Raw genomic sequence first — 230,686 nt, 5'->3', positions numbered from 1 at the left:
TCTTTTGTCTTTTGGCTAGCCTTTATTTTCTTTTTTTCTAAAAATTATCGTTAGTATTCGTATCTGGATCCATATGGAGTTCGGGTTATGAATATTTTTTGGTTAAGAAATTAAGCTTCTATTGTATTAAATAATTCCCCCAGATTTATGAAACTAAAATTACTATTCACATTTTTATTATTAATATTCCTGCAGACTATTGGGTTTGGGCGGTCAGGCTGTAATGTTGTTAGGAGAGATGATTTTACTGGATGTGCTTCAAGTTTTATCGCAGAAAAATTTACACTGAACGAAAGTAAAGATGCGTTCATCGAAATACAGCCATTATCTTTTTTTAGAAAATGTACTTTTGGCTCAATAATCAATAAATTTAATAATATGTGTACTTTTTTAGACTTGTATTTTGTCAGGAAAAATAATAGGGAATCAATATCTCAATTTCTGAATTGTCTTTTTTGGAGTTTTTTTAGAGAATAGTATTGAAGCAGGAAGAAAGAGATATTTTAAAAAAAAATTATAAGTTACACACAATAATAATACCACAAAATCCACAAATGATTATGAATAGAACTTTACTCACAGTAATTGCTTTTTTATCGTTACAAATTAGCAAATTGAAGAAAGTGTTATTACAATTTTCTCCAATCGAAAAAGAAAATTATTTTTGGTTCTCAACTCAAATTTCTGTAAAGAGGGCAGGTGCAAGCAAGGCTTTTGGGTTTTTGCTTGTGTTGTTGTTTGTTTGTTCGGCAACAAATGCGGCTACTTATTATTCAAAAGTAACTACAGGAAATTTTGCAGCACCTGGATCTTGGTCTACTAGTCCAACTGGTACACCAACAAATGCTACTGCACTTGCAAATGGAGATAGTTTTATCATTCAAAACGGACATACTATAACTGTTACTGCTAATATAAGAATGTCTAATATAACAGTTCAAACAGGAGGCGTTTTAATTGTAGGAGGTTTTGATTTTAGAGTTGATAATTTAACTTCAATTTCTGGTACATTAACACATAACAATACTGCTGGAACTAAAAGTTATAGAGGATTGGTTACCATTAATACTGGTGGATTTTGGAATAATTCTGGAAATTCAACGATAGAATTTAGAGCTGGAATTACGAATAATGGGACTTTTAGTGCTGGTACAGGAGTTCAGACATTTAATACTAGTGCTCAGGGATTATTAGGAAATCTAACAATACCAAGTGTCACTGTAACAGGTGTTACCCTAACCAATAACGGGAATCTTTATGTTTCGACAGCACTTTCGGGAACAGGTGCAATAACCAATGCATCGCCAGCATTGAATACACTAGTTATTCAAGGTACTAGCTCTATAGCTGCTATTACTAATAATGCAACAGCAATTATAGAGAATTCTGGAGCAATAACTACAGCGGCTTTTACAAATACAGGTTTACTGCATCTTAATGGTTCTGGAGCAATTACAACTATTACAAATAATGCAGGAGGAGTAGTTAATCTAAATAATTCTGGAACGATAACAACTTTTAATAATGCCACTGCTACGAGTGTACTTAACATAAATGACTTAACTGTTCCAACAATAACAACATTTACCACAATTGCAGCTGGTAATACAGTAAATTATAGTGGAGCAGATAATCAAACGATAAGAGCTAATACATATAGTAATCTTACATTGTCCAATTATGGGACTAAAACATTTTCAGGTACAACCACAGTTGGAAGCGAATTGTCTATTGCTTCGGGTATTATTGCTAATTTGGGTACAGGTTTAACACATACTGCCAATATATTAACTTTGGGAGGCGCTCCTACATCCACAGGATCATGGGGAAGTACTACTTCGGCGGCGGCTAATAAAAACAATACTTATTTTAGTGCAGTAACAGGAATAGTAAATGTATCTAATACAAATTGTACCATAACATCAAATGCAGGAACCGATCAATCGGCAAACAGCAGTTCTTTTGTATTGGCGGCAAATGCTCTAACCGGTGGCAGTACAGGAGCGTGGACAATAGCGAATGGTCCAAATACTGCAACAAGTCAGTTTAGCAGTACTACAAGTCCAACGGCTACATTTACGCCTACAATAGCTGGAACTTATGTTTTGACTTGGACAGTAACTAATGGGTTTTGTATTGTTTCAGATCAAGTTGTAATTGCGAATAAATGCGAGAGTAATTTAATTCTTAATGGTGATTTTGCTAATAGTTCAGCAGGTAATAATAATGCCGCAAATTGGACAGCTGCGACAACGTTAGGAAGCTATGTAGAAACTAACCCTGAGGATACTTATTTTGCTAGTGGGAACAACGATTTTACAGCAGAGTTGGATTCAGAAGCTTCACTTAGACAGGTCGTAACAGTTATTCCTGGAGTATCATATACAGTTAGTTTTCTTTTTGCCCGAAGAGCTGATGGTAATAATCCTACAACTAGAGGTGTGACGGTTAAAATTACAGGCGGTACTTCTGATATTATTTCATCAGGTTATACTTCTTCCAGCAATACACCTCAAAGAGTTTCTTTTGATTTTACTCCAACTAGTTCTTCAATAGGGGTTGAGTTTTATAATACTTTAAATGCAGGTTCAACTCTTGGTACTATTATAGATGATATTGTTTTAGTCCCTACATCACAATTGTCCCCATTTGCGACAACAGTCCCTAAAGGTAATTATAAAACATACGCTTCCTGCGCAGGGTTACCAGTTCAATTGAATGTAGAAAATGTTCCTGCTTCAGGTGTTACTTATGCATGGACAGGAACTTCAGGAGCGGTGTTTTCGCCATCAGCAAATATCATAAACCCTACTATAACATTTGCAGGTTCTGGAGTTCAGCAAGCAACTGTCGTAGCAACCTCATCAAATGGATGCCCAAGCAGTCAGTCTACTACTTATGTGAATGTTTCTGCTGCTCCAACCGTTACATCAACCACAGGGAATTCTAAAATATATACAAGAACAGCAAATACAACTACAGTATCAGCAGTTGCAAGTTCAGGAGCAACAATAGATTGGTATAATGCTTCCAGTGGAGGTACTTTACTTAGTTCAGGCTCATTGACATATGTGCCAACAGGAGTCAATGCTGGTACTTACACGGTATATGCGCAAGCAAGAAATACAACTACAGGATGTGTTAGTACTTCACGTACTGCAGTTACATTAACGATTACACCTAAAGCATTAACAATAACAGGAGCTGTAACATCGAATAAAGTTTATGATGGTACTGTAACAGCTAGTGTAACTGCAGGTACATTGTCAGGTGTCATTTCACCAGATGCAGTTACATTAACACTATCTGGAACTTTTGCTACTAAAAATGTTGGAACAGGTATCGTAATTACCTCTACATCTACCCTTGGAGGAGCTGATGCTGGTAATTATACTTTGACCCAGCCTACATTAACTGCACGTAATATAACAGCCAAAGCGTTAACAATAACAGGAGCTACAACAGTGGACAAAGTTTATGATGGAACTACAACAGCTAGTGTTACAGGAGGTTCATTGGTAGGAGTTGTTTCTCCAGATGTGGTTACATTAACACAATCTGGAACTTTTGCTACTAAAAATGTTGGAACAGGTATAGCAATTACTTCTACCTCTACTATTGGAGGTGCAGATGCATCAAATTACACTTTGACCCAGCCTACATTAACTGCACGTAATATAACAGCCAAAGCGTTAACAATAACAGGAGCTACAACAGCGGACAAAGTTTATGATGGAACTACAACAGCTAGTGTTACAGGAGGTTCATTGGTAGGAGTTGTTTCTCCAGATGTGGTTACATTAACATTATCTGGAACTTTTGCTACTAAAAATGTTGGAACAGGTATCGTAATTACCTCTACATCTACCCTTGGAGGGGCAAATGCTGGTAATTACACTTTGACCCAGCCTACATTAACTGCACGTAATATAACAGCCAAAGCGTTAACAATAACAGGAGCTACAACAGCGGACAAAGTTTATGATGGAACTACAACAGCTAGTGTTACAGGAGGTTCATTGGTAGGAGTTGTTTCTCCAGATGTGGTTACATTAACATTATCTGGAACTTTTGCTACTAAAAATGTTGGGACAGGTATCGTAATTACCTCTACATCTACCCTTGGAGGAGCTGATGCTGGTAATTATACTTTGACCCAGCCTACATTAACTGCACGTAATATAACAGCCAAAACGTTAACAATAACAGGAGCTACAACAGCGGACAAAGTTTATGATGGAACTACAACAGCTAGTGTTACAGGAGGTTCATTGGTAGGAGTTGTTTCTCCAGATGTGGTTACATTAACATTATCTGGAACTTTTGCTACTAAAAATGTTGGAACAGGTATCGTAATTACCTCTACCTCTACTATTGGAGGAGCTGATGCTGGTAATTATACTTTGACCCAGCCTACATTAACTGCACGTAATATAACAGCCAAAGCGTTAACAATAACAGGAGCTACAACAGCGGACAAAGTTTATGATGGAACTACAACAGCTAGTGTTACAGGAGGTTCATTGGTAGGGGTGGTTTCTCCAGATGTGGTTACATTAACATTATCTGGAACTTTTGCTACTAAAAATGTTGGAACAGGTATCGTAATTACCTCTACTTCTACTATTGGAGGAGCTGATGCTGGTAATTATACTTTGACCCAGCCTACATTAACTGCACGTAATATAACAGCCAAAGCGTTAACAATAACAGGAGCTACAACAGCGGACAAAGTTTATGATGGAACTACAACAGCTAGTGTTACAGGAGGTTCATTGGTAGGGGTGGTTTCTCCAGATGTGGTTACATTAACATTATCTGGAACTTTTGCTACTAAAAATGTTGGAACAGGTATAGCAATTACTTCTACCTCTACTATTGGAGGTGCAGATGCATCAAATTACACTTTGACCCAGCCTACATTAACTGCACGTAATATAACAGCCAAAACGTTAACAATAACAGGAGCTACAACAGCGGACAAAGTTTATGATGGAACTACAACAGCTAGTGTTACAGGAGGTTCATTGGTAGGAGTTGTTTCTCCAGATGTGGTTACATTAACATTATCTGGAACTTTTGCTACTAAAAATGTTGGAACAGGTATCGTAATTACCTCTACATCTACCCTTGGAGGGGCAAATGCTGGTAATTACACTTTGACCCAGCCTACATTAACTGCACGTAATATAACAGCCAAAACGTTAACAATAACAGGAGCTACAACAGCGGACAAAGTTTATGATGGAACTACAACAGCTAGTGTTACAGGAGGTTCATTGGTAGGAGTTGTTTCTCCAGATGTGGTTACATTAACATTATCTGGAACTTTTGCTATTAAAAATGTTGGGACAGGTATCGTAATTACCTCTACATCTACCCTTGGAGGAGCTGATGCTGGTAATTATACTTTGACCCAGCCTACATTAACTGCACGTAATATAACAGCCAAAACGTTAACAATAACAGGAGCTACAACAGCGGACAAAGTTTATGATGGAACTACAACAGCTAGTGTTACAGGAGGTTCATTGGTAGGAGTTGTTTCTCCAGATGTGGTTACATTAACATTATCTGGAACTTTTGCTACTAAAAATGTTGGAACAGGTATCGTAATTACCTCTACCTCTACTATTGGAGGAGCTGATGCTGGTAATTATACTTTGACCCAGCCTACATTAACTGCACGTAATATAACAGCCAAAGCGTTAACAATAACAGGAGCTACAACAGCGGACAAAGTTTATGATGGAACTACAACAGCTAGTGTTACAGGAGGTTCATTGGTAGGAGTTGTTTCTCCAGATGTGGTTACATTAACATTATCTGGAACTTTTGCTACTAAAAATGTTGGAACAGGTATCGTAATTACCTCTACATCTACCCTTGGAGGGGCAAATGCTGGTAATTATACTTTAACCCAGCCTACATTAACTGCACGTAATATAACAGCCAAAGCGTTAACAATAACAGGAGCTGTTGTAACGACCAAGATATATGATGGCAACACATCGGCGTCAATAACCGGAGCAGTTTTAAGCGGAGTGCTGGCGGTTGATTTTGGTAATGTTACGCTTGGGAATGCAACGACAGGAACATTCAGCGACGCAAATGCTGGTGTAGGCAAAGCAGTGACTACTGCTCCTATGACTATTTCGGGTACAGCTTCAGGTAACTATACGCTGACACAGCCTGCTTTAACAGGTACAATTAACAAAGCAGCGATAACAATTACTGCTAGCAATAGAAGCAAATGTTATGGAACAGCATTAACTTTAGGAACAACTGCTTTTACAGCTTCTGGATTACAAAACGGAGAAACTATAACAAGTGTTACTTTGGCAAGTACAGGAGGATATGATGCTTCAACTACCCAAGCAGCAGGTTTGTATACAGGGGATATAGTGCCGTCAAATCCTTCAGGTGCTGGTTTTTCTACTAGTAATTATACCATCACAATGGTAAACGGGAATTTGACGATAAACGGACTGCCTAACAACATAACTAATGGTTTCTCTGCAACAACTATCTGTGCTGGCGGTAGTCCACAATTAACATATGATGCAGAGGACTCAACTTTTACGGCACCTTACAGTATAACGTATCAAAATAATACTACTTTGATACAATACACAGTTTCTATACCGTCTGCATCGGCATTTAGTTTTACACCTGGAGATAATCCAACTGTAAATACAGGCTATAGCTTGGTTTCAATCTCTAATGCCACTTGTACGAGAACAGCATCTTTTGCAGATTCTGGTGCTAATCTGATTGTTCGGCCAATACCTACGGCTGGCATTAGTGGTACAGCCGCTGTGTGTGTTGGTACCTCATCACCAAATATTACTTTTACAAACCCTCAATCGGTTTCTATAACAGTTACTTATACGGTTAATGGAGGTGCAGATCAAACGGTAGATATTGGGGTTGGAGCTAGTAATACTTCAAGTTTAGCAGTTTCAACAGCCACTGCGGGGAGTTTTGCCTATAGCTTAAAAAGCGTAGTGTATCAAGATAATCCCACTTGTTCTAATACTATTACAGGACAAAGTGCAACAGTAACAGTCAATGCACTGCCATCAATTACAGTACAGCCTTCAGGCAGTAATGTATGTGAATCGGACAATGCTTCATTTACTGTTGCAGGTTCTGGAGCAGGATTAACATATCAGTGGCAGTTAAGCACTAATGGAGGAGGAACTTTTAATAATCTTTCCAATGGAGGCGTATATTCAAATGTAACCGCTGCTACAATGAACATCACGACTGCGGCTATAGGAATGGATACTTATCAGTACCGTTGTGTCATAAGCGGTACTTGTACGCCGTCAGTAACCTCCAATGCTGTGACATTAAGCGTAAATTCTGACTCAGGAGATATTTCTTTGAATGGAATATCGTATGCTTCAAATGCGACTGCGTTTTATTGCCCATCAACAACAGCCATTTTTAGTATACCAGCTGTTGCCGGAGCTGCAGGCTATACTTGGATTGTTCCGTCAGATTGGACAGTGTTATCTGGACAGGGAACGACAGTCATAACGGTAAAAACGGGTACTAGTTTACTAAGAGAAATAGTTTCGGTAAAGGCAGATAATTTGTCTTGCTGGAGTTTTCTAGGAGTTACTTTAAATACAGCAGCACCAGCAGCACCTACAGTTTCAGTAACAGCACCTACTTGTGCGGTTCCTACAGGAACAATAGAAGTTGTTTCACCAGTGCTAGGAACTTCATATACTTTGACAGGTATTAATCCGGTAAGAGCAGCGGTAACAAATACTAATGGAAAGTTTGCATTTCTTGCTGCTGGAGAGTATGCAGTAACGTCTCAGGCAGGGGCGGCATGTGTTTCGGAAAGTGTATCTGCCACAATACAGTCGCTGGTTACAAAAACATGGAATGGTTCTTGGTCTCCAGCTGGAGTTCCATCAATAAACGATCATGTTATTTTTGATGCTGATTACAGCCTTCCAGTTTCTGTAAATTCCTGTTCTTGTGTTGTTAATTCAGGAGCAAATGTTACAATTGGAGACGGATTGGTTTTAAATATTACCAATGGTTTGAATGTACAAGGAACTTTGACGTTCAACAACAATGCGAGTCTGGTACAGTTTGATGATAATGCTGTAAATCATGGATCAATCACTTATAATCGGACTACTCCTTACTTAAAAGATTTAGATTATGAGTACTGGAGTTCACCGGTAGCTGGGCAAAAGCTGAATGATTTATGGGTTAGTGACAGGTATTTTAGATATACTAACGGGGCTTGGGAAGCACAGGCAGGCACTACCACAATGGATGTAGGCAGAGGATATATTATCCGTGTGCGTACAGGCAGTCCTTTTGAACAAAAAGTTAAGTTCATTGGAGAACCAAATAATGGAATAAAAACAATAGCTGCACAAGGGGCTGGCAAAAGCAATTTAATAGGGAATCCATATCCTTCTGCCATAGATGCTGAAGCGTTTATGACGGATCCAAATAATTCAATAATTTATGGAGGTTTGTATTTTTGGACTCACTTTACAGCCAGAAAAGTAGATAATACAGGTACTAAATTTATCTATGATGCGGATGATTATGCTGTTTTTACTTTGTTAGGGTCCAGTGCTCCATTATCGAATGCCACAGGACCAATACCTGTAGGAAAAATTGCCGCTGGTCAATCCTTTTTTGTAATCAGCGATCAATCCGGTTACTTTACCTTTAATAATTCTATGAGGTTTGATATTGATAATGGCGGAATTGTGAATAACACTCAATTTTTCAAGCAGTCAAATACTAAGAAAACGGCAAAGATTCAAAAAGACAGAGTTTGGCTGAATTTAACCAATGACGGCGGTGCTTTCAAGCAATTATTAGTTGGCTACGCTACAGGAGCGACCAATGATTTTGATAAATTATATGATGCTGTAACGCGCAACGGGAATGCTTTTATAGATTTTTATAGTGTCAATAATTCGAAGAATTATACTATTCAGGCGCGCAGCCTGCCATTTGACAAAGCCGATGAAGTACCTTTGGGATATAAAACGACAATTGAAGGGACATTCCAGATCGGTATTAATAACGTTGACGGTGGTCTAGCGAATCAAACCATTTATTTGGAAGATAAATTAACCAATACTATCCATGATCTGAAAACCGGTTCGTATTCGTTTACAACAGCTATTGGTACATTTAATGACCGTTTTGTGCTTCGTTATACTAATACTTCTAAATTAGGTACAGGAGATACAGTAACTAAGAACAAAGGGGTTTTTGTATCGGTAAGAAACCGCGAGATAAAAGTTAATTCTTTTGACCAGACTATATCTTCTGTAAAAGTATATGATTTAAAAGGCAGTTTACTTTATGATAAAAACAAAGTAAACAAGAATGAATTCATTGTTGATACTTTAAACGCCGCTGATCAGGTTATGATTGTCATGATAGAACTGGAAGATGGTACTCGTATAAGTGAAGAAATCATTTTTCATGAATAAATGATATTCTGTTAAAAATTTAATCCCATTCTGTTTATTCAGGGTGGGATTTTTTTATTGCAGAATTTATGAGCAGCTGTATTTGAGGGAAGAATACCATTTTCTATAAAACTCGATTTTACACATGGTTCGATATAAAAATGGCGTCAGATGGCTCTTTTTTAGAATTTAACGCTTCAGCAGTTTAGTCTGCTAAAGTATTTGGAACACTATTGAAAATGTTCTTTAACATCCAAAGGGAATTATTTACAGTTAGAAAACAGATTTTTTTTAAGAAGCAGAAAAAAAACGGTTAAAAACTGTAAAATGAGGTGTTTTATTTTGTGTCTATAAATTTACAAAATAATAATTTTTTGGCTATTTATCTGGTAATTACGTATAATATTGGGTTTATTGTGATACTTAATTATTATTATCTAATTTTAGTATGCTAAAGTACGTGTTTTGTGTTTGTGTGCGTCTATTTTACATGAAAACAGAACATTGTTGTTCCTAAAGAAATAAAAAGCTGTTCGAGTCTTTTTATTTTTCTCGTTTTCAGAATAAAAAATACCACAAAATCACCAAGTCACATGAAAATAATTCTACCTAAATCTCAGATTTTAGCAGCTTTTTTGTTCTCTTTATTTATCCAGACAGCAGTGTCTGGAGCAACTATAACAAGTACTGGTACTGGAGGAAATTGGAATTCCGGCAGTTCTTGGGTAGGAGGTGTTATACCTACTGCAGCAGATGATGTTATAATAGCATCAGGAAGTACTGTAACCATTACAGCAGATGCTGCAGCAAAAAGTATTAGTGTCTCAGGAACTTTAATGGTTAATGACGGCGTTGTGTTTACAGTTGGAAGCAGTACCACTTCGGGGAATTTCACTGTAAATTCTGGAGGGAATTTTAGCACAGCTAATGGTTCTGGACTCTCAACGATAATCGTTTATGGAAATTATGTTAATAATGGTACTACCGATTTTTGGAAAAGCACCGTTATTATTGTAGGAGATTTGTTAAGTCCTGCTACTTCTCAATTACAAAAACAAGGAAATGTAATTGTCGGCGGGAATATTATTGGCGATTTTAATTTGACAGGAGGAAATGGAACCGGTCAGATTTATGCCGTAAATCCTAATGCAACAGTTACAATAACTCCTGTTTCTATAGACAATAATGTACCGCCGGGGACAACTGTGAATAATCCTCCAGAAACTCAGGTTTTAGTTGATTTGGTAAACACTGTTTTTTATGGAGTATGTCCGTATACAGTTAGCGGTACTTCAAATGCTATCGTCTGCACAAGTTCGCCTACAGCTGCTTTTACGGTTACTACCAGCGGCAGTTCGCCTTCCTATCAATGGCAGGTAAATTCAGGTTCCGGCTGGAGTGATTTGACAAATAGTGCTCCATATTCAGGAGTTACAACAAATACTCTTACAGTAACAATTTCTGGAACAAGTTTAAGCGGAAATAAATACAGAGCAAAAATCACTTCAGGAGGATGCACTAAAAACGGAGATTATGGAACATTAACTATAACTACTGTTTCTCCATCAACTCCAGGCACCATTACGGGAACTACACCTCAGTGTCCTTCGAATTCAGGGCAGATATATACAATCGCCGCTGTATCTGGAGCTACATCATATACTTGGACTGTTCCGTCAGGCTGGACTATAAATTCTGGAAACGGAACAACATCAATTTTTGTGACAACAGGATCAGTTGGCAATAATGGGAATATTTCTGTTACGGCTACTAACGGCTGCGGTACAAGTGCAGCTAAAACTTTTGCTGTAACAGTTGTTGCCACTACGGTGACAGCAGGAACAGTAAGCAGCAGTGCCAGTTATTGTTCTTTTACAAACAGTACAACATTAACCTTGTCCGGTACTTCTCTTCCTATTGGTAATGGAGCAGGAAAAGCTAGTGTAATAAGATGGGAAAGTTCAGTGGATGATTTTATAACTAGTACCGTGATTGCTAATACAGCAATAACTTTAACAGTAACAGATTTAAGTCTGACGACTAAATATAGAGCGATAGTGCAAGCAAATGCTGCTGGCAGCTGTCCTGAAGATTCTTCTCCTGCAACTATTACGGTTAATACTAAGCCGACTTCTGCTGTCAGCGGGACTGCAGTGATCTGTAATGGAACATCAGCAGCTATTTCTATAGCTTTGACCGGAACTGCTCCATGGAATTTGACTTATACTGACGGGACTACTCCAGTTTCGGTAACAGGAATAGCTTCAAGTCCATATACTTTTAATGTTACTCCATCATCCACAAAAACATATACAGTAACAGCTCTAAGTGATTCTAAATGTACAGCTGTGGCTGGTGACATGACGGGCAGTGCAGTAATTACGGTTAATGCCAGACCTGCTTCTGTTGTCAGCGGTACTGCAGTGACATGTAATGGTACATCAAAAACTATTTCTATAGCTTTGACTGGTACTGGTCCATGGAATTTAACCTATACTGACGGAACTACTCCTGTTTCTGTAACGGGCATAGCTTCAAGTCCATATACTTTTAATGTTACGCCATCATCCACAAAAACATATACAGTAACAGCATTAAATGATTCTAAATGCACAGCTGTGGCTGGCGACATGACGGGCAGTGCTGTAATTACGGTTAATGCAAGACCAACTTCTGCTGTCAGCGGCACTGCGTCGATATGTAATGGTACATCAGCAGCTATTTCTATAGCTTTGACCGGAACTGCCCCATGGAATTTGACTTATACTGACGGGACTACTCCAGTTTCGGTAACGGGAATAGCTTCAAGTCCCTATACTTTTAATGTTACGCCATCATCCACAAAAACATATACAGTAACTGCACTAAGTGATTCTAAATGTACAGCTGTGGCTGGCGACATGACGGGCAGTGCAGTAATTACGGTTAATGCTATTCCTTCAGCAGCAGCTATGACGGTAACACCGCTTACCTGTGTTGTTCCAACAGGTACAATAAAAGTTGATACACCAGTGCCGGCTTCAGGAATTATATATACCTTAACGGGTACTAATCCTGTGGTCGCTGCGGTAACAAATACTACAGGAGTATTTGCGAATCTAGCCTCAGGAGATTATGCTGTAACCTATCAAATAGGTTCAGGATGTGTTTCGGCAAGTGCATCAGCTGCATTACAGCCGCTGGCTGCAAAAACATGGAATGGCTCTTGGTCTCCTGCAGGCGCACCATCTCTGAATGATTTTGTTATTTTTAATGCCGATTATAGCCTCCCTGTTTCGGTAAACTCCTGCTCTTGTGTGATTAATACTGGTGTGATAGTAACGATTGCTTCTGGATTAGTTTTGAATATTATTAACGCTCTGGATGTTCAGGGGAGTCTGATTTTTGAGAACAATTCGAGTTTGGTACAGTTAAATGATAATTCTGTAAATCATGGAGCAATAACTTACAAACGCACTACACCTGGATTGAGAGATTTTGATTACGAATATTGGAGTTCGCCTGTTGTGGGTCAGAAACTAAGTGATTTGTGGGTTAGTGACAGGTATTACAGATATACTTTAGGAGCTTGGGAAGCACAGCCAGCAAGTACCATAATGGATATTGCAAGAGGATATATTATCCGTGTCCGTACCAGCAGTCCTCCTCTTTATCAAAGTGTTGCGTTTAAAGGAGTCCCTGTTAACGGACTTCAGTCCATACGATCTCAAGGAGCTGGCAGAACCAATTTAATAGGTAACCCATATCCCTCCGCTGTAGATGCAGAATCGTTTTTGATGGACAATGCAGACATTGCAGGAGGAGCTTTATATTTTTGGACGCACTATACAGCCAGACAATTGAATACTGCGGGCACTGCCTATGTTTATACAGCAGATGATTATGCGGTATTTAATCTTACTGGCGGAGGAGCCACTGCACCAAGCAGTCATGGTACCGGTGTAACTCCTATGGGAAAAATAGCAGCAGGACAATCCTTTTTTGTTGTGAGTGATTTGGATGATTATTTTAAATTTGACAATTCGATGCGGTTTGATCACGCCAGTCTTGGTCAATTTATTGACAACAGTCAGTTTTTCAAACAGTCTAATACTAAGAAAACAAAAGCAATTGAGAGAGCCAGAATCTGGCTGAATTTAACAAATGAAGGAGGTGCTTTCAAACAGCTATTAGTAGGTTATATTGCAGGAGCAACCAATGATTTTGATAAATTGTATGATGCACTAACCCGCAATGGGAATGCCTTCATAGATTTTTATAGTGTTAATAATTCAAAAAACTATACCATTCAGGGGCGCGCACTTCCATTTGACAAAGCCGATGCAGTACCGCTGGGGTATAAAACCACAATAGCAGGAACATTCCAGATTAGTATTGATAATACTGACGGCAGTATGGCTGACCAGACTATTTATTTGGTTGACAAAATGACTAATACAATTCATAATTTAAAAACAGGTTCTTATTCATTTACAACAGCAATCGGTGTATTCAATGACCGTTTTGTAATGCGCTTTACCGACAATACTTCTAAATTAGCAGCTGAAGACACTCAAGTAAAAGAAAATGGAGTTTTTGTATCCGTAAGAAACCGTGAGATAAAAATAAATTCTTTTGACCAGAATGTGTCTGCCGTAAAAGTGTATGATTTAAAAGGAAGCTTAGTATATGAAAAATACAAAGTTGACAAGAATGAATTCATTATTGATAGTTTAAACGCCAGTAATCAGTTTATGATTGTTATGGTACAATTGGAAGACGGCAAATGGATAAGCGAAGAAATTATTTTTCATGATTAACCGATGATTCCTTTTTTGAAATTTTTAATCCCATTCTGTTTATTCAGAGTGGGATTTTTTTGTACCGGCTTTAGCTTCTAAAAAAGTTTTTTTATAAACACATTCACAGATTTTCCGTAATCAAGTTTTGCAGACTTTACTCAGCTAACTAAACCACTACGAACTGAAGTTTATAGTGGTTTAGTTGTGTTTGGTATAATCTCATTGGATATTAGATGGTTAAGTATCTGGTTTGATTCTGATTGCTTTTTGTTTTGTTTTTTTGTAAACTTTCTTTTCCATTTATCGTAGTAAAACTTATATTTAACGAAAGTAAATATTCCTTCAGCGAAATACTGAAAGCATTATTTTTTAGAAAACCTACATTTGATACAGCAAATTAAAACACATACATTATGAAATCAGCAATTATAACCACTTTACAGTTAGTTAAAATAACCTGCAATACATATGGTTATTATGCAGTTCTAAGATTTTTTAATACCCTTCAATTCGAAGAATTTGTGCTTGTGACTACTGGTTTAGAAAGCTCAAGACAATCGTATTTAAAAAAAAGAATCGAGGTAAACTCTAAAACATAGGAATTTTGATAATTATACGATGCATGTTTGTAAAAATAAACGTATAAATAAATGTTTTTAAAGTTAGTTATTTGTTAATCAGGTATTTTAGTATTTTTTTTGATAATATAATTTTTTATTGTTTAATTTTGGCACGTAAAAATACGTGTTTATTTAGATATTAAATCAATCTAAAAAGAGTGTATTTTTAAAATACCACAAAACCCCAGATCATATGAGAATAATTATACCTAAACCTAAAATTTTAGCAGGTTTTTTATTGTTTGTTGTTATTTTATTTGGCAGCACAGTTTTTGGGCAGACAACAGGAGATTATCGTTCAAAAGCTTCTGGAACTTGGACAGCTGTTGCTAGTTGGGAATACTTTGATGGTTCTATTTGGATTCCTGCAACGAATTATCCAGGTCAGAGTGCTGTGGCTGGAGCAACTGGAACGGTAACAATTCAAGGAGGTTTTGCAATTACACTTAATACTAATTTACCAAATAGTTTTACTTCTTTAGTAATTGGAGGTACGGGTAGCGGAAAATTAATAGTTAGTGGCTCTTACACTGTTCAAACCACGAGCGTAACATTGAAATCGAATGGTATTATGGAAATTGGGGGTAATAACACGATTTCATTCCCAGCAAACACTTCGTTCGGAATTGATTCAGGGGCAGTATTACAGGGTTCAGGAAGTCCTTGCAGTAACAATACCGCTATTTATATAGGATCTTATAAAGTTTCAGCTTGTAATGGAAATGGAGGAGGAGCTCTTTCTAATTTTGGAGAATTTACTTCCAGAGGAGGAAACGGAAGTGCATCTTCAAATTCTCCTGTTTGTACAGGAAGTACTTTAACGCTTACAGCAACTCCGCCTTCGGCAACATCTGGAGGTTCATATACTTATACCTATAAATGGTCTGGTCCAGGAATTTCAAATCCTACAGCAAGTTCAAGCCCTACTTATACTATTTCTAACGCAGGCGCTAGTGTTGCGGGAACCTACACGGTTGAAATTAAGGATAATACTTTTGTTACGGAGGCGTCAACCACTGTTGTTATAACTCCAACTCCAGTGGGCGGAAGTTTAGATTATGCTACAACTCCAGTTTGTATAAATTCCTCTGTTTCATTGCATCTAAGCAATAGTATTGGTTCTATAGTGCGTTGGGAAAAGCGACTTAATAGTAGCAATTCATGGACAAATATTAATACTACTACTGTAAACTATACAGATACACCTTCACAGTCTGGAACTTGGGAGTATAGAGTTTTAGTAGGTAATGGGTCTTGTACGCCAGTTTACTCATCATCAATTAGTGTAGTTGTTAATCCAGAATTATTTATAACACTAGGAACAAATCCACAAGTAACACAATTATCAACTTCGACAACATTATCATATATTGCTAATAATGGTTCTGAATTTGATGTTGTATATACTGATCCAGTAGCAATAGCTGCAGGTTTTACTAACTTGCATGGCAATGTGTCTGGTAATTCAGGAAGTATTACGTTAAATATACCTTACTGTTTGTCTGCAGGAGTATATAATGCTAGTATCCGTGTTATTAAGCCTCTTAATGCGACTAATACCTGTTCGAGTCAGTATTATCCTTTTACAATAATAGTGAATTCTAATACAAGTGGAGGAACATTAAGTTCTGATCAAGTAATTTGTTCTGGTAATTCACCATCAAATTTAGTTTTGACAGGTAATTCAGGAGCCGTTGTAAAATGGCAAAAATCAAGTGATGCTGCCTTTACCAATCCAACAGATATCAATTCAACGGCGACAACTCTTAGTGGAGCAACAATCGGATCCTTAACTCAGAATACCTATTTTAGAGTTATTACCAATTATGCTGGTTGTAATAAAATAAGTTCTAACTCAATTTTAATTACAGTTGGACCTATAGCTGCCCCAACAATTGGAACAATAACTCAACCAACTTGTGCCACAGTAAAAGGAAGTTTTATGATTACAAATTATAATGCTTCATATACCTATAATATAGCACCTAATAGTGGAGTGACCCAATCGGGTTCTACGATAAATGCTCCAGAAGGCAGCTATACAATAACTGCCAGTAATATAAGTTGTGGGACTTCTGCAGTTACTAATTTTTCTATAAATGCTCAGCCTGTAGTTCCATCTATTGCAACAATTTCATCACCAGCTGCATTATGTTCTGGAAGTTCTTTGAATCCTACAGTACCTACAGTTACAACAAATGGTTCAGCAGTTACTTCACAAGGCTGGCAGATATCTACCACATCAGGCGGAAGTACTTATGGGACATTAACATTGCCTTACACGGTAGCTTTTGCCGATAATGGCAAGAACATTCGTTATTTTGCAACTAATAGCTGCGGAACAACAAATGGTACAGCAGTTGCAATAACAGTAAATGATAAGCCAGCGATAGCTTCAATAACAGCACCAACTGCTTTATGCGCGGGTGGCTCTCTAAATCCTACGGCACCAACAGTAACAGCAAATGGTTCAGCAGTTACTTCACAAGGCTGGCAGATATCTACTACATCAGGCGGAAGTACTTATGGAACATTAACATTGCCTTACACGGTAACTTTTGCAGATAACGGCAAGAACATTCGTTATTTTGCAACTAATAGCTGTGGAACGACAAACGGTACAGCAGTTGGAATAACAATAAATGATGTTCCAGCAATAGCTTCAATAACAGCACCAACTGCTTTATGCGCGGGAAGTTCTCTGAATCCTACAGTACCTGCTGTTATAGCTAATGGTTCAGCAGTTACTTCACAAGGCTGGCAGATATCTACTACATCAGGCGGAAGTACTTATGGAACATTAACATTGCCTTACACGGTAACTTTTGCCGATAACGGCAAGAACATTCGTTATTTTGCAACGAATAGCTGCGGAACAACAAATGGTACAGCAGTTGCAATTACAGTCAACCCAGCCCCAACATTAACAGCTGCTACACAAACAATTTTTGCCTGTTATAGTTCGCCAGCGACCATAAAACTAACAGGTCTGCTGTCTGGCAGTACATCAACAGTTGATTATACGATAGACGGTGTTGCGCAGACGTCAATTACAGGTTTAACTGCTGTATCAGGAGAAGCTAGTTTTGTTACAAGAAATCTAACAGCGGCAGATAATGGTAAAATATTACAGATAACAGGAATAACTGTTACAAGTGCTTCGCCAAGCTGCAGCAAGAGTTTTGCAGGTGTTGCCGGTATAGATATTACTTTGAATGTTAAAGCGGATTCAGGAGGTATTTCACTAAATGGCGGTACGGCAATAGCTTCTGGGGGGAATACTACTTTTTCTGAAAAGACTTCGGCTACTTTTAGTATTGCAGCTATACCTGGCGCTTCCAGCTATTCCTGGTATGTTCCGGCAGGCTGGAGTATTACGGCAGGCAGCGGGACTAATCAAATAACAGTTACAACTGGTACCGAATCCCAAAAGGAGAATGTTACCGTTACTGCTAATAATTTTTGTCCAAGTTCTTTGGGTGTTACTTTGACTTCAATAGCGCCTCCAGCTCCAATACCTACTAATGTAATTTCTGTTAAGTGCGGTACTTTAGGAAGTATATCATTCAATAATCTGCCTGCTGGCAGCTGGACGCTTAATGTTACAAAAGATGGTGTCGGCAGTACTGTTTCCGGATCAGGAAATACTTATACGCTGGCAAGTTTAACAGGCGGGAACTATACTTTTACAGTTACGGATGCTTATGGAACTTCTGTTTCCTCAGCTAGTGTAAATGTTGATCAGGTTGTAAAAACTTGGAAAGGTTCCGGATGGTTTATTGGTTCTACTCCAACTACAGTGCCTACTGTTGATGACGCTGTTGTTTTTGATGCCGATTACAGTGAAGCTGTTTCCGTAAATTCCTGTTCCAGTGTTATTAATCCTGGTAAAAAGGTTACTATTGGAGATGATAATGGTTCTGAATTAGTTTTAAACATTGAAAAAGGTTTGGATGTACAAGGGACTTTGACGTTCAAGAACAATGCGAGTCTGGTACAGTTAGATGATACTGCTGTAAATCATGGATCAATCACTTATAATCGGACTACTCCTTACTTAAAAGATTTAGATTATGAGTACTGGAGTTCACCGGTAGCTGGGCAAACGCTGAATGATTTATGGGTTAGTGACAGGTATTTTAGATACACTAACGGGGCTTGGGAAGCACAGACAGGCAGTACCACAATGGATGTAGGCAGAGGATATATTATCCGTGTGCGTACAGGCAGTCCTTTTGAACAAAAAGTTAAGTTCATTGGAGTACCAAATAATGGAATAAAAACAATAGCTGCACAAGGGGCTGGCAAAAGCAATTTAATAGGGAATCCATATCCTTCTGCCATAGATGCTGAAGCGTTTATGACGGATCCAAATAATTCAATGATTAATGGTGGTTTGTATTTTTGGACCCACTTTACGGCGAGAAAAGTAGATAATACAGGCACTAAATTTATCTATGATGCGGATGATTATGCTGTTTTTACTTTGTTAGGGTCTACTGCTCCATTATCGAATGCCGCAGGACCAATACCTGTAGGAAAAATTGCTGCTGGTCAATCCTTTTTTGTAATCAGCGATCAAGACGGTGACTTTACCTTTAATAATTCTATGAGGTTTGATATTGATAATGGCGGAATTGTGAATAACACTCAATTTTTCAAGCAGTCAAATACTAAGAAAACGGCAAAGATTGAAAAAGACAGAGTTTGGCTGAATTTAACCAATGACGGAGGTGCTTTCAAGCAGTTATTAGTTGGCTACGCTACAGGAGCGACCAATGATTTTGATAAATTATATGATGCTGTAACGCGCAACGGGAATGCTTTTATAGATTTTTACAGTGTCAATAATTCGAAGAATTATACTATTCAGGCGCGCAGCCTGCCATTTGACAAAGCCGATGAAGTACCTTTGGGTTATAAAACGACAATTGAAGGGACATTCCAGATCGGTATTAATAACGTTGACGGTGGTCTAGCGAATCAAACCATTTATTTAGAAGATAAATTAACTAATACTATTCATGACCTGAAAACCGGTTCGTATTCCTTTACAACAGCGACAGGTGTGTTTAATGACCGTTTTGTGCTTCGTTATACTAATACTTCTAAATTAGGTACAGGAGATATAGTAACAAAAAGCAAAGGATTTTTTGTATCAATAAGAAACCGCGAGATAAAAATTAATTCTTTTGATCAGACGATAAATTCAGTAAAAGTCTATGATCTGAAAGGGAGCTTACTTTATGATAAAAATAAAGTGGACAAGAATGAATTTATTATTGATACTTTAAATGCCAGTAACCAGTTTATGATTGTTATGGTACAATTGGAAGACGGTAAATGGTTAAGTGAAAAGATTATTTTTCACGATTAAGTAAATTTTCTTTTAAAAAAAGGTAATCCCATTCTGTTTATTCAGGGTGGGTTTATGATTTTAAAGGCAGCCTCCTTTATGAGAACAATAAAGTGGATAGCAATGAATTTACTGTAAATCATTTAGCGGTCAGCAGTCAGGTATTGATTGTTTCAGTTCAATTAGAGAACGGTAAAAGAGTCAGCGAAAAAATCATTTTTCAAAACTAAGTCTTTATATCCCGAATGATATTAATCTTGGAACGATTATAATTAAATAGAGGTGTAAAGATATTTTCTTATCTTTCTTAAAACAAAATTTTTATGGAATCATTCAAAGGCGAAAGCATTATCGATTTTTTCAACACATTCAAAACTGATTTAGATTGTTTAGAATATTTAGCATCAATAAAATGGAAAGGAGACTTTAGATGTTCAAAATGTAACCATACTAAATTTACTATTCGAAAATTAAATTTTGCCAGAGATTGCAACTTATGTCATCATGTTGAGAGCCCAACGGCAAATACTATTTTTCACAAAGTAAAATTTGGAACCCGTAAAGCTTTCGGAATTGTTTTTGAAATGAGTGCCACTACTAAAAGTTTATCCTCTTCTCAAATGGCAAAACGTTATTCAATTAGCCGGCCAACAGCATGGTTATTTATGCACAAAGTTCGTTCAGCAATGCATAGCAGTGAGTTAAACCCTGTTGTTGGAACGGTCTATGTAGATGAGTTTGTTTATGGTGGGAAAGAAAATTTAAAGCAAGGACGAAGTAATAACACTAAGAAAAAGAAAATTGTAGCCGCTGTGGAACTTGATGAAAAAGGAGGTGTAAAAAGAGCTTATTTTAAAAGAATTGACGATTATTCGTCTGACGAACTTGGCAAGATTTTTCAAAGTCATATTTCGCCGGAAGCAAAAATAAAAACGGATAAATGGACAGGATATAAACCATTAAAAAAGCAATATAATATTGAACAAATTAAGAGCAATACTTCTGATTTTTTTCAAATAAACACCATTATCCATCAGGTAAAAGCATGGTTAAGAAGTACCTATTCTTGGATGCATGAGCAAAATATTGAAAAGTATCTTGATGAATATAGCTATCGATTAAATAGGTCGATACACAAGCAAAGCATATTTAACAATCTAATTATAAAGATGATGAATCAAAACCATATTGGTTTACAAAAAATTAAAATAAGTATATAACTTTACACCTCTATAATTAAAATTAAAACCCCAGTTTCAAGATGAAATTGGGGTTTCTAATTTTAGAATAAAACTTTTATTTTCCTTTGATAGAAGCTTCCAGATTTTTTTCAATAATATGATTTGGACGTGTCCATTTAGGTTTTTCTCCAAGAGATTCAAATTGAGAATCTACAGCTTCTACAGTTGGTCTCTGTGCGGCCTTTTTAAATGGTTTTTGAGGTTTCAGCCCTAATAAATCAAACATTTTCATGTCTTCGTTTACATCTGGGTTTGGAGTTGTCAGTAATTTATCACCTGCAAAAATAGAATTGGCACCTGCAAAGAAACACATGGCCTGACCTTCGCGGCTCATATTTGTTCTTCCTGCAGATAAACGCACTTGTGTATGCGGCATTACAATTCTGGTGGTAGCAACCATTCGAACCATTTCCCAGATTTCTACTGGTTTTTCGTCCTGCATCGGAGTGCCTTCTACAGCAACTAATGCATTAATAGGAACAGATTCCGGCTGCGGATTCAAAGTTGAAAGAGCAACAAGCATTCCTGCTCTGTCTTCAACGCTTTCTCCCATTCCTATAATACCGCCGCTGCATACAGTAACACTGGTTTTACGAACGTTTTCTATTGTTTGTAGACGGTCTTCAAATCCTCGGGTAGAGATTACTTCTTTGTAATAATTCTCAGATGTATCTAAGTTATGATTGTAAGCATAAAGACCGGCTTCTGCCAATCGCTGTGCTTGGTTTTCGGTAATCATACCCAAAGTACAGCATACTTCCATGTCCATTTTGTTAATTGTACGTACCATTTCTAGAACCTGGTCAAATTCAGGACCGTCTTTTACATTTCTCCAGGCAGCTCCCATACATACGCGTGAAGAACCTCCGGATTTGGCTTGAAGTGCCTGCGCTTTTACTTGGTTTACCGACATTAAATCGTTTCCTTCAACGCCAGTATTGTATCTTGCCGCCTGCGGACAATACCCGCAGTCTTCAGAACAGCCGCCTGTTTTAATAGATACTAAAGTTGATACTTGAACTACATTTGGGTCATGGTGTTCCCTATGGATAGTAGCCGCTTCAAAAAGCAGATCCATCATAGGTTTATTATAAATAGCAATTATTTCTTCTTTTGTCCAGTTGTGTTTTGTGATACTCATTGATCCTTTATTTTGATGCTTCAAAAGTAATCAAATTGTTATAAACAACCAACGAACGGTCTTTAAAATGACTTATTTCGAATTGATTAAAATAGTTTAATCGGCGGCAAATTTGTCGTTATAATACAGCATGAGCAGCATAGTCACAATTACCGACGAAGCCATTCCTTCAAAAAACAGCGTGAAGCAATACATGTTAATAGAAGGGTGTCCGCCGAACAGAAAAGTTTCAGATAAATTTTGTATATATTTATTACCGCCCCGCATATAACTGTAAATTAATAAACCAATAATGGATAAAAAAACACCAACTATCGAAGTGACCATCGCTGCTACAGCATTTTTAACAAAGTTTTTCTTTCCGTGGGAAATTCTCGACTGCAGGGTGTCATTTACGGCATAAACAATAAATACGATATTTAATAGTCTTAAATAAAAAAGATTAGACAAACCTAAGAATTCCATCAAAAGGAAATAAGTTCCTATTGATATAAAAATAAAGTACCCGTTTTTAATTTCTTTTTTTACTTTCATGTCGTTAGTTATTTAAAGTTAGAAATTCAGTATCTTATTAGTAATCATGTAGGTTGTTATAAATTTACAAAAAATAAACGAAATCGATGTAATTAATCTGTAGAGAGTTTCATTTCGTTTGAAGAAAAAAAAGGAATTAAATGCTTGAATTGTTATCCGTAAAGGTGTGAAGATGAAAAATAAAATAGTTTGTGCTTTGAGTTTTCACGTAAGCAGCAGGAAATGGTTTAAAAAAATCAAAAGGTTAAGCGCAATAACATTGCGGTTTGGCTATTGACAATGTTTTAGGCGATTCAACAGTGAAGATTCTTCTTTCGTGAGGAAGACAGATTTTCGATAATCCTATCCCGTAGCGAGATTGCTTCGTTCCTAGTAAACACATACACAAAGAGTCATTGCGAACGCAAACGAAGCAGTCTCATCATGTTTATTCACTCAAAGTAATTTCACAATATTAAAGGGAATCTTTGGCGGGTAATTTTGCGGAAATATTTTAATGGTTTTCAAAATAGGTCAAAGCCGTATTCTTATCTTTTTCCAATTGTGCTTTTAAATGTTCAACCGAAGCAAATTTTTCTTCATCTCTGATTCTTTTCAATATAGAAACAGTAATTTTTTGATCGTATAAATCTCCGTCAAAATTAAAATAATTAATTTCTATAGTCTGATTTTTACCGTCAACAGTTGGATTAAAACCAATATTCATCATTCCTAAAACACTTTTGGAGCCGATGATACTTTTTACAATATATACGCCGTTTTTTGGAATTAGCTTGAAGTTTTCTTCTATTTTTAAGTTGGCAGTTGGAAATCCAATAGTTCTTCCAAGCTGTCTGCCTTTGGTAACAATGCCGGTTAGTGAATAATTGTAACCCAGATATTCATTGGCAAGAGCCATATTGCCCTCGTTAAGAGCATGTCTTATTTTAGTAGAGCTTACAGATACTTCCTTAATTTCCTGAGCCGAAATTTCTTCAACTTCAAAGCCATATTGTTCTCCAAAAGCTTTTAAATCATCAATATTTGCAGTTCTGTTACGGCCAAAACGATGATCGTGGCCAATAATTATTTTGTGGATATGGAATTGATCTACAAGTACTTTTTTTACAAATTCTTCGGCAGTCAATCTGGAAAAATTTTCATCAAAAGGATGAATTACTAAATTTTGAATTCCAATCTGATCCAGTAATGCTGTTTTTTCATCAATTGTATTGAGCATTTTTATACCCGAATCCTCTTGTAAAACCATTCTGGGATGCGGGAAAAAAGTAAGAACTAAACTTTCATACTTTTCGTTTTCTGTATTTTGTGTTACTTTTTCCAGAATTTTTTTATGGCCAAAGTGAACACCGTCAAAGGTTCCCAAAGTAATAATCGTTTTTTTTGCCGTTTTTCCTGAGGTAATGTAGAAATCGTCTATAGAATGAAAAATTTTCAAAGTGCCAGTGTTAATTTTTTTGCAAATTTATACTATCTATTTTAAAAGTAGGCGAAGAAGTTTTTATTTTTAAATGTTTTGAATCTTCAAACTCGTTTTTAAGCTTTAAAATCATGCATGGTAATGTATTCCAATTATTAATTTTTTGAAATTGTTATCATTCATAGTATATTCCATTGCAAATAATTTAATTTTGTTTGTGTTTTTTTGGTTTATTAAATTTAATAACTGTATATGAATAAATTATTTTTTTGCTTAGGGATTCTTGCAATGAGTTTTTCTGCATTTTCGCAAGGGAATTCCGCTTGGAAAGAAGTCGGAAGTACTCAAAAAACTGCTGTTAACAAGCAAAATGACAATATACAGTCCGATGCAAAACGATTATTTGCTTTAGATTTAAACCAATTCAGGCATTCTCTTGTTTCTGGCTCAGCCGGCCAAGGTGTTTCTATAGAAATTCCTAACAGCGATGGTAAAATGGAGCAGTTTTTAGTTGTGGAATCTTCTAACTTTGTTCCTGAGCTGCAATCACAATATCCTGATATTAAATCCTATTCTGGAACTGGAATCACAGATCCCGGAGCTTCTATTAATTTTAGTATTGCTCCAAATGGCGTGCAGTCAATGGTTTTAAGAGGAGGCAGTGTTTCAGAATTTATTGATCCCCTTTCTGGCAGCAAATCCATTTATGCGGTTTCGGCTTCCAAAACCAGAAGCAAAGGAAGTCTGCCTCTAACCTGCAAAACGGCTGATGTTGTTTTGAATCAGGGTTTGACTAAAAAAACAAATGAATTAAAATCCAGTAATGGAGTGTTTAAAACCATGCGGCTGGCATTGTCCTGTACGGGTGAATATGCTCAATACTTTGGAGGTACTGCCGCAGATGCCCTGGCAGGAATGAATGCAACAATGACTAGAGTGAATGGAGTTTTTAACAGAGATCTTGCTGTAAAATTATTGCTTGTTGCCAATGAATCGGATATCATATTTACAAATGCGGCTACCGATCCTTATTCTGATGCTTCAATTGGTATGGATCCAATTAAGGATTGTACCGGCGATTGTCCGTCTCCTTGGAATCAGGAACTGCAAAGTACTTTAACATCCAAAATAGGTGAAGCAAATTATGATATCGGCCATTTGTTTGCCGCGTCAGGTGGCGGTGGTGATGCAGCCTGTATTGGCTGTGTATGCAGTGCTCTGCACAATACAAATTCAACACCTGTTTATTCACTCGGTAAAGGGAGCGGTTATACTTCACCATCAAACAGCAAACCCGAAGGTGATCTTTTTGACATCGATTTTGTAGCACATGAAATGGGGCATCAGCTAGGGGCAAATCACATTTTTTCTTATGATGTAGAGGGAACAGGAGTAAGTGTTGAACCAGGAAGCGGTTCCACTATTATGGGATATGCCGGAATTACTGATTATGATATTCAGAATCATTCGGATGATTATTTTTCGTATGCTAGTATTAAGCAGATTCAAGATAATTTATCAATTAAATCCTGTCCAGTCAAAACAGCATTAAGCGGTCAGACGCCAACAGCAAGTGCTGGTGCTGATTATACTATTCCGAAAGGAACGCCTTTTGTTTTGAAAGGAACCGCTTCTGATCCTAATGGTGATGTTATGACCTATTGCTGGGAACAAAATGATTCGGCTGCAAGCTCAGAAAGTGGTGGAAACAGTATTGCTTACAGTACCAAAACTACGGGGCCTACTTTCAGGTCATTTTTGCCTAGCAGTGTTACCAATCGTTATTTTCCAGCTTTCGAAAGAACATTGGTTGGACAGTTGAGTACAACTTGGGAATCTGTTTCTAATGTTGGCAGAGCATTAAATTTTGTATTTACCGCCAGAGATAACGCAGCTTCGGGTTTAGCGCAGACGTATTCAGACGCTATGGTCGTTACTGTTGATGGTGCCAAAGGTCCGTTTGCTGTAACATCACAGAATACTTCTGGCACCAGCTGGGGTTTAGGTTCATCCCAAACTATTACTTGGGATGTGAATGGAAGTAATTTATTGTCAGGGTCAGCTAATGTAAATGTTAAAATGTCTATAGACGGAGGACAGACTTTTCCAATTGTTTTGGCTTCCAATACCCCAAATGATGGTTCTGAAGTAATAACCGCTCCGTCTACAGCCGCTAAGAGCTGCAGGATTTTGATAGAACCTACGGGCAATATTTTCTATGCGTTAAACAGTACTTCATTTACGTTAGGCTACAGTATTCAAACCACTTGTAACACCTATACTTTTGCGGCGCCTTATACTATTCCTGAATCACAGACTTATGCAGAGAGAACAATTGTGGTTCCAGCTTCTTCAGGGGAAATTACCGATGTTAATTTTAATGTTAGTTTTACGCATACCTATATTTCTGATGTTCAAATTGAAGTGGTGAGTCCGAATGGGACTACTGTAAAGCTGTTTGATAAATCCTGTGGTGCGACAAATACTAACCTGATTTTGACCTATGATGATCTGGGAGGAACACTAGCATGTGGAATTAAAACCAGTCAGACTGTAGGTCCCGCTGGTGTTTTGTCAGCTTTCAATGGAGAAAATCCTCAGGGAACTTGGAAATTAAGGTTTAGGGATACAGGAGTTGGAGATTCAGGTACAATAGATGCTGCGTCAATCCAGATATGTTCAAGTGCTTATGTGCCTTTGGCTGTTCCTGATTCTGAAATTAATAATTTTATACTGTACCCTAATCCTAATAAAGGAAGTTTTACTATTAAATATAAAAGTGAAAATGCAGAAAATTTATTGGTTACTGTAACTGATTTGTCTGGGCGGAAATTTTATCAGAAAACAATTAAAAATACAGGCGGTATCAGCGAGTTTGTTCAGCTCCCAAATGTAGCTGCCGGAACTTATATTGTTACACTTATAGATGGTAGCCGAAAAGAGAGTGCTAAGATCATTGTAAATTAAATGGCTGGAGTAAAGCTTGGTTATTTTAGAACTATTAATAATGTTTTATTGGTCTCCAATTAGAGTTTAAAACTATGCACTTTCAGTGCATCTCGCTTTAGCTTCTAAAAAAGTTTTTGCCATAGATTCACAGATTTTAAAATCTTTTTTTATCTATGAATCTGTGGCAAAATTTCATAAATTTTCGCAATCCAGCCTTTGCAGACTTTCAGTCTGCCTAACCAAATCTATGGATTTTTAGTCCATAGTGGTTTAGTTATCTTGAAGAAGTCTGTAAATCAATGTTTTGTTTAGTTGAGCATATGAAGTTGTCGTTTTGTCATTCCAAAGAATGAGAAATCTCACTAGTGATTCATGTTATGTGATTTGTTTTGCCGGTTTACTATTTTCGAGTGATATCCGAATACTGGATTAATTTACTCCCAAACACGCTGTAGCTGCCACATGTTAGCGTTAATACTTTCTTGCCCATCTGTTTTATAAACAAAAAAACCTCGGAAGCATAACTCCCGAGGAATTTTTAAAACTAACTTTCATTAGTTTCTAAACTAGATATCTAACTAATAACCAAATTTTATATAATAACTAGTATATTTTTAAACTACTTAACCGAAAATTTAAAAGTAGTTTTTGTTTTATAATTTTCTCCTGGACTTAATACAGTCGTTGGGAAATCTTTTTGATTTGGAGAATCTGGGTAATGCTGTGTTTCAAGACAAAAACCAGTTCTGTGTGCATATGTTCCGCCGTTTCTCATTGGTAAAGTTCCGTCAAGGAAGTTACCAGAGTAGAATTGAATTCCAGGCTGGTCAGTATACACTTCCAGTAGTCTTCCGTTTGCAGGATAGTAAGCTGAAGCAACCAAACGTTCTCCTTTTCCTTGGTTGTTTAAAACCCAGCAGTGGTCATAACCCAACCCTTTTTTCAATTGGTCATCACTTGCATTGATTTCTTTGCCAACCAATTTTGGTTTTCTAAAATCAAAAGGAGTATTAGTTACATCTGTCAATTTGCCAGTTGGAATTAGAGTAGCATCTACTGGAACTAATTTATCAGCATCAATAGTGATTTCATGATCTAAAATTGGTTTAGAGAAATCAGAAGACAAATTGAAGTAAGAATGCTGTGTCAAGTTTACAACTGTTTTCTTGTCAGTAGTCGCTTCATAAAGCACGTCTAGTGCATTGTCTTTGTTTAAAGTGTAAGTAACAAAAACAGTTAAGTTACCAGGGTAACCTTCTTCCATGTCTTTGGCAACATACTTCAATTTTAATGATGCAGTATCTCCTCCTTTGGCCTCCTCAGCAGTCCAAACCACTCTGTGGAATCCTTCCGGACCACCGTGTAAGGCATTTGTGCCATTATTAATAGCTAAAGAATATTGCTTGCCATCCAAAGTAAATTTACCTTTTGCAATACGGTTACCAAATCTTCCAATCAATGCTCCAAAGTAAGGATTGGCTTTTTGGTATTGTTCCAATGAATTAAAACCAATTACTACCTCTTCAGATTTCCCTGCTTTATTAGGCACTTTTAGGGAAGTAATAATACCGCCATAGGTGATGATGTTTACTTCCATCCCTTTTTGGTTTTTCAACGTGTAACGGTCTATCTGATCTCCTTTTTCGGTTTTACCATATACCGTTTTTACTATCGATACAGAATCTGTAGCTTTAGCTTCTAAGGCAGCACTAGCTGCTTCCTCTTTTTTCTCTCCTTTGCACTGTACATTCATACTTACTAAACTTAAAATGGAAATTCCATAAACACAACGTTTTACTAGATTCATATATTTTATTTTTTTTTGGTTTACTACTTTATACAAAACAATCAATTTTGTTCCTCAGTCTGATAAAGCCTTGCCATATCATAAAAATAAGAAACACCAAAGCAAAACAATACTTAGATTGGAATATTTTAACATATTAAGCATTTGGGCGTGACCCTTCGTGAAAAACTTCGGGTCGGGCTTTCCGTTCCCGCTTTTTTTATTTGGCAAAAAAGCCAAATAAAAAAGAGCTCCACTATAATCCCTCACGCGGACTCCTGCTAACCAACCTATTTTAATTTTAAAAGAGAAATAGTTTTAAATCAAAAACTCTAATAAAATCACTCCTACAGAATTTTCAAAACCCTGCAGGAGTTTAACTAACTTAACTAAACAATTTTTTATAACAATCCATCTGCGAAGCATTGTGTATTACAGGTTTTTTAACCACCTGCAGTTCACAATTCACCGCTCAATTGTTTTATAGTTTATGCTGAAACAAATGGAAATAAGCTTCATTAGCATTGATAGTATCCTTGAAATTACGGATAGTCGTATTGGCATCAATCACCAATAATTCGATACCAGCAATATCAGCGAAATCTTCCATGAATTCGGTAGTTACCGCTTGGCTGTAAACAGTATGGTGCGCGCCTCCGGCAAGAATCCAGGCCGTAGCAGCTACATCAAGATTTGGTTTGCAGTCCCATAATACACGTGCTACTGGAAGTTTTGGCAATTCAGCCATTGGTTTCACAGCAGTTACTTCGTTTACAATTAATCTGAAACGGGTTCCCATATCTACTAATGAAACGTTGATAGCATCACCAGCAGGAGAATTAAATACTAAACGTGCAGGATCTTCTTTACCGCCAATTCCTAATGGATGTACTTCACAAGATGGTTTTCCGTCAGCGATTGATGGACAGATTTCAAGCATGTGTGATCCCAAAACATAAGATTTTTGTGGAGTAAAGTGGTATGTATAATCTTCCATGAATGAAGTCCCTCCTTCAAGTCCGATATTCATAACTTTCAAAGCTCTCACCATTGCAGCTGTTTTCCAGTCTCCTTCTCCTCCAAAACCATAACCATCAGCCATTAAACGCTGTGTTGCAATTCCTGGAAGCTGTTTCCATACTCCTAAGTTTTCAAATGTATCTGTAAATGCTCCAAAACCTCCTTCTTCAAGGAAAGCTCTTAAACCTAATTCAATTTTTGCTGCATCAACCAAAGACTGTCTTTGTGCTCCGCCTTCTAAAAGTGATGGAGTCAGATTGTAAGAAGCTTCGTAAACTGCTAATAAATCAGCCAATTGAGCATCGGTTACTTTTTCGATATGTTTAGTCACATCTGAAGAATCGTATCCGTTTACAGACATTCCAAAACGCAGTTGCGCTTCTACTTTATCTCCTTCTGTTACTGCTACTTCACGCATATTGTCACCAATACGGGCTACTTTTAAGTTTTGTAATTCGTTCCAGCCTAAGGCAACTCTTGTCCAGTTTCCTAGTTTAGTCAAAACGCGGTCTTCCTGCCAGTGTCCAACGATTACTTTGCGTTTTTTGCGCATTCTCGACATCATAAAACCAAATTCTCTGTCTCCGTGAGCCGACTGGTTCAAGTTCATGAAATCCATATCGATTGTTGCCCATGGGATTTCGGCATTGTATTGTGTATGTAAGTGGCACAATGGTTTATTCAAAATACTCAAACCGCCGATCCACATTTTTGCAGGAGAGAAAGTATGCATCCAAGTGATGATTCCAATACAGTTTTTGTTTGAATTAGCTTCTAGGCACAAATCCAATACCTGTTTTGGCGATTTCAAAGTGTCTTTACAAACCACTTTTACTGGAATCTGAGAGGCTTCATCAAATCCTTTTGCCATAATTGCAGCATGTTCTGCAACTTTTAATAACGTTTCAGGCCCGTATAATTCTTGGCTTCCTACTACAAACCAAACTTCTTTTTGAGAGATATCTATCATTATGTTTTTATGTTTAATCGTTTATTTGTTTAATTGTTTTAATCGTTTATTTGTTGAATCGATTAAACCAATAAACGATTCACCTAATAAACAACTTGGCTACTGTCCGTAATAGGAATCCTTACCGTGTTTGCGTTCGTAATGCTTTTTGATCAAAGAATCCTTCAATCGCGGTGCATTAGGATTAATCTGCAGTGTCAGGTAAGCCATCTCGGCAACCACTTCAAGAACCTTAGAGTTGTAAACTGCTTTAGCAGCATTTTTTCCCCAGGCAAAAGGACCGTGATTTCCTATTAGCACCATTTCTGTTTCTTCGTAATTAAGATTTTTTTCTTTGAAACAATCTAAAATCTGGATTCCGGTATTGTGTTCATAGTTTCCTTCGATAAGGGCGTCAGCCATTGGAGGCGCGCACGGAATGTCAGAAGTTAAATGATCGGCATGTGTCGTTCCGAATATTGGAATGTCTCTTTGTGATTGTGCCCAAGCTACAGAATATGTAGCATGAGTATGTGCAACACCGCCAATGTTTGGCCAATTTTTGTATAAATAGGCATGCGTTTTAGTATCCGAAGAAGGGCGCAGGCTTCCTTCGATGATGTTGTTGTCAAAATCAACAATGACAATGTCCTCAGGCTTTAAGTTTTCATAAGGAACACCGCTTGGCTTGATGGCAAAAACACCTTTTTCGCGGTCAACCGCGCTTACGTTACCAAAAGTATAAACTACCAGATTCAATGCATTCAGCTGCATATTTGCTTCGTAGCACTCTTGTTTTAAATCTTTATATATAGAGCTCATTGTGTTGTTTTTTAATAGATGGATCTGCAAATGCACTTAATTGTTCGTAAGCCAAAAGCAGTTTGTTGTAAGCAGCAACTTTGTCTAATTCAGGGGTGTATTCACTTTCAAATGGGCTTCCCATTTTTTGGCTTGCTTCGATTACATTTGGATATATTCCGGCAGCAACAGCCGCATAAATGGCAGCTCCCAATGCTGGTGCCTGATCGGATAAAGCTACTTTGATTGGCTTGTTCAATACATTGGCTAATGTCTGCATGATGAATGGTGATTTGCGGGCAACACCTCCAATTCCGATTACGGTATCAATACGGACACCTTCTTCTTCAAAACGATCCACAATTTTTTTGGAACCAAAACAAATTGCATTTACCAATGATTTGAATACATGCGGTGCTTTTGTTCCTAAGGATAAGTTTGATATTGCACTTTTTACTTCCTGATTAGCGTCTGGAGTTCTTCGCCCGTTAATCCAGTCTAACGCAACTGGTATGCTTTCTGTTAACGGAATTTTTTCTGCTTCGGCAGTTAATTCAACAATTAACTTGTCGCTGATTTCAGCTTTCAATTGTGCTTTTTGTTCTTCATTCAATAGAGCAGAAGAGGAAAGCAGGTTTTCAGTCGGCCATAATAAAAGTTCTTTGTACCATGCCAATACATCTCCAAAAGCAGATTGTCCCGCTTCTAGTCCGATATAACCTGGAATTACAGAACCATCTACTTGACCGCAGATTCCGCGAACTGTTTTTGTTCCGATAGATTCTTTAGTATCAACAATAATATCACACGTTGAGGTTCCCATTACACGGACCAAAGTGCGTTCGTCTATTTTTGCTCCTACAGCTCCTGAATGAGCGTCAAAAGTTCCAACTGCAATAATTGTATCGGTAGAAAGCCCTAATCGGTCAGCCCACTCTTTATTTAAATTTCCAGCAGCTAAATCGGATGTATACGTTTCATCGTATAATTTGCCACGGAGCGAAGCCAGATAGGGATCTAATTTTTCTAAAAATGCTGCTGGCGGCAATCCATTCCAGTCTTCGTGCCACATGGCTTTGTGACCTGCAGCACAGCGGCTTCTTTTGAAAGTCTTTAAATCTTTATCGTCAATTAGCAGATATGTCATTAAATCGCAATGTTCCATCCAGGTGTAAGCTGCTTTTTTTACAGCTTCGTCTTCTCTGGCAACATGTAAAATTTTGGCCCAAAACCATTCAGATGAATAAATTCCTCCTTCATATTTTGTAAAATCTTCTCCGCCCCAGCTGGCTGCTAATTCATTGATTTCATTGGCTTCATTGATAGCAGTATGGTCTTTCCATAATACCATCATGGCATTTGGATTATGTTCAAAACCTTCGGTCAAAGCTAGTGGTGTTCCATCTTCGGCAACTGGTACTGGTGAAGATCCTGTAGTGTCTATACAAATGCTTCGAATAAGAGAAGGATCTACTTTACTGTTTTCGACTACATATTTTATGGTAGTTTCTAACCCTTCGATATGATCCAAAGGATGCTGGCGAAACTGATTTATTGAGGCATTACAATATTCTTTGTTTTTCCATCGCTTGTAGTCACAAACGCTGGATGCTAATTCCTGCCCATTTTCAGTGTCAATCAATACTGCGCGAACAGAATCTGAGCCATAATCTAATCCTATTACATAATTTTTCATCACGATTCTTTTTATATATTGCAAATATAGAATAATTATTTAATAAGTGTGTAATAAACACTTAATTTATTTGGAGCTGAAATTATTTTAACTTTAACTTCAAAATTGTTACAGAATAGGCAGGTACATTCAATGATGCTTTCTCGCTTTTTAGTGTATATGCGCTTTCTTTCGGGCTGATTTTTTTAGGTGAAGCAAATGAGTTTTCATCAGTAGTGTTTGGACTTGTAAGTGTAATTACTGTTCCATTTGACTGGAATTTGCTTCCTTTTAAATCTATCGTAAGATCCTGTGCTTTTGCAGCGGTGTTTACCACTTTTACAATAACTTCTTTAGTGTTAACATCTTTTACTGCCGATGCAAATAAATCGTTTTGGCCGGTCACAGCTTTTCCATCTTTGGTGACTGCTAATAAATCAGTTCCTTTATTGTTAGCAAACAGTTTTTGTACATAGTAATTTGGCGTACCAAAAGACTCTAAATTATTAAACCAAATCATATCTGGTGTCCATTGCCAGCCTTCTTCGTGAGCAAATAAAGGTGCGTAGGATGTAAGATGAACCACTTCGGCGTTACGTTCCATTCCAGTCATAAAAGCGGCTTCGGAAAAAGCACACTCCCAGCTGTTTTTATTTTCGGGGCTTGCAATAGCTACAGATTGTGCTGCATATTCTCCTGCGAATATTTTTGGTCCTTTGCGGTCATAATTGTCGTAACGGGTAACGTTTTCTCTAAACCATTTTGGATCTTTATAATAATGCTCATCAATAATTTCGGCGTTTAGTTTTTTAAGTTCTGAATGCGCATATTCGAAGTAATCTCCTTCAGGGAATGGTCCGCTTCCTGAAACAATTGTAATTTCCGGATGTTTTGCTTTGATTGCTTTTTCGAATACTTTATAACGTTCGATATAATCTGTACCCCATTGTTCGTTTCCTACTCCAATAAATTTCAAATTAAACGGTTTTGGGTGTCCCATATCGGCGCGTACTTTCCCCCAAGGAGTATCAATTCCGCCATTGGCAAATTCAATTAAGTCAATCGCGTCCTGCACATAAGGATCCAGCTGATCCATTGGTGCTAATTCGCCGGTATTGAACTGGCAGGCCATTCCACAGCTTAAAATTGGCAGGGGAGAAGCTCCAATATCTTCGGATAATTGAAAATATTCATAAAATCCTAAACCAAAAGACTGAAAATAATCAGGTGCAGGTTTGTGTGCAAACTCTGTATTCCAGCGGTTCACCAAGATTTCTCTATCATCAACCTGTCCAACCGTTTTTTTCCATTGATAGCGCCCAACCAGAGTTCTGCCCTCAACAATACAGCCGCCTGGGAAACGCAGGAAACCAGGTTTCATATCATATAATAATTGTACTAAATCTTTACGAAGACCATTTTTACGGTTATTCCAGGTTTCTTCTGGGAATAATGAAATCATGTCCAGATCGATAGTTCCATTTCCTTCAAAAGTAAAACGCAGTTTTGCCTTCGCTTCTGTAGCAGTTGGAATAAGCTGTGCAGTGTATTCTTTCCAGTCTGAAGTGGTTGGAGCAATACTTGTTTCGCCTAAAACTTTATTGTCTTTTCCGATGAATTGAATAATTATCTTCGAAATGTTTCCTGCTTCTTTGGATGCTTTTAGGGTCAGATTGTATTTTGCTCCGCTTTTAATTCCCATTCCTCTGAAACCTTCATTGATGATTTCATAGCCCTTGGCATCTTTTACCGTGATTCGGCAATAATTATGATTGGTTCCTTTTTTTGAAAATTGAACCGGAACAGCAATCCCGGATTCGGTATTGAAATTGTGCCTGTCACTTTTTGGCTGTTTCCATCCCATCAATGGATCATCAAATTCAAATGAGCGGTTTTTGACCATTTCGGCATACAAACCGCCATCGGCAGCAAAGTTGATGTCTTCAAAAAAGATACCATACATTGTCGGCTGGATTTTGGTAATAGTCTTACTAGTATTTACTTCGAGTGTCGTTTTTTGAGCATTGGCATAAATACCATTTAGCATTAGTCCGCAAAGTGCTATTTTTGTGATTAAATTTGATTTCATATATTTTATTTTAAGATCTGATGTGATACGGCCAAGCTTTAGTAACTTATTCGCTTAACTTCTTTTAGCGGTAAAGTATACATTTGCTGATTTTAAAATGCCTCCACATTGATAATTTTTTCTAATTTTTCTAAAACGAATAAAACACGCTTCTGTAATAGTAATTTCTAGTACAGAAGCATATCTTTATGGCAGTTTGTTAGTGCTGGTATGGGTTTTATCTATTCTATCAGCGTTTAAAAAAAGTAACTACAGTAATCTAATTTTACAATTGCAGTATTTTGAGACTTTTCTAAAAATTGATCATGAATTAATTTATTCGCATATTTTTTATATTCCTTCTATTACAACTACAGAGAAAGGAGGAATAGTGATTTCTAGTTTCCCTTTTTTGTTTTCGAAACCTTTAAAAACTGTTGGGGTAATTTTATTTGGATTTTCGAATGAATTGTAATCCTGTAGTTTAGGTGCAGTTATTATTGTTCCAGTGAAATTTTTAGCATCAAGATCTTTTGTGTCAATTTCTATTTTGTTTGTTTTTTTTGCATCAATATTTACTAATGAAATATGAATGGCACCATTTTTATCTTTTGAAGCTGATGCGGATATTGCAGGAAGTGTTTGTCCATTAAAAGTATACAATGGCGATTGAAAAATTACTGGCAATAATTTAGCATCTTGATGAACGCTGTACATTTTCATTACAGAATAGGTTGGAGTTGTAATCATTTTTGCTTTATCTGTTAAGATTACAGCTTGCAAAACGTTTATGCATTGTGCCAAATTTGCCATACGCACTCTGTCTGCATGGTTGTTGAAAATATTTAATGTCGCTCCTGCCAGAACAGCATCTCTCATAGTGTTTTGCTGATATAAGAAACCAGGATTTGATCCTTTTTCGACATCATACCATCCGCCCCATTCATCAACTACTAAAGCTACTTTTTGCTTTGGATCATATTTATCCATTATGGCGGAATGTTTAGTAACAAGCTCTTCCATTTTTAAAGCTTCTTTCATGGTAGAAAAATATTGATCTTCTGTAAAATCGACACCATCTCCTTTTTTATTCCAGTCAATAACTGAATAATGGTGCAGCGCCACACCTCCCAGCATGTTGAGAGGAACGTTTTTCATTAAGGTTTCAGTCCAGCTATAGTCTGAACTGTTTGCTCCTGAAGCAATACGGTTTAAACCGTCTCCCATAAATGTTGCGTATTTTTTATATTCGCCTGAATAATAATCGGCTGTCATGTTGCCACCACAACCCCAAGCTTCATTCCCTATTCCCCAGAATTTGACTTTCCAAGGTTCAGTTCTTCCATTTTTTTTTCGCAGATCACTCATTGGACTTTTACCGCCAAAGTTGGTATATTGAACCCAGTCAGCTAATTCCTGCACTGTTCCGCTGCCTACGTTTCCGGATAAGTATGGTTCAGCCCCAAGAAGTTCGCACATATTTAAAAAGTCATGCGTGCCAAAACTGTTGTCTTCGGTAACGCCGCCCCACCATTGGTTTACAATTGTGGGTCTGTTTTCTTTTGGGCCAATACCATCTTTCCAGTGATACGTGTCAGCAAAACAGCCCCCTGGCCATCTTAAATTTGGTATTTTTAATTCTTTTAAAGCTTTGACAATGTCATTGCGGACACCTGCTGTATTTGGTATTTTGGAAGTATCACCAACAAAAAAACCTCCATAGATACATCTTCCTAAATGTTCTGCAAAATGACCATAGATATTTTTGTTGATTGTTGGTGCATCTGCAGTATTTTTTATGGTAAGTGCTGTAGTTTCTTTTTGTGCAAATCCAGTTTGGCTCAAAATAGATGAAATAAACAAAAATAATAAGACTTTTTTCATAGATAGTATATATAATTTTTAATGTAATTGGTATCGTAATTCTTGATTCCAATTCTTAATTGGGAATCGTGGGGAGTATTATATTCTGAATATTGACAAAATATAAGTGTTATTTATACATTTGTAAATTTAAATAAAAAAAAAGCACTAATACAAATTAATCTAATAAAAAAACGAGTAAAAAAAAACGGATATAATAGCTAAACAAAAAAATAGTATCATTTTTTAGTTATCTCTTTGAAGAAAGCTATAACGTATTGTTTTAAAAAGTTTAATTTTTTATGCTTGTTTTGTTGTCAGAGGAGGTAATCTAAAAGTAAGAGAATTAGTTCTTCTTAATTTCTAAAACTACTCAATGCGCTGTCGTTATGTGAAAAAAGCCTACAGTTATAGGCTTAAAGTTCTGTTATGAAGGATGACTCGTATTAGTGTATAAGCCACACTAAATTAATTTGGTAGTTTTAAGGAAGTTCTTATATTTACAGCTTATATATAGATGTTAATATGTTAAATAGTTATAGTACAGAAGATAAAGCTCTTTTAGCGGTCGATTGTATCATTTTTGGCTTTGATGACGAGGGTCTAAAAATTCTCTTAATTAAAAGGGACTTCGAACCCGAAAAAGGAAAATGGTCTTTAATGGGAGGATTCCTTAAGAAAGAGGAAGTATTAGACGATGCCGCCATCAGGGTACTGAATACTTATACAGGAATTCAGGATATTTATATGGAACAGCTTTATACTTATAGTGAAATAGACCGTGATCCTGTTGAGAGAACGATATCGGTTGCTTATTATGCTTTGATTAATGTTGAAAATCATAATGCTGAATTGATTCAGAATTATCATGCCAAATGGTTTAGTGTTTCTGAAGTGCCAAAGCTGATTTTTGACCACGATAAAATGTTAGCACATGCCATTAGAAGACTGCGTTATAGAACCTCAATGAAACCTGTTGGCTTTGAGCTTTTGCCTGAAAAATTTAAAATGAGCCAGCTGCTTAAGCTGTATGAATCAATTCTGGACAAAGAAATTGATAAAAGAAATTTTATCAGTAAAATCAATTCACTGGATATACTAATAAAATTGGATGAAAAAGATATGACTTCGTCAAGAAAAGGTTCATACCTCTATACTTTTGACAAAGAGAAATATGATGCTAAACTTTTGAACGATTTTGCTATAAACTTTTAAATAGTTTGGCTGATATAAAATAAAAAAGGAAGATTCAATCGAATCTTCCTTTTTTATTTGGGGATAAATAGGATTTGATCTTAGCTGTTTCCTTTTTGGTAATCAGCCAAGAATGTTGCCAATCCGCTGTCAGTCAAAGGATGTTTTAATAATCCGGTTATTGAAGATAACGGACCAGTCATTACATCCGATCCTACTTTGGCACAATTAATTACGTGCATAGTATTTCGGACAGAAGCTGATAAAATCTGTGTCTGAAAATCATAATTGTCATATACCTGTCTGATTTCGGCAATTAGTCCCATACCGTCTGTACAAATGTCATCCAGTCTTCCTAAAAATGGAGAAACATAGGTAGCACCCGCTTTGGCTGCAAGCAATGCCTGTCCAACTGAGAAAACCAAAGTCACATTAGTTCTGATTCCTTTATCAGAAAAATATTTGCATGCCTTTATTCCGTCTTTAATCATTGGGATTTTAACCACAATCTGCGGATGTAAAGCGGCCAGTTTTTCTCCTTCGGCAATCATTCCTTCAAAATCGGTCGAAATTACTTCGGCGCTTACATCACCGTCAACTAATTCGCATATTTTTACATAATGTGCAAGAATGTTGTCGGCTCCTGTGATTCCTTCTTTTGCCATAAGCGAAGGATTTGTTGTTACTCCGTCTAATATTCCTAAATCGTTGGCTTCTTTGATGTCTTTTAAATTTGCTGTATCGATAAAAAATTTCATATTTTTTTAAGTTGCTAAGATCCTAAGTTGCTGAGATTCTAAGTTTTTTTATCTCAGAACTTTGAAGCTTATGGTTTATAATTAGTTTTTTTAAGTTGCTGAGATTCTGATTTTTTTCTCAGTAACTTAGCGGCCCAGTAACTTAGTTACTTCCTTTGATATATTTCAGTATTTCTGCAGCAACGCTTAGGCTGTTAAACCCGAATTTTTCATCCAGAACACCCGCCGGTGCTGAATAGCCAAAATGATCCAGTCCTGCTATTTTTCCGCTGTCGCCTATTAATCCTTCAAGGTTAACTGGTAATCCTGCCGTAAGTCCAAAAACTAATTTCCCTTTTGGAATAACGCTCTCCTGATACGATTTGGACTGTGATTTAAACAATCCTTCGGATATTATTGAAGCGATATTTACCTTCAGATTGTGTTCTTCTTCTAAAATCACTGCAGCACCGATAAGCGTAGAAACTTCCGATCCGTTTGCGATTAAAGTAATGTCAGGATCTGTAGTCTGTTTTACCAGATAGCCTCCTTTTTGGGCTCCAAGAGCTTCATCATATCTTGAATTTTGAACTGCCGGAATATCTTTAATACCCTGTCTGGAAAGGATTAAAGCCGTTGGAGTATTAGTATTTTTCAAAGCCATATCCCAGGCCACCGAAGTTTCAACGGCATCGGCAGGGCGAAGTGCCAAAAGGCTTTGGTGTCCCTTATGGTTTTTTACTTTTTCTAATAGACGCATCTGTGCTTCCTGCTCGATTGGCTGGTGTGTAGGTCCGTCTTCGCCCACGCGGAAAGAGTCGTGTGTAAGCACATATTTCACAGGAAGTTCTTGAATGGCTGCCAGTCGGATGGCTGGTTTCATATAATCTGAAAACACAAAGAATGTTGCCACTACAGGGACTACACCGCCATGGAGAGCGATTCCGTTGGCAATGGAAGTCATCGTCAGTTCGGCAACTCCTGCCTGTAAAAAGGCACCGCTGAAATTATTTTTCTGCAGTACAGATGATTTTTTCAAAAAGCCGTCAGTTTTATCACTGTTGGATAAATCGGCAGAGGAAACAATGATATTTTCAACGTTTTCAGCCAGATAAGCCAGTACTGCTGATGAAGCATCTCTGGTCGCCGCATTTGGTTTCTGAACCACTTTACTCAAATCCAGTTCCGGTAGTTTTCCCGATAAAAACAGTTCCATTTTTTGTGCCAATGCCGGATTTTCATTCTCCCACTGTGCAATCTGCTGTTTTTTGGCAGACGCTTTTTCTGTTTTTTGGGAGAGAATAGCAGCATAATGCGAAGCTACTTCCTGATAAATTGTAAAAGGATCTTCCGGGTTGGCTCCTAAGTTTATTAAGGTTTTTGTGTAATCGGCTTTGGTGTCACCGATAGGTTTTCCGTGCAGTTCGCATTCACCTTCATACATGCCTCCGTCAGCAGTAACACAGCCTTTGCCCATGATTGTTTTTCCGATAATCAAGGTCGGTCTTTCCGTTTCCTGATTGGCAGTATCAAGCGCTTTTCGGATCTGCGAATGGTCGTGGCCGTCAATGGTGATTACATTCCATCCCCAGGCCTGGTATTTCATAGCAGTATCTTCGGATGTTACTTCATCGGTCATCGAAGAAAGCTGTACGTCATTTGAATCATAAAACATAATGAAATTGTTCAGCCCCAAATGTCCTGCGATTCTTCCGGCTCCCTGCGAAATCTCTTCCTGAACGCCCCCGTCGGTAATGAATCCGTATATTTTGTGGTCAAAAAGGCCTTTGAATCTTGCTCCAAGAAATTTGGCAGCAATTGCTGCTCCAACCCCCATTGTATGACCTTGCCCAAGAGGTCCTGAGGTGTTTTCGATTCCTCTTAAAACATCCACTTCAGGGTGTCCCGGCGTTACCGATCCCCATTGTCTGAACTGCTGTACGTCTTCTTTTTTATAGTTTCCTAATAAATAATACTGTGCATACATCAAAGCCGATAAGTGTCCCGCATCCATAAAGAAACGGTCTCTGAAAGGCCAGTCCATCTGTGATGGATCATAATTTAAATATTCCGTGTATAAAATATGCATAAAATCAGCACCTCCCATGGCACCTCCCGGGTGTCCTGAATTTGCTTTTTCTACCATAGAGATAGCCAGCGCTCTTATATTGTCTGCGGCTAAATTGTCAATTTTTTGGTTCATAATTTATGGTGTTAATTTTTTTTATAACTGTATCGGCGGTTTTTTGAAGTTGGTTTTTTGATAAAGTATTTTATCTTTTTCCAAGATCTTTTATAAATGATTTTAAAATATAAAGCAGTTTTGTTTTGCAGCTTTATTCAAATAGCAGGAGTTTATTATTTTGTTCAGGTTTTGATTTGTCTATTCAAATAACTATTTGGATCTGAGATTATAAGTAAGAATAAAATAATAAGTGTAAAAAACACATTTACAAATATAGGCAAATTTATTTTACAATAGCAAAAAGAAAATATCATTTTTTTTATAAGTTTTGAATGCGTCTATATCTAAAAAAATATGAACTGCATTTTTTTCTAAATGCAAAGAAGTGCCGCTTAAGTTTTAGCTTAAATAAAAAAAACCTTTTGTGTCTTTCTTTGCTTTATTGAAAGAGACAAGACACAAAAGGGATGTAAGGCAATAAGGTATATATGCTGCAAAATATTCTGTTCCAGACAGAATAACTGCTTAGCTTACCAGTCGAGTTTGAGCAGGGAAACTGCCTGTCTGGGCAAGGAGATGTTGATTTCCAAAGCTCCCTCTTTTACATTTAGTTTTTGCGGGTTACCAATGGTTTCTAATTGACCGGCTTTTTCAAGCGCTGTTACTTGTTCTGCAGTTGGATTTTGCGGAGAATCCATTTTTTTCCAAACTTCGTATGAGTTGCTGTGCAGGCTGTCGATGGTGTAATGGGTGAGTGTTACTTTTTTAGCTTTGATACCGCTAATGCTGACCTGAACTGATTCAGCAGTTTCCAATTGGTCAAGATCATGGTAATTCCAGAGCATGATGGCAGCTGTTTTTTTATCAGCGCTGGCAAGTGCACCAATTTCAGACTGTTCACCGCGTACGCTGTTCTCTACAATTGCATCCAATGGAGTCATGCGGCTACTTTGTACAGCTACGCGTTTACCACTCATTTTACCAAACATACGGAATACATTCAGTACTGGTTTATCGACTCCGTTTGTTGCCAAATCACGGAAACCATAGAACCAAGGCTGGTTTTCGAATTCAAATGACCAGGAAACCGCACCTAGAAAATTGACATTATATTTATCGGCCAGCAGATATTTTCTGGCAAACGATGCTGCTGTGTAACTGCTGTACATAGTGCCGTTGCGGTAAGCGTTCTGCGGATTGGTAGCCATGCCGCAGGCAGCACATCCTTCCGGGTCGCTTTCACCAATGATGATCGGGAGATTTTTAGTTTCCGGATAGGAGGATGCAATTTTGAATCCGGTCGAAATGTCCTTTAACTGCGGTGACATATCCATTCGGACTATGCCGTCCACTAATTTTGGATTTCCTTTTGCGTGAAAAAGAAAAGCATCCAGTGGTGAGCCTTTTTTGCCTGTTGCATAATTAGTACCGCTGATGCAATGCTGTATAAAAGCATTTGTCCACTTTTGGGCATTTTCGCTCCTTGTTCCAGCGATATTAAGACCGCCGATTTTTGCTGTTGGAAGTGCTCTTTTCACGGCATCTGCCGAATAATCGTATAGCTTAAAGAATTCTTCCATAGTGCCTTTCCAGTAACCGTTGGGTTCGTTCCATACTTCCCAATACCAGCTTTCCACTTCTTTTTTACCATAACGTTCAACACTATGTTTTACCCATTGGTAAACTAGTTCTGCCCATTTGTTATAGTCTTTTGGCGGATAAGCCCAGCCCGTCAGAATATCGCTGTATGGATCTCCCGGTTTCCAGAAATGTTTATAAGGCTCGGGGTTTGTACTCATTGCTTGTGGCATAAATCCAATCTGCGCAAGCGGTTTCATACCGCGTTTGATATAAGTGTCAAAAATACTGTCGACAATTTTCCAGTTATATATTGGATTGCCATTGGAATCTTCTGTATAAGCATTTGTACTGCCCCATTTAAGTGCTGCAGTTCCGTCTCCGCTTACAAGCAGGCTGTGTGCTCTTACATATACCGGTACAGGTGAAAGTGCTGCTAATTCGGTCAGCAGTTTTTTGCCATCTTTCATGTAGGTGTAATTTGGTTCATCATATCCGAACCATGCCCACATTGGGTACATGTCTCCGACTGGTTTGTCCAGCATTATTTTTACTTCGGCTGATTTTTGCGGAACAAAGGTTTCCTGTGCTTTAATGGTAGTTATTGTAAAACTTACACATAGGCAGCATGTCAAAAAATGTTTAATCATAATATAAATATTTTAAGATTTTTGCTAAAAACCAACCCTTTCTTATTGAATAGTTATTCTATTTCAATAACCGTACTTCATAAATACCCGTAATACTAGAATTTGGCTTTGCCTTAAATTGTATCTGCAGTATTTTTTGTTTTCCTTCAATAATGGCTGAAGGAAGTTCAATTGTCTTGTCGATAAATTGATTTCCTTCGGATCCGTCCATCTTTATTGATACTGCCAAAGTATCATTGACATAAACATCAAAATCTTTATTCTTGTCGGCACCAAAATAAGTAATGCGCAGTTTTCGGGCTTCCAGAAGCAGATTTTTTAAATCGTAACTAAAGAAATCTTGTCCGTTACGGTAATGACGTTCTTTAAACATTCCGGTATCAGTCTTTTCTCCTTTGAAATTATGGTCTGATTCCGGCTGTTGTTCTCCGGCGGTAACTGCATCAATAGTAAGAGCTTCCAGTTTCATCTGAATTTCTTCCCGCTCTTTCATTGCTTTTTGTATTTCGGGCAGTTTTTCCTGCGTCGTATAAGGCCAATACAGCATGTATCTTGCATTGTGAATCTGGAAGAATGGAACGAGTTTCAGGTTTTTGTATTTTTCCTGATAAATAATATCCGAAGCGGAATAAGTAAAAGGTTTATCCGCTACGGTTTTCAATGAAGCAGCTAAATCAGTATTGCTGGAAACCAGTAATGGCGCATCTTCTATTGGATAAATCGGTCCGCTGGCAATATGCCCCATACGGCTGTCATCGGCTATTAAACCTTTAAGATCGGTTGTGTCCGTAATTGCTGCCAACACGATAGGTCCATGCAGAAAAGAAACCCAAGCTGATTTGTCCGGAAGCTGTTCTGTTTTGTTATGCATTGGTAAAATAACAGAAATTATATCTCCTGTTTTCCATTTTTGTTCGATGGAAACATAAGAATTCGCATCTTTTGAAATGCTGATTTCTTTGCTGTTGACAGTAATCTTCATTTTTCCGTCTTCAACCCAAGAAGGATAACGGAACTTAATGGCAAACTGCTGTGGTTTTTTTAATGTTAATGTTAATGAAGATTGTTCTTCAAACGGGAATTTAGTGTTTTGAGTTACAGTAATTCCTTTTTCTTTCCAATTCAGGGTCGAAGGAATAAAAAGGTTAACATAGAGATTTTGTTTGTCATGGGCATAAATCAGTTCGCCATATTTTCCGTGATTCTCTAAACCAGATCCCACACAGCACCAGAAAGACTGCTGCGGTTCTGAATACACTCTGTAATGACGCGGGCGGATAGGAGTGAAATACACAAATCCCCCCTCTGGATGCTGGGATGACAGTATATGATTGTAGGTTGTACGCTCATAATAATCTATATATTTTGAAGAAGGATTGGCAAGGAACAAATGCTTACTCAGTTTAAGCATATTGTAACTGTTGCAGGTTTCCGGGCCTTCTCTCGATTCCAGCATAGACGAAAAATCGTTTGTTGGGTTAAAGTGTTCTCTGACGCTGTTTCCTCCGATAGAAATCGTGCGGTTATTTACAACGGTATTCCAAAAAAAGTCTGCTGCATCTGCCCATTGTTTATCTCCATTCACTTCGGAAACACGCATAAAACCTATTACTTTAGGGATTTGTGTATTGGCGTGAATTCCGTTAAGGGCATCTGTATTTTTCAAAAGCGGATCAAGAATGGCTTTATGAGAGAATTTTTGTGCCAGAATCAGATATTTTTTATCACCTGTGATTGCTGCTACATCAGCAAAAACTTCATTCATACCGCCGTGTTCGCTGCGCAGCATCTGCTGGATTTGGTCATCGGTAAGATTTGCGGTAAGATTCAGGCACCAGTCCGAAAGCTGGATCAGCATTTTTTTGGCTTTTTCACTTCCAGTCAGAGTGTAAGCATCAGCCAGTCCGGCATATACTTTATGGATATTGTACCATGGCACCCATTTATTATTCAGGGAAAAGCTTCCGGCCTCAATTTTTCCTTTGGTAATTTCTTCCCATAATGCTTTGCTTCCCGGAACACCGCCAATGTATCCGTTTCCGTTTTTCTGCTGGCATTTTTCGAAACCATTAAGCATATAATCAAGCCTTTGTTTTATCTGCTGATTTCCAGTTGCTGCATACATTTCGGATAAAGCCGAAACATAATGACCGCCAATGTGACCATCAAGACCTGTATTTTCCCAATTGGGATAATTTTTTGCTTTTGTTTCCAATCCGGCTTCTTTGAAATAAGGAGCCAGAAGACGGTCTGCATCAAGCGATAAAATATATTTCAAATCGGTTTGCTGAGCTGCTTTAAAAGGACTGTCAAGCAGACGCACGGATGATAATGGAAAACTTTCAAGTTTGGCTGACTGTCCGTAAACGACCGATGCTGAAACTAATATTAGTCCGATCCAAAGCGTTTTTTTAATACTATTCTGTATCATTTTTTTGAATTTTATTTTTTTGTGCCAATTGTTTTAATACGATAAACTGTAAATGAATAAGCCGGTAATTCGGTTTTTGCTAACTCAGATGCTGAGCAGGATGTAACAGTTGGCCTTGCATTTTTATCGCTTGGTTCCCCTGTTAAAACTGTTTTTACAGCCTGCGTATTTTCCAGATTGCTGTTCTTTAAATCTACTGAAGTGCTGATTGGAATCGGAAGCATGTTTACCAGTTTTACAATCAGGTCGCTGCTTTTGGAATCGCGGATTACTGATATGGCGATACGGCTTTTTACATTTTCCTGATTGTTGGAAAGCGCAGTTTCGCTCGGAATGTACAGGTCGCCGTCGTTTTGTCCATAAAGTTTCTGTACTTCGTAGCCAACAGTTGGTTTTACTTCGGTATTATTAAAATATATCAGATTAGGATTCCATTGTGTATGTTTGTCTTTGGCTAATAATGGGGCATAAGAAGTCATGCTCACGACATCTGCATTGCGTTCAACAGAAGTAAGGTACAGCGCTTCGGACAATGCAGTTTCCAGACAGTTAGGTCTTCCTGGCAGGTGAGAGGCATATTCGCCCAGATACACTTTTGGTTTTGAGCGGTCATAGCTGTCATAATAATCCTGATTGTAGATGAACCAGCCCGGTGACTGATAGTAATGTTCGTCTACCATTGGCACACCCAATTTGGACGCGATATCCCAGCCTTCTTGGTAATCAGTGCCTTCAAAATTTGGGCCTACGGTTCCGATTACAGTTATTTCAGGATATTTTTCTTTCATAGCTTTGAAGATCATCGTAAAACGTTCTTCAAAAAGATCAGTGATAAGGTCTTCGTTTCCTATGCCTATATATTTTAAGTTGAAAGGTTTTGGATGTCCTGCTTCAGCACGTTTTTTTCCCCATTTGGTAGTCACATCGCCATTGGCATATTCGACTAGATCCAGAATGTCCTGTACGTAACTTTCCATTTCGGCCATTGGAATACCGCATTGCTGTCCGGCTCCTCCGGTTGATGAATTTTGGCAGGGTACTCCAGCGGCAATTACTGGTAACGGCGCAGCTCCAATATCTTCACAGAATTGGAAGTACTCGAAATAACCCAAACCAACAGTCTGATGGTATCTCCAAAGGTTAGGCATTGGTTTTCTCGTTTCCAACGGTCCGATGGTGTTTTTCCATCTGTAAATATTTTCTAACCCATCCCCGTGGGCAACACAGCCGCCAGGGAAACGCATGAATTTTGGTTTTAGATCGGCAATGGTTTGGCCTAAATCGGCACGAAGTCCGTTTTTACGGCCTTTGAAAGTTTTTTGCGGGAAAAGCGAAATCAGGTCTACATCTAATTCTCCAGTCATCTGCGGAACGATTTCCAGACTGGCATTAGCCTCGGTAATTTTCGATGTAATCACTGCATTGTATTTTTTCCAGTCTTTTGAAATGGCTGTAGTTGATGCTTCGCCTAAGACTTCTCCATTTTTGCCGACAAGACGAACAAGAAGTTTACCAGCTTTGCTTTCTGCCGAACGTGCAAATACTGAAAAATCATGTTTTTCGCCTGCTTTTACTGCAATTCCGTCAAAACCTTCATTTTCTAAAGCGGTTCCAGCCTGTTTAATCGAAAGTTTAGCGTAATGCTTGTTGTTAGGATGAATCGGGTTTATGGAATCGATGACATATTTTGAACTTTCGCCTTTTAGACTCCAAGATTTAGTGCTGTTCCAGGTTTTGTCTCTGCCTTTGGTATCGGCTGGAGTATATTCGAAGTCTCTGTTTTGAATCAGTTCGGCATACAGACCTCCGTCTGCACCATAATTGATGTCCTCAAAAAAGATTCCAAGCAGTGTATTGCTGATTTTTTTGTTTTTGGAAACATCGGCAGTAAATTTTGCATCAACAGGTTTCAAATCTGCAAAACGGTCTTTGTCAGTTTTAGCAGTTTCAGACCAAAGCAGATTTTTATAGGCTGACAATTGCTGAGTTTTTATCAGTCCGTCAACTACGCTCCAGTCTACTTTATTAATAGAACCTGTTTCTGATTTCCCGGAAATAATAATAGTACTGCGGGAGTTTTTATGCTCGGATACCGGAATGCTTTTAGTTTCTGTATACTTTTTAAAATCTTTGGTAGTTGTGCTCCATGCTTTAGTTTCTGCCTGTTCTTGGCTTATCCATGAAACGGTGTATTCCTGTTTTTCTTTATTGTAAGTTACCTCGGGCATCAGGCAGTTTTTATCTGTCATAACAACAGGATACGACTGGCGTCCCCAATAGAGAAGATCTTTGGACGAAGCGTGTGCAAAATTGCCGTCTTTCTCATTAAGGCTCCAAACGCAGTGCCATTGTCCGTCTGCGCCTGAAAATACTATCGGCGAAACCATTCTTTTTTGTGAACCCCAGGCTCCGTAATCGGAATGGATATAACTGTATTCCGGACCTATGGGATGCCAGTTGATTTTATCGGTGCTCCAGGCAAAATGAAGTCCGTCGAAACTTTTTCCAGAGGTATAAGAAAAGATATAGGCCACTTTTGGGTTATTGGCGAATGCCGAAAATGCTGTAAAAAAAGCAAAAAGCAGTCCCAGGAAATATTTTTTTTGTTTTTGAAAGTTGAAAATAGCTGTCATGATAGTTCAATACATTAAAATTTTATGTCACAGTTCCAGTTTTTAGCCAGTTTTTGCGCTTCTTTTTTTGTGATCTGAATAACAGAAGGATGCTTTGGCACCGAAAAATTAGTCGATTTCATTACTCCTTCATTGAAGTGACCCAAGCTTTTGAAATTCACAAAATCAGAAGTCTCGCTAAACCCGAAATTGTGCGGATTGATGCGGTAGATGTCATAAATCAGCATCCATTTATTCTGGCCGATAAGCTTGTAAACGTTTGGAGCTTCGCATCCTACTTTTTCGCCGTCGACACGCTGTGGATTTAATTGGTATCCACTATTAATAGAGTCTGAAATGGCCTGCTCTATATGGGAACCTCCATTATGAGAAGCAATAAGCATGTGGTATTTACCGCCTGCTTTTGTAATGTCGGCATCTATGTATTCTTTGTCTTCAGGATATTCGAAAATGCTTTTTGGCAGGGTTTCTATTTTGGTAAAATCCTTGTTCATATACGAATAATAGACTTTGTTTTTTTGAGTGCCAAAACGCATGGTAAAGTAAATCATGGTTTTGTTTTCTTTTTCGTCATAAATAAGTTCAGGAGCCCAAGCACAGCCAATGTCTGCCAATTCCGGGAATGCCTGATCTACCCGGAGGACAGTATGTGACCAATGTATCAAATCTGGTGATTTCATTAAAACGAGTCCGCGGTTGTTACCCCAGCCGTACTGCTTGCCGTCACGTTCCCATTCGGTAGTTCGGTAACCCTCTTTTTGTCCGTAAATATGAAGATCGGTGAGAGCCAGATAAAACATTCCGTCGGGTGCGCGGTATATGTATGGGTCGCGTATTCCTTTTTGCTCAGCTATTGTATCGCCGGCTATTATTGGCTTGGCATTGTTTACATCGGTAAAACTGTAGCCGTCTTTGCTCAAAGCCATGTACAAGCCGTGAGTATCATCTTTAAAATAAACCATCAGGTAAGCTCCCATCTCTTTTTCTTTAGGGAATTTGGCTTTTTGTGCCAATGCAAAACTGCCGGCAAAAATCAGAATGCTCAAAGCAATCAGGGATTTGAAATTTTTCATGTTTTTAATTTGAACAATACAGCGGAGTCCTATTTATTAGATACTTTGACAATTTTATATAACCCGGCTCCATGCAGATTGATTTCCGGAGTAAACTCTCCCGAAAATTCTCCAACTTTTTTCCCAGACCATAAATCGGTAATTATGTATTTGTCCATAAGTCCAATGTTTTTAAGGCTGATTGGAATTTTTGCGCTCGGCGGCGGCGGCGGTCCGGATGGATTTTGGGTAAATACAAAAAATTTCACCGTAGCACCCACGTTTTGGGAGATACAGGCTTCGTCCAGACCAACTGTGGCTTTGAAGCGCGTATAACCTTCGGGCAGATCAAATTCTATAATTGAATTAGAGTGCGTCCCGATACCGTTTTCATATTTAACTTTATTCACTGTAAGCGCATTACCGGAAATACTTTGGTTAATCTTTGGCTTCTGCCATCCTGAAGTTGCTTTTTTCCATTTTATATTAGTAAGTTTCAGAGAGTCTTTTTCATTATATAAAGTTGGATTAATCCAGTCTGCATGATCCCAATCGGTATTGTCACCAGCGTCGTTTACTACCAAATATAATTTTTTGGCACCTGTAATATCAATATTCACAGTCGTGCTTTGCTTTGGAGTAGATCTTGATATTATTTCGCTGTTCCAGACTGCTTTTTCTTCGGAGATTGAAATTTGGTCTACTGTATTGAAAACGGCTAAATATTTTGCTCCAGTTTTTGGGTCGTCAGCAATCCAGGCAGCTTTGTCTTTATCGGTAAAAAGAGTTTTGTTGTTTGTACTTTCGTTAAGGACTTTCAATACATTTTTATTGGTTAATAACGAAAGCGTGAAAGGGTCATTATCTGGAAGATTACCGCCAAACATTAATGGAGATTTAAAAATACTCCACAAAGTCATTAAAGTATACTGCTCATCTTTGGTAAAAGCGGTCATACGCGGATCTCCTCTTTCGGCTCTAATTCCAATGCGTCCCAAAGGAAGCATGTCGCCATCGGGATAAGCTCCATAAGCACGCCATTTGTTCCAGCGTTCAAAAACTTCGAAATGGTCTTTCAATTGCTGCCAGCTGTCCCAAAAGTCTCCGACAGTACGCCACATATTGGCACTTTTCTGAACGTGGTCTGCGTGTGCGATTGGTGTTTCTCCGGGAGAAGTGCTTAGAACTATTTTACGTCCCGTGCGGTCAATTGCTTTGCGGATGATATCTATTTCGCCTTCAAAATAAATAGGAGAAGAGAGGTCGTCAATCTTTACAAAATCAAGTCCCCAAGAAGCATACAGTTCAAAAAGTGAATTGTAATATTCCTGTGCGCCAGGTTTCGTCGGAATTACAGTGTACATATCGTGCAGCCAAGTACATTGGTCTTTGTCTGAATAAATATCCTGTGCTTTTAAATTTGTACCTTTTATAGGTAAATTTTGTTTTACAGCTATTACCGGAATCCCGCGCATAATGTGAATCCCGAATTTTAATCCTTTTTTATGCAGATAATCTGCTAATGGTTTAAAACCTTTTCCGCCTGCAGCCGAAGGGAAGCGGTTTACAGCCGGCATAAAACGGCCGTATTGATCCAATACATAATCAGGATCTTTTTCATTATAACCATGTGATTTGTCATTCCCTACATACCATCTGATATCGACTACAATATAATCCCAGCCATAAGGTTTTAAATATTTTGACATATAGTCGGCGTTGGCTTTGACTTCGGCTTCGGTAACAGTAGGGCCAAAGCAGTCCCAGCTGTTCCATCCCATAGGAGGAGTTGATGCCCAGTCATGAAAACTGCTCTTGGTTTGAGATTGTGCAGTATGACTGATTATTGTAAAGAATAAAAAGAGGAAAACTGTTTTATTGTGTTTAAAATGAATCATCTGTATTGGTTTTTGAAATATGTTTACTATAAGTGTGTTTTTTACATTTGTAAAAGTAATTTAAAAAAGCAAGAAAACAACTCAACTTGATAAAAAAACTGGAAGTAAATTAAGAGTATGGTAATTTTTCTTTTAAAATAGCTTTTTATGAATTTGTAAAAAAACTTTTTTATTGGGTTAAAATTCCAAATGAAGGATGAGTATGTGGAATTTTGTGTCGAAAACTACCGCAAATCAGCAGAGTAAAATGTCTGTTTTTAGTAAGTGTTCTGTATTCAGTAACTTATGGGTATTTTGTTTTAAATATGTCATAAATTGTAAAATGTATGATTTATTGCTTTGGGAGGTTATAATTTACGATTTTGACCGTTGTTTTTTTCAAATTTGTCCCTCTTTAAGTTTTTTGATTAACTGTAACTTTGTCCCTGTAGATTCAATAATACAGTGGTTTGTTGTTATTGATTTAATAAATTGCATTTTGTTAGTTTATTTTGAGTTTCTCGAAATTCATTAGACAAAAAATTAAAAAATTTTGGTTACTTATTTATACCCGAAGTTTTTCTTTGGGTATAAATTTTTTAAAAAATCAGGAAGTGAGATTTTGATTATATGATATAAAAAATAAGTAATAAGTAATAATAATTTAAATTTGGTTTAGTTTTAGTTAAGTTAAAAATAAGAAGGCTGTTTGGTGCCTTCTTATTTTGTTTTTAGAGGTATCCTGAATTGTAAAGAATTAGAAAACTGCAGTCAGAAAAGAAGTAATTGATTGGTTTGTTCTACAATGAATTTCTGATAATTAAAGCACACTTGTTTTCAATTTGTTCTTTTTTTCCCCGAAGAACCATTTGTGCCAAAAGTTTTCCCATAGTACTAAAATCGGTTGAAATTGTTGTGATTCCATTAGATACTACTTTCTTTAACGGAGTTTCATTATACGAAATGATGCCAAAATCAGTTCCCAGTTTTAAGTTTTGCTCTCGGGCTTTCTCAATCACAAGAACCAAATCCCTGTCATTTGGAATAATGTAAACACCGCCAATAGTTATCTCGCTCTCTGAAAATTCATTGATGACTTCATAGTCAAAAGCATATTCTGAGCAAAAATTTTCAAATCCAATCTTCATATTCAGCGGTTCTCTAAATCCGGGGAAAATCATAATAAGTTTTTTATACTTGTTGAGTTTTGTTTTTCCTTTATATAATCCTTCGAAGATGTCTTTTTTGTGGTTTTGGTAAATAGCCGGAAATGATTTTAGTTCATCATTGGTTTGATCGAGGATGATTACGTCATTTACTGGTAGGGTTTTTATCGATTCCACTATGCCGGTTAAATTGGTTGGCATAATGATGTATTTAGTATAATTTCCATTACTGTCATTCAGCAGTTTCTGAAAAACAGTAACATTGAAATGATGAAAAAAAATGTCTACCTGTACGTTTTTTCCAATATTTTTTAAAAATGAGTTATAAATGTCTTCTTTAAACGTATTGAGCTCATCAAAGAGCAGAAATATTTTTTGTTTTATATTGATTTCAACACTTTTTACATAATATCCTTTGCCGGGAATGGCATAAATAATTCCTCTTTTTTTGAGATCATCATATCCTAATAAGACGGTGTCACGGGATAATGAAAAAGCAAGGCAGACTTTATTTACCGAGGGAAGGCGGTCTCCTTTTACAAGTTTTTCTTCGTCAATTGCTTTTTCAATGGACTGAATTATCTGTTTGTATTTTGGAATTCCGAGGTTGTCTTGGATAGAAATGATTTTCATGACATTTTTTTTTCAAATATATAAAAAACTGGTAGGTACTGGTATGTATAAGTTGAAATTTATTTTACATTTGGATTTCAAATTTCATAATAAAACAATGGAAATAAAACGCAATTCACAAATTAAGACAGTTTCTGTAAAGAATTTTTTCGGTTTAATGCCAGATAAGGAAGAAGTATACTCTTATGAGTTATTTAATAAAAATGGAATGTCCTTAAAAATAATTACTTACGGAGCTACTGTAACAGAGCTGAAGGTTCCTTTGAAAAACGGCCAAATTGTAGATGTCGTTTTGGGATTTGATACTTTGGAGGGTTATCTGCAGTCTTTTCAGTTAGAAGGCCCGCCTTATATGGGAACTACTGTAGGGCGTTTTGCAGGAAGGATTCATAACGGTTCTTTTGAATTGAACGGGCAAAAAATACTTTTGAATAAAAACAATAATGGCAATTCTTTACACGGCGGTTCTGTTGGGTTTAGCCAAAAAATCTGGACGGTTGAAAAAGTGACAGAAGGTGATAATCCATCAGTTACTTTGAGTTATACCAGTCCTGCAAATGAGGAGAATTACCCAGGGAGTTTAGCTGTTGAGGTGACTTATACATTGACAGAAGAAAATGAACTGCTGATTCAATACGCAGGAAAATCAACTGAGGATACCGTAGTGAATCTAACGAATCATAGTTATTTTAATTTAGAAGGCCATTCGTCTAATGTAAAAGATCAGGATTTAATTGTCAATGCGGATCAAATGCTGGAAAAATCAGCTGATAATATTCCAACTGGTAGGTATCTGGAAACAGCAGGTTCTTCTTTTGATTTTCTGACAGCAAAAAAATGCCCTTCTGAAATTGATAACACTTTTGTTGTAACGCACAAAGATGAAGCTGCGGCTGTTCTTTTCAGTAATAAAAATAATCTGAAAATGACAGTGTATACTGATCAGCCAGGAGTTCATATCTATGTTGGCGGTAATTGTTTTAATAAAGTAAAAGGAAAAGAGAATGCCGATTATCACCCATTAAGCGGTATTTGTTTTGAAACACAGAATTTCCCAGATGCGCCAAATCACGAACACTTTCCTAGTGCAGTCCTTAAAAAAGGAGACGAATATACTCATGAAACGGTTTATAAATTTCAGTAATTTTAAAAAGATTCTGTAATAATGAAAAAAGTCGTAATCATATTATCACTTTTAGTCTTAGCAGTTATGCAGTCTGCTTGTTCAGGCAGTGATGCTCCGGTAACACCGGTAGATCCGCCTGTTGTGGCAGATGATTTTATCAGAGCCGCAGATATTTCTTTTCTTCCGGAAATTGAAAGTGCTAAAGTTGTTTTTACTAATAACGGTAAAGCAGAAGATATGCTTACGACTTTAAAAAACTCAGGATGTAATACAATCCGAATCCGTTTATGGAAAAATCCTGCTGACGGTCATTCTGGATTGGCTGAAGTTAAAACATTAGCTGCAAGAGTAAAGCAGGCTGGTCTGAAGGTTTGGCTAACTGTTCATTACTCTGATACTTGGGCAGATCCAGGAACTCAGACTACTCCGGATGAGTGGAAAAACTTATCTTTTGCAGACTTAAAAACAGCTGTTGCCAATTATACTTCTACTATCATAACAGAGATTAATCCTGATATTATCCAAATTGGGAATGAAATAAACAGCGGTTTGCTCTGGCCTCAGGGACATTTGATTAATCAAGAAGCACAATGTATTGATTTATTAAAAACTGCGGGCGCTGTAATTCGAAGTAAAGCACCAAAAACAAAAATCATGATTCATTATGCAGGTGTTAAAGCATCGGATACGGATTGGTTTTTTGGAAAAGTAAATTCAGTAGATTATGATTATATTGGACTTTCTTACTATCCTATCTGGCACGGTAAAGATTTGACAGCTGTCAAAAGTACGATTGATGCATTGGGAACTAAATTTGGTAAAAAAGTACTCATTGCCGAAACTGCTTATCCATTTACTTTAAGCTGGAATGATGCAACAAATAATATAGTAGGTCAAATCGATCAGCTGGTTTCGGGTTATGATGCAACTCCTGAAGGACAAAAGAATTATATGTTAGCAATCAAAGATCTTGTAAAAACTTCTAAATCCGGAATTGGATTTGCTTACTGGGGAGGAGAATGGATTGCTTTCAAAGGAAGTGCTGCGGTTAATGGTTCTACGTTCGAAAACCAGGCGTTCTATGATTTTACAAATAAAGCACTGCCTGTTTTACAGGTTTTTAGTTTAAATTAAAAAAAAACAGAATATGAAGAAGACATTATTTTCAATAGGGATTCTTATGGCATTTGCTTTTTCATGCAGTATGTTTAATAAAAATGAAAGCAGACCCAAAATAAATGTTTTTGCAAAAGGAGCCGATGTGGGCTGGCTGCCGCAAATGGAAGCTACAGGATATAAATTTTTTGATACCGACGGAACTCAAAAAGACTGCCTGCAGCTGCTGAAAGACCGGGGAATAAATACTATAAGACTGCGTGTCTGGGTAAATCCTTCGGATGATAAAGCAAGCGGGCACTGCAGTAAGGAGGAGACAGTAACGATGGCTGTCCGTGCCCAAAAGATGGGAATGCGTATTATGATTGATTTCCATTACAGCGATTCCTGGGCTGATCCAGGGAAACAGAATAAACCGCTGGAATGGCAAAATCATACTTTTTCAGAGTTGCTAAATGATGTTTATTTTCATACCGAAGATGTTTTGAAGGCTTTAAAAAAAGCAGATGTTACTCCAGAATGGGTACAGGTAGGAAATGAAATACCAGGGGGAATGCTGTGGCCGGATGGGAGTACAAGTAACTTCAATCAGCTGGCGCAGTTACTGAATAAAGGATATGATGCAGTAAAGGCTGTCGATAAAAAAATCAAAGTTATTGTTCATTTAGACGAAGGAAATAACAGTGAAAAATTCAGATGGTTTTTTGATAATGCCAAAGCCAATAATGTTAAGTATGATGTAATCGGATTGTCGTATTACCCTTTTTGGATTAAAACAGATTATAAAGAAAACATAACAGATCTGGCTAATAATCTGAATGACATGGCATCCCGATACAATAAAGAGGTAATGATTGTTGAGGTTGGCGGGATAGATACGCAGGAACAAAATACCTATGATATGCTGGCAGCCGTTATCAAAGCAGTAAAGGCAGTGCCAAATAATAAAGGTCTGGGCGTGATTTACTGGGAGCCTCAAGGTGCAAAATCATGGAGCCACTATGAATTAAGTGCTTGGAAATCTGACGGGAAGCCGTCTATGGCATTGGATGCATTTAAAGAATAATAAACCATATAAGGTTATATAAATTGAAGTGCAATAAAAATATTGGCTAACAAAATGAAATTATAAATAAGTAACTTTAGCTATTCTTATAAGGCTTTTAACAAAAACTAAAATTCTAATATGTTATAAAATGAAAAAATTGATAAGTATTCTTGTTATATTTTTAGCATTTACACAGGTGGCTATGTCTCAAGTACGAGAGGTTAAAGTGTTAGATACCAATTGGAAATTTCAAAAAGGTGATTTTGCAGAGGTGTTTAATGTAAATTTTAACGATTCAAAATGGGAATCGGTAACTGTACCGCATGACTGGGCAATTTATGGTCCTTTTGATAAAAATGTAGATATTCAGAATGTTGCGATTGTTCAGAACGGAGAGAAAGCTGCTTCCGAAAAAACTGGAAGAACGGGAGCTTTACCTCATATTGGAACAGCATGGTACCGCAATACATTTACTTTGCCTAATAATTCAAAAGGGAAAAAAATACTTTTGCTTTTTGAAGGAGCGATGAGCGAGCCTCAAGTTTATTTAAACGGAAAAAAAGTTGGAGAATGGGCGTATGGCTATAGTTATTTTTATTTTGATGTTTCTCAATTTGTACAAGAAGGAGCCAACACATTGGCAGTAAAACTAACTAATAAAGAATTTGCTTCCCGCTGGTATCCTGGTGCCGGTTTATACCGCAAAGTAAGTGTCATTGTAAAAAACAATGAAAGCATTGACCAATGGGGACAGTTTGTAACCACACCTTTTATAAGCGAAGAATCGGCAAAAGTTAATATTAAGACAAAAGCTTCTGGGGAAAATACACGTTTGGTAACCACTATTTTTGATGCTGATGGTCATAAATTAAATTCAGAAGAATCGGATATTCAATTCGGAAAAGAGTTCGATCAAAACATAAAAGTTGATAAGCCAAAATTATGGAGTCCCGAAACGCCGTATCTGTATAAAGCGGTTTCTCAATTATATGTTGGAAAAGAACTGAAAGATGAGATTTCAACACGTTTTGGGATTAGGGAAATAAAATATGAAGCTAATAAAGGCTTTAGTCTAAATGGAAAGATAACCAAATTTAAGGGAGTCTGTCTTCATCACGATCTTGGTCCATTAGGAACTGCTGTGAATAAAGCTGCTTTGCGCAGACAAATGACGATATTAAAAGATCTAGGCTGTAATGCGATACGCAGTTCACACAATATGCCTTCTTTCGAACAGCTTGAATTGGCAGATGAAATGGGTTTCATGTTTTTGGCAGAGAGTTTTGACGAATGGGCAAAAGCAAAAGTTGACAACGGCTATCATCGTTTTTTTAATGAATATGCTGAAAAAGATGTCGTGAATTTGGTGCAGGCAACAAGAAATCATCCTTCTATTGTGATGTGGAGTTCTGGAAATGAAGTGCCGGATCAATGGGGAGAAGCAGGTGTAAAAAGAGCGAAGTGGCTACAGGAAATATTTCACAGAGAAGACCCGACTCGTCCGGTAACTGTGGGAATGGATCAGGTAAAAGCGACTATGGAATCGGGTTTTGGAGCTTTGCTGGATATTCCGGGATTGAATTATCGCGTGCATTTGTATGATGAGGCATTTAAAAAATTTCCGCAGGGGTTTATTTTAGGTTCAGAAACAGCTTCAACAGTTAGTTCGAGAGGGATTTATAAATTTCCTGTAGTTCAGAAAAAGATGAAACAGTATCCGGATTTCCAGTCATCATCTTATGATTTGGAAGCCTGCAGCTGGTCGAATGTACCTGATGAAGATTTTGTGCTTCAGGATGACAAGCCTTGGGTAATCGGTGAGTTTGTATGGACTGGTTTCGATTATTTGGGTGAACCAACTCCTTATGACGAAAGCTGGCCGTCCCGAAGTTCTTATTTTGGAATTAATGATTTGGCTGGTCTGCCAAAAGACCGCTACTACTTATATAGAAGCCGTTGGAATACAAAAGAAGCAACACTTCATATTCTGCCTCATTGGAACTGGGAAGGACGAGAAGGAGAGACAACACCTGTTTTTGTGTATACAAGTTACAACAGTGCTGAGCTTTTTGTAAACGGCAAAAGTATGGGCGTGCAGAAAAAAAATAAAAACACACCTCAGAATCGTTACCGTTTGATGTGGATGGATGTAAAATATGAGCCGGGAACTGTAAAAGTAGTGGCTTTAGATGACAATGGAAAAGCTGTCGCTGAAGAAGAAGTACGTACTGCCGGCAAGCCTTATCAGATTGTTTTGGACGCAGACAGGAAAACAATAACTGCAGATGGCGAAGATATATCTTTTGTAACAGTATCTGTAGTTGATAAAAACGGAATTCCTTGTCCTACGGCGGCGAATCAGTTAAAATTTAAGGTTACGGGAGCGGGTACGTACAGAGCAGCCTGCAATGGTGATGCGACTTCACTTGAAATATTTCATAAAGATACCATGAAACTTTTCAGCGGAAAGCTGGTAGTACTTGTAAAATCGACAACAGCTGCAGGCGATATAAAACTTGAAGTAGATGGTGCGGGACTCAAGAGCGGTAAATTGACCTTGATGTCTGAAAAATAAATAATACAATATAAACTCGCTCCCCCTCACCAAAGGAGAGGGGCTGGGGGTGAAGATAATTAATTTCAAAACAATAGTAATTTAAAGAAAATGAACGATTTATTAATTAAAAAAACGACTGATTTTTTTCAAGAGACATTTGGTGATGCTCCAGAAAAAATAGTACTTTCTCCAGGGAGAATTAACATTATTGGTGAACACATCGATTATAATGACGGCTATGTTTTGCCAGCAGCCATCGACAAGATTATTTGTTTCGCTTTTGCAAAAAGCAATTCGAAGCAGTCTAAAATTGTTGCTATCGATTTAAATGAAGAATTTGAAGTTGATTTGACACAAGAGATTGTATTGAGCGAAGTGGTTTGGACCAATTATATTTTGGGAGTTATTAAGCAATTACAGGATAAAGGATTTTCTTTTGAAGGTTTTAATTGTGTATTTAGCAGTAATATTCCTGTTGGATCAGGATTATCTTCTTCGGCAGCTTTGGAGTGCGGGACGATTTTTGGAATCAAAGAGCTTTTTGGTTTACAGATTCCTAAAGTTGATATTGCATTAACGGGACAAAAAGCGGAGCACTGGGTTGGAATCAACTGCGGAATTATGGATCAGTTTTCGAGTGTAATGGGCTTGGAAAATAAAGTAATCAAAATTGACTGCAAGACATTAGAATACGAATACCACAATGCCGATTTTAATGATTATTCATTGATTTTGTTTGATTCGAATGTTAAGCACTCGCTGATGACATCGGCTTACAATGAAAGAAGACAGCAATGTGAAGAAGGAATTGCAATTGTAAAATCTAATTTCCCAGAGATAAAAAGTTTCAGAGACTGTACAGAGCAGACGATCATTGATTTAAAAGATAAAATGAGTCACGACGTTTTCAGACGTTCTCTTTTTGTGGTAAAAGAAATCAACCGCGTTATTCAGGCGTGTGAAACATTAGACAATGGAAACATTGAATTATTAGGACAGCTTATGTTTGCAACTCACGAAGGTTTGTCCAAAGATTACGAAGTAAGCTGTGAAGAGCTGGATTTATTGGTTGATTTGGCTAAAGCTGAAACTGCAGTTATTGGTTCAAGACTGATGGGAGGCGGTTTTGGAGGCTGTACTATTAATTTAGTTAAAAAAGGACAAGAGCAGCAGATAAAAGATAAGTTCTCAAAATTATACAAAGAAGCTTTTGATATAGAACTGAAAATTTATGATGTAAAAATCGGAAACGGTACATCATTGTACGAAGGAGCACTTTAGAATACTAGAATTTGAAAAAATAACACTGCAAATTGTATAAATTGGACAAATTTTTTAAAGGGCAAAAATTAATTTGCGTTAATTTGTACAATTTGTGGCGAAAAAATTCCCACTTAGCCCGTGGTAAAACCATAAAATGAATAAAATGAAAAATTTTGATATAAACGAAGATCCGCACAGACGTTTCAATCCGTTAATTAACGAATGGGTATTGGTGTCGCCGCACAGAGCAACAAGACCCTGGCAGGGACAGAACGAAAAAATCCACACAGATGTACTTCCAGAGTATGATCCTGCTTGTTATTTATGCGCAGGGAATGTTCGTGCCAATGGAGAAGTGAACCCTAATTATGAATCGAGTTTTGTCTTCGAAAATGATTTTGCTGCCGTAAAGCAGGAACCTATTTTGTTTGAAGAAGATTTAAAACCTACTTTCTTTAAAGCACAGCCGGAACGCGGTATTGCAAGAGTTGTCTGTTTTTCGCCAAGACACGATCTGACGCTGCCTGAAATGGAGCTGGAGGGAATTGAGAATATTGTTAAAACCTGGCAGAAAGAATATACCGATTTAGGAAATGTTGATTACATTAATCACGTTCAGATTTTCGAAAATAAAGGGAGTGTTATGGGATGCAGCAACCCGCACCCGCACGGACAGATTTGGGCGCAGTCCTCTCTGCCTACTCAAGTAGAAAAAACTCAAAATAGTTTAAAAGCATATTTTGAAAAAAATAACAGCAACCTTCTGCTGGATTATCTGCAGGAGGAATTAAAAGTGAAAGATCGTATCGTTATTGAGAATGATCACTTCGTGGCTTTGGTTCCTTTTTGGGCAATCTGGCCGTTTGAAACAATGATTATCAGCAAAAGGCATATTACCAAAATTACCGAGTTTACTTCTGAAGAAGTTTTGGCTTATGCTTCAATTTTAAAGGCATTAACGATAAAATACGATAATCTTTTTGAAACCTCTTTCCCGTATTCTTCAGGTATTCATCAAGCACCTACAGATGGTGAAGAGCATCCGGAATGGCAGTTTCATATGCATTTTTATCCGCCGTTATTGCGTTCCGCTTCTGTAAAGAAATTTATGGTTGGGTATGAAATGATGGGTGAAGCACAAAGAGATATTACACCAGAGAAAAGTGCAGCAGTATTAAAAGCACTTTCAGATATACATTATAAAAACAAATAAAATGAGTAAGATAGTCGTTACAGGCGGTTTGGGATTTATAGGATCTCATACCGTTGTCGAATTACAGAATCAAGGTTTTGATGTGGTAGTTATCGATAATCTTTCCAATTCTTCTATCGAAGTTTTGGATGGTATCGAACGAATTACAGGTAAAAAACCGATTTTTTCTGGAATTGATTTAAGAGAAAAAAAGGATGTACAGCGCTTTTTTGCAGAGCATGATGATGTTGCGGGAGTAATTCATTTTGCGGCTTCCAAAGCTGTTGGCGAAAGCGTAAAAAATCCTTTGCTTTATTATGAAAATAATTTAGGCGCATTGGTTTACATATTACAGGAATTAGAGAAAAAGAAAGAAGCACATTTTATCTTTAGCTCCTCTTGTACAGTTTACGGTCAGGCCGAAGTAATGCCTATTGCGGAGAATACTTCTATTCAGCCTGCATTATCACCTTACGGAAATACTAAACAGATAGGGGAAGAGATTATTGAAGATGTGGTGAAAGTTAGTAACATCAATGCTATTCTTCTTCGTTATTTCAATCCTATCGGGGCACATCCTTCTGCTGAAATTGGTGAACTGCCAATTGGAGTTCCGCAAAATTTAGTTCCTTTTATTACTCAGGCAGGAATGGGACTGCGTGCCGAATTATCTGTTTATGGCAACGATTACCCAACCGTTGACGGAACCTGTGTACGCGATTACATTCATGTAGTCGATCTGGCTAAAGCACACGTAATTGCATTGCAGCGTTTATTAAACAAGAAAAATGCAGAACCATTAGAAATTTTCAACCTTGGAACAGGAACGGGAAGCTCAGTTCTGGAAGTAATCAGCGCTTTTGAAAAAGTGAGCGGTCAGAAACTGCCGTACAAAATTGTTGAAAGAAGAGAAGGGGATGTTACAGAGGCTTATGCCAACACGGATAAAGCCAATAATGTTTTGGGCTGGAAAACTGTTTCATCATTGGAAGAAGCGATGGCAAGTGCATGGAAATGGGAGCAGAAAATCAGAAAAAGTCCTAAATTTAAATCTTAAAATGTTTAGTTAAAAGACTAATCATACGGAGTTTACTATTGTGAAAACAAAATAAATGTAAAAAACACATTTATAAGCATTGCTAATAAATTTTTTTATTTTACATTTGACATTCAATAATTCATAATAAAACAATATTATTAAAACATATTTTTTATTTTATGTTTAATTTGAGTGAGAAATTACTCTTTTTTATTTGAAAGATGTGTTATATTGGCACTCCCAAATTATTTCAGATATTAACTATTAAAAAGAAAAACAAATGACCTTTATATTAACTTTTAAAAAATTATTTACTCATGAGTAATAACTTGGCTTTTGCAGATTATGCAGTATTTATTATTTATTTTATAGTGGTGTCCGTTTACGGGTACATTATTTATCGCAAGCGTGAAAGAAACGAGCACGATGCCAAAGCATATTTCCTTGCAGAAGGAACTTTAACATGGTGGGCAATTGGAGCATCATTAATCGCTTCAAACATTTCAGCAGAACAATTTATCGGAATGAGCGGGGAAGGATTCTTTTTAGGAATCGCTGTTGCTGCTTATGAGTGGCTTGCTGCTATTGCCTTGATTATTGTGGCTGTTTGGTTTATTCCTGTTTATTTAAAAAACAAGATTTACACCATGCCTCAATTTTTGAAACAAAGATATAACGAATCAACAGCTTTGATTATGGCTGTTTTTTGGCTGTTTTTATATGTTTTTGTAAACTTAACTTCTATTTTATATTTAGGAGCTGTTGCTATTAATGGATTGACAGGAGGTGACTACTTGCATGCTATTATGATTGGCTTAGCAGTTTTTGCTTTAATCATCTCTTTAGGAGGTATGAAAGTTGTAGCTTATACAGATGTTATTCAGGTAGCTGTTTTGATTATTGGTGGTTTAGTTACGTCTTACATTGCATTAACTACAGTTGCAGAGTATTTACCAGCTTCTGGTCAAGGTGCTATTGCTGGTTTCAAAGAATTGATGCGTCAAGCACCAGAGCATTTCAAAATGATTATTCCTGAACCTACTCAACGCGTTTCAGCTGCATTTGATCAAAATGCTATCGATAAATACCTTACTTTTCCTGGTTTAATGTCGTATGCTGCTGGTATCTGGATTATTAATCTGAACTACTGGGGCTGTAACCAGTACATCACTCAAAGAGCTTTGGGAGCTGATCTGCAGACTGCACGTACAGGTATTTTATTTGCTGGTTTTTTGAAATTATTAATGCCTCTTATCGTAATGCTTCCTGGTATTGCTGCTTATGTTTTATACCAAAACGGACATTTACCTCAATTGGCTGGAGGGCACAAAGACGGAGCATATTCTGCAATGTTAACTTTCCTTCCTACAGGAATTAAAGGATTATCAGTAGCGGCTTTAACTGCAGCAATTGTTGCTTCTTTGGCTGGAAAAGTAAACAGTATCTCTACTATCTATACTTTAGATGTTCACAAAAAATACATCCAAAGAAATGCTTCAGATAATGCACAGGTAAATATCGGAAGATATACAGTTTTCATAGCAATGCTTTTAGCTGTATTGTTTACTTGGGATGACTTGTTAGGAATTGGAGGAGTAGGCGGTTTTACTTATATCCAAAAATATACTGGTTTTATTAGTCCTGGTGTATTTGCTATGTTCTTCCTTGGTATGTTCTGGAAAAGAACAACTGGTACAGCTGCTATTGTTGGTGTAATTTCAGGTTTCTTACTATCTGTTTTATTCAACGAATTTGCACCTGCATTATTTGGAAATGAGACAATCTTATACACTGCGTACCAGACTGCAAAAGGAACTTACGAAATTCCTTTCCACATTTGTATGGGATTATCATTCTTATTCACAATGCTTTTAATGATTGGTATCAGTATGGCTGGACCAAAAGTGAATCCAAAAGCATTCGAATTGGATACAGAAATGTTCAAATTGAAACCACAGACTACCGTTATGGTGATAATCACTTTGCTGGTTATTGCTGCATTATACGTTAAGTTCTGGTAAAAAATAAGTTAGTTATAAAAAGGGTGAAGCTAAATTCGTTTAGTTTCACCCTTTTTTTTGAAGCAAAATGGTTTTGTGGGTATTGTAAGATTACTGCTTTCGAATGTTTTTTGATGTATCTTTCAAATGCAAAACTAAGTTTTCATTAAATATGCTCAAATACGTTATCGTAGTTCTTATTTGAGTTTTCTATTTGTCATTTCTATTGACATATATGCTGGGATTCAAAATTTTTTCTAAGTCGCCAATTTTGAGCAAATCTCTAATGGACTGTTCAATACATTCTCTTGTTAATTCCCGTACAAGCAAGTCAGGAGGTATTTGATATAATCCATTTAGATTTTCTCCTGTTTTTTTGTCTTCGTTAATTGCAGTTTCTAAATATTTGTATGTCCATACATTTAATCCGTAATTGCGTCCATCTTCTAAATTAACCTGAATATTGCAAAACTCGTTTTCAATGTCCCAGTCATTTGGGCTAACTGCTTCAAATTCTAGCCAAAGTGTAAAATTACAGTTAGTCAATTGTTTATTCATTTGATTTGTATTTTGATAATTAATGAAGATATTACAATGGGTTTGGGATTAAATTAATTTGGTTTATGTTTCGATTCAATTTGGATTATTTTTTTTTGCTATTTCACGTGCTTTATTCCAATTTTCATCAAAACGGATTTCATCTGTTTTATATTTAGTATCTATTAGTTCTCTAATTAGTTCCCTTAATTCTAAGCTGTTTTTTTCAACACTTTTGGGGATAATATTGTTTTCGCTTAAGCGGTTAACCGTAAAATGATGTAAAAAAGTGTGAGCATCTGCATCAAGCTCTTCCAATATTATTGTTTTAAGATCTTCATCAGAACTTGAAAGATGTTTTTTCATCTAAATGTCTTAAAGTTTCTAGATAGAAATCAAGAGATTTTTCTAAAGTTATTTCTTCCATAGCTTCCTGTTTTTTTAACTTAAATGTGTGAAATATTCCAGTCTGCGAACTAATTAGCCTGCTGTTTCTGGATATATTTACCCAAATCTATCATAGTTGTAACCCAAATATCCTTTTCTCTTTTTTTAAGATAAAGAAGCAGTTTTTGATGTTCTTCCAAGTTTATATTTAGTGCATGTTCACCGCCGACACCATGAAATAGGAAAACAATAAAAGATCCTGCCTTTTCAGCTTCTTCAATCTGTGTGATCATCTGTGCTGCGGTAGTTCCGTTTTCTACAAATGAATTCACATTGGACAAATCAACTGTTTTGGCCGGAAGATATCCCTGCTGTACACCCCTTGCGACTGTAAAATCAGTTTTCAGATAATCATAATAAAGTGTGTCGTTAATTTTTAAATCACCGCACGGATAGGCAAAAGTGCGTTCCGATCTGCCGTCAATAGCTTTCAGAAATTGGTTTGCCGTTTTTATTTCTTTTACAGCTCTGGCAACTGTATAGCGGGAAAGATCATTGTCTTTGGTAACAAAGTCACGTCCGAGTAAACTGCCGTCGCAGGGATGGTATAAGGTGTGATTCCCCAATTCATGTCCTTTTTTGGAAGCAGTCCGCCATTCCTCCATTCTGCCGGTCACGACAGGGGACGAAGCGATAAGATAGAAAGTGCCTTTGAAACTAAATGAATTAAGCGCCGGAATTACCTTGTCGAGATGAATATTCAGGGCATCGTCATAAGTAAGCACGACGGCACATTTTTTACCGTTCCAGTCTGCGGTTTCTTTTTGAGCAAATGATAAATTATTGACCAGCAGTAATAAGGGAAGAATAAGGAGGTTTTTAAATTTCATGAGTAAGTAAATTGTGGTTGGTTTAAAGTTAATAGTGTATTGCTCTGTAAACTTACCCACAATTTTTTATAAAACAAAAAGAAGATTTTCCTTTTGTGCTGACAGTAAGTTTGTTGAACTGAAAAGAACGCAAAGAATTACGCTGAGTTCAGAAAGCTTTGGCAGTCTTGTTGTTAAATTATTTACACTTTCTTTATTACATAAGTCACCATTCCCCAAATGATAAGCTGGTTTTCTTCGGTTACTTTTATGGGTTCGTAACTGGAATTTTCAGGCATGAGGTACAAACAGTCCTTTTCGGTCTTAATGCGTTTTACTGTAAATTCACCATCGATGCAGCAAATCGCTATTTTATTGTTTTGAGGTTCCAGACTTCGATCGACAACCAAGACATCTTTGTCATCTATTCCCGCATCAATCATTGAATTACCGCTGACTTTGATGTAAAACGTTGCCAATGGATTTTCGCTCAACTCTTTATTTAGATCGATACTGGTTTCCATAAAATCGGCGGCAGGTGACGGGAAACCTGCAGAAACCCCTTCGCTGACATACGGGATTTGGATTTTGCTTTCAAAATCTGGATGAAAGAAAGTCAGTTTTTGTGGTTTTTTTATAGACATTGTATCTCGAGTATATCTTTGAAACTTGTGGTGTATCTGGGTGAAAGATGATTCTGGTTCATATTCCAGGTTAGTCTTAGGTTTTGGGTGGCCAATTTTACTTTGGCTTCGCCAATTTTGTGGTTCAGCCGATCCATTACTTTCATCAAAGCCAAATGTTTTGGGTTTTCTTCTTCAAATAACTGATACTGCTTTTGATTTTCATCGATTAATTCTGTGAGGATAACTCCTGCTTTTTTAAATTTGATCCCTTCATTTCCCTTGTGCAGTTTTTTTAGCATATCTACGGCTGCATTGCAAATGGTTAAGGTTGAATTGGTCGCAAACGGCAATGTCACCGCCATATTAAAATAATACTTGGATGTTTTGACAGAGTGCTTGTCGACGACTAGCATCACGATGATAGTGTGACAGCAGGAATGCTGTCTGCGTAGTTTTTCGGCAGAGACGGCGACAAAAGTGGTCAGCCGCTCGCGGAGTAAATCAAAGTCGGCTATCTGTTTCGGGAAGCTTCGGGTTGTTGCGATACTCTTTTTTTGCTCTTTGAGTGGCTCTAAATCTAATACTGATTTTCCTTCCAGTTCATATTTTAGGCGAAGACCTACAACACCCATTTCTTTCTTGATCCAGGCCTCGTGCTGTGGCTGGATAAAGTCGAGAGCAGTATTTATTTTACGGAGTTTGACTTTCTTGATGGTGCGGTAGCCAATGCCCCAGACATCTTCAATTTTGGTCCACTTCAAGGCTTTGATGCGTTTTTCTTCGCTGTCGATTACATAAACGCCTTTGGTTCTGTCCTGAAATTTTTTGGCAATCTTATTGGCAATTTTAGATAAAGCTTTGGTTTCGGCGAAGCCAATGCAGGTAGGAATGCCAACCCATTTTCGAATACGGTTTTTCATTTGGAGACCATAATCGTGAAAGTCTGGAATATTTAAACCGTCAAAATTGAGGAAGGCTTCGTCTATGCTGTAGATTTCTACATTTGGAGTGAATTGTTCCAAAATTGCCATTACCCGATTGCTTAAATCACCATAAAGCGGATAATTGGATGAAAATAACTGAATATTTTTCTCTTTAACCAATTCTTTAATTTTAAATGCTGGTGCGCCCATTGGAACCCCGGCCTCTTTGGCTTCTTCGCTTCTGGAAATGACGCAGCCGTCATTGTTGGATAATATCGCAACAGGTTTTCCGTTGAATTTCGGCTGAAAAACACGTTCGCAGGAAGCATAAAAATTATTGCAGTCGACTAAAGCATACATACCGCAAAATTACGGAATAGTGCGATATGCTTTTGGATTGGGAAAGTAAATTTTTGGAACTGTTAACAAGTCTTTCGGCTAGAATTTTAAAACTCAAAATTAAAGCCTTTCTGTGTAAGTTTCTCGTAAATTTCGGAGTCAAATTTGTAAAGTTTTGCTGCTCTGTGGGAAACGTCTTTTTGTTTCTCATCTAAGGCAACTAACAATTTCATATGCAGAATCTTTCTGCGGAAATTCGATTTGTCCAATTCGATGCCTAATATTTCTTCGTAAAGATGCATTAACTGCAGCAGCGTAAATTTTTCGGGCAGGAGATTAAAACCGATGGGAGCCTGACGAACCCTGTTTTGCAGATGCATCAGACTAAAATCCAGAATTTCATTGTGATCGAAAATTAAATCAGGAATGTCTTTGATTTTATGCCATTTGGCCTCTCTTACCGTCAAACTGGCTGTTATGTTGTAATCTTCACGATTTATCAAAGTGTAGTAACCGATAGTGACAACTCTTCGTTCAATTACACGTTTTGGGTTGGTAAAAGCTTTCAATTGCTCTAGATAGATGTTATCCATGCTGGTAAGTTCATGCAATATCCGCTGTGCGGCATCATCGGCACTTTCTTCTGTTTTCATCCATCCGCCAAGAAGCCCCCATTTACCTACACTTTCTCCTTCAGCATGCTGTACCAGCAGCACCTCAAGACTTTCTTTGTTAAAGCTAAATATAACACAGTCAATTGTGATTCCTTCAATTGCTGTTTTGTTTATTTCTGTCTGTGCTTTAGTTGTCAATTTTGGCTGTTTTTTTAGAATGTAAAAATGTTATTTTTAGTTTTTAAAAGCAAGTTTAAAATTCAAAATTAAATCCCTTTTGAGTTAGTTTTTCATAAATTTCGGAATCAAATTTATACAGCTGTGCGGCCCGGTGCGATACGTCTTTTTGTTTTTCGTCTAATGCGACCAGTAATTTCATGTGTAAAATCTTTCTGCGGAAATTAGATTTATCCATCTCTATCCCCAGTATTTCTTCATACAGATGCATAAGCTGCAGTAAAGTGAATTTTTCTGGGAGCAGATTAAAACCTATTGGTGCCTGGCGTACTCTGCTGCGAAGATTTTTTATGCTGTAATCTAGGATTTCATTATGGTCATATATTAGTTTGGGTATTTCGTTGATTTTATACCATTTGGCATCCGAAGCGGTAAAACCTGCCTTAATATCATAATCTTCTCTTTTTACCAAAGCATAATATCCTATTGTAATAACCCTTCTGACTGGGAAACGGTCGGGTTCTCCAAAAGCTTTTAGCTGTTCAAGATAAATGTTGTCCATTCCGGTCAGATCGGCTAATAATCTGTGTGCGGCGGCATCGGTACTCTCTTTTTTGTTTATCCATCCGCCGGGCAGTCCCCATTTTCCTTTACTTATACCTTCTCCGTGCTGTACTACGAGTACTTCTAAAATTCCGTTGTCAAAACCAAATATAACACAGTCAATAGAAATGGCATTCATAGACGAATGCTCTGTCATTTGTATTGAAACCTGATTCTTATTTTCCTCTCCCATTGCATTGTGAATTTGGTGCTAAATTAAATTTTTCTTAAAACTGTATTGCCTGCTGTAAAATATTTTGTGAAATAGTTATGAGCCTTTGTTAAATTGTTTTTTTGCTTTTTGAGCTTATTAATTGTTAAATAATTAATAATCAGCTATAAATTGTGTTCAAAGTTAATGTAAATGATGTTAAAAAAAGCTTTCGAAGTATATTAAATCAATAATTATTGAATGTTTTTTTTGTTAATAACAAATTTTTAATCGCAAAATTTTGTTAATATAAAAAATACGCCGTACACTTGTAGTCAAATTAACCATAACGTTATGGTTTATTTGACCAAAAGTAATGAAAACAATATTAAGTCGGGCATATAATTTAGAGGAAAATGTGTTTTTTAAGTATCAGTTATAGGAATCAGCCATAAATAATCTGGATTTGTTACCTGCAGAAAGAAATTATTATTCTCGAGAAAGCAGTTTTCAATTTGGAATCTTAAATTTTTTTCCTGGCGATATTTTAAAGAACTACTGTCTGCAAAAAAGCTATGCCAAAAGTATTAAAGACTATTTGACGAAATGATGGAATTGGATTTTGAAAGAGTGCATGTCTTTGTAAAATTCTGAAACTGTTGTCCGTGCAGATGGAGACCCTAACAAATAAATTAAAAACAAGAATTATTTGAACCAACTTATTATGAATGCACATTAATTAGATTTTTTGAACACACACAAACACTAACAACAATTTAACCAAATTATTAATTATTATGAAAAGCAATTATTGTATTAAACCAACAATGTTCCAGTTTTGCATGGCGCTGTTGCTTGCTGTATTTACGATGCAGTCTGGTTTTGCACAAGAGCAATCCAGACCTGTAAGCGGAACTGTAAAATCAACAGGGGACAACATGCCAATTCCTGGTGCAACTATTACAATTGACGGTACAAAGACATCAATATCAACAGATTTTGATGGAAAATTTAAGTTAGATGCAAAAACTGGTGATGTATTGACAATCAGTTTTATGGGGTATAAAACGCAGCATATAACTGTAGGAACGCAAATTACAATTCTGGTTTCCTTGCAGACAGATGTGGCCGATCTTAAAGAAGTTGTCGTTATCGGTTATGGTTCACAAAAGAAAAAATTGGTAACGAACGCTGTTACTCAGGTTAGTGGCGAATCTCTTGCAAAAACTAATACTACTAGTGCACTACAGGCACTGCAAGGACAGGCAGCCGGACTTCAGATTACATCTACTTCAGGACAGCCTGGAGAGGGTTTGAATGTAGTTATTAGAGGTGTTGGTTCTACAGGAGGAAGCAGTCCTCTGTATGTTGTAGATGGAATACTTACAGGTGATATATCCTATTTAAGTAATTCTGATATTGAATCTATTTCTGTTTTAAAAGATGCTGCTTCTGCAGCTATTTATGGTTCTCAAGCTTCTAATGGAGTTGTTTTGGTAACTACAAAGAAAGGAAAACGCGGTTCAGCTGGTAAAATTACTTTTGATCAATATTATGGTGTTCAGTCTGTAGCTAGAAAAGTAGATTTATTGGATGCAACAGAGTATGCTGCTATTTTAAATGAAGCTGCTGTAAATTCAGGTAAGACTCCTTATTTTACTAATGCTCAAATTGCGGCATTAGGAAGCGGAACAAACTGGATGGATAAAATGCTGGTTGATAATGCTGCTACTCAAAATTATGCATTTGGTGCTTCAGGAGGTTCAGACAGTTCAGTTTATTCTACTTCATTGTCTTATTTGGGACAAGAAGGAGTTGTTGGAGGAGCTGATTTATCAAACTACAAGCGTTATAATTTTAGATTCAACTCAGAGCATAAATTATATAAAGACGTTGTTACTTTAGGCGAAAATTTAAGTTTTGCTTATATTGATAAAAATGGTATTGGTGTTGGTAATCAGTACAATAACTCTTTGAGAAGTGCTTTTCAAACTACTCCGTTATTACCAATGTATGATGCAGACGGAAATTATTTTGATACTTCAAAGACAAATAGTAGTGAGCCTTGGTTAAATGGAGTTGCAAATCCTTATGCAATGATGGCTTACAATAATCAAAATGAAAGCAATAATCAAAAATTATTAGGGAATGTTTATCTGCAAATTGAGCCAATAAAAAATTTAACATTTAAAACAACTCTAGGTCTTGACTATTATGCAGGAGAAAGTCATTCGTATTCTCCAGAATATCAATTGTCAATTTATGCATTTAGCAAATTTGATAAAGTTTCTCAAAGCATGAATAAGGGAAAAACCCTTACTTGGGACAATTTAGCAACGTATAAGTTTAATGTTGCAGAAAATCATCATTTTGAAACAATGTTAGGGACATCGTATATAAATTACGATGGAACTTCAATGGGGACTACAAATGCCGATGGGGTTTTTAGCGATTTAGATCATGCCTGGTTAGATAATACGACTAATAAAGATGGCGCTAAAATATCATTTAATGGTCAAAAAAGTGAGACGAAAAGAATGTCTTATTATGGAAGATTAAATTACGACTTTAATGAAACCTATTTGATTAATGCAACATTTAGAATGGATGGATCTTCTATTTTTTCTACAGAAAACCAATGGGGTTATTTTCCATCAGTATCTGCAGGATGGGTTATGTCTAATGAAGAATTCTTGAAAGATTCCAAAGTGATAAACTTTCTTAAATTAAGAGCAAGCTGGGGACAAGTTGGAAATCAAAATGCAAGAGCTTTCCAGTATTTGTCACCAATAAAAACCAATAATACCAATTATATTTTTGGTAATACTGAAGGTGTTCTTACACCGGGAGCTTATCCTAATAGATTAGCAAATCCTGATTTGAAATGGGAAACTTCAGAACAGATAGATTTAGGTTTTGATGCTAAATTTTTGGACAATGCTTTGAGTGTTACTTTTGATGCCTACCAAAAGACCAATAAAGATTGGATAATTTTAGCACCAGTATTAGCGACAGCTGGAGCAGATGCTCCTTATATTAATGGTGGGGATGTAGTTAATAAAGGATTAGAATTGTCATTGCAATACCAGAATAAAATTGGAGAATTTAATTATAGCGTTAGTGCAAATGGCGCATATAATGTAAACAAAGTGGGACAAATACCGACTTCGGATGGTATTATTCACGGATTAAGTAATGAACTTTATGATAATGCTGGTGAATTCTACAGAGCAGAAAACGCTAAACCATTAGGTTATTTCTGGGGATATAAAACAGGAGGTGTTTTTCAAACTCAAGAACAAATTAATAACTACAAATCAGCAAATGGGGTAGTTCTGCAGCCTAACGCAGCTCCTGGTGACCTAATTAAGGTAAATACCAACGGAGATGATAAAATTAGTGCTGATGATAAAACAGAAATAGGAAAACCAAATCCAGATTTTACTTTTGGTTTCACTTTGTCAGCTAGTTATAAAGCTTTTGATTTTACTGCGATGGCAAATGGTGTAGCAGGAAACCAAATTGTACAATCGTATAGAAATCAATCGGGTGCTTATGGTAATTACACATCAGAAATATTGAGCCGCTGGCATGGTGAAGGTTCTTCTAATACAATGCCAAGAGTTACGGAAGACAATAGAAATTTCACGGATTTTTCAGATTTGTATGTTCATGATGGTGATTTCTTGAGAATTAGTACAGTTACAATAGGATATGATTTTGCAAAAATGAATAAGTCAAAACGATTTTTTGCAAGCCAGTTCAGACTTTACTTTTCAGCATTAAATCTTTACACTTTTACAAAGTATAACGGTATGGATCCTGAAATTGGATTTGGTTCTTCAAATGATGATCAAAAATTTTCTTCGGGGGTTGATGTAGGATACTACCCAAGACCAAGAACATTCATGATGGGATTAAATATTAAACTTTAATAAATAAAATAATGAAAAATACATATTTATATATTTTCTGTTTGAGTTTATTGTGTCTAAGTTCTTGCAGTTTAGAAACAGAACCTATAATAGGACAAACAGATACAAATTTTTACAAAACTACAGACGATGCTAATTCAGCATTAGTAGGCTGTTATGATGGATTGCAAGTAGCGACAGGGGCTAGTGGTGTTGGTATTCCGGTCTTGAGCGAAGTGATGTCTGATGATTGTTTTGGAGGAACTGGTGCTTCAGATGGATATAATTATGCACTTATAGATGAGTTTGATCCTTCTCGATCACCTTCTGACGTAGATTTACTTAATGGAAACTGGATTGCTTATTATAAAGCAATTTACCGTTGTAATATTTTCTTAAGTAAAATGGATCAGATTGACTGGAAAGGAAATACGGCTTTGAGAAACACTTACGAATCCGAAACTAAATTTATCCGAGCTTATCTTTATTTTGAAATGGTACGTGTATGGGGCAATATTCCATTATTAACGGTTGCTTCATCTGAAAATATTCCACAGGCAAATCCAGATGAGGTTTATAAAGTTATTGCTGAAGATTTAACATTTGCTTCAAATAATTTGCCTGCAGCAGCATACAGTGCAACAGTTAGCGGACATGCTACAAGATGGGCCGCAAAATCTTTATTAGGCAGAGTATTTTTATATTATACAGGATATTATGGAAAAGCTGACTTAGCTGGCGTTGTAACTAAAGCTCAGGCTTTAGGACATTTAGAAGATGTTATTGCCTCTAGCGGTCATGGCTTGGTTGATGATTTTTCTACTTTATGGCCAGCAGCTTCAGGAGTTAAGTATGCAGGAGAAAGTAATAAAGAAAATGTGTTTTCTATAAAATATACATATACTAGTGATTATAACGGAAATACTGATGGTAACAGCTGGTTAGTAATGTTTGGAATGAGAGAGTTTTCATCTTTTCCTTATGCACACGGATGGGGAGTTACTGTAAATTCGAAATTATGGAATACTTATAATGCCAACGATACAAGACGTGGTGCAACTGTAATTGGAATTAAAGAAGAAAACATTGCGTTTGACAAAATAAACAATCAAAGGGAGTATACTGGATATTACAACAAAAAATATTGCCCAATGATTAATGATAAAGGAATTGAACTTCCTATTGCAATGGGAAGTGCGTTTTGGGACATCAGTCAATTCCAGGATTATACTGTAATGAGATATGCTGATGTTTTGCTGATGGCTGCTGAATTAGGAAGCGGAAGCGCTCAGTCTTATTTTGACCAAGTAAGACAAAGAGCTTATAAAGCCAGTTTTGTATCTCTGCCTGTAAGTAAAGATAATATTTTAAAAGAAAGACATTTAGAATTTGCTCTTGAAGGTATTAGATATTATGATTTATTGCGCCAGGGGATCGGTACAGCTTCTTCAGCTATTGCAGAAACTACAACCTTGCTAAGCGGAGGAGTTGCTGGTACAAAAACGATTTCGGCTGCCAAAATCCAAGCTACAAAAGGACTGCAGCAAATTCCTAATACACAAATCACGTTATCTGGTGGAGTTTTAAAGCAAAATGCTGGTTGGTAATTTTAACTAAAAATTTAAAAAAATGAAAAAGACTAAATTATTAATTACATCATTTTTGATGTTAATGGTACTAGTATTAGTGCCATCTTGTTCACCGGATACGTATTCATTAGATGGTATTACTGATAAATCGGATATACATTTTGATATTACTCAGGATTTAGCAGCTGATCCAGGCGGAAATACTGTAATTCTGAAAAATACTACCCCAGGTGTTGTACTTACCTGGGACTATGTTACGGGGAAATCAAACAAAGCTAATGAAACTGTAAAATATGCTTTTAAAGGTAATTATACGATAAAAATTACTGCAGTTACTGGCGGTGGTATAGTAGAATTAGATCCAGTAACAATTACTGTTACTAAGGATAACTTAAATTATGTAAACGATCCTCTTTGGAATTTACTTTCGGGCGGGGTTGGAAAATCTAAAACATGGGTTTTGGATTTAGATGCAAATGGAGTTTCGAAATTTTTTGCAGGACCTATGTTCTTTTACGGTACCGATAATGCATGGTTAGAAGGAGGCGATAAAGGATGTTACGGTACTGATTGCTGGAATTGGAGTCCAGAATGGAAAGGGAATCAATGGATTGCAGCCAAAGGCGATTATGGAACTATGACATTTAGTTTAAATGGAGGTCCATTTTTGACAACAGATCATAAAATGAGCCCAAGTTATGGTAAAGAATCAGGGACGTACTTTTTAGACGCTGATAAAAAAATTATAACTACTTCTGGTGCGACTATTTTGCATAGCAATGAATATGAGAACTGTGTTGATAACTGGAAATCAATGAAAATTATGTCTATCACTGCAAACACATTACAAGTTGGTGTTTTAAGAAAAGGCAGCTGTGATGGAGCAGCAACATTGGTTTACAACTTTATATCAAAAGAGTATAGTGACAATTGGGTGCCAACTGCTGTTGCAGATCCAAATCCAAGTATTGATTTAAATGGAGGTACAGTAGGTGATTTATTATCGACTACAACTACAACTACTAAAACATGGGCGTTAAGCAAAGACACTCCTTTCAATTGGACAAGTTTAGATGGAACTTTCTTAAACAACTGGAATTCAGTTGCAGATTATCCGGATTGGGCAGCTTTCACAGCAGCTGATCAGGCTACTGTTGTAAAAAATAAAATTTCATTTTCTAGTAATGGCACTGTTAGCAGCGTATCAAGTACAGGTGCTACAGCATCAGGAACTTTTACGGCAAGTACAGATGGAACTAATATTATCACTTTTGCAGGTATAACCCCTTCATTTCCAATTGGAAATTCTTGGGCATCCGTTTCTACAACAGATAAAAATCAGTGGAAAATTGTAAAAACTGCAAAAACTGGCAATGTTGTTACCGATATCTGGTTTGGAAAAAGAGATCCAAACAAGAGTGAATATATGGTTTTCCATTTTGTTTTAAGTTCTCTATAATTAAGAGTGTGATAAAAACACTTTTTGAATAATAATTAAATGTATCGATAGGTAATATTTTGATTTACTTATCGGTACATTTATATTACTTTAAAAATATTATAATTTATCTAATGAAATATTTAAGCAGTTTTATACAAACTTTAGCCCTGCTGGGAATAATAGTTCTAGCAGTGTCATGTAATGGAAATGAAGCTGGCTTCAATTCCAGAAAAATTGCGTTTAATTCCGATTGGAGTTTTCATTTGAATGATAGTATTATTGATAATGATACGATTGCAGCTTCAACAAAATGGAGAACCTTAAATGTTCCTCATGATTGGAGTATTGAAGGTAAATTTAATGAAAAAAGCCCTTCAGGTTATGGAGGCGGAGCACTTACGGGTGGTTTAGGATGGTATAAAAAAACATTTAAAGTTGCTTTAGAAAATAAAGAAAAAATCACGTCAATTGTTTTTGATGGGGTATATAAAAACAGCGAAGTCTGGATTAACGGGCATTATTTAGGAAAACGCCCAAATGGATATATTGGTTTTCAATATGACATGTCTCCTTATTTGAATTATGGAGATAAAAACAACGAAATTATTGTTAAGGCAGACAATTCAAAACAGCCCAATTCACGCTGGTATTCCGGTTCTGGAATATTTAGAAACGTATGGCTGGAAACAACTGATAAATTACATGTTGGACAATGGGGAACGTATATTACCACTCCAAAAGTTACTGCCGATAAAGCTTCGGTAAGTTTAGAAACTACGATTCAGAATCAAAATGCAGTTTCCAAAAATGCGATAGTAACAACTGCTATTTTTAAAGAAGACACTAAAGTAACTTCGGTTACCCAAAATATAACCATTGCTGCAAATGCAGATCAGGTTCTCAATCAAGACTTAATCGTTAATAATCCTATTTTATGGTCTGACGAAAAACCGGAACTGTACACTGCGGTTACAACAATCAGCATAGATGACAAGATTGCTGACGAATACAAAACCAGCTTCGGAATCAGATATTTCAAATTTGATCTTAACAAAGGTTTTCTTTTAAATGGAAAACAAGTCAAAATCAAAGGTGTCTGCATGCACCATGATTTAGGTCCATTGGGTTCTGCGGTTAATACCAGAGCCATAGAACGTCAATTGGAAATTCTCAAAGAAATGGGTGTTAACGGAATCAGAACTTCCCATAACCCTCCTGCACCAGAGCTTTTGGATCTTTGTGACAAAATGGGTTTCATTGTTATGGACGAAGCTTTTGATATGTGGAAAAAAGGCAAGACCAAATACGATTACAGCCTAGACTGGGATAAATGGCATGTTAGGGATTTACAGGATCAAATCCTTCGTGACCGAAATCATCCAAGTATATTTATGTGGAGTATCGGTAACGAAATCCCAGAACAATGGAGTGATGAAGGTCCGGTCATTGCCAAAGAATTAGCTGGAATCGTAAAAAAACTGGATACCACACGATTAGTAACTGCTGGAATGAATCCTGCAGTTAATATGAAAATTGATGAGGTAACACTTCAGTTTGAAAAAAACGATACTTATTTCAATAAATTAGCCACTTCGGGAGCTTTGGATATTATCGGTTACAACTATGCTCACCAGACTTTTGAGCACCATCAAAAAAACTTTCCAAATACACCTTTCATAGCAACTGAAACTACTTCAGCTCTAGCAACTCGAGGCTATTATGATGAAGATTCTCAATCAATAAAAAAATGGCCGGTAAGATGGGATCTTAAATTTACCGATGGAAATCCAGATAATACAGTATCTGCATACGATCAGGTTCAGGCACCATGGGGTTCTACTCACGAAGCGACTTGGAAAGTGATGAAAAAATACGATTTCCTTGCCGGAATGTACATTTGGACAGGCTTCGATTATATTGGTGAGCCAACTCCTTATGAGTGGCCGTCTATCAGTTCTTATTTTGGGATTGTGGATTTGGCTGGTTTCCCAAAAGATGTGTATTATATGTACCAAAGTGAATGGACCAACAAAACAGTTCTTCACCTTTTACCACACTGGAACTGGAAAGCCGGACAAACTGTTGATGTTTGGGCGTATTACAATAATGCCGATGAGGTAGAATTATTATTAAACGGAAAATCAGTCGGCATTCGAAGTAAAAAAGGAGACGATCTTCATGTAATGTGGAGAATTCCTTTTCAGTCAGGAACTTTAAAAGCCATTTCCCGTAAAAACGGAAAAACAGTTTTAGAATCCGAAATAAAAACCGCTGGAAATCCTTCTCAATTAAAATTAAGAGCCGACAGAAGTACAATAAAAGCGGATGGAAACGATTTGTCTTTTATAACGGTAGATATTTTGGATGCAAAAGGTGTGCTTTCACCAAAAGCAAATAACGAAATACAATTTTCATTAAAAGGAAACGGAAAAATTGTGGGAGTATGCAGCGGAGATCCAGTAAGTCATGAATCGTACAAAGGTTTAAAGCATACAGCGCTTAACGGAAAATGTTTAGTCGTTGTTCAGTCAGGCACTAAAAAAGGGAAAATAGAATTGACAGCGCAGGCTGGCGGATTAAAACAAAATACAATTATAATTACAGCAGAATAAATATTTAACTAATAACCAAAAATAAACACAATGAAGAAAATACAGTTAGCTTCCTTATCGCTTTTTATGGGCTTTGGTTTACTGCTTTCGCAAAAAGCTTCGGCACAAATCCAGAATGCGGATGTATTAAACGCTCCAATAGATATCAGCAAAGATTTTCAGAATTATTTGAACACTTTTTATTTTGCTGATGAGTTAGCCAGTTTCGATCCTGCAACAGGAAAAGGAACTATAAAATATCTGCGTTACAATTACCAGACACGTCAGGCTTTTAACAATATGATGATGAAGCCGGGTGTTGTTCCTGCTAATGAATTCCCAACTACAGAGTACGAAGTGTCTCCTGAACTTCCTTTCCAGATTCAGTTTGTGTCTGATCGTTCTATTCGTATTAAAACTACTTCCGGACCGCAGTTTCATCCAGAGAAAGAATCCTTGATGTTAATTAACGGAGTTGCTCCGAATCACCCGGAATTATGGAAATCTTCCAAAATAGAAGGCGGTTACAAATACACAAGCAAGCATGGTTCTGTTGAGATTTTGTCAAAACCATGGCATATCAAAATTTATGACGAAAAAGGAAAACTGCTTACCAGCACGCTTCACGATTCTGATTTTAAAAACACTTATACACCAACACTTCCGTTTTCGTATGTGCGCAGAAACAGCGATTATTCCAGAAGTATGGGAGCGGCTTTCAGCTTAGAGCCGGACGAAAAAATATTTGGATGCGGTGAGTCATTTACCCAATTCAACAAACGCGGCCAAAAAGTAGTTTTATGGACAGATGATGCCAATGGTATTCAGAACGAAACGATGTACAAACCTGTTCCGTTTTATATGAGCAGCCGTGGTTATGGCGTTTTCATGCACCATTCGACACCAATCACAGTTGATTTTGGGAAATATTTCGGCAGTGCCAATGAAATGTATATTGGTGATGATGAAGCCGATTTGTTTTTCTTCATTGGAGAACCAAAAGAAGTTCTTGACGAATACACCAACTTAACAGGAAAAGCTGCAATGCCGCCGCTTTGGTCATTTGGTTTCTGGATGAGCCGTATTACTTATTTTTCTGAAAAAGAAGGCCGTCAGGTTGCTAAAGATTTACGTGCCTATAAAATCCCAACCGATGTTATTCACTTCGATACAGGCTGGTTTGATGTAGACTGGAGAAACAATTATGAGTTTGCAAAATCCCGTTTCCCGGACGCACAAAAAATGATGTCAGATTTGAAAGATGACGGATACCATGTGTGTTTATGGCAACTGCCTTATTTCACACCAAAAAACACCTTGTTCAATGAAATCATGGACAAAAATCTGGCAGTGAGAGACCGCAAAGGGAATCTTCCGTATGAAGATGCTGTACTGGATTTCTCAAATCCTGAAACAGTAACCTGGTATCAGGCAAAATTGAAAAAATTATTCGATCAGGGCGTTTCCGTTTTTAAAGTAGATTTTGGTGAAGCTGCACCGCCGGAAGGAATTTATCATTCTGGACGCACTGGTTTTTATGAGCATAATTTATATCCGCTGCGTTATAACAAAGCGGTTGCTGAAATTACTCAAAAAGAAAAAGGTTATACATTAATCTGGGCCAGAAGTACTTGGGCAGGAAGCCAGCGTTACCCATTGCATTGGGGCGGTGATGCCGAAACAAGCAACGGAGCAATGTCAGCCGAGTTAAGAGGCGGGCTTTCATTAGGATTAAGCGGTTTCAGTTTCTGGAGTCATGATGTGGGAGGATTTGCTACTAAATCTCCAGAGAATTTATACAGAAGATGGGCTCCGTTCGGAATGTTTACTTCACACGTAAGAAGCCACGGTGAGCCTCCAAGAGAGCCTTGGTTATACAGCAAAGACTTTTTGGAAACTTTCAGAAAAGCTGATAACATGCGTTACGAGTTAATGCCTTACATCTATGCTCAGGCTAAAGAAAGTTCTCAAAAAGGACTGCCGATGATGCGTGCTTTGTTCCTTGAATATCCAAATGATCCAGGATCTTGGTTAGTAGATAATGAATATTTATTTGGCTCAAGTATTTTGGTAGCACCACTTTTTGAAGAAGTTACAGAAAGAGACGTTTACCTTCCTCCTGGAACATGGATTGATTACCAGACTAAGAAAGTATATCAGGGCGGATGGCATAAAATTCAGGCTGGCGAAGTGCCAATCGTAGTTTTAGTAAAAGACGGTACAGCACTTCCTCATATTGGACTTGCTCAGTCTACCAAAGATATGGACTGGAGCAAATTGATTTTAAAAGTATATGCATCTGATGCGACAACAACTGCTGAAGCTAAAGTTTTCCTGCCAGACGGAGACGTAGTACAGACAATTACAGTTTCTAAAAAAGGAAACAGCTTTGAAACAGCATCAAATCCGTTAAACGGAAAAACCACTTTCAAAACGGAGTGGGTAAAATAATTTAGATTGAGTTTTGTTTAAATTGAAAATCGGGGGTTAGGTTAGGGTTTCCCCCGATTTTAAAAATTACATTTAAAAAATAATACCATGTTAAAAAAAATCATACTTCCGGCATTTTTAACAGCACTAACAGTTGTTGGTACTGCACAGGCCCAAAAAAGCAAATCTTATGAACTGGCTTCTCCAGGAGGAATAAACAAAATTAAGTTCAGCCTTGATAAAACAGTTCCAAAATATGCTGTTTCGCATGGTAAAATCCAAGTAATTGCGCCCTCTGATTTGGGTTTTGTGTTAAAAGGCAATGAGGATTTCAGTACCAATTTTGAAGTTATCGATGTAAAAAACAGTTCTTTTGATGAAACTTGGGAACAGGTATGGGGAGAAAAGAAAAAAATTAGAAACCACTATAATGAGATGGTTGTGCAGCTGCAGCAAAAGAGCAGTGAAAAACGAAGACTGAACATTCAGTTTCGCGCCTATGATGATGGTATTGCTTTTAGATACGAATATCCAAAACAAGAAAAGAATGACAGTATTTTTATCATGGATGAAAAAACGACTTTCAATCTGAAAGACGACGGAAAAGCATGGTGGATTCCGGCTAACAGAGAAAATCGTGATGAATACCTTTTTAAAGATGCACCGGTAAGTACTCTTGATACCGTTCTTACACCGCTCACTATTGAAAGCAAAAGCGGACTGGCTTTAAGTTTTCATGAAGCTAATCTAAAAGATTTTGCCAGCATGACTTTGGTAAACAATACAGGAACACAGTTGAAATCTGATTTGGTGCCTTGGGCTGATGGGGTGAAAGTAAGAGTAAAAGACGCTTTTACGTCTTCATGGAGAACACTTCAAATTGGTGAAAAGCCAGGGGATTTAATCACTTCTTATTTGATTCTGAATCTTAATGATCCAAATAAATTAGGTAAAGTAGATTATTTTAAACCATACAAATATTTCGGAATCTGGTGGGGAATGCACATCGGGAAATATTCATTTTGGGAAAGTCCAATTCAGGGTGCAACAACCAAACGTGCCGAAGAATATATGGATTTTACAGCTAAAGAAGGTTTTCATCATCTGCTGATTGAAGGCTGGAACAAAGGCTGGACACCGGCTTGGTATGAAAACAAAATGCACATGTTCAGTTTCACAAAAAGTGCAGACAACTTCGATTTAGAAAAAGTTGTGGAGTATGGAAATAAAAAAGGCGTTGCGTTAATTGGTTACCACGAAACTGGTTCAAACCTGATTAATTACTTAAAAGAAGTGGATGATGCTTTTGCTTTGTACAAAAGATTAGGAATGCACTCGGTGAAAATTGGACACGTGGGTTCTAAATTAAATATGAAAGAAAATCATTTCGGACAATTTGGAGTGAATTATTTCAGATATATTTTAGAGAAAGCAGCATCATATGACTTGGCAGTATTGTATCATGAGTCGATAAAAGATACAGGGGAACGCCGTACTTTTCCAAATATGGTTTCGAGAGAAGCAGCCAGAGGGCAGGAGTACAATGCTTGGAGTGAAGGAAACCCTCCAAGTCATTTAACTATTATTCCTTTTACGAGACTGCTTTCTGGACCAATGGATTTTACGCCGGGGATTTTTGATGTTGAGGTAAAACAAGGTTATCCTGGAAAAAGAGTTCACGGTACAGCAGCACAGCAGCTGGCATTGTATATAACCATTTATGCTCCAATTCAAATGATGGCCGATCTTCCTGAAAATTACGAAGGCAAACCAGCTTTGCAGTTCTTAAAAGATGTCCCAACTGACTGGGAAGATACAAAAGTACTGGAAGGAAAAATTGGAGAATACATTACTACTGTCCGTAAAGACAGAAATAGTGCTGATTGGTATTTAGGAACTATAACAAATGAAAAAGCGCGTGATGTTGAAGTTTCATTGTCATTTTTAGATAAAAACGCGACTTACGAAGCTCAGATTTATGCTGATGCCGAAGGTACTGATGAGACACATAATCCATCTGCAATTGCGATTTCGAAGAAAACCGTTAAAGCTTCAGATAAACTAAAATTACATTTAGGAGGAGCCGGAGGAACAGCAGTTAGATTCAAAAAATTATAGTCTGGATATTTTGTTGTAAAGATGTACTGCAGTGCATCTCTACAACAATAACAGCAACAATTTTCACAGTAAAAAAATCACAATTCAATGGTTTAATTTCAAACATATTTTATGAAAAGAATTTTAATAACAGTACTGGTTTTCATTAATTCAATCAATTTCAATTTGTTTGGACAAAACAGCAGTTCTGATAACAGAATTATAAAAGTAAATTATAATAATGTTACCGGGAAAATGAACACCATGTTCAAAGAATGTATTGGTGCAGGCCGTGCCAATGAGGGCTTGCGTGCCGATTGGCAGCAGCAGCTGGCTATGGCCAAAAAGGAATGTGATTTTAAATACATTCGTATGCATGGTTTACTGACAGATGATATGGCAGTGTATCGTGAGGACAGCAAAGGAAATCCCGAATACAACTACCAGTATGTTGATGTTTTATTCGATTTTCTTTTGAGTATTAAAATGAAACCTTTTGTGGAATTGGGTTTTATGCCGTCAGCATTAGCGAGCGGAAAAGAAACTATTTTTTGGTGGAAAGGGAATGTTACTCCGCCAAAAGATTATACTAAATGGGGTGATTTAATTAAAAACCTGACACAGCATTTTACTCAGCGCTACGGAGCTGCTGAAGTAAAAACCTGGTATTTTGAAGTTTGGAATGAGCCGAATCTTTCGCCAGGATTTTGGACAGGAACGCAGCAGGATTATTTCAAATTATATGAGTATGCTGCAAAAGCTGTCAAAAGTGTAGACCCTGCTTACAAAGTTGGCGGTCCCGCAACTGCAGGCGCTGGCTGGGTTCCGGAAACCATTGATTTTTGCGCTAAAAATAATGTACCAATTGATTTTATTTCGACACATACCTATGGTGTAAGCCAAGGATATTTGGATGAATACGGTTCTACAGGTACTGTTTTAAATAAGGACGAGTGGAGCGTAAGCGGTGATGTTATTAATTCCAGAAAACAAATTGCAGCTTCGGCTAAACCAAATCTCGAACTGCATTATACCGAATGGAGTACGTCTTACACTCCTGCCGATCCAATTCATGACAGCTACCATTCGGCGGCTTATATTCTTAAAAAATTAAAACAATCAGGCAATGCTCCAAATTCAATGTCGTATTGGGTTTTTACCGATATTTTTGAAGAACCGGGCCCAAGATTCACGCCTTTTCACGGAGGCTTCGGATTATTGAACACGCAGGGAATTAAAAAACCAGCTTATTTCTCTTATTTTCTAATGAACAAATTAGGAGAGATTGAGCTGAAAAACAGTGACACTTCCTCTTGGGCAACTAAAAATGCTAAGGGCAATGTACAGCTTTTATTTTGGGATTTCACTTATACACTTCCTGAAAAGGATGTGAATAATCAAGCCTATTATATAAAAGATTTACCATCAAAATCAAAAGGGGAGGTTAAGATTGAAGTGGAAGGCTTACAGAAAGGAAAATATAATCTGGAGATTTATAAAGTGGGTTATAAAGTCAATGATGCTTACACCGATTATTTTGCGATGGGAAGACCAAGCCAGCTAACTCTTGAACAAGTAAAATCAATTAAGCAGAAGAACAGCGGTCTGCCAATTGCAACTGAGAAAGTGACCATTGATGCTACAGGAAAATATAGCAGAAGTTATAAGATAAATGAGAATGATGTTGTCTTTTTCAGTTTTGTTAAGCAATAGTTACTTGAAAATTTAAACCAATAATTAATCATAATAATTCCGAATAAAAATGAAGAATAAAATAAAATATGCTGCTATAGCTGTGTCTATTCTGGCATTTGCTGACGGCAGCGCACAGGCAGTGAAATCTAAAAAACAGCAGAATACTTATGTTGGAAAAGAGATAACAAATGAGAATGATGCCGCTATTGAGAAGCTGATTTCGCAAATGACTCTGGAAGAAAAAATAGGAATGCTGCATGGTAACAGTATGTTTACTTCAGGAGGAGTAAAACGCTTGGGGATTCCAGAATTAAAAATGGCAGATGGACCGCTTGGAGTACGTGAAGAAATTTCCCGTGATAACTGGTCTCCAGCGGGATTAACAAACGATTTTGCGACTTATTATCCAGCGGGCGGCGCATTATCGGCTACTTGGAATACAGAAATGGGATATACTTTCGGGAGTAGCTTAGGACAGGAAATGCGTGCCAGAGATAAGGATATGCTGCTTTCACCTGCTATTAATATCGTCAGAACACCGCTTGGGGGCAGAACGTATGAATATATGAGTGAAGACCCATTTTTGAACAAAAAGATGGCTGTGCCTTTAATTGTTGGTCTGCAGGATAATGATGTTATGGCCTGCGTAAAACATTTTGCTGCTAATAATCAGGAAACGAACCGTGATTTTGTTGATGTACAGATTGATGAGCGTGCACTCCGTGAAATCTATCTGCCTGCTTTTGAAGCATCTGTTAGAGAAGCAAAAGCGTATAGTATTATGGGAGCTTATAATAAATTCAGAGGTGAATATTTATGTGAGAATGATTATATGCTAAATAAAATTTTACGTGACGAATGGAACTTTAAAGGTATTGTGGTGTCTGATTGGGCTGCAGTGCATTCTACTGTAAAATCTTTAGAGAATGGATTGGATGTCGAAATGGGGACTCCAAAAAAGTTTAACGAATTTTTCCTGGCTGACAAATTAATTGTAGCAGCCCAAAAAGGTGAAATTTCAGAAAAAGAAATTGACAAACATGTAAGACGTATTCTGCATACTTTGTATCAGGTAAAAGCAATGGGCGGAAAAAAACGTGCCACAGGAAGTATTGCTACCGAAGCACATTATCAGGATGCCTACAAAATTGCTTCAGAAGCGATAGTACTTTTGAAAAACGAAAATAACGCACTGCCTATAAAATTAGACGGCGTAAAATCTATTGCAGTTATTGGTAATAATGCAGCGAAGAAAAATGCTTTGGGCGGATTTGGAGCTGGTGTAAAAACAAAAAGAGAAATTACTCCTCTAGAAGGATTAAAAAACAGACTCCCAGCTTCTATTAAAATTAATTATGCAGAAGGATATTTGGAGCGTTATGATAAAAAAAATGCTGGAAACTTAGGAAATATAACTTCTACAGGTCTAGTTACAATTGATCAATTAGATCCAGCCAAACTGCAGGAAGCAATAGAAGCGGCTAAAAACTCAGATGTGGCTGTTGTTTTTGCCGGTTCAAACCGCGATTATGAAACAGAATCTTCAGATCGCCGAACATTAAATTTACCATTTGGCCAAGAAGAATTAATTAAAAAAGTATTGGAAGTAAATTCAAGAACGATAGTGGTTTTAATTGCTGGAGCTCCTTTTGAAATTAATGATTTAAGCAAAAAAACAAATGCCTTAGTGTGGAGCTGGTTCAATGGTTCTGAAGGAGGAAACGCATTGGCCGATGTATTGTTAGGAAAAGTAAATCCTTCAGGGAAATTACCTTGGACAATGCCCAAGAAATTAATGGATTCTCCTGCTCACGCTACTAATAGTTTCCCCGGCGATAAAGCGGTTGAATATAAAGAAGGAATTTTGGTAGGATACAGATGGTTTGATACTAAAAACGTTGAACCTTTATATCCTTTCGGATACGGATTATCATATACTACTTTTGCTTTCAGTGATGCAAAAGCAGATAAAGAATCTTATGCTGATAATGAAAAAATCACAGTTTCAGTAACGGTTAAGAACACAGGAAAAGCAGATGGTAAAGAAGTAGTACAATTGTATGCTTCTAAAGCAGATTCAAAAATCGACCGCGCTGCTCAAGAGTTAAAAGGATTTCAAAAAGTATTTGTTGGTGTCGGAAAATCTGCAGTTGTAACAATTCAGGTTCCTGTAAAAGAATTAGCATATTATAGCACCGAGAGCAAAAAATGGATCGTAGAGCCAGGGAAATATATTTTGCATATTGGAAATTCTTCCAGAGATATTAAAAACAAAATTGATATTGTTATAAAATAATATGACTGTCCGCAAATAATACCATGTATTTTTTTCGCCACTGATTGCGCAGATTCTCACAGATTTCATTACTATTTTTTTAAAATCTGTGTAAATCTTTTTAATCTGCAGCTAATTCGATCTGTTTGGTATTAGTTAAGGATAATCATAATAAAATAATAGCAGCTATTAAACCAACCAAAAATCAATACTATTATGAATAACAAAATTAAAAGACATGGAATTCTTTTCTTTCTTTGTTTCGCTTTTTTAAGTGTTATGGCCTGCAGTTCCAATGATACTGCTTCTGCAGCAACAAAAGAAGAAACGAAAACACTTACCGCAGATGTTTCTAAGATAGATTTTGAAGCTAAAGAAAATGCTGCGAGTGTAACTGTTACAACAGATGCTAAGACATGGACAATTGCTTCAAATGTCAGTTGGATTCAGTTGAGTAAAAGTTCTGGAACAAAAGGGACCAGTTTAGTAACAATTACAGCGTTAGAAAATACAGGTGCAGCTGCAAGAACTGCTACAGTAACTATAAGTTCTAGTGAATCTGCTTCAATTCAGATTTCAATTTCACAAGCTGGAGGAACTATCGTTGTTACAGGTTTATATCCTAGTTATAATACTAACCCGATTGCTGATGATGCTGTAGGAATGGGAAGTACTGCTGCGCAGCTGGCTGCCAAAATGAAATTAGGCTGGAATATTGGAAATACATTGGAGGCGACACCTGGAAGTGAAACCGCCTGGGGAAATCCAAAAGTTACTAAAGCACTGATTGATCTGGTTAAAGCAAATGGTTTTAATGCTATCAGGATTCCTTGCTCTTGGAATCAGTATGCTAATAGTACAACTGCACAAATCAGTGCAACATGGTTAGCAAGAGTAAAAGAAGTAGTGCAATACTGTGTGGATAATGATATGTATGTTATAGTTAACATTCACTGGGATGGCGGTTGGTTAGAAAAAAATTGTACCGAAGATAAAAAAGAAGCAAATAATGCTAAACAAAAAGCATTTTGGGAACAGATTGCGACCTATTTACGCGGTTTTGATGAGCACTTGCTTTTTGCTAGTGCAAACGAACCTAATGTTGAAGATGCTACCCAGATGGCAGTTTTAAAATCGTATCATCAAACATTTATTGATGCTGTTCGATCTACAGGTGGTAAAAACGCATATCGTAACTTAATCATTCAGGGACCATCAACAGATATCGATAAAACAAATAAATTGATGACAACTTTACCTACGGACAAGGTTGCAAACCGAATGATGGCTGAGGTTCACTTCTACCCTTATCAATTTACTCTTATGGACAAAGACGCTGATTGGGGCAAAATGTTTTATTATTGGGGAGTAGGAAATCATTCCACTACCGATACTGCACACAATCCTACTTGGGGTGAAGAAGCAGATGTAGATAAGTTTTTCCTTTCTATGAAAACACAATTTGTAGACAAAGGAATTCCTGTGGTTTTAGGCGAATTTGGCGCAATAAGACGTGATCTAACAGGAGATGCATTAACATTGCATTTAAAATCAAGAGCGGCCTTTTTTAAATATGTTGTAAAACAGGCAAGAGCCAATGGTATGATACCTTTTTACTGGGATGCTGGAAATTTAGGTGTAAATACTATGTCTTTATTTGACAGAAGCACCAATACGGTTTATGATCTGCAGGCATTAACGGGTTTACTTGATGGATTAAAATAAATTAAATGAAGATAGATTAAATTAGTTTCGGGATTATTATTTAGAGCATTTTTTGTTTTAAATAATCGTCCCGAAATATTTTTATAACTTGGTCATTTGTATATTTATAGAACAAAGTTAAATGACTAACATTTTAAAATCAATAATACAAATGAAAAAAATACTTGTTATCTTATTTATTGTCAATTTTTTTTTGGCTAATGCCTATGTTAAAATGCCATTAGTATTCTCTGACGGAATGGTTCTACAGCGGAACAAACCAATTCCAGTTTGGGGCTGGGCTGATGCCAATGAAAAAGTTCAGGTTCAGTTCAATAAACAGACTAAAACCATTATTGCCGATAAAAGCGGAAAATGGATGGTCAAACTGGATGCTGAAAAAGCGGGAGGTCCTTTTGAATTGACCATTTCTGGTAACAACAAAATTGTCATAAAAAATGTTTTAGTTGGCGAAGTCTGGATTTGTTCCGGACAATCGAACATGGAATTTCAAATGTATAAATTGCCTGATTTTGAAGTCCAAAAAGAACAGTCAAACGAGCCAATGATTCGTCAGTTTGGCGTAGCTCAAGATTTAAGCAGTACACCAAAAGAAGATCTAAAAGCTGGAAAATGGACTGTTTCCAATAAAGAAAATATCAAGGATTTTACTGCAGTGGGTTACTTCTTTGCAAAGAAACTATATGCCGAATTAAAAATCCCAATCGGAATCATCAACACTTCTTGGGGCGGAACCTGTGTGGAGACCTGGACAAGCCGTCAGGCATTTGAGAAAAGCGATGACTTTAAAGAAATGATTGCCGGCGTTCCTACGGTAAATATGGATGCCATTTTTGAAACGTATAAAAAGTCACTTTTAGATAATATTCAAAAAATTCAGGGTTTTGAAGTAACGGAAGTTAATCAGGACCAATTCAAAAATCCAGATTTTAATGATACGAAATGGCCTGAAATAAAAGTACCCTCTCTTTGGGAAAATCAGCAGATAGGAAATATTGATGGAGTAGTGTGGATGCGAAAAACGATTACTTTAACAGCAGATCAAGCCAAAAAAGAAGCGGTTCTATATTTGTCAAAAGTAGATGACGAAGACCAAACGTATGTTAACGGAATTTTGGTCGGAACCAATAACATTTGGGATAGGGAACGAATGTATAAGATTCCCGCAAATGTTTTGAAAGAAGGAAAAAATGTAATTGCTGTACGCATTGCCGATTATACTGGTGGCGGTGGAATTTATGGTGATTCATCTCATTTGATAATTGATTTCAAGGATTCAAACATACCTTTGGAAGGACTTTGGAAATTCAATGTTGTAAATGTAAAAGTTTCAGTTTCGCCAAATAGTTATCCATCATTATTGTACAATGCAATGGTCAATCCGTTGATTCCGTATGCATTTCAAGGGGTTTTATGGTATCAGGGTGAAGCGAATGTCTGGAGAGCCAATCAATACAAAAAAGCATTTCCTTTGATGATTAACGATTGGAGAACCAAGTGGAATCAGGGGGATTTTCCTTTTTACTTTGTGCAATTGTCAACTTTCGATGAGTTCAAAGGAAACAGTAAAGTAGGAAGCCGTTGGGCAGAACTTCGGGAAGCACAATCCGAAACCTTGAAATTGCCAAATACTGGAATGGCTGTAACCACTGATATTGGAAATGCAAAAGACATTCACCCTACGAATAAAAAAGATGTGGGATTGCGTTTATCAGCGATTGCGTTGAATAATGTGTATGGTAAAAAGCAAGTCTACAGCGGACCAACTTTTAAATCACAGGAAATAAAAGGAAATCAAATTGTTCTTTCTTTTAATGACATTGGAAGCGGATTGTCAACTTCTGATAATTCCGAGAACGTAAAAGGTTTTGAAATCGCAGGCACCGATAAAGTTTTTCATCCTGCTAAAGCAATAATCAAAGACAATAAAGTAATCGTTTCCAGCGGAAGTGTTCCTAGTCCTGTTGCCGTGCATTACGGCTGGGCAGATGACGATACTGAAATTAACCTTTTCAACAAAGAAAAATTTCCGGCTTCGCCTTTCAGAACTGATAATTGGGAAACGATTACTGCGAATGAAAAGTATAAAATAAATCCGTAGAGACGGGTTTGAAACCCGTTTGTACCACGCATAATTTCGGGATTTCGAATTTCAATCCAGAATCAGATACCGTAGAGACGGGTTTCAAACCCGTCTGTACCACTAATATTAATTCCGATAAAAAATCCACGGTGTATTTGAATTTATCCGAGCTTTGAAATCATTTTCATCCCGAAGAATAAATGAAAAGACAAATTCAAAAGGTGTTTCAAATTGGCAGGAACGATTTCACGATCATGTTATTAGGAATGAAGCAGAATACAATAGAATTAGAGATTATATAATAAATAATCCTAAGAAATGGGATGAGGATTGTTTTTTTGAATAGTACAGACGGGTTTGAAACCCGTCTGTACGTGGGTATATCAAGTACAGCGTTGAGATAGATTTGAAACCCGTCTGTACAGGAATCCCGTCACACAGAAAAAAATTAAATTTTATTTTATGAAAAAGTTATATATAGTTTTTGCCATTTCCATTTTCTGCGGAAAATCGATAGCACAATCTACCCATAAATTGTGGTACAAACAGCCAGCCGATTATTTTGAGGAAACGCTGGTTTTGGGAAATGGTAAAATGGGGGCGACAGTTTTTGGAGGTGTCAATTCGGATAAAATATATCTGAATGATATCACGCTTTGGTCGGGAGAACCCGTAAATGCCAATATGAATCCCGAAGCATATAAAAACATTCCCGCCATTCGCGAAGCGCTGAAAAATGAAAATTACCAGCTTGCCGAAGAGTTGAATAAAAAATTACAAGGTAAAAATGCCGAGTCCTATGCGCCATTGGGAACGCTTGAAATCAATAATTTTCATACCGGAAAAACTTCTAATTATTACAGGGAATTGGATATTTCAAATGCAGTTTCTAAGGTAAGTTACGAAATTGACGGCGTAAAATACACACGCGAATATTTTGTTTCTGCACCCGATCAAATTATGGTGATTAAGTTGACCAGCAGTCAGAAAGGTGCTTTAAATTTTGATATTCATTCGAGCAGTTTACTGACTTCAAGTTCGGAACTCAAAGACAATGTGCTTGCGCTAAATGGCGTTGCACCCATACACGAAAACGAGCAATACACTGTTTCGCTTGCTTTTTTGAGCAATAAAGAAAGAGGAACACGGTTTACAAGTTTAGTTAAAATCAAAAGTACGGACGGAACAATTGTAAATTCTGATAAGAGTTTAGGAATTAAAAATGCATCTGAAGCTGTGATTTACGTTTCAGTTTCAACGAGTTTTAATGGTTTTGATAAAAATCCGAACACCGAAGGCTTGGACAACAAAGCGATTGCATCGGATCATTTGAATAAAGCTTTTGGTAAAACTTTCGATAAATTAAAACAATCCCACATTGCCGATTATCAAAAATTCCACAATCGTGTTTCATTGGATTTAGGAAAAACAACAGCTCCCGATTTGCCGACTGATGAACGTTTATTGCGCTACGCGGATGGAAAAGAAGACAAGAATTTAGAAATACTGTATTTTCAGTATGGTCGTTACTTATTAATAAGCAGTTCAAGGACTTTGGGAGTTCCTGCCAATTTGCAGGGACTTTGGAATCCTTATGTAAATCCGCCTTGGAGCTGTGATTATACATTGAACATTAATGCACAGGAGAATTATTGGCTGGCAGAAAACACCAATTTGTCCGAAATGCATCTGCCTCTTTTGGGTTTGATCAAAAATCTTTCGGTAACGGGTAAAGTAACTGCCAAGACTTTTTATGGAGTTGACAAAGGATGGACTGCTGCTCACAATTCTGACATCTGGGCGATGAGTAATCCTGTCGGGCAGTTTGGAAAAGAAGACCCAATGTGGGCCTGCTGGCCTTTGGCAGGCGCTTGGTTAAGCACGCACATTTGGGAGCATTATGTTTTTACGCACTATAAAAATTATTTGAAAAATGAAGGTTATTCATTGATGAAAGGCGCAGCTGAATTCTGTTTGGGTTGGATGGTTACTGATAAAAATGGTAATTTAATCACTTCACCATCTACTTCACCCGAAAATCAGTATTTGACACCAGATGGATTCATAGGGGCAACTTTATACGGAGGAACTGCTGATTTAGCAATGATTAGAGAATGTTTTGACAAAACAATAAAAGCTTCAAAAGTTTTAGATATTGATGCCGATTTTAGAGGAAAACTGGAAGAAGCTTTAGGGAAATTACATCCTTATCAGATTGGGAAGAAAGGAAATCTGCAGGAATGGTATTTTGACTGGGATGATAAAGATCCAAGGCACCGTCATCAATCACAGTTGTTTGGACTTTTTCCAGGAGATCATATTACGCCTCTAAAAACTCCTGATTTAGCAGAAGCATCCAGAAAAACTTTGGAAATCAAGGGAGATGAAACAACTGGCTGGTCAAAAGGCTGGAGAATCAATCTTTGGGCAAGACTTTGGGATGGGAACCGCGCTTATAAAATGTTTCGTGAGCTTCTCAGATATGTTGACCCTGATGGTAAAAAAACGGAGCATCCAAGAAGAGGAGGAGGCACGTACCCTAATTTATTCGATGCACATCCGCCATTCCAGATTGACGGTAATTTTGGCGGTGCAGCAGCTGTTGCCGAAATGCTGGTTCAGTCTAATGAAAATGAAATTAGATTATTGCCTGCACTGCCTGATGCTTGGGAAAGCGGATCGGTAAAAGGAATCTGTGCCAGAGGAGGTTTTGAAATTTCGATGGAATGGAATAATAAAATTCTGCAAAAAGTTACTGTTTCTTCCAAAAATGGTGGTAAAACAACCCTCATTTGCGGAAGCAAAAAACAAAATATTACTTTAATTAAAGGTCAGAAATCGGAAATTGTCTGGTAAAATAGTTAACACGAATTTCTCGAATCAGCACGAAAAGAATTTGTGGCAATTCGTGAAATTCGTGTTTAACTTTTACTTTATAATCGGGTTTCTAATAATCTGATCCATCACCCAGCTGGTGTGTGCAGCTGTAAATGCGTTTGACGGATGTTTGTGATTTCCTAAAAGCTGATCCCGCATCTGTTCTACATGATGCAGCTGAACATTTTCAGGATGTGGTATGTTATGAGTAGTTTCTCCTGTGGCAGTTTTTAGGATTAATGGATCGTTTTCAAATATAGAGAACGTGATTTTTCCTTCACTGCCATAAATTTCGACTATATCTTCCCGTTCGAATGTGCCAAAATTCCAGCTTCCGCTCCCTGTTATCCCCGATTCGTGGATCCAGTATGCGACACAGGCATCTTTTGAAGTGTACAATCCCTGTTGATTTAAGCTGAGACCAGAGACTTTTTTTATGTTACCGAAATAATGGATAAACAAATCCAGTCCATGACTGGCCAAATCATCAAAATATCCTGCTGGTGCTACATTTATATCAGTTCTCCAGTTGTATTCGCCTGAACGGTCCTGATCGTTTGCAGGCTTGCTCAGGTGCCATCTGATGTGCCTGATATCACCAATGGTTTTCGAGTCAATCCAATTTTTAATTTGTTCAAATCTTGGAAGCGTACGTCTGTAATAAGCAACGAATACAGGAATGTTTTTTGCTTCAAAAGCTTCTGCAATGTCAATACAGTCCTGATAGTTTGGTGCCAATGGTTTTTCTATACAGCATGGTTTTCCTGCTTTGGCAACTTTTAAACCATAAAACTTATGGGTATCGGGTGGTGTTGCAATATAAACAGCATCAATTTCAGGATCGTTTATTAAGGTATCGGCATCCGTATAAAATTTTGCAATACCATGTCTTTTGACATAATCTGCAGCTTTTTCAGGATCTCTGCGCATTACCGCACCAATAGTAAAACCTGCGGTTTTTTGGTAGGCAGGACCGCTTTTTACTTCAGTGACATTGCCACAGCCTATTATTCCCCATCTTAGATTTTTTGTTGTTTCGTTCATAATTTTGTGTTATTCACAACCATCGATGCCACAGCTGTTTTCATCAGGGGTATTTTGAAGTTTTAGTTTGGTTTCAAAATTTCCTTCTGCCCAAGTTTTTTCCAAGGTTTTCAAAAAAGTATCTGTTGGCTGTGCGCCGGATATTGCATATTTATTGTCAAATACAAAGAAAGGAACACCAGTAATTCCAAGTTTTTGGGCTTCCTGCTGATCTCGGCGTACTTCTTTTGTGTAAATATCATTATCTATAAGCTGTTTGATTTCGTCAATAGGCAATCCCGCATTCTGACCAATTTCCTGCAGCGTATTCCAATCATTTACGTTTTTTCCTTCTGTGAAATAAGCTTTGAACAGCAGTTCTTCTAACTCATTGGCTAGATTGTGCTTTTTTCCTAAATGAATTAATCGGTGTGCGTTTAATGAATTGGCCAAAATCGATTTTTCAAAATGGAAATCCAGCCCGTTACTTTTAGCAGTTTGAGTTGTGTTTTCCAGCATTGATTCTGCCCAATCTCTGTCTCTGCCGTATTTTTCAGCGAGATGGTCTGCAATGCTTTCATTAGGAGTAGCTTTAAATGACGGATCCAATTCAAAACTTTTCCATTCTATTTCGACTGAATCTTTATTTTCAAATTGTGTTAATGCTTCTTCTATTTTTCTTTTGCCTATATAACAAAACGGGCACATTACATCTGACCAGATTTGTATTTTTAATTGATTTTCCATTTTTGTTTATTTTATTGGCTTTGCCAAATATTTTAAAGTGCAAAATTAAAGAAATTGAATTTCGAACTTTTATTATTTAAGTTTTTATTATAATTCTACTCAATATTGCTTTCGTCTGAATTACTTTTTTTCTTTGGAAATTGGTAGTTGTAATCCTTTAAATATAGTTTGTCTCTTTTATTATTTTTTGGAGCTGGAGGAAGTATTGCAGTTTCTGCTTCTTTTGAAAGTAATTTGTTCGATAAATAATTGGTTAAATACTTTTTAAGAATTTGTATTTTTTCTACTTCAATGGAATAAATGGTTTTTTTACCGACATTTTTTACTTTTAATAGATCAGCTTTTTTTAATTCTAATAAATGTTTGGAAATGGTCGACTGTGCTAAGGGAATTTGTGAGACAATTTCGCCGCAGGTCCTGTGGTTTTTATTCCAGAGCAAAGTCATTATCTGCATACGCGTTGGATGCCCCAATGCTTTGCAGATTTCTGCGATTGCATTTGTTTCCTGATCGAAATCTAAGTGTTTAGTAGTTCCCATAACTCTCATTTATTTCATATCGTAATTTAGCGATTATATTTGATATATCAAGGCCTTTTTTTAATTCTTTGAGAAGGCTATTTGGAATTAATTATAATCTTCCAAAGTCATTCATTTTTGAAGGCTATAGTGTTAAATCAGGTATAAATACGTGAAAACAGAAGCTGTTTATTCGGTAAATTCGTAAAGGTTAATAAGAGAATGTTTTTTATGATTTAAAATGTTGAAAGTTTTTTGAGTTGAAATTAGTTTATAAGTTTTGAGTATAATTTGATTAGGGAGAATAGCCATCAATTAACAATTGCTGGCTTTTTTTATAAATAATAGGCCGGCTAAATTTTAAAATTTAGCCGGCCTTATTATTAAACTTGAATGGTTTTATGCCAATAAATCTAAAACCAATGAAGGGAATAATCCAATAATTATGTTTAGAAGAATAGCAAGCACTGCAACCGCGTAAATCAAGAATGGTTTTGCTGTGCGGGTTTCATTCGGTTCTTTTGTATACATTGCTAATATCAATTTAAAGTAGTAGCCAACACTAATAATCGAGTTGATTACAGCAAATATAACCACTACTAAATAACCTGCCTGAATTGTTTGGCTGAACAAAACCAATTTGGCAAAGAAACCTGCAAATATTGGTATACCCGCCATAGAAAGAAGAGATGCTGTTAAAATAGCTGCCAATAGAGGGTTTGTTTTTCCTAAGCCGTGGAAGTTTACGATATCTTCGTTTTCTCTGTTTTTGCAGACGTATAATATAACGCTGAAAGCAGCAATACCTGATAATGCGTAAGCCGAAGTGTAATACAATAGACTTCCTGCAGAAGTAGATAAACTCAATAATGCCATCAGCATAAATCCTGCATGCGAAATACCTGAAAAAGCCAGCATACGTTTTACATTTACCTGTCTCAAAGCCATGATATTTCCAACAGTCATAGAAGCTATAGAAATGATTACTACAACTATTTGGAATGAATAATTAATATCGGCATTCATTGCTGATAATAGTTTATAAAGTGTTGCAATTGCTACAACTTTTGCCAAAGTACTCATTAAAGCTGTTGTCAAAGCTGGTGAACCTTCATAAACGTCAGGAGCCCAAAAGTGAAAAGGAACTGCTGCAATTTTGAATAACATTCCGATTGTAACTAAAACAATACCGATTGGAAACCAAATAGGAAGCTCAGCTGATTGTGACATATCGCTAATTTCGATAATGTCAAATGAACCCATTGCGCCATAAATCATACAGATTCCGAATAAAATAATTCCAGAAGCAAAAGATCCCATCAGGAAGTATTTCATACCAGCTTCATTACTTTTTATGTTTACTCTGTTGCTTGCTGCAAGAATATAAAGAGAAATAGATAATATTTCGATTCCTAAAAAGAACATCGCGAGATTACCAAATGAAACCATGGAAACTGCTCCGGCTAAAAGAAATATTTTTATTGCAATATAATCAGAAAGTTTGCTTTGGTGATTATCATAAAAATTATGGCTCAATGCTATTAAAAAGATTGTCAATACAATAAATAAACTCGAAAATGAAACCGAAAATTTACTCACCACAATCATATTGTTATAGTAACTTGCAGGAGAATTAAATTCGGACACGGTAAGTCCCAGAATGGCTAACAGTCCGATAATTGTTACCGGAATAATTGCTTTTCTAAAATCAAAGATTTCAAAAATAAGGCTTAAAATACCTAATCCTACTATAGCTATTAATGTTGTCATTTATATTATGCTTTTTACTTAATTGTATTTATTAATAGTGTTTAAAATAGTTTCAAGACTTGGCGTTATCAAATCGTTGATTGGTTTTGGATATAATCCAAAGAAAAACAATACAGCAATTATAATTACCAATGTCAAACCTTCAGATAAAGTTACATCGGCAAAAGTTTTTGCATTGGTTTCTCCAAGCATTACCTGCTGAAACATTTTAAGCATATAATAAGCTCCTAAAATAATTGTAGTTCCACCCAAAATGGCAAACCAAATATTTACTTGCGAAAGGCTGTATAAAACGGTAAACTCTCCAATAAAGTTAAATGTAGTTGGTAAAGCAACAGATGCTAACACCAAAATCAAAAACATCGAAGTGAATTTTGGAGATTGAGCACGAATACCGCCCAAATCTGCAATTAATCTTGTCTCATATCTTCTGAAAATGATTTCAGCAGCAAAAAACAATCCAACCACTACAAAACCGTGAGCAATCATTTGTAAAACGGCACCTCTAAAACCATCAAGATTTAAAGCATATGTTCCTGCTGCAATTAATCCAACGTGAGCAAGGGAAGAATAAGCTAATAATTTTTTTAAGTCTTTTTGTCTCAATGCTACAATTGAACCATAAATTACTCCTGCAATACCAACTCCAATGAAGATGTACATGTATTCTTTAGCTGCTAATGGAGACAAAGGCAGCTGCCAGCGGATAAGGCTGTACAATCCCATTTTCAGCATAATACCTGATAAAAGCATCGTTCCAAGAGTCGGAGCTTTTTGATATACATTTGCCTGCCAGGTATGAAAAGGAATCAACGGAATCTTAATGGCATACGCCAAGAAGAAAGCTGTAAAAATCCATTTTTGTTCGTTTATGTCTAATTTTAATTTATATAAATCCTCAATCAGGAAGCTTCCCGCTTTTTGATACATATAAACGAAAGCAATAAGCATGAATAATGAACCTGCAAGTGTATAGATAAAGAATTTAACCACTGCTTTTTTGCGCTCTTCGGCATCGCCATTACCCCAAATCAAAGCGATAAAGTAAATAGGGATTAATGATAATTCCCAAAAGATGTAGTATAAAAGACCGTCACTTGCCAGGAAAGTTCCTGTCATTGCAAATGACATAAACAATATAAGTGAATAAATCGATTTTGCATTTTTGAAATCGTTACCAAATGACGATAAAATTATAATTGCAGTCAAAATAGTTGTCAATATAACCATTGCCAATGACAACCCATCAGCTTGTAATGCAAATGAAACTTTAGGTAATGTAATCCATTGGCTGCTGTAGCTAATGTTTTCTCCTAAATTAAAATGATTCAACAAAACTATAGAGCAACCCGCAGCCGCTATTCCAAAAAACAATGCCACTTTTGAAGCCAGCTTGTCGCCAGCTAAATAAGTTGCAAATGCGCCAGCTAAAAGGATGATTAATATTAGAGTTACGTTCATAGTATTATAATTATTGAGCTAAAAATAAATAAGAAATAATGGCACACATGCCTAAAACAAAAGCAAATAGGTATAGTCCAACACTTCCATTCTGTAATTTTTTACCTTGGTAACTAAGTTCGCTGGCAGTTTTTCCTAATCCAAAGACTGCTGAAGAAATTCCTGTTTCAACATAATCTCTGAAGATTTTAGACAAACTGTTTATTGGTGCAACAAACAATGAATCGTACAGTTCATCAATATAGTATTTGTTATACAGTACTTTTGAAACACCTGTGATTTCGGCATCTTCGCTTGGAACAGCATTTTGTTTGATGTATTTAGCGTAAGCAATCCCAATTCCAATAAATCCTCCGACAACGGCAATTGCCATCAACATGTATTCAGTAGTTCCCAATACATGTTCTTCTGTTCCCGCTTTCGCGAAAAGAGGAGATAGGTATTCGTTCAGCCAGCTATTGCCAGGTAAACTGATTAATCCTCCGACAGCAGCCAAAATTGCCAATACAATTAAAGGAAATGTTATTAAAGCCGGACTTTCGTGTAAATGATGTTTTTGCTCTTCCGTTCCTCTAAAGTCGTTTAAGAAAGTCAGGAACATCAATCGGAACATATAGAAAGCGGTCATTATCGATGCAACCGATCCAACAACCCAAAGCGGAATGTTATGGTGGAAAGCGGTCATCAAAATTTCATCTTTAGAAAAGAAACCTGAAAATACAGGAACGCCGGAAATCGCTAACGAAGAAATAAGCATGGTCCAAAAAGTAATTGGCATCGCTTTTTTCAATCCGCCCATTTTACGCATATCCTGTTCTCCATGTAATCCGTGAATTACCGATCCAGATCCTAAGAATAAACAAGCTTTAAAGAAAGCGTGAGTGATTACGTGGAATATCGCTACTTCATAAGCACCAAAACCTAAAGCTAAAAACATTAATCCCAATTGAGAAACGGTAGAGTAGGCAAGTACTTTTTTAATATCATTTTGAACCAAACCGATCGTTGCAGCAACCAATGAAGTTACTCCTCCAATTACGGCAATAATGGTTTGTATTTCGTGTGTTAAATCAAATAAGAAATGCATTCTGGATACCATAAAAATACCAGCAGTAACCATTGTTGCAGCGTGAATCAAAGCCGAAACCGGCGTTGGTCCTGCCATCGCATCAGGTAACCAGGTATATAAAGGAATCTGAGCCGATTTCCCGCAGGCTCCGATAAACAATGCTAAAGCAGCAATGCTTAACCAAAGTGTATCAACACCCTTAGCGCCAGCGATAGCTGTTTGTAATGATGCAAAATCCAAAGTAGAGAATAAACTTCCTAATATAAATATCCCAATTAATAATCCTAAATCCCCAATACGGTTCATGATAAATGCTTTTTTGGCAGCATCATTATAACTTTGGTTTTTATACCAAAATCCAATCAATAAGTAAGAACAAAGTCCAACTCCTTCCCAGCCAATGAACATTACCAATAAGTTGCTTCCAACTACAAGGGTAATCATGAAAAAGATAAAGAGATTTAAGTATGCAAAGAAAGAATGCATTTTTTCGTCATCATGCATATAGCTGATAGAGTATAAATGAATCAGAGAACCGATTCCAGTTACAAACAATAACCACAAAACAGATAACTGATCCAGCAAAAATCCAAAACTCACATTGAATTTGCTGATTTGAATCCAGTCAAATAATTGAATATTTATTGCTTGTTTGGTTTGGCTAATCTGAAGAAAAAACGAAACTGCAACAATAAACGAAATCACTACAGAAAGCGTTCCGATGGCTCCGGAAACCGATTTTCCTAACGATTTTCCAAAGAAAACATTAATTAAAAACCCTAAAAAAGGAGTTAACAGTAAGACTAAAGCTAAATTGGTATCCATTGCCATTTATCCTTTTAAGTTTTTTAAATTATCGATGCTGATTGATCCAATATTTCTAAATACTGAAACCAATATGGCGAGTCCTACCGCAACTTCTGCAGCTGCTACTGCCATGGAGAAAAATACGAATACTTGTCCTTGTGTGTCTTGGTGGTAAGTAGAGAAAGCCACAAACAATAAGTTAACAGCATTCAGCATGATTTCGATAGACATGAACACAATGATTGCATTTCGTCTATACAAAACCCCAAAAATCCCGATACAAAAAAGTGTTACACACAGGAAGATATAGTTCTCTATACCAATTTGAGTTAAAATATTATTCATTATTTTTCTAATTTTTCTTTTTTAGACAATAACACAGTTCCAATCATCGCTACTAATAATAAGATAGAAGCAAATTCGAATGGCACCATATACTCATTTAGCAATGCTTTTCCAAGTACTTTTATCGACTGGTAATCTTCGCCAGTATAATCATACTCTACGATTGGTTTCGAATTAATAAAGATTTTTATCAAAACCAGACACACCAAACAAAAGGAAACAATAGCTCCCAACCTTGTGAACCTCGGCTTGTGAACTTCATCAGCTTCATTAAGATTCATAAGCATTATCGTAAAGAGCAGTAAAATCATTATCGCTCCCGAATAAACTATGATATGTACAATAGCCAAAAACTGGGCATTCAGCAGTAAATAATGTCCTGCAATAGAGAAAAAACAAATCACTAAATAGATACCGCTGTGTATTGGATTTCTGCTAAAAATGGTTAAAAATGCTGTTAGCAATGTGATTGCAGACAATACGCAAAATAAAATAAGTACTGTTGACATTAGTTAGCGTTTTTTAGTTGAGTGTTTTTCAAAGCCATTTCAAGTGGCATAACCAGTTTGTCTTTTCCAAAAATGAAATCTTCTCTGTCATAACTGGCAGGAACCAATTCTTTAGAAATAGTCAAATAGATCGCGTCTTTCGGACAAGCTTCCTCGCATAGTCCGCAAAAAATACATCGCAGCATATTGATTTCATATATCTCAGCATATTTTTCTTCTCTGTACAAATGTTTTTCATCAGCTTTACGCTCTCCGGCTTTCATCGTGATAGCTTCAGCAGGACAAGACAAAGCACATAATCCGCAAGCGGTACAGTTCTCACGCCCTTGTTCATCGCGTTTCAGCATGTGCTGACCACGATATACAGGACTCATTACACGAACCTGCTCAGGATATTGAATTGTTGCTTTTTTTCTAAAAAAGTGTTTTATCGTAATGGCCAAACCTTTTACAATCGCAATCAGATACATGCGTTCCAAAAAAGTCATCTCTTTGTTGGAGACCACCTTCTTTCTTCCCGATAAGGATATAGTTTCTATTGACATTTTTTATTTTTTATTTTTATTTTGGAGCTAATCCTGCTATCCGTTGCAATCTTTTATGTTTTTAAAGGAAAAACATAAAAGGATTTCCACTGCTATCAGGGCTAGGGCATTTGTGAATTAATCAATTTAGTTTTTATATCCAATTTTATTTCTTTCAATTTTATTTTCTTGTTTGTCAATTAGTTCATCTAAATAATTAAAAACCAATTCAATGTTTTTACTTTGATGTGATAATTTATTTTTGATATCCTCAATTTCTAATTTTATATTCAAATTGTCTGACAAATCTTTTCTAATTTTTGTAAAAACACGAATTATTTGAATATTAACTTTTATTGCTGTTGGACTATTTAAAACACTCGAAAGCATTGCAACACCTTGTTCTGTAAAAGCCATTGGTGCTAATCTATTTCCTCCCCAACTTGAGGTGCCAATTTGGCTCCTCAAGATTTCAAACTCTACAGCCGAAAGCTCGAACATAAAATCATCTGGAAATCGCTCTAAATTTCTTCTAACCTGACGCTTTAGTTGTTTTGTTTCAATAGCGTAAAGTTCTGCTAAATCACTATCTAGCATTACTTTTTGATTTCTAATAAAATAAATCTTATTAGTTATAATTTCACTTGGAATTCCTATTTCATCCATAAGTTTAATCTACAAAAATCAATAGTTATAATTTATTTAGGTGTCATAAAATACGATATCTTATGTTTTAACCGATTCGCAAATTGGAACCAAATTAGGTTATTAAAAAAATTAAAATCCTAAATAAACAGCTATTTCACTTCTCAAAATAACAACTCCGGTTATCATAATATTTGCAATGGCAAGTGGAATAAGAATTCTCCATCCCAAGTGCATTAATTGGTCATATCTAAATCTTGGAATCGTCCATCTGATCCACATAATGAAGAAAATAAATCCGCATATCTTTGCAAACAAAACAGCCATTCCAATTACGTTGGCAATATTTACTCCTAAATTCTCTACAGCCCATCCCATTCCAGGATAATTGTATCCGCCAAAAAATAAGACTGCCATGATAGTAGAGGAAACAAACATATTTGCATATTCGGCAAATAAATAGAATCCCATTTTCATTGAAGAATATTCTGTATGATATCCTCCAATTAATTCCGATTCACATTCTGCTAAGTCGAAAGGAGTTCTGTTTAATTCAGCAAAAGAACAAATCAGGAAAATCAGAAAAGTCAATGGCTGGTACAAAACATTCCAGTGCCATTCTGATTGCTGTATTGAGATTTCTTTCAGGCTTAAAGTTCCTGTCATCATAGTCAAAGCAATTATGGATAATCCCATTGCTACTTCATAAGAAACCATTTGAGATGCCGCTCTGATAGCTCCCATCAAAGAGAACTTATTATTCGAAGCCCATCCTCCGATCATGATACCATAAACACCAAGAGAAACTACTCCAAAAACATATAAGACTGCGATATTAATGTCAGTAGCCTGTAATAAAATATCTCTTCCAAACAAGTGTAATTTATCTCCCCAAGGAATAACAGCACTTGTCATCAAGGCGGTACTCATTGCAATTGCTGGCCCTACTACAAATAAAAATCTATTAGGAGTATTTGGAAAAAATTCTTCTTTTGCAAATAATTTACCTCCATCAGCAAGCGGCTGCAATAATCCTCCCCATCCAGCACGGTTTGGACCAACTCTATCCTGCAGAAAGGCAGCTACTTTACGTTCAGCCCATGTAGAATACATAGCCATAAGCATAGTAAGAGCAAAAATTACTACTATAAATACACCTTTTTCTATAACAAATGTACTATCCATTTTTAAGAGTTTTGAGTGTTAATGTCCAATGGATTTGAAGCCATACTTATCTTTTTACGGTCTTGGTCTCTGCCCAAAAGAATATTTTTCTCAGTAGCGATTTCTACTTTCTCCAACGGACGTGTATAGTTATTTTGATTAATAACTGAATCTTTTTCAAACTCGCGTGGTCCTTCAATCACCCAGTCAGAAACCTCCTTTTTGTCAAAACGGCAAGTGTTACAAATGAATTGTTCTACTTCGTGGAATTCATCTTTACGGCCAGTCACACGCTGAATTTCATTTCCAAACATCCAAACGGTAGTTTTTCCACAGCATCCTGGAGTGGTACATTCTCTGTGTGCATTATAAGGTTTGTTGAACCAAACTCTTGATTTAAATCTAAACGTTTTATCAGTCAAAGCACCAACGGGACATACATCAATCATGTTTCCAGAAAACTCATTTGTTATGGCTTTTGAAATACAAGTAGAGATATTTGCATGATCACCACGATCCATTACACCATGAACACGATTGTCTGTCAATTGATCGGCAACTTGTACACATCTTTGACACAAAATACAGCGGTTCATGTGTAATTGAATATTTGGACCAATATCTTCTGGTTCAAATGTTCTTTTTTCCTCAATATAACGCGATGCTGATTTTCCGTGTTCGAAGCTTAAATTCTGAAGATCACATTCTCCCGCCTGGTCACAGATAGGGCAGTCAAGCGGGTGGTTGATTAACAAAAATTCCGTTACAGATTTTCTTGCTTCCTGAACTCTTGGGGATGCTTTACTGGCGATTTCCATTCCGTCCTGACAGCCTGTAACACAAGATGCCATTAGTTTTGGCATTGGCCTTGGGTCAGCATCACTTCCTTTGGTTACATCGACTAAACAGCATCGGCATTTACCGCCGCTCCCTTTTAGTTTAGAATAATAGCACATTGCTGGCGGAACAACATCGCCGCCAATCATGCGCGCAGCCTGCAGAATCGTTGTTCCTGCTTCTACTTCAATTTCTTGACCGTCTATGGTTACTTTCATATTATTAGTTGTTAGTTGATGGTTGTTGGTTGTTTGTTTCTGGAATTCCATCAACTATCAACCAACAACCATCAACTTTTTATACTGTTTGTTTTGCTACCAAATGCTTTACTTTTTCAAAAGGTTCAGCAGTAAAATGGTCTCTGTTTTTTATTTTTTCAGGGAAACGAACATGGTATTCAAATTCATCTCTAAAGTGACGAATAGCCGCTGCTACCGGCCAGGCTGCTGCGTCTCCAAGTGGACAGATTGTATTTCCTTCTATTTTACTTTGAATACTCCATAGTAACTCGATATCTTCTTCGCGGCCGTGTCCATTTTCAATTCTATGCAATACTTTTTCCATCCAGCCTGTTCCTTCTCTGCAGGGCGTGCACTGTCCACAGCTTTCGTGGTGGTAAAAACGGGAGAAATTCCATGTATTACGAACAATACAAGAAGTATCATTATATACGATAAATCCTCCGGAACCCAGCATTGATCCAGTGGCAAAACCACCGTCGCTTAAGGATTCGTATGTCATCAAACGATCTTCGCCTGCGGCAGTTTTGTAAATTAAATGTGCTGGTAATACCGGAACAGAACTTCCTCCAGGTACAAAAGCTTTTAATGGACGGTCAGAACTCATTCCGCCAAGATATTCGTCGGAATTCATGAATTCGTAAACACTTAATCCTAATTCAATTTCATAAACACCAGGATTCTTAATATGTCCCGAAGCTGAAATTAATTTGGTTCCTGTAGATCTTCCGATACCAATTTTTGCATAATCTGCTCCCGAATTGTTTACAATCCAAGGCACTGCTGCAATAGTTTCTACGTTATTTACAACTGTTGGGTTAGCCCAAAGCCCAGAAACAGCTGGGAATGGCGGTTTGATACGAGGATTTCCTCTTTTTCCTTCTAATGATTCAATCAAAGCAGTTTCTTCACCACAGATGTAGGCTCCGCCACCGATTTGAACATGTAATTCCAAATCAAATCCAGAACCCAATATATTTTTTCCTAACCAGCCTGCTGCTTTAGCTTCGGCGATGGCTCTTTCTAATATTTTATAAACCCACATATATTCCCCACGAATGTAGATATAGGAACGGTTTGCGCCCAATGCATAACTGGAAGTAATCATTCCCTCGATCAATAAATGAGGAATATATTCCATCAAATAACGATCCTTGAATGTTCCTGGTTCAGATTCATCAGCATTGCAAACCAAATGTCTTGGTTTTCCCGATTTTTTGTCGATAAAACTCCATTTCATTCCGGCTGGGAAACCAGCACCACCACGACCGCGCAATCCCGAAGTTTTTACTTCTTCAACTACTTCATCCGGCGTTAAGGTTTTTAAGGCTTTTTCTACAGAAGCATAACCGCCGTTAGCACGATATACTTCGTAGGTTTTAATGCCTGGAATATTGATTTTGTCTAATAATATTTTTTGTGACATAATTTATTTAATTATTAAATAGATTTTTATCTATGAAATCTAATAATTTTTTTAATTCTATATTTTCATCAGGGTTTATCTCCCAAATATTTTTATCCGAATAATCATAAACTGTTGAACCTTTATAATCCCAATTCGTACTTCTGTATTTTTTAAACAAATCAATTTTTGAATATAAAAATGCTTTTTGTGCTGGAATATTTAAGTTTTCAGTTTTTGAATCATCTATACAATTTAACATTACTTTCCAACACTTATCAAAAAAGCTAAAATCATTTTTAACGCAAATGTTTAATAAATCCTCTAAAATTCCTTCTCGCTCATCATTAAATGGCAATAAGTATATTTCAAATTTTACGCCTAACTCAATTTCAACATTATTTAAATCTTTTATTCTTTGTTCCCTGCCTCCATTAATTTTTGTTGAATCGGTGTCAAAAATAATTATATTTTTTGCTTTTTCTTCTTTTCTTTTAATATCAGCTAATAACGGCTGATCTATTAATTTGTCTTTCCCTTTTACATCAATTACGATACTTGAATCTTCAATTTTAAAAAAGGATTTAAGCAAAAAATCAATAAACAGTTTATCGCTTTTACCTTCAACAAATATTTTATTTAAACCGTACTCTTTCATTAACCCCTTAATTCAACATTAGAATCTAATCCTGCACTAATTTGGTTGTATGTAAAAGTTGAAGCATAAATTTTATCTTTATTGGTGCTTTCTTCTAGCTTTACTAATCTAATTTCATTATTATAATTCAACAAGTTTGATGCCTCAATATATGTTTCTGTACATTCTTGACTATGTGTCGTTGCAAATAATTGTACATCTAACTCTTTACAAACCTTCATTATGTTTACCCAAAAATCTTTCATTTTGGAATAATGAATGCCTATTTCAATTTCATCGATTAAAATTCTTTTTCCTTTTAAGGATAACATTTTCAAAACGATATAAAATATTCTTTTGAAACCATCTCCCAATGTGTTTAATGGGAAATACTCTTCTTTATCTTCATAACTGATTAAAAAAACGGATTTTAAATCTTCAAAATTTTCTCTAAAATCTATCCCAACTAATCTTCTATCTATTATTTTTAGTACTTCGATTAAATTTTTTTTATCATTTTTGGTCTTCAAACTTTCATAAAGTTTTATTGTTTCTTCTTCTAGAGGAGAATCATTAAAACTTATCATGGGAAAGTCTAGGATATTCTCATCGTAATTATAGATGTTAAAAGTTTTATCATTAATCAATACTACATGGTTAGTAAATGTTACTTTTAATTCAGACGATTTGTCTAATTGTTTATTACCACCAATACTAATCGGAGATATTGAAACTGATTTGTTTTTTTCTAAAAGTGTGTGAAATGTAAAACGAATAGCTTGATTCTTATTTTGTTCTACCCAAGTGAAATAATGACCTTGAGGGAATTCATAGTCAAAAACAATTCTACCATCTATATCATATGGGATTTTGACAGCTTTGAAATCCATTCCTCTTTTGCTTAAGCCCATATGAAAATTAGAAATTAATACTTCTCCTTTTTCATCAAACAACAAAGCCTCCAACAAACAAGTCTTTCCAACATTATTATCGCCAACAATCAAATTAAATTGTCCAATATCGTTTACCTCAAGAGAGTCAAACTTCTTGAAATTTTCGATTTTGAAATAAGTTAAATGATTGTTTTCCACTTTTTATTTATCGTGTAATATTATTTTATCGTCTTTGCAGTCAGCAATTAACTGATCTACTTTTTCTTTTGTCAAATGTTCTTTGTAAAAATCACCCAATTGCATCATTGGAGCATAACCACAAGCACCCAGACATTCTACTCCTCTTACTTCAAAAAGACCGTCAGCGGTTGTTTCTCCAATTCCAACGCCTAATTTTTCACAGGTGTAATCCATTAAATCCTCAACTCCGTTTAAACAGCAAGGTGAAGTCTGGCAAAATTCAAACATGTATTTGCCAATTGGTCTTTGGTTAAACATCGTGTAAAAAGTTACTACTTCATACACTTCGATTGGTTTTATTAGTAGAATTTCGGCAACTTTATCCTGTAATTCAATACTCAGCCAATTATCGTGAGCGTCCTGAACTTCATGTAAAACGGGAAGTAAAGCTGATTTTCGTTTATCTTCTGGATAATGACTGATTAATTCATTGATGCGGGACATCAATGCTTCGGTCATATTTATTTCTTGTTTGTAATGTGTTCTTTCCATTTTTAATTTTAGATTTTAGACTTTAGACTTTAGATTTTTAATCTGCAATCTGCAATCTACATTCTGCAATCTTAATTTTTTTATGCGTCTAATTCTCCTGCAATAACATTTAAACTTGATAAAATAACAATTGCATCCGATAACATTGAACCTTTAATCATTTCTGGATAAGCTTGGTAGAAAATAAAGCAAGGTCTTCTAAAGTGCAATCTATAAGGAGTTCTGCTTCCGTCGGTTACTAAATAGAATCCTACTTCACCATTTGCTCCTTCTACTGGATGATAGACTTCACCAACTGGAACAGGAATTTCTCCCATCACAATTTTGAAGTGGTAAATCAAGGATTCCATACTATTGTAAACATCATCTTTTGGAGGAAGATAATATTCAGGAACATCAGCATGGTATTCATTTCCTTCCGGCATTTTTTCCAAAGCCTGACGGATAATGCTTAAACTTTCCCAAACTTCAGCATTTCTGACACAAAAACGGTCATAAGTATCTCCCGATTTTCCTACTGGAACGATGAAATCAAAATCATCATAAGAGCTGTATGGCTGTGCTACACGTACATCATAATCTACTCCTGCAGCACGTAAATTTGGTCCGGTAAATCCATAAGCCAAAGCTTTTTCTGCACTTATCGCTCCTACATTAACAGTTCTGTCAATGAAAATTCGGTTTCTGACAAATAGATTTTCAAATTCTTTCCATACTGCTGGGAATTCTTCTAAAAAGGCATCTAGTTTTCTAAAAGCTTCTGGAGACCAGTCTCTTTCAAAACCGCCCATTCTTCCCATATTAGTTGTCAGACGTGCTCCGCAGATTTCTTCGTAGATTTCGTAGATTTTCTCTCTAAACTGCATTACATATAGAAAACCAGTATAAGCACCAGTGTCAACTCCAAGAATCGAATTACAAATCAGGTGATCTGAGATTCTTGCCAACTCCATTACAATAACACGAAGATATTGTGCTCGTTTTGGCACTTCAATTCCTAAGGTTTTCTCAATTGTCATCCACCATCCCATATTGTTGATAGGAGATGAACAATAATTCATACGATCTGTTAGAGGTGTGATTTGATAAAAAGGACGATTTTCGGCGATTTTTTCGAATGCTCTATGAATGTAACCTATTGTTGGTTCAGCTTCAAGAATTCTTTCACCATCCATCAACAGAATATTTTGGAAAATACCGTGTGTAGCTGGGTGAGTAGGGCCTAAATTCAGAATAGAAAGCTCGCTTCCGTCTTCATTGTGTCGCTCTTTGATTATTTTAGCATAGCGATGCTCTGGTGGTAATAATAGTTCTGACATTTATCTAATGTGAAAAATTATATTTATTTTACTATCGGCTGATTGGTTGTTGTTCTTCCAAAATATCTGTCATCCTTATCTGTTCTTCCGCTGTCTTCCATTGGGAATTCTTTACGCATTGGAAAAGAAATCATTTCATCCATATTCAGAATACGTTTCAATTGAGGATGCCCGATAAAGTTTATTCCAAAGAAATCATACGTTTCTCTTTCCATCCAATTGGCTCCCAAAAAGATATTTGTAACTGTTTTAATTTCTGGATTGGAACCAGTTAGGAAAGATTTAATTCTGATGCGTTTGTTTTCGTACCAATTGTGTAAGTGGTAAACGACAGCAAACTGTCTGTTTTCTTCGTTATCAGGATAATGTATGCCGCATAAATCGGTTAAAAAATGAAAACGTAAAGTTGGATCATTTTTTAAAAATAAGATAACGGCTGTATTGATGTCCGAATCTGCTTCAAAAGTGAAAATGTCTTTTGCTTGTTCAAAATTTGAAACTTTTGATCCAAAATTTTCCATTAACCTCTCTTGAATTTCTGTTGTCTCTAATGCCATTTTTTATTGAATGTTATAAGATGCCAATAATTCTTTGTACTCAGGTGAACTTCTTCTTCTTACAGATTCGTTTTTAACTAATTCCTGAAGCTGCATAACACCATCTACAATTTGTTCCGGACGAGGAGGACAGCCAGGGACATAAACGTCTACTGGAATTACTTTGTCGATTCCCTGCAATACAGAGTAAGTGTCAAAAATTCCTCCAGATGTAGCGCAGGCACCAACGGCAATTACCCATTTAGGTTCGGCCATTTGTTCATATACTTGACGCAGAATTGGTGCCATTTTTTTTGAGATTGTTCCCATTACTAAAAGCATATCGGCTTGACGAGGAGAAAAACTTACCCTTTCAGAACCAAAACGTGCCAAATCATAATGTGAAGCCATTGTTGCCATGAATTCGATACCGCAGCAAGAAGTAGCAAAAGGCAAAGGCCAAAGAGAATTTGCACGTGCTAATCCCACAACATCATTCAGTTTTGTAGCAAAGAACCCTTCTCCAGTAACACCTTCTGGCGGGGCAACCATATTTACTTTTGAATCACTCATTTTAATTTTGATTTTAGATTTTAAATTTTTGATTCTAATGAATCATATAAATAAAATCAATATTTTATATTTTAAAAAAAATCTAAATTTTAAATTCTAGTTTTAAATTTTCTTAGTTGGCATAATCTAAAGTCTAAAATCCAAAAACCTGAATTTTTAATTTATTCCCACTCTAGAGCTTTCTTTTTGATGATATAGAAGAAGCCGACTAAAAGAAGTAACATAAAGATAATCATTTTTATCATCCCTTCGATGCCTAAGTCTTTGAAATTCACAGCCCAAGGGTATAGGAATATTACCTCTACATCGAAAAGTACAAATAAAATGGCTACGATGAAGTATTTTACTGAAAAAGGAATTCTTGCGTTTCCAACTGATTCGATACCGCATTCGAAGTTTTTGTCTTTATTTTCAGAGAGCCTTTTTGGTCCTAATTTTCCTGAAATAATGATCATGCCTACAACAAATCCTACAGCTAAAACAAGCTGCATAAAGATTGGGATATAGTTTATTTGTTCAGATTGCATAATTATCAATTTTTGCTTTATATTAAGTTACAAAGATAGCTTTAGTGTAACTAAAACACAAATTTTGTATCATATTTAGTAGAAACATTAACTTAATGCGGTCCTAATTTTTATTGATTATAAATAACGCTTTTAAGTGCTGTTTTTAGTATACGGACAAAAAAAAACGTTCCGATTAAATCGGAACGTTTTTTAGACGTTTTTGCAATAAAACAGTAAGCTATTTTAATACTAAAGTACTGCTACTTTAGCTGCAACTTTACCTTTTCTTCCTTCTTCTTCTTCATAGCTAACTCTGTCACCTTCGCGTAGTTCTTCCGCGCTGATTCCTGATGCATGAACAAAAATGTCTTTTCCTGTTTCTTCGTCTGTAATGAATCCGTAACCTTTAGATTCATTGAAAAATTTAACTGTACCTGTACGCATTGTAATAGTAATAATAATTTATAATATCGCAAATGTAATCTTTAATATAATACGAAAATCAATATGATATTATTTTTTTTGTAAAAATATTGATATTCAAGTGTTTTTACCTAATTGTTTGAATTTAGTTTAATATGTAATTGTTTGAATTGAGATTTGTTAATCGCTGCGAAAATATTTTTTAGCGGTGTCCTTTTTATCTATATGTTGTATAAATCCTTGTTGTGCAGGATTGAACAAGATAATCAGATACATAAATATTTTCTTTTTCTATTATGGCTGTATTTGGGGGAATTATTGACCAAATTTTTTTTTCTTTTGCAATTTCCCGGCCATCTTTCATCTTTAGGATAAAAAATAATGTATAGTTCTTTAATTTTTTATCAAAAATGTATAGCTTAGAATTGTTTTTCAGTTCATATTCAATTTCAATTTCATTGTATTTGTTTTTATCAGAGAAACTTACTGTTTTGACCTGTAGATTAAACTCTCTTTCTTGATTATCGGCATCTTGTTTTGAATAAATATCTTTTTTTACTGTTGCCTGTGGTATATAAACACAGCCATATAAAATAAAAAGAAATGAAATCGGTAAAAAGATTTTCATAATTATTTAGAATACAGCATTAAGAGTCTTACTATAGATTCGCTATTATATTTATTTTTAAATTTAGTGTTTATATTTTCGATTTTTTCTTTTGATAAAGGCATATAAAAAGAATACATAATGTCATTAAATTTTATTCTTTCTTTTTCGTGTAAGTCTTTTAAAATGTCACTCGCAAAAAAGGAATTCAATGTTTTTTTATATTGCTTAAAGAGACTCTGATAAACTTTTGTTTGTTTTGTGTATTCGCTGTATCCCTCGGTCGAAAGTTCATCTGCCAATAAGCCCATGTAAGGGAGATCCATAAGGATTTTATTTTGACTAATAAAAACCATATTGGCTAAGGCTTGAAGGTCTTGTTTTTTGGTTTTACCTTCGTAATTTGCCAAGAGATCTTTTATTCGGATTATAAGCCTAAAAGTTTTATCAAAATCTGTGCTGTGTTTTTCTTTTCCGGCTTCTTTAATCTCGGTTGACGATTGGTTTAAGCGGTCGTAAAGAACGTTGGTTAAATAATAGATGTTATTAGATGCTTTTAAAATAGCTTGTTTCTCATCCATGTTAAAATTTTTCAAATCGGCAACAAGTAATTCTTTGCTTAAATCATTGTAACGCTTTGTTAATTTTAAAAAGTAATCATCGGTATTTTTAAAAAACAAACTTTTCTCTTCTTCTTTCTCATTAAAATCATTTACAATATTTATCAGGAAATCATAAAATTTGGAGCATGCCAAAACATTATAAATAACTTGAACACGATTTTTTTTAATAGCGATTTCTTCATCAGAAACATTGCTGTTAATAATCAATTTTCCTTTGCCATTGGCAAAATATATAGCGTCGAAATTCTGTTTTTTTGAAAAATTGTTATTTGCAAAATCGATAAAGGGTTTGCCTTCTGAATTCAATATAAACGCTAGTTCTTGTTTTCTTTTCTCAGGCATTTCGGTTAAATACCGATAGGATTTGTTATAATCTGCCAGTAATGCTTTGTCTTTAAATTCGAGTGCTTTTACATTCTCACCCAAAGCGTAGTAACTGATTGAAATATTTGCCATTAATGCCCAATAAATTTTTTTTGTTTTTTTATTATTGACATCATATTTGGAAACTTCATTTTCCCAAAATTGAATACTCTCTTGAAGAAGATTTTTTATCTTAAGATAGTTTTCTTCAGTGTCTTCTAATTTTCTGGTAAACTCAAAAGCATCAACAGATTTATTGATTTGTTCAAAATCATCATCTTTGAATTTGTATAAAGGAAGGTTCTCTTCAATTCTGCTGAAATCAATGGTTTCTTTAATTTCTTTGAAAAAATTATATAAAACAATATTACTATAGATATCGCGGCAATTTTGAGAAATTGTTACACTAGAGTTTTTAAGTAATAGCTGTGCTTGGCTTTTTGCAATTTCCTCTGTTTTTATGCTATAGTTGTTGTAAGCGCTTACACTTGAAACGGTTTGAGAATAATTGAAATCTTTAGTGTAAATGATTTCATTATTTCGTTTTATGGTGAAATTTAGTTTTGCATCAAAAATAATATTCCCGGTATAGCTAATTTCATTTCCAATAGTATTTTTTTCTACAGCTGTTGCGAGATTCGTGCTTATAGGTTGAATATCTATTAAATAGTTGCTTTTTCCAGGTGAAACTATTTCTAAATTTCTGAAATTAAGATTTTTTACTGCATATGCAGATATCTGATTGTCAATTATACTATTGCCTGATGAATCTTCTATGGCAATACTAATTGTGCTGCTTTCGATTTTTATTTTTGGATATTTCCAATCGTAAAATGAATACAAAACCTGTTTTGGGCTCTGTGCATATAGGTTTATTGCAAAAAGCAGTAAAAAAATCTTTTTCATGCTCTTTACAGCTATTCTAAGTCTAATTTTATTGAAAGTTCTTTTAACTGAGATTCATCAATAATGGATGGAGCGTCAATCATAACATCCCTTCCTGAATTGTTTTTTGGGAAAGCAATAAAATCACGGATGGTTTCTTGTCCGCCCAGAATCGCAACAAGACGGTCCAAACCAAAAGCTAAGCCTCCGTGAGGCGGAGCTCCAAATTGAAAGGCATCCATTAAGAATCCAAATTGTGCTTTGGCCTCTTCCTCTGTAAAGCCTAAATATTTAAACATCAACTGCTGTGTTGCTTTGTCGTGAATACGGATTGATCCTCCGCCAATTTCGTTTCCGTTCAAAACCATATCGTAGGCATTGGCACGTACTTTTCCAGGATTGGTTTCCAGTAAATGCATATCTTCCGGTTTTGGGGAAGTAAATGGATGGTGCATCGCGTGGTAACGTCCGTTTTCTTCATCAAATTCTAACAAAGGAAAATCGACAACCCAAAGCGGTGCAAACTCGGCTGGATTTCTCAATCCAATACGAGCAGCTAATTCCATACGCAAAGCGCTCAACTGTGCTCTTGTTTTATCGGCTGGTCCAGAAAGTACAAAAATCATGTCACCTGGTTTTGCTTCAGTTGTTTTTGCCCAATTGGCTAAATCTTCCTGATCGTAAAATTTATCTACTGATGATTTAAATGTTCCGTCATCATTGCATTTTACGTAAACCATTCCGCTTGCGCCTACCTGCGGGCGTTTTACCCAGTCAATTAAGGCGTCAATTTCTTTACGGGTATAATTTCCTGCTCCCGGAACGGCAATTCCCACTACTAATTCAGCTGAGTTGAAAACCGGGAATTCTTTGTGCTGTGCAAATTCGTTCAATTCCCCAAATTTCATTCCGAAACGAATGTCCGGTTTGTCATTTCCATAAGTTTTCATCGCATATTCATAAGTGATGCGAGGAAATTTATCAACTTCAATTCCTTTTAGTTCTTTTAGCAAATGACGAGTCAATCCTTCAAAAACATTTAAAATGTCTTCCTGCTCTACAAATGCCATTTCGCAGTCGATTTGTGTAAACTCCGGCTGACGGTCTGCACGCAGATCCTCGTCACGGAAACATTTCACGATTTGGAAATATTTATCCATTCCGCCCACCATCAATAATTGTTTGAAAGTCTGTGGTGATTGTGGCAAAGCATAGAATTGTCCTTCGTTCATTCTTGACGGAACAACGAAATCTCTTGCGCCTTCCGGCGTTGATTTAATTAAATAAGGAGTTTCTACTTCGCAGAAATCTAAATCCGAAAGGTATTTACGTACTTCCATTGCCACTTTGTGACGGAAAAGCAAGCTGTTTTTTACTGGATTTCTTCGAATGTCAAGGTAACGGTATTTCATTCGGATGTCTTCACCACCGTCAGTTTCATCTTCGATGGTAAATGGCGGTGTCAAAGCAGCATTTAAAATATTTAGTTCAGAAACTAAAATCTCTATTTCTCCCGTTGGAATGTTTTTGTTTTTGGCTTCACGCTCAATAACGGTTCCTCTTACCTGGATCACGTATTCGCGCCCAAGAGTTTTGGCAGCTTCAAAAACTTCTTTTACGGTACGGCTTTCGTCAAAAATCAATTGTGTAATTCCGTATCGGTCGCGTAAATCTACCCAATTCATAAATCCTTTATCTCTTGATTTTTGAACCCAACCGGCAAGCGTAACTTCGGTATTGATATGTGAGGCGTTTAACTCTCCGCATGTATGACTTCTGTACATTATATTTTTATTTACAAGTGTTATTTAGATTATTATACCCGAAGCCCGCTGGGCTTCCTCCTTTTAATTTCAAATGCCACAATTATGACTTCCGTAGATGATATAAATTTTAGTTTTTGCTTTTTAGCACGAGTGCAAATTTAGGACTAATTATGAATTTTATATCAAATTGTATTTATTATTTGTTTTGTTAAATTTACAGTTAATGCCTAAAAATTTTTTAAAACCAGTTAGTCCTTATTATGGACAACAGCGGTTAATTCTAAAAAAAGTAAAAATGCTGTATTTTAGCCCAGACTGAAACGGCATCCTATTGTGCCGGGGTTCGGCACAATAGATACAGTGGAAGGCTGGAGGGAACTTTCAAAAATGCAAGATGTTCCTGCTCCAAAAAAGTGCAGCCACTTTTTTAAATCGCTTCAAAAAAGTAATATTTTGTAAGTAAAATACATGTTGTTTAAGTTCCAATGTTAAGCTTTTGTCTGTGTTATGAAATTGTTACCAAAATGTTTTTTTAATGTGAAATTTGTTTCTAATTTTGATACAAGTAAGGTACAAACAATTAAAAACTAACGATATGAAAAAGATAATGATTTTGGCAGCGGTATTATTTTCTGGTGCAATTTTTGCCCAAGATGCAAAACCTGTTTTAGAGCCATTTGGTAAAAAACTTAAAGCTACTTATTTTTATGAAAATGGACAAGTGCAGCAAGAAGGATATTTTGAAAACGGTAAATTGGAAGGAATTTGGGTTTCTTACAACGAAGCGGGTGACAAAATTGCCTCTGGCGAATACGTTGCGGGAGTAAAAACTGGTAAATGGTTTTTCTGGTCTCAGAATAATGATAAAAACAGTCTTTGCGAAGTGGATTTTTCCAATAATAAAGTAGCAAAAGTTAAAAATTGGAGACAAGATGCCTTTGCGACTTCAAACTAGATAATTTTACATAGTTAATTTAAGAAAAAGGGGGAAAGCCGTTATGGTTTCCTCCTTTTTTTATAATTGATTTTCAGTGTTATAAGTTTGTTAAGCCCGAATTTGGTACCGGTATTTATCGTACCTTTAATATAGAATACAGGCTGTGATTCAGGGTGAAATAGAGAGTCAGTTCGTTTAAATATCTATTTGCGTATGCACAGAATCATAACGTTTGTGTTTGTTTAGAAATCGGCTTTTATGGGTTACTGTATCAGCCGATTTTGACTGCTGTAGTGCTTGTATGTTTAAAAAGCAATTGTCTGTACTGCCCCTTTCTGAATAAACCGCTTTAGTTCCGTTTGTTTTTTTAAAATGGATTCAAAGAGGTTTTCTATAAATTATTGTATTCTAACTTTTTAATTTAATTTGTATGCCAAAGTATGTTATTGAAAGGGAGATTCCCAATGCCGGGGATTTAACGCCGGAGCAGTTAAAAGCTATTTCGAATGCATCCTGTGATGTGTTACGGAAAATGGGACCGGAAATACAGTGGAAGCACAGTTATGTGACTGATGACAAAATTTATTGTGTATATATTGCCCCTAATGAAGAAATGATTCGGGAACATGCCGATAAAGGTGGCTTTCCAGCTAATAAAATAAGTCTGGTTACTGAAATAATTGATCCGGTTACTGCCGAGTAGTTTGTAAGTTTTATAAAAAAGGAGAAAACTACTAAAAGCTTTCTCCTTTTTTTATGCTTAGGGTTAAGCTGTCAATTCGCTATAATTGAAAACCCCATCCCAAATCTCATCCATTCTAATGAGTGCCTTGTCAAGCGGAATTACATTCCACTTGCCGTCGGTTTCAAATCCAAGTCCGCTGTTTTTTAGTTTCTGTAAAGCCTCAGTCACATCAAAATCAAGGTCGGTGCTGTGTTTTGTCTTAAACCAAGATTCAATTTGCTGATCCAGTTCCTCTTCAGTCAATGAAGTTTTGCTTTTGTTCAAAAATGAATAGGCAAGGATGGTTTCTTTTAATACTTCTTCTTCCGAAGAATTCAGTAAAGAATAAAATGCCCCGCTGTTATTCCCTAGGTTTTTGAAATAAAGACTGTCTGAAAGCATCTTGGAATACTTTATTTTCTTGTTCACGAAGTTATTGTATTGGCGGAATAAGTAAGCACCCAAAATTCCAAGAGCAATCAAGCCTTGGTTCAACGATGTTTTGCTGTTCAAAAGATCAATCGTTTCACCGGATTGATAAGCCGCCTGCATATTAATCAAAGCAGGAATCACTTTGGCACTCAACAGCGAGATTCCCCCGACAATACCTGGAACCCATAACAGCAGTTTGTCGGTCAGCGACATTTTGGGAATGGCATTTGGGAAAATTGTTTCGAGATCGTTTTTGGGAACGCGTTTGAAAATCTTCAAAACGACGGTTCCGGGTTCTATTAATTTTTCCCCCTTTTTGAGCTTATTCTTTTTATAATAATCCGCATCGTGATATTTGAGGTAAATCATCACGCGGTCATAATATTCGACTTCGATTTTTTTCTTCCAGAAAAAGTATTTAGTGATCTTTTCTTTGGCAGTATGCTGGCCTCTGACATATATTTCGTAGTCTTTATAAACATCCAGATCAATGTCCAGTTTCAGTCCTATCAAATCGGAATCCTGAAAAGCTTTGTCCAGAGTTTCCTGACTGACTCTGGAATAATTGCTTAATTCCAAAACTTTATGTAATGACTCTTTAAAAACTGAAAAATCGCTTTTCTCTTTAAATGTTTCCCGTTCTTTTGGAGGAAGGTCAGGATCAAAAAAAGCGTAATTCTTTTTTATGTTCCGAATCAGGTTAAAGGCTTCGTAGTGAAAATAATGCTCAATGATGTCAAACAGTTTTTTGAAATCTTCGGCCTGTTTTTCGTCTCCGGTATATTCAGCAAGCTGCTCTTCGAGCAGGAATTCCTTGTCAAAAGGAATGTAGTGTTCTCGTTTCATTTTGGATTCGGGACTTTAATGTAACTTTCTATAGTTTGGCAAAGGTAAAGTACAAAACGCAGAATCAATAACATTTCTGTTACGCTTTCAAAAAGTTATAGAAGCTAAAGAATAGGCTTTATTAGTAGGTATGGGTTTCTGCTCATCCGCTATATTTCCCGATTGATAAAAACATGCAAAGGAAGGAGGGTGCTGAGCGAGGTCTTTATTCAAATTTTATATCACTTATTTTTTCATTTTTATAATATAATTCATAATCTGAATCTTTTTTTTCTATTAAAATTGTAAAATATAATTCAGCGGTAAATTTTTCGTAGCTAGTTTGCCCAAAATAAACAATACTTAATTTTGGTTTTTCAGTTGTCCCGAAATTAACTTTCATCTCAAAATTACTGTATCCTTCTTTATCAAATTCATTAAAATAATCTTTTTCGTAATTACTGTATGGGGGTAGCCAATCTCCCATAATCTCATTCCCTTTTTCATTGTAAATTTTATCTTTTCTAAATGGTATTAATTCTGGATAACCTATAACTCCTGTATAGCCTTTATAATCTGCAAGTCTGTAGCGAATTTTATTTTTAGTATCTAAAAGTGAAAATGCACTTAATTTTATTTTGTTAAAAATTGTAGATTTAATTTTTGTTTTAATCATTACTTTTCTTACATCATCACTAGTCACTTTAAGTTGTCTGATTCCAAAAACACTACTATTGTCAACTAATTTAGCTTTTAATATTTCAATTTTTGTATCTTCTTTTGTTGTTGTTACTTGTGCAAATAGATTCAAACTCAAACTTAGTAAGATCAACAATAGTATTTTTTTAAGCTTCATTTTTTTAAATTAAAATAATTAATTAACTCTTTTCTTTTTGTGATATGGATGTGTGCTGGTTACTTCATTTTTCAAACATACTCATTCCATTTCTAAAAAAAAATAATAAAACCACCCGAAATCAGATTTCAGGTGGTTTTCGTTATATAAAGTTTAAAAAATTATTCTTTGATAGGAGACGGGAATTATAAAAAAGAAACAAACTTAGCTTGAAAGAAAACTAGGTTCGTTTTATAATTATTTTATTTTTCTGCGTTCAATATTTTGTCGGTTATCCCAAAATGATACAATCTCGATTCTATCTCCATTTATTTCATAGAAAATAAGATAAACTTTCAATGGAATTACACGTGTAAATTTATTTGAAGTCAGTCTTCCAATTAGTTCAGAGTGAAAGTGTATTTAATAAGTCTTCTACTTCTTTAAGCAGTTTTAAACTATAATTTGGATTACCATTCCTTTCGCGATAATATTCTAATACAGCTGCAAGCTGAAGTTTTGCAACTTTTGACCAAACTATTACTTTTTTAGCCATTCCCGCATTTCAGAAATTACTTCATCGTTATTATGAAATTTTCCCTCTTTGATTTCGCTTCTTCCAGTTTCAATCGATGATTGTTCTTCGGCAGATAATTGATATAAGGCTTGTTCTGATGAGTCAAATATAGTTTGAAGTGCGTTTAGAAAGTTCAAATCCTTAGAATCTTTAATTCTGGAAATTAGATTTTTCTTTATTTGAGCTGTCATATCCATAACTTACAGTTTTTACTATTCAAAAGTAAAGATTTATTTTTAAATTGAGCTCTTGATGTGTTGAGGAATTTTGTTAGTTAATAATTCTAAAAAACAAAAAACCACCCAAAATTCAAATTTCAGGTGGCCTTAATTATAAATTTTTTAAAAATTATTCTTCAGCAGTTACTGATTTTCTTCGGTCTCTTAACCAATATTTGGTTCTTTTTACCAGATAGAACATCACTGGTACCATAATCAGGGTCAAGACCGTTGCGTAAGTCAATCCGAAAATGATGGTCCAGGCCAATGGTCCCCAGAAAATAACGTTGTCTCCTCCCATAAATATGTGCGGATTCAAGTCGGTTATTAAAGAGAAGAAGTCAAAGTTCAGTCCAATAGCCAGCGGAATCAATCCCAATACGGCAGTAAGTGCCGTCAGCAATACAGGACGCAGCCTTGATTTACCAGATTCAATGATTACTTCCTTGATTTCTTCAAGCGTTAAATCGTCGTGGCTTTGTAAATGATTATCAGCTACTTTTTTGTCTAATAACAATACGAAGAAATCCATTAATACGATTCCGTTCTTCACCACGATACCCGCCAGCGAAATGATTCCCATCATAGTCATCAGGATCACAAAATCCATATTGGCGATAACATAACCATAAAATACCCCGCTGAAACTCAGGATTACTGTAAACAGAATAACTATGGTTTTGGAAACCGAATTAAACTGAAGTACGATGATGATGGTGATACCGGCCATAGCCAAAAACAGCGCATACATCAGGAAACTTTGGTTTTTCCCTTGCTCTTCCTGCACTCCAGAGAACGAATAGGTAACCGTCTTTGGTAATTGATAGCCTTTTAAATCGGCAGCAATCTGTTTGGTGATTTCGTCTCCATTGTAACCGGTCAAAACATTGGAATAAACCGTCATGATTCGTTTTTGGTTCTTCCTTTTGATTTGGTTGTAGGTGGTCGTTTTTTCTGTTTCGGAAACCGCCGAAATAGGCACCTGCATCATTTGCCCGTTAGCTGGATTTCTGAAAGTCAGTGCTTGATTGAACAGTATGTTTTCGTTTTTACGCTGGTCATCCTGCATACGCATCGTGATGTTGTAATCGTCATCGCCTTCTTTGTAGGTCGAGATTTCCTGTCCATAAACAGAACGGCGCAGGTTAAAACCCAATTGTCCTGTCGAAACACCCAGACTTCCTGCGCTTATGCGATCTACTTTTACCTCCAGTTCAGGACTTTCCTTGTTTACATCGATGCTCAAACGCTCAATTCCAGGAATGTTTTTGGAATTGATAAAAGTGATCATTTTGTCAGCTTCTTTCAGCATTTCGTCATAATCGATTCCGGTAAGCTGAATACTAATAGGATATCCAGCCGGTGGTCCGTTGGCATCTTTTTCAACAGTTACCGTTGCTCCGGCGATTCCTTTTACTTTACCTCTGATTTCTTCTAGAATGTCAGCGGTGTTGATGCCTCTTCTGAATTTAAATTCGGAGAAATTCACCGTTACTTTTCCTTTGAAAGGAGTTTCCGAGGCCGATCCTGCATCTACATTTGGATTTCCTGCACCAACTCCCACTTGGGAGACGATGGATTCGGCCAAATAGTTTTTGCTGGTTTTTGGATCTACATATTTATTCAAAATGGCAATCACCTGTTTTTCCACAAATAAAGTAGCTTTATTGGTTTTTTCTATATCGGTCCCTTGTGGGTATTCGATATAAGCGATTACCTGATTCGGAATATTATCCGGGAAGAAAAGTACTTTTCTCGGGAATATTCCCAAAAGGATAAAAGAGAAAAACAGCATTCCAATAATTCCGGCTAGGGCATACCAAGCTCTTCTTTTGGTCAAAATTTTAGCTAGAAAGGATTTGTATCGGTCTTCCATTCTAGGAAAAAAACTATGCTGAAAATCCTGTGTCCATTGATACAGTTTCAATTTATACAGCCACATAAGCCCTAATGAAATAATAGCCAAGTGACCAATGGCTTTAGCAAATTTTGAATCATACATGTTTCCAAGAAACACAAAAATTACTGCAATTATCGTAAAGATTATGGAATACGTTTTTGCTGATTTTTTAGTTACGTTTTTGTCTTCAATATCCATGGAACCTCCTGTCATAGCAGCATTGACAACCATAGCAACAAATAATGAAGCAGTAAGTGTTACTGTCAGTGTCATTGGAAAATATTTCATGAATTTACCCATAGTTCCAGGCCATAAGGCAAAAGGAAGAAAGGCCATCAAGGTAGTGGCTGTAGAAGAAATTACCGGCCACGCGATTTCGCCGATACCTATTTTGGAAGCCTCAATGCGCGGCATTCCTTTTTTCATATTGGCAAATACGTTGTCTACCACCACAATACCGTCGTCCACGAGCATTCCCAGTCCCATAACCAATCCAAAAAGAACCATCGTGTTCAGCGTTAGTCCAAAAGCGGAAAGTATACTAAACGCCATCAGCATTGACAGCGGAATTGCTGCTCCTACAAACAAGGAGTTACGCAGTCCCATTGTAAACATTAGTACTATCATTACCAGTACAATACCAAAAATAATATGGTTTGAAAGTTCATCAACCTGATGTTCAACGCGTGATGATTGGTCGTTTGTTAATTCGATTTTTAGATTGGAAGGCAGATAGGAAGCTTGAGCTACTTTGATCTTTTCTTTAACCTGTTCGATTGCCGAAATCATATTCTGGTTGGAACGTTTCTTCACGTTTAGCATTACTACTTCGGTTCCTTTCTCACGGGCGTAAGTAGTTTTTTCTTTTTCTTTGAAACTGACTACCGCAATGTCTTTCAGGTAAACGGTTCCTCCGTTGTGTTTTACGATAATGTCTTCCAGTTCTTTAGGATCTTTGATTTCACCCACAATTCGGATGTTATTTCTGGATCCCTGCGAAATTAAATTTCCTCCCGAAAGCGTCATGTTTTCATATTTCACGGCACTTTGAATGTCATCAAACGAAACCTGCGCTGCTGTCATTTTGAAAATATCAACAGCAATTTCCACTTCTTTGTCATCAACACCCAGAATGTCTACTTTTTTTACTTCAGGAATTTCTTCAATATCGTCCTGAAGTAATTCTCCGTATTTTTTAAGCTGCTGTGTGGTGTAGTTTCCCTGTAGATTGATGTTTAGAATCGGCACTTCTTCCGAAATGTTCAATTCAAAAACGCTTGGTTCTACTTTGCTTCCGTTGTCAAGGTTTGGCCAGTCGGTATCTGCTTTTACGATATCTACTTTGTCCTTGATTTTGGTTTTGGCGTCCAAAATGGTGACTTTGTCTTCGAACTCAACGATAATCATTCCGTAATCCTGAAAGGAACTGGATGTGATTTTATCTACACCGCTGATGTTTTTGATTTCCTTTTCAAGCGGTTTGATGATTAATTTCTCCACGTCCTCTGCCGAGTTTCCTGGGAAAACAGATGAAATGTAAACCTTGTTTTCTATGATTTCCGGAAAATCCTCTCTCGGCATGGTAACATAGGCAATGACTCCGGTAATTACAATCAGCAGTGTCAGTATATAGACTGTTACGCGGTTTTCGACAGCCCAGCTTGATATTCCGAATTCTTTATTTTGATGGCTCATTTAATTTGAGATTTTAGATTAACGATTTTTGATTTTAGATGTATAGTGTGATTAACTAAGAAGTCAGACATAAGATTTTAGATTTTACCGTTGCAGCAATCTGCAGTCGAAAATCGTTAATCTACAATCAAAATCATTTTAAAAATTAAGTTTCATCCCGTCCGAAATGGTATTCATGCCTTCGGTAACAATTATTGCATCAGCATTCAAACCGCTTAAAATTTCGGTTACATTGTCTGACGACTGGCCAGTTTTTACAATTGCTTTTTTGGCAATGCCTGTTTTTCCGTTAGAATTAGCTACTGTATAGACAAAACTGTTTTTCTTACCATCCTGCTGAATTACATTTGTTGGAACAACCACAGCATTTTTGCTTACATAATCAATCACTTTTAGTTTAGCGACTTGGTTAGGGCGTAATAAGTTTTCCGGATTTGGAACGCTGACTTCGATTCCGAAACTTCTGTTGTTTGGATTGATGAAGTTCCCTATTTGGCGTACCTTTCCTTTGTAGGTTTTGCCTAATGAAGTTAAGTAAACATCTACTTCAGTGCCAATTTTTAATTTTCCGATATAGGTTTCAGGAATTGAAGTAGAAACATACATATTTCCTAAATTCACGATTCGCATTAATCCTTTTTGGCTGGCAGCAACTACTTCTCCTTTTTCTACAAAAACTTCGTCAATAGTTCCTGAGAACGGAGCTTTGATGACTGTTTTTGCAATTTGTGCTTTGATTTGTGCTACTCCTTTTTGTGCCGAAATCATTTGTGCCTGTGCTTGAAGGTATTGTATTTCGGAACCAATTTTTTGGCTCCATAGATTTTTCTGGCGCTCAAAAGTGGTTTTGGCTAGAGCATATTGGTTTTCTGCGCTGGCCAGCTGCTGGCTCATTCCGCCATCATCGGTGCGTCCTAAAACTTGTCCTTTGCTTACTTTTTGTCCGGCTTTTACGTTCAGCTGTACTAAATTCCCAGGAAATTCTGGCTGAATCAGTACGTTTTCATTAGTGTTAACGCTTCCCTGAATCTCAAGATAGTGGTTGAAAACAGTATCTTTCAATTTTACTGCAGATACCAATGCTTCAACTTCTTTGTTCACGTCCAAAGCAGCCAATGCTTCATCGATTTGGGTAAGCTGCTGCTGTAGTTCGGCTTTTTTGGCCGTTATTGCTTTCACGTCTTTGGAGGCAATAATGCTTTCGGTTGATTGGTTTTTCTCTGATGAATTACAGGAAATCAATACGATGGAAAGTGTAGTTAATATTAATATTTTTTTCATGTTGGTTGTATTTAATAGTGTCGTTATTGAGTGATGATTTTTTCTAAACTGGCTTTTTTATTGATGATATTGACCATAGTCTGCAGATATTTTTGCTGGGCAGTATATAATTGACGCTGCGCATCATTGAAGTCAAAACTGGTCGAAAGCCCTTCACTGAATTTAATCTGCTGTTTTCTCTCGATTCTTTCTGCCAGATTCAGATTGCTTTTGGCAGTTTCATAATCGGCGATGCTGTATTCGTACTCGCTTTTTGCGGCAGCATACTGCAGTTTCAGTTTTTGCTCGGTTTCGTTTAAAGTTGTTTTTGCCTGATCCAAAGCAATTTTTGCCTGCTGTGTTCTGGAGCTTCTAGCTAAGCTGCTGAATATTGGAACATTTAAACTTAATCCAAGATTCGAATAATTGAACCAGTTTTGGTTTTTAGTAAAAAAATCAAACTGATCTTTATAAGCAGTGTATCCAAAATTAAAATTCGCAGACAACGAAGGCAGTGCTTTACTTCTTTCAAGTTTGTATTCCAATGTTCGCTGCTCTTCAAAATTGGAGGCTATTTTATAATCAATATTGCTGTTGACATCAAAGTTTGAATTGGAAAAAGAAGCATCAATGTTTTGAACCGTCAGTATATCCAGCTTATCTGTCAGTGTGATTGGGTCATTGATATCAATGCCTAAATTGATTTTCAGCATTTTATAAGTAATGTCCAATAAACGATTGTTGTAGTTTAAGGTACTTTCTAAAGAAGCCAAAGTAATTTCTAACTGTTCAACACTTTCTTCTTCAATCAATCCATTTTTGTAAGTGGCTCTGGTGTCGTTCAGCGTTTTCGTTAAAGATGCGATGTTTTTTTCCAAAATGGCGATGTTTTCTTTGGCCAGTAAAACATTACCATAAGAGTTAATTACCATTTCCTTGATTTCAATATCAGATTTCTTTTTTGCATTTTGATAGTAAGCCAAATAGGTTTTTGAAGCCTGAAGCGCTACAATATAAGAACCATCAAAAAGAAGCTGGCTTATTGAGGAACGCGCTATCATAGAGTGTTTTGTTCCAAAAGCCACTTCGGCATATTCGCCTGGTTTACCGCCAAAGAATTCGGCAGGAACGACAGATTTTTGTAAAACAAAATTGTTTGTATAATCAACGCCAGCATTAATCTGAGGTAATCCCATGGCTGTAGTTTCCCATTTTTTTTCCTTTGCGGCTTCAATACTGCGTCCTGAATTGATGGAGGAGTAATTGTACTCAATCGCATGAGCAATTGCCTGCTGTAATGAAAAGGAATAATTCTTATTCGAGTCTTGCGCATATACGCCCGCGCCCAAAAATGTTAACATTAGAATGAATGTTTTTTTCATTATATTTTGGTTTTAAGTAATTGTTTTTCAAGTTCGTCAATTCCTTTTAAGGTTGCCATTGCCCTGGTGTGGTATTCTAATGCTTCCAATTCCAGTTTTGTGGCTTCCCTTTCGGAGACTGTGTTTTCTTTGATGCTGAAAATTAATGAGTAGTAAAATTTGACATAAACATCAACATCCAGATCTTTTCGATATAATTCCTGGTCAATACCTTTTTCGATATTTTGTTTAAAGCACATATTGCATTCATCCAATTCCCGGTTGATTACCTTTTGATAAATCTCTGGGTAATGTTTTTTTAATTGGTAGAGCGGAGACGTGTCAGCTATCTGAAACATTTCTTTGAACATTTTCCGAATCTCAAAATTTTCCTCAATCGCATTGTAATTTTTGGCAACAATCGTATTTATAACTTCATGAACGGTCTTGTGAACCATTTCGGTACTTTCTTCAATTAATATTTCTTTGTTGCAGAAATATTTATAAATCGTTTTTTTAGAAATGCACATTTCACCGGCAATATCATCCATGGTGACGCTTTTAAAACCAAGTTTTAAAAATAAGTCGCTTGCTTTGGATATGATTTTGTCTTTCATTGTTTTTGGTTACTTGTTTTGGTTAAAATATAGATTGGGTGGGATTGAGGTTAAATTAATCAGCGGTTAATTATGTGTGAATTCTAAATTAGCAATAAGCTGTATATCTGATCCTACAGCATAGCTTCCGTGTGCATAGTATGGATTGCAGTTAAGACCAAAATCTTTTCGGTTAATGCTTCCGGTTATTTCAAATGATGCTTTCCGAATTCCGTTATCATTTTTGAAACCAATAAATTCTGTGTCTAATTCGATAACTTTTGTAATGTTTTTGATAGTCAGATGTCCTTTCAGGAAATTGATGTTTTTGTTTATCTTCTCAAAAGAAGTTGATTTGAACTGAATTACAGGAATTTCGTTATAATCAAAAAAGTCGATTAACTTCAAATCGGAGTTATTGTTTTTGCCGTTTGCTTTCAAAGAAAATTCAATCGAAGCGTTTTCTACTTCATTGTTCTGTATGGCAACGTGTCCTTTAAAATTATTTTTGGTGCCGGGCATGTAATCAATCAAAGAACGTTTTGTTTTTAACAGCACGTCAGATTCATTTGAATCAATTTTCCATTTATTTCCCATGTTTTCAGTTTTTTGTAATAATTTTGTAATGCAAATATAGCAATGGAAACTTTAAAAACAAATAAAGTTTCCATTGTTTTAACTGTATTGTATTAAAAATTAGATAATTATATTGTAATTTGTATTCGAATTCATAATCTGCCGTCTGTTAGGGCAATAATCTGAAGAATTAGGAATAAATGATCTCTTCATACAATTCGGACAATCTTTTTCGTAAATGCAGAACAGCATAACGCTTTCGCGAAAGTAATGTATTGACAGAAATGCCGGTTTCTTCGGATATTTCTTTGAATGACAAACCATCTAATTCGGTTTTTTCAAAAACTTCTCTTTGCTCCAGAGGCAGTTCAGATAATGCATTTTCGAGTTCAACCCACATCAATGAGCGTAAGTATTCTGTTTCGGGAGATGGTGACGTCTGCTTACTGAAAAGCATTTCGGAAATATCTTTGAGCATCTCGTCATCGTCGTTTAGGTAGGAAGGTAATTCTTCTTCATGCTTCTTTGTCTGTTTATTGATTATCATATTGCGCGCTACCCGATACAGCCAGGCAGTTACCTGTTCAATCGGATTCATCGCAGTATCTACTTTTGCCAGCTGGTAAAAAACGTCCTGCAGAATGTCCTCGGCATCTTCCTTGTTTGAAACGCGTTTACGAATAAACGCGTCCAAACGAGGTTTATAAGCTGTTACCAGCGATCCGACATCTAGCTGAGGGTTATTACTCATTATCTTTTTTGTCGAAGTCAGTACAGTCGAAATCAAAATTTTTGTCTCCAAAGAAATGTCTGCGGCCAAATCTTCCGCCCCACATGTGCTCTTTGCGTTTGTTTACAAATTCTTTGCGTTCTTCGGGAGTCATTTTCATCCATTTTTCACGAATAGCATTTTTATGACGCATACCCTTAAATCTAGGACCTCCGTGATGTCCGTGACCGCCAAACAGAAGGCGGGAAAGAACAAGTAAGCCTAATGCCTGCCAAAAACTAATAATTCCTAATCCAAATATGCTCGGCATAAGTGCATTCCATAACAGCATGACTGCGAAACTGAATCCTGTACCTGCTGCAATGACGAGCAATATTATTCCTGCTATTTTAAAACCTTTTCTTTTCATGGTATATATTTTTTGTTTTTTAAATTCATTTTAAGAAGCCTTCTATTTATGTAGACAAATGAACTTGATAAATATTTTACGGAAATGGCTTTTTTTTTGATTTTTTTTTGATACTGCAAATTAGCTAGGATAAAATTAGTTGAATATGTGGAGTTATTTAACTTTACTGATGCTCGTTTAATGCCATTAAGTTGAGTTTAAATTTTTTCTCGCAAAGCCGCAAAGTTATGATTGGATTCCTTTGCGGCTTCGCGGCTTTGCGAGATTTACCTTTGGATAATAAATTAAAAAACTCTTGACTAAATGATATTGGGTACTCGTTTGCAAACGAGTACCAAAGCGGGTTAATAATAAGCTATATCAGCAGGTGACTTTTCTATTTTTCTGATTTTATTTTGTACTTATTAATTATGTATAAGGATGCAAATTCTTCCGCGTTAAATCTTCGGTTAACAAATCTCCATAATGAAAAGAAAAATAGTAAAATAGAACTAATTAGGATAGGAGTGCATTGGTAGTAAAAGTAAGCTGCGACAATGCAGACAATTGTGAAACTTCTGAAAAAGTTTGAGTCCGCTTCTAACCGCTGTGTAATTGTTATTAATTGCGGGTCATCTTTTGAAATAATAATTTTTATCCAATCATAAAACTTAATATCCTGATGATAATTTTCATTTTTGAAGTATTCGTTTTTGATTTTTTCTGCTTCTTCAATTAATGCTAAGCCTCTTGATTCGGGCATGTTTTTAAAAAGTTTTCTAAGCAGCCCTTTTTTGCTGTAAAACTGAATAATCATCCAGTCATTTAGATTTTTTTTCCACAAACCAGAAAAGGCGTATAGTATGTGTCCAACGATATAGGAAGTTATTGCGTAGTATACCCATGAGGGATTTGTAAAATTATGACATTGATTAAATGTATTGACAGTAACAATGTATACAACACAAAATCCAGGTAGAAGGACGGAGAAAAAATCAACTAAGCCAATAAAAAAGTCTGCGGGTTTAAATTCCATATGTTATAACGGTTAAGTATTACGCAAAAATTGTATATGTTCTTGTTATTGAGAGTATTCAATCTCCAAATATAATAATTCCATTCCCGTAAAAAAACAAGAAACCGCCAAAAATCAGATTTCTGGCGGTTCCTTTATCACAATTAAATTCAGGTATTATACTGTATGCTTCGGATTAAAACCATCCTCGCTTAATTCTTTGTGGTCATAATCGGCAGTCATTTCAGCTTCGTAATCTATTTTTTCGTCTTTAGTTAATTTAGCCTTGATTTTCTCCATGATTTCATAAATCACAGGGACAATAATCAAAGTTAAGAATAATGACGAAATCAATCCTCCGATGATTACCCAAGCCAGACCATTTTTCCATTCGGCACCAGCTCCAGAAGCCAATGCAATTGGGAACATACCAAAAACCATTGCAATTGTAGTCATCAAGATCGGACGCAGACGAGCGTGGTTCGCCTGAATCAAAGCTCTTCTGATGGTTTCACCTGCTGCTCTTCGCTGGTTGGTGTAATCCACAAGCATGATCGCATTTTTACACACCAGACCAATTAACATAATGATACCCAAAATGGTAAATATATTCAGTGTATTATTCGTTAACGCTAAAGCCAGCATCGCTCCAATAAACGAAAGTGGAATCGCAAACAATACCACAAACGGGTGCATAAAACTGTCATAAAGACCAACCATTACAAGATATACCAAAATAATAGCCGCCAATAAAGCAATTCCTAAAGTACCAAAACCTTCGCTTTGGTTTTCCTGATCACCACCCCAAATATAGTTTACACCAACTGGTTTTTTCAGTTTATCTAATTTTTCCTGCCATTGCGTTACAATTGTTCCAGAAGCAACCCCAACGTTTTGACCTTGTACTGTTACCGAGGCCGTTTTGTCTCTACGCTCTAACTGGCTTGGCCCTGAACCTTCAGTAATAGTTGCAAATTGGGATAATTTAATCTGCTGTCCTGAACTGTTGACGAAAATCAGATTACTCACATCGGTAATGTTTTTTCTGTCAAATGCGTTGTACTTGATGTTGATGTCATACTCATATTCACCAGCTCTAAACTTCCCGTCAGTGTTACCGCTGTATGCAGTCTGCATCGTCGTACCTACTGTTTGCAGCGTAAGTCCTAACGCAGCCATTTTATCACGATCCACTTGTACATTGATCTCAGGATTTCCATCTTCAACGGTTAATTTAATTTCCGTTGTTCCCGGAATGCTTCGTAATTCAGCTTCGGCTAATTTAGCAAAAGCCATAGCCACTTCTGTAGAAGGTCCTGTTACGATCAAGCCTAAAGTAGCATTATCTGCAGTTCCTAAAATACCAACCGGAACCGTTTTAACTTTGGCACCAACTAATACTTTTTGTAATTTACGTTTGATTTTAGCAGCGTATACAGAAGCTCCGTCTGTACGATCTTTTTGTTCAATCATTTTAACATCAATCTCCGCTTTGTAGGCCGTTGCTTGTGATGCTCCCAAACCTTCACTTGTTTGTCCTACTGTTGTAATCTGGCTTTTTACATATTCTTCGCTTTTCAAAAAGGCTTCAGCTTTTTGAGTCATAAAGTTGGATTGTTCCAATGAAGCATCTTTTGGCATTTCGATTTGAACTAAGAATTCTCCACTGTCTGAAGTTGCAAAGAACTCTCCACCGATAAAACCACCACCTAGTAATCCAATGGTCGAACCAAAAAATAAGACTAAAACAACGCTAATTGTTTTGAAATAATTATTCAAACACCAGTTTAATAATTGAGTAACCCAGTTTGTAAAACGAGTCAAAAGACTTTCGAATCCAAGAATGGTTCTTCCAAAAATATTTTTACCTTCAATATGTTCCAATTTTCCAAAACGGGAAGACAACCACGGGATAATTGTAAACGAAGCCAATAATGACAATAAGGTAGATATAATTACAGTAACACAGAATTGTGTAATAATGTTGGATACCAATCCAGAACTCATCGCAATTGGTAAAAATACCACCACAATTACCAATGTAATCGAAGTTACCGTTCCTCCAATTTCGGCAGTACCGTCAAAAGAGGCACGAATACGGCTTTTGCCCATTTCCATGTGCCTATAAATGTTTTCCAATACCACAATCGCATCATCGACCAGAATACCAACTACTAGCGAAAGTCCTAATAAACTCATTAAGTTTAAAGTATAACCCAAAAGATAAATTCCGATAAAAGTGGCAATCAATGAAGCTGGAATCGAAACCATTACAATGAGCGAGTTACGGATACTGTGCAGGAAGAACAGCATTACAAACGCTACCAAGATTACTGCGATCAATAAATCGTGTATTACAGAATCTGCAGCTTCAAGTGTATAATCGGTACTGTCTTTTGCAATTTCTAAAGCTAGTTCTGATGTTTTATAATCGTTCTCTAGTTTGGTAATGGCTTTTTTCAAGTCGGCACTTACTGCAACCGCATTTGCATCTGATTGTTTGATAACCTGTAAAATAATTGCGCTCTTTTGATCTATTCTGGAGATTTTTTCTGCAATTTTTTGGGCATCCTGAACATCGGCAATATCATTTAAACGAACTTCAATTCCGTTTTTAGAAGAAACAACCAAGTTTCTTAATTCGTCAACACTTTTGTATTTACCCGCTAAACGGATTAATATTTTTTGATTTCTGGTTTGAATGTTACCCGTTGGGAAATCCAGATTCGAACTCAAAATAATCTGCTGTACCTGCGGAATAGAAAGTCCGTAACCCTGCATTTTTACAGCATCAAGATTTACCTGAATTTCACGTTCCTGACCACCGATGATATTTACCTGAGCCACACCCTGCACACGCGATAAAACGGGTGCAATTTTTTTGTCAATCAAATCATAAAAAGTGGCTTCGTCCATTTTGCCATTGGCACCAATAGTCATAATTGGTAAATCACTCAAAGAGAATTTGGTCAGAGCAGGCGTTTCAGCATCATCGGGTAAGTCACTCACTATGGCATTGATTTTGCGCTGCGCATCATTCATCGAAATGTCAATTTTTGCATTTGATGTCAGTGTTACCGATACGATTGATAAACTTTCGTATGATTTGGAATCAATTTTTTTGATGTTTTCCAAAGAGGCGATTCCATCCTCAATTTTTTTGGTAACGGTATTTTCTACCTCACTTGGAGAAGCTCCAGGATAAATAGTAGAAATTGTAATAACATTCTGTTCGAATTTTGGGATCAGTTCATAGCCCAATTGGCTGTAACTGAACAGTCCTCCAAGAGTTAGTATCGTAAATAGAACGATAACTAACGAAGGGCGTTTTATGGATATTTCTGCTAATTTCATTTGTTTTGCTTTATGCTGTAGGCAGTAAGCTATAGGCTTTGCGCATCGGTTATGCTTAAAGCGTAAAGCTTACGGCTTAAAGCTTATTTTATAATTTCTACTGCGTTACCATCCTGTAAGTTGATTTGACCTGTTACAATAACAGTTTCACCATCAGACAATCCGTTAATTATTTCAACTTGGTCACCTAAAATTCTTCCGGCTGTTACTTTTTTAAGTTTAGCGATTCCGTTTTCAACCACAAAAATCTGATTGCTGCTCACACTTCCAACAAAAGCATTTCTAGGAACTACTTTCAATTCTTGTTTTTGTTTGGTTCCAAAGTTGGCAGTTCCATACATACCTGCTTTAATGCTGCTGTTAGCATTGTTTGTGATTTCAATTTCAACAGGGAAGTTTAAGCTTTCATCTGCTTTTGGAGCGATAAAAGTAATTTTGCCAGTGACAGATTTATCAGGAAAAACGCTTGAACTTACAGGCACAGTATTTCCGATTTTTAAACCAGCTACCTGACTTTCGTTCACGCTCACTTTTAATTTTAATTTAGAAACATCCACAATGTCAAACATTTGTGTTGGAGGCATTCCTGCTAAAATGGTTCCTGGTTCAACAAATCTTTTGTTAATGAATCCTTTGATAGGTGCTTTTACTTTCGTGTCACCTACGTTGATGTTCGCTTGAGTTAAGTTTGCCTGTGCATTTGTTAACTGCAGTTTTGCCTGATCCAATTGTTGTTTTGTAACACCGCCGGTTTGATAAGCATTTTCATATCTTGCATAATCATTTTTAGCATTGTCGTAAGCTGCTTTTGCGGTATTAGCATTAACATTAATTACATCGCTTCTAACGATCACCAATGTTTGTCCAACATTTACATAGTCTCCTTCGTCAACTAAAACTTTAATTACTTTTCCCGATTTTTCAGCAGAGAAAGTAAGTTCCTGTGTAGGAGCAAAATTTCCATTTGCTACGAAATCTAATGAAACATTTTCTGTTTTTACCTGTGCTGTTTTTACAGATACAGCTGCGTTTTTTTCGGCAACAATATCAGTTTTAGCTTTATTTTCTGCTTTGTTTTTTGATAAAACATAACCAATTGCTCCCAAGGAAGCAGCTATTGCGATTATTGTAAGTATTGTCTTTTTCATTTTAGTTGTTTATAAGTGTTTTAAGTTGTCCTTTTGATTTAATTAATGCTATTTCTGCAACTTTATAATCTAAAATTGCTGCTGTATAGTTATTTTGCGCTTCAATTGATGCATTTTCCGAGTCTAATAAATCGGTTAATGATGCCAAACCTTGTAAGTAATTGTTTTTTGTGTTTTTAAGAATTTCTGTTGCCAAGATCATGTTCTCTTTCTGATTTTGTATCGTAACAATGCTATTCTGAATTTGAGTATTAGCATTTTTATAATCTAAATCAAGCGAAAGCTTTGTTTCTTTGAGGTCTTCCTGTAGGGATCTAATTTGAACATCAGCTTGTCTTACTTTAGCGCGAGTACCAAATCCTGTAAAAATTGGAACTCTTAAATTTAATCCAATAGATGAGTAATCAGACCAATAAACGCCATCTGCAGGCTTAGCAAAAAATGGTACTTCTGGTCCTTGGCCTAAATAGTTATACCCGGCTGATAATGATAATGTTGGATAATATTCGGCTTCTATAGATTTCTTCTGCAGCACTAATAATTCTTCTTGTTTTTTCAAAAGCAAGTATTCGGTTCTGTTAGCTGTATTTGGCGCTTCAATCAAAACTGTTGGTGTAATTTCAAATTCAGTCTGCGGAATCTCAATTTGAGTTTCCATTGGCATTCCCATATAAAATTTTAATGCATTTTCCTGTAGTTGTACTGCATTTAAAATTTGCTGACGCTGTGTGCTAATGTTTGACATTTTTACAACAATACGGTCAAAATCAATTTTTTTAGCAAGACCATTGTCAAATTGACCTTTTACGATGTCACGAACTTTGGTAGTGTTGAGATAAGTACTGTCTAATAAAATCAATTTCTGACGCTGAACATATACCTGATAGTAGTTGTTGGCTACTCTTTCGATAACTTGTTCTTCTGTTAACTGATCGTTTATCTGGTAAAATTCTCTAGTAGATTTTGCAGCTCTCAAACCTGTAAAAACAGATTGATCAAATATTGCCTGTGTTAACGAAATTCCCGCTCCTGATGTCCATTTTTGTCCAAAAGAAGCTTGAATTGTAGTTCCCGGCGCGCCAAAAGCAGCTCCGTCAATTACATTGGTCTGTAAAATTGGATTATAGGTTAAACTTCCGTTTGCAGTAATCTGCGGTAAGGCTCTGGAACGGACTTCCTGAATTTTGTATTCACTGTTTTCAACATCTAATTTCGCTTTTTTGGCATCAGCCTTATTTTGCAGCGCATAATTTATTGCGTCTTTTAAGGTCAGCGTTTTTACCTGTGCACTGGATGTCAGGCCAATTGTGCACAAAAGCAGTAGGGTTATTCTTTTCATTGATTGTTTATATATAAGTGTTTTGTAATTGTTTCTCTAGTTCGATAATCCCCTTCGGTGTTGCCATGGCTCTAGTATGATATTCTAAAGCTTCCAGCTCCAGTCTTTGGGCTTCTTTTTCAGAACTGGTAATGCCATGAATGCTGAAAATAAGTGTGTAATAAAAATTAACGTAGATGTTAACATCTAAACCTTCTCTATAAAGTCCCTCTCGGATTCCTTTTTCAATATTGTGTTTGAAGGCTTCGCTGCATTCGTTTAATTCCCTTGATATTACTTTGTTGTAGATATCGGGATAATGTTTTTTTAACTGATAGGCGGGTGAAGCTTCTCCAGATTTGAACATTTCCTTGAACATTTTTCTGATTTCAAAGTTTTCTTTTATTGCATTGTATTGTTTTACCGTGATACTGTCGATGCTTTCATGAATTGTTTTATGAACCGTCTCCGTACTTTCGGCGATAAGGATTTCTTTGTTGCAGAAATATTTGTAAATCGTTTTTTTTGAAATGCACATTTCTCCAGCAATATCATCCATAGTGACACTTTTAAAACCAAGTTTTAAAAAGAGTTCTGTAGCTTTTGATATTATTTTCTCTTTCATTTTTATGATAACTTATTGTAGTTAAATTTTAATAGTACAGTAAAAGTTAGTTATTAAATGAGTTTTGGTTTTTGTCTTTGTTGAGAACTGGTCATTCTTAATGTGTGAATTCTAAATTAGCAATGAGTTTTATGTCTTTGCTTATCGGAAGGCTTTTGTTTTGTTTAAGGACATTATAATTAAGTCCAAAATCTTTGCGGCTTATGTTCCCGGTAATTTCGAAAGATGCTTTTTGAACACCGTTGTAGTTTTTCATTCCTATAAATTCGGTATCAAATTCTACTACTTTAGTGATGTTTTTGATAGTCAGAAAACCTTTCAGGAAATTGATGTTCTTGTTGATTTTTTGAAAAGAAGTCGATTTGAATTTTATCAGCGGTGCTTCATCTTCATCAAAAAGATCAGTGAATTTTGCTTCTTTATTCTTTTCTGCCGAAACGTTCTTTTTATCATTTACATTCAGGGAGAATTCTATTGAAGCATCTTCAACCTCGTCGTTCTGTATGGCAACATGTCCTTTTAAGTTGTTCTTGTCTCCGGGCAGGTAGCCAATTAGAGAATGTCTAGATTTTATTATAACGTCTGATTCGTTTGAATCAATTGCCCATGCATTTTCCATGATTCGTATTTTTTAGTAAAGTTGTTCCTTAATTTTTTTTATTTTGGAAACTTTGGATACTTATAAAGTTTCTTTGTGTTCTGCAAATGTAATAAGGAAACTTTAAAAACCAACAAAGTTTCCAATGTTTTTTTTCGATGGATACCATAAATAAAAATTATAGTTCCGTTTTTCGGGGATTTGTGCTTTCATAATTGCCTTTTGTATTACAGCTCTAGACTCTAAAAATCTCATGGGGAAAGGAATCAGATAGAAAATGAAACTTATTTTAGGTATGAAATTCATCGATGTCTGGAACCTTTATTACATCTTTAGTAATTAAAGGAATTTGTTAAAGTTTTTATCTTGAAGTAAATATGATAATACGGTATTGGTTTTTGTTAAAATAAGACTACAAATTGAATAAAATTAGAAGTATCTTTAAAATTAAAAAACTAACAAGCCAAGATTTTTAAAACAATGAAAAAAATAATTACACTTTTAGTGTTAGGAGCTCTTATGAGCTGTACCAATAATGTCAGCAATAAGTCAGATTTAACTATAACAAGCAAATGGAAACTTATCGAAACCTATTTTAATAATGGCGGAAGCGATACGAAATGGCAAAAAGCGGATAATGGCTATACAATTGAGCTTTATCAAAATGGAACTTTCAAATCTATGAAGCCGGGAGCGCCTTGTGAAAACGGAAAATATTCTATTTCAGATAAAAACATTCTGGTTCTCAAATACACCTGCAGTACAGTTTATTCGGATTTTGAAACAACAGAAGCTTATACCGCCAATGCAGTTTCAATTATTTTGACTTCGAAGCTTTGTGATGAAGCTTGTCTGGAGAAATTTGAAAAAGTCAAATAACAAGGCAATCATAGTAATAAATTCATAGAGTGTTGTTTGATTTTGATGAACGTCATTTTTGTTCTTTAAAATTTAACGTCTGATTCAGGCATGTTTTTGCGGTAATAATTTACATTGTAATTAGTATCTTTGGGCTTTTGCAAATCAGAAAATCATTTTATGCTTCCTATACACGAATATCAAGAACATTTTTTACAGTATTTAGAAAATCAAAAAATCAATAAAGAGCCAAAAAATCTATACGAACCAATTGATTACATTTTAGGGCTTGGCGGTAAACGGATGCGTCCGGTGCTGACTTTAATGGCCGCAGAAGTTTTTGATGCAGATTACACAAAAGCACTTCCGGCGGCTACAGCTGTTGAAGTTTTTCATAATTTTTCGCTGGTACATGATGATATTATGGATGATGCTCCTTTAAGAAGAGGCCAGCAGACTGTTCACGAAAAATGGAATCTTAACGCAGGGATACTTTCCGGAGATGCAATGCTGATTTTGGCTTACCAATATTTTGAAAAATATGAGCCGGCCGTATTTAGGGATCTGGCAAAACTGTTTAGTAAAACGGCTATAGAAGTTTGTGAAGGACAGCAATGGGATGTAGATTTTGAAACCCGTACAGATGTTACCATTCCGGAATATCTTAAAATGATTGAATATAAAACAGCTGTTCTAGTTGCTGCAGCCATGAAAATGGGCGCAATTATTGCAGATACTTCAAAGGAAAATGCTGATTTAATTTATAACTTCGGACTTAATTTGGGAATAGCTTTCCAGCTGCAGGATGATTATCTGGATGCTTTTGGTGATCCGGAAACTTTTGGCAAACAAGTAGGCGGTGATATTATCGAAAACAAGAAAACTTATCTGTATCTGAAAGCATTGGAATTTTCTACACCTGAAAAAGCTTCGGAATTAGAGCAATTATTCAGTCTCCAATTAGATGAAAACGCAGAGAAAATAGAAACTGCAAAAACTATTTTTAATGAATCGGGTGCTTCAAAAGCGACTCAGGAAGCGATAGAGAGTTATACTTTTAAAGCATTTGGAACTTTGGAAAAAATGGACATCGATTTTTCAAAAAAAGAGATGCTGAAGGCTTTTGGCGAAAACCTGATGGGAAGGAAAGTTTAATATGCAGGATTTATGGATGCCGTAGTAAATACCCTTTTTTTCATTGACGAAAAATATAATATCAGAAAGCAGATGATTTTTGCTGTCTGTTTTCCTTTGTTTACAATTTTGGCTTTGGGGATTGACAGCGTTTATTTTAATGATCATTATTTTGACGGACGCCAGATCACAAACCTTTTGGTGGTGTTTTATTATTCTTTTTTCTTTTGGTTTTCGGATTCGTATTTGAGGAAACTGATGTTTGTAATGGTTTTTTTGTCATATATAGGTGAATTGATTTTTTGTCCCTTACTTGGAATGTATAATTACAGGACAGAGGCTATTCCGTTATATGTTCCTTTTGGTCACGCTGTTGTTTATGCTTCTGGTTATGTTTTTGCACATACGGAATGGGCGGTTAAAAACGATACTCAGCTGAGAAAATATTTTGCTGCAGGATTCGCAGTATTGTTTTTGTTGGTTGGAATCTTTCTGAAAGATGTCTTTACACTTATTCTGGGAACTCTTTTCTTTTGGGTTTTAAAGAGAAAAAAATGGCAGAACCTATATTGTTTTGTTGCCATTTGTGTTATATTTATTGAACTGACAGGGACATTTTTTCAATGCTGGAAATGGGTTCCAAAAATCTTCGGGTTTATTCCCGTGGCCAATCCTCCCATGGGAGCCGTATTCGTATATGCGGGAGGCGATGTTCTTTTGTCTAAAATTGTTGATTATTGGAAGCGAAAACAGCAAGTAAGCAATATTGAAATTTTAAAATAATGTATATTTCTCCAGTAAATACCGATCTGTTATTCGAAGAAGCCCAAAAAGAATCTTTATACTTGAGATTGATTGAGCAGCTCAATAAGGATTTTAATCTGGCAAATGAAGGAATTGATTTTCCTTTGAGTATTTCGCCCGATGAATTAAAAATACAGCTGCACGAAAAAATCTATCGGATGATTCAATACAAATTTGCCGAATATTTGAATCTGCTTTATATCATCGATGTTTCAGAGGATCAGATAAAAAAACTGGATGGCAGTGATTTAGTAATTCTAGCCGAACAGGTTTCTTTTTTAATCCTTAAAAGAGAATGGCAGAAAGTCTGGTTCAGGAATAAGTATAAGTAAAAAGAATATTGTAAATAAAGGTTTTACAAATGTTTTATTTTAAGTGGTATTGCTTTTTTCTTCCAATACTTAAATGATTAGATGGTATAATGGGTTTTTCATCTTCGGCATATAATCGAATTTTACAATATAAGCTTGTTGGGATTTTGCCTGGTATCAAAAATATTCACTATGATTATTGTTTTAGCTTCTATTGTGTAAATAATTTTATAGTGTCTTACAATTATTCTTCGAAAAGCAGTGTCAATTTCATCGACTTGATATTGTTCGATAAATCGAATCTTCTTAATAGTTTTTAATATCTCGTTTAAATTTTTTTTTTGAACTTTGAATAGATTTTTGCCTGTAATAATTTTGAATGGTTTTTAATTCTTGTTTGGCATCATCAGTCCAAACTATATTTATTTTGTCCATTTACCAGCTTTCAATTTCTTTTTCTAAGTCTTCTTGTGTAATGTGATTTCCTTTCTTGAAATCTAACAAGGCGTCTGAAATTTTTTGCTTGTATTGTTTTCTGGTTAATGGTTTTCCTTCAACACTATGGGCAACAATTTCTTCTTCATTATAATTGTCAATAGTTTCTTTAACAATTTTGAGAAGGTTCTCATCTGCTATATTTAAAGATTTTAAAATGCTGTCTTTCAGTTCTAAAGCTCCCATTTTTATTTTTTAAATTACAATTACAAAGATACTATTTATATTTTATTTCTAATAATCAAAAATACGCTCTCACAAAAGGCATAAGTGCATCGCCATACACATTGTCATTTTCGTCAAACAATACATTATAGGCAAGTCCTACCGTTACATTTCCGGTTCGGTAACCCGCTCCAAGAAATAAAGCCGTATTCCAGAAATTGTCTGTATATGCTTTTTGGCTGTAATAAGCATCATAGTGATTGTTAACATAAGATTCATTCAGATTTATCGAAAGCTGAATCTCTGGAATCGGATTAATGTAAGTTAGAAAACTGACACCGTACACTCCTGAATCGTAGTATCCTTTAGAAGAAACATAACTTGCCTGAAGACCAATACCCGTCGCCAAATAAGGATTTACATTATAAATAGCACTGGGTGCGACTGAAATATCGGTATAACCGTTTCCAAAACTTACTCCTAAACCGCCTCCAAATTGTACTTTTTCCCAAAAAGGACTTCTCGCCGTAGGCATTTGCTGGTATTGAGCTATTACGTTTTCGTAAAAGAGAAAGATAAAAAAGATGAAAAGATACTTTGTGGGGGAGGAAAAGGCTGATTTTTTCATACTTCTGGCTTTATTTAACAAATTTTTACGTAAAAGTACGTAAAAAAATAGATTTAAATAAATTGGTTTATCGTATTTTTGCCGGACTATTTAACAAAAGTATATTCAATAACAGTATTATGGATAGGTTTTCATTTTTAAACGCAGCACATACAGAATTTTTTGCTCAATTATACGATCAATATTTAGAAAACCCGGATAGTGTAGAACCTAGCTGGAGAAGTTTCTTTCAAGGTTTTGACTTTGGAATGACTACTTATAATGATGAAAATCCGGTTCAGCGAATTGTTGAATATGTGGAAACAGGTGCTGACTGCAGTCTGGTTTCAGATAAACTGCAGAAAGAATTCAATGTTTTAAAGTTAATTGATGGATACCGCACACGTGGTCATTTATTCACAAAAACAAATCCGGTTCGTGACCGTAGAAAAAGTTCTCCGACTTTGGATATCGAAAATTTTGGTTTATCAGCTGCTGATTTATCAACTGTTTTTGATGCTGCACAGGCAATTGGTGTTCCGCCTTGCTCTTTACAAGATATTATAACACGTCTTCAGGCGATATACTGCCAGCATATTGGTGTTGAGTATATGTATATCCGTAATCCCGGTGTTGTAAAATGGGTTCAGGATAAATTAGGAGTTAATAATAACCAGCCAAATTTTACTGCTGAAGAGAAAAAGAATATATTAAACAAATTGAATGAAGCTGTTTCTTTTGAAAACTTCCTGCATACTAAATACGTAGGGCAAAAACGTTTCTCATTAGAAGGAGGAGAATCTGTAATTCCTGCTCTTGATGCTTTGATTGAAAAGGCCGCCGAAAAAGGAGTGGAGCAGTTCGTAATGGGAATGGCTCACCGTGGACGTTTGAATGTTTTGGCAAATATTTTTGGCAAATCGACTCAAGATATCTTCGGAGAATTTGACGGTAAAGATTACGATCAGGAATACTTTGACGGTGACGTAAAATACCATTTAGGACTTACTGCCGATAAAGTAACTAAATCAGGTAAAAAAATAAACATTAATTTAGCTCCAAATCCTTCGCATCTTGAAACAGTAGGTGCAGTAATCGAAGGAATTACAAGAGCAAAACAAGATAAATATTTTGCTGATGATTTTTCTAAAGTACTTCCAATTGCCGTTCACGGTGATGCTGCGATCGCAGGACAAGGTATCCTTTATGAAATCATTCAGATGTCATTGCTTGACGGATACAAAACAGGGGGAACGATCCACGTTGTAATCAACAACCAAGTTGGATTTACTACTAACTATTTGGATGCCCGTTCTTCGACTTATTGTACCGATGTTGCCAAAGTAACACTTTCGCCGGTATTGCACGTAAATGCTGATGATGCCGAGGCTGTTGTTCACGCAATGTCTTTTGCATTGGATTACAGAATGGAATTTGGACGTGACGTATTTATCGATTTGTTAGGATATAGAAAATACGGTCATAATGAAGGGGATGAACCTCGTTTTACGCAGCCGGTTTTATATAAAATCATTGCAAAACACCAAAATCCAAGAGATATTTATGCTGAAAAACTATTGTCAGAAAGAGTTATCGATGCTAACTATGTAAATACAATAGAAAAAGAGTACAAAAAGGATCTTGAAGAAAACTTAGAAGCTTCCCGTAAAAAAGATTTGACAATCATTACTCCGTTTATGCAGAATGAATGGAAAGGATTCGAGCAGGTTTCCGACGATGTGATGCTGAAAAAAGTAGATACAAAGGTTGACAGATCTACTTTGGATTCTATCATAAAAACAGTATCAACTTTACCATCTGATAAAAAATTCATTAACAAAATTTCAAAAATTGTTACCGATAGAAAGACTGGATACGACAACAATACGATCGATTGGGGTACTGCAGAAACATTGGCTTATGGTTCGTTATTGACTGAAGGTTTTGATGTACGTATTTCAGGGCAGGACGTAGAGCGTGGGACTTTCTCACATCGTCATGCGGTGGTAAAAGTTGAGGATTCTGAAGAAGAAGTAATTTTATTGGATCATGTCGAAAACAAGAAAGGAAACTTCCATATTTATAACTCGTTCTTGTCAGAATATGGCGTGTTAGGTTATGATTATGGATATGCTTTGGCCAACCCGAATGCTTTGACAATTTGGGAAGCACAATTTGGGGATTTCTCAAACGGTGCCCAAATTATGATTGACCAATATATTTCATGTGGTGAAGACAAATGGAATAACCAAAACGGATTGGTGATGTTGTTGCCTCACGGATACGAAGGACAAGGAGCTGAGCACTCATCTGCACGTATGGAGCGTTACTTGCAACTTTGTGCACGTCACAATATGTATGTTGCCGATTGTACAACTCCTGCGAACTTCTTCCACTTGTTGAGAAGACAAATGAAAACTAATTTCCGTAAACCGCTAGTGGTTTTCTCACCTAAGAGTTTGTTGCGTGATCCAAGATGTGTATCTCCAGTTGAAGATTTCACTTCAGGAGAGTTCCAAGAAACAATTGATGACAATACAGTAAATAAAAAAGACGTTAAGACTCTAGTTTTCTGTACGGGTAAATTCTACTACGATATTACCGCAGAAAGAGAAAATAACGGAAGAAAAGATGTTGCGGTTGTTCGTATCGAGCAATTGTTCCCATTCCCAGCTGATCAAATCAAAGAAATCATTGCCAAATATCCAAATGCCGACGATTACGTTTGGGCACAGGAAGAACCTAAAAACATGGGAGCTTACAGCTTTATGCTGATGAATTTTGACTTGGTTAAATGGAGATTGGCTTCGTTGAAAGCATATTCTGCTCCTGCATCAGGAAGTTATACACGTTCAAAACGACGCCATGCAGATGCTATCAGAATGGTGTTTGATAAAAATTTATTTAGATAAAAAAAAGTTTAAAAGTTTAATGTTAAACCAATTAAACTTTAAATAAAAAATATTTTAGAATATAAAATTCATAATTTAAAATAATAAGACATGATTTTAGAAATGAAAGTCCCATCACCAGGGGAATCAATCAAAGAAGTAGAAATTGCAACATGGTTAGTAAAAGACGGAGATTATGTAGAAAAAGACCAAGCTATTGCTGAGGTTGATTCTGATAAAGCAACGCTTGAACTGCCAGCTGAAATGAGCGGAGTTATCACGCTAAAAGCAGAAGAAGGTGACACAGTAGCAGTTGGGGCAATTGTTTGTCTTATTGATACTGATGGAGCAAAACCAGCAGGTTCTGCACCTGTAGCAGCTCCAGCAGCGGAAGCTCCAAAAGCAGCACCAGTGGCTCCGGCTCCAGTAGCGGCTGCGCCAGCGCCAGCAGCATCTTATGCAGCTGGAACGCCGTCTCCAGCAGCTAAAAAAATATTAGACGAAAAAAATATTGCTCCAGCAACAGTTTCAGGAACTGGTAAAGGCGGAAGAATAACTAAAGATGATGCTGTAAATGCAGTGCCGTCAATGGGAACTCCAACTGGAGGAAACCGTGGTCAGGATCGTACAAAATTATCAATGCTTCGTCGTAAAGTAGCTGAAAGATTAGTAGCTGCTAAAAACGAAACAGCAATGTTAACTACTTTCAACGAAGTTAACATGACGCCAATCAACTTGATCCGTAACGAATACAAAGATGCTTTCAAAGCAAAACATGGCGGACTTGGTTTAGGATATATGTCTTTCTTTACTAAAGCAGTTACAAGAGCTTTGGAATTATATCCAGATGTAAATTCTATGATGGACGGTGATCATAAAATCGCTTTCGATTTCGCTGATATTTCTATTGCAGTTTCAGGACCAAAAGGACTTATGGTTCCTGTAGTTCGTAATGCTGAAAACCTGAGTTTCCGTGGTGTTGAAGCTGAAATTAAAAGATTGGCTTTAAGAGCTCGTGATGGACAGATTACTGTTGACGATATGACAGGAGGGACTTTTACAATCACTAACGGCGGTGTTTTTGGTTCTATGCTGTCTACTCCAATTATCAACCCTCCTCAATCAGGAATCTTGGGAATGCACAACATTATCGAGCGTCCAATCGCCGTAAACGGTAAAGTAGAAATTCACCCAATGATGTACGTAGCACTTTCTTATGACCACAGAATCATCGACGGACGTGAGTCTGTAGGTTTCTTGGTTGCAGTAAAAGAAGCTTTGGAAAACCCATTAGAATTATTGATGGGCGGTAATGCTAAAAAGGCATTGGAATTGTAGTATTACAGCACATTATATTTGCAATAAAAAACTCGCTTTTTAAGCGGGTTTTTTTTATACTTGCATTTCAAAAAAATAATTCAAAATATGAAAAATCAAATTAAAGTTTTACTGCTTTCAGCAATGGTTTTATCTTTTCAAAACAGCTTTTCGCAAAAGAAAAAGCTAGGACAGAAAAGCAAGCCTAAAACCGAAACGATAAAAGGTGATCCACAGCCTGATGTAATGCTCGTAAGCGATGCACCAGTCATGGCAGAGGAGTCGCCTGTGTCTATATCGGAAGTACGCTCAGATGGGAATTATGGACGTTACGCCACAGAAAAAATAAATGACGAAACAATTTGGTTTTATGATAAATACAATAGTAATTATAAATTTGGTATCAAAAAAAGAGACCAGGTGCTTCTGCCTGCTTTATTCGAAAGAAAAACATATCCAGCTGTAAGCGATAATAGTTCTTTTCCGATGGGAATTGGAAAAAATTATGGTCTTTATAATGTTGAAAAAGAAATTTGGGAAATCCCGATGATTTACTACTCTTTGGATCACATCGGAAATGATATTTTTTCGGCACGTACTAAGAACGGTTATTATGGAGTGATAAGCAGAAACAATAAAGTGTTAATTCCGTTCAAATGGGCTGAAATCAGCAGTATTTCTGGTGTAGAGAATTATTTTATTCTTCAGGATAAAAAAACAAATTTAAGAGGTCTATATAGTCTTTTGAACGGGAAATTTGTAATACCGTGTGAGTATCAGTATATTCAGACTGTTGATAAAAGCAATTATTTTAAAGTAGATAATGAAAAAGGATCTAATCTGGTTTCTATTGATAATAAACCAAAATTCAAAAAATGGTACACTCAGATAAACAGTGTTAGCAGCAGTAAAAATTTTATTGTAAAACTGAACGATAAAATGGGGATTATTGATGAAAATGAAAACATTGTTCTGCCAATAGAATACAAGGATATTAAAACTTATCCATACAATGACGGTTCATTTTTGGCTGTCAATAAAGAAGGTAAATACGGCTGTGTCTTAATTAACGGGAAAATTTCTCTGCCATTTGAATACGATCAGATTAATACCAGCTATTCTAATAATCTGAAAACGACAAAAAACAATAAATGTGGTCTGATACAGGTAAACAGCGGTACTCCGTATGAAATTGTTACCTGCGAATATGACAATATCAATATTGAAAACGAAACATTTATTGTAGAGAAAAACGGTCTTTTTGGGATGCTGGATTCTTTCGGGAAATTAATTGCTCCCTGTGAATATGAATCCATTGACAAGGTAGTGAGCAAGAATAACAACTATTCCAGTAATTTTGTGTTCATCGCAAAGAAAGACAAGAAATTTGTTTTACTGGACAAAAATGCACAGCAGATCTCCGCAGCTGCTTATTCTAATATTTCACCCGTTACTTTTTTGAATAAAAATGGTTCTTATTATGATGAATCAAAGTTTAGTTATTTAATGTTTCAAAACAATAATAAAGCAGGTCTGCTGGATATGCTGGGACAGCAGGTAATGGAGTCTAATTACGAAGAAATTATTGGGGAAAACAATAATCTTTTGCTTGTAAAACAAAAAGGTAAAATAGGAGTATATAATCTGCTTACCAAAACTGAAACAATTCCTTGTGTTTATGACCAGATTGTACTGGATCCAAACGGTAATTATGGAGTTAAAGGAAAAGAAATTTATTCAATAGATTTGAATGATAATACAAAAACAGTGAAACTGTAATCAGGCAGTTTTTTTAAAATAAAAGAATCCGTCTCATTTTCCTAAAAAAGCGAGACGGTTTTTTTGTTTATTTGCTATACCAATTAAGACACATTTATGGCATCAAACAAAAAACAAGCCGCTGTTGGCTTTATCTTCATCACAATGTTAATCGATATTACAGGCTGGGGAATCATTATTCCAGTTATTCCAAAACTGATTAAAGAATTAATACATGGCGATGTAAGCGAAGCGGCAAAATACGGCGGCTGGCTTACATTTGCCTATGCGATTACTCAATTTATGTTTGCGCCTTTAATAGGTAATCTGAGTGATAAATTTGGGCGGAGACCTATAATTCTAATTTCGCTTTTTGCTTTTTCGCTGGATTATATTCTGCTGGCATTTGCGCCAACGATTACATGGCTGTTTGTTGGAAGAATAATTGCTGGATTGACCGGAGCAAGTATTTCTACCGCTTCGGCGTATATAGCCGATGTGAGCACGCCAGACAATAGAGCCAAAAACTTCGGTATGATTGGTGTAGCTTTTGGTCTTGGATTTATAATTGGGCCCGTTTTGGGAGGTGTATTGGGACATTACGGATCTCGGATTCCATTTTATGCAGCCGCAATTCTGTGTTTAATGAATTTCCTGTATGGTTATTTTATTTTGCCCGAATCATTAGCAAAAGAAAATAGAAGACCAGTGAATTTGAAAAGAGCTAACCCAATCGGAGCGTTTTTAAACCTTAAAAAATACCCTTCTCTTTACGGATTATTGATTGCTTTGTTTTTAATTTTTGTTGCATCGCATGCAGTCGAAAGTAACTGGAGTTATTTCACAATGTACAAATTTGGCTGGGACGAAAAAATGGTTGGAATTTCGTTAGGTGTTGTCGGTGTTTTAGTAAGTCTGGTTCAGGGTGGGCTTATACGTTGGACTAGCAGAAAATTAGGAAACGAAAAAAGTATTTATATCGGAATGACATTGTACACGATCGGAATGTTATTGTTCGCTTTTGCTTCAGAAAGCTGGATGATGTTTCTCTTTTTGATTCCGTATTGTCTTGCCGGAATTGCTGGGCCATCATTGAGGGCTATAGTTACAAATCATGTTTTGCCAACAGAGCAAGGTGAAATTCAGGGAACAATAGCAAGTTTAATGAGTGCAGCAACCATTATTGGTCCACCGGTAATGTCAAGTATTTTTTATTATTTTACGCATAAGGGTTCACCATTTGAATTTGCAGGAATGCCATTTATTCTAGGTGCTGTATTGATGATAATCAGCGGTATTGTTTCGTATTTTTCATTGAAAAAATATGTTATTTCAAATACAAACAATGATTATAGTAATCAATAATTCCTTTGCCTTTCAGCAGGACATCGGCACCAATAATGCCGTGAACGGGTTTGACTTTATATTGGCTCAAAGCTTCGTTAACATGTGATAAATCAAAAATCACGAGATCCAGTTTGCCAGTTTTCCATTTGGCTAATTTGAGTTTGTTGCCCGAAGCCATTTGCGTTAGCATGCCCGTAGCTCCGGCACCCGAAGCTTTGGTTTTGGAATTTTTGGCTTCCAAAGCAAAATATTCAATGCTTTCAAATCCCACACAGCTGTTGGAAGCGCCCGTGTCGAGTATGAAATTTCCCTTTACGCCATTAATTTCTGCCTTGATTAAAAGGTGTTGGGTTTTGGTTACTTTAAACTTGACTTTTTTATAGTCTGCCTTTTTGAGTTTTTCGTGTAAGTTTTTCATTTTGCAAATGGCTTTTCGGTAAAGTAAAAATAGGATTTGTTAGGGGATTATTGGTTTTTGAATTTCAGTTTTTCTTTTTTAATTCGTTTAGTAATAAATTTAAACAACAAAACCCCTCCGACTAGTACTGCGCAAAGCACTAGCCCAAACAACAGATAGTTACATTCATGTTTATTTTTGATATTTCCATAATACACAAAAGCGGCCCAATAATACGGTGATTTTTTCGCATTTGATATATTTTTGTTTTTTAGAAAGTCCCGTTTGGTATTGGCATTAGCCTCAATGTAAGATTGTCCGTTTTTGATGTTTTGGTAAAAGGAATCCATGAAAATCGAGGTGGTGTAATCATTGACTTTCCATAAAGAAAATAGAAGGTTTTGCGCTCCCGCAAATTGAAATCCTCTAGCGACACTCATCGCACCTTCGGATTTAAAAAGTTTTCCAATACCTGTTTCGCAGGCACTCAAAACAACCAAATCAGGATTGATATTCAAATGATACAGTTCGGAATACAGGATTTCCTGATCGTAAAATTTAATACTTGCCGGCGTTTCGATATCTCCTGATGCCGCGTGGGTGGATAAGTGAATAATGCTATAATCAGCGGCGTTTCTTTTGAAATTTTCGAAAGAGGCAGCTGCATTTTTAAAGTATTTCCCTTTAAAATTCTTTTGTATTGACTGCATTTCGTCTTTTGAATAGCTTAAAGTATAAGGAGTATTTTCGAAAACTGGAAAAATTCCCAAAACAGTCTCTTCCCGCTGTTTTTTTCTTTTGTTAAAAGACAAATAAAATCCCGCCGAATTTTCGTAACCAATGTTGTAATCGTTCAAAAGATAATGCATTTGTGCAAAATTGGCTGTTGAAGATTCTTGTGTAATCAAGGCTTCAAAAGGCAGGAAATTTAAAATTCCATCGGGAATAATGATAAGATTTTTGGATGCCGAATTCTTGGGTAATTTTAATAATTGATAAGCAGCATTTGCATAGTGATTATAATTCTTCGGGTTATTTACAATATTCTTCGGATCATTAAAAAAGTCTATGAATTGCTTTATTTTTACTGATGTATGAGCATCATTGCTGAATGAGCTGAGATAAATCTTTTTGTCAGCTATGGTAAATAAATACATGTTTTCGGCTCCTGAAAAATATTCAGCCATCACGGCATTATTCTTTTCTAATTTAGCATACAAATTATCTAAATTGATATCCTGAACAGCTTTGTCTTCTTTTTTTGTTTGGCTTTGCTTTAATAAAAGCATCAGCTCGTTTTGTTTTTTGATGGCTTCGTTGATTTTGACAATATCGGCTAGATCTTCTTTTTGCTGCTCTTTTAAAATGATGCTGTTTTGATTTTGAAGCTGTTCGGAAAGCTGTTTTTCAGCGATTGACTGCGTTTTTGAATTGCTGATTCCTCGTTGTAAAATTGCTGATTTTGTATATTCCGAAAGTTGAAAAGCCTTTTCGAGATAAATTGTTTTGTGCTCTTTTTCAAAAAGCGATTTGTAAATGGCAATACATTTTTCTGTGCGATTTCGATTCCTGATTTGGTTAATGATTTTTGAGTTTTCATAAACTAAAAGTGATTGAAACAGTTCTTCTATATGGAAAGCAAGTTCGTAACTTTCCAATGCTTTTTTGGGTTGGTTTTCAATCTTGAAAATTTCAGCTTGTAAGTCCAAAGCATCCAATAAAATAGACTCGGCATAAAGTGAATTTTTCTTTGGGAGAATACTTTTTTTACCCAAATAATCAGGAATCAATATTTTGAAAATACTTGTAATGACTGAGCTTGATTCGTTTGGTTTTCCAAGTTTGAAAAGAATATTGGCTTCGTCAAAATAGAATTGAGCTTTTTTTCGGGGGCTGCTATTGGGCGATTTTTCGAATTCGACTCTGGCTTTTATAAAATATGCATTTGCCAATTCAAAGTTTTGCCACTGCGCATTTAGGGCTGATAAATTACGGTAGCAATTGGCTAAAGTTTCCGATTGGTCTTTCTCGTTTTTTAATAATTTAATTGCTTCCAAATAATGTTTTTCAAGATTTTGGAAAAAATCATTTCGGATTGGGAAAGCTGGATTTGGGTCTTTATAACTCAGCACATAACTATTTCCTAGATTATTGAGTAAAGTCCCTTTTTGAATATTGGATAATTTTTCAGTTCTAATGGTTTTTTCCAGTAAATCAATGGCAAGGTAATTTCTCCCCGAATTTTGATAAACATTTGATAAATTGAGAATGGCAGCTATTTTATTGTTTTCATTTTTTTTTGCATTGGCCAAAAAATAATACTGTTTGATGGTGTTTTCGGCATTGTCGTAGTCGCCGATGATAGTGTAGAGATTTCCCAGCGGTTTCAGGCAGTATTCTACAATATCATAATCCGAGAGTTTGTAATTTTGGTATGTTGTCCAGGCTTTTTCATAGCTGGCGATGGCCTCGTTTGTTTTACCGAATTTGTTTTCGAAATAGGCTTTGCTGCAGTCTAGGATTACGATTGAAAGTAGTGCGTCTTTTGATTTTTTGTTTTGATTTTTCCAAAAATTGATTTCGACAGTACTTAGTTTTTCAATTCCTTCCGGAGTTGGATTGGCGGTAAAATAGTCGATAGCTTCATAAGTTTGATCTTCCAGACTGTGATTTTTTTGCCCAAATGCCATTAGGGATGTAAAGAGGCAAAAGAAAATAATTTTATTTGTCATGCTGGTTTCTCTGTTCGTTTTCGCAGACTAATTAAAACAAAAAACAGGAATTAAGTATCCTGTTCCTTTGGGCTGGGTAAAAAATTAAAATTTCCAAATCGCATACAGCTGACAATAATTGAAATTATTATCGAAATTGAGAACATAGCGGGCTCCTAAACTGGGGCCGATTCGCGCAAAACCAGCAGTGAAATCGAATAAGACTCCCGATTTTAAATCAGTAAATGAATCACTCGCTGTTTCGGTTGAATAAACAGTACGTAATAACAGTTTATCCGTTGTTCCTTCGTAGATGTCGGTTTTTATGTTTTGAGTCTGCTTCTCAGAAACATTCATGTTGACTTGAAATCCTGCCCCAACGCCAAAATAGGTAGAAATATTATACCGAAACAATATTGGTATTTCCCAATTAATGTTTTTGTTTTCAACTGAAGATGTAATGCGGTTTAACTGCACAGTTCCTGTATCCTGATTTATTTTTTGGCTGACTGTCGTAGCCCCGTCATAAGAAGTGATGCTGTTTAGAAATTCGGCCTGAAGATAATAACGGTATGATTTGAATGGAGAAACTGTCGCACCCACAAAATAACTTTTTGGATTTTCCAAATTAGTGTAAATATTGTATCCGGCTTTGGCTCCAATGGATATTCCCGGAGTAAATCGGGTTGTGGTATAATTGGTTATAATTGGTTCGTTTTTGTCAAAAATGATAGCTGTCCTGCTTTTGGTTTTTATCTTGTGAAAATCCTCGTTGAACTTCATGGAATATTTTACAAATCCTTTGGTGCTGTCAATTTCTTTTACATTTTTTTGATTACTTCCCGGCAGATAAATGTTTCTAAATACAAAAAAAATCTGAGTGCTTCTCACAATGGTATCCAGACAGCTTATTGCTGGAGCTTCGCCTTTTGGGCAGATAGGACATTCGGGATACATGCTTTCGATTTTTAGGGTGCTTTTGTCAAACATATCCGGAATATCGGTTTCGAGCTGTATTTTTCTTGCCGGACCTTCACCGTTATTTTGAAAACTGGTTTTGAATTTTACTCTTTTGTAACGTACAAATCTATAATTCATGAAACTGCCGTTGGATCCCATTTTGTTAGGGTCGTGTGAAGTGACAATTTCCATTTCCAGATTTTTTATTTTATGGTTTTTAAAGCTTCGGTTGGGAACATAAATTGAGCGCATAGTAATGGTGGCACTGGTATCTTTGATCATTTCGGGAGTGGTTTTGAAAGTATAAAAAACATTTCTGGTCTCGCCGGGATTGTGTTCGTCTATTTCTAAAACGACAGCATCTTTATAGCTGTTTTTGGCTGCTAATAATGTTGAATCCAAGTCGGTTTCATTAGTAGTTTCTCTATATTTTTTGGCGAAAGCCAAAGTTTCGCTGGATACTAAATAGCGGTTCGAATTATCAATATCATCTGCTGCAGTGATGTTGTTTTCTTTTATAATTCTTTCACCTGCATAAGGACGCACTTCCTGTAAATCGAAATTATTGTTTTTGAATTGTTTTTCGTTGAAAAAAAGATAGAGCTTTCCGTTGGTTACATAGTTTTCGAGGTTTTCGTAACTCACAATGACCTGCATTTCCTGATCCGGAATAGGATCACAGTTTTTTTGAATTGCTAATCCATTTTGTGGTGCAATAGAAGCAATGTCTTTGTAACTGCTGTCTTCAATGTCATTTACCACGACTTTTTTTGGGCGTGTAGCAGGCGGTTTTCCGTTGTCATAATTATTGGTTACAGTAAGTCTGGCGGTATAAGTTCCTTTGTTTTTATAGACATGTTTGGGTTCGGCTTCTTTACTGTAATGACCGTCGCCCATTTCCCATAAGTAGGAATAACTGGGTTTTGGAGCACCGGCAATAGGAATCAATGGCGGTGTTTCGGGTTTGAAACTAACTAAATTTCCTTTTTGATCGTATCCAATAACAGCTCTTCGGGTAATGGTGTCTTTTACTTTTGTCTGAGCGCACATAGTGAAAGATGCAATTAGAAAAAAAACGAATAGCGATTTGTTCATATTTGGTTATTTTGGTCGGTCTGTATAGCTTTTTGCGTATTTTGAAATATAATTCAAATAATTTTTAAAAGTAAAAAAAAGCGGTGAGCAAATCACCACTTTTCTTATTAATTTGAATCTGTAACTTATTGAATAGCATTGACTGCAGCTACTAATTGAGCTTCGGTGCCTACGGTAGTTTCAGCCAGAGTAAAAGTATAAACAGCATTTGCCGATATAGTAACAGCTTTAACTGCATAGCGCCATTGTCCATTTTCTTCGGTAGCAAAAATGATGTGACAGGCTAAGCCAATTGGAATTTGTCCGTAATGTTCGCTGAATAATCCTGCAGTGGTGTAAGTGTCCAGTTTTGCAAGTGCGTTTTTGCCTTCGCCATCGTAAGATAAATAAATAGCACTGTTAGTATTGTCATAACCGTCAGGAGCATCAGCAAGAATAGTTGTTTTTGGTCTTGGATCGCTGTAGAATTTATCTACGTTTGTCCAGCCAAAGTTTCCAAAAGTAACATAATAATTGTTCCCTTCTCCCTGTACACCGCCTTTTCCTCCTGCAGTTCCAGGATCTGCAATATTTCTCCAGACTAAGTTTTCTGGGTCATCCTGATTACCTACCCAAAGCAGCATTCCTGTTTTTAACCCGTCTGTTAAGCTTGTCGGGACAATAAGAGACATTGTTCCTATGGTTTCCAAGGCAACTCCGTCATTCGTGGCTTTGATGTAAAATTCACCGCCGGAGATTAATAAATTTTTCTTTCCGTCTGTTGTTAATCCCATTGTTGGTTTGTTTGCTGTAAGCATGTGCCCTTTGTCAAATATTTCTACATATTCGATGCTGACAGGACCGGTAAAAGCTAATCCGTTTTTTCTAAGATTGTCTCTGACGATCATGAGTTTTACGCCGCTGGCAGATGTAAGGGTTACTGTTCCGGTAGATTCTGTTATCGTAAAAGTTTGTTTTAGTTTTGCCAATGCTTCGGTACGGACTGCTTTGAATTCGGCAGCTGTTGCCGGAATGTTTGGGATCTCAGTATTTGGAGTGTCCTCGTTTGTACAGCTTGTCATTACGATTGCTGTTAAAAATAAAAATGCGATTGATTTTAAATTTCTGTTCATGATTTCTAATTTTTTTGAATCTGTCTTGAAATAGTCAAGAGTTTGTTGTGATTCTGGTTGTTAATTATAGTTTCTTTTGCTTTATATCAATTAAGGTCTGATATTGTTACCCTTGTTTTTGATTTTTTTTCTCACCCCAGCCTTCTCCAGAGGAGAGGGGGATAGAATTGGATTTTTACCGTGTAATTAATGCCCAAAGTTTACTGAAGAAACTGGCTCCTATTTTTTTAATGTTTTCCATAATCTAAAAGTTTTTAAAAGTTTTAATTATCGATTTATACTGTTATATCCATTTGGTTTTATAATTGTTACCCCTGTTTTCTGAAAATTTTATTTTTTAGCAGTAAATCAATGGTTCTGCGGTATGCATAAGAGATAGAGCCAATGTTATTAAGCTGAGAATTAAATCATGATTTGATTTAAGATTTCTGATTAACGATTTTTGATTTCAGATGTGGGAGTGCTTGAAAAACAGTATCTTTTTTATTTATCATCGTAAAAATCTGAATTCAAGAATCGTTAATCTACAATCAAAAATGTTTTAATTTAATTACGCCCAAATGATTATTGGTCTTGATATATAGTGGAATAAAGCAGGTTTTGTTTCTTTTTTTAGTATTTTCGGGGAAAAGTTTTTTTATGGCTGCTGCAACTGTTCATTCCGACCAAATATATATTGAAGGACTTGCGAATAATGATTCGGAGGTTATTCATGCTATTTATAAAAAGTTTGTGCCAAAGGTGGTTCACTATATAAAAAACAATTCGGGTGATGCTGATAAGGCGCAGGATGTGGTTCAGGAAGTGTTGATTTTACTTTTTAATCAGGCCAAAGCACAGCAATTGCAATTAACCTGTCCCTTTGATGCCTACTTTTTTTTGCTGTGCAAACGGAAATGGCTCAACGAACTGAAAAAACATTCCAATAAAGGGGTAACAATTAAGGACGAGCAGCCATCTATACATGATGCTGCTGATGAGATGGTTTTGCAGACCGAGCATTTTGATGAGAAACAGCAGTTATATGACGCGATGTTTCAAAAACTGGGGGAGAAATGCCAAGAACTGATAAAGCTTAGTTTTGAGCTCCCGTCTATGGAACTGGTAGCTGAAAAACTGGCTGTTACGTATGGTTATGTCCGCAAAAAGAAATCGCTCTGCATTGGCCAGCTGACACAGCTCATTCAGGAAAACAATCGTTTTAAATCTATAAAAAATACCTAGCCATGAACGAAGAACACTTTTTGGAATTTGACGAATACCTTCAAGGTGAAATGAGCGGTGCCGATAAATTGGCTTTTGAAGAGCAATTGAAACAGGAACCGGAACTCGCAATGGCTTTTGAAACCTATAAAGAACTGCATCTTCATTTGGAAAATAAGTTTGGCCAGGTCAATGAGCGTGAAGCTTTCAAAGAGAATCTGAAAAAGATCTCAAAAACCCATCATAAAAAGCATAAATCTAAAAAGATAAAGTTTAAGCCGTGGCAGTATGCTGTTGCAGCTTCGGTTGCAGTTTTGCTGGGTGTTTTCATTTTGAATCAAAAATCGGATCCTGTTTTTGATGATTATAATCAGCCGGAAACTGCTTTTTTTACAGAGAGGGGAGAGGCAAATGATAATTTGAGATTGGCTCAGGATGCATTCAATGCTAAGCAGTATAAAAAAGCAATTCCGCTTTTTGAAACTATTTTGAAAACCGATAAAAATGTTGAGATTCAGTATTTTTATGGTGTTTCTTTACTTGAGGAGAATAGACTGCCTGAGGCAGAAGCTGTTTTTAACGCACTGAAATCGGGTAATTCTATTTATAAAAGCAAAGCAGTCTGGAGTTTGGCTTTGAGTAAGTTAAAACAAAAAGACTATAAATCCTGTCAAGAACTACTGCTTACTATTCCAGAGGATTATGAAGGCAATGATCAGGTTGACGCTTTGCTGGAGGAGCTGGATTAGGGTTTAGCAGCAGTTGTTTAGCAAAGAGTTTTAGAGAGATTCGCCAAGATTAAAATCTTCGCGAATCTTTTTTTTCTTCGTAAATCTTTGCTGGAAAGTCTTTGTGCAGCTCCTTTTTTGGTAAAGCACTATTTTTCGAGTAATTTTGCAGCATTAAAATGTACACTTGGAAACAAAAGCAATATTTACCGATACTCATACCCATTTATATTCAGAAGAATTTGATCTGGACCGAAGCGAAATGATGCAGCGCGCTGTTAATAATGGTGTTACCCGTTTTTTTGTGCCAGCAATTGATTCTTCCTGCACCCAGAGCATGTATGATTTGGAGCGCGATTATCCTGATAATGTATTCCTGATGATGGGACTGCATCCGACCTATGTAAAGGATAATTATCTGGAAGAACTGCAGCATGTCGAAGATGAATTGGCTAAAAGAAAATTCATTGCTATCGGCGAAATTGGTATTGATCTGTATTGGGATAAAACTCATCTGGCGGAACAGCAAATCGCTTTCAGAAGACAGATTCAGCTGGCTAAACAGTATAAACTTCCCATTGTAATTCATTGCCGCGAAGCATTTGATGAAATTTTTGAAATATTGGAAGAAGAAAAATCACCCGAATTATTCGGCATTTTTCATTGTTTTACCGGGACTTATGAGCAGGCACTGCAGGCCATATCGTATAACATGAAATTAGGAATTGGCGGTGTGGTTACTTTCAAAAACGGGAAGATTGACCAGTTTCTGCATCAAATTGATTTACAGCATATTGTTTTGGAGACAGATTCACCTTATTTGGCGCCGATTCCTTACAGAGGAAAACGTAATGAGAGCAGTTATTTAGTGAATGTTGCTGATAAACTGGCTCAGATTTATGGCCTTTCGGCAAATGAAATAGCAGCTACAACAACTGATAATTCTTTTAAAGTATTCAGTATTTAATGTTGATTTTCTCTAACTTTAATATTTTTTTTGTTCTTTTGTCCAATATAAATAGAATACAAAAATGAATAAATTTGATGCGATTAGGTCTTTTTATGATTCAGAAGTAAATGAAGCAATCATAAAAGTTATTGATCATCCGATGATGAAGGCTTTAATGAACTTTTGTTTTCCGGGACAAGATGACGAAATTTGGAAAGAACAGCTTCGCAAAACGCATTCTATTCGTGATTTTCAATGCAATTTTATTTATCATGGTGTGCAGCAGGTTTTGGAGAAAAGCTCTGAGGGCTTAACCACTTCCGGTTTTGAAAAGTTAGAAAAAAATACTGCATATCTTTTTATTTCCAATCATAGAGATATTGTCTTAGATACAACATTACTGAATGCTTCTTTGTTTGAATATGGTTTGGATATGACTTCATCAGCTATTGGTGACAATTTGGTCAAAAAATCATTTTTGAAATCATTATCGAAATTAAATAGAAACTTTTTGGTGCAGCGGGGATTATCGCCAAGAGAATTATTAATTAGTTCCAAATTACTTTCTGAATATATGGCGCAGTTACTGCTTCACGAAAATCGTTCGGTTTGGATTGCACAGCGCGAAGGAAGAACCAAAGACGGTAATGATGAAACAAATCCCGGAGTGCTGAAAATGATTGCAATGGGATCTGATGAGCCTAATATAATGGATTATTTTAAGAAGATTAAAATCGTGCCTGTTTCTATTTCCTATGAATACGATCCTACTGATGCTTTGAAAATGCCGCAATTGCTGGCCGAAGCTAATAATGAGATTTATATCAAAGAAAAAAATGAAGATTTTAAGACTCTGCTGAGCGGTATTATTGGGCAGAAGAAAAGAATACACATACATTTAGGCGATGTTCTCGATACTGAAATTGATGATATTATCAAGAATGTAGATACTTCAAATAAGCAGGTACAGGCATTGGCACAAATAATTGATGACTCCGTTCTGAGCAATTATAAGTTGTGGACTACCAATTTTATTGCTTATGATATCTTAAACAATTCGAATCAATTCGCACATTTATACACCGAAAATGAAAAAATGCTTTTTGAGAGACGTTTAGAATTGCGCATTGACCATGAACACCCGATTGCTAAACAAGGCTTTCTGGATATGTATGCGAATCCAGTGGTCAATAAATTAAAATATGTTGATGCACTTACACTCTAGACCAAAAATTCTTTTAATCTATACCGGCGGGACTATCGGTATGAGAAAAGATTTTGAAACAGGAGCTCTCAAAGCTTTTAATTTCAGTAAGCTCCTTGATAGTATTCCCGAACTGCAGTTGCTGGATTGTGAGATAGATGCTTTTTCTTTTGAAAATCCAATAGATTCATCGAATATGAATCCCGAACATTGGGCAGAAATGGCTCGGACTATTGAGAATAATTACGAGAAATTTGATGGTTTTGTAGTGCTTCATGGTTCAGATACCATGTCGTATTCTGCTTCGGCATTGAGTTTTATGTTCGAAAATCTTTCTAAACCTATCATATTTACAGGATCGCAGCTGCCAATTGGAGATCTGCGCACCGATGCCAAAGAAAATTTAATTACGGCGATTCAGATTGCTTCCCTTCAGGAAAACGGCAGACCGTTAATTAAGGAAGTCTGTCTTTATTTTGAATATAAATTATACCGAGGCAACAGAACAACGAAGATAAATGCAGAACATTTCAGAGCGTTTATTTCTCCGAATTATCCTTTTTTAGTAGAGTCCGGCGTTCACTTAACAATAAATTCAGAGCTGTTGTTGCCTGCCAATGAAGAAGCTTCTTTGAAAGTGCATACCCATTTAGACAGCAATACAGCGATAATCAAAATGTTTCCTGGGATAAATGAAAAGGTATTGACAGCGATTTTAAATGTTGAAGGATTAAAAGGAGTTGTTCTTGAAACTTATGGAGCGGGAAATGCTCCGACAGAAGAGTGGTTTTTGAAATTTTTACAAGATGGCATTTCAAGGGGTTTGCATATTGTTAATGTTACTCAATGTGCTATCGGAAGTGTGAGTATGGGACATTATGAAACCAGTACAACAATGAAAAATCTTGGAATTATTTCAGGAAAAGACATTACTACCGAAGCTGCGATTACCAAATTAATGTATTTATTGGGGCAGAATACACCACAGGAAGACTTCAAAAATGTTTTTGAAACTTCTTTGAGAGGAGAAATGCAATAATATTGAGTTTTTATTTTCGAAAGTCATTTTTTTTAGTGTTATTTGCACTCCGAAATAAAGAGAGGTGTCCGAGTGGTTGAAGGAGCTAGCCTGGAAAGCTAGTATATGGGTAACTGTATCGAGGGTTCGAATCCCTTCCTCTCTGCTAAAGAATTAAAAACCCCGTAAACATTGTGTTTACGGGGTTTTTGTTTTGGACAAAAAAGGTATTGTTTTATCTAAAATATATTCTAAATTTCGCAGCCACAAGTCATGAGTCTAGTACAGATTGATACAGTTACTTTGCTTATTCCAGTTGGATTTGGTTATTTTTATGGATTTTAACTTGTCTTTTTGTAATTATAAATTGCCTATCCATTCAGTACAACAGCGAAATTTAGTAGATAAAATAATTCGCCCCCACTTCCTTTCAAAACAATCAGACGGACTACTTTTATAAAATGTGTTACGGGCGTGAATTTGGACATTGTTCTTGCCCAATCCGGCATACTGTCAATACTGGTGAAAAAGTCATTTACAATCTCTTTGATTGGCAGTTTTTTTTAAAAGACCATCGGGGATTATTGCGAATTTCGGTGAGTATAAATGTTGGTATTTCAGGCTCTTTAATGATAAAATTAATGTTTCGCTCTGCAATTATCTGCACTTTTTGTTCCAGCGAAGTTTTTTCATCATTCAATATCATTTTCATACCGCCAATAAATACTGAGTAAGTTTCAGTCATGATGATTTCAAAAAGTTAGGCCTTGCTTCTGAAATAATAATTAAGCAGAGCAAGATTCAGTCCTGCTTCTTCAGCTATATCCCGCGTTCTTGTTGCAGTAACCCCTCTTTTATAAAAAACTGTTTTGGCTGCTTCTTTGATTTTTTGTTCATTACTTACTTCCATTTTATATTTAATCAAAAGAATTCCTCGAGGCTCTGCCTCGGGGTGATGCGCAAAGATTAGTATATTTGTTTGATGAGTGAACATATTTTCAAACGGCATAATAAAAGCTTGTTGCTTTATCATTTGGTTTGTCCGATAAAATATCGAAGAAATGTTTTATCGGAGGATGTAGAACTGAGTTTGGTAGAAGTTTGTAGAAATATTTCGGAACGATATGAAATTCATTTTGTTGAGATAGGAGCAGATGAAAATCATGTACATTTTTTGATACAAAGCGTGCCAAAGATTTCTGTTGAAATTATTGTCAGGACAGTAAAAAGTATTACAGCAAAAGAGCTCTTTCGTTTACATCCAGAAGTTAAAAGTAAGTTATGGGGAGGTAATTTTTGGACGAGTGGATATTATGTAAATACGGTTGGTCAGTATGGTAATGAGAATGTGATTCAGAAATACATTCAAAATCAAGGAGAAGAAAAGACTGTTTACAAATCGTTTAACAAAAATCAGCTACGGTTGTCTTTTGAGTAATGCGATACCTCGAGGCTCTGCCTCGGGGTAATTCATTTCATGCCTAGGATAAAAAATGATGTTTAAAAAATAAAAATACGGCTAAAAAAAAATAAAACTTTCTTTATAAATTAGCTGAGATTCAATATTCAATTGTAAAATTTTTTCATAATGAAGTATTTATCAGCAAAAAGCATATTGCCAATACTATTTGTGGCTGTTGCAACAGCAGTATTGGCAGTTAAAATGTATCCCGAGGAAATAACAGCCGATGCAAAATCTCAGAAAAAACCCTATCAGCCCGGTGTGGCTTTTACGTTTGATGATGATTATATAGAAGATTGGTATGTTGCTGATAAACTGCTGCATCCATATGAATGGAAAGCTACATTTTTTGTTTGCTGGTACGGCTGTCTGACCGCAGAACAGAAAGCAAAGCTGCATTATTTAAAAGACATGGGGCATGAAATTGCAGGACATGGCTATAACCATCTTAATGCACTGAAGTTTTCTAAGGCATTTGGAGTTAAAAAATATATTAAAGAAGATATTCTGTCATTGAAATCTGCTATGGCAAAAGATGGTTTTAATATACAGACTTTTGCTTACCCTGACGGTGCAGGAGCTCATGATGCAGAACTTAACAATGAACTGCTAAAACATTTCAGTATAATAAGAGGAACAACCTATGAGCAGATTCCGCCAGAATCGCAATATTGTTATTACGAAGGCAGTAAAGTTATCTACGGCCTCGGTATTGATGATGATTATAAGCAGTATAATATTCCGTACTTTAAAAGCCTGATGGATTACGCTAAAGCACATAATAAAATAGTGATTTTTTATGGTCATAAAACAGTTCCGGATGCCGATGAAAAACTTGAAACACCGCTTTCTGCTTTAGAGGAATTATGTAAATACGCAAAAAATAAAGGACTTAAATTTTATACTGTAAATGAGCTTGCTAAGCTGTAAATTGAATTATCTGTTTTTTGAAGTTTTATATACGGATGATTCTGTGAATGTTTTTCTTTCGAAAATAAAAAAAGGAAAATGAAGAGAATTTGCTGGCTTATCATAGGAGTGTAGTTTATGACAAAATCTTATATTTGTAACATCAATGGGCGAGAAATGGATTTTGGTAAATTTTAAATGCGATACTCCTCAATTTAAATCACAAAATAATGATGCGATTAATTCTTGGCTGTTTTCTTTTCTTGTCAATTTTCAAGGGTTTTTCCCAAGAACAGGCATTTTCAATTGATACTTTGAATGTAAAGATTGACAGTCTTTACAGAGAAGATCAGTTTTACGCTGGGCTTAATTATAATTCAATTGTTAAAAAACCGGAAGGACTCTCTCAAGAAAAAATATCATTTGGTTTTAGTGCTGGATTCCTCAGAGACTTTCCATTGAATAAAAAAAGAACATTTGCAGTTGCTCCTGGAATTGGTTTGTCATTTAATAACTATATTCAAAATATGTCTATTGCAGGGACACATGATAATCCAGTTTATAGTATAATTCCTTCCAGTATTAATCATGACAAAAACAGATTTGAACAGCTGAGGGTAGAACTGCCAATTGAATTGAGATGGCGTAATTCTACTCCTGAGTCTTTTAGCTTTTTTAGAATATACAGCGGTTTTAAAGTCAGTTATTTATTGTATGATAAATCTGTTTATGATGATGGTAATGAGAAGATTGTTGTAAAGGGCAATAAAGATTTTGAAGAGCTGCTTTATGGCGTTTATCTTTCAATGGGATACAGTGCTTTTAATCTGCAGATATATTACGGGCTGAATTCCTTTTTTAAATCCACAGCAAAAATTGATTCAGCACCTCTTACCATGAATGCTTTGAGTCTTGGTGTTGTCTTCTATATTTTATAGCCACAAAAAAAGAAATAGTATTTGAGGAATACTGCCTACAAGTACTCCAATAATTAACTCGTTAGGCACATGCGCCTGCATTACCAAACGTGATGAAGCCACAAATCCATTCATCAGCAGTAAAAAAGGGACAAGATATATGCATCCCATCTGCAGGTGAATGTTCAATCCAAAAACGAAAACAGTTAAGGCTGAAATGGCGAGCATATGCAGACTGGTTTTGAATTTTAGATATAATAAACCAAGTGCAAATAAGGTGCTGAATAATGCGCCTATGAAAAAAAAATGTAATTCTGGGTAATATTCCAGCGTGATGCTTTTCCGCAGTAACAGAATGATTAAAAAACTCTGAAATATTAACGGTATTTTGCGCTGTTCCAGATCGGCAATCATGATGCTGTCTGCTTTACCTGTAAAACGCAGTAAATAGTACAAAGCCATCGGGATCATAATAGTAACAATGGAAATCTGCCAAAAAACAGAAGTAATCTGCTTGATGCTGTAATCGCCATCGTGAAATAAAAAATAGAAAATACAGGCTTGTATCGGTGTAAAAAGCGGATGAAATATATAAGAAAATATGGGAAGTATCTTTTTCAATTTTAAAAAGCAGATTTCAAGAAGTTAGTTTTCGCAGTGATATATTTACAGCTTTTTCCTCATCCGGGCGACTGGAATTTCCAGCTGTTCACGATATTTGGCTATGGTTCTTCGTGCAATCGGATATCCTTTTTCCTTAAGTATTTCGGCCAAAAGATCATCTGGAAGCGGATTCTTTTTGTCTTCGTCTTCGATAGTGTTCTGTAAAATCTTTTTGATTTCGAGTGTTGATACATCTTCGCCCTGATCATTTTTCATGGCTTCGGAGAAGAATTCTTTTATCAGCTTGGTACCATAAGGAGTTTCAACATATTTACTGTTAGCAACCCTCGAAACGGTCGATATGTCGAGTCCGATCATATCGGCGATATCTTTTAGAATCATTGGTTTCAAACGTATTTCGTCTCCATCCAATAAATAATCTTTCTGATAATGCATTATGGCATTCATCGTTACAAACAAAGTATCCTGACGCTGTTTTATAGCATCTATAAACCATTTTGCCGAGTCTAGTTTTTGTTTGATAAACTGTACGGCATCTTTTTGGGAACCTGATTTATCTTTCGACTCTTTATACGTCTGCATCATTTCCTGATAATCTTTGGAAATATGCAGGGAAGGGGCATTTCGGCCATTTAAAGTAAGTTCCAGTTCGCCGTCAACGATTCGGATAGCAAAATCGGGTACTATGTTTTCGGTGATTTTAGTATTTCCCGAAAAAGATCCTCCAGGTTTTGGATTCAGTCTTTCAATTTCGTGAATGGCATTTCTAAGCTGTTCGTTAGAAATGTTTAGTTTTTGAACCAGTTTGTCATAATGCTTTCTCACAAAAGCATCAAAATGCTGGTCGATTATAGCAGTAGCGAGATCAACAGATTCTGTAGGTGTTTTGTGTTTGAGCTGCAGCAGTAAACATTCCTGCAGATCACGTGCGCCAACGCCGGTAGGCTCCAGTTCGTGAATGATATTCAGAATTGTTTCCACTTGTTTTTCAGTGGTGTAAATTCCCTGTGTAAATGCCATGTCATCTACCAGATCGGGAATGCTTCTTCGGATATATCCTGTGTCGTCAATGCTTCCGACCAAAAATTCGGCGATATCGCGCTCTTCATCGTTAAGGATAAAAGTATTTAGCTGATTGATGAGGTCCTGATGAAAACTTATAGCTGCTGCAAATGGCGTTTCTTTGGTTTCATCATCATCACTGTAATTGTTGGTTTGTGTTTTATAGTCGGGAGTGTCGTCGCTGTTTAAGTATTCGTCTATGTTGATGTCTTCCGAATCTATTCTGTCCGCTTCGGAATCTTCATAATCATCGTATTCTTCAGTATCGAACTCATCTTTTTCATAGTCGTCCTCTTCTTTCCCAGACTCCAGAGCAGGATTCTCATTCATTTCCTCCAGCAGCCGCTGTTCAAATGCCTGCGTTGGCAGCTGAATTAACTTCATCAGCTGGATTTGCTGCGGAGATAATTTCTGAGATATTTTTAAATTTAAAAATTGCTTTAGCATATTGAGGGTTTGAAGGCTTAAAAGTTAAAGGTTTAATATTGTTTAAGTGTTTAAAAGTTTAAGATTATTTAAACATTTAAAGCTACCGTTAAACAAATTTAAAAAACTTTAAACAATTTTAAACCATTCAAACAGCAATAAACTTTTTAGAATTCTGCATTCTGAGGTGTTCTTGGGAACGCAATTACGTCACGAATGTTTGTCATTCCGGTTACAAATAGCACCAGCCTTTCAAATCCAAGTCCAAAACCGGAATGAACTGCTGATCCGAATCTGCGGGTATCGAGGTACCACCATAATTCTTCTTCGTCAATTCCTAAGGCTTTCATTTTTTCTGCCAAAACATCAAAACGCTCCTCTCTCTGAGAACCGCCCACGATTTCGCCAATTCCAGGGAAAAGGATATCCATCGCACGTACTGTTTTTCCGTCTTCGTTCAAACGCATGTAGAAAGCTTTGATATTGGCAGGATAATCAAACAGGATTACCGGCGATTTAAAGTGTTTTTCCACAAGATAACGTTCATGCTCCGATTGTAAATCAGCGCCCCATTCGTTGATGATGTATTGGAATTTTTTCTTTTTGTTTGGAGTCGAATCTCTAAGAATGTCAATCGCTTCAGTATAAGAAACGCGTTTGAAGTTGTTTTCCAGTACAAAATTCAGTTTTTCGAGCAAAGCCATTTCGCTTCTTTCGGCCTGAGGTTTTGATTTTTCTTCTTCCAATAAACGGCCTTCCAAGAATTTCAAATCATCAGTACATTTTTCGATAACATATTTAATTACATATCGGATAAAATCTTCGGCAAGATCCATATTGTCATTCAAATCATTAAAAGCAACTTCCGGTTCGATCATCCAAAACTCGGCCAAGTGACGTGAAGTGTTCGAATTTTCAGCTCTGAATGTTGGTCCGAAAGTATAAATCTGTCCCAAAGCCATTGCAAAAGTTTCCCCTTCCAATTGTCCTGAAACCGTTAGGTTGGTATGTTTTCCGAAGAAATCTTTTTTGTAGTCGATATTTCCTTCTTCATTTTTAGGCAGATTATCCAAAGGCAGTGAAGTCACCTGAAACATTTCGCCTGCACCTTCTGCATCTGCTCCCGTGATGATTGGAGTGTTCACATACACAAATCCTTTTTGCTGAAAATAACTGTGCACCGCATACGATAAAACCGAACGCACACGCATAATTGCGCCAAAGGCATTCGTACGTACGCGTAAGTGCGCATTCTCACGGAGGAATTCCAATGAATGTTTCTTTGGCTGCATAGGGAATTTCTCCGCATCCGAGTCTCCAAGGATTTCAAGTTTAGTAACCTGAATTTCATATTTCTGGCCTGCGCCTTTACTTTCGGCCAAAGTTCCTGTTACCGAAACCGCTGCGCCGGTTGTAATTCTCTTTAAAGTTTCATCGGGAGTATTTTCAAAATCGACAACACATTGTATATTATTAATCGTTGAACCGTCATTCAAGGCAATAAACTGATTATTCCTAAAAGTTCTAACCCAGCCTTTAGCATTAATTTCCTGTAAAGTCGTTGTGCTGTTTAATAAGTCTTTAACTTTTGTGTGTCTCATTTTAATTTTAGATTTTAAATTTCTGAAGTTGAATCAAAGAAATTATTGTTATAATTCTGTTGCAAATATAGTTGATTTGTTTGAAATTGTCATGTTGCCGGCGTTGTATTCGGAAGTTGGGAATGCTTTTTTTTGAAGCAATTTCCAGGTAGTAGCGACATTAATGTTAGTAAGGAAAAATTGAATTAAACAGATTTTCTAAAGATACCTATGCTTAGATTTATTATATAAATTGGCAAAGCAATCATGCATAAAATGGTACAGATTACCAATGTGATATTAATGGTCTGATAGTTGTCAAATACTGGAAAATCGTTTACTGTAAATAATCGAGAGTAATAAATCACTGTCCAATAAGCGAGAAAACTGCCTATTAAAAAAACAGAATGCAGCAAAGTCAAGATTTTTACAAGTCTTTTTTTGAATATCTCCTGTACCAGCCAATAACCAAATCCATAAATGAAATATACAATGCTTAGAATTATTGCGCCAAAAAAATGTGGAATTACGAAATAGGTATCATGAATATTTATGTCCAAAGTACCGTTCATATCAGATAGACCAATTATCAAAGTTATTAGTGAAACAATCCAAAAGCAATAATGAATCTTAATTTTTTTAGTAATCATAAATTTTATTTTTATGGAAATGATATTTAATTGTTTAAAATCAAATATAATAAAAAATCCAGCCTTTGTTGAGACTGGATTAGTATCTGGAAAAGACTAGCTTTATTTTTTCTCAAAATTTTCAATCTCTTCATCTGTAAATTCCAATATTTCGAGTTTAGGCTCTATAAATTCCTGTTCGTTTGCCAAAGTTCTATTTAGGGTTAAAACCAAGGCTGGCAGTAACATCAAATTCGACAGCATTCCGAACAATAATGTCAGTGAAACCAATCCGCCAAGGGCAATGGTTCCTCCAAAACTGGACAGCATGAATACCGAAAACCCAAAGAACAATACAATCGAAGTATAGAACATGCTTAAACCGGCATCGTTGAAAGTTGCATAAACCGATTTGCGGATTTTCCAGTCGTTTTTCTTTAATTCTTCTCGGTATTGCGCCAAGAACCGGACGGTGTCATCTACTGAAAGTCCAAATGCAATTCCGAAAACCAATATCGTAGAAGGTTTCAGCGGAATGTCAAAAAAGCCCATAATTCCAGCGGTTAACAGTAACGGCAGTAAATTTGGAATGATAGAAACCAAAATCATTTTAAAAGAACGGAACATAAATCCAATTAAAAGTGCGGTCAGGAAAAAGGCGAAAACCAAAGAAGAAAGCAGGTTGTCCAGCAGGTAGCCTGTCCCTTTTTGGAAAACCAATGCTTTACCTGTAATAGTTACATGGTATCTGTCCGGGGGGAAAATTTTATCGGCTTTTTTGCGGATTTCAGCTTCAACAATTGGCATTACGCCTCCGTTTTCATCACGCATGAAAGTCGTGATGCGGGCAAATTGGCCTGTTTTATCTACGTAGCTTTTCATCAGGTCGCCTTTTGCATTTTTGGTCGAATTTTTGGCATACGACAAAATAAAAGCCTGCTCCTGTGAAGTTGGTAATTCGTAATAATTCGGATTTCCGTTGTAATAAGCCTGCTTGGAATATTTGACCAGATTGACAACCGAAATAGGTTTTGATAATTCGGGAATCTCATCAATTGCTGTTTCCAGCTCGTCCATTCGCTTAAGCGTAGAAAGTTTCATGACTCCTTTTTTGTGTTTGGTATCAATCATGATTTCCAATGGCATTACGCCGTCAAACTCTTTTTCGAAGAAAAGAATATCTTGGAAAAAGGGAGCTTTTTTAGGCATGTCTTCAATAATACTGCCCGAAATACGCATTTTGTAAATTCCGATAATACTGAATACCAAAAGGGAAACGGCCACGACATAAATCGAGAAACGGCTTTCTTTTACATTTCGTAAAATCCAGTCCATAAACCATTTTACATAACCTCTGTCCAAGTGCTCAATGTGACGGTCTTTGGGTGCCGGAATGTAGCTGTGAAAAATTGGAATTACGATAATACACAAAAAGAACAACGCCAAAATGTTGATGGAAGTTACGTTTCCAAACTCAATAAGCAGTTTGTTATTTGAGGTAATAAAGGTAAAAAAACCTATCGCCGTAGTTACGTTCGTCATAAGAGTTGCCATGCCGACCTTGGTCGTAACACGCTGTAGTGCTTTGGCCTTATTTCTATGAATTTTGTATTCCTGATGGTATTTATTGGTCAGGAAAATGCAGTTTGGAATCCCGATTACAATAATCAGGGAAGGAACTAATGCGGTTAAAACAGTAATTTCATAATTTAATAATCCGAGGAAGCCAAAAGACCACATTACGCCAATAATCACAATAACTATCGAAATTAGTGTCGCTCTGAAACTTCTGAAAAAGAAAAAGAAAAGCAATGATGTTACTAATAATGAAGCTCCGATGAAAAGACTTATTTCGCTGATAATAGTCTGTGAATTCATCGTTCGGATGTAAGGCATTCCCGAAACACGAAGATCGATTTTGGTTTCTTTTTCGAATGCATCTACGGCCGGAACTAATCTGTCGGTGATGAAATCTTTTCTGGCAGGAGTATTTACGATTTTTTTGTCCAGATAAATGGCAGAGCGGATCGTTCCTGATCTTTTATTGAAAAGCAGTCCTTCGTAAAAAGGCAGATCATTAAAAAGTTCTTTCTTTATTTTTTCGAGATAAACCTGGTCAGTGGTTTTGCCTGCATCGACAAAAGGGACCAATTCAAATTTTTGAAGTGCTTCGTTTTTTTGCAATGTCTTTAAGTCATTTATCGAAATAACTAAATCTACTGCTTTGTCTCCTTTTAGACTGTTCATCAACTTTACCCAAGCAGAATAAGCCTTTGGAGTGAAAAATGTTTTGTCTTTTACGCCAATAATGACCAGATTTCCTTCTTCGCCAAATTTGTCCAAAAAGGCATTGTATTCTACGTTAACAATATTGTCATCGGGTAACATATTGGCTTCGGTATGCGTAAAATGGATGTTTTTCCACTGCATTGCCAGTAAAACTGTTGCCAAAACAACTATGGACAACATTAAAATTCTATTTCGAAGTACGACTCTGGCGATTAACTCCCAAAATCCTAAACTAAACCATTTGATCATGTCAATTTATTAAATCGCCAAAGTTAGTTAAAACAGCTATATTCCCTGTGTTTTTCAAGAATGCTTTTTGTTAATTTAATTGTTAATTTTTTATTTTTATTTTGTGCCAAAGCAGTGTTATCGCTTGTAATTTCTATATATTTGATTTTTTTCAGACGTACATGAAAAATTATTGAAAACAGCTATGAAAAAGTACAGGAATACATTGTTTTATTTTGGAGTTACAGGCGGTTTCAGCGCATTAATCTATTGGATTATAAAGCAGGGGAAACTGCTGGAAGGCAAAGAAACGATAATACGCCCATTAGAAAACAATGATTCATGGAATGATTTTCTGGTTTCAATGCTTCACAACATACAGGATCCTTTGGCTATTTTATTGGCACAAATTATCATGATTATCCTTGTGGCGCGTTTTTTTGGATGGTTTTTCAAAAAAATTGGACAGCCGTCCGTAATAGGAGAAATTATTGCCGGGATTGCACTTGGACCATCCTTATTGGGTTTGTATTTTCCTGAATTTTTCCATGCTCTTTTTCCCGCCGATTCCTTAGAAAATTTAAAATTTTTGAGCCAGATCGGACTGATACTTTTTATGTTTGTCATTGGCATGGAGCTTGATGTCAAGGTTTTGAAAAACAGGGCAAAAGAAGCCGTTGTCATTAGTCATGCGAGTATCGTTATTCCGTTTGCATTAGGAATCGGACTGGCTTATTTTGTTTATAACCGTTTTGCTCCGGAGGGAGTTAAATTCCTTTCTTTCAGTTTATTTATGGGAATTGCCATGAGTATTACAGCGTTTCCTGTTTTGGCACGAATTGTTCAGGAAAGAGGAATGCATAAAACTAAATTAGGAGCAATTGCAATCACCTGCGCCGCCGCTGATGATATTACGGCCTGGTGTTTACTGGCAGTTGTAATTGCTATTGTAAAAGCAGGAACTTTTGAAAGTTCCATGTACATTATTTCGCTGGCGGGGATTTATGTGCTTGTGATGATTTTTTTAGTAAAACCTTTCTTGAAAAGAATTGGGGATTTGTATGGTTCCAAAGACAGTTTGAGTAAACCTGTTGTTGCGATTTTCTTTCTGCTGTTGATTATTTCTTCCTATGCAACCGAATTAATTGGAATTCATGCCTTATTTGGTGCTTTCATGATGGGGGCGATTATGCCTGATGTTCCAAAATTCAGAACGGTGTTTATTGCAAAAGTTGAAGACGTATCTGTTATATTACTGCTTCCTTTATTTTTTGTATTCACCGGACTGCGTACAGAAATTGGATTAATAAACGAACCGTATTTATGGAAAGTTACCGGTTTTATCATTTTGGTAGCGGTTGCTGGTAAATTTTTTGGAAGCGCTTTGGCAGCCAAATTTGTTGGACAAAGCTGGAGAAACAGTCTTGTCATTGGTGCTTTGATGAATACGAGAGGTTTGATGGAATTGATTGTTTTGAATATTGGTTTGGCTCTTGGAGTACTTACTTCCGAAGTTTTTACAATGATGGTAATAATGGCTTTGGTAACTACTTTTATGACGGGACCCGCTTTGGATGTAATCAATTTTATTTTTAAAACGAATGATGTTACTGATCATGAAGATGAAGTAGACCAGAATAAATACCGTGTCTTGATTTCTTTTGGAAATAATGAAAAAGGAAAATCACTGCTTCGTTTGGCTCACAGTCTGGTGAAAAAACAAAAAGAAACCTGCAGTATTACTGCCTTGCATTTATCATTGAGTGATGAAATGCATACTTTCAATATTGAGGATAAGGAGAAAAGCAGTTTTAATCCTATTATGAAAGAAGCGCTTGTTTTAAAACAGGAAATAACGCCAATTTTTAAAGCAACAACCGATATTGACACAGAAATAATTGATATTGCCAATCAGGGAGATTATGATTTATTGCTTGTAGGATTAGGTAAATCAATGTTTGAAGGTACATTATTAGGCAAAGTAATTGGATTTACGTCCCGAATAATTAATCCTGAAAGGTTGTTGGATAAATTTACTGGTAAAGAAGGGCTGTTCGTGAATTCGCCGTTTGACGAAAGAACAAGACAGATCGTTTTGAGGGTAAAAATGCCTTTGGGAGTTTTGATCGATAAGGATTTGAAAGAGGTGAATCAGGTTTTTATTCCTATTTACAGTCCCGAAGATTCTTTTTTGATTGATTATGCTCAAAAATTAATCTATAATAATAATTCGGCCATTACTTTTTTGGACATGAATGGTCACACGGAATCTAATTTTGTTATTGCAAGCGCCATCGGTTCTTTAAATCAAAAATTTGCTAATAATGTAAGTCTAAATAACGAATCTGTTCTTTTGGATGAATTTTTGGAGAAACAGGATTTAATGGTGGTAAGTTTGGACAGCTGGAAAGATTTGTTAGATTCCCGTAGTTCTTGGTTGAGCGGAGTACCTTCGGTATTGATTATAAAACCGTAATTATGAACTGGATTTTACTTATCATAGCAGGTTTGTTCGAAGTAGGTTTTGCCACTTGTTTAGGCAAAGCCAAAGAAACTTCCAGCATGACCTCGACTTTATGGATGGCTGGTTTTTTTGCGGCTCTTTCTATTAGTATGACTTTATTGTACAAAGCTTCGCAAACGTTGCCAATTGGTACGGCTTATGCAGTTTGGACAGGAATTGGTGCGGTCGGGACAGTTTTGGTCGGGATTTTTGTGTTTAAGGAACCTGCGACTTTCTGGAGGCTTTTCTTTTTGTTTACTTTGATATCTTCAATAATTGGGTTGAAATTTGTTTCGGCACATTAAATAAAAAAATAATACTTTGCGTCTCTGCGTCTTTGCGGGTCAATTTCACGCAAAGGCGCAGAGACGCAAAGTTAGTGGCAATTTTACCAAGCAGACCGTAAATAATAACAAACAGTGTAACAGATGAGTAAGTATATAATTCTAATATCACTTTTTTTGACTTCAACAATTTTTTCTCAAACCAAAAAAAATATAATTGAAGAGACCTTTGATAAAATTAAAAATAATACTAAAGTTGATAAAACAGATTTAACTTGTTATAATTTAACGCAAAAAATGTATGATGAAGTTTTGCAAAATGAAATTTCTGAGTTTAAAAAAAGTACAATAGAAGAAATTAGAAATTACCAAAATAATAGAAAATCAAAAAATACGTACTTATTTTCTGCTTTAATGTTTTATCAAGAAGTTATTACAAAATCAGCTGAACAAAAAATAACAAAACCTGAATTACAAAGAGATATTATTGATTATTTAGAAAAGGAGTTTTTAGAAATTTACAATAAACTCCCTGTAATTATTTATGTCTATAAAGTTGAGACTTTAAATTTGTTTGATGACAAATCAGAATTAAAAAAGTATATCGATGAGGGTATTAAAAATTATCCAAATTCAATTCCATTGAAATATTATAGCTATAAATATTTAAATGAACTTACCTATAAAGAAGAATTAATGAGAATTAACAAAATACATTGGCTAGTTAATATTCAAGAATAAAAACTGCCACTAACAGCTACAACGGATTTGGGCAATAGACTTAATGGAAAGATAGTTTTGTATTTGGGTTGATTTGCTTCGCCTGTTCGCTATCGCTCGGGTGGCAAATCCGAAGAATGGACTTATTTTAATCCCAAAACCGCTGTAGTACCAGAACAAAATGTAGTACCTGATTTTTGAGAAATGATAACAACAGCTGATAGAAAATCTTTTTAAATATTTCAAATCAAATGGATAACGCACAAGAAAACAACACTCTCATATATATACTACTGGTAATTATTCTGGTATTCACTGTGGTTCTTTGTTATCTTATTTATAGATTGACCGCTTCCGCGAAAGCTAAAAAAAGTGTTGAAGAGCAGTTTGGTCTGCTGGAAATGAAAGTTAATAATCTGCAGCTGGAAACGCTGGAGTCACGGCTCAACCCGCATCTTTTTAAGAATATTCTCAACTCGATTCAGTCGCATGCTTATCAGACGTATTTTGCTTTGGATAAACTGGCGAATGTTTTGGATTATATTTTATATGAAAGCCAAAAAAAGTTTGTTTCCCCAAAAGAGGAAATTCAGTTTGCCTTAAATCTGATTGAAATCAACAAAATTAAGGTAAGTCCGCTTTTTGAGCTGAAAGTAAAAACCAAGATTGACGAAACCGAAAAGCTTTATGAGCAAAATCTTTTGGCACCTTTAATTTCAATTGATTTAATTGAAAATGCTTTTAAACATGCCGATCTGCAGAGTGCTGATGCTTTTATTTCTATTTTATTTGAGTTCAAGGACAATTGTTTCAGCCTGACGGTTTCCAATAAAATTTCGGAAAAAAAAGCCTTGATAAAAGAACGAAGCGGAATAGGAGCAACAACCTTGGAACAACGTCTGAAAATTATCTACAAAAATCAGTTCAAATTGGATAAATTTGTCGAAAACGACATTTATATTGCGCATTTAAAAATCAATCTGCTTGAATACAAAAATCAAATGTTTACTGCTTGACGACGAACTTCCAGGTCTTACTTATCTGAAAATGCTCTGCGAGCAGATTCCGGAACTGGAAATTATAAAGGCATTCAACGATCCCCAAAAATTATTGGAAGAAGTTCCCAAACTCGATTTTGATCTGTGTATTTCGGATATCGAAATGCCAGGAATTGATGGTTTGACGCTGGCTAATTTGCTTCAGGATAAATTGGTGATTTTTACGACCGCTTACAAAAATTACGCTGCCGAAGCTTTTGATATCAACGCAGTTGACTATATCACAAAACCAGTTACCAAGGAACGTTTGGAAAAAGCGATCGCCAAAGCCCTCGAGCGGTTTCAAAAGCCGGATGTTTCCAAAAAATTTATTAGCCTGAATACCGATAAAGGCAAGTCGTTATTGTATTTTGATCAGATTCATTACATAAAATCCGCATCGCTGGACAGTAGAGATAAAGAAGTCAATCTTACAGACGGAAGCGTTTTACTGCTTAAAAACATCAATTTTGATTCCTTATTAAACCAGCTCCCTAAAACTGATTTTTGTCGTGTGAACAAAAAAGAAATCATTGCATTATCAGCAGTACAGTTTTTCAATCATAATGAAATTACGCTTTCTATTCATGAAAAAAACGGAAAACCAATTGTGCTGGTTTTGAGTGAAACGTATAGAAATGATTTTTTGGCGAAAGTGAAAATTTAATTCGGCGGCTGAGCAGTTTTTTTGTCTTACACTTTGCTCCAAATTCTTCTGTCGATATTTAAGTTTTTGATAATTTCTTCAAAGGAATTGATTTCTTCGATATAATTCAAAAAGTAATTTTCATTTTCAATTTTGGTAAATATATCAGCTTTGAAAAGGTTTTTTTTCCATGGAATTAAAAAGTAAATTTTTCCTTCGATAAACGAAATAATAGGCAATGCTTTTTCCCTTATCGATAAAATATTTATTCTGTCAATTAAGTTTTGTGATAATACATAATATCCCGTCTGGATATCTGATGCATATATGCTGTAATTGTCATTTATGTTTTGATTCTCAACATCTATTTTGGTTAATGATTTTGAGGCAAATAGTTCATGGACTTTGTCTTTCAGATTTTCATTTTCTTTAGGGATCATCAGAATTTTTCCTCTAAAGTCTTTGTTGAAATCTGCATACATGAAAAAGCCGGAATAAAACATATTAATATCTTTGATTACACCCGCAAAAACTTCATCATGCTCATTGTCATTGTCAAAAATATTTTTAAAAATTTCTATAGGTATCAGAATAAGCGAAAGTAAACAGCCTCCGGCAGTCTTGCTGTAATTCGTTACTTCTTTATGAAATTTGATTTCAAAAAATTCTACATCTATATCTTCTATTTTGCCTTTTGTATAATCTTCACCTTCAATTTCAATGGTATCAGAAAAGAATCCTTGGTTCAGAATTTCACTTTCCTGCAGGATTTTATTATTATAGCCGTATGAAGAATAACTCAAATTAGGTTTTGTTTTTTCGAAGACTGCCGGCAAAAAATTGTCTTTTAGATTTGATTCAAAAACTATTTTTGGATCATTCATTGCCAAAGTTAACAGGTACATAATTCCAATAGTAATTGTTACAGGAAGCAGTATGGGAATTATACAGTTTAAGACTGCAGAGACTATCAGAATTCCCTTCAATAACTTTCTTAAAGGTTTTACTATACTGTAAATTCTATTGAGTTTAACAGCTTTAATTCTTGATCTTTCCAGAAATTGTGCTTGTTCATTTAAAAAAGCAATTAATTCTTTATCCATAATCTTAATTAAATAGTCCTTTTAAATTTGGAACTGATTTAGAATTTTGCTCAGCTATAAAATAAGGTCTTATTGTAAAGTCATAAATGCTGGCGAAAAGGGTTGAAGGAAATGTTTGTATGGAGTCATTCAGGATTTTAACAGATGCATTATATGCTCTTCTAGCTGCGCTTATCTGTTCTTCAGCTTCATTTAGGCTTCTTTGCAAATGCAGCATGTTTTCATTAGATTTTAGATCAGGATAATTTTCAACAGTTACCATAAGCTGTTTTAATTGTTCTGTTAAATCGTTTTCTAAACTAAATCTTTCTGCAGAACCAGGTTTTATTTGAGTTATCCTGCTTCTTAATTCTACAATTTCTTTGAGGGTGTTTTGTTCAAATGACATGTATTTTTTTACGCTTTCAACTAAATTTGGTATGAGTTCGCCTCTTTTTTGTAATTCAACATCAACACCGCTGAATGAGTATTCAACCTGATTTTTCTTCCTTACTAATCCATTGTAAATAGATATAAAGACTGGAATGGTTATAAAAAATATTGGTAATGTGATTATGGTTAGGATTATAAGAGTAATAAAGGCAGTGGTTTTGTTCATGATTTTTGTATTTTGTTTTCTTAATATTTTGAAGTTTTGTGCACAGCAATGTTTTGATTATACAATGGTTTGGGATTAAATTAAATCAATTATTTGAATTTACCAAAAGATCCCAAAGACAACTTTCATTACGCCAATTGCGTTAATTCGTTGTAGCTGTTATGGGCAGTTATTTGCGTGTTCAAAATTAGAGGCTAGGTGTTTTCTTTCTTCTTCAGTCATTTTTCATCCACCGTAACCTGTTCATGTTTCCTAAGTTAATTCTCATAATGTATTCGTCTTCACCTATATAATTCATAATCATTTCAGAGAATCCACATCCGCCAGAATCTCTCGCTTTCACTAAAACATCAACAAGGGGATAAAATGTATGCTTATAGTTACCAATCTTATAGAATTTATCTTCAAATTCGAGTTCTTCTTTCGTATCACAAATTATTAAATAAGATCTGCCGTTTCCAAATCTTCTTGCACATTCTAATCGTCCGGTAAAACTCGCTATTTTATTCTCTTTGCTAATCCTTTTACATGACCGGAATAAAATTGGTCTTTTTGTAGGTAAATAATTTTTTAATACGATATCCCATACATCAAAAAAAGCTTTTCTTTTATCTTTGAAGTCTGTAAGAATCCAATTGCTAATAAATCTTCTGGTTGGTTCAGTAATATTTGCATCTTTCTGCAAAATATCAATCAGATTTTGAGCTATTTCGCTTTTCTCATCTTTTGACAACCTATATTGTAATCTATCATCCATAATATTTAAAAAACTTCAAACCACCCAGTTTCGGCTGTATTTTGTGTTATAAAAACCGCTGGTGTTTATTTGACTAATGTATAGATAAATATTTACAAATCATCACAGAATTTTTGTCTGCTAAATGTTTTTTCGTAGTTTCATTAACTTTGAAAAAACATTGTTTTTATTAGTCTGTAAATCTATATGGTACATTTTATATGTAGATGAATATGCTTCTTGGGTTAACTTATTACAAAGTTTTTCCCTCTTGTTACATCCCGCCAAAATTAGACTGCAATTCGTTTTAGGCTTTCAAAATCTGTTTACATATTTGCACTTGAATTAAATTACCTTAATCAAGATATATGAAAAATATAACGAAATCTTTTTTTTATCTGATAATGATTGGCGGATTTTCTGGATTGATCTATTGGATTATCCTAAAAGGAAAAATGCTGGAAACTGGGCGAAATATTGTGTCTAATCATCAAGAAAATGGACATTGGAATGATTTTTTGGCGTCAATGTCGCAGAATCTGCACCATCCGCTGGCAATACTTTTGGCACAGATTGTAACGATTATTCTGGTGGCTCGTTTCTTTGGCTGGGTCTGCCGAAAAATTGGACAGCCAACAGTAATTGGTGAAATGATTGCCGGTATTGTATTGGGCCCGTCTTTGATCGGGATGTATTTTCCGGAATTCTCAGCCATGCTGTTTCCAAAGGATTCATTAGGAAATCTTCAGTTTTTGAGCCAGATCGGATTGATTCTTTTCATGTTTGTAATAGGAATGGAACTCGATTTGAAAGTGCTAAAAAACAAAGCGCATGATGCCGTAGTAATTAGTCATGCCAGTATTATTGTTCCGTTTGCGCTAGGTTTGGGCTTGGCATATTATATTTATCATTCATTTGCTCCTGAGGGAGTGGAGTTTCTTTCTTTTGGATTATTCTTAGGAATCGCTATGAGCATTACAGCTTTTCCTGTTTTGGCAGGAATTGTCCGTGAGCGCGGGATACATAAGACAAAGTTGGGCGCCATCGTAATTACCTGCGCCGCTGCTGATGACATAACTGCTTGGTGTATTTTGGCTGCAGTTATTGCGATTGTAAAAGCGGGTTCGTTTACCAGTTCGCTGTATGTTATAGTTTTGGCGGTTTTTTATGTATTGCTGATGCTGAAAGTCGTTCGCCCATTCTTAAAAAAAGTAGGTGATTTGAGATCGACGCGAGAAAGTTTAAGCAAGCCGATTGTTGCGATTTTCTTTTTGACTTTACTGCTTTCCTCTTATGTTTCTGAACTGATTGGGATTCACGCCTTGTTTGGAGCGTTTCTTGCAGGAGCTATCATGCCGGAAAACAATAAGTTCCGATCTATTTTTATCGAAAAAATAGAAGACGTTTCGGTTGTTGTTCTGCTTCCTTTATTTTTTGTTTTTACTGGTTTGAGAACGCAGATAGGGTTGATTGATGATCCGCATTTGTGGAAAATAACGGGTGTTATTATTCTTGTTGCCGTTGCTGGTAAATTTTTCGGGAGTGCTTTTGCCGCAAAGTTTGTGGGACACAGCTGGAAAGACAGTCTGTCTATTGGTACCTTAATGAATACGCGCGGACTGATGGAACTGGTCGTACTGAATATTGGATATGATTTGGGTGTTTTGTCTACCGAAATTTTTACAATGATGGTGATTATGGCTTTGGTCACTACATTTATGACTGGGCCGGCTTTGGATTTAATAAACTTTGTTTTTAAAGATAAACCGACAGCTATTCCGGAAGAAATCAGCAGTAAAAGCAAATACAAAATTCTTATTTCTTTTGCGACAGCAGATAAAGGAAAACTGCTGCTAAAAGTTGCCAACAGCTTCGTTAAGAAACAAGGCGGCAATACGATTGTAACTGCCATGCATTTGACATTGAGTTCGGAACTGCATTCTTTTGATGTGAAAGAGCATGAAAGGGAAGTTTTTATGCCCGTTATTTCCGAATCCGAAAATCTGAACCAAAAAATAGTCACTCATTTTAAAGTGTCCAATGATATTGATTCTGATATAACTGAAACGGCTAATCACGGCGATTATGATTTACTGTTAGTTGGTTTGGGACAATCTATTTTTGAAGGGACATTATTGGGGAAAGTGCTTGGGTTTACAACACGCATTATCAATCCGGATCGTTTTATTGATAAAATTACCGGAAAAGAAGGGCTGTTCGAAAATTCTCCTTTTGATGAAAGAACAAGACAGATTATTGCCAACAGCAAAATGCCGGTTGGAATCCTTGTTGATAAAGAGTTGGAAGAAATCAACAGGGTTTTTATACCAATTTTCTCTGCCGAAGATGGTTTCCTGATGGAATTTGCCCAAAAGTTGATACACAATAACGGCTCCCAAATTACGGTTTCGGATTCTATGGGAGAAGCCAGAAAAGACAGAGAGATTCAGGAAGCTGTCCGTTCGATAGAACAAATCGCTCCTAACCATATTATGATGATGCAGGAAAGAATGATCAAAAAAGAGTTTCTGGAGCTGCAGGATTTAATGATTATCAGCTTGGAAAGCTGGAAAAAACTAATTGATTCCCACAGTACCTGGCTTAATAATACGCCTTCGGTGCTTATTATTAAACCTTAAGAGTAGAAGGACCGCAGAGACCTGTTTATGGATTCTGCGGTTTTACAGTAAATTTTTTGAGAACAGTATGCACACAGATCGGCGGGAAAATTTTTGTAATAATATCAAGTAACGCTTCTTTACTCATGGTTTTTTGTCTAAAACATGAGATTTCTTGGATGGTGTCCGCTTTGGATTTGCCGGCAGGATTGAATGAACTGCTGAGCATCATAATAGCAATATTTCTTTGCAGGAGGAACATTGTATTTTTGATAAGTCTCAATGGAGTTTTTAGCTGTTTTTTTATTGCTGGAGTTTAAACGGATTTTAAATCTTACATCTGCTGTTAGATGGTAAAGAATCGCAAATTCTCCTCTTTTTTTAATTTAAAGAAATTAACTACAGGCAATTTATTTCTAAAATAAAAGCAAAAATTTGTTTTAAATTCTGTCATTGGAACGGTTTTAAGAATTCCGCTTTTATAGTATGAAAGAATTAACGAATTTAAATTTTTTGGACTTTAAATTTATATTAAATTAAAAACTCTATAATTCTGGTAGAGTTTAAAGAATCAGAATAAAAATTTAACTAAAGTTCTTGGATGCTACCAAATTAAATTTGTTGAATTATTTTATTATGTTTGCCCGGAATCTAATTTTCTAAAACAAAACAATTGTCAACCCCTGGTTTAAATTCCGATACTCTTTTAATAGATCGTCTGCGTAATGGAGATGAGTCGGCTTTAACAGAACTCTACAATAAATTCTGGCAATTGTTATTCACGTCTTCTTATAATGTGATTAAAGACAAAGAGCTGTGCGAAGATATTATTCAGGATATTTTCATGAATATCTGGCACAATCGTGAAAAATTAGATATTCATATTTCTTTAAAAGGCTATATGTATGCCTGTGCGCGTTATCAGGTTTTTAGTTATTTAAAGAAAAATAAAGATAAGGTGCATGTCGAAATTTTTGATGATTTAGAAAAACGTTTTCAGCATACTACGCCTGAAACTGAAATGATGCACGAGGAATTAGTGCAGCAGATTAATCTAATCATTGAAGCCCTTCCTGAAAAATGCCAGCTGGTTTATAAATTAAGCAGGGAAGAGCAGTTATCTCATAAAGAAATTGCAGAACGCCTAAACATTTCTGCAAAAACAGTTGAAAATCATATTGGAAAAGCGCTACAGACCATTAGAGCATCAATGGGAAATACATTGAGCGTTGCAATGATTTTATGGCTTTCTAAAAATCTTTAGGGAAGTAAAAATGATTGCCGATAATAAGTTAAAAATGCTGATTTTTCTTATTTATATCAAGACTTTTCTTAAAAAGAGTAAAAAAATCAAAAAAAACACAATTTGGACTAGGGGGTAAATGTCTTTTTGGATACTTACTTAATATACTCCCGCATTAATATTAAAAAAAATGGAAAAAGAAGAATTCTTAACGTTATTAAACAGATATATTTCTGGTGATACTAATCGGGAGGAGAGTAAAAAGTTACTGCGTTTTTATGAAAGTTTTCAGACTTCTGATGAATGGGACGAAAGCTTGGGGTCAAAAGAAGAGATTCAAAATAAAATGCTGCAGCGGATTCAGGATGCGATAAAATCGGAGGAAACTAAAGTAATTCCGTTGAAACCGTTTTACACTAGAAAAAGTTTCAAAGTAGTGGCCGCAGCATCAGTTGCGATGCTTATTTCCATTTCGTTATTATTTAACCGAGGAAACAAGACAAAAGATACAATTCCGGTTGCTGCCAATAAAAATATTTTGATCGGAACCGATAAAGCAACACTGACTTTAGAAGACGGATCTGTAATTGAATTGGAAAAAGGAAAAGCTTACAGCAAAGGAAATGTTTCTAGTAATGGCGAGAAATTAATTTACAATTCAAAAGACGGCAAAACTGCTGCAATTGCTAATAACTTTTTAACGATTCCGAGAGGAGGGCAGTTTTTTGTCCAACTGGCTGACAGTACAAAAGTCTGGCTGAATTCAGAATCACAATTAAAATATCCGGTTGCTTTTACTGACGGCGAAACCAGACAAGTGGAACTGCTGTATGGAGAAGCTTATTTTGAAGTGTCGCCAAGTACAAAACATAAAGGTTCAAAATTTAAAGTCAAAACTCAGGAACAGAATGTTGAGGTTATTGGCACTGAATTCAATATCAAAGCTTATAAAGATGAAACTACAATTTATACCACACTGGTAAAAGGAAAAGTTGCAGTAAGTAATTCAGGCAGTAAAGCAATTCTGGCACCAGATGAGCAATCCAGAATAAGCAGCTCCAACGGAAGCATAGCTGTTGCCGAAGTTGATGTTTACAATGAAATTTCATGGAGGAAAGGTTTGTTTGTTTTTAAAGGAATGCCGCTGAAAGATATTGCAAGAGTCCTGTCCCGCTGGTATGATACTGATATAGTGTTTGCTGATCCGGCACTTGGGAATGTGAAGTTTAACGGGGTATTAAATAAAAATCAGAATCTCGAAGATATACTAACTACAATCAAGAACATTAACTTTATTAACGCCTATGAAAAAAAAGACAATAAGATTATAATAAAATAAAAAAGAAAAGGGATTAAAGTTTAGACCTCTCACCGTACCTCACTTCATCCCTTTCTGTGTATTAATCAATTAATCAGTTTTAAACCAATCAACCAATTAACATGTAAATTTATGAAATTTAAATTAACCAGTGTCTATTTCTATTTTAGAAAGCGGCTAATTATTAACATTATGAGAGTTTTTATCTTCTTGTTTTGTACTACAATTTTTGGTTTTTCTCCCATAAATGTATTTTCACAAAACACAAAAATTGTAATTACAGCTGATAAAACGGTAACTGTCGATGAAGTTTTCGATCTTATCAAACAACAGACTAACTACACTTTTATTTATCAGGAAGATTTATTCAAAAAACTGCCTAAAGTACATCTTAAAAAAGGAAAAATCAGAGTAAATGATTTACTGGAGGCTAGTTTTCCAGGTAAAGATTTTAACTTCAGTTTTACTAATGGCAATACAATTTTAGTAAAACAAAGACCAGCAGAAAAAGTTGTGGTACTGCAGTCAAAAGTTATTGAAATTTCAGGAAAAGTGACAAATAGTGCTAATGAACCCCTGCCAGGAGTAAATATAAAAGTCAAAGGTACAAATGCGGCAGTACAGACTGGTTTTGACGGAAAATATGTAATCACAGCTCCTGAGGACGGAGAGATTCTTTTTACATATATTGGATACCGTTCACAAACTATTTCAGTTAATAAAAGAAATTTGATTAATGTCATTTTAAAGGCAGAAACAAAAGAACTTGTTAGTGTGGTGGTGAATACCGGTGTAACGGTAAGGAAAAAGGAATTAATTACAGGTGCGGTGTCTACTTTTAAAGGAGAGGAATTAAGACAGGTTTCGACTCAAAATGCGATTCAGGCTTTAAAAACGCTGGATCCTTCATTTATTGTACTGGATAATAATATAGCCGGTTCAAATCCTAATGCGCTGCCGGTTATTGAGGTGAGAGGGCAGACGAGTTTATCTGTAAATCAGGTAAATGACCAGTTTAAAGAAGATCCAAACCAGCCTTTATTTATCCTAGACGGATTTCCAACAACATTACAGCAGGTGGTCGATTTAGATATTAACAGAATTGCCAGCATTACTTTATTGAAAGATGCCGCTTCGACCGCTTTATACGGATCCCGTTCTGCCAATGGGGTTGTAGTTATTGAAACCAATAAACCTCTGCCGGGGCAGTTACAGTTTTCGTATGTATATAACTCTTCTTATGAGATAGCAGATTTAAGTGTTTATCATTTAATGAATGCTGAACAGAAATTAGAATTCGAAAGACTTTCAGGCGCTTATATTATTACCAATGGTTCAGCGGAGACTACGCCGTATACATGGGATCAGGAATACAACCGCCGTTTGGCCGCTGTACGCCGAGGTGTAAACACCTATTGGCTGAATGAACCAATACAGATGGGAATTACCTCCGGGCATAGTTTGTCTTTTGGAGGAGGATCAGAAGAATTTAGATTCAATATCGCCGGAAATTACAAATCATTAACCGGAACAATGAAGGGATCTGAACATAATACTTGGGGATACAATACAACATTAACATACCGAAAAAATAAATTAACCCTTAATAATAACTTTTTTGTTTCAGGAGGAAACAATCAGGAATCACCGTATGGTTCTTTCGAAACCTGGGCAAAAGCGAGTCCGTATTATCCAAAGGTTAATGAAAATGGTGTTGTAACCCGTTATCTGGATGGAACATCACTGCCAACACCTGCCAATCAGGCTGTAATTGTAAATCATCCGGCAAACCCGCTTTACAATGTTTTTCTGCCAAGTTATGATAAAGGAAATGATTTTAATTTTACAAATAACTTCGCTTTAAATTATGATGTGAACGAACATATAAAAACAACCGGAGCATTGTCTGTTTCTAGAAACAGCAATGTGGAAACCGTATTTGTATCACCGGATGATACTCGTTTTATCAATAATATTACTGCAGAAAAAGGAACATATACCAGAAAAGACGCTATAACTAATAAATGGAATGCTAATATTGGAGGAACTTATTCTAATGTCTTCAGCAGTGTCCACTCTTTCAATTATACTATTAGATTATCTGCACAGGAAGGTAAAAATAATTCGTATTTATCAAAGTTAAGAGGGTTTCCGATCGGAGTACCTGGAAATCCTTCATTTGCTTTTGGATATGAACCAAACGGCAAGCCCAGCACTTACAATAACTTAGTCAGAAGTGTCGATCTGACGAATCAGCTTAACTATGCCTATGATCGAAGATTTTTGTTCGATTTTACCCAAACGATTTCCGGAGCGACAAATTTTGGAACAAATAAAAAATACTCGCCTTACTGGGGTGCAGGTATTGGATGGAATCTGCACAATGAGTTTAACATGAACGAAAATATCGTTAACACCTTAAAACTGCGGGCAAATATCGGTCAGACTGGAAACCAGAATTTAGTAGGTTATGCATCTTATGATGTTTATGCCTATGATGCGAACACCAACATTTTTGGTGCCGGATTAGACATTTCTCAAATTGCAAATCCAAATCTGGAAGCTCAAAAAACAAAAGATATATCAGCAGGATTAGATTTAGCAATGTTTAGAAACAGGCTGACTGCAACTTTCGGGGTTTACCGCCGTACTACTTCGCCTCAAATTGTTTCTATAGATCTTGCCGCTTCTACAGGTGTAAATGCTTATCCTTTAAACGTGGGACATTTAACCACAGAAGGACTTGAGCTTAAAATAAATTACAACTTCATTTATGACCTTTCTAAGAATTTTATCTGGGGGATTGGATTAATGTCATCTTCAGGAAGTAATGAATTGGGAGGTTTCAATAATGCTTTGGCTTCTTTAAATGATGCCGCACAAAAGACAGCAAGTTTAGTGAGATATTATGACGGAGCCAGTAATAATGATTTATGGGCCGTACCTTCTTTGGGAATTGATCCTGCAACCGGAAGAGAAGTTTTTCTTAAGAAAAATGGACAGACAACTTTTGTTTTAGATAAAAAAGATGAAGTTGTAATGGGGAATTCCAGAGAAACTGCAACAGGAGTAGTTTCGACAAACGTAACTTATAAAGGGTTTAGTTTTGGGCTGTTTGTACGTTATAGTTTTGGCGCAGACAGATTTAATTCAGCATTGTACAATAAAGTAGAGAACATTTCGAGAGATAATATTTTTGATAATCAGGATGTCAGAGCCTTTACTGACCGCTGGACAACACCAGGACAATTGGCAGAATTTAAAGCAATTGGTTTAACAAACAATACACCAATATCATCACGTTTTATTCAGAAAGATGATTATGTTTCCGGAGAATCTATCCGTGTAGGATACAGAATAACCGAGAAAGCATGGCTGAAAAGAAACGGATTAACAGCATTAGGGTTTAATGCTTTGGCAAACGAATTCTTTAGAATATCTACTATAAAAGCAGAACGCGGAATCGATTATCCTTTTTCCAGAATCTATTCATTTAGTTTAAACTTATCATTTTAATTATTATGAAAAAGTACTTATATAAAATAACATTTCTTTTTCTTGTATCGGTTACAGCCATTAGCTGTGATGATTTTTTGGATGTTGTGCCTCAAGATAAAATTTTAGAAGACCAGATTTATAATACCGAAGCCGGAATTCAAAACGCCCATAACGGACTTTATCTTCAGTTGGCATCCAACAGTTTGTACGGACAACAGCTTACAATGGATGCTGTAGAGATTTTTGGACAGCAATATAATATGTCAGGTTCTCATAACAAAAGTACAATGGCAACTTACGCATACACCGAAAAAATTCCAAAAGCAACCATTTCAAATATTTGGGAAAAAGCGTTTACGACTATTTTATCAGCTAATAAATTCTTAGAAAGCATAGATGAACACAAAAATGTCGTGTCTGCAGAAAAAGCAGATTTATTAAAAGGGGAAGCTATTGCTATCCGTGCCATGCTGCATTTTGACATGCTTAGAATGTTTGGGCCAATTTACAAAACATCGCCAAATGATCCGGGAATACCGTATTACGATAAATTTGTAACTACAAACAATCCAATTTTACCAGCCAAAGAAGTAATGGCAAAAATACTTGCCGATTTGGATGCGTCTTTAAATTTATTGGCTAATGATCCTGTTTTTACGATAGGAAGAACAGGGACTTCAACAGCCTATGACGGTAATCCTTATTATGCTACAAAGAGAGGACAGCGAATGAATTATTTGGCTGTAAAAGCTTTGAAAGCGCGTGTTCTTTTATATTCAGGAGATAAAACGGGAGCATTTACTGTGGCCAATGAATTGATAAACTTTACAAAATCGAATACATTTTTCCCTTGGACACCGTTTTTAGACGCGACCAATTCAGCAAATCCGGACCGTACTTTTTCGTCCGAAAATTTCTTTGCTCTTAGCGACTTTAATTTATATGCCAAACAAAAAGCACTGTTTGATTCGTCTTTATCTGAATTTGATATTTATTCTCCTTTATTAACCCGAATAAATGCTGTTTTCGAATCTAATGATAATGATTACAGGAGTTTACCTACATGGAAAATCCCGGTAGTGGGAGGGAAAACACAGAAAACTTTTTACAAGTATGAGGATGTTGCCACAAAAACAATGACTTTCCGTCTGCAGATCCCAATGTTTAAAGTATCAGAAATGTATCTTATAGCAGCCGAAACAGCAGCAGTTCCAGCAGATGGTATTGCTTTTTTAAATACTCTTCGTTTTAACAGAGGTCTGGCAAATTTAGCAGTTACTGCAGTTTTGGCAACAGAAATTACAAAAGAGTACAGGAAAGAATTTATAGGTGAAGGACAGCTGTTTTTTTATTACAAAAGAATAGGTTCAGCTACAATTCCTAACGGTTCTGCAGCATCTGGAAATGTAACGATGGGAGCGCTTCAATATGTGGTGCCAATGCCTGATTCTGAAATTAATTTTCAATAATTTTAAAAGAGAAAACATGAATAAAATATTGATTTTAAGCATCGTCTTTTTTTCCTTTTTAGGATTGACATCCTGTACTCAGGAAGAAATAAAAGCCTACGAAGACACCGATAACATTTATTTTTCACGTTCCATATTTCCTTTGTACAGCAGCGGGCCGGTTATAGACAGCACCGGATTTAGTTTTGGTTTTGACAACGCTGCAATTAAAGAGAGGATTTTTCCTCTTGCAATACGGGTTCAGGGAAAAGTAAGTAATGTTGACAGAAAAGTAAATCTAACTGTTGATCCGTCAAGTACGGCTGTTTTAGGAACTCATTTTACACTTCCGGAAAATATCGTACTGCGTGCCGGCAAAGAAATAGACACTATTCTTGTGAAAGTCCTAAGAACTTCAGATATGAAAACGAAGGATTTAACATTAGTACTGAATCTGGAAGACAATGATTTTTTCACCACCAAAATGAAATCTCGGGTGACTAATGTTCTGACAGGAAAAACCATAAGTTTTGTTCGTTTTAAATTGTCATTTAATGATAAATTGTCAGCTCCAGTATCCTGGAGTACTGCAAATTATGGTGTTTTTAGCGCAAAAAAATTATTTCTCATGTGTGATTTAATGGATTTACAGCCCGAAATGTTTAATCTGCCACAAGGTAGTATTGGTTTAACAATTCCGGATGTTCAGTATTATCAAAACTTTATGAGACGTTATTTAGCCGATCAAAAAGCTTCCGGAAATACCATTTATGAAGATAATGGCAATGAAATGTTCTTTCCTTAAAAAATCATTATTTATAATTTAAAAAATATAAAACGATGTTCAAAAATATAAAAATACAAGCGCCGTTAATGATGCTTCTTTTTCTAGTCTATGGATGTGTGAGCGATGAAGGTAATTATAATTACGAAGATATAAATGAGCTGGAAGTCACTGGAATTGAAAAAGAATATACAGCTTACACGGGAGATAAATTTAAGATAGTCCCTAGCATAAATCCTACTTTGGACGATGGTACAAATCCGGATCGTTATGAGTATAAATGGGTTGCTGTAAATCCTTTGAAATTGGCTATAGAAGCGAGAACTACTATTGCCACAACAAAAAATTACGATGATATTTTAAAATTACCGCCGGCAAAGTACAGTCTTTATTATTTTATCAAAGATAAAGTAACTGGAGTTAACTGGCAGCAGCCCGTAATCACATTAAATGTAGTGTCCTCTATTTATCAAGGTTGGATGATAGTTGGCGATGTTGATGGGAAGGCACGCTTAGATATGGTTTCTACCATTCCGGGAGTTGCTCAGGCTCGTGTTATAAATGATGTTTTGGATGTTTCGGGGTCAGCATTGAAATTGAGCGGAAAAGCAGTAGATGTAGAATGCTTTAGCACACCTTTAACAGGAGCTGTTATTTATGGTATTTATGTGACTGCATCTGAATCGGGAACTGCCAGGCTTGAACCCGATTCTTTTGCGTGGAGCCAGTCACAGAATATAGCTTATGAAACTGTGGGAGGCGCTTTTCCAACGAATTTTGCAGTAGATTTTATGAAATCTCCTGTTGGAGGAGAGAACTTTCTTTATAAAGACGGCGATATTTATTACTTCAATAGGACGATGCAGATCAGATATGGTTTACCGCAGAATAAGGTTGATGTAGAAACCAAGACTTTTCGTGCGGCGCCTTTTATCGCAGAAGGAGCTACAGTGGGCACACCTGTTTTTTTTGATAGGGATCTGCACCGTTTCGTTCGTTATGTATATTCAAAAGGAAGCTGTTCTGCAATGCCTCCGCTTGTTGGTTCTGCAACGGTTTTAGATTGGAACAATACAAATTGTGATCTGGTTTACATGACAACTTCCGGATATAATCTGGATGAAAGTTTTGCAGTATTAAAGAACATTTCAACAGGTAAATTCTATCTGCTTCGTTTTAGCACCACTTTGGTACAAAGCTATTATAAAGAAATTCTGAACGCTCCCGATTTTGATAAAGCGACAAAATTTGCAGTAAGCCCAGATTCAGGATATTTATTCTATACAGTAGGTAATAAAGTATACGAGTATGATAATGGAACACAGTCTGCAAAATTAATGCTGAATAAAGGAAGTGAAGAAGTTACCTATATCGGTTTTAGTAAAAGAGCAACAAAACCTTTCAATACAAAACTAGTGGTGGGAAGTTACAGTACTACCGGAAAGCTGGAAGTGTATACAGTACCGCCGGTAAATGGAGATTTAATTTTGGATAATGCCTACACTGGCCTTTGTAAAATTGTCGATGTCTCTTATCGTTCCCGATAATCAAAAATCTTTAGATAATTAAAAAAGCCGAATGAGTAACAAACATTTATTCGGCTTATAAAAAATCACATTTTATGAAATTCATTTTTAAAGTTGCAAGTGCATTTTTGCTGCTTGCCTGGACTTCTATTGCCTTAACGGCACAGACAAAAGCCACAGATGAAAACTGGGAATTAGTTAAGAAACAGGCAGTTTTGGAGCATAAATTAATTTTTGTTGATCTGTATTTCACGGGTTGTGCTCCCTGTGGTCAAATGGATAGAGAGGTATTCCCAGATCCGAAAGCAGCAGCTGTTTTGAGTGCTGATTTTGTTACTTTCAAATCGGATATACTGAAAGAAGAAATCGGGAAAAAATTATGCATGAAATACGGCGTTACCGGTTTTCCAACTTTTTTATTTATAAATCCTGATGGCAGAGTGATTGATATGGCTTCGGGTTTTCAAAACGTTGAGCAGTTTACAGCTTTGCTTCAAAATGCTAAAAACTTAGCCAAAAAAGGAATCTTTAAAAAATACAGCCCTCAGATTAACGAAAAAGAGTATCCGGATTTTTATGTGCAGGCATATATGGCAGGCAAGAGAAATGTGCCTTTTGATGTTATCGACACTTATTTAAAATCTAAAGATGCATCTGATGAAGTTTCTTTTGTAATTGTTACCGGTTTAAGAGCAGGCAGACAGTATGATGATTTTTTTCTTTTATCAAGTAAGAAGTTCGCTCAGGATTATGGAAGATCAAGCGTTACCAATCATGTATTTACCATTTTGCAGCGCAAGAAAAAAGAGTTTGAAAAAACAAATGATTTAGCTGGTTTCAAAGAATATTTCACGGAAGTAAAACAATTGTACACACCAGAAGAATGGACAAAATACGAAGGTATTTTATTGAAAGATTTTGGTGTAGAAAAAGTCGTTGCAAAAAATCCAAACACAGCAGAAAAAGTAGTACGATGAAAAAAATAATGATTTTGGCACTGCTGTTTTTTATCGGTTCAATCAATGGACAGAAAAAAAGTACTGTGCAGGTAATCAAAGCTTTTGAAGAATCTTTTCAAAAGAAAGATTACAGCAGTATAAAAAATCTTTTAGCGCCAGAATTTACTGTTGGAGCTGGGGATTCGTCTTCAAATGAATTTTATCTGAACGGAATTTTCAATGCTTTTCCAGTTTTGGATTCTATTCAGATTGGTAAATCTGCAGTAATTAAAAATGAAATTTTCACTCAGGCAGATTTTTGTTTTAATGGAAAAGAAAAAAAGCCGTCACAGATTGTTTTCAATAGAGAAAATAAAATTCTATACGTGACTTTTTTTGATGCATTATACAAAGTAGACCGAAATGCCGAAGTGAAAAAAGCAGCCAGTATTCCGTTTGAAATTATCGAAAACGGAATCGCCATTAAAATAAAATTAAATAAATCAGACCGTGAGTTTTTAATGCTTTTTGATACCGGTGCAGATGGAATGGCTTTGAATCCTGACAGCGCTTACAAAGCCGGAGTTGTAGTTACCAAAAAGAAATCGGCATCTGTTGTCGGTGGAAGCCAGCAGGTACAGTATTCGGCAGATAATACCATTTATATTGGCGATCAGGTTTTAAAAAATCAAGGGTTGGTTATTTTTCCAAAAAGCGGTGTTTATGATGGTTTGTTTGGAGCCAATTTGTTACGCAATTACATCACAAAAGTAAATTTTGATACCAAAACAATAGATCTCTATAATTTTGGAAATTACAAGTATGACGGAAAAGCAAAACCGCTTCTTTTTGACTATAAAACAGGTTTGCCAATTGTAAAATTGAGTTTGACTTTTGCAGATAAAAAAACAGTCGAAGGTAATTTTACTTTCGATACCGGTGCCAGTTATGATTTGATTGCTTTTGGACCTTTTAATCATAAAAATAATCTGGAAGCAAGTTTAAAAACCGAGTATACGTCTACTAATCATAGTTTAGGACTGCAGACTGGAATTTTAGGCGGTAGTATTCCAAATGTGGCAATCAATGGCAATAATTTCAAAGATGTTACAATCGCCTTGCAGGAGTATCAGGAAAGCAATAAAAATTGGGCAAATTTTGCAGATGGCTCGTTAGGAATTGATTTGATAAAGCGCTTCAATTTTACGATTGATCTTCTGCACAAAACAGTCTATTTAGAACCCAATAAAAATTTCAAAAAAGCATCATCTTTCTATTTTGGCGGACTTGATCTGGATTTTGACGAAAACCAAAATCTTATCGTAAAGCGGATTATAGACCAGCAGAACGAAGATTTGAAGAAAGTAAAAACAGGCGCCAAAGTGACTCAGATCAATGATTTTGAAGCTAAAGATTTACTCAAACCGGAAAATCTTAAAAAACTGAAAGAGTCTAAAGAAAGTAAAGATTTCATTATAGAACAGGACAATCAGTCCATGCGGATTTCAATTTAACAACAAAAAAAAAAATAAAAACATGAAAAAACACATTTTGTATTTCATTTTGGCCTTTACTACGGTTCAAATGAGTTTTGCTGCAAATCTTTCTGAATATGCAGTGATTAAAGGAATAATTACGATTCCCGAATCTAAGATAAAAGAAGTAACGCTTTATAATGCTGAAGAAGGAAAACCAGCGGTTACTGCGACTGCCAAAATAAATTCTCAGGGAGAATTTGGTTTTATGATACCAGTTGCAGCATCTGGATTTTATTATGTTGATTATGGACAGTTTAAAAGCAGAAATCAATTGATCCGTCTGTATTTGGAACCAAAATTAGACATTACGCTTTCAATCAGTAAAGACAGTTATGTTTTAGGTGGTAATAATATCGGTCAGAATGCTCTGGTTCAGAAAGCAAACGAAATTTACAATGAATTTGCACCTTTTGCGAGACTAGGAGGTAATGAAACGTATGTAGAATTTTATCCTTGGCTTGGCGGCGGGGTGGCAAAAGCAGAGACTTTTACTAAAGGCATTAATACAAGTAATGCAGCATTTAATAAGCTTTTGAAATTGGCTGTAGAAACCGATGTTGAAGAATTGACTTATACTTTTTTTAGAATGCCCAGAACTGTATTTCCAGATAAAGATGACCGTCCTGCAATAATTAAACAATGGCAAGTAGACAAAAAATTTACGAACCCTGACCTTTTAAAACTGGCCAACGGAGTTTCGTTAATGTCAAATTATTACTTCTATGTGAGCATGAACGGAGCGTCGGCCCCTAGACGTTTAGATTTAGCCGAAGCCATCACGCATATCACTGAACCAGCCTTAATTGATGTGTATCTTCGTGATGCCGTTGCAACATCAAGAATGAAAATAGAAGAATACGAAAAAGTGGCTCCCGCTATTAAACCTTATTTAATTTCTGATGCCAGTAAAGCATTTATATTGGATTATGAAAAAGTATTGCATAAAAATGTAGGTCAGAAAGGATTAGACTTTACGTATAAAGATATTAATGACAAACCAGTTTCATTCTCAGATTTTAAAGGAAAATTTGTTTACATCGATTTATGGGCAACTTGGTGCGGACCCTGCAAAGCCGAAATTCCTCATATGAAGAGAATCGAAGAAGATTACCACGGAAAAAATATTGTGTTCGTAAGTCTATCGCTTGATAAACCAAAAGACGCTCAAAAATGGAAAGATTTCGTTACAAAAGAGCAATTAAAAGGCATTCAGTTAATGGCTGATAAAGATTTCAGTTCTGATGTAGCCAAAAACTATGATGTAAATGCAATTCCGAGATTCTTATTGTTTGATATGAAAGGGAATATCATTAATGCTGATGCTCTGCGTCCTTCAAATCCTGAATTGAGAGCGCAGCTGGACAAATTGTTAAAGTCATAAATAGAAAAAAATGCTTAAAAAACATAAATCAGGTTTTGCTTTTTTATTCGCAGTTGGAAATGTTTTCTTTTCAAATGCACAAAATTTCAAAGCAAGTGACCCAATCGCGGTCAATCAGAAAGTTACCAAAGGTGTTCTGCCCAACGGCATGACATATTATATTTATCCAACTGCTGTAAATAAAAATACAGCCAGTTATTATATCATTCAGAATGTAGGTTCAATTCTGGAAAATGATCAGCAGAAAGGACTGGCGCATTTTCTGGAGCACATGGCTTTTAACGGGACCAAGCATTTTGAAGGAAAAGGCATTTTGAATACGCTTCAAAAACAGGGAGCTATTTTCGGAAAAAATATCAATGCTTATACCAGTACAGATGAAACCGTTTACAACTTAGATAACATTCCGTCCAAAGATGGCAGTGTAGTCGATACTTGTTTACTGGTTCTGCACGACTGGTCTAATTTTTTGTCTTTGACAAATGAAGAAATCGATGCCGAACGCGGTGTTATTACCGAAGAATGGCGTACAAGACAAGATGCAGGACAGCGCATTTACAATCAATTATCGCCTGCCTATTATAACAACTGTCTGTATGCGCAACGAGCGCCAATTGGTGACATGAACATTGTTAAGAATTTTGATTATCAGGTTTTAAAAGATTTTTACAAAGATTGGTACCGCCCAGATTTGCAGGCTATTGCTATTGTAGGTGATATTAATGCAGTTGAAATTGAAGAAAAAATTAAAAAGCTTTTTGCTGATATTCCAGCACCTCAAAATCCTAAAAAGCGTTTTGAAATCGCTATTCCCGAAAATGAAACGTCTGTTTTTAAGTTGGCTTTGGATAAAGAAATATCCAATTCAGGAATTACCTATATGATTCGCCATACAGCCGAAAAATCAGAAACGACGTATGCTGATTTAGAAAAATCTACTCAGCGAAGCATTGCATTTTCGATTCTAAATAATCGCTTGGACGAAATGGCGCAAAAACAAGAATGCCCGTTTAAATCTGCACAAATCGGTTATCAAAATTATTCGCGTCTCAATGATATTTTTTATGTCAGTATTTCGCCAAAACCTAATATGCAGGCTATTGCTTTTACAGCTGTGATGAACGAATGGATACGAGTTTCTAAATTTGGTTTTTCGAAAGGAGAAATTGAAAGAGCTGTAGCCGAAAATATTTCAGGCTATGAAAATTATCTTGAAAAACAAAATGAGATCTCGCATAAAAGCGTAATTGGTATGGTTAAAAATGATTATTTGAAACATGAAATCATTGGTGATCCAAAAGCTGAATTTGAAATGGTAAAAGTCATTCTGAGCAATTTAGATACTAAAATTCTTCAGGAGCAAATCAATCAGCTGTACACGGCAAAAAATCGAGTAGTAGCAGTAACAGGAGTTGAAAACGAAAATAATCTGAATCAGGAACTGGCTTTTGATATTATAAACAAAGCAGAGAATGACAGTACGTTACAGCCTTATGTAGATTCGTTTGTTGGTAAATCTCTTATGGGCGATGTAGTCTTAAAAGCTGGTAAAATTGTTTCGGAACAAAAAACAGCTTCAATTGATGCTACTACTTATGTATTAAGCAATGGTGTAAAAGTGCATTATAGATTTGCCGACAAAAATAAAAAAGATGTAAAATTAAAAGCAGAAAGTTTTGGCGGAATTTCTCTTTATGATCCAAAAGATATGCCTTCGGTAAGCCGTGCGACAAGCTTGGCTATGATGTCAGGTTTGGGGTCACTTTCAAACACCGATTTAGAAAAAGTACTGAAAGGGAAAATTGCAGGAGCTTCTGTCGAAATTGACAATTTTACTGAAACTGTTTCAGGTTCAGCCAATGTAAAAGATATTGAAACCATGATGCAATTAGTTCATTTGCGTTTTGCTAAACCAAGATTTGATGCAGATATGTTTGCTCTGTTGAAACAAAGAATGCAAAATTCCTTAAAGAATAAAGAAAAAGATATACGTTCTAGAATGGGAGATAGTTTGACACTTTCCATTTACGGAAAAAACAATCCAAAAATTCGCTTGATCGATCAGAAGTTTGTAGATGATTTGTCTTTTGATAAAATGAAATCGGTGTATTTTGATCGTTTTGCCGATGTTGCTAATTTTGAATTTTACATTGTAGGAGATGTAACTCCAGAGGTTCTGAAACCATTATTGGAAAAATATATTGCCAGTATTTCGGGCATCAAACGCAGTGAAAAATTCAAAGACAATACGGTTGACTGGGTTTCTAATAAAATCGATAAAGATGTTTTTATAAAAATGGAAACACCAAAGAGTTCTGTTAGAATTAAATTCCTTGAGGATTATACATATTCTCAAAAAAATAGAATTACAGCTTCCTTTTTAGGCGATATTCTAACTTTGAGATACACCGAAAGTCTGCGCGAAAAAGAGGGCGGAACCTATGGTGCTCAAGTGAGTGCGGGCTTAGGAAAACTGCCAAAACCGAATGCCTCGCTTTCGGTTTCATTTGATTGCGATGCGAATAAAGTAGAGCAATTATTGCCAATTGTATATCAGGAAATCGAAAAAATAAAAAAGGGAAATATTCTGAGTGAAGATTTAGAAAAAACCAGAACGAATTATATAAAAGCAAGAGCTGACAGTAAAGATTTTAATGCTTTCAGCATGGATTTAATCTATAATTATTTTCATAATGATTACAATATGGATGATCCAAAAAATTATCTGGACATTGTAAAATCAATGTCTGATAAAGACATTCAGGATTTTGCAAATTCCTTTTTGAAAAAAGCTAAATCTTATGAAGTGGTTTTTAAACCGTTGTTGTAAGAAGCATATTTATTGTTTTCCCTATCATTAATTATTTTGAATTAGTACCTGATTTAGTTTTTTTAGTGGAATTGTATTGAGGGCTGTTTTATTGCTATTCAGCCCTCTTTATTTTAAATTTTTTATCATATGAACAAAGTTATATTTTCAGTAATTTTTTTATTGCTGTTTACAATATTCGTAGATGCTCAGGTTTATAATCCAGTGAAATGGAAAACCGATGTTGTAAAGATTTCTGACAGTGAATTTGAACTGCAGGCCAAAGCGGTGATCGAAAGCGGCTGGCATTTATACAGCCAGAATGTTTTGGACGGCGGGCCGATACCAACGCATTTTACTTTTCCAAAAAGTTTCGATTTTCAATTAATCGGGTCAGTAAAAGAAGGAAATGGCAAGACAATTAATGATCCTGTTTTTAAAATGCTGATTAAGTTTTTTGAAAAAGAAACGGTGTTTAAACAGCGTATTAAAGTAACCAGAACAAAACCGTTTGCAATTAAAACCGAAGTCGGATTTATGGTCTGCAACGATGAAAACTGTCTGCCTCCCAGTGATGAAGAAATTGTGTTTAATGTAGATCCGAAAGCGGTAACTGCAGTTAAAGCTGAAGAGAAAATTCTCAAGGAGATTTTTTCTGCTGATTCTTCAACAGCTGTAAAAACTAATGAAACTGTTGCGGTTAAAGCTGTGGCTGCAGAGATTCCAGAATTAAAAAAGGAAGTGAAAAAGCCTCTTAAAAACAACAATTCAAAAAGTTTTTTAGGCATTTTTATTATCGCTTTTTTATCGGGATTTGCAGCTTTATTGACGCCCTGCGTTTTTCCGATGATCCCAATGACGGTGAGCTATTTTACCAAACAGAGTAAAACCAAAGCTGCAGGAGTGAAAAATGCGCTGATTTACGGTTTTTCTATCGTAATTATCTATGTTTTACTGGGGTCTATTGTAACCGCGGTTTTTGGTGCAGATTCTTTGAATGCGCTTTCAACAAATGTTTGGTTCAACTTGATTTTCTTTATTTTATTGGTAGTTTTTGCGTGTTCGTTTTTAGGAGCTTTTCAAATTATACTGCCAAATTCCTTAGCTAATAAAGTAGACTCGCAGGCAGACAAAGGAGGGCTCATAGGGATTTTCTTTATGGCATTAGCATTGGCAATCGTATCATTTTCCTGCACTGGACCAATCGTAGGAACACTGCTGGTTGAAGCGGCTTCCAAAGGAGGAATAGCGCCTATTGTCGGGATGTTAGGATTTTCGATCGCTATTGCACTGCCTTTTTCATTATTTGCAGCTTTTCCGGGCTGGTTAAATGCGCTGCCAAAATCCGGCGGATGGCTCAATACCGTAAAAGTTGTTTTGGGATTTTTAGAATTGGCTTTGGCTTTTAAGTTTTTATCAAATGCCGATTTGGTTTTGCAGCTGCATTGGTTAGAACGGGAGGTTTTCTTAGCCATCTGGATTGCTGTTTTTGGAGTTTTAGCTTTTTATCTGTTCGGAAAAATTACATTGCCGCACGATTCTCCCCAAAATCATATTTCGGTAGGAAGATTGACTCTTGGATTGCTTGTTTTGAGTTTTACGATTTATCTGATTCCCGGACTTTTTGGAGCACCTCTTAAATTAATCAGCGGTTTCCCTCCGCCAAAGCATTACAGCGAATCGCCTGACGGTTTTGGTGCTAATAATTCAAACGAAGTGAATACTCTTTTGCCGGAAGGCGCAGAATTTGGTCCGCAGAATATTATCACTTTTCATGATTATAAAAAAGGAATGGAATTTGCCAAAAAAGCAGGAAAACCTGTTCTATTAGATTTTACTGGATATGCCTGCGTGAACTGCAGAAAAATGGAAGAATTAGTCTGGTCTGATTCAAAAGTTTTAAATGTATTGAAAAATGAGCTGGTTTTGATTTCATTGTATGTTGATGATAAAAAGGAACTGCCAGCAGATGAACAATACATTTCTCAGACAACTGGAAAAAAAATCAAAACTATCGGCAATAAATGGAGCGATTTACAGATTAAAACTTATAAAGCAAATGCACAGCCATTTTATGTTTTAGTAAATCATTCGGGAGAATCTTTAAATGAACCTTCGGCTTATAATGCTGATATAAATAACTATCTGTTTTGGCTTCAGGATGGGATTTCTAATTTCAACTGAATCAATATTTGAAGAATAAAAAAGGGAATAGTTTTTAATTGTTCCCTTTTTTGTTTACAAACAGTTATAAACTGCTTTAAATAACAGGGTTTTTAAATCCCTAAATCAAGAATAAAAGTCAGTTTTACTGCGATATTGTCTTTTACCTCGCTTAGATGATTTGGTCCATAACGGTAATAACCTCCAAGACCCAATCCGTTGAAGATCTGATTAAGTTCCAGTCCTGATTCGAAAAAGCCTTTATTCAGAGTTTTAAAGTTGAGGCCAGCATGGTTTTCTTTGTTTTTTATATTACCCCAAGCCATTCGGCTTACAAAATCTATGGAAGGTTTTATTTTTTTGAAAAGAAATATTCTGCTGAAACCATGCTTGAATTGAAAGGACATAAATTCACTGGAGAAAAATTCGTTGAAATACATGGTTTCAAAACTGTTTTTGCCCGCAAAAGTAATTCTCTTAAAAATGGTTTCCTGGTTGAGATTGTTTGGTGAGTTGCTGTACAGCTGTGGAAGCGGTATATCGCCAAAGCCACAGCCGGCTTCAAGCAGTAAAGAGGTTCTCTGGCCATTTAAATATTTGATTTGATAATCGGCCTTAAAATCAATTTTGGTAAAACTAAAATCATTCTTAAGTACCTCTGGTATGGACTGCGTCAGCTGCAATGTAAATTTTGGAAACCTTTTTTCAGCCTCAATCCGCCCGCTTGGAGTCTGCATATAATCGCTTCTTGGGTTCCATCTCAAAGAAAGCGTTGCCGTAGTCATCGTGTAACTATGGTAGGAAGTGCCGTTGAGGATGTACGTGTAATCAAATTGCGGCGTTACAAAAGTATTGGCCAGTGCCAGAACACTTTCTGTTTTTGGGATAATCCGGCTTTCCAAAGCAATTCTCCAGCGTTCATATCTGTAAAAAGTGTTGAAGTTTATCGTGCGCGGGTCATAAATTTTGAATGCTTTTTTATCAACGGCATAATCAGTGCTTGCGATGTCCCGAAGATCATCGGTATAGCTTGCTCCGATCCAGGTATTCGAGAATTTATCCACTCTGGCACTGACTCCTGCATTGTATTTGAAGTTATGATCCCGAAGTCCGTAAGCAGCATATCCTTCCAAACGGTATTTTTTGGATAAAAAATCATTGGTTGTACCGCCAAAGCCCAGCCTCAGTCCTTCATAATTATTGTAGCTTAGTATTTTTCGCAGATCGAAATCCCAAAAGCTGAAAGGAAGGTAACCTGTAAGTATTTTTCGGCCAAAATTCAGTTTTCTTTCAATTCTTTTTTTTATCGAAATGCTGTCCAGCGATAAATAGGTTTTTTCGCTTCGGCTGTCCAGACTGTCTTTTCGGAATTCAGTCCAAAAGCTTTCAGGCTTATTTATTGCATTATCCTTAATTTCGACCTGAACTATGGGTTTTTTAATCGCTACAGGCGTTGTGTACTGAATGTCGAAATTGGTTGTTTTGGAAAGCAGGTAAATATAATCGGTTTCACTTCTTTTTCTGGGCGTAAGGTCTTCTTCAATATCACCGTCGAACTGAATAGTGCCACCCAGAATTTTGATGTCGTCATCATTAGTTCCTTTTACTATTTTAAACGTTGTTATGGTAGGAAACCATAAATATTTCTCTGGGATAAATTCAAATTCATGCACGCTGCTAATGTCTAATATGCCTTTGATGCGGATAATTGCTTTTGCGACGGCATAATTTATCTCATCGATATACAGGATTCCTTCCAGACCAGCAGCTTTTGTCTTTTTTTTGTTTTTGAAATGAATCATGTAAGTATTTCGGCCGTTTACGGCCACTGTATCCAGCAGTTTGTAGTTGTAGTCGTTTAATGCATTATCTGCTATTGGGCTGTTGTATTTGGTTTCAAAAAGCTCATATTTTGGATCGTATATGGAGTAAGACTGAAGATTAAATGTTAGGATTTCGTAAACAGGCTGTTTGAATCCTGCCATTTTTGTACCCAGAATGGTCTCTTTTAGTCTTTTACCGTCAAATTGAAATTTTGATACTTTCTCTGTTTGAAACAAATGCTGTTTTTTGATAAGCTGTTTGAATTTATAATCGGTAGAATCCAGTTCTTTTAGATAAGTTTCAAATGAATTGGTTACAAAAACAGAGTCTATTGATCCGTTGATGGAGTCTGGATTGGCTGTAACTATAAGTTTGTTATAGGATTTGTATTCATAGCTTTTCAGCCTTTCTTGAGGATTGTTCTGCGTTTTATTCTGAATGGCTTTTTTTATAATGGCCAATGCTGGATTGATATTTGAAATTCGGACTTCATTGAGGTAGTCTGTTTTTTGCTGTAACAATATTTTGTAAAACAATTGGCCGTCGGTAACGGTAATTGTTTTTTTCTGATATCCTACATAAGAAACGGTAAGAGACGAAATTTTGTTTTTGGAAGATATACTAAATTTTCCGTCAACATCCGATATACTGCTCGAACCTTCATTTGAAACAATAGAGGCAAAGGGAAGTCCTTTTTGGCTTGCAGCATCTTTTACAATTCCGTTTACCTGAAATTGTGCCTTTAGCGAAAGCGTAAAAAAGAAGAACAATAAAACACAGTGCTTCATAAAAACGTTTTGTTACAAAAAAAGAGATTCGGTTTTAGTTTGTACTCGTAAAAAAGGTATAAAAAAAATCTGTCGTGTTCCTATTGAACTTGACAGATTTCTTTATTTTTTGGCGAAAGATTATACTTTCATTATTTCGGCTTCTTTCACTGCTAGAAGTTCGTCAATTTTTTTAATAAAAGAATTGGTTAAGTTTTGAACTTGTTCTTCGGCACTTTTGCAGATATCTTCTGAAGTTCCTTCTTTCTCTAATTTTTTGATATCGGTATTGGCATCTTTTCGAGCGTTTCTAACACCAATTTTAGCATCTTCTGACTCTGATTTAGCTTGTTTGGCAAGTTCGCGTCTTCTGTCTTCTGTTAAAGGAGGAACACTGATAATGATTACGTCACCGTTGTTCATCGGGTTAAAACCTAAATTGGCAATCATAATCGCTTTCTCTATCGGATGCAGCATGTTTTTTTCAAAAGGCTGCAAAGTGATTGTTCTGGCATCAGGAACGCTGATTTTTGACACTTGAGACAAAGGCGATGCAGATCCATAATAATCTACAAAAACACTTCCCAGCATTGCAGGCGATGCTTTACCTGCGCGAATATTTAAAAAAGCTTTCTCTAAATGTTCAAGAGAGCCATTCATCGATTCTTCGGTGCTGTCTAATATAAATTCAATTTCTTCAGTCATGATTTAGATTTTTAGATTTCAGATTTCAGTTTCCAGATTGCTATACTGCTATCTAAAAACTGACTGCTGCTAACTATATATTAACTACTGTTCCAATATTTTCTCCTTCACAAATTTTCAATAGGTTTCCCGATTTATTCATGTCAAAAACGACAATTGGCAATTTGTTTTCCTGACTCAAAGTAAAAGCTGTAGTGTCCATTACATTCAGTCCTTTGCTTAAAACATCATCAAATGAGATGAAATCATATTTTACTGCATTGGCATTCTTTTCAGGATCACAATCATAAACTCCGTCAACACGGGTACCTTTTAAAATAACATCTGCATTGATTTCGATACCGCGCAGAACAGCTGCTGTGTCTGTAGTAAAATAAGGGTTTCCTGTTCCGGCACCAAAAATTACAATTCTTCCTTTTTCTAAGTGACGATCCGCTCTTCTTTTGATATAAGGTTCTGCGATGGATTCTATCTTTAAAGCTGTCTGTAAACGGGTTTTTATTCCCTTGTCTTCAATAGCGCCTTGTAAAGCCATTCCGTTAATTACAGTTGCAAGCATTCCCATGTAATCTCCCTGCACTCTGTCCATTCCTTTACTGGCTCCCGCAACACCTCTAAAAATGTTTCCTCCACCAATTACTATAGCGATTTCAACTCCTGTATTATGAAGCTGCTTGATTTCATCGGCATATTCTGCCAATCGTTTCGGGTCAATACCATATTGCAGATCACCCATTAAAGCTTCACCACTTAATTTCAGAAGGATTCTTTTGTATTTCATCAGTCAATTTTGTTTTTAAGGTTTCCTTTCATTTGTCGAAAGTAAATCTGCATCACTCGTTTGGGTTCAATGCTGCGAAATTTGTGCAAATATAGACATATTCTGTTTTTTTTGAAAATAGAGTTCCTAAATATTTAAATTAAGTTTTTTTGAGATTTTTTACAGATTTCTTTCCAATGCTAAAATATATTCTGTCCTAATTTTATTGTTTTTTAAATGTGTTTCGAAGGAATAAAATTGAGGTTTTAACTGTCTGATGACTATAATTATAATGTATTTTATTTGCTGTGGGATGATTTTTATCACATTTTAAGGATAATCATATCTCTAAATTTGTTTCAGATAAACTTGTATATGAAAGGAACATATTGTTGTTGAGACAACGGTAAAGTAATCACGAAAAAACGATGAAATAGGTTGCCATTATTCAATAACAATATGTGAATTTCTTTGATTAAAAATTAAATTTCAGATAAATGAAAAGTTTGGTAGCTAGAGCATTATTTAATAGTTATTCCTATTCTGAATATAAGAAAATTGTAAGCGATCTGCTGTCAGAAGGCAAGTCAACAGGAAATGAACAGTCGCTTGACCTGTTGAATTATAGTGCTTTGAACGAAGCAAGGATAAAACGTCTGGACAAAACTATAACTGTTTTTGAGCATATCAGCACGAAACTGAAAACATTAAAAAAAGAATATATTTGGTTAGTCATAGCCGAAGGATGGTGTGGTGATGCAGCCCAAATTTTACCGATATTAAATAAAATGGCCAGCGAATCGGATAAAATAAAATTAAAGATTATTTTCAGGGATGCTAATGATGACCTGATGAATCAATATTTAACCAATGGAGGAAGAGCAATTCCAAAACTTCTGGTCATCGACAAAGAATTTGGAAAAGTCTGCAGTGATTGGGGACCAAGACCAAAAGGAGCTACAGATTTAATTGTAAATTATAAAAAACAATTTGGGACAATAAATGAAGAGGGCAAAGCACAGCTGCAGTTATGGTATCTAAAAGATAAAGGGCTGTCTGTGCAGGAAGAAGTTGTCGAGATGATGTTTTCTATAAAAAAATGTGTTTGTTTATAAGGATAATTTTTTTTTATAATAAAAAAATGTATCTTAGTGCCTGATTACCAGATCTATTATTTTTTGATTTACTTTTTTTTATTGGAGTATTTAAATATTGTTCAACTATTTAAAAAACTACGTTATGAAAAAGCTGTTTGAAAAGTTTTATGACTATGTTACACAGTTGCTATTTGGGAATGATAGTGCAACTCATTATTAACAGATAGTGAATGTAAATGGGAAAAAGTGTTCATAAACACTGCTTAAATTATAAAAACACATTATAAATCGAATTTGTGTATTTGTAATGTGTTTTTTATTAGGATAAATATTTGGAGTTCAAATTTATTGTTTTGGAATCAGCGTATTTACAAAATCATTCACATCAATGGCATCGGCTACATTATAATCGCCAATTTTAGTTCTTCTTAAAACGGTTAAGTGTGAACCAGAATTCATGGCTTTTCCAAAATCATAAGCCAAGGAACGAATGTAAGTTCCCTTACTGCAGACAACTCTAAAATCAACTTCAGGAAGCGCTATGCGGGTGATTTCAAATTCATGAATGGTAGTTTTCCTTGAAGCAATTTCTATTATTTCGCCAGCTCTTGCGTGTTCATACAGACGGACACCGTCTTTTTTAATAGCCGAAAAAATAGGTGGTTTTTGATCAATTTCTCCTAAAAACTGTTTTACCGTTTCGTGAATCAGTGAATCGTCTATATCTGAAGTGTCGAAAGTTTGGTCAACTTCTGTTTCTAAATCGTAAGAAGGCGTTGTGGCTCCAATATAAAAAGTGCCTGTATATTCTTTTACCTGACCCTGCAGTTCGGATATGTTTTTGGTGAATTTACCAGTACAGATTAATAACAGCCCGGATGCTAATGGGTCTAAAGTGCCGGCATGTCCAATTTTGAATTTTTTTGGAAGCCCAGCCTTATTGATCAGCGCATATTTGATTTTGTTTACTGCCTGAAAAGAAGTAAAATGCAGCGGTTTGTCAATTAAGAGAACCTGACCGTTTAAAAAATCTTCGGCAGTCATTAAATTATAGTCAAAGGATGAATGAAGTAGTGAATTGCAAGCAATACGATTCCAGCAATGATTCGGTAGTAGCCAAAAACTTTAAAACCGTTTTTTGTCAAAAATCCAATGAAGCTTTTAATTGCCAAAAGAGCAACAATGAAAGCGACAATATTTCCAATAACCAGTAAATTAATCTGGTCATCAGTTAGTATAAATCCGTCTTTATAATAATCATAGCATTTTTTTGCCGTAGCTCCCAGCATGGTAGGAACAGCAAGAAAGAAGGAGAATTCTGCTGCAGAAGTTCGAGAAAGTTTTTGTGACATTCCGCCGACAATAGAAGCACCGCTTCTTGAAACTCCCGGAATCATCGCAAGGCATTGGAACAAACCAATTTTTAAAGCCTGAAGATAAGTGATTTCATTTGAAGTTTCAGAAGTGTCTGGATTATTAAACCATTCGTCAACTTTTAATAAAATTACACCGCCTATCAATAATGAAACAGCAACTGTTACAGGATTTTCAAGCAAAGCATCAATTTTTTTACTGAAAAGTAAACCAAAAACAACAGCCGGAATAAAAGCGACTAATAATTTGAAGTAAAAATCAAAGGATTGAAAAAAACGCTTGAAATACAAAATCACAACTGATAAAATCGCTCCAAGCTGAATTACAATAGTAAAAAGTTTAGTGAAATCGTCATGCGCAATTCCAAAAAAAGAAGAAGCAATAATCATGTGACCGGTAGAAGAAACAGGCAGAAATTCAGTAATTCCTTCGATAATAGCAAGAACGATAGCTTGTAGTGTATTCATTTGGATTTTTAGATTATTGGACTTTTAGAAGTTTAGATATCTTAGATTTTTTAGAAGTCAAAACTGTCTAATAATCTAATTTGTCTAGTTATCTATTGATCTTTTTTTGGATTTTTAAGAATAGCATAAATAGTAATTCCAAAACCAATTAGTACTGTTGTTGGTGCCAGACGGATTCTTCTAAAGTTGAAAATATCTTCATTGAAAACATTTGGGTCGTCACTGCTGCCTCCAGACATTAATATAAATCCGAGAACTATAACAGCAATTCCAATAAATAGAATTTTATAGTTTACTTTTTCAAAAAGGAATTCGTGTTTGTTTTCTTCGTTGTTTTTCATTTTCAATTATCATTGCAAGGAATGAAGTAATCTCATTCCTATATTTTAAATTTAGTATAAATCGTCTGTTCTTAAATTTAAGAAACGCTGTGTTGCAAAATAAGTACTTAACCAAGTGATTAATACACCAATTCCAAATATGGCAATTAATACAATGGCTACTACTAATTTATCGTCCAAAATTCCAAGACCAGGGTACATATTGTTTAGATAAATGAGTAATATCAGTAATGCAATAATAGCCAGACCGGCACCAATCATTCCTAATTTTATACTGCGCATTACAAACGGTTTACGGATAAAAGATTTTGTTGCACCCACCATCTGCATAGTTTTAATGATAAATCGGTTGGAATAGATTGATAATCGTAAAGAGCTGTTAATAAGTAATACGGCAATAATGGTCAGTAAACCGCTTGCGATTAATATCCACATACTCACTTTTTTAATATTGTCATTAACCAGATTTACAAGCTGTTTGTCATAAACAATATCCGAAATCATAGTGTTTTTGCGTAAGCGCGATTCTATTTTGGCAATACTGTCTCTTTCAACAAAATTGGCTTTTAAGTGAATATCAAAAGAGTTCTGCAATGGGTTTTCTCCCAAAAAAGTAACAAAATCTTCACCAATAATATCCGAATGCTGTTTTGCTGCAGCTTCTTTGGTAACATAAATAAAAGATTTGGCAAAACGGGCTGTTTTTAGCTCCTGATCAAAAGCTTTCAATATACTGTCATTAGCTTCGTTCTTAAAAAACACGGTCATTGCAATTTCTTCTTTGAAATCATCAGCCAGTTTTTTAGAATTTATAATGAAAAAGCCCAGTATTCCTAAAAGAAATAATACTAAGAATATACTCAGAACTACAGAGAAATAAGAGGAAAGCAATCTGCGTTTTTGGAATTTATCAAATGATGAAGCCATAGTTTTTTTGTAATTATGGGGTAAAAATAATAAACATATTCTTTAATTTGAAGTTAAAGACGGTCAAAGTTTTAAGTTTAGGGCATAAAGATGATTTTTTCAATGAATTTATGTTTTTTTTAAGTTAATTCAATGGTTAGGTAAACATGAATTCTATATTGAAATCATTTCAACTTACTCAAAATTGGATTGAATGCTTTCGAAGAAACCACTATTTTTTCGCCAATGCGAAGCGTTTCAATTTCCTCTTCCATCGCAATTACTTTTACGATGTTGCTTCCAATTAAAACCGAAACAATGTAAATGAAATTTTCTTTTTCGATTTTTAAAATCTCCCCGATAAATTGAAATTTTCCGCTATTGGAATGGTTCGAAAATACTTCGGATGGCGTTCCCTGTTTTGCAATTTTTCCGTTTTCAATAACGATTACCTGATCTGAAAGTTTGTAAATTTCGGAAATATCGTGACTGACTAAAATGGTTGTCAAGTTGTATTTTCGATGTACTTCCAAAAGATAATCCTGCAGTTTCAAACGCATTTCGGTATCAATTGCCGACAAAGGTTCGTCCAATAACAGAATATCAGGTTTGCGCACCAAAGCTCTTGCCAAAGCCACGCGCTGTTGCTGTCCTCCCGATAATTGATTTGGTTTTTGATGCTGCAAAGAAACGAGTTCCATCGTTTGAAGCAATTCATCAACAATGGTTTTGTCTTGTCCTTTTTCTAAAGCAAAAGTCAGATTTTCCCGAACACTCATATTAGGAAACAAAGCATAATCCTGAAAAACATAACCAATTTTACGTTTCTGCGGAGGCAGATTTATTTTGGAATTGGTGTCTAACCAAACAGCATTATTTACTTTAATAATTCCTTTGTCTGGATTTATCAAACCGGACAATATTTGCAAAGTCGTAGTTTTACCAGAACCTGAAGCGCCATACAAAGTCACAAAATCATTTTCCTTCACTTGAAAATCAAGATTCAGAATCATTTCTCCCGATGCGGACTGCAGTTTTTTACTGATTTTAAATTCAATCATGGCAACGGACTTGTTTTGCTGAAACGGCGGTTAATACTATAAACACTCAATAAAACAACAAAAGAGAAAGCCAGCAAAATAGCCGAATACACGTTGGCCGCATGATAATTCATCGCCGTTACTTCATCGAATACGGCTATAGAAACGACTTTGGTTTGGTTTGGAATGCTTCCGCCAACCATTAATACGACTCCAAACTCGCCAATAGTATGGGCAAAAGTTAATACAATTCCTGTTAGCAAAGCGGTTTTCATATTTGGAAGTAATACATGTAAAACGGTTTGCCATTTGCTTTTTCCCAAAGTATAAGAAGCATCAATCAGGTTTTTGGATATTGATTTGAAGCCGCTTTGGGCGGGCTGTACCATAAAAGGCAGACTATATAAGACTGATGAAATGACCAATCCTGTAAAAGTAAACACCAGCCGAATATCAAAATAAGTGTCCAGAAATTTCCCAAAAGCATTTTCGGGGCTAAAGGCAATCAATAAATAAAAGCCCAAAACCGAAGGCGGTAAAACCAGTGGCAAACTTACAATTGCTTCGATAATCACTTTCGATTTTATTTTGCTATACGCCAGCCAATACGCCAATGGCAGTCCTACAATCAATAAAATTATGGTCGTGGTGAATGCTAATTTTAGCGTGAGATATATCGGTTCAAAATCAATCATGCGACAAACTTATTTCGTTGGTTTTTATCATCGCGGTGATTTCGTCATTTTCTTTAATATCGAGCTGATCAAAAGCGGTTCTTGTGATTACAGAAGCAATGTTACAAGAACCAAAACGCAATTTTATTTTACAAAGCAAAGTTCCCTTTTCGAATGAATCAACAATACAATCTATTTTATTCTGAAGGCTTATAATTCCTGTGCTATTTTTAGCCAGAATAACTTCGGTTTCTTTGAAAAGTAATTTTATATTATTTCCAGTTTTTAGATAAGATGCTGTTTCAGAAGTATCAATTACTATCGAAGTCAGTACACTATTTTGCACTTTTACTTTGACCAAAGACAAAGAGCCTTCGGTTATTATTTCGGTAATATTTCCTAAAAGTGAGTTCATTTTTGTTTGTATTGAAAAAAAGCTAACACGAATTTCACAAATTTACACTAATGAATTCGTGTTCAAATTCATTATTTTTTGTTTTGTGAATAACCATAATAATTCAAAATCTGAATTGCTTTTTCAGACGAAATATAGTCATAAAATTTCTTTGCGACTGCATTTCCTTTGCCGTGTTTCAAAATTACGCAGCCCTGCTCTAATGGCGAATGGCTTTTTTGAGGGATAACATAATATTTTCCGTTTTCTTTTTTCATTGCTGGCGACATCGCATCTGATAAAGCGATTATTCCAATATCGGCTGCACCAAAAGCTGCAAATTGTGCTGCTTGAGCAATGTTTTCGCCAAATACTAAATTGCTTTTCATTTTATCGTATAGCTTGAAATATTTTAAACTTTCTATAGTTTTGGCACCATAAGGAGCTGTTTTTGGATTTCCTACAGCGATTTTTTTTACTTTAGGATTCAGCAGCGAATTCATTTTTTCTACATTCGGATCTAATTTTTTGCTCCAAATTGCCAATCGTCCTATCGCATATAATTTTATTGGAGAAACGGCAAACCCATTACTTTTTAATTGTTTTGGGAAATTCATATCGGCAGAAAAGAACAGATCAAAAGGTGCTCCATTCGAAATCTGTTCATAGAATTTTCCCGAAGCTCCATAAGTAACCTGAATTTCTTCGTTCGGGTTTTTCAGTTTATAGACTTTCAAAATAGAATCCATTGCAGTTTTTAGATTAGCAGCAATAACAACGGTTGCTTTTTGCTGTCCCAAAATGGCAGTCGAAATAAAAAAGACTAAAAACAGCTGTAATAAATTGAATTTGTTTTTCACTATATCGATTGTATTTTTTTATAATTCGTCGTAGAAAAAATTAAAATCTATTCCTTTGCGAATCTAACAATAAAATTAGTTACCTCAAACATGGAACGGGCCGGTTTATTCTCTTCGGGAACAATGATACGGAAAGGTCCTTTTCCTGCAGGCAAAGGTTTTCCATCTATTTGATCAGCCAGAATAATCACTCGATTGGTATATTCAGGATCTATTTCTGCTAATGAAAAAAGTACTTCATACCCATCTCCAGCTCTGGCAAGTAAATATTTACTTAAATTTTCGCCGTGAAGTTCTTTACCCAATGTTACGCCTGCCAATTTTAAAATTTCATAAACTGAAACGCCCGAATAAGCAGCTGTTTTTCCGTCACGATCTTTTAAAACAGCATCAGTTCTTTTCATTTTTGCGAGATCAGAAGCATAAAGTGTCAAAGGCTTTGTTACTTCTCCTTCTATTTTTATAAAAGATTCTTTTACTTGAGTTTGTGCTGTGACATAATTCCCAGAACATCCGATTAAAATGTATAGTACTAAAGAAATAAATTGGTGTTTTGATTTCATAATTATTTGTTTTTAATGTTTTTAGGATCAGAAAAATCCCTATTAGTAATGAATGTGGAATCGGTCAGCATTTTTAAAAAATGAATAATGTTTTTTTTCTCTTCTGCTGTTAGCCCTAAATTTTTTCCATTTGGATTATTGGATCTATCTTGAAGAAAAGTACTCAAAGTTTTACTTGACTGAATGTGTTCGTTATAATGATCTAATACTTCCTCTAAAGTTTGGAATCTGCCATCGTGCATATAAGGAGCTGTGAGCGCGATGTTACGAAGTGTTACCACACGAAACCTGCCCTTGTCATTTGGCAGTCCGGTTTGCTTTTCCCGACCAATGTCTTTAGGTTCAATATCTAATCCATTGTTATGAAACAACTCTTTGTACATTTTGGGAGTTCCGTGACAATGAGCGCAATCCGCACCTCGAATGTTTTTTTCCGGATTTGGAGAAGTCATAAACAAGTCCATTCCGTTTTGCTCTTGTTCTGTAGGCAGATATGTTTCACTAAGATATTGATCGTAGCGGGAATTCGCAGAAATTAAAGTGCGTTCAAATTGTGCGATTGCTTTTTGAATCCGGTCGCTGGTAATTTCATTTGTCCCAAAAACCAGTTTAAACAAACGAGGATAATTTTTTGTTTTTTCAAGCTTTTTGACAGCTTCATTTACAGAATTGCCCATTTCGTGGGGATTAGTAAGTGGTCCGTTTGCTTGTTCTTCCAAATCTTTTGCCCGTCCGTCCCAGAAAAAATTATTCACCCAAAGTAAATTTGCCAAAGACATCGAATTACGATCAGTAGGCACATTGTCAACTCCAAGACTAAATTGTTTCCCATCTGTAAAAGCTAATTTTTGTTGATGACAGGTTGCACAGGAAACTTTGTTATTAGAAGAAAGCCGGGTTTCATAAAAAAGCATTCTGCCCAAATATACGCCCTCTTTGGTAGTAAGATTGTCAGCAGGAATTGTGATTTTATTTCCAAAATTAGAAGGATAAACAAATTCATATGGATCTGTTGGGATGGCTATATATTCAGATCCTTGGTTGCTGGCTGCGCCGAAGAGTATCGCAGTAAGTAATAATCCTAAAATTAGTATAGACTGTTTCATTTTAAAATTTAAAAAATTTCAAACCACCAAAAAAATAAGGGAGCCTCCGAAAAGCGCTCCCTTAATTTTTTGATTATAGATTAAAAAATCTAAGTGTTACAAAAAAGTTTCTTCCTTCTTCAGGATACCCTTCTACTAGGCTGTAATTTCTATCAAAAATATTATTCACACCCGCATCTACGCTCAAATATTTTGAAAATTTGCTGGAAACAAAACCATTCAATAGCGTGTAATCAGGAACAGTTGTGCCGTAACTTGTACTGTATCGGGATGAATTAAATTCGGTATTGGCTATTAATTTTAATAATTTTAAAGGACTGTATTCAACAGTTCCAATGACTTTTGTATTAGGAACATTGGTAAAATGAATAGTAGAATCGGTTATGTTTTTTCTTTCTAGATACGTATAATTAGCACTAATATTTAAGGTTTGAATTGGCATATAAGATAGTTGTGCTTCAATTCCTTTGTATTCGGCTTCACCAAAATTTTGCATCTGAGATTTTCCAGGCTGTACATTACTCACACTCAAAATAGCATCTGTCAGAGAACTATAAAAAAGAGCCGTTTGAAAGTTTATTTTATCGAAAAATTGTACATTATAATTTAATTCATAGTTCAAAGCCGTTTCAGGTTTTAAATCTGGATTTGGAATTGCAGTTCCCATTCCATAAGAATAACGGTCTTTGATAGTTGCAAATCTCGTTTTTTGAGAAACCGTTGCGCCTAACTTTTGTGCTTCCGTCAATTGATAAAATAATCCAATTTGTGCATTAATTGCATCATTTTTTCCAGCATCTGAATAATCCGAAATAACTTTTGTAGTACTGTTGTAATCCTGAGCTTGTTTATTTTCTCTGGAATTGTAGCTAACTCCTGGAATCACAGTAAAGTTATCCGTTACTTTATAAATATCTTCTAATCCGATAGTTATGGTTTGATCCTCAAATCGACGGACAGGTTCTCCTACATTATGTTCGCGATGTACATCTTCTTTGAACTGAACAGCAAATTTTAAATCGTTTTTAGGGATAAAACGAGTTTCATATTCTACATTTCCTCCATAAGTGTAATCATCATAATAACTTTTGAAAGCATACGGTTTGGTTATTGCAGTATAAGTTGCATCATCATAACTGATTAATAAATTTTTGAATTTATCATAATACAATCTTGTCTTGAAACTGTTTTTATCATCCAAATGTGTGTTCGAAATAAAATAAACACTTTCTTTATCCCAAGTTGGCCATTGCCAGTAACGAGGTTTTGCTAATAAGGAGTTTTTAACGTCACTTCCCGCATATACTGGATTTCCTTTTTCTCCTTGCTGATTGATGTATCCCAAAGCATATTCACTGTTTTTTGATGGTGTCCAGCCAATTTTTACACTTGCTTTTTTGTCAGTTCGGTAGGAATTGTCTCTTGCTCCACCGTCTTCGTTTTTCATTGGAACAAAATGGTTGGACATTTGATAAGACTTTCTATCCAAATAAGAAAAACCACCTTGTACATAAAATTTGCCTAAGTTAGACCCAATATTAAGATTGCTTTTTTGACCATCAGTATCGATTAATCCCAAAGAACCGTCAAATTCAAACTTTTTTGAAGGTTTTCTAGAAACTAAATTAATCGCTCCACCTAATGAATTGGGACCGTAAATGATAGATGAAAATCCTTTTGAAACATCAATTTTGGCTAAATCAAAAGTGGTAAAACGAGCCAAATCCACATAACCATCATAAGGAACATAAACCGGAATTCCGTCCATATAAACCGGAACCTGTCTTAAATCAAAACCACGAACAGAAACCATTGATTCGTTTCTTGGTCCTGATGCTGTTAACGTAACACCTGGCAATAAATTCAAAGCTCTGGAAACATCCATTTTATTTTGGGATTCCATTGTTTTTCGGTCAATGCGATTGAGAGAATCTTTTTTTGTTTTTGTACTAATTAGGACTTCTCCCAGTTCAAAAACTCCTTTTTTTGAGATGGAGTCGCTGGTTTTTTCCTGTGCTTGTAAACTTAAAGCCAGTAATGCTAAAAATAAGGTAATTTTTGTTTTCATATTTTAAAGGTTAATTTTCAGTGTGTTTTTAAATGAATACTGATACTTAAAAGGTTTAATTTTGTAGGGTGATTTTTTAACCACTTAGAAGCATAGATTTTCTAATCTTTAAAGAGTTTGATAGACGTTTTACTTTTCTCATAGTCAGTTTATGTGAAAAATAACATTATTTCTATCTATTCTTTGACAATTCATTATTAATCTATGTGTCTATGTGGTTAATTTTTTATTTTATTCGAATTTCAACTAGCGAGGTTTATATATTTAATTGTTTTAAAGAAATGCCGGGAATTAAATTTTCCCGACACTCCATGTTAGTGAAACATAATAGAAGGCTCCAATTTGCGGTCCTCCCAATATCGAATAATACGGTTTGTTCAGAAGGTTTGTCGCTCCAAGTTTGGCTGTAATTCCCGGTTTTGCAAAAGTATAATTGGTTTGGGCATCCATACTCCAATAGGCAGGAACAGAACCGCTGACAAGGAACGAAACATAATCATATTTGTTCTGCTGATGATATCCAACACTTGCACCAAGATTTTTCCATAGATTTTCGGCAACGATGCTTCCATTCGACATTATCTGCGGGGTATTGAAACCGTCTTCCAATCCGTCTTTGTCGTCGGTTCTGTCCAATTTGGAATAGGTTATATTTCCTAAAGCCGAGAATATATGATTGAATCGGTATTTCAATCCCAAACTGCTTCCGTAATTATAGATTTTACTTTTAGAATTTGTCCACAAACGGTAACGGCTTTGGGTATTTTTAGAATAAAGTGCCGTAGGGATCTGAGCAGGATCGCTGGTGTTTGGAATACTGGCTTCCACCTGTGCAATGAAATTTTCGTAATTATTGTAATAAAAGTCGGCATCAACGAACAAGCTCTTTTTTAAGGCTACGCCTCTGAATCCAAATTCATAAGAACGTACAAATTCCGGTTCCAGATACGTATAAGGATTTTTTTGAATCAGTCCTTTGTTTTTGTCAATTGCCTGTGCCTGAGTTAAGCCTTGTGTGTTGATGTCACTGGTAACCTGCGCCTGAAATTTATCAATAGACACTTTGGTATAGGAATTTTCAAAAATTCCGTCAGACATAATGCGTAATCCGCCAACGCGTTTTACACCACCACTATTTACATTCGAAAAACCTTCAAAAATACTCGGGAATCTATACCCGCTTTGGTAGGAAGCGCGAAAGTTAATTTCCTCTTTTGGTGAATAAACAGCGGTAATTCTAGGAGTAAATTTTACGTCAAAATAATCGGCTTTATCGGCACGGATGGAGGCACTCAAACGTATTTTTTTGTCGAAAAAGTCTTTACTTAACTGCGTAAATCCGCCTGTTTTGCCATATTTTAGGTTTTCTCCGGGATCTTCCGGATTGATAAAATAATTCCCGTCAGGAACGATGATGTAGGTTCTGTAATCAAAACCACTTAGGAGCTGTGCACCCATTTTTTTGAAAAAATCTTCAAAAGCCTTATCCCAGTTCAGCAAACCTTCTGCATGAATTAGATCCGATTTTACGCGAAGCGCCGCACCGATATCCCAGTTGTTGATGTTGACCAATTCTTCTTTCTTTTGCTCATAAGCATCAGTCCCAGGAATAAATCTGCCCTGATCCGAAGCAGTTTGAGCTATTTTATGGGCATCGGCAACTGCAGAACCGCCGGTTATAGCATTGTTGTAGGCTTTTGTATAGTCAATAAACCATTGATCATCTGATTTAAAAGCGCGGTCCATATTTTCTGCCAATGATCGCATGTTGTATGAGTTGCCGGTGTTTTCGTGGGTCAGATAAGCGCGCACCATAAAAATATCGGTATGATAATCCACTGCATATTGGCTCAATTTATAGTCGTCCAGCCTAAAACGGTTCGAACGCTGATAAACCGTGTTGATTAAAGCGCCTTTGTAAGTCACTGCTAATTCGTGCCCTTTTTTTGGGCGGAAATACAAACCAGCATCCCATTTGTAATTATCAATATTATAATCGGCAATATCGGTTTCACGGTAACCTGTTCTGGAAACGACGTATTTTTTTCCATTCAGTGTAAGCGTTCTTCTGTTGGCTGATTCGTTTCCATAGCCATTTACTTCGTCATAAGCAGGGTTATCATTTCCATATAAATTGGTTGAAGCATTGATGTTCGGAGCCAGATCGGTTCGGTTATTGGCAGCCCAATCTGTTCCCGAAGTGATGGAACCGTTTACTTTGAAAGCCAGTTTTGGACTGAAAGCTTTTGCATAACGCAGATTGGTTGTGCTAAAAAGCTGTGGAGAAAAGCGGTCTGAATTCCCGGTATGGTTGACGCCAGTTAACTGCTGAATGCTAATCCCTTGATACTGAGATGGATTTTTGGTCTGGATATTTGCGAGTCCGTTGCTGGCATTCATTCCGTATAAAGCGGAAGCAGCTCCGGGAATAACTTCGATTTTATCGATATCAAGATCATTTGCTCCCAATGCGTTCGCAATCGGTGCGCCCAAGTGTGGTGCCTGGTTGTCTACTCCGTCCACTAATTGGGCAAAACGGACGTTGGTAGTATTGGCAAATCCTCGGGTGTTTATGACTTTGAAACCTAAACTGGGTGTGATAACCTGTACGCTTTTTAAATTTTCTAAAGCATCAAAATTGGATGGTGAACCGTAGTTTTTGGCATCGGCCGATTTTAATTGTTCGATGGTGATGGGGGAACGCAAAAAAGTTTCTTTGGTACGGGAAGCTGAGATTACAACTTCTTTGAGAATTTCTTTTTTGATAGTGTCTTGTTCTTTTTTTGAGTCTCCGGATTGAGCGAAACTTTTCAGACCAATGGCAAGTAAAATGAGGGGGAATTTTTTCTTCATAAAAATGGTTTTTCAGTATGTTTAAAAAAGAATACTGATAATTGTGATTTAGTTAGCTGTTGTTTGTTTTAATAATTCAGTATGTTTAAAAAGGAATAGTGATTGATAAAAAATTTTAGAACTTCAGATTCTGGGTTTCTTTTTGAGCGAAATCCTTAATCCTTTTTTCGATTTCATGAAATGTCTGAATGGCTTTTTCACCTGCTTCGGTTAATTTGGTTCCGCCGCCGCCTTTGCCGCCCAATACTTTTTCGACTAGGGGACTTTCGGCACGCTGGTTCATTTCTTCTACTAACTGCCAAGCCTGACGGTATGCCATTTTCATTTCTTTGGCAGCATTAGTTATTGAACCTGTTTTTTGAATATTTTCTAATAACCAGACTTTACCAATACCCAAAAATGGACCTTCGGTTTCTTCAATCCAAAGGCGGACTTTTATGTCGTATTTTTTAACTGTAGTCATTAGGTGTGTTAATTAAAACATACTGCAAACATACGTATTTTTACTTATAAAAAGTGGGGTGTTTGTTTTTTTATTACAAAAGAATGCTTTTTTTATTTTGTGAGATGCGTGCTCAATGCTACTCTCGCACAGGGCATTCGCATTTAAAAAAAGATAAACACGAATTTCACCAATTAACACTAATTCTTATCAAAAATGAAATCAAATTTTACAACTTTTTACAGTTTCGAATGTTTTGTGTAATTAAACAGCAATCTTAATTCGTGCAAATTAGTGTAATTCGTGTCAGAAACTTTTAAAAGCGAATGCCGTGACTCTCGCAAAGACACGAAGGCGCAAAGCTTAAATCCGATTTCTTTGTGGCTTAGAGTCTTTGCAAGAATTATATTTTGGAAAATTTCAAAAATGTAAAAATGCTGAATTTTAGCCCCGATTGAAACGAAAATCCTTTTGTAGAGAGGGGTTTCAAACCCCTCTCTACAAAAGATTGCAGTGAAAAGCGGGATTGAACTTGTGAAAAATATAAAATGTTCTGCTCCAAAAAACTATTAAGCAAGCTTTGGTAACAAGCCACAATAAACGTAAATTTGCGCTTTTATAATTTAAAACTTAGAAACTTAGTTACTCAGTAACTTAGCAACTTATAAAGATGACTTGAGTATGCGAAAGCATGACTCTATTAAAAAACAATATATAGAAGGAATGAAATACAATCCGAACGAAATAGAAGCCAAATGGCAAAAATACTGGGCTGATAACAAAACTTTTGCGGCCAAAAATGATTCAGATAAGCCGAAACATTATGTTTTGGACATGTTTCCGTACCCATCGGGAGCGGGATTGCACGTTGGGCATCCGCTGGGATACATCGCTTCGGATGTGTATTCGAGATACAAAAGACACCAAGGTTTTAACGTGTTGCACCCAATGGGATATGACAGTTTTGGGCTTCCTGCGGAGCAGTATGCGATTCAGACCGGGCAACGTCCTGAGGACACAACGCGCGTAAACATTGACGGAGGTGTGGACAAGGAAGGAAAAGTGATTGCCGGTTACAGAAAACAGTTGGATAAAATAGGATTTTCATTTGATTGGGATCGTGAAGTTCGTACTTCCAACCCGGATTATTACAAACATACGCAGTGGATTTTTATCCAATTGTTCAATTCGTGGTACAATAAAGATACCGACAAAGCGGAAGACATTGCGACTTTGGTTTCTGTTTTTTCGTCAGAAGGAAATGCAAACGTAAACGCGGTTTGCGACGATAATATAGAAATTTTTTCTGCTGATGAATGGAACGCTTTCGTAAAAGAGGAGCAGGAGCGTATTTTGTTGCAGTATCGATTGACTTATTTGGCAGAGACTGAAGTGAACTGGTGTCCCGGATTGGGAACGGTTTTGGCAAATGACGAAATTGTAAACGGTGTTTCGGAACGTGGCGGTTTTCCGGTTGTACGCAAAAAAATGACACAATGGAGTATGCGAATTTCGGCTTATGCTGAGCGTTTATTACAAGGTTTGGATACGATTGACTGGAGCGAATCGATTAAAGAATCGCAACGAAACTGGATTGGAAAATCGGTTGGAGCGATGGTTTCTTTTAAAGTCAAAAGTCAAAAGTCGAATGTCGAAAGTGGAGCTACACTTTCAGACTTTGGACCTTCGACTTTGGACTCTTTTATAGAAGTTTTCACCACCCGTCCTGATACCATTTTCGGAGTTACATTTATGACTTTGGCACCGGAACACGAATTGGTGGCACAAATTACAACTCTGGAGCAAAAAGCGGAAGTTGATGCCTATATCGAAAAAACAGCAAAACGTTCCGAAAGAGAGCGTATGGCTGATGTGAAAACTATTTCGGGAGTTTTTACAGGTGCTTATGCGGAACATCCGTTTACAAAAGAGCCAATTCCGGTTTGGATTGGCGACTATGTTTTGGCGGGTTACGGGACAGGAGCTGTAATGGCGGTTCCTTGCGGAGACGAAAGGGATTATGCTTTTGCGAATTTCTTCAAAGGTCAAAACGGAATGCCTGAAATCAAAAACATTTTTGCGAATGTTGATATTTCGGAATCGGCTTATGGTTCAAAAGATAATGTAGAAATTGCCAATTCAGATTTCCTGAACGGTTTGAATTATAAAGAAGCGACCAAGAAAGTTATCGCTGAACTGGAAAAAATTGGTCAAGGAAAAGGAAAAACAAATTACCGTTTGCGTGATGCCGTTTTCTCCCGCCAAAGATATTGGGGAGAGCCGTTTCCTGTTTATTATGTGAATGGTTTGCCTCAAATGATCGATAATAAACATTTGCCGATTATTTTGCCTGAAGTTGAGAAATATTTGCCAACCGAAGACGGATTGCCTCCATTAGGAAACGCTTCTGTTTGGGCTTGGGATACTAATAGTAATAAAGTAGTTAATACCGATTTGGTTGACAATACTTCGATTTTTCCTTTGGAATTGAACACCATGCCGGGTTGGGCTGGAAGTTCATGGTACTGGATGCGTTATATGGATGCGCAAAATGAGGGGGAGTTTGCTAGTCAAGACGCATTGAAATATTGGGAAAGCGTGGATTTATACATTGGCGGAAGCGAACACGCAACAGGTCACTTATTGTATTCCCGTTTTTGGAACAAATTTTTAAAAGACAAAGGTTTTGCTCCAACCGAAGAACCATTCAAAAAACTGATTAATCAGGGAATGATTTTGGGGATGAGTGCTAAAGTCTTAAAACTTGATACTGTTGTTTTACAAAGTGATAATTTTCAATCAAAAGAATTTGATTTGATAAAACCTATAATTCTTTCGCACGAAACACTAGAAAATGATAGTTATGAAAAATTTGTCGATTTAGTGATTTCTCTAATTGATACAGATGAAAAGGAAATTTATGAAACAAATAAGAGCAATCTTTCGGTTAGTATTCATTCAGCGAGACCATATAACATTCCAGTTAATTATGTTTCAAGTAAAGGAGAATTGATATTGGATAAGTTTAAAAAATGGGATTCTTATAATTCATTTTTTGGAGATTCAGTTATTCTAAATGAAAATAATTTCATTGTAGATAGTGAAGTTGAAAAAATGTCAAAATCAAAATACAATGTAGTAACGCCTGATGATATTTGTGCGGAATATGGTGCCGATACCTTGCGTTTATACGAGATGTTCTTAGGACCATTGGAGCAGGCAAAGCCTTGGAATACTGCCGGAATTTCGGGAGTTTTCGGTTTCCTTAAAAAATTATGGCGTTTGTATTTTGATGAAAATGGTTTAATTGTAAATAACGACGAACCAACCAAAGACAACCTAAAATCGTTACACAAAACCATCAAGAAAGTCGCTGATGATATTGAGAATTTCTCTTTCAATACTTCGGTTTCGCAGTTCATGATTTGTGTGAATGAATTGTCAGCTCAAAACTGTCATTCGCGTGCGATTTTAGAGCCGTTGGCGGTTGTGATTTCGCCTTATGCGCCTCATATCGCTGAGGAATTGTGGTCGTTGTTAGGAAATGAAGGTTCGATTGCAACGGTTCCATTCCCTGTTTTTGAAGAGAAGCATTTGGTGGAAAGCGAAAAAGAATATCCGGTGTCTTTCAACGGAAAAATGCGTTTCACTATCAAATTGCCTTTGGATTTAACCAAGGAACAAATTGAGGAAATCGTTATGAAAGACGAAAGAACCATCAAACAACTGGATGGAAAAACACCAAACAAGGTGATTATCGTTCCAGGGAAAATTATCAATTTGGTAGGATAATATTAATTGTAAATGGTTAGTTGTTAATTGTTAATGCAACTGATTTATTAAATATTTTAAGAATCCAAATTTCAACTGTTGTTGGGATTTGGATTTTTTTTATTTTGCAAATGGTCATACTTTGTGGGGGTTCTTCCTTCGTAAGAATGACAAGATTGCGGTTGTTTTGTTTTTAAACAGTGGAGTTTTACTCAAAGTTTGTCATTCTGACGAAGGAAGAATCTCCGCAATCCAAATCGTCAAAGTGATGTTTTTTTATTGTCATTGCTATTGAATTTTGATATTGCTATTGAATTTTTTTTTTAAAATTTTTGTAACATTTTAATAGTTCTCGTATCCAAACGCAGGATCCGATTAATTAACAATTTAAAAACTATTAAAAATGAAAAAATATATATTCTTAGTTATCGCTTTATTGTTTTCGGCATTATGTGTAAATGTGTTTGCACAAACAAAAACTTATCCTTTTGAGGTTGTAAAATCAGGAAAAGGAAAACAATCTATTATTTTCCTGCCGGGATTTGCTAGTTCTGGAGATGTCTGGAATGAAACAAAAGCCAATTTTGAAAAAGATTTTACGTGTTATACTTTTACAATGGCTGGTTTTGCCGGAGTCAAATCACAGCCAAATGTTTCGTTCAAAAATTGGGAAACCGAAATTGTGAACTATATTAGAGCTAATAAAATCGAAAAACCAATCATAGTAGGGCACAGCATGGGCGGAGGACTTGCCTTGGCCATCGCTTCCGATTATCCTGAATTAATGTCTAAAATTGTGGTTGTTGATGCGCTTCCTTGTTTAACAGCTTTGAGAGATCCGTCTTTTAAATCGAAAGAAAACAACGACTGTTCATCAATAGTAAATCCAATAAACGCAATGTCTGAGGATGAATTTCTTCAGATGCAGAAAAGAAATATCGCTATGCTTTTGGCCGATGCCTCAAAACAGGAAGAAGCAATCAGCTGGAGCATGAAATCCGACAGAAAAACGTTTGGCGAAATGTACTGCGATTTTTCCAATACTGATTTGAGAGACAAAATCGCATCAATAAGATGTCCTTCATTAATATTGCTGGAATTTGGTTTTTCGAATTACAAAGAGCCTATCGAAACGCAGTATAAAAACTTAAAAACGGCTATTTTTCAGTATTCAACCAAGGGATTGCACTTTATTATGTATGACGATAAAGAATGGTATATGGCACAGCTGAAAAACTTTATAAAATTGTAAGAATGGAATTCGAAAATATCTATAAAACATATTGGGACAGAATATTCAGGCTCTGCATGGGATTTGTAAATGATTATGATACTGCAACCGATTTAACTCAGGAAACCTTCATTATTGTCTGGCAAAAGCTGGATACTTTTAGAAACGAATCGGGCATTGGAACCTGGATTTTCAGGATTGCTTCCAATAATTGTCTGAGGCAGATTGAAAAGGAAAAACGCTTTCCAAAATCGGAACTTCCCATTTATCTAAGTGAAGAAAAACAGCATTCATTGGAACCTCAGATTCAGTTTTTGTACAAATGCATAGCCGAATTGCCCGAAACGGAACGTATCATCATTTCACTGGAACTGGAAGAAGTAAAACAGGCAGAAATTGCCAAAATTCTAGGGCTTTCGGAAGCAAATGTCAGAGTGAAAATCCACAGAATAAAAGAAAAACTGACTCAAAAATTTAAAGAAAATGGAAAATAATATAGATTTCAAAAACTTATGGAAACAGCAGGCGGTAACTCCGCCCGATATTCAGGATCTGTTTACTAAACTCAAACATTTCAAGGGAGTAAGCATGCGAAAATTAATTATAACAAATGTGCTTCTTATCGCAACAAGTGTATTTATTCTTTTCATCTGGTATCGATTTCAGCCTGAGTTTATTTCGACTAAAATCGGAATTGTTTTAGTCATTTTGGCGATGGTAATTTATTTATTTGTGTACAATAAACTTGCTGTCTTTTTCAAAACAATCGATGATACTCAGAGTAATAGTGAATACCTGCAGAAATTAATTTCAATTAAAACAAAACAGCATTTTCTGCAGTCTACGATGATGAGTCTTTATTTTATACTGCTTGGGTTAGGATTGAGTTTATATATGTATGAATACGCATCGAGAATGACAATCCTTTGGGCAGTTGTTACCTATGCAGTAACGCTGGGATGGATAGGTTTTACCTGGTTTTATCTGCGACCAAAGGAAATCAAAAAAGAACAGACAAGAGTTAATAATCTAATTGCAAAATTTGAAGCTGTAAATAACCAGCTGAATGCTGATGAGGAGTAATAAAATTTAGGAGCAGAAAGATTAGGCATTTTCAGGATAGATTGTTCCCGCTTTCCGCTGCAATCTTGTGGGCTGAACCCCAGCCCACAAGGATTTCCTCTGCAATCGGGGCTAAAGAGAGAGATTTTGCTTTTTAGCAGTTATTTTAAAAAGAAAATACAAATCCCAAATTCCAATTTCACGATTGGAATTTGGGATTTTTTATTGTCAATGAAATTGAAATTACCATTTTTAAAGATTTTTTAACGGATGTCAAATTGGCATTTTCTAAGTTTGGTTCAGAATTTGATGTTTATTCAGAAACTAAAACATAAAAAACAAAAATATGGGAATGAGTTATTTGATACTTGCGGGCGGTATTATGCTGGCAAGCTGGCTAGTGAGTTCTACACTAAAGAATAAGTTTGAGTTTTATTCAAAACTGCATTTGCAAAACGGAATGTCAGGTGCCGAAATAGCTGAAAAAATGCTCGCCGATCATGGTATACGAGACGTTCGCGTAATTTCAACACCGGGTCAATTGACAGACCATTACAATCCGGCGGATAAAACAGTCAATCTGAGTGAAGCGGTTTATAACCAAAGAAATGCGGCAGCGGCTGCAGTTGCGGCACACGAATGCGGTCACGCGGTACAGCATGCTGTGGGTTATCAGTGGCTGACGATGCGTTCGCAATTGGTGCCAATTGTTAATGTTGCTTCTTCTTTTATGCAGTGGATTTTATTGGCAGGAATCCTGATGATTAGAACATTTCCGTCGCTTTTATTGATAGGAATTGTGATTTTTGCCGCGACAACCTTATTTTCTATCGTGACCCTGCCGGTAGAATATGATGCGAGCAATCGTGCGTTGGCTTGGCTGGAGAATAAAAGAATGTTAACACAGCAGGAACATGCAGGGGCTAAGGATTCTCTGAAATGGGCGGCCAGAACTTATGTGGTTGCAGCATTAGGTTCTATTGCTACTTTATTGTATTATGTTTCTATTTATATGAATAGAAGGTAGTTAAAAATAAAATTCTAAATAAAAAAACCAAATTTCAATACAATTGGAATTTGGTTTTTTATTGGGATAAATTTATTCCTGCATGCCTTGTTGCTGCCATTTTAGTAAAATGGAAAGCTGGTCAGCGGTCAAAGCTGGTTTTTTATTTACCGGAGGCATAAATTTACGGTTGTCCTGTGGCAGCTGAACGCGTTCTAATATTGAAGCAATATTTGTTTTTACATGTTCGTAGTTTTCCAGCGGTTCTTTTCTTCCTTGAGGCGGTATGTGGCAAGGAGAGCAGCTGTTTGCGATTATAGGCTCGACATCAGTTTTGTAACTGATTTTTTTAACTTCAACATAATCTGATTTTCCTTTTTTTGCAGAGTTACAGTTGACAATTAACAGCGATAAAGGAAGTAAGAGAGTAATTAATCGGGCTTTTTTCATAAAGTTTTGTGGTTAGTTTTATAAGTTGGATTTATCTGTTTATTGGTCTAAAAGGTTTCGAATGTTTTTTGTTTTAAAACTTTATAGCAACATTCTTCATGAGTATATTTGAATAGAAAAAACAGTTTTGGTTTAATCTGTAATCAAAAATAATCGAAAAGTGCTTAAAAAATAAAAATCCAGATTCCAATTTTACATAAATTGGAATCTGGATTTATAAAATCAGCAGTTTTAGTATAGAGCTATTTAGCTTTATTAACTTCTGCTATGTATTTTTCCAAAGCCATTGTCATTGATGGTGTTCCTGGTGTCGGCGCCATTATGTCCACACGTAATCCGTGGTCAAGAGCTTCTTTTTGAGTAGTACTGCCAAAAACGGCTATTCGAGTATTGTTTTGTTCAAAATCTGGAAAGTTTTTGTATAAAGATTTGATTCCGGTTGGGCTGAAGAAAGCTAAAACGTCATAATAAACATCTGCCAAATCAGATAAGTCACTCATGACAGTTTTGTAAAAAGTAGCAGGAGTCCAATCTACTTTTAAAGCATTTAATGTAACTGGAATGTCTGCGTTTAGTTGATCCGAAGCAGGAAGCAGGAATTTCTCGTCTTTGTATTTTTTTATCAAAGGTGATAAATCAGCAAAATCTTTTGGTCCAACGTAGATTTTACGTTTTCTGTACACTACATATTTTTGCAGGTAAAATGCAATCGCTTCAGATTGACAAAAGTATTTTAGTCCTTCAGGGATCTTATAACGCATTTCTTCTGCCACTCTGAAAAAATGATCGACAGCATTTTTACTTGTCAATATAATAGCAGAATAATTGTTTAGATCAATTTTTTGAAGTCTAATTTCTTTTGCGCTTACTCCTTCTACATGAATAAAAGGTCTGAAATCAATTTTTACTTTATGCTTTTGCTGCAGCTCAAAGTATGGAGAATTTTCCACTTTAGGTTCTGGTTGTGATACCAAAATTGTTTTCACTTTCATATTTAAATAATTTCTAAACGCTATCTTTTGTAAACCAATAATACATAAAATAATAGGGTGCTATTTCGAGAGTGCAAAGATATAAAATAAAATAAAAGAACTTACTGAAAATTTCTTTTCTGTAATTTTTTATTGAGAACAGATAAAGAAAAACATTCAAAACGATTATGCCATATAGAATGAGCAGGGGTAAGTCCTTTAAAGCTGCGTTATAATAGTATAAAACAATGTCAATTGGGAGTAATAATAAACCAGCATATGTTCTGTAGCTAATCTTTTGTAAATTAAATTGTTCCGAAATTTCTTCTATTTTAAATGCAGTTGCGATAATTTTTTCGATTAAAAATTTAGCCAAAATAAAATAAAGCACAAAAGTGAAAATCTGAATAAATAGTACCCAGTCAGTTTTTGTTCCGTAGCCAAATTGGCTGAGCAAAATTTGGATGAAAAATGAAAAAGAGATCACCTGAACAAAAAACAGGGTAATGGAGAACATATCTATAAGGTGGCTGCTGTCTCTGTATATTCTGTTATATTTATCGGAGAAAATTAATTTAGAAAAATCTTCAAAACGGTTTTCATAAATAGATTTGGTCAGCGCAATAATCCCAAAAGCCATAATGAAAATTATAGTTACCCAATCGCTGGTATCAGTTATTCTCGGATGAAGTAGGTGTTCAGTCATAATTAGAGCAAAATTAGTGATTTTTATAACATTATTTATTATAATTTTATAATAATCAAATGGCATAAAAAGGTTACTTTTGCATCGAAATTACGCGAAATATGAACAGCTGCCTTGTTATAATTCCTACCTATAACGAAATTGAAAACATCGAAAGCATTATCAGAGCTGTGCTCTCTCAACGCAAATCTTTCCATGTCTTGGTTATTGATGACAACTCTCCGGATCATACTGCAGATAAAGTAGCCACGCTTCAGGATGAGTATGGAGGCAGGTTATTTTTAGAAGAAAGAACCAAAAAATCAGGCTTAGGAACAGCTTATGTTCACGGTTTTAAATGGGCACTAAAAAATAATTATGATTTCATTTTTGAAATGGACGCTGATTTTTCTCACAACCCTAATGATTTAGAGAAATTATACGATGCCTGCCATTTTGGAGATGCTGATCTGGCGATAGGTTCACGATATGTAACAGGAGTTAATGTTGTCAATTGGCCTTTAAGCCGTGTTTTGATGTCTTATTTTGCCTCAGTATATGTACGTATAATTACCGGAATGAAAATACATGATGCAACCGCTGGCTTTGTATGTTATAAAAGGATAGTGCTCGAATCAATCAATCTGGATAAAATCAGGTTTGTTGGTTATGCTTTTCAGATTGAAATGAAATACCGTACTTATTGTAAAAAATTATCCATCGCCGAAGTGCCGATTATTTTTACCGATAGGACTAAGGGACAATCTAAGATGAGTAATTCGATAATAATTGAAGCTGTATTTGGTGTTATTTTGTTGCGTTTAAAAAAAATATTTAACAGTTTGTAAAAGAATATGCTATGAATAGATATTTAATTAAAAATGCTAAAATAGTAAATGAAGGAGTTATTTTTGAAGGAGATGTTCTTATAGACAATGATCTTATAGTTGAGATTTCGGATAATATCAGCCTGAAATCATCTGACTGTATGATTATTGATGCCGAAGGAAATTATCTTATCCCTGGAGTTATAGATGATCAGGTGCATTTTAGAGAACCTGGACTTACTCATAAAGGAGATATAGAATCCGAGTCCAGAGCTGCAGTTGCAGGAGGAATTACCTCTTTTATAGAACAGCCTAACACTGTTCCTAATGCTGTTACCCAGCAAATTTTAGAAGAAAAATATCAAATCGCTTCTGAGAAGTCTTTTGCCAATTATTCTTTTATGATGGGTGCTACCAATGATAATCTGGAAGAAGTATTAAAAACCAATCCTAAAAATGTTGCTGGGATCAAAATATTCCTCGGCTCTTCTACTGGAAATATGCTGGTAGATAATGAAGCAGTACTGGAGAAGATATTTTCATGTACTTCTATGCTCATTGCGGTTCATTGTGAAGATGAGCAGACTATCAAAGATAATTTAGAAAAATATAAAGAAGAATATGGCGAAGACGTTCCTGTAACGGATCATCATCTTATCCGCAGTGAAGAGGCTTGTTATCTGTCTTCATCAAAAGCGATTGCTCTGGCTAAAAAAACAGGAGCAAGACTGCATGTTTTTCATCTTTCTACAGCAAAGGAAATGGAACTGTTTACCAATAAAATTCCATTGGAAGAAAAAAAGATTACTGCCGAAGTCTGCGTGCATCATTTATGGTTTACCAATGATGATTATGAAACTAAAGGCAATTTTATAAAATGGAATCCAGCTGTAAAAACTGCTAATGACCGAAAAGTGCTATGGGAAGCGCTGAATGACGGCCGTATTGATGTAATTGCTACTGATCATGCACCTCACACACTGGAAGAAAAACAGCAGAAATATCTGCAGGCTCCTTCGGGAGGTCCGCTGGTGCAGCACGCTCTTGTGGCAATGTTTGAAGCATATCATCAAGGAAAGATAAGTATTGAGAAAATCGTCGAGAAGATGTGTCATAATCCTGCTAAAATTTTTAAAATTGAAAAAAGAGGGTTTATTAAGGAGGGGTATTATGCCGACTTGGTAATTATCAATTCAGGTCTGCCTTGGAGTGTGAAAAAAGAAAAT

At 35.9% G+C, this 230,686-nt stretch carries 171 protein-coding genes and 1 tRNA gene (1 of these 172 only partly in view); 71 read left to right on the top strand and 101 right to left on the bottom strand.

The genetic code is table 11. From position 1 onward, the window contains the following. Positions 1-560: 560 nt before the first annotated feature. The 6 genes from OZP07_RS20830 (at position 561) to OZP07_RS20810 (ending at position 21,447) form a co-directional block, all read left to right on the top strand. Positions 561-9,491 carry a beta strand repeat-containing protein gene (locus tag OZP07_RS20830; protein WP_281636612.1) on the top strand — a complete coding sequence of 2,977 codons (8,931 nt, stop codon included), beginning with the start codon at positions 561-563 and terminating at the stop codon, positions 9,489-9,491. Positions 9,492-10,063: 572 nt separating this feature from the next. After that, complete coding sequence (locus OZP07_RS20825; RefSeq protein WP_281636611.1) at positions 10,064-14,269, top strand: DUF8693 domain-containing protein; 4,206 nt, start codon at positions 10,064-10,066, stop codon at positions 14,267-14,269. 395 nt (positions 14,270-14,664) lie between these two features. Beyond that, positions 14,665-14,850 carry a hypothetical protein gene (locus OZP07_RS20820; RefSeq protein WP_281636610.1) on the top strand — a complete coding sequence of 62 codons (186 nt, stop codon included), beginning with the start codon at positions 14,665-14,667 and terminating at the stop codon, positions 14,848-14,850. Between the two features lie 214 nt (positions 14,851-15,064). Next, entirely contained in the window at positions 15,065-20,248 is a 5,184-nt protein-coding gene (locus OZP07_RS20815; RefSeq protein WP_281636609.1) for a DUF8693 domain-containing protein, read from the top strand. Between the two features lie 92 nt (positions 20,249-20,340). Then, the gene (locus OZP07_RS22295; protein WP_432419542.1) at positions 20,341-20,457 is read left to right on the top strand and encodes a DUF8694 domain-containing protein; all 117 of its coding nucleotides are present in this window, start codon (positions 20,341-20,343) and stop codon (positions 20,455-20,457) included. Positions 20,458-20,550: 93 nt separating this feature from the next. Beyond that, complete coding sequence (locus OZP07_RS20810) at positions 20,551-21,447, top strand: IS1595 family transposase (protein ID WP_281636608.1); 897 nt, start codon at positions 20,551-20,553, stop codon at positions 21,445-21,447. Positions 21,448-21,523: 76 nt separating this feature from the next. On the opposite strand, the gene bioB is transcribed toward OZP07_RS20810, so the two are convergent. From bioB to OZP07_RS20795, 3 genes are all read right to left on the bottom strand, one after another. Next, positions 21,524-22,609 (bottom strand): biotin synthase BioB, encoded by a 1,086-nt coding sequence (bioB, locus tag OZP07_RS20805; protein WP_281636607.1) that lies wholly within the window; start codon positions 22,607-22,609, stop codon positions 21,524-21,526. 96 nt (positions 22,610-22,705) lie between these two features. After that, complete coding sequence (locus tag OZP07_RS20800; RefSeq protein ID WP_194643732.1) at positions 22,706-23,143, bottom strand: hypothetical protein; 438 nt, start codon at positions 23,141-23,143, stop codon at positions 22,706-22,708. A gap of 493 nt (positions 23,144-23,636) precedes the next feature. Continuing rightward, positions 23,637-24,581, bottom strand: coding sequence for a bifunctional riboflavin kinase/FAD synthetase (locus tag OZP07_RS20795; RefSeq protein WP_281636606.1), 945 nt, complete (start codon positions 24,579-24,581; stop codon positions 23,637-23,639). Between the two features lie 234 nt (positions 24,582-24,815). Between OZP07_RS20795 and OZP07_RS20790 the strand changes: the two genes are divergently transcribed. Then, positions 24,816-27,530, top strand: coding sequence for a reprolysin-like metallopeptidase (locus tag OZP07_RS20790; RefSeq protein ID WP_281636605.1), 2,715 nt, complete (start codon positions 24,816-24,818; stop codon positions 27,528-27,530). Positions 27,531-28,131: 601 nt separating this feature from the next. Here OZP07_RS20790 and OZP07_RS20785 read toward each other — a convergent pair. From OZP07_RS20785 to OZP07_RS20760, 6 genes are all read right to left on the bottom strand, one after another. Beyond that, complete coding sequence (locus tag OZP07_RS20785) at positions 28,132-29,319, bottom strand: aldose epimerase family protein (RefSeq protein WP_281636604.1); 1,188 nt, start codon at positions 29,317-29,319, stop codon at positions 28,132-28,134. Positions 29,320-29,779: 460 nt separating this feature from the next. Then, positions 29,780-31,288 (bottom strand): L-arabinose isomerase, encoded by a 1,509-nt coding sequence (gene araA, locus OZP07_RS20780; RefSeq protein WP_194643740.1) that lies wholly within the window; start codon positions 31,286-31,288, stop codon positions 29,780-29,782. Between the two features lie 99 nt (positions 31,289-31,387). Then, positions 31,388-32,089, bottom strand: a complete 702-nt coding sequence (locus OZP07_RS20775) for an L-ribulose-5-phosphate 4-epimerase (RefSeq protein ID WP_281636603.1) — start codon at positions 32,087-32,089, stop codon at positions 31,388-31,390. Continuing rightward, the gene (locus OZP07_RS20770; protein ID WP_281636602.1) at positions 32,073-33,764 is read right to left on the bottom strand and encodes a ribulokinase; all 1,692 of its coding nucleotides are present in this window, start codon (positions 33,762-33,764) and stop codon (positions 32,073-32,075) included. Before OZP07_RS20770 ends, OZP07_RS20775 begins: the two co-directional genes overlap by 17 nt. Positions 33,765-33,846: 82 nt before the next feature. After that, positions 33,847-35,832, bottom strand: coding sequence for an alpha-L-arabinofuranosidase C-terminal domain-containing protein (locus OZP07_RS20765; protein ID WP_281636601.1), 1,986 nt, complete (start codon positions 35,830-35,832; stop codon positions 33,847-33,849). 330 nt (positions 35,833-36,162) lie between these two features. Next, positions 36,163-37,695 carry an alpha-N-arabinofuranosidase gene (locus OZP07_RS20760; protein WP_281636600.1) on the bottom strand — a complete coding sequence of 511 codons (1,533 nt, stop codon included), beginning with the start codon at positions 37,693-37,695 and terminating at the stop codon, positions 36,163-36,165. A gap of 504 nt (positions 37,696-38,199) precedes the next feature. Here OZP07_RS20760 and OZP07_RS20755 point away from each other — a divergent pair. Further along, positions 38,200-38,889 carry an NUDIX hydrolase gene (locus tag OZP07_RS20755; RefSeq protein WP_194643750.1) on the top strand — a complete coding sequence of 230 codons (690 nt, stop codon included), beginning with the start codon at positions 38,200-38,202 and terminating at the stop codon, positions 38,887-38,889. An 80-nt stretch (positions 38,890-38,969) separates the two neighbouring features. On the opposite strand, the gene fsa is transcribed toward OZP07_RS20755, so the two are convergent. The 8 genes from fsa to OZP07_RS20715 all read right to left on the bottom strand — a co-directional run bounded on the left by fsa (position 38,970) and on the right by OZP07_RS20715 (position 53,810). Then, a complete protein-coding gene (fsa, locus tag OZP07_RS20750) occupies positions 38,970-39,626 on the bottom strand; it encodes a fructose-6-phosphate aldolase (RefSeq protein WP_194643752.1) in 657 nt (218 codons plus the stop codon). Between the two features lie 142 nt (positions 39,627-39,768). Next, positions 39,769-41,808: a transketolase family protein gene (locus tag OZP07_RS20745; protein ID WP_281636599.1), complete on the bottom strand. Its 2,040-nt coding sequence runs from the start codon at positions 41,806-41,808 to the stop codon at positions 39,769-39,771. A 512-nt stretch (positions 41,809-42,320) separates the two neighbouring features. Then, positions 42,321-44,018: a GH39 family glycosyl hydrolase gene (locus tag OZP07_RS20740; RefSeq protein ID WP_281636598.1), complete on the bottom strand. Its 1,698-nt coding sequence runs from the start codon at positions 44,016-44,018 to the stop codon at positions 42,321-42,323. Positions 44,019-44,076: 58 nt separating this feature from the next. Further along, positions 44,077-46,449 carry a glycoside hydrolase family 127 protein gene (locus OZP07_RS20735; protein WP_281636597.1) on the bottom strand — a complete coding sequence of 791 codons (2,373 nt, stop codon included), beginning with the start codon at positions 46,447-46,449 and terminating at the stop codon, positions 44,077-44,079. Between the two features lie 11 nt (positions 46,450-46,460). Further along, the gene (locus OZP07_RS20730) at positions 46,461-49,082 is read right to left on the bottom strand and encodes an alpha-L-arabinofuranosidase C-terminal domain-containing protein (protein WP_281636596.1); all 2,622 of its coding nucleotides are present in this window, start codon (positions 49,080-49,082) and stop codon (positions 46,461-46,463) included. A gap of 14 nt (positions 49,083-49,096) precedes the next feature. After that, a complete protein-coding gene (locus OZP07_RS20725; RefSeq protein WP_281636595.1) occupies positions 49,097-50,155 on the bottom strand; it encodes a glycoside hydrolase family 43 protein in 1,059 nt (352 codons plus the stop codon). Positions 50,156-50,184: 29 nt separating this feature from the next. Next, complete coding sequence (locus OZP07_RS20720) at positions 50,185-52,032, bottom strand: NPCBM/NEW2 domain-containing protein (protein WP_281636594.1); 1,848 nt, start codon at positions 52,030-52,032, stop codon at positions 50,185-50,187. 779 nt (positions 52,033-52,811) lie between these two features. After that, complete coding sequence (locus OZP07_RS20715) at positions 52,812-53,810, bottom strand: GntR family transcriptional regulator (protein ID WP_281636593.1); 999 nt, start codon at positions 53,808-53,810, stop codon at positions 52,812-52,814. A 97-nt stretch (positions 53,811-53,907) separates the two neighbouring features. On the opposite strand from OZP07_RS20715, the gene OZP07_RS20710 reads away from it, so the two are divergent. From OZP07_RS20710 to OZP07_RS20675, 8 genes are all read left to right on the top strand, one after another. Beyond that, positions 53,908-54,954: an aldose epimerase family protein gene (locus OZP07_RS20710; protein ID WP_281636592.1), complete on the top strand. Its 1,047-nt coding sequence runs from the start codon at positions 53,908-53,910 to the stop codon at positions 54,952-54,954. 21 nt (positions 54,955-54,975) lie between these two features. Then, positions 54,976-56,070, top strand: coding sequence for a glycoside hydrolase family 53 protein (locus tag OZP07_RS20705; protein WP_281636591.1), 1,095 nt, complete (start codon positions 54,976-54,978; stop codon positions 56,068-56,070). A 13-nt stretch (positions 56,071-56,083) separates the two neighbouring features. Continuing rightward, entirely contained in the window at positions 56,084-57,118 is a 1,035-nt protein-coding gene (locus tag OZP07_RS20700; RefSeq protein WP_281636590.1) for a glycoside hydrolase family 53 protein, read from the top strand. A 130-nt stretch (positions 57,119-57,248) separates the two neighbouring features. Further along, positions 57,249-59,675: a DUF4982 domain-containing protein gene (locus OZP07_RS20695; RefSeq protein ID WP_281636589.1), complete on the top strand. Its 2,427-nt coding sequence runs from the start codon at positions 57,249-57,251 to the stop codon at positions 59,673-59,675. A 90-nt stretch (positions 59,676-59,765) separates the two neighbouring features. Next, positions 59,766-60,938 carry a galactokinase gene (gene galK, locus OZP07_RS20690; protein WP_281636588.1) on the top strand — a complete coding sequence of 391 codons (1,173 nt, stop codon included), beginning with the start codon at positions 59,766-59,768 and terminating at the stop codon, positions 60,936-60,938. 145 nt (positions 60,939-61,083) lie between these two features. Beyond that, positions 61,084-62,133, top strand: a complete 1,050-nt coding sequence (locus OZP07_RS20685) for a UDP-glucose--hexose-1-phosphate uridylyltransferase (protein WP_281636587.1) — start codon at positions 61,084-61,086, stop codon at positions 62,131-62,133. Between the two features lies 1 nt (position 62,134). Then, complete coding sequence (galE, locus tag OZP07_RS20680; RefSeq protein WP_194642652.1) at positions 62,135-63,169, top strand: UDP-glucose 4-epimerase GalE; 1,035 nt, start codon at positions 62,135-62,137, stop codon at positions 63,167-63,169. Between the two features lie 299 nt (positions 63,170-63,468). Further along, positions 63,469-65,172: a sodium/sugar symporter gene (locus OZP07_RS20675; protein WP_194642653.1), complete on the top strand. Its 1,704-nt coding sequence runs from the start codon at positions 63,469-63,471 to the stop codon at positions 65,170-65,172. A 189-nt stretch (positions 65,173-65,361) separates the two neighbouring features. Here the strand turns inward: OZP07_RS20675 and OZP07_RS20670 are convergent, their stop codons facing one another. The 7 genes from OZP07_RS20670 to OZP07_RS20640 form a co-directional block, all read right to left on the bottom strand. Beyond that, entirely contained in the window at positions 65,362-65,709 is a 348-nt protein-coding gene (locus OZP07_RS20670; RefSeq protein ID WP_281636586.1) for a hypothetical protein, read from the bottom strand. Positions 65,710-65,784: 75 nt separating this feature from the next. Next, entirely contained in the window at positions 65,785-66,054 is a 270-nt protein-coding gene (locus OZP07_RS20665) for a hypothetical protein (RefSeq protein ID WP_194642655.1), read from the bottom strand. Positions 66,055-66,164: 110 nt separating this feature from the next. After that, on the bottom strand, positions 66,165-66,965 hold the full coding sequence (locus OZP07_RS20660) for a polysaccharide deacetylase family protein (protein WP_281636585.1): 801 nt from the start codon (positions 66,963-66,965) through the stop codon (positions 66,165-66,167). Between the two features lie 182 nt (positions 66,966-67,147). Next, the gene (locus OZP07_RS20655; RefSeq protein ID WP_194642657.1) at positions 67,148-67,588 is read right to left on the bottom strand and encodes a LexA family protein; all 441 of its coding nucleotides are present in this window, start codon (positions 67,586-67,588) and stop codon (positions 67,148-67,150) included. Further along, entirely contained in the window at positions 67,579-68,853 is a 1,275-nt protein-coding gene (locus OZP07_RS20650) for a Y-family DNA polymerase (RefSeq protein ID WP_281636584.1), read from the bottom strand. Before OZP07_RS20650 ends, OZP07_RS20655 begins: the two co-directional genes overlap by 10 nt. A gap of 86 nt (positions 68,854-68,939) precedes the next feature. Continuing rightward, positions 68,940-69,644, bottom strand: coding sequence for an NUDIX hydrolase (locus OZP07_RS20645; protein ID WP_281636583.1), 705 nt, complete (start codon positions 69,642-69,644; stop codon positions 68,940-68,942). Positions 69,645-69,699: 55 nt separating this feature from the next. Next, positions 69,700-70,419 carry an NUDIX hydrolase gene (locus OZP07_RS20640; protein ID WP_281636582.1) on the bottom strand — a complete coding sequence of 240 codons (720 nt, stop codon included), beginning with the start codon at positions 70,417-70,419 and terminating at the stop codon, positions 69,700-69,702. 755 nt (positions 70,420-71,174) lie between these two features. On the opposite strand from OZP07_RS20640, the gene OZP07_RS20635 reads away from it, so the two are divergent. The 11 genes from OZP07_RS20635 (at position 71,175) to OZP07_RS20585 (ending at position 95,073) form a co-directional block, all read left to right on the top strand. Beyond that, positions 71,175-74,312: a SusC/RagA family TonB-linked outer membrane protein gene (locus tag OZP07_RS20635; protein ID WP_281636581.1), complete on the top strand. Its 3,138-nt coding sequence runs from the start codon at positions 71,175-71,177 to the stop codon at positions 74,310-74,312. 11 nt (positions 74,313-74,323) lie between these two features. Beyond that, complete coding sequence (locus OZP07_RS20630) at positions 74,324-75,898, top strand: RagB/SusD family nutrient uptake outer membrane protein (RefSeq protein ID WP_281636580.1); 1,575 nt, start codon at positions 74,324-74,326, stop codon at positions 75,896-75,898. Between the two features lie 22 nt (positions 75,899-75,920). Next, entirely contained in the window at positions 75,921-77,339 is a 1,419-nt protein-coding gene (locus tag OZP07_RS20625) for a hypothetical protein (RefSeq protein WP_281636579.1), read from the top strand. Positions 77,340-77,452: 113 nt separating this feature from the next. Next, a complete protein-coding gene (locus OZP07_RS20620) occupies positions 77,453-79,933 on the top strand; it encodes a glycoside hydrolase family 2 TIM barrel-domain containing protein (protein ID WP_281636578.1) in 2,481 nt (826 codons plus the stop codon). Between the two features lie 30 nt (positions 79,934-79,963). Continuing rightward, positions 79,964-82,363 carry a glycoside hydrolase family 31 protein gene (locus tag OZP07_RS20615; protein WP_281636577.1) on the top strand — a complete coding sequence of 800 codons (2,400 nt, stop codon included), beginning with the start codon at positions 79,964-79,966 and terminating at the stop codon, positions 82,361-82,363. Between the two features lie 87 nt (positions 82,364-82,450). Continuing rightward, a complete protein-coding gene (locus tag OZP07_RS20610; RefSeq protein WP_281636576.1) occupies positions 82,451-84,460 on the top strand; it encodes a glycoside hydrolase family 97 protein in 2,010 nt (669 codons plus the stop codon). A 111-nt stretch (positions 84,461-84,571) separates the two neighbouring features. Then, on the top strand, positions 84,572-86,152 hold the full coding sequence (locus OZP07_RS20605) for a GH39 family glycosyl hydrolase (protein WP_281636575.1): 1,581 nt from the start codon (positions 84,572-84,574) through the stop codon (positions 86,150-86,152). A gap of 49 nt (positions 86,153-86,201) precedes the next feature. Then, on the top strand, positions 86,202-88,430 hold the full coding sequence (locus tag OZP07_RS20600; RefSeq protein ID WP_281636574.1) for a glycoside hydrolase family 3 C-terminal domain-containing protein: 2,229 nt from the start codon (positions 86,202-86,204) through the stop codon (positions 88,428-88,430). A gap of 195 nt (positions 88,431-88,625) precedes the next feature. Next, positions 88,626-90,134, top strand: a complete 1,509-nt coding sequence (locus tag OZP07_RS20595) for a cellulase family glycosylhydrolase (RefSeq protein WP_281636573.1) — start codon at positions 88,626-88,628, stop codon at positions 90,132-90,134. A 151-nt stretch (positions 90,135-90,285) separates the two neighbouring features. After that, positions 90,286-92,235 carry a sialate O-acetylesterase gene (locus OZP07_RS20590; protein WP_281636572.1) on the top strand — a complete coding sequence of 650 codons (1,950 nt, stop codon included), beginning with the start codon at positions 90,286-90,288 and terminating at the stop codon, positions 92,233-92,235. 444 nt (positions 92,236-92,679) lie between these two features. Further along, on the top strand, positions 92,680-95,073 hold the full coding sequence (locus OZP07_RS20585) for a glycoside hydrolase family 95 protein (RefSeq protein WP_281636571.1): 2,394 nt from the start codon (positions 92,680-92,682) through the stop codon (positions 95,071-95,073). 72 nt (positions 95,074-95,145) lie between these two features. Here OZP07_RS20585 and OZP07_RS20580 read toward each other — a convergent pair whose 3' ends face one another. From OZP07_RS20580 to aspS, 24 genes are all read right to left on the bottom strand, one after another. Next, positions 95,146-96,138 carry a Gfo/Idh/MocA family protein gene (locus tag OZP07_RS20580; RefSeq protein WP_281636570.1) on the bottom strand — a complete coding sequence of 331 codons (993 nt, stop codon included), beginning with the start codon at positions 96,136-96,138 and terminating at the stop codon, positions 95,146-95,148. 9 nt (positions 96,139-96,147) lie between these two features. Next, a complete protein-coding gene (locus OZP07_RS20575) occupies positions 96,148-96,864 on the bottom strand; it encodes a DsbA family oxidoreductase (protein ID WP_281636569.1) in 717 nt (238 codons plus the stop codon). A gap of 95 nt (positions 96,865-96,959) precedes the next feature. Then, on the bottom strand, positions 96,960-97,403 hold the full coding sequence (locus tag OZP07_RS20570) for an ArsR/SmtB family transcription factor (protein ID WP_194642676.1): 444 nt from the start codon (positions 97,401-97,403) through the stop codon (positions 96,960-96,962). A gap of 378 nt (positions 97,404-97,781) precedes the next feature. After that, complete coding sequence (locus tag OZP07_RS20565) at positions 97,782-99,152, bottom strand: NADH-quinone oxidoreductase subunit N (protein WP_281636568.1); 1,371 nt, start codon at positions 99,150-99,152, stop codon at positions 97,782-97,784. 18 nt (positions 99,153-99,170) lie between these two features. Further along, positions 99,171-100,613 (bottom strand): complex I subunit 4 family protein, encoded by a 1,443-nt coding sequence (locus tag OZP07_RS20560; RefSeq protein WP_281636567.1) that lies wholly within the window; start codon positions 100,611-100,613, stop codon positions 99,171-99,173. Between the two features lie 10 nt (positions 100,614-100,623). Continuing rightward, the gene (nuoL, locus tag OZP07_RS20555) at positions 100,624-102,507 is read right to left on the bottom strand and encodes an NADH-quinone oxidoreductase subunit L (protein ID WP_194642679.1); all 1,884 of its coding nucleotides are present in this window, start codon (positions 102,505-102,507) and stop codon (positions 100,624-100,626) included. A gap of 6 nt (positions 102,508-102,513) precedes the next feature. After that, complete coding sequence (nuoK, locus tag OZP07_RS20550) at positions 102,514-102,834, bottom strand: NADH-quinone oxidoreductase subunit NuoK (RefSeq protein ID WP_281636566.1); 321 nt, start codon at positions 102,832-102,834, stop codon at positions 102,514-102,516. Continuing rightward, the gene (locus OZP07_RS20545) at positions 102,834-103,343 is read right to left on the bottom strand and encodes an NADH-quinone oxidoreductase subunit J family protein (RefSeq protein WP_281636565.1); all 510 of its coding nucleotides are present in this window, start codon (positions 103,341-103,343) and stop codon (positions 102,834-102,836) included. Before OZP07_RS20545 ends, nuoK begins: the two co-directional genes overlap by 1 nt. After that, entirely contained in the window at positions 103,343-103,888 is a 546-nt protein-coding gene (locus OZP07_RS20540; RefSeq protein WP_281636564.1) for a NuoI/complex I 23 kDa subunit family protein, read from the bottom strand. The genes OZP07_RS20545 and OZP07_RS20540 overlap by 1 nt, the downstream gene beginning before the upstream one ends. Positions 103,889-104,014: 126 nt before the next feature. After that, a complete protein-coding gene (locus OZP07_RS20535; RefSeq protein ID WP_281636563.1) occupies positions 104,015-104,533 on the bottom strand; it encodes an ORF6N domain-containing protein in 519 nt (172 codons plus the stop codon). A 111-nt stretch (positions 104,534-104,644) separates the two neighbouring features. Beyond that, the gene (gene nuoH / locus OZP07_RS20530; RefSeq protein ID WP_281636562.1) at positions 104,645-105,697 is read right to left on the bottom strand and encodes an NADH-quinone oxidoreductase subunit NuoH; all 1,053 of its coding nucleotides are present in this window, start codon (positions 105,695-105,697) and stop codon (positions 104,645-104,647) included. A gap of 2 nt (positions 105,698-105,699) precedes the next feature. Then, positions 105,700-106,731, bottom strand: coding sequence for an NADH-quinone oxidoreductase subunit G (locus tag OZP07_RS20525; RefSeq protein WP_281636561.1), 1,032 nt, complete (start codon positions 106,729-106,731; stop codon positions 105,700-105,702). A gap of 79 nt (positions 106,732-106,810) precedes the next feature. Continuing rightward, positions 106,811-108,178 carry an NADH-quinone oxidoreductase subunit NuoF gene (gene nuoF / locus OZP07_RS20520; RefSeq protein ID WP_281636560.1) on the bottom strand — a complete coding sequence of 456 codons (1,368 nt, stop codon included), beginning with the start codon at positions 108,176-108,178 and terminating at the stop codon, positions 106,811-106,813. Between the two features lie 7 nt (positions 108,179-108,185). Continuing rightward, the gene (locus OZP07_RS20515; protein ID WP_194642685.1) at positions 108,186-108,815 is read right to left on the bottom strand and encodes a DUF3226 domain-containing protein; all 630 of its coding nucleotides are present in this window, start codon (positions 108,813-108,815) and stop codon (positions 108,186-108,188) included. Next, complete coding sequence (locus tag OZP07_RS20510; protein WP_194642686.1) at positions 108,815-109,885, bottom strand: AAA family ATPase; 1,071 nt, start codon at positions 109,883-109,885, stop codon at positions 108,815-108,817. The genes OZP07_RS20515 and OZP07_RS20510 overlap by 1 nt, the downstream gene beginning before the upstream one ends. Positions 109,886-109,888: 3 nt before the next feature. Further along, the gene (locus tag OZP07_RS20505; protein ID WP_194642687.1) at positions 109,889-110,419 is read right to left on the bottom strand and encodes an NADH-quinone oxidoreductase subunit NuoE family protein; all 531 of its coding nucleotides are present in this window, start codon (positions 110,417-110,419) and stop codon (positions 109,889-109,891) included. Between the two features lie 80 nt (positions 110,420-110,499). Beyond that, on the bottom strand, positions 110,500-111,738 hold the full coding sequence (locus tag OZP07_RS20500; protein WP_281636559.1) for an NADH-quinone oxidoreductase subunit D: 1,239 nt from the start codon (positions 111,736-111,738) through the stop codon (positions 110,500-110,502). A gap of 23 nt (positions 111,739-111,761) precedes the next feature. Beyond that, entirely contained in the window at positions 111,762-112,295 is a 534-nt protein-coding gene (locus tag OZP07_RS20495) for an NADH-quinone oxidoreductase subunit C (protein ID WP_281636558.1), read from the bottom strand. A gap of 3 nt (positions 112,296-112,298) precedes the next feature. Next, positions 112,299-112,847 carry an NADH-quinone oxidoreductase subunit B gene (locus OZP07_RS20490; protein ID WP_115814007.1) on the bottom strand — a complete coding sequence of 183 codons (549 nt, stop codon included), beginning with the start codon at positions 112,845-112,847 and terminating at the stop codon, positions 112,299-112,301. A 161-nt stretch (positions 112,848-113,008) separates the two neighbouring features. Next, entirely contained in the window at positions 113,009-113,374 is a 366-nt protein-coding gene (locus OZP07_RS20485; protein WP_194642690.1) for an NADH-quinone oxidoreductase subunit A, read from the bottom strand. Between the two features lie 231 nt (positions 113,375-113,605). Further along, positions 113,606-113,800: a cold-shock protein gene (locus OZP07_RS20480; RefSeq protein WP_115814005.1), complete on the bottom strand. Its 195-nt coding sequence runs from the start codon at positions 113,798-113,800 to the stop codon at positions 113,606-113,608. A gap of 196 nt (positions 113,801-113,996) precedes the next feature. Further along, a complete protein-coding gene (locus tag OZP07_RS20475; protein WP_281636557.1) occupies positions 113,997-114,407 on the bottom strand; it encodes a hypothetical protein in 411 nt (136 codons plus the stop codon). 2 nt (positions 114,408-114,409) lie between these two features. After that, positions 114,410-116,278 carry a hypothetical protein gene (locus OZP07_RS20470; protein WP_281636556.1) on the bottom strand — a complete coding sequence of 623 codons (1,869 nt, stop codon included), beginning with the start codon at positions 116,276-116,278 and terminating at the stop codon, positions 114,410-114,412. 11 nt (positions 116,279-116,289) lie between these two features. Continuing rightward, positions 116,290-118,041 (bottom strand): aspartate--tRNA ligase, encoded by a 1,752-nt coding sequence (aspS, locus tag OZP07_RS20465; protein WP_281636555.1) that lies wholly within the window; start codon positions 118,039-118,041, stop codon positions 116,290-116,292. Between the two features lie 577 nt (positions 118,042-118,618). Here aspS and OZP07_RS20460 point away from each other — a divergent pair. Next, on the top strand, positions 118,619-118,978 hold the full coding sequence (locus OZP07_RS20460; protein ID WP_194642696.1) for a toxin-antitoxin system YwqK family antitoxin: 360 nt from the start codon (positions 118,619-118,621) through the stop codon (positions 118,976-118,978). 412 nt (positions 118,979-119,390) lie between these two features. Continuing rightward, positions 119,391-119,663, top strand: coding sequence for a DUF4242 domain-containing protein (locus OZP07_RS20455; protein ID WP_194642697.1), 273 nt, complete (start codon positions 119,391-119,393; stop codon positions 119,661-119,663). Positions 119,664-119,726: 63 nt separating this feature from the next. Here OZP07_RS20455 and OZP07_RS20450 read toward each other — a convergent pair whose 3' ends face one another. The 17 genes from OZP07_RS20450 to OZP07_RS20370 form a co-directional block, all read right to left on the bottom strand. Beyond that, positions 119,727-120,962: a TMEM143 family protein gene (locus OZP07_RS20450; protein WP_281636554.1), complete on the bottom strand. Its 1,236-nt coding sequence runs from the start codon at positions 120,960-120,962 to the stop codon at positions 119,727-119,729. A 205-nt stretch (positions 120,963-121,167) separates the two neighbouring features. Then, entirely contained in the window at positions 121,168-121,797 is a 630-nt protein-coding gene (locus OZP07_RS20445; RefSeq protein WP_281636553.1) for a hypothetical protein, read from the bottom strand. Between the two features lie 385 nt (positions 121,798-122,182). Then, positions 122,183-122,332, bottom strand: coding sequence for a hypothetical protein (locus tag OZP07_RS20440; RefSeq protein WP_281636552.1), 150 nt, complete (start codon positions 122,330-122,332; stop codon positions 122,183-122,185). Next, a complete protein-coding gene (locus tag OZP07_RS20435; protein ID WP_281636551.1) occupies positions 122,317-122,550 on the bottom strand; it encodes a hypothetical protein in 234 nt (77 codons plus the stop codon). Before OZP07_RS20435 ends, OZP07_RS20440 begins: the two co-directional genes overlap by 16 nt. Positions 122,551-122,701: 151 nt before the next feature. After that, complete coding sequence (locus tag OZP07_RS20430; RefSeq protein ID WP_281636550.1) at positions 122,702-126,166, bottom strand: efflux RND transporter permease subunit; 3,465 nt, start codon at positions 126,164-126,166, stop codon at positions 122,702-122,704. Between the two features lie 138 nt (positions 126,167-126,304). Beyond that, positions 126,305-127,447, bottom strand: coding sequence for an efflux RND transporter periplasmic adaptor subunit (locus tag OZP07_RS20425; RefSeq protein ID WP_281636549.1), 1,143 nt, complete (start codon positions 127,445-127,447; stop codon positions 126,305-126,307). Between the two features lie 23 nt (positions 127,448-127,470). Further along, entirely contained in the window at positions 127,471-128,808 is a 1,338-nt protein-coding gene (locus OZP07_RS20420; protein ID WP_281636548.1) for a TolC family protein, read from the bottom strand. After that, positions 128,808-129,404, bottom strand: a complete 597-nt coding sequence (locus tag OZP07_RS20415; protein WP_281636547.1) for a TetR/AcrR family transcriptional regulator — start codon at positions 129,402-129,404, stop codon at positions 128,808-128,810. Before OZP07_RS20415 ends, OZP07_RS20420 begins: the two co-directional genes overlap by 1 nt. A 66-nt stretch (positions 129,405-129,470) precedes the next feature. Then, positions 129,471-129,980 carry a YceI family protein gene (locus OZP07_RS20410; protein WP_194643220.1) on the bottom strand — a complete coding sequence of 170 codons (510 nt, stop codon included), beginning with the start codon at positions 129,978-129,980 and terminating at the stop codon, positions 129,471-129,473. Positions 129,981-130,149: 169 nt separating this feature from the next. Then, on the bottom strand, positions 130,150-130,710 hold the full coding sequence (locus OZP07_RS20405) for an RNA polymerase sigma factor (protein ID WP_281636546.1): 561 nt from the start codon (positions 130,708-130,710) through the stop codon (positions 130,150-130,152). Next, a complete protein-coding gene (locus OZP07_RS20400; RefSeq protein ID WP_281636545.1) occupies positions 130,703-131,098 on the bottom strand; it encodes a hypothetical protein in 396 nt (131 codons plus the stop codon). The genes OZP07_RS20405 and OZP07_RS20400 overlap by 8 nt, the downstream gene beginning before the upstream one ends. Before the next feature lie 376 nt (positions 131,099-131,474). Further along, positions 131,475-132,113 carry a hypothetical protein gene (locus OZP07_RS20395; protein WP_281636544.1) on the bottom strand — a complete coding sequence of 213 codons (639 nt, stop codon included), beginning with the start codon at positions 132,111-132,113 and terminating at the stop codon, positions 131,475-131,477. Between the two features lie 156 nt (positions 132,114-132,269). Next, complete coding sequence (locus tag OZP07_RS20390; RefSeq protein WP_281636543.1) at positions 132,270-135,446, bottom strand: efflux RND transporter permease subunit; 3,177 nt, start codon at positions 135,444-135,446, stop codon at positions 132,270-132,272. An 83-nt stretch (positions 135,447-135,529) separates the two neighbouring features. Further along, positions 135,530-136,594 (bottom strand): efflux RND transporter periplasmic adaptor subunit, encoded by a 1,065-nt coding sequence (locus OZP07_RS20385; RefSeq protein ID WP_281636542.1) that lies wholly within the window; start codon positions 136,592-136,594, stop codon positions 135,530-135,532. Between the two features lies 1 nt (position 136,595). Beyond that, positions 136,596-137,933: a TolC family protein gene (locus OZP07_RS20380; protein WP_281636541.1), complete on the bottom strand. Its 1,338-nt coding sequence runs from the start codon at positions 137,931-137,933 to the stop codon at positions 136,596-136,598. Between the two features lie 7 nt (positions 137,934-137,940). After that, positions 137,941-138,537: a TetR/AcrR family transcriptional regulator gene (locus tag OZP07_RS20375; RefSeq protein ID WP_194643233.1), complete on the bottom strand. Its 597-nt coding sequence runs from the start codon at positions 138,535-138,537 to the stop codon at positions 137,941-137,943. A gap of 97 nt (positions 138,538-138,634) precedes the next feature. Continuing rightward, positions 138,635-139,156 carry a YceI family protein gene (locus OZP07_RS20370; RefSeq protein ID WP_281636540.1) on the bottom strand — a complete coding sequence of 174 codons (522 nt, stop codon included), beginning with the start codon at positions 139,154-139,156 and terminating at the stop codon, positions 138,635-138,637. Positions 139,157-139,615: 459 nt separating this feature from the next. Between OZP07_RS20370 and OZP07_RS20365 the strand changes: the two genes are divergently transcribed. The 4 genes from OZP07_RS20365 to OZP07_RS20350 all read left to right on the top strand — a co-directional run bounded on the left by OZP07_RS20365 (position 139,616) and on the right by OZP07_RS20350 (position 142,263). Beyond that, positions 139,616-140,014, top strand: coding sequence for a hypothetical protein (locus tag OZP07_RS20365; protein ID WP_281636539.1), 399 nt, complete (start codon positions 139,616-139,618; stop codon positions 140,012-140,014). Between the two features lie 159 nt (positions 140,015-140,173). Beyond that, positions 140,174-141,148, top strand: a complete 975-nt coding sequence (locus tag OZP07_RS20360) for a polyprenyl synthetase family protein (protein WP_281636538.1) — start codon at positions 140,174-140,176, stop codon at positions 141,146-141,148. 12 nt (positions 141,149-141,160) lie between these two features. Then, the gene (locus OZP07_RS20355; protein WP_281636537.1) at positions 141,161-141,910 is read left to right on the top strand and encodes a hypothetical protein; all 750 of its coding nucleotides are present in this window, start codon (positions 141,161-141,163) and stop codon (positions 141,908-141,910) included. Continuing rightward, positions 141,910-142,263, top strand: a complete 354-nt coding sequence (locus tag OZP07_RS20350; RefSeq protein ID WP_281636536.1) for a hypothetical protein — start codon at positions 141,910-141,912, stop codon at positions 142,261-142,263. The genes OZP07_RS20355 and OZP07_RS20350 overlap by 1 nt, the downstream gene beginning before the upstream one ends. Positions 142,264-142,548: 285 nt before the next feature. On the opposite strand, the gene OZP07_RS20345 is transcribed toward OZP07_RS20350, so the two are convergent. The 3 genes from OZP07_RS20345 to OZP07_RS20335 are packed head-to-tail and all read right to left on the bottom strand — an operon-like array spanning position 142,549 to position 143,530. After that, positions 142,549-142,677 (bottom strand): hypothetical protein, encoded by a 129-nt coding sequence (locus OZP07_RS20345; protein ID WP_281636535.1) that lies wholly within the window; start codon positions 142,675-142,677, stop codon positions 142,549-142,551. Continuing rightward, on the bottom strand, positions 142,678-142,923 hold the full coding sequence (locus OZP07_RS20340) for a hypothetical protein (RefSeq protein WP_281636534.1): 246 nt from the start codon (positions 142,921-142,923) through the stop codon (positions 142,678-142,680). It abuts the gene before it with no gap. 55 nt (positions 142,924-142,978) lie between these two features. After that, positions 142,979-143,530, bottom strand: coding sequence for a hypothetical protein (locus tag OZP07_RS20335; RefSeq protein ID WP_281636533.1), 552 nt, complete (start codon positions 143,528-143,530; stop codon positions 142,979-142,981). Positions 143,531-143,649: 119 nt separating this feature from the next. Here OZP07_RS20335 and OZP07_RS20330 point away from each other — a divergent pair, with 119 nt between their 5' ends. From OZP07_RS20330 to OZP07_RS20315, 4 genes are all read left to right on the top strand, one after another. Then, positions 143,650-146,421 (top strand): 2-oxoglutarate dehydrogenase E1 component, encoded by a 2,772-nt coding sequence (locus OZP07_RS20330; RefSeq protein ID WP_194643249.1) that lies wholly within the window; start codon positions 143,650-143,652, stop codon positions 146,419-146,421. A gap of 90 nt (positions 146,422-146,511) precedes the next feature. After that, a complete protein-coding gene (gene odhB / locus OZP07_RS20325) occupies positions 146,512-147,738 on the top strand; it encodes a 2-oxoglutarate dehydrogenase complex dihydrolipoyllysine-residue succinyltransferase (RefSeq protein ID WP_281636532.1) in 1,227 nt (408 codons plus the stop codon). Positions 147,739-147,825: 87 nt separating this feature from the next. Further along, entirely contained in the window at positions 147,826-149,496 is a 1,671-nt protein-coding gene (locus tag OZP07_RS20320; protein WP_281636531.1) for a WG repeat-containing protein, read from the top strand. A 96-nt stretch (positions 149,497-149,592) separates the two neighbouring features. Beyond that, positions 149,593-150,840 (top strand): TCR/Tet family MFS transporter, encoded by a 1,248-nt coding sequence (locus OZP07_RS20315; protein ID WP_281636530.1) that lies wholly within the window; start codon positions 149,593-149,595, stop codon positions 150,838-150,840. Here OZP07_RS20315 and OZP07_RS20310 read toward each other — a convergent pair. The 4 genes from OZP07_RS20310 to OZP07_RS20295 all read right to left on the bottom strand — a co-directional run bounded on the left by OZP07_RS20310 (position 150,803) and on the right by OZP07_RS20295 (position 157,097). Next, positions 150,803-151,240, bottom strand: coding sequence for a retropepsin-like aspartic protease (locus tag OZP07_RS20310; RefSeq protein ID WP_281636529.1), 438 nt, complete (start codon positions 151,238-151,240; stop codon positions 150,803-150,805). The two genes, OZP07_RS20315 and OZP07_RS20310, sit on opposite strands and share 38 nt — an antisense overlap. Positions 151,241-151,287: 47 nt before the next feature. Further along, positions 151,288-153,951 (bottom strand): CHAT domain-containing protein, encoded by a 2,664-nt coding sequence (locus tag OZP07_RS20305; protein WP_281636528.1) that lies wholly within the window; start codon positions 153,949-153,951, stop codon positions 151,288-151,290. Positions 153,952-154,035: 84 nt separating this feature from the next. Next, positions 154,036-155,985 carry a DUF7849 domain-containing protein gene (locus OZP07_RS20300; RefSeq protein WP_281636527.1) on the bottom strand — a complete coding sequence of 650 codons (1,950 nt, stop codon included), beginning with the start codon at positions 155,983-155,985 and terminating at the stop codon, positions 154,036-154,038. A gap of 125 nt (positions 155,986-156,110) precedes the next feature. After that, positions 156,111-157,097 carry a hypothetical protein gene (locus tag OZP07_RS20295; RefSeq protein WP_281636526.1) on the bottom strand — a complete coding sequence of 329 codons (987 nt, stop codon included), beginning with the start codon at positions 157,095-157,097 and terminating at the stop codon, positions 156,111-156,113. Positions 157,098-157,736: 639 nt separating this feature from the next. Between OZP07_RS20295 and OZP07_RS20290 the strand changes: the two genes are divergently transcribed. The 6 genes from OZP07_RS20290 (at position 157,737) to OZP07_RS20265 (ending at position 162,365) form a co-directional block, all read left to right on the top strand. After that, complete coding sequence (locus OZP07_RS20290; protein ID WP_194643264.1) at positions 157,737-158,321, top strand: RNA polymerase sigma factor; 585 nt, start codon at positions 157,737-157,739, stop codon at positions 158,319-158,321. A 2-nt stretch (positions 158,322-158,323) separates the two neighbouring features. Then, positions 158,324-159,049 (top strand): tetratricopeptide repeat protein, encoded by a 726-nt coding sequence (locus OZP07_RS20285; RefSeq protein ID WP_281636525.1) that lies wholly within the window; start codon positions 158,324-158,326, stop codon positions 159,047-159,049. Between the two features lie 166 nt (positions 159,050-159,215). Further along, a complete protein-coding gene (locus OZP07_RS20280) occupies positions 159,216-159,995 on the top strand; it encodes a TatD family hydrolase (RefSeq protein WP_281636524.1) in 780 nt (259 codons plus the stop codon). A 64-nt stretch (positions 159,996-160,059) separates the two neighbouring features. Beyond that, on the top strand, positions 160,060-161,202 hold the full coding sequence (locus tag OZP07_RS20275; protein WP_281636523.1) for a 1-acyl-sn-glycerol-3-phosphate acyltransferase: 1,143 nt from the start codon (positions 160,060-160,062) through the stop codon (positions 161,200-161,202). Continuing rightward, on the top strand, positions 161,186-162,220 hold the full coding sequence (locus OZP07_RS20270) for an asparaginase (RefSeq protein ID WP_281636522.1): 1,035 nt from the start codon (positions 161,186-161,188) through the stop codon (positions 162,218-162,220). The genes OZP07_RS20275 and OZP07_RS20270 overlap by 17 nt, the downstream gene beginning before the upstream one ends. A 58-nt stretch (positions 162,221-162,278) precedes the next feature. After that, a tRNA-Ser gene (locus tag OZP07_RS20265) sits at positions 162,279-162,365 on the top strand. Positions 162,366-162,734: 369 nt separating this feature from the next. On the opposite strand, the gene OZP07_RS20260 is transcribed toward OZP07_RS20265, so the two are convergent. Next, positions 162,735-162,944, bottom strand: a complete 210-nt coding sequence (locus OZP07_RS20260) for a hypothetical protein (protein WP_228520867.1) — start codon at positions 162,942-162,944, stop codon at positions 162,735-162,737. 15 nt (positions 162,945-162,959) lie between these two features. After that, complete coding sequence (locus OZP07_RS20255; protein WP_228520868.1) at positions 162,960-163,109, bottom strand: TetR family transcriptional regulator; 150 nt, start codon at positions 163,107-163,109, stop codon at positions 162,960-162,962. A gap of 72 nt (positions 163,110-163,181) precedes the next feature. Here OZP07_RS20255 and tnpA point away from each other — a divergent pair, with 72 nt between their 5' ends. From tnpA to OZP07_RS20240, 3 genes are all read left to right on the top strand, one after another. After that, positions 163,182-163,637: an IS200/IS605 family transposase gene (gene tnpA / locus OZP07_RS20250; protein WP_194644296.1), complete on the top strand. Its 456-nt coding sequence runs from the start codon at positions 163,182-163,184 to the stop codon at positions 163,635-163,637. A 150-nt stretch (positions 163,638-163,787) separates the two neighbouring features. Then, a complete protein-coding gene (locus tag OZP07_RS20245; RefSeq protein ID WP_281636521.1) occupies positions 163,788-164,591 on the top strand; it encodes a polysaccharide deacetylase family protein in 804 nt (267 codons plus the stop codon). A gap of 209 nt (positions 164,592-164,800) precedes the next feature. Next, complete coding sequence (locus OZP07_RS20240) at positions 164,801-165,508, top strand: porin family protein (protein ID WP_228520869.1); 708 nt, start codon at positions 164,801-164,803, stop codon at positions 165,506-165,508. Here the strand turns inward: OZP07_RS20240 and OZP07_RS20235 are convergent. The 5 genes from OZP07_RS20235 to OZP07_RS20215 all read right to left on the bottom strand — a co-directional run bounded on the left by OZP07_RS20235 (position 165,503) and on the right by OZP07_RS20215 (position 172,346). Further along, positions 165,503-166,108 (bottom strand): hypothetical protein, encoded by a 606-nt coding sequence (locus OZP07_RS20235; RefSeq protein ID WP_194641467.1) that lies wholly within the window; start codon positions 166,106-166,108, stop codon positions 165,503-165,505. The genes OZP07_RS20240 and OZP07_RS20235 overlap by 6 nt on opposite strands. A 45-nt stretch (positions 166,109-166,153) precedes the next feature. Beyond that, positions 166,154-167,620 (bottom strand): RNA polymerase factor sigma-54, encoded by a 1,467-nt coding sequence (rpoN, locus tag OZP07_RS20230; RefSeq protein ID WP_281636520.1) that lies wholly within the window; start codon positions 167,618-167,620, stop codon positions 166,154-166,156. A gap of 146 nt (positions 167,621-167,766) precedes the next feature. Next, on the bottom strand, positions 167,767-169,200 hold the full coding sequence (asnS, locus tag OZP07_RS20225; RefSeq protein WP_281636519.1) for an asparagine--tRNA ligase: 1,434 nt from the start codon (positions 169,198-169,200) through the stop codon (positions 167,767-167,769). Positions 169,201-169,385: 185 nt separating this feature from the next. After that, the gene (locus OZP07_RS20220) at positions 169,386-169,829 is read right to left on the bottom strand and encodes a hypothetical protein (protein ID WP_281636518.1); all 444 of its coding nucleotides are present in this window, start codon (positions 169,827-169,829) and stop codon (positions 169,386-169,388) included. 102 nt (positions 169,830-169,931) lie between these two features. Next, a complete protein-coding gene (locus OZP07_RS20215) occupies positions 169,932-172,346 on the bottom strand; it encodes an efflux RND transporter permease subunit (protein WP_281636517.1) in 2,415 nt (804 codons plus the stop codon). A gap of 184 nt (positions 172,347-172,530) precedes the next feature. Between OZP07_RS20215 and OZP07_RS20210 the strand changes: the two genes are divergently transcribed. The 5 genes from OZP07_RS20210 (at position 172,531) to OZP07_RS20190 (ending at position 177,536) form a co-directional block, all read left to right on the top strand. After that, positions 172,531-174,801 (top strand): cation:proton antiporter, encoded by a 2,271-nt coding sequence (locus tag OZP07_RS20210; RefSeq protein ID WP_281636516.1) that lies wholly within the window; start codon positions 172,531-172,533, stop codon positions 174,799-174,801. Between the two features lie 2 nt (positions 174,802-174,803). Beyond that, the gene (locus tag OZP07_RS20205) at positions 174,804-175,133 is read left to right on the top strand and encodes a DMT family transporter (protein WP_281636515.1); all 330 of its coding nucleotides are present in this window, start codon (positions 174,804-174,806) and stop codon (positions 175,131-175,133) included. A gap of 123 nt (positions 175,134-175,256) precedes the next feature. Then, positions 175,257-175,853: a hypothetical protein gene (locus OZP07_RS20200; protein ID WP_281636514.1), complete on the top strand. Its 597-nt coding sequence runs from the start codon at positions 175,257-175,259 to the stop codon at positions 175,851-175,853. 230 nt (positions 175,854-176,083) lie between these two features. After that, a complete protein-coding gene (locus OZP07_RS20195; RefSeq protein ID WP_281636513.1) occupies positions 176,084-176,848 on the top strand; it encodes a sensor histidine kinase in 765 nt (254 codons plus the stop codon). Next, positions 176,817-177,536 (top strand): LytR/AlgR family response regulator transcription factor, encoded by a 720-nt coding sequence (locus OZP07_RS20190; protein ID WP_281636512.1) that lies wholly within the window; start codon positions 176,817-176,819, stop codon positions 177,534-177,536. The genes OZP07_RS20195 and OZP07_RS20190 overlap by 32 nt, the downstream gene beginning before the upstream one ends. 26 nt (positions 177,537-177,562) lie before the next feature. Here the strand turns inward: OZP07_RS20190 and OZP07_RS20185 are convergent, their stop codons facing one another. The 3 genes from OZP07_RS20185 to OZP07_RS20175 all read right to left on the bottom strand — a co-directional run bounded on the left by OZP07_RS20185 (position 177,563) and on the right by OZP07_RS20175 (position 179,973). Then, entirely contained in the window at positions 177,563-178,618 is a 1,056-nt protein-coding gene (locus OZP07_RS20185; protein ID WP_281636511.1) for a DUF3137 domain-containing protein, read from the bottom strand. 4 nt (positions 178,619-178,622) lie between these two features. Further along, complete coding sequence (locus OZP07_RS20180) at positions 178,623-179,216, bottom strand: LemA family protein (protein ID WP_281636510.1); 594 nt, start codon at positions 179,214-179,216, stop codon at positions 178,623-178,625. A gap of 214 nt (positions 179,217-179,430) precedes the next feature. Further along, on the bottom strand, positions 179,431-179,973 hold the full coding sequence (locus OZP07_RS20175; protein WP_281636509.1) for a hypothetical protein: 543 nt from the start codon (positions 179,971-179,973) through the stop codon (positions 179,431-179,433). 347 nt (positions 179,974-180,320) lie between these two features. Here OZP07_RS20175 and OZP07_RS20170 point away from each other — a divergent pair, with 347 nt between their 5' ends. From OZP07_RS20170 to OZP07_RS20115, 12 genes are all read left to right on the top strand, one after another. Further along, a complete protein-coding gene (locus tag OZP07_RS20170) occupies positions 180,321-182,591 on the top strand; it encodes a cation:proton antiporter (RefSeq protein WP_281636508.1) in 2,271 nt (756 codons plus the stop codon). 652 nt (positions 182,592-183,243) lie between these two features. Next, complete coding sequence (locus OZP07_RS20165) at positions 183,244-183,834, top strand: RNA polymerase sigma factor (RefSeq protein WP_194641481.1); 591 nt, start codon at positions 183,244-183,246, stop codon at positions 183,832-183,834. A gap of 169 nt (positions 183,835-184,003) precedes the next feature. Then, a complete protein-coding gene (locus OZP07_RS20160) occupies positions 184,004-185,152 on the top strand; it encodes a FecR family protein (protein WP_281636507.1) in 1,149 nt (382 codons plus the stop codon). A 171-nt stretch (positions 185,153-185,323) separates the two neighbouring features. Next, complete coding sequence (locus OZP07_RS20155) at positions 185,324-188,647, top strand: SusC/RagA family TonB-linked outer membrane protein (RefSeq protein WP_281636506.1); 3,324 nt, start codon at positions 185,324-185,326, stop codon at positions 188,645-188,647. Positions 188,648-188,652: 5 nt separating this feature from the next. Then, a complete protein-coding gene (locus OZP07_RS20150) occupies positions 188,653-190,098 on the top strand; it encodes a RagB/SusD family nutrient uptake outer membrane protein (RefSeq protein ID WP_281636505.1) in 1,446 nt (481 codons plus the stop codon). Positions 190,099-190,114: 16 nt separating this feature from the next. After that, positions 190,115-190,882 carry a DUF4843 domain-containing protein gene (locus OZP07_RS20145; RefSeq protein ID WP_281636504.1) on the top strand — a complete coding sequence of 256 codons (768 nt, stop codon included), beginning with the start codon at positions 190,115-190,117 and terminating at the stop codon, positions 190,880-190,882. 35 nt (positions 190,883-190,917) lie between these two features. Then, a complete protein-coding gene (locus OZP07_RS20140) occupies positions 190,918-192,408 on the top strand; it encodes a PKD-like family lipoprotein (RefSeq protein WP_281636503.1) in 1,491 nt (496 codons plus the stop codon). A gap of 74 nt (positions 192,409-192,482) precedes the next feature. Beyond that, positions 192,483-193,364: a thioredoxin family protein gene (locus OZP07_RS20135; protein WP_281636502.1), complete on the top strand. Its 882-nt coding sequence runs from the start codon at positions 192,483-192,485 to the stop codon at positions 193,362-193,364. Continuing rightward, on the top strand, positions 193,361-194,839 hold the full coding sequence (locus OZP07_RS20130) for a retropepsin-like aspartic protease (protein ID WP_281636501.1): 1,479 nt from the start codon (positions 193,361-193,363) through the stop codon (positions 194,837-194,839). Before OZP07_RS20135 ends, OZP07_RS20130 begins: the two co-directional genes overlap by 4 nt. Positions 194,840-194,861: 22 nt before the next feature. Beyond that, positions 194,862-196,244 carry a TlpA family protein disulfide reductase gene (locus OZP07_RS20125; RefSeq protein ID WP_281636500.1) on the top strand — a complete coding sequence of 461 codons (1,383 nt, stop codon included), beginning with the start codon at positions 194,862-194,864 and terminating at the stop codon, positions 196,242-196,244. 10 nt (positions 196,245-196,254) lie between these two features. Further along, a complete protein-coding gene (locus OZP07_RS20120; RefSeq protein WP_281636499.1) occupies positions 196,255-199,074 on the top strand; it encodes a M16 family metallopeptidase in 2,820 nt (939 codons plus the stop codon). A 129-nt stretch (positions 199,075-199,203) separates the two neighbouring features. Then, a complete protein-coding gene (locus tag OZP07_RS20115) occupies positions 199,204-201,237 on the top strand; it encodes a protein-disulfide reductase DsbD family protein (RefSeq protein ID WP_281636498.1) in 2,034 nt (677 codons plus the stop codon). A 92-nt stretch (positions 201,238-201,329) separates the two neighbouring features. On the opposite strand, the gene OZP07_RS20110 is transcribed toward OZP07_RS20115, so the two are convergent. From OZP07_RS20110 to pyrH, 3 genes are all read right to left on the bottom strand, one after another. Further along, a complete protein-coding gene (locus OZP07_RS20110) occupies positions 201,330-203,828 on the bottom strand; it encodes a DUF5686 family protein (protein WP_281636497.1) in 2,499 nt (832 codons plus the stop codon). A gap of 120 nt (positions 203,829-203,948) precedes the next feature. Further along, entirely contained in the window at positions 203,949-204,512 is a 564-nt protein-coding gene (frr, locus tag OZP07_RS20105; RefSeq protein WP_194641492.1) for a ribosome recycling factor, read from the bottom strand. 73 nt (positions 204,513-204,585) lie between these two features. Then, on the bottom strand, positions 204,586-205,293 hold the full coding sequence (gene pyrH / locus OZP07_RS20100; RefSeq protein WP_194641493.1) for a UMP kinase: 708 nt from the start codon (positions 205,291-205,293) through the stop codon (positions 204,586-204,588). Between the two features lie 476 nt (positions 205,294-205,769). Here pyrH and OZP07_RS20095 point away from each other — a divergent pair, with 476 nt between their 5' ends. Further along, positions 205,770-206,387, top strand: coding sequence for a thioredoxin family protein (locus OZP07_RS20095; RefSeq protein ID WP_281636496.1), 618 nt, complete (start codon positions 205,770-205,772; stop codon positions 206,385-206,387). Between the two features lie 327 nt (positions 206,388-206,714). Here OZP07_RS20095 and truB read toward each other — a convergent pair whose 3' ends face one another. The 13 genes from truB to OZP07_RS20030 all read right to left on the bottom strand — a co-directional run bounded on the left by truB (position 206,715) and on the right by OZP07_RS20030 (position 219,478). Continuing rightward, positions 206,715-207,413: a tRNA pseudouridine(55) synthase TruB gene (gene truB, locus OZP07_RS20090; RefSeq protein ID WP_281636495.1), complete on the bottom strand. Its 699-nt coding sequence runs from the start codon at positions 207,411-207,413 to the stop codon at positions 206,715-206,717. Then, a complete protein-coding gene (locus OZP07_RS20085) occupies positions 207,413-208,210 on the bottom strand; it encodes an undecaprenyl-diphosphate phosphatase (protein WP_281636494.1) in 798 nt (265 codons plus the stop codon). Before OZP07_RS20085 ends, truB begins: the two co-directional genes overlap by 1 nt. A 92-nt stretch (positions 208,211-208,302) precedes the next feature. Then, positions 208,303-208,551 carry a DUF3098 domain-containing protein gene (locus tag OZP07_RS20080; RefSeq protein WP_194641497.1) on the bottom strand — a complete coding sequence of 83 codons (249 nt, stop codon included), beginning with the start codon at positions 208,549-208,551 and terminating at the stop codon, positions 208,303-208,305. A 51-nt stretch (positions 208,552-208,602) separates the two neighbouring features. Continuing rightward, positions 208,603-209,478, bottom strand: a complete 876-nt coding sequence (locus OZP07_RS20075; RefSeq protein WP_281636493.1) for a cell division protein FtsX — start codon at positions 209,476-209,478, stop codon at positions 208,603-208,605. A 164-nt stretch (positions 209,479-209,642) separates the two neighbouring features. Continuing rightward, positions 209,643-210,518 carry a sulfate/molybdate ABC transporter ATP-binding protein gene (locus tag OZP07_RS20070; protein ID WP_281636492.1) on the bottom strand — a complete coding sequence of 292 codons (876 nt, stop codon included), beginning with the start codon at positions 210,516-210,518 and terminating at the stop codon, positions 209,643-209,645. Beyond that, the gene (gene modB, locus OZP07_RS20065) at positions 210,515-211,192 is read right to left on the bottom strand and encodes a molybdate ABC transporter permease subunit (RefSeq protein ID WP_194641500.1); all 678 of its coding nucleotides are present in this window, start codon (positions 211,190-211,192) and stop codon (positions 210,515-210,517) included. Before modB ends, OZP07_RS20070 begins: the two co-directional genes overlap by 4 nt. Next, the gene (locus OZP07_RS20060) at positions 211,185-211,586 is read right to left on the bottom strand and encodes a TOBE domain-containing protein (protein ID WP_281636491.1); all 402 of its coding nucleotides are present in this window, start codon (positions 211,584-211,586) and stop codon (positions 211,185-211,187) included. The genes modB and OZP07_RS20060 overlap by 8 nt, the downstream gene beginning before the upstream one ends. 71 nt (positions 211,587-211,657) lie before the next feature. Next, positions 211,658-212,425, bottom strand: coding sequence for a molybdate ABC transporter substrate-binding protein (gene modA / locus OZP07_RS20055; protein ID WP_281636490.1), 768 nt, complete (start codon positions 212,423-212,425; stop codon positions 211,658-211,660). Positions 212,426-212,472: 47 nt separating this feature from the next. Continuing rightward, positions 212,473-212,988 (bottom strand): molybdopterin-dependent oxidoreductase, encoded by a 516-nt coding sequence (locus OZP07_RS20050; RefSeq protein ID WP_194641503.1) that lies wholly within the window; start codon positions 212,986-212,988, stop codon positions 212,473-212,475. Positions 212,989-212,990: 2 nt separating this feature from the next. Next, entirely contained in the window at positions 212,991-214,094 is a 1,104-nt protein-coding gene (locus tag OZP07_RS20045; RefSeq protein WP_281636489.1) for a cytochrome-c peroxidase, read from the bottom strand. Positions 214,095-214,167: 73 nt separating this feature from the next. Next, positions 214,168-216,162: a TonB-dependent receptor plug domain-containing protein gene (locus OZP07_RS20040; protein ID WP_281636488.1), complete on the bottom strand. Its 1,995-nt coding sequence runs from the start codon at positions 216,160-216,162 to the stop codon at positions 214,168-214,170. 291 nt (positions 216,163-216,453) lie between these two features. Further along, complete coding sequence (locus OZP07_RS20035) at positions 216,454-219,015, bottom strand: TonB-dependent receptor (RefSeq protein ID WP_281636487.1); 2,562 nt, start codon at positions 219,013-219,015, stop codon at positions 216,454-216,456. Between the two features lie 115 nt (positions 219,016-219,130). Then, positions 219,131-219,478 carry a winged helix-turn-helix domain-containing protein gene (locus OZP07_RS20030; protein ID WP_281636486.1) on the bottom strand — a complete coding sequence of 116 codons (348 nt, stop codon included), beginning with the start codon at positions 219,476-219,478 and terminating at the stop codon, positions 219,131-219,133. Positions 219,479-220,180: 702 nt separating this feature from the next. On the opposite strand from OZP07_RS20030, the gene OZP07_RS20025 reads away from it, so the two are divergent. From OZP07_RS20025 to OZP07_RS20005, 5 genes are all read left to right on the top strand, one after another. Next, entirely contained in the window at positions 220,181-223,249 is a 3,069-nt protein-coding gene (locus tag OZP07_RS20025) for a leucine--tRNA ligase (protein WP_281638492.1), read from the top strand. A 382-nt stretch (positions 223,250-223,631) separates the two neighbouring features. Continuing rightward, complete coding sequence (locus OZP07_RS20020; protein WP_281636485.1) at positions 223,632-224,480, top strand: alpha/beta fold hydrolase; 849 nt, start codon at positions 223,632-223,634, stop codon at positions 224,478-224,480. A gap of 2 nt (positions 224,481-224,482) precedes the next feature. Then, positions 224,483-224,953 (top strand): RNA polymerase sigma factor, encoded by a 471-nt coding sequence (locus OZP07_RS20015; protein ID WP_194641510.1) that lies wholly within the window; start codon positions 224,483-224,485, stop codon positions 224,951-224,953. Continuing rightward, positions 224,943-225,542, top strand: coding sequence for a hypothetical protein (locus OZP07_RS20010; protein WP_194641511.1), 600 nt, complete (start codon positions 224,943-224,945; stop codon positions 225,540-225,542). The genes OZP07_RS20015 and OZP07_RS20010 overlap by 11 nt, the downstream gene beginning before the upstream one ends. A gap of 325 nt (positions 225,543-225,867) precedes the next feature. After that, on the top strand, positions 225,868-226,548 hold the full coding sequence (locus OZP07_RS20005) for a zinc metallopeptidase (RefSeq protein WP_281636484.1): 681 nt from the start codon (positions 225,868-225,870) through the stop codon (positions 226,546-226,548). 72 nt (positions 226,549-226,620) lie between these two features. Here the strand turns inward: OZP07_RS20005 and OZP07_RS20000 are convergent, their stop codons facing one another. The 3 genes from OZP07_RS20000 to OZP07_RS19990 all read right to left on the bottom strand — a co-directional run bounded on the left by OZP07_RS20000 (position 226,621) and on the right by OZP07_RS19990 (position 228,654). Continuing rightward, positions 226,621-226,977, bottom strand: coding sequence for a hypothetical protein (locus OZP07_RS20000; RefSeq protein WP_281636483.1), 357 nt, complete (start codon positions 226,975-226,977; stop codon positions 226,621-226,623). A gap of 242 nt (positions 226,978-227,219) precedes the next feature. After that, positions 227,220-227,969, bottom strand: coding sequence for a uroporphyrinogen-III synthase (locus tag OZP07_RS19995; protein WP_281636482.1), 750 nt, complete (start codon positions 227,967-227,969; stop codon positions 227,220-227,222). A 13-nt stretch (positions 227,970-227,982) separates the two neighbouring features. Beyond that, positions 227,983-228,654: a DUF4271 domain-containing protein gene (locus OZP07_RS19990; protein ID WP_281636481.1), complete on the bottom strand. Its 672-nt coding sequence runs from the start codon at positions 228,652-228,654 to the stop codon at positions 227,983-227,985. A gap of 101 nt (positions 228,655-228,755) precedes the next feature. Between OZP07_RS19990 and OZP07_RS19985 the strand changes: the two genes are divergently transcribed. Together OZP07_RS19985 and OZP07_RS19980 are read left to right on the top strand one after the other, a co-directional pair. Next, the gene (locus OZP07_RS19985) at positions 228,756-229,481 is read left to right on the top strand and encodes a polyprenol monophosphomannose synthase (RefSeq protein WP_194641516.1); all 726 of its coding nucleotides are present in this window, start codon (positions 228,756-228,758) and stop codon (positions 229,479-229,481) included. A gap of 11 nt (positions 229,482-229,492) precedes the next feature. Further along, on the top strand, positions 229,493-230,686 hold the 5' portion of the coding sequence (locus tag OZP07_RS19980; protein ID WP_281636480.1) for a dihydroorotase. 147 nt of this gene lie beyond the right edge of the window; only the first 1,194 of its 1,341 coding nucleotides appear in the window; it begins with the start codon at positions 229,493-229,495; its stop codon lies beyond the right edge, outside the window.

Origin of the sequence: Flavobacterium marginilacus (assembly GCF_026870155.1) — a bacterium.
GTDB classification, from domain to species: domain Bacteria; phylum Bacteroidota; class Bacteroidia; order Flavobacteriales; family Flavobacteriaceae; genus Flavobacterium; species Flavobacterium marginilacus.
This window is presented reverse-complemented; position numbering and strand designations above follow the sequence as displayed.

Coding starts and splice junctions, on each gene's coding strand:
- OZP07_RS20830 (WP_281636612.1), top strand. CDS start 561: ATGAATAGAACTTTACTCACAGTAATTGCTTTTTTATCGTTACAAATT.
- OZP07_RS20825 (WP_281636611.1), top strand. CDS start 10,064: ATGAAAATAATTCTACCTAAATCTCAGATTTTAGCAGCTTTTTTGTTC.
- OZP07_RS20820 (WP_281636610.1), top strand. CDS start 14,665: ATGAAATCAGCAATTATAACCACTTTACAGTTAGTTAAAATAACCTGC.
- OZP07_RS20815 (WP_281636609.1), top strand. CDS start 15,065: ATGAGAATAATTATACCTAAACCTAAAATTTTAGCAGGTTTTTTATTG.
- OZP07_RS20810 (WP_281636608.1), top strand. CDS start 20,551: ATGGAATCATTCAAAGGCGAAAGCATTATCGATTTTTTCAACACATTC.
- bioB (WP_281636607.1), bottom strand. CDS start 22,609: ATGAGTATCACAAAACACAACTGGACAAAAGAAGAAATAATTGCTATT.
- OZP07_RS20800 (WP_194643732.1), bottom strand. CDS start 23,143: ATGAAAGTAAAAAAAGAAATTAAAAACGGGTACTTTATTTTTATATCA.
- OZP07_RS20790 (WP_281636605.1), top strand. CDS start 24,816: ATGAATAAATTATTTTTTTGCTTAGGGATTCTTGCAATGAGTTTTTCT.
- OZP07_RS20785 (WP_281636604.1), bottom strand. CDS start 29,319: ATGAATCTAGTAAAACGTTGTGTTTATGGAATTTCCATTTTAAGTTTA.
- araA (WP_194643740.1), bottom strand. CDS start 31,288: ATGATAGATATCTCTCAAAAAGAAGTTTGGTTTGTAGTAGGAAGCCAA.
- OZP07_RS20775 (WP_281636603.1), bottom strand. CDS start 32,089: ATGAGCTCTATATATAAAGATTTAAAACAAGAGTGCTACGAAGCAAAT.
- OZP07_RS20770 (WP_281636602.1), bottom strand. CDS start 33,764: ATGAAAAATTATGTAATAGGATTAGATTATGGCTCAGATTCTGTTCGC.
- OZP07_RS20765 (WP_281636601.1), bottom strand. CDS start 35,832: ATGAAATCAAATTTAATCACAAAAATAGCACTTTGCGGACTAATGCTA.
- OZP07_RS20760 (WP_281636600.1), bottom strand. CDS start 37,695: ATGAAAAAAGTCTTATTATTTTTGTTTATTTCATCTATTTTGAGCCAA.
- OZP07_RS20755 (WP_194643750.1), top strand. CDS start 38,200: ATGTTAAATAGTTATAGTACAGAAGATAAAGCTCTTTTAGCGGTCGAT.
- fsa (WP_194643752.1), bottom strand. CDS start 39,626: ATGAAATTTTTTATCGATACAGCAAATTTAAAAGACATCAAAGAAGCC.
- OZP07_RS20745 (WP_281636599.1), bottom strand. CDS start 41,808: ATGAACCAAAAAATTGACAATTTAGCCGCAGACAATATAAGAGCGCTG.
- OZP07_RS20740 (WP_281636598.1), bottom strand. CDS start 44,018: ATGATTAAACATTTTTTGACATGCTGCCTATGTGTAAGTTTTACAATA.
- OZP07_RS20735 (WP_281636597.1), bottom strand. CDS start 46,449: ATGATACAGAATAGTATTAAAAAAACGCTTTGGATCGGACTAATATTA.
- OZP07_RS20730 (WP_281636596.1), bottom strand. CDS start 49,082: ATGACAGCTATTTTCAACTTTCAAAAACAAAAAAAATATTTCCTGGGA.
- OZP07_RS20725 (WP_281636595.1), bottom strand. CDS start 50,155: ATGAAAAATTTCAAATCCCTGATTGCTTTGAGCATTCTGATTTTTGCC.
- OZP07_RS20720 (WP_281636594.1), bottom strand. CDS start 52,032: ATGATTCATTTTAAACACAATAAAACAGTTTTCCTCTTTTTATTCTTT.
- OZP07_RS20715 (WP_281636593.1), bottom strand. CDS start 53,810: ATGAAAATCATTTCTATCCAAGACAACCTCGGAATTCCAAAATACAAA.
- OZP07_RS20710 (WP_281636592.1), top strand. CDS start 53,908: ATGGAAATAAAACGCAATTCACAAATTAAGACAGTTTCTGTAAAGAAT.
- OZP07_RS20705 (WP_281636591.1), top strand. CDS start 54,976: ATGAAAAAAGTCGTAATCATATTATCACTTTTAGTCTTAGCAGTTATG.
- OZP07_RS20700 (WP_281636590.1), top strand. CDS start 56,084: ATGAAGAAGACATTATTTTCAATAGGGATTCTTATGGCATTTGCTTTT.
- OZP07_RS20695 (WP_281636589.1), top strand. CDS start 57,249: ATGAAAAAATTGATAAGTATTCTTGTTATATTTTTAGCATTTACACAG.
- galK (WP_281636588.1), top strand. CDS start 59,766: ATGAACGATTTATTAATTAAAAAAACGACTGATTTTTTTCAAGAGACA.
- OZP07_RS20685 (WP_281636587.1), top strand. CDS start 61,084: ATGAAAAATTTTGATATAAACGAAGATCCGCACAGACGTTTCAATCCG.
- galE (WP_194642652.1), top strand. CDS start 62,135: ATGAGTAAGATAGTCGTTACAGGCGGTTTGGGATTTATAGGATCTCAT.
- OZP07_RS20675 (WP_194642653.1), top strand. CDS start 63,469: ATGAGTAATAACTTGGCTTTTGCAGATTATGCAGTATTTATTATTTAT.
- OZP07_RS20670 (WP_281636586.1), bottom strand. CDS start 65,709: ATGAATAAACAATTGACTAACTGTAATTTTACACTTTGGCTAGAATTT.
- OZP07_RS20665 (WP_194642655.1), bottom strand. CDS start 66,054: ATGAAAAAACATCTTTCAAGTTCTGATGAAGATCTTAAAACAATAATA.
- OZP07_RS20660 (WP_281636585.1), bottom strand. CDS start 66,965: ATGAAATTTAAAAACCTCCTTATTCTTCCCTTATTACTGCTGGTCAAT.
- OZP07_RS20655 (WP_194642657.1), bottom strand. CDS start 67,588: ATGTCTATAAAAAAACCACAAAAACTGACTTTCTTTCATCCAGATTTT.
- OZP07_RS20650 (WP_281636584.1), bottom strand. CDS start 68,853: ATGTATGCTTTAGTCGACTGCAATAATTTTTATGCTTCCTGCGAACGT.
- OZP07_RS20640 (WP_281636582.1), bottom strand. CDS start 70,419: ATGGGAGAGGAAAATAAGAATCAGGTTTCAATACAAATGACAGAGCAT.
- OZP07_RS20635 (WP_281636581.1), top strand. CDS start 71,175: ATGAAAAGCAATTATTGTATTAAACCAACAATGTTCCAGTTTTGCATG.
- OZP07_RS20630 (WP_281636580.1), top strand. CDS start 74,324: ATGAAAAATACATATTTATATATTTTCTGTTTGAGTTTATTGTGTCTA.
- OZP07_RS20625 (WP_281636579.1), top strand. CDS start 75,921: ATGAAAAAGACTAAATTATTAATTACATCATTTTTGATGTTAATGGTA.
- OZP07_RS20620 (WP_281636578.1), top strand. CDS start 77,453: ATGAAATATTTAAGCAGTTTTATACAAACTTTAGCCCTGCTGGGAATA.
- OZP07_RS20615 (WP_281636577.1), top strand. CDS start 79,964: ATGAAGAAAATACAGTTAGCTTCCTTATCGCTTTTTATGGGCTTTGGT.
- OZP07_RS20610 (WP_281636576.1), top strand. CDS start 82,451: ATGTTAAAAAAAATCATACTTCCGGCATTTTTAACAGCACTAACAGTT.
- OZP07_RS20605 (WP_281636575.1), top strand. CDS start 84,572: ATGAAAAGAATTTTAATAACAGTACTGGTTTTCATTAATTCAATCAAT.
- OZP07_RS20600 (WP_281636574.1), top strand. CDS start 86,202: ATGAAGAATAAAATAAAATATGCTGCTATAGCTGTGTCTATTCTGGCA.
- OZP07_RS20595 (WP_281636573.1), top strand. CDS start 88,626: ATGAATAACAAAATTAAAAGACATGGAATTCTTTTCTTTCTTTGTTTC.
- OZP07_RS20590 (WP_281636572.1), top strand. CDS start 90,286: ATGAAAAAAATACTTGTTATCTTATTTATTGTCAATTTTTTTTTGGCT.
- OZP07_RS20585 (WP_281636571.1), top strand. CDS start 92,680: ATGAAAAAGTTATATATAGTTTTTGCCATTTCCATTTTCTGCGGAAAA.
- OZP07_RS20580 (WP_281636570.1), bottom strand. CDS start 96,138: ATGAACGAAACAACAAAAAATCTAAGATGGGGAATAATAGGCTGTGGC.
- OZP07_RS20575 (WP_281636569.1), bottom strand. CDS start 96,864: ATGGAAAATCAATTAAAAATACAAATCTGGTCAGATGTAATGTGCCCG.
- OZP07_RS20570 (WP_194642676.1), bottom strand. CDS start 97,403: ATGGGAACTACTAAACACTTAGATTTCGATCAGGAAACAAATGCAATC.
- OZP07_RS20565 (WP_281636568.1), bottom strand. CDS start 99,152: ATGACAACATTAATAGCTATAGTAGGATTAGGTATTTTAAGCCTTATT.
- OZP07_RS20560 (WP_281636567.1), bottom strand. CDS start 100,613: ATGAACGTAACTCTAATATTAATCATCCTTTTAGCTGGCGCATTTGCA.
- nuoL (WP_194642679.1), bottom strand. CDS start 102,507: ATGGATACCAATTTAGCTTTAGTCTTACTGTTAACTCCTTTTTTAGGG.
- nuoK (WP_281636566.1), bottom strand. CDS start 102,834: ATGAATAATATTTTAACTCAAATTGGTATAGAGAACTATATCTTCCTG.
- OZP07_RS20545 (WP_281636565.1), bottom strand. CDS start 103,343: ATGTCAACAGTACTTATTTTATTTTGCGTATTGTCTGCAATCACATTG.
- OZP07_RS20540 (WP_281636564.1), bottom strand. CDS start 103,888: ATGTCAATAGAAACTATATCCTTATCGGGAAGAAAGAAGGTGGTCTCC.
- OZP07_RS20535 (WP_281636563.1), bottom strand. CDS start 104,533: ATGGATGAAATAGGAATTCCAAGTGAAATTATAACTAATAAGATTTAT.
- nuoH (WP_281636562.1), bottom strand. CDS start 105,697: ATGGATAGTACATTTGTTATAGAAAAAGGTGTATTTATAGTAGTAATT.
- OZP07_RS20525 (WP_281636561.1), bottom strand. CDS start 106,731: ATGAAAGTAACCATAGACGGTCAAGAAATTGAAGTAGAAGCAGGAACA.
- nuoF (WP_281636560.1), bottom strand. CDS start 108,178: ATGTCACAAAAAATATTATTAGACAAAATCAATATTCCAGGCATTAAA.
- OZP07_RS20515 (WP_194642685.1), bottom strand. CDS start 108,815: ATGAAAGAGTACGGTTTAAATAAAATATTTGTTGAAGGTAAAAGCGAT.
- OZP07_RS20505 (WP_194642687.1), bottom strand. CDS start 110,419: ATGGAAAGAACACATTACAAACAAGAAATAAATATGACCGAAGCATTG.
- OZP07_RS20500 (WP_281636559.1), bottom strand. CDS start 111,738: ATGTCAGAACTATTATTACCACCAGAGCATCGCTATGCTAAAATAATC.
- OZP07_RS20495 (WP_281636558.1), bottom strand. CDS start 112,295: ATGGCATTAGAGACAACAGAAATTCAAGAGAGGTTAATGGAAAATTTT.
- OZP07_RS20490 (WP_115814007.1), bottom strand. CDS start 112,847: ATGAGTGATTCAAAAGTAAATATGGTTGCCCCGCCAGAAGGTGTTACT.
- OZP07_RS20485 (WP_194642690.1), bottom strand. CDS start 113,374: ATGCAATCTGAACAAATAAACTATATCCCAATCTTTATGCAGCTTGTT.
- OZP07_RS20480 (WP_115814005.1), bottom strand. CDS start 113,800: ATGCGTACAGGTACAGTTAAATTTTTCAATGAATCTAAAGGTTACGGA.
- OZP07_RS20475 (WP_281636557.1), bottom strand. CDS start 114,407: ATGAAAATCTTTTTACCGATTTCATTTCTTTTTATTTTATATGGCTGT.
- OZP07_RS20470 (WP_281636556.1), bottom strand. CDS start 116,278: ATGAAAAAGATTTTTTTACTGCTTTTTGCAATAAACCTATATGCACAG.
- aspS (WP_281636555.1), bottom strand. CDS start 118,041: ATGTACAGAAGTCATACATGCGGAGAGTTAAACGCCTCACATATCAAT.
- OZP07_RS20460 (WP_194642696.1), top strand. CDS start 118,619: ATGAAAAAGATAATGATTTTGGCAGCGGTATTATTTTCTGGTGCAATT.
- OZP07_RS20455 (WP_194642697.1), top strand. CDS start 119,391: ATGCCAAAGTATGTTATTGAAAGGGAGATTCCCAATGCCGGGGATTTA.
- OZP07_RS20450 (WP_281636554.1), bottom strand. CDS start 120,962: ATGAAACGAGAACACTACATTCCTTTTGACAAGGAATTCCTGCTCGAA.
- OZP07_RS20445 (WP_281636553.1), bottom strand. CDS start 121,797: ATGAAGCTTAAAAAAATACTATTGTTGATCTTACTAAGTTTGAGTTTG.
- OZP07_RS20440 (WP_281636552.1), bottom strand. CDS start 122,332: ATGGCTAAAAAAGTAATAGTTTGGTCAAAAGTTGCAAAACTTCAGCTT.
- OZP07_RS20435 (WP_281636551.1), bottom strand. CDS start 122,550: ATGGATATGACAGCTCAAATAAAGAAAAATCTAATTTCCAGAATTAAA.
- OZP07_RS20430 (WP_281636550.1), bottom strand. CDS start 126,166: ATGAGCCATCAAAATAAAGAATTCGGAATATCAAGCTGGGCTGTCGAA.
- OZP07_RS20425 (WP_281636549.1), bottom strand. CDS start 127,447: ATGAAAAAAATATTAATATTAACTACACTTTCCATCGTATTGATTTCC.
- OZP07_RS20420 (WP_281636548.1), bottom strand. CDS start 128,808: ATGAAAAAAACATTCATTCTAATGTTAACATTTTTGGGCGCGGGCGTA.
- OZP07_RS20415 (WP_281636547.1), bottom strand. CDS start 129,404: ATGAAAGACAAAATCATATCCAAAGCAAGCGACTTATTTTTAAAACTT.
- OZP07_RS20410 (WP_194643220.1), bottom strand. CDS start 129,980: ATGGGAAATAAATGGAAAATTGATTCAAATGAATCTGACGTGCTGTTA.
- OZP07_RS20405 (WP_281636546.1), bottom strand. CDS start 130,710: ATGAGTAATAACCCTCAGCTAGATGTCGGATCGCTGGTAACAGCTTAT.
- OZP07_RS20400 (WP_281636545.1), bottom strand. CDS start 131,098: ATGAAAAGAAAAGGTTTTAAAATAGCAGGAATAATATTGCTCGTCATT.
- OZP07_RS20395 (WP_281636544.1), bottom strand. CDS start 132,113: ATGGAATTTAAACCCGCAGACTTTTTTATTGGCTTAGTTGATTTTTTC.
- OZP07_RS20390 (WP_281636543.1), bottom strand. CDS start 135,446: ATGAAATTAGCAGAAATATCCATAAAACGCCCTTCGTTAGTTATCGTT.
- OZP07_RS20385 (WP_281636542.1), bottom strand. CDS start 136,594: ATGAAAAAGACAATACTTACAATAATCGCAATAGCTGCTTCCTTGGGA.
- OZP07_RS20380 (WP_281636541.1), bottom strand. CDS start 137,933: ATGAAAAGAATAACCCTACTGCTTTTGTGCACAATTGGCCTGACATCC.
- OZP07_RS20375 (WP_194643233.1), bottom strand. CDS start 138,537: ATGAAAGAGAAAATAATATCAAAAGCTACAGAACTCTTTTTAAAACTT.
- OZP07_RS20370 (WP_281636540.1), bottom strand. CDS start 139,156: ATGGAAAATGCATGGGCAATTGATTCAAACGAATCAGACGTTATAATA.
- OZP07_RS20365 (WP_281636539.1), top strand. CDS start 139,616: ATGAAAAAAATAATTACACTTTTAGTGTTAGGAGCTCTTATGAGCTGT.
- OZP07_RS20360 (WP_281636538.1), top strand. CDS start 140,174: ATGCTTCCTATACACGAATATCAAGAACATTTTTTACAGTATTTAGAA.
- OZP07_RS20355 (WP_281636537.1), top strand. CDS start 141,161: ATGGATGCCGTAGTAAATACCCTTTTTTTCATTGACGAAAAATATAAT.
- OZP07_RS20350 (WP_281636536.1), top strand. CDS start 141,910: ATGTATATTTCTCCAGTAAATACCGATCTGTTATTCGAAGAAGCCCAA.
- OZP07_RS20345 (WP_281636535.1), bottom strand. CDS start 142,677: ATGGACAAAATAAATATAGTTTGGACTGATGATGCCAAACAAGAATTA.
- OZP07_RS20340 (WP_281636534.1), bottom strand. CDS start 142,923: ATGGGAGCTTTAGAACTGAAAGACAGCATTTTAAAATCTTTAAATATA.
- OZP07_RS20335 (WP_281636533.1), bottom strand. CDS start 143,530: ATGAAAAAATCAGCCTTTTCCTCCCCCACAAAGTATCTTTTCATCTTT.
- OZP07_RS20330 (WP_194643249.1), top strand. CDS start 143,650: ATGGATAGGTTTTCATTTTTAAACGCAGCACATACAGAATTTTTTGCT.
- odhB (WP_281636532.1), top strand. CDS start 146,512: ATGATTTTAGAAATGAAAGTCCCATCACCAGGGGAATCAATCAAAGAA.
- OZP07_RS20320 (WP_281636531.1), top strand. CDS start 147,826: ATGAAAAATCAAATTAAAGTTTTACTGCTTTCAGCAATGGTTTTATCT.
- OZP07_RS20315 (WP_281636530.1), top strand. CDS start 149,593: ATGGCATCAAACAAAAAACAAGCCGCTGTTGGCTTTATCTTCATCACA.
- OZP07_RS20310 (WP_281636529.1), bottom strand. CDS start 151,240: ATGAAAAACTTACACGAAAAACTCAAAAAGGCAGACTATAAAAAAGTC.
- OZP07_RS20305 (WP_281636528.1), bottom strand. CDS start 153,951: ATGACAAATAAAATTATTTTCTTTTGCCTCTTTACATCCCTAATGGCA.
- OZP07_RS20300 (WP_281636527.1), bottom strand. CDS start 155,985: ATGAACAAATCGCTATTCGTTTTTTTTCTAATTGCATCTTTCACTATG.
- OZP07_RS20295 (WP_281636526.1), bottom strand. CDS start 157,097: ATGAACAGAAATTTAAAATCAATCGCATTTTTATTTTTAACAGCAATC.
- OZP07_RS20290 (WP_194643264.1), top strand. CDS start 157,737: ATGGCTGCTGCAACTGTTCATTCCGACCAAATATATATTGAAGGACTT.
- OZP07_RS20285 (WP_281636525.1), top strand. CDS start 158,324: ATGAACGAAGAACACTTTTTGGAATTTGACGAATACCTTCAAGGTGAA.
- OZP07_RS20275 (WP_281636523.1), top strand. CDS start 160,060: ATGAATAAATTTGATGCGATTAGGTCTTTTTATGATTCAGAAGTAAAT.
- OZP07_RS20270 (WP_281636522.1), top strand. CDS start 161,186: ATGCACTTACACTCTAGACCAAAAATTCTTTTAATCTATACCGGCGGG.
- OZP07_RS20260 (WP_228520867.1), bottom strand. CDS start 162,944: ATGACTGAAACTTACTCAGTATTTATTGGCGGTATGAAAATGATATTG.
- OZP07_RS20255 (WP_228520868.1), bottom strand. CDS start 163,109: ATGGAAGTAAGTAATGAACAAAAAATCAAAGAAGCAGCCAAAACAGTT.
- tnpA (WP_194644296.1), top strand. CDS start 163,182: ATGAGTGAACATATTTTCAAACGGCATAATAAAAGCTTGTTGCTTTAT.
- OZP07_RS20245 (WP_281636521.1), top strand. CDS start 163,788: ATGAAGTATTTATCAGCAAAAAGCATATTGCCAATACTATTTGTGGCT.
- OZP07_RS20240 (WP_228520869.1), top strand. CDS start 164,801: ATGATGCGATTAATTCTTGGCTGTTTTCTTTTCTTGTCAATTTTCAAG.
- rpoN (WP_281636520.1), bottom strand. CDS start 167,620: ATGCTAAAGCAATTTTTAAATTTAAAAATATCTCAGAAATTATCTCCG.
- asnS (WP_281636519.1), bottom strand. CDS start 169,200: ATGAGACACACAAAAGTTAAAGACTTATTAAACAGCACAACGACTTTA.
- OZP07_RS20220 (WP_281636518.1), bottom strand. CDS start 169,829: ATGATTACTAAAAAAATTAAGATTCATTATTGCTTTTGGATTGTTTCA.
- OZP07_RS20215 (WP_281636517.1), bottom strand. CDS start 172,346: ATGATCAAATGGTTTAGTTTAGGATTTTGGGAGTTAATCGCCAGAGTC.
- OZP07_RS20210 (WP_281636516.1), top strand. CDS start 172,531: ATGAAAAAGTACAGGAATACATTGTTTTATTTTGGAGTTACAGGCGGT.
- OZP07_RS20205 (WP_281636515.1), top strand. CDS start 174,804: ATGAACTGGATTTTACTTATCATAGCAGGTTTGTTCGAAGTAGGTTTT.
- OZP07_RS20200 (WP_281636514.1), top strand. CDS start 175,257: ATGAGTAAGTATATAATTCTAATATCACTTTTTTTGACTTCAACAATT.
- OZP07_RS20195 (WP_281636513.1), top strand. CDS start 176,084: ATGGATAACGCACAAGAAAACAACACTCTCATATATATACTACTGGTA.
- OZP07_RS20185 (WP_281636511.1), bottom strand. CDS start 178,618: ATGGATAAAGAATTAATTGCTTTTTTAAATGAACAAGCACAATTTCTG.
- OZP07_RS20180 (WP_281636510.1), bottom strand. CDS start 179,216: ATGAACAAAACCACTGCCTTTATTACTCTTATAATCCTAACCATAATC.
- OZP07_RS20175 (WP_281636509.1), bottom strand. CDS start 179,973: ATGGATGATAGATTACAATATAGGTTGTCAAAAGATGAGAAAAGCGAA.
- OZP07_RS20170 (WP_281636508.1), top strand. CDS start 180,321: ATGAAAAATATAACGAAATCTTTTTTTTATCTGATAATGATTGGCGGA.
- OZP07_RS20160 (WP_281636507.1), top strand. CDS start 184,004: ATGGAAAAAGAAGAATTCTTAACGTTATTAAACAGATATATTTCTGGT.
- OZP07_RS20155 (WP_281636506.1), top strand. CDS start 185,324: ATGAGAGTTTTTATCTTCTTGTTTTGTACTACAATTTTTGGTTTTTCT.
- OZP07_RS20150 (WP_281636505.1), top strand. CDS start 188,653: ATGAAAAAGTACTTATATAAAATAACATTTCTTTTTCTTGTATCGGTT.
- OZP07_RS20145 (WP_281636504.1), top strand. CDS start 190,115: ATGAATAAAATATTGATTTTAAGCATCGTCTTTTTTTCCTTTTTAGGA.
- OZP07_RS20140 (WP_281636503.1), top strand. CDS start 190,918: ATGTTCAAAAATATAAAAATACAAGCGCCGTTAATGATGCTTCTTTTT.
- OZP07_RS20135 (WP_281636502.1), top strand. CDS start 192,483: ATGAAATTCATTTTTAAAGTTGCAAGTGCATTTTTGCTGCTTGCCTGG.
- OZP07_RS20130 (WP_281636501.1), top strand. CDS start 193,361: ATGAAAAAAATAATGATTTTGGCACTGCTGTTTTTTATCGGTTCAATC.
- OZP07_RS20125 (WP_281636500.1), top strand. CDS start 194,862: ATGAAAAAACACATTTTGTATTTCATTTTGGCCTTTACTACGGTTCAA.
- OZP07_RS20120 (WP_281636499.1), top strand. CDS start 196,255: ATGCTTAAAAAACATAAATCAGGTTTTGCTTTTTTATTCGCAGTTGGA.
- OZP07_RS20115 (WP_281636498.1), top strand. CDS start 199,204: ATGAACAAAGTTATATTTTCAGTAATTTTTTTATTGCTGTTTACAATA.
- OZP07_RS20110 (WP_281636497.1), bottom strand. CDS start 203,828: ATGAAGCACTGTGTTTTATTGTTCTTCTTTTTTACGCTTTCGCTAAAG.
- frr (WP_194641492.1), bottom strand. CDS start 204,512: ATGACTGAAGAAATTGAATTTATATTAGACAGCACCGAAGAATCGATG.
- pyrH (WP_194641493.1), bottom strand. CDS start 205,293: ATGAAATACAAAAGAATCCTTCTGAAATTAAGTGGTGAAGCTTTAATG.
- OZP07_RS20095 (WP_281636496.1), top strand. CDS start 205,770: ATGAAAAGTTTGGTAGCTAGAGCATTATTTAATAGTTATTCCTATTCT.
- truB (WP_281636495.1), bottom strand. CDS start 207,413: ATGACTGCCGAAGATTTTTTAAACGGTCAGGTTCTCTTAATTGACAAA.
- OZP07_RS20085 (WP_281636494.1), bottom strand. CDS start 208,210: ATGAATACACTACAAGCTATCGTTCTTGCTATTATCGAAGGAATTACT.
- OZP07_RS20080 (WP_194641497.1), bottom strand. CDS start 208,551: ATGAAAAACAACGAAGAAAACAAACACGAATTCCTTTTTGAAAAAGTA.
- OZP07_RS20075 (WP_281636493.1), bottom strand. CDS start 209,478: ATGGCTTCATCATTTGATAAATTCCAAAAACGCAGATTGCTTTCCTCT.
- OZP07_RS20070 (WP_281636492.1), bottom strand. CDS start 210,518: ATGATTGAATTTAAAATCAGTAAAAAACTGCAGTCCGCATCGGGAGAA.
- modB (WP_194641500.1), bottom strand. CDS start 211,192: ATGATTGATTTTGAACCGATATATCTCACGCTAAAATTAGCATTCACC.
- OZP07_RS20060 (WP_281636491.1), bottom strand. CDS start 211,586: ATGAACTCACTTTTAGGAAATATTACCGAAATAATAACCGAAGGCTCT.
- OZP07_RS20050 (WP_194641503.1), bottom strand. CDS start 212,988: ATGAAATCAAAACACCAATTTATTTCTTTAGTACTATACATTTTAATC.
- OZP07_RS20045 (WP_281636489.1), bottom strand. CDS start 214,094: ATGAAACAGTCTATACTAATTTTAGGATTATTACTTACTGCGATACTC.
- OZP07_RS20040 (WP_281636488.1), bottom strand. CDS start 216,162: ATGAAAACAAAAATTACCTTATTTTTAGCATTACTGGCTTTAAGTTTA.
- OZP07_RS20035 (WP_281636487.1), bottom strand. CDS start 219,015: ATGAAGAAAAAATTCCCCCTCATTTTACTTGCCATTGGTCTGAAAAGT.
- OZP07_RS20030 (WP_281636486.1), bottom strand. CDS start 219,478: ATGACTACAGTTAAAAAATACGACATAAAAGTCCGCCTTTGGATTGAA.
- OZP07_RS20025 (WP_281638492.1), top strand. CDS start 220,181: ATGAAATACAATCCGAACGAAATAGAAGCCAAATGGCAAAAATACTGG.
- OZP07_RS20020 (WP_281636485.1), top strand. CDS start 223,632: ATGAAAAAATATATATTCTTAGTTATCGCTTTATTGTTTTCGGCATTA.
- OZP07_RS20015 (WP_194641510.1), top strand. CDS start 224,483: ATGGAATTCGAAAATATCTATAAAACATATTGGGACAGAATATTCAGG.
- OZP07_RS20010 (WP_194641511.1), top strand. CDS start 224,943: ATGGAAAATAATATAGATTTCAAAAACTTATGGAAACAGCAGGCGGTA.
- OZP07_RS20005 (WP_281636484.1), top strand. CDS start 225,868: ATGGGAATGAGTTATTTGATACTTGCGGGCGGTATTATGCTGGCAAGC.
- OZP07_RS20000 (WP_281636483.1), bottom strand. CDS start 226,977: ATGAAAAAAGCCCGATTAATTACTCTCTTACTTCCTTTATCGCTGTTA.
- OZP07_RS19995 (WP_281636482.1), bottom strand. CDS start 227,969: ATGAAAGTGAAAACAATTTTGGTATCACAACCAGAACCTAAAGTGGAA.
- OZP07_RS19990 (WP_281636481.1), bottom strand. CDS start 228,654: ATGACTGAACACCTACTTCATCCGAGAATAACTGATACCAGCGATTGG.
- OZP07_RS19985 (WP_194641516.1), top strand. CDS start 228,756: ATGAACAGCTGCCTTGTTATAATTCCTACCTATAACGAAATTGAAAAC.